The 229,858-nt window shown below is 62.2% G+C and carries 209 protein-coding genes and 1 tRNA gene (1 of these 210 cut by a window edge); 97 read left to right on the forward strand and 113 right to left on the reverse strand.

Annotation, left to right across the window (positions count from 1 at the left end):
- Positions 1–112: 112 nt before the first annotated feature.
- Complete coding sequence (locus EET67_RS25665; RefSeq protein ID WP_165899916.1) at positions 113–277, reverse strand: hypothetical protein; 165 nt, start codon at positions 275–277, stop codon at positions 113–115.
- Between the two features lie 159 nt (positions 278–436).
- On the opposite strand from EET67_RS25665, the gene EET67_RS14830 reads away from it, so the two are divergent.
- From EET67_RS14830 to copM, 3 genes are read left to right on the forward strand one after another with little or no spacing between them, the layout of a single operon-like run.
- Positions 437–2,923, forward strand: a complete 2,487-nt coding sequence (locus EET67_RS14830; RefSeq protein ID WP_281011094.1) for a heavy metal translocating P-type ATPase — start codon at positions 437–439, stop codon at positions 2,921–2,923.
- 16 nt (positions 2,924–2,939) lie between these two features.
- Positions 2,940–3,359 (forward strand): Cu(I)-responsive transcriptional regulator, encoded by a 420-nt coding sequence (gene cueR / locus EET67_RS14835; protein WP_128626975.1) that lies wholly within the window; start codon positions 2,940–2,942, stop codon positions 3,357–3,359.
- 10 nt (positions 3,360–3,369) lie between these two features.
- Positions 3,370–3,756 carry a CopM family metallochaperone gene (copM, locus tag EET67_RS14840; RefSeq protein ID WP_128626976.1) on the forward strand — a complete coding sequence of 129 codons (387 nt, stop codon included), beginning with the start codon at positions 3,370–3,372 and terminating at the stop codon, positions 3,754–3,756.
- A gap of 21 nt (positions 3,757–3,777) precedes the next feature.
- Here the strand turns inward: copM and EET67_RS14845 are convergent, their stop codons facing one another.
- Positions 3,778–4,944 carry a diphosphate--fructose-6-phosphate 1-phosphotransferase gene (locus EET67_RS14845; protein ID WP_128626977.1) on the reverse strand — a complete coding sequence of 389 codons (1,167 nt, stop codon included), beginning with the start codon at positions 4,942–4,944 and terminating at the stop codon, positions 3,778–3,780.
- An 85-nt stretch (positions 4,945–5,029) separates the two neighbouring features.
- A complete protein-coding gene (locus EET67_RS14850) occupies positions 5,030–5,779 on the reverse strand; it encodes a L,D-transpeptidase (RefSeq protein ID WP_128626978.1) in 750 nt (249 codons plus the stop codon).
- Between the two features lie 391 nt (positions 5,780–6,170).
- On the opposite strand from EET67_RS14850, the gene EET67_RS14855 reads away from it, so the two are divergent.
- Entirely contained in the window at positions 6,171–6,794 is a 624-nt protein-coding gene (locus EET67_RS14855; protein ID WP_128626979.1) for a LysE family translocator, read from the forward strand.
- 3 nt (positions 6,795–6,797) lie between these two features.
- Here the strand turns inward: EET67_RS14855 and EET67_RS14860 are convergent, their stop codons facing one another.
- Positions 6,798–7,148, reverse strand: a complete 351-nt coding sequence (locus tag EET67_RS14860; RefSeq protein WP_128626980.1) for a hypothetical protein — start codon at positions 7,146–7,148, stop codon at positions 6,798–6,800.
- A 230-nt stretch (positions 7,149–7,378) separates the two neighbouring features.
- Between EET67_RS14860 and xylB the strand changes: the two genes are divergently transcribed.
- Both xylB and EET67_RS14870 read left to right on the forward strand, forming a co-directional pair.
- Positions 7,379–8,827, forward strand: a complete 1,449-nt coding sequence (xylB, locus tag EET67_RS14865; protein WP_128626981.1) for a xylulokinase — start codon at positions 7,379–7,381, stop codon at positions 8,825–8,827.
- Between the two features lie 170 nt (positions 8,828–8,997).
- Positions 8,998–9,231, forward strand: a complete 234-nt coding sequence (locus EET67_RS14870; protein ID WP_128626982.1) for a hypothetical protein — start codon at positions 8,998–9,000, stop codon at positions 9,229–9,231.
- Between the two features lie 7 nt (positions 9,232–9,238).
- Here EET67_RS14870 and EET67_RS14875 read toward each other — a convergent pair whose 3' ends face one another.
- Positions 9,239–10,219 carry a GlxA family transcriptional regulator gene (locus EET67_RS14875; protein WP_128626983.1) on the reverse strand — a complete coding sequence of 327 codons (981 nt, stop codon included), beginning with the start codon at positions 10,217–10,219 and terminating at the stop codon, positions 9,239–9,241.
- A 76-nt stretch (positions 10,220–10,295) separates the two neighbouring features.
- Between EET67_RS14875 and bcoG the strand changes: the two genes are divergently transcribed.
- The 6 genes from bcoG to EET67_RS14905 all read left to right on the forward strand — a co-directional run bounded on the left by bcoG (position 10,296) and on the right by EET67_RS14905 (position 17,822).
- Entirely contained in the window at positions 10,296–11,213 is a 918-nt protein-coding gene (gene bcoG, locus EET67_RS14880; protein WP_128626984.1) for a 3-dehydrocarnitine:acetyl-CoA trimethylamine transferase BcoG, read from the forward strand.
- Between the two features lie 189 nt (positions 11,214–11,402).
- Positions 11,403–12,488, forward strand: coding sequence for a carnitine 3-dehydrogenase (locus EET67_RS14885; RefSeq protein ID WP_128626985.1), 1,086 nt, complete (start codon positions 11,403–11,405; stop codon positions 12,486–12,488).
- A gap of 166 nt (positions 12,489–12,654) precedes the next feature.
- Positions 12,655–13,818, forward strand: coding sequence for an acyl-CoA dehydrogenase family protein (locus EET67_RS14890; RefSeq protein ID WP_128626986.1), 1,164 nt, complete (start codon positions 12,655–12,657; stop codon positions 13,816–13,818).
- Positions 13,819–13,989: 171 nt separating this feature from the next.
- Complete coding sequence (locus EET67_RS14895) at positions 13,990–16,080, forward strand: acetate--CoA ligase family protein (protein ID WP_128626987.1); 2,091 nt, start codon at positions 13,990–13,992, stop codon at positions 16,078–16,080.
- Entirely contained in the window at positions 16,068–16,850 is a 783-nt protein-coding gene (locus EET67_RS14900) for a carnitinyl-CoA dehydratase (protein WP_128626988.1), read from the forward strand. Before EET67_RS14895 ends, EET67_RS14900 begins: the two co-directional genes overlap by 13 nt.
- A gap of 30 nt (positions 16,851–16,880) precedes the next feature.
- The gene (locus tag EET67_RS14905) at positions 16,881–17,822 is read left to right on the forward strand and encodes an alpha/beta hydrolase (RefSeq protein WP_128626989.1); all 942 of its coding nucleotides are present in this window, start codon (positions 16,881–16,883) and stop codon (positions 17,820–17,822) included.
- A 387-nt stretch (positions 17,823–18,209) separates the two neighbouring features.
- Here the strand turns inward: EET67_RS14905 and EET67_RS14910 are convergent, their stop codons facing one another.
- The 9 genes from EET67_RS14910 to puuE form a co-directional block, all read right to left on the reverse strand.
- The gene (locus EET67_RS14910) at positions 18,210–19,877 is read right to left on the reverse strand and encodes an ABC transporter ATP-binding protein (protein WP_128626990.1); all 1,668 of its coding nucleotides are present in this window, start codon (positions 19,875–19,877) and stop codon (positions 18,210–18,212) included.
- Positions 19,870–20,700 (reverse strand): ABC transporter permease, encoded by an 831-nt coding sequence (locus EET67_RS14915; protein WP_128626991.1) that lies wholly within the window; start codon positions 20,698–20,700, stop codon positions 19,870–19,872. The genes EET67_RS14910 and EET67_RS14915 overlap by 8 nt, the downstream gene beginning before the upstream one ends.
- A gap of 9 nt (positions 20,701–20,709) precedes the next feature.
- Complete coding sequence (locus EET67_RS14920) at positions 20,710–21,669, reverse strand: ABC transporter permease (RefSeq protein WP_128626992.1); 960 nt, start codon at positions 21,667–21,669, stop codon at positions 20,710–20,712.
- A gap of 15 nt (positions 21,670–21,684) precedes the next feature.
- Positions 21,685–23,274, reverse strand: coding sequence for an ABC transporter substrate-binding protein (locus EET67_RS14925; RefSeq protein WP_128626993.1), 1,590 nt, complete (start codon positions 23,272–23,274; stop codon positions 21,685–21,687).
- Positions 23,275–23,650: 376 nt separating this feature from the next.
- A complete protein-coding gene (locus tag EET67_RS14930; protein WP_128626994.1) occupies positions 23,651–25,657 on the reverse strand; it encodes a CocE/NonD family hydrolase in 2,007 nt (668 codons plus the stop codon).
- 152 nt (positions 25,658–25,809) lie between these two features.
- Positions 25,810–26,403, reverse strand: coding sequence for a nucleoside deaminase (locus EET67_RS14935; RefSeq protein WP_128626995.1), 594 nt, complete (start codon positions 26,401–26,403; stop codon positions 25,810–25,812).
- Positions 26,400–26,912: an ureidoglycolate lyase gene (locus tag EET67_RS14940; RefSeq protein ID WP_128626996.1), complete on the reverse strand. Its 513-nt coding sequence runs from the start codon at positions 26,910–26,912 to the stop codon at positions 26,400–26,402. Before EET67_RS14940 ends, EET67_RS14935 begins: the two co-directional genes overlap by 4 nt.
- Before the next feature lie 4 nt (positions 26,913–26,916).
- Complete coding sequence (locus tag EET67_RS14945) at positions 26,917–27,741, reverse strand: bifunctional allantoicase/(S)-ureidoglycine aminohydrolase (RefSeq protein WP_128626997.1); 825 nt, start codon at positions 27,739–27,741, stop codon at positions 26,917–26,919.
- Between the two features lie 14 nt (positions 27,742–27,755).
- Positions 27,756–29,189, reverse strand: a complete 1,434-nt coding sequence (puuE, locus tag EET67_RS14950) for an allantoinase PuuE (RefSeq protein ID WP_128626998.1) — start codon at positions 29,187–29,189, stop codon at positions 27,756–27,758.
- Positions 29,190–29,399: 210 nt separating this feature from the next.
- Between puuE and uraH the strand changes: the two genes are divergently transcribed.
- From uraH to xdhC, 4 genes are all read left to right on the forward strand, one after another.
- On the forward strand, positions 29,400–29,765 hold the full coding sequence (gene uraH, locus EET67_RS14955) for a hydroxyisourate hydrolase (protein ID WP_128626999.1): 366 nt from the start codon (positions 29,400–29,402) through the stop codon (positions 29,763–29,765).
- Position 29,766: 1 nt separating this feature from the next.
- Entirely contained in the window at positions 29,767–31,248 is a 1,482-nt protein-coding gene (gene xdhA / locus EET67_RS14960; protein ID WP_128627000.1) for a xanthine dehydrogenase small subunit, read from the forward strand.
- Between the two features lie 10 nt (positions 31,249–31,258).
- On the forward strand, positions 31,259–33,616 hold the full coding sequence (xdhB, locus tag EET67_RS14965; RefSeq protein ID WP_128627001.1) for a xanthine dehydrogenase molybdopterin binding subunit: 2,358 nt from the start codon (positions 31,259–31,261) through the stop codon (positions 33,614–33,616).
- Positions 33,617–33,860: 244 nt separating this feature from the next.
- Complete coding sequence (xdhC, locus tag EET67_RS14975) at positions 33,861–34,685, forward strand: xanthine dehydrogenase accessory protein XdhC (protein ID WP_128627002.1); 825 nt, start codon at positions 33,861–33,863, stop codon at positions 34,683–34,685.
- A gap of 100 nt (positions 34,686–34,785) precedes the next feature.
- On the opposite strand, the gene dps is transcribed toward xdhC, so the two are convergent.
- Both dps and EET67_RS14985 read right to left on the reverse strand, forming a co-directional pair.
- Positions 34,786–35,274, reverse strand: coding sequence for a DNA starvation/stationary phase protection protein Dps (gene dps, locus EET67_RS14980; protein ID WP_128627003.1), 489 nt, complete (start codon positions 35,272–35,274; stop codon positions 34,786–34,788).
- A gap of 149 nt (positions 35,275–35,423) precedes the next feature.
- Entirely contained in the window at positions 35,424–36,344 is a 921-nt protein-coding gene (locus EET67_RS14985) for a LysR family transcriptional regulator (RefSeq protein WP_128627004.1), read from the reverse strand.
- Positions 36,345–36,479: 135 nt separating this feature from the next.
- Here EET67_RS14985 and EET67_RS14990 point away from each other — a divergent pair, with 135 nt between their 5' ends.
- Genes EET67_RS14990 through EET67_RS15000 form a run of 3 tightly spaced genes read left to right on the forward strand, consistent with a single transcriptional unit; the run spans position 36,480 to position 40,349 of the window.
- Entirely contained in the window at positions 36,480–37,700 is a 1,221-nt protein-coding gene (locus EET67_RS14990) for a urate hydroxylase PuuD (protein WP_128627005.1), read from the forward strand.
- Positions 37,697–39,025, forward strand: a complete 1,329-nt coding sequence (guaD, locus tag EET67_RS14995; RefSeq protein WP_128627006.1) for a guanine deaminase — start codon at positions 37,697–37,699, stop codon at positions 39,023–39,025. The genes EET67_RS14990 and guaD overlap by 4 nt, the downstream gene beginning before the upstream one ends.
- A 58-nt stretch (positions 39,026–39,083) precedes the next feature.
- On the forward strand, positions 39,084–40,349 hold the full coding sequence (locus EET67_RS15000) for a glycerate kinase type-2 family protein (protein WP_128627007.1): 1,266 nt from the start codon (positions 39,084–39,086) through the stop codon (positions 40,347–40,349).
- A 4-nt stretch (positions 40,350–40,353) separates the two neighbouring features.
- Here the strand turns inward: EET67_RS15000 and EET67_RS15005 are convergent, their stop codons facing one another.
- The 4 genes from EET67_RS15005 to EET67_RS15020 form a co-directional block, all read right to left on the reverse strand.
- Positions 40,354–41,739, reverse strand: a complete 1,386-nt coding sequence (locus tag EET67_RS15005; RefSeq protein ID WP_128627008.1) for a glutamine synthetase family protein — start codon at positions 41,737–41,739, stop codon at positions 40,354–40,356.
- A gap of 106 nt (positions 41,740–41,845) precedes the next feature.
- The gene (locus EET67_RS15010) at positions 41,846–43,228 is read right to left on the reverse strand and encodes an aspartate aminotransferase family protein (RefSeq protein ID WP_128627009.1); all 1,383 of its coding nucleotides are present in this window, start codon (positions 43,226–43,228) and stop codon (positions 41,846–41,848) included.
- 78 nt (positions 43,229–43,306) lie between these two features.
- Positions 43,307–44,281: a WD40 repeat domain-containing protein gene (locus EET67_RS15015; RefSeq protein WP_128627010.1), complete on the reverse strand. Its 975-nt coding sequence runs from the start codon at positions 44,279–44,281 to the stop codon at positions 43,307–43,309.
- Positions 44,282–44,348: 67 nt separating this feature from the next.
- On the reverse strand, positions 44,349–45,413 hold the full coding sequence (locus tag EET67_RS15020; protein ID WP_128627011.1) for a CobW family GTP-binding protein: 1,065 nt from the start codon (positions 45,411–45,413) through the stop codon (positions 44,349–44,351).
- A gap of 246 nt (positions 45,414–45,659) precedes the next feature.
- Between EET67_RS15020 and EET67_RS15025 the strand changes: the two genes are divergently transcribed.
- The 5 genes from EET67_RS15025 to EET67_RS15045 all read left to right on the forward strand — a co-directional run bounded on the left by EET67_RS15025 (position 45,660) and on the right by EET67_RS15045 (position 49,878).
- A complete protein-coding gene (locus tag EET67_RS15025) occupies positions 45,660–46,151 on the forward strand; it encodes a MarR family winged helix-turn-helix transcriptional regulator (protein WP_128627012.1) in 492 nt (163 codons plus the stop codon).
- Positions 46,152–46,258: 107 nt separating this feature from the next.
- Positions 46,259–47,200, forward strand: a complete 942-nt coding sequence (locus tag EET67_RS15030) for a DMT family transporter (protein WP_128627013.1) — start codon at positions 46,259–46,261, stop codon at positions 47,198–47,200.
- 65 nt (positions 47,201–47,265) lie between these two features.
- The gene (locus EET67_RS15035) at positions 47,266–48,288 is read left to right on the forward strand and encodes a LacI family DNA-binding transcriptional regulator (protein WP_128627014.1); all 1,023 of its coding nucleotides are present in this window, start codon (positions 47,266–47,268) and stop codon (positions 48,286–48,288) included.
- Positions 48,285–49,274, forward strand: a complete 990-nt coding sequence (locus EET67_RS15040; protein WP_128627015.1) for a 2-hydroxyacid dehydrogenase — start codon at positions 48,285–48,287, stop codon at positions 49,272–49,274. Before EET67_RS15035 ends, EET67_RS15040 begins: the two co-directional genes overlap by 4 nt.
- Before the next feature lie 193 nt (positions 49,275–49,467).
- Positions 49,468–49,878: a hypothetical protein gene (locus tag EET67_RS15045; RefSeq protein WP_128627016.1), complete on the forward strand. Its 411-nt coding sequence runs from the start codon at positions 49,468–49,470 to the stop codon at positions 49,876–49,878.
- Between the two features lies 1 nt (position 49,879).
- Here the strand turns inward: EET67_RS15045 and EET67_RS15050 are convergent, their stop codons facing one another.
- The gene (locus EET67_RS15050) at positions 49,880–50,653 is read right to left on the reverse strand and encodes a gamma-glutamyl-gamma-aminobutyrate hydrolase family protein (protein WP_128627172.1); all 774 of its coding nucleotides are present in this window, start codon (positions 50,651–50,653) and stop codon (positions 49,880–49,882) included.
- Positions 50,654–50,935: 282 nt separating this feature from the next.
- On the opposite strand from EET67_RS15050, the gene EET67_RS15055 reads away from it, so the two are divergent.
- Complete coding sequence (locus EET67_RS15055) at positions 50,936–52,042, forward strand: TRAP transporter substrate-binding protein (RefSeq protein ID WP_128627017.1); 1,107 nt, start codon at positions 50,936–50,938, stop codon at positions 52,040–52,042.
- 102 nt (positions 52,043–52,144) lie between these two features.
- Here the strand turns inward: EET67_RS15055 and EET67_RS15060 are convergent, their stop codons facing one another.
- Positions 52,145–53,869, reverse strand: coding sequence for a TRAP transporter large permease (locus EET67_RS15060; RefSeq protein ID WP_128627018.1), 1,725 nt, complete (start codon positions 53,867–53,869; stop codon positions 52,145–52,147).
- A complete protein-coding gene (locus tag EET67_RS15065; protein WP_128627019.1) occupies positions 53,866–54,450 on the reverse strand; it encodes a TRAP transporter small permease subunit in 585 nt (194 codons plus the stop codon). The genes EET67_RS15060 and EET67_RS15065 overlap by 4 nt, the downstream gene beginning before the upstream one ends.
- Positions 54,451–54,827: 377 nt before the next feature.
- Between EET67_RS15065 and EET67_RS15070 the strand changes: the two genes are divergently transcribed.
- From EET67_RS15070 to EET67_RS15120, 11 genes are all read left to right on the forward strand, one after another.
- The gene (locus tag EET67_RS15070) at positions 54,828–58,304 is read left to right on the forward strand and encodes an indolepyruvate ferredoxin oxidoreductase family protein (RefSeq protein WP_128627020.1); all 3,477 of its coding nucleotides are present in this window, start codon (positions 54,828–54,830) and stop codon (positions 58,302–58,304) included.
- 71 nt (positions 58,305–58,375) lie between these two features.
- The gene (locus EET67_RS15075) at positions 58,376–60,694 is read left to right on the forward strand and encodes a putative bifunctional diguanylate cyclase/phosphodiesterase (RefSeq protein ID WP_128627021.1); all 2,319 of its coding nucleotides are present in this window, start codon (positions 58,376–58,378) and stop codon (positions 60,692–60,694) included.
- 211 nt (positions 60,695–60,905) lie between these two features.
- Positions 60,906–61,673, forward strand: coding sequence for an N-acyl amino acid synthase FeeM domain-containing protein (locus EET67_RS15080; RefSeq protein ID WP_128627022.1), 768 nt, complete (start codon positions 60,906–60,908; stop codon positions 61,671–61,673).
- 105 nt (positions 61,674–61,778) lie between these two features.
- Positions 61,779–62,468, forward strand: a complete 690-nt coding sequence (locus tag EET67_RS15085) for a Crp/Fnr family transcriptional regulator (RefSeq protein ID WP_128627023.1) — start codon at positions 61,779–61,781, stop codon at positions 62,466–62,468.
- Positions 62,469–62,795: 327 nt separating this feature from the next.
- Complete coding sequence (locus EET67_RS15090) at positions 62,796–64,787, forward strand: AMP-binding protein (protein WP_128627024.1); 1,992 nt, start codon at positions 62,796–62,798, stop codon at positions 64,785–64,787.
- Positions 64,784–65,608: an ABC transporter ATP-binding protein gene (locus tag EET67_RS15095; protein ID WP_128627025.1), complete on the forward strand. Its 825-nt coding sequence runs from the start codon at positions 64,784–64,786 to the stop codon at positions 65,606–65,608. The genes EET67_RS15090 and EET67_RS15095 overlap by 4 nt, the downstream gene beginning before the upstream one ends.
- A gap of 12 nt (positions 65,609–65,620) precedes the next feature.
- Complete coding sequence (locus tag EET67_RS15100; protein ID WP_128627026.1) at positions 65,621–65,770, forward strand: DUF3096 domain-containing protein; 150 nt, start codon at positions 65,621–65,623, stop codon at positions 65,768–65,770.
- Between the two features lie 51 nt (positions 65,771–65,821).
- The gene (locus EET67_RS15105; protein ID WP_128627027.1) at positions 65,822–66,781 is read left to right on the forward strand and encodes a branched-chain amino acid ABC transporter permease; all 960 of its coding nucleotides are present in this window, start codon (positions 65,822–65,824) and stop codon (positions 66,779–66,781) included.
- Positions 66,782–66,787: 6 nt separating this feature from the next.
- Entirely contained in the window at positions 66,788–67,864 is a 1,077-nt protein-coding gene (locus tag EET67_RS15110) for a branched-chain amino acid ABC transporter permease (protein WP_128627028.1), read from the forward strand.
- Between the two features lie 82 nt (positions 67,865–67,946).
- Complete coding sequence (locus tag EET67_RS15115; protein WP_128627029.1) at positions 67,947–69,263, forward strand: ABC transporter substrate-binding protein; 1,317 nt, start codon at positions 67,947–67,949, stop codon at positions 69,261–69,263.
- Positions 69,264–69,439: 176 nt separating this feature from the next.
- Complete coding sequence (locus EET67_RS15120; protein ID WP_128627030.1) at positions 69,440–70,273, forward strand: ABC transporter ATP-binding protein; 834 nt, start codon at positions 69,440–69,442, stop codon at positions 70,271–70,273.
- A 241-nt stretch (positions 70,274–70,514) separates the two neighbouring features.
- On the opposite strand, the gene EET67_RS15125 is transcribed toward EET67_RS15120, so the two are convergent.
- From EET67_RS15125 to EET67_RS15185, 13 genes are all read right to left on the reverse strand, one after another.
- On the reverse strand, positions 70,515–71,438 hold the full coding sequence (locus EET67_RS15125; RefSeq protein WP_165899917.1) for an alpha/beta hydrolase: 924 nt from the start codon (positions 71,436–71,438) through the stop codon (positions 70,515–70,517).
- Positions 71,439–71,468: 30 nt separating this feature from the next.
- On the reverse strand, positions 71,469–72,590 hold the full coding sequence (locus EET67_RS15130) for an acyltransferase family protein (protein ID WP_165899918.1): 1,122 nt from the start codon (positions 72,588–72,590) through the stop codon (positions 71,469–71,471).
- Between the two features lie 297 nt (positions 72,591–72,887).
- Positions 72,888–73,955 (reverse strand): ABC transporter ATP-binding protein, encoded by a 1,068-nt coding sequence (locus tag EET67_RS15135; protein ID WP_128627033.1) that lies wholly within the window; start codon positions 73,953–73,955, stop codon positions 72,888–72,890.
- A 14-nt stretch (positions 73,956–73,969) separates the two neighbouring features.
- Positions 73,970–74,761: an ABC transporter permease gene (locus EET67_RS15140; protein ID WP_128627034.1), complete on the reverse strand. Its 792-nt coding sequence runs from the start codon at positions 74,759–74,761 to the stop codon at positions 73,970–73,972.
- Positions 74,758–75,648 (reverse strand): ABC transporter permease, encoded by an 891-nt coding sequence (locus EET67_RS15145; protein WP_128627035.1) that lies wholly within the window; start codon positions 75,646–75,648, stop codon positions 74,758–74,760. Before EET67_RS15145 ends, EET67_RS15140 begins: the two co-directional genes overlap by 4 nt.
- A 50-nt stretch (positions 75,649–75,698) precedes the next feature.
- Positions 75,699–76,802, reverse strand: coding sequence for an ABC transporter substrate-binding protein (locus EET67_RS15150; RefSeq protein ID WP_128627036.1), 1,104 nt, complete (start codon positions 76,800–76,802; stop codon positions 75,699–75,701).
- A 177-nt stretch (positions 76,803–76,979) separates the two neighbouring features.
- Positions 76,980–78,152: an iron-containing alcohol dehydrogenase gene (locus tag EET67_RS15155; RefSeq protein WP_128627037.1), complete on the reverse strand. Its 1,173-nt coding sequence runs from the start codon at positions 78,150–78,152 to the stop codon at positions 76,980–76,982.
- Positions 78,153–78,341: 189 nt separating this feature from the next.
- A complete protein-coding gene (locus tag EET67_RS15160) occupies positions 78,342–79,730 on the reverse strand; it encodes an aldehyde dehydrogenase family protein (protein ID WP_128627038.1) in 1,389 nt (462 codons plus the stop codon).
- A 56-nt stretch (positions 79,731–79,786) separates the two neighbouring features.
- Positions 79,787–81,157 carry a glutamine synthetase family protein gene (locus tag EET67_RS15165; protein ID WP_128627039.1) on the reverse strand — a complete coding sequence of 457 codons (1,371 nt, stop codon included), beginning with the start codon at positions 81,155–81,157 and terminating at the stop codon, positions 79,787–79,789.
- A 142-nt stretch (positions 81,158–81,299) separates the two neighbouring features.
- A complete protein-coding gene (locus EET67_RS15170) occupies positions 81,300–82,364 on the reverse strand; it encodes a TRAP transporter substrate-binding protein (protein WP_128627040.1) in 1,065 nt (354 codons plus the stop codon).
- A 130-nt stretch (positions 82,365–82,494) separates the two neighbouring features.
- Positions 82,495–83,820: a TRAP transporter large permease gene (locus EET67_RS15175; RefSeq protein WP_128627041.1), complete on the reverse strand. Its 1,326-nt coding sequence runs from the start codon at positions 83,818–83,820 to the stop codon at positions 82,495–82,497.
- A complete protein-coding gene (locus EET67_RS15180) occupies positions 83,817–84,320 on the reverse strand; it encodes a TRAP transporter small permease subunit (RefSeq protein WP_245450936.1) in 504 nt (167 codons plus the stop codon). Before EET67_RS15180 ends, EET67_RS15175 begins: the two co-directional genes overlap by 4 nt.
- Positions 84,321–84,339: 19 nt before the next feature.
- Positions 84,340–85,152: an N-formylglutamate amidohydrolase gene (locus EET67_RS15185; protein WP_128627042.1), complete on the reverse strand. Its 813-nt coding sequence runs from the start codon at positions 85,150–85,152 to the stop codon at positions 84,340–84,342.
- Between the two features lie 139 nt (positions 85,153–85,291).
- Here EET67_RS15185 and EET67_RS15190 point away from each other — a divergent pair, with 139 nt between their 5' ends.
- The 4 genes from EET67_RS15190 (at position 85,292) to EET67_RS15205 (ending at position 91,231) form a co-directional block, all read left to right on the forward strand.
- Positions 85,292–86,119, forward strand: coding sequence for a MurR/RpiR family transcriptional regulator (locus EET67_RS15190; RefSeq protein ID WP_128627043.1), 828 nt, complete (start codon positions 85,292–85,294; stop codon positions 86,117–86,119).
- A gap of 204 nt (positions 86,120–86,323) precedes the next feature.
- Positions 86,324–87,493, forward strand: a complete 1,170-nt coding sequence (locus EET67_RS15195) for an efflux RND transporter periplasmic adaptor subunit (protein ID WP_128627044.1) — start codon at positions 86,324–86,326, stop codon at positions 87,491–87,493.
- Between the two features lie 11 nt (positions 87,494–87,504).
- Positions 87,505–90,645 carry an efflux RND transporter permease subunit gene (locus EET67_RS15200; protein ID WP_170313235.1) on the forward strand — a complete coding sequence of 1,047 codons (3,141 nt, stop codon included), beginning with the start codon at positions 87,505–87,507 and terminating at the stop codon, positions 90,643–90,645.
- Positions 90,646–90,754: 109 nt separating this feature from the next.
- A complete protein-coding gene (locus EET67_RS15205) occupies positions 90,755–91,231 on the forward strand; it encodes a MaoC family dehydratase (RefSeq protein WP_128627045.1) in 477 nt (158 codons plus the stop codon).
- Positions 91,232–91,237: 6 nt separating this feature from the next.
- Here the strand turns inward: EET67_RS15205 and EET67_RS15210 are convergent, their stop codons facing one another.
- Genes EET67_RS15210 through EET67_RS15225 form a run of 4 tightly spaced genes read right to left on the reverse strand, consistent with a single transcriptional unit; the run spans position 91,238 to position 96,366 of the window.
- Positions 91,238–91,816 carry a sarcosine oxidase subunit gamma gene (locus EET67_RS15210; protein ID WP_128627046.1) on the reverse strand — a complete coding sequence of 193 codons (579 nt, stop codon included), beginning with the start codon at positions 91,814–91,816 and terminating at the stop codon, positions 91,238–91,240.
- Positions 91,809–94,802 (reverse strand): sarcosine oxidase subunit alpha, encoded by a 2,994-nt coding sequence (locus tag EET67_RS15215; RefSeq protein ID WP_128627047.1) that lies wholly within the window; start codon positions 94,800–94,802, stop codon positions 91,809–91,811. Before EET67_RS15215 ends, EET67_RS15210 begins: the two co-directional genes overlap by 8 nt.
- The gene (locus EET67_RS15220; protein ID WP_128627048.1) at positions 94,799–95,095 is read right to left on the reverse strand and encodes a sarcosine oxidase subunit delta; all 297 of its coding nucleotides are present in this window, start codon (positions 95,093–95,095) and stop codon (positions 94,799–94,801) included. The genes EET67_RS15215 and EET67_RS15220 overlap by 4 nt, the downstream gene beginning before the upstream one ends.
- Positions 95,096–95,112: 17 nt before the next feature.
- Entirely contained in the window at positions 95,113–96,366 is a 1,254-nt protein-coding gene (locus EET67_RS15225; RefSeq protein WP_128627049.1) for a sarcosine oxidase subunit beta, read from the reverse strand.
- 404 nt (positions 96,367–96,770) lie between these two features.
- Here EET67_RS15225 and EET67_RS15230 point away from each other — a divergent pair, with 404 nt between their 5' ends.
- The 13 genes from EET67_RS15230 (at position 96,771) to EET67_RS15290 (ending at position 109,918) form a co-directional block, all read left to right on the forward strand.
- Positions 96,771–97,205, forward strand: coding sequence for a MarR family winged helix-turn-helix transcriptional regulator (locus EET67_RS15230; protein ID WP_210211130.1), 435 nt, complete (start codon positions 96,771–96,773; stop codon positions 97,203–97,205).
- Between the two features lie 194 nt (positions 97,206–97,399).
- On the forward strand, positions 97,400–97,657 hold the full coding sequence (gene rpsU, locus EET67_RS15235) for a 30S ribosomal protein S21 (RefSeq protein ID WP_128627050.1): 258 nt from the start codon (positions 97,400–97,402) through the stop codon (positions 97,655–97,657).
- Between the two features lie 197 nt (positions 97,658–97,854).
- A complete protein-coding gene (locus EET67_RS15240; RefSeq protein ID WP_170313237.1) occupies positions 97,855–98,649 on the forward strand; it encodes a tetratricopeptide repeat protein in 795 nt (264 codons plus the stop codon).
- Between the two features lie 108 nt (positions 98,650–98,757).
- Positions 98,758–99,246, forward strand: coding sequence for a DUF992 domain-containing protein (locus EET67_RS15245; protein ID WP_128627052.1), 489 nt, complete (start codon positions 98,758–98,760; stop codon positions 99,244–99,246).
- Between the two features lie 284 nt (positions 99,247–99,530).
- Positions 99,531–101,480, forward strand: coding sequence for a PrkA family serine protein kinase (locus tag EET67_RS15250; protein WP_128627053.1), 1,950 nt, complete (start codon positions 99,531–99,533; stop codon positions 101,478–101,480).
- A 167-nt stretch (positions 101,481–101,647) separates the two neighbouring features.
- On the forward strand, positions 101,648–102,970 hold the full coding sequence (locus tag EET67_RS15255) for a YeaH/YhbH family protein (RefSeq protein WP_128627054.1): 1,323 nt from the start codon (positions 101,648–101,650) through the stop codon (positions 102,968–102,970).
- A gap of 11 nt (positions 102,971–102,981) precedes the next feature.
- On the forward strand, positions 102,982–104,514 hold the full coding sequence (locus tag EET67_RS15260; protein ID WP_128627055.1) for a SpoVR family protein: 1,533 nt from the start codon (positions 102,982–102,984) through the stop codon (positions 104,512–104,514).
- Between the two features lie 136 nt (positions 104,515–104,650).
- Positions 104,651–105,478 (forward strand): cytochrome c oxidase subunit II, encoded by an 828-nt coding sequence (coxB, locus tag EET67_RS15265; RefSeq protein WP_128627056.1) that lies wholly within the window; start codon positions 104,651–104,653, stop codon positions 105,476–105,478.
- A 92-nt stretch (positions 105,479–105,570) separates the two neighbouring features.
- Positions 105,571–107,349: a cytochrome c oxidase subunit I gene (gene ctaD / locus EET67_RS15270; protein ID WP_128627057.1), complete on the forward strand. Its 1,779-nt coding sequence runs from the start codon at positions 105,571–105,573 to the stop codon at positions 107,347–107,349.
- A complete protein-coding gene (locus EET67_RS15275; protein WP_128627058.1) occupies positions 107,346–108,050 on the forward strand; it encodes a cytochrome c oxidase subunit 3 in 705 nt (234 codons plus the stop codon). Before ctaD ends, EET67_RS15275 begins: the two co-directional genes overlap by 4 nt.
- Before the next feature lie 12 nt (positions 108,051–108,062).
- Positions 108,063–108,785, forward strand: coding sequence for a heme-copper oxidase subunit III family protein (locus tag EET67_RS15280; RefSeq protein WP_128627059.1), 723 nt, complete (start codon positions 108,063–108,065; stop codon positions 108,783–108,785).
- 8 nt (positions 108,786–108,793) lie between these two features.
- Positions 108,794–109,183, forward strand: coding sequence for a cytochrome C oxidase subunit IV family protein (locus tag EET67_RS15285; RefSeq protein WP_165899919.1), 390 nt, complete (start codon positions 108,794–108,796; stop codon positions 109,181–109,183).
- 261 nt (positions 109,184–109,444) lie between these two features.
- Positions 109,445–109,918, forward strand: coding sequence for an aminoacyl-tRNA deacylase (locus EET67_RS15290; protein WP_128627060.1), 474 nt, complete (start codon positions 109,445–109,447; stop codon positions 109,916–109,918).
- A gap of 77 nt (positions 109,919–109,995) precedes the next feature.
- Here the strand turns inward: EET67_RS15290 and EET67_RS15295 are convergent, their stop codons facing one another.
- The 5 genes from EET67_RS15295 to EET67_RS15315 form a co-directional block, all read right to left on the reverse strand.
- Positions 109,996–110,808, reverse strand: coding sequence for a DUF2189 domain-containing protein (locus EET67_RS15295; RefSeq protein WP_128627061.1), 813 nt, complete (start codon positions 110,806–110,808; stop codon positions 109,996–109,998).
- Positions 110,809–111,041: 233 nt separating this feature from the next.
- On the reverse strand, positions 111,042–112,442 hold the full coding sequence (locus EET67_RS15300) for an NAD(P)(+) transhydrogenase (Re/Si-specific) subunit beta (protein WP_128627062.1): 1,401 nt from the start codon (positions 112,440–112,442) through the stop codon (positions 111,042–111,044).
- A 1-nt stretch (position 112,443) separates the two neighbouring features.
- Positions 112,444–112,875 (reverse strand): NAD(P) transhydrogenase subunit alpha part 2, encoded by a 432-nt coding sequence (locus tag EET67_RS15305; RefSeq protein WP_128627063.1) that lies wholly within the window; start codon positions 112,873–112,875, stop codon positions 112,444–112,446.
- Positions 112,875–114,146 (reverse strand): Re/Si-specific NAD(P)(+) transhydrogenase subunit alpha, encoded by a 1,272-nt coding sequence (locus EET67_RS15310; protein WP_128627064.1) that lies wholly within the window; start codon positions 114,144–114,146, stop codon positions 112,875–112,877. The genes EET67_RS15305 and EET67_RS15310 overlap by 1 nt, the downstream gene beginning before the upstream one ends.
- A gap of 89 nt (positions 114,147–114,235) precedes the next feature.
- Positions 114,236–114,484 (reverse strand): aa3-type cytochrome c oxidase subunit IV, encoded by a 249-nt coding sequence (locus tag EET67_RS15315; RefSeq protein WP_128627065.1) that lies wholly within the window; start codon positions 114,482–114,484, stop codon positions 114,236–114,238.
- Between the two features lie 290 nt (positions 114,485–114,774).
- On the opposite strand from EET67_RS15315, the gene EET67_RS15320 reads away from it, so the two are divergent.
- Positions 114,775–117,336, forward strand: coding sequence for an AMP-binding protein (locus tag EET67_RS15320; RefSeq protein ID WP_128627066.1), 2,562 nt, complete (start codon positions 114,775–114,777; stop codon positions 117,334–117,336).
- Here the strand turns inward: EET67_RS15320 and EET67_RS15325 are convergent.
- Positions 117,333–117,788, reverse strand: a complete 456-nt coding sequence (locus EET67_RS15325; protein WP_128627067.1) for a host attachment family protein — start codon at positions 117,786–117,788, stop codon at positions 117,333–117,335. The genes EET67_RS15320 and EET67_RS15325 overlap by 4 nt on opposite strands.
- 322 nt (positions 117,789–118,110) lie before the next feature.
- On the opposite strand from EET67_RS15325, the gene EET67_RS15330 reads away from it, so the two are divergent.
- The 3 genes from EET67_RS15330 (at position 118,111) to EET67_RS15340 (ending at position 120,386) form a co-directional block, all read left to right on the forward strand.
- Positions 118,111–118,566 carry a GNAT family N-acetyltransferase gene (locus EET67_RS15330; protein WP_128627068.1) on the forward strand — a complete coding sequence of 152 codons (456 nt, stop codon included), beginning with the start codon at positions 118,111–118,113 and terminating at the stop codon, positions 118,564–118,566.
- A gap of 277 nt (positions 118,567–118,843) precedes the next feature.
- Positions 118,844–120,013, forward strand: coding sequence for a hypothetical protein (locus EET67_RS15335; RefSeq protein WP_128627069.1), 1,170 nt, complete (start codon positions 118,844–118,846; stop codon positions 120,011–120,013).
- A 10-nt stretch (positions 120,014–120,023) separates the two neighbouring features.
- On the forward strand, positions 120,024–120,386 hold the full coding sequence (locus EET67_RS15340) for a hypothetical protein (protein WP_128627070.1): 363 nt from the start codon (positions 120,024–120,026) through the stop codon (positions 120,384–120,386).
- A gap of 98 nt (positions 120,387–120,484) precedes the next feature.
- On the opposite strand, the gene EET67_RS15345 is transcribed toward EET67_RS15340, so the two are convergent.
- Together EET67_RS15345 and cpdR are read right to left on the reverse strand one after the other, a co-directional pair.
- Positions 120,485–120,559: transfer RNA gene (locus EET67_RS15345), tRNA-Val, on the reverse strand.
- A gap of 176 nt (positions 120,560–120,735) precedes the next feature.
- Positions 120,736–121,098, reverse strand: coding sequence for a cell cycle two-component system response regulator CpdR (gene cpdR, locus EET67_RS15350; RefSeq protein ID WP_128627071.1), 363 nt, complete (start codon positions 121,096–121,098; stop codon positions 120,736–120,738).
- Positions 121,099–121,307: 209 nt separating this feature from the next.
- Here cpdR and EET67_RS15355 point away from each other — a divergent pair, with 209 nt between their 5' ends.
- Both EET67_RS15355 and hisN read left to right on the forward strand, forming a co-directional pair.
- A complete protein-coding gene (locus tag EET67_RS15355; RefSeq protein WP_128627072.1) occupies positions 121,308–122,195 on the forward strand; it encodes an N-formylglutamate amidohydrolase in 888 nt (295 codons plus the stop codon).
- Between the two features lie 235 nt (positions 122,196–122,430).
- Positions 122,431–123,183 (forward strand): histidinol-phosphatase, encoded by a 753-nt coding sequence (gene hisN / locus EET67_RS15360; RefSeq protein ID WP_425359529.1) that lies wholly within the window; start codon positions 122,431–122,433, stop codon positions 123,181–123,183.
- A gap of 3 nt (positions 123,184–123,186) precedes the next feature.
- On the opposite strand, the gene EET67_RS15365 is transcribed toward hisN, so the two are convergent.
- Positions 123,187–124,140 carry an alpha/beta fold hydrolase gene (locus EET67_RS15365; RefSeq protein WP_128627177.1) on the reverse strand — a complete coding sequence of 318 codons (954 nt, stop codon included), beginning with the start codon at positions 124,138–124,140 and terminating at the stop codon, positions 123,187–123,189.
- 443 nt (positions 124,141–124,583) lie between these two features.
- On the opposite strand from EET67_RS15365, the gene EET67_RS15370 reads away from it, so the two are divergent.
- Positions 124,584–125,057: an Hsp20 family protein gene (locus EET67_RS15370; protein ID WP_128627074.1), complete on the forward strand. Its 474-nt coding sequence runs from the start codon at positions 124,584–124,586 to the stop codon at positions 125,055–125,057.
- 56 nt (positions 125,058–125,113) lie between these two features.
- Here EET67_RS15370 and EET67_RS15375 read toward each other — a convergent pair whose 3' ends face one another.
- Positions 125,114–126,163 (reverse strand): threonine aldolase family protein, encoded by a 1,050-nt coding sequence (locus tag EET67_RS15375; RefSeq protein ID WP_128627075.1) that lies wholly within the window; start codon positions 126,161–126,163, stop codon positions 125,114–125,116.
- A 542-nt stretch (positions 126,164–126,705) separates the two neighbouring features.
- Here EET67_RS15375 and gltB point away from each other — a divergent pair.
- Positions 126,706–131,391 (forward strand): glutamate synthase large subunit, encoded by a 4,686-nt coding sequence (gene gltB, locus EET67_RS15380; RefSeq protein ID WP_425359530.1) that lies wholly within the window; start codon positions 126,706–126,708, stop codon positions 131,389–131,391.
- A gap of 250 nt (positions 131,392–131,641) precedes the next feature.
- On the forward strand, positions 131,642–133,096 hold the full coding sequence (locus tag EET67_RS15385) for a glutamate synthase subunit beta (protein ID WP_128627077.1): 1,455 nt from the start codon (positions 131,642–131,644) through the stop codon (positions 133,094–133,096).
- A gap of 24 nt (positions 133,097–133,120) precedes the next feature.
- Here EET67_RS15385 and EET67_RS15390 read toward each other — a convergent pair whose 3' ends face one another.
- Positions 133,121–134,341 (reverse strand): SGNH/GDSL hydrolase family protein, encoded by a 1,221-nt coding sequence (locus tag EET67_RS15390; RefSeq protein WP_245450940.1) that lies wholly within the window; start codon positions 134,339–134,341, stop codon positions 133,121–133,123.
- 13 nt (positions 134,342–134,354) lie between these two features.
- Complete coding sequence (locus EET67_RS15395) at positions 134,355–135,581, reverse strand: lytic murein transglycosylase (RefSeq protein WP_128627078.1); 1,227 nt, start codon at positions 135,579–135,581, stop codon at positions 134,355–134,357.
- Between the two features lie 207 nt (positions 135,582–135,788).
- On the opposite strand from EET67_RS15395, the gene galU reads away from it, so the two are divergent.
- Positions 135,789–136,694, forward strand: a complete 906-nt coding sequence (galU, locus tag EET67_RS15400; protein WP_128627079.1) for a UTP--glucose-1-phosphate uridylyltransferase GalU — start codon at positions 135,789–135,791, stop codon at positions 136,692–136,694.
- Between the two features lie 56 nt (positions 136,695–136,750).
- On the opposite strand, the gene EET67_RS15405 is transcribed toward galU, so the two are convergent.
- A complete protein-coding gene (locus EET67_RS15405; RefSeq protein WP_342634669.1) occupies positions 136,751–138,376 on the reverse strand; it encodes an outer membrane beta-barrel protein in 1,626 nt (541 codons plus the stop codon).
- 208 nt (positions 138,377–138,584) lie between these two features.
- On the opposite strand from EET67_RS15405, the gene EET67_RS15410 reads away from it, so the two are divergent.
- On the forward strand, positions 138,585–139,583 hold the full coding sequence (locus EET67_RS15410; RefSeq protein WP_128627081.1) for a KpsF/GutQ family sugar-phosphate isomerase: 999 nt from the start codon (positions 138,585–138,587) through the stop codon (positions 139,581–139,583).
- A 60-nt stretch (positions 139,584–139,643) separates the two neighbouring features.
- On the opposite strand, the gene EET67_RS15415 is transcribed toward EET67_RS15410, so the two are convergent.
- The 11 genes from EET67_RS15415 to EET67_RS15465 all read right to left on the reverse strand — a co-directional run bounded on the left by EET67_RS15415 (position 139,644) and on the right by EET67_RS15465 (position 152,456).
- Positions 139,644–140,102 (reverse strand): NfeD family protein, encoded by a 459-nt coding sequence (locus EET67_RS15415; protein WP_128627082.1) that lies wholly within the window; start codon positions 140,100–140,102, stop codon positions 139,644–139,646.
- A 9-nt stretch (positions 140,103–140,111) separates the two neighbouring features.
- Positions 140,112–141,065, reverse strand: coding sequence for an SPFH domain-containing protein (locus tag EET67_RS15420; protein ID WP_128627083.1), 954 nt, complete (start codon positions 141,063–141,065; stop codon positions 140,112–140,114).
- A gap of 127 nt (positions 141,066–141,192) precedes the next feature.
- Positions 141,193–142,254, reverse strand: coding sequence for a ferrochelatase (hemH, locus tag EET67_RS15425; protein WP_128627084.1), 1,062 nt, complete (start codon positions 142,252–142,254; stop codon positions 141,193–141,195).
- A 120-nt stretch (positions 142,255–142,374) separates the two neighbouring features.
- Positions 142,375–144,219 (reverse strand): bifunctional metallophosphatase/5'-nucleotidase, encoded by a 1,845-nt coding sequence (locus EET67_RS15430; RefSeq protein ID WP_128627085.1) that lies wholly within the window; start codon positions 144,217–144,219, stop codon positions 142,375–142,377.
- Positions 144,220–144,393: 174 nt separating this feature from the next.
- A complete protein-coding gene (locus tag EET67_RS15435; protein ID WP_128627086.1) occupies positions 144,394–145,647 on the reverse strand; it encodes a phenylacetate--CoA ligase family protein in 1,254 nt (417 codons plus the stop codon).
- A gap of 101 nt (positions 145,648–145,748) precedes the next feature.
- Complete coding sequence (omp10, locus tag EET67_RS15440) at positions 145,749–146,141, reverse strand: outer membrane lipoprotein Omp10 (protein ID WP_128627087.1); 393 nt, start codon at positions 146,139–146,141, stop codon at positions 145,749–145,751.
- A 95-nt stretch (positions 146,142–146,236) separates the two neighbouring features.
- On the reverse strand, positions 146,237–147,682 hold the full coding sequence (locus tag EET67_RS15445; RefSeq protein WP_128627088.1) for a homospermidine synthase: 1,446 nt from the start codon (positions 147,680–147,682) through the stop codon (positions 146,237–146,239).
- Between the two features lie 154 nt (positions 147,683–147,836).
- A complete protein-coding gene (locus EET67_RS15450; RefSeq protein ID WP_128627179.1) occupies positions 147,837–148,763 on the reverse strand; it encodes a heme-dependent oxidative N-demethylase family protein in 927 nt (308 codons plus the stop codon).
- A 76-nt stretch (positions 148,764–148,839) separates the two neighbouring features.
- A complete protein-coding gene (locus EET67_RS15455; RefSeq protein ID WP_128627089.1) occupies positions 148,840–149,499 on the reverse strand; it encodes an aminotransferase class IV family protein in 660 nt (219 codons plus the stop codon).
- Entirely contained in the window at positions 149,448–150,596 is a 1,149-nt protein-coding gene (locus EET67_RS15460; RefSeq protein ID WP_128627090.1) for an aminodeoxychorismate synthase component I, read from the reverse strand. Before EET67_RS15460 ends, EET67_RS15455 begins: the two co-directional genes overlap by 52 nt.
- A 24-nt stretch (positions 150,597–150,620) precedes the next feature.
- Complete coding sequence (locus EET67_RS15465; protein ID WP_128627091.1) at positions 150,621–152,456, reverse strand: M3 family oligoendopeptidase; 1,836 nt, start codon at positions 152,454–152,456, stop codon at positions 150,621–150,623.
- 146 nt (positions 152,457–152,602) lie between these two features.
- On the opposite strand from EET67_RS15465, the gene EET67_RS15470 reads away from it, so the two are divergent.
- Positions 152,603–154,120: a sigma-54-dependent transcriptional regulator gene (locus EET67_RS15470; RefSeq protein ID WP_128627092.1), complete on the forward strand. Its 1,518-nt coding sequence runs from the start codon at positions 152,603–152,605 to the stop codon at positions 154,118–154,120.
- A 288-nt stretch (positions 154,121–154,408) separates the two neighbouring features.
- The gene (locus EET67_RS15475; protein WP_128627093.1) at positions 154,409–156,163 is read left to right on the forward strand and encodes a peptidoglycan L,D-endopeptidase MepK; all 1,755 of its coding nucleotides are present in this window, start codon (positions 154,409–154,411) and stop codon (positions 156,161–156,163) included.
- Between the two features lie 339 nt (positions 156,164–156,502).
- Here the strand turns inward: EET67_RS15475 and EET67_RS15480 are convergent, their stop codons facing one another.
- Together EET67_RS15480 and EET67_RS15485 are read right to left on the reverse strand one after the other, a co-directional pair.
- Entirely contained in the window at positions 156,503–157,144 is a 642-nt protein-coding gene (locus EET67_RS15480) for a 2-dehydro-3-deoxy-phosphogluconate aldolase (RefSeq protein ID WP_128627094.1), read from the reverse strand.
- Between the two features lie 108 nt (positions 157,145–157,252).
- Positions 157,253–158,017: an N-acetylmuramidase family protein gene (locus tag EET67_RS15485; RefSeq protein WP_128627095.1), complete on the reverse strand. Its 765-nt coding sequence runs from the start codon at positions 158,015–158,017 to the stop codon at positions 157,253–157,255.
- 173 nt (positions 158,018–158,190) lie between these two features.
- Here EET67_RS15485 and trhO point away from each other — a divergent pair, with 173 nt between their 5' ends.
- The 10 genes from trhO to EET67_RS15540 all read left to right on the forward strand — a co-directional run bounded on the left by trhO (position 158,191) and on the right by EET67_RS15540 (position 167,207).
- Positions 158,191–159,114: an oxygen-dependent tRNA uridine(34) hydroxylase TrhO gene (trhO, locus tag EET67_RS15490; RefSeq protein WP_128627096.1), complete on the forward strand. Its 924-nt coding sequence runs from the start codon at positions 158,191–158,193 to the stop codon at positions 159,112–159,114.
- 108 nt (positions 159,115–159,222) lie between these two features.
- Positions 159,223–159,957, forward strand: a complete 735-nt coding sequence (locus tag EET67_RS15495) for a tellurite resistance TerB family protein (protein ID WP_128627097.1) — start codon at positions 159,223–159,225, stop codon at positions 159,955–159,957.
- A 204-nt stretch (positions 159,958–160,161) separates the two neighbouring features.
- The gene (locus tag EET67_RS15500; RefSeq protein ID WP_128627098.1) at positions 160,162–160,917 is read left to right on the forward strand and encodes an SDR family oxidoreductase; all 756 of its coding nucleotides are present in this window, start codon (positions 160,162–160,164) and stop codon (positions 160,915–160,917) included.
- Between the two features lie 273 nt (positions 160,918–161,190).
- The gene (kynA, locus tag EET67_RS15505) at positions 161,191–162,024 is read left to right on the forward strand and encodes a tryptophan 2,3-dioxygenase (protein WP_128627099.1); all 834 of its coding nucleotides are present in this window, start codon (positions 161,191–161,193) and stop codon (positions 162,022–162,024) included.
- A 43-nt stretch (positions 162,025–162,067) separates the two neighbouring features.
- Positions 162,068–163,204: an ABC transporter substrate-binding protein gene (locus EET67_RS15510; RefSeq protein ID WP_128627100.1), complete on the forward strand. Its 1,137-nt coding sequence runs from the start codon at positions 162,068–162,070 to the stop codon at positions 163,202–163,204.
- Positions 163,205–163,418: 214 nt separating this feature from the next.
- The gene (locus EET67_RS15520; RefSeq protein ID WP_128627101.1) at positions 163,419–164,339 is read left to right on the forward strand and encodes a branched-chain amino acid ABC transporter permease; all 921 of its coding nucleotides are present in this window, start codon (positions 163,419–163,421) and stop codon (positions 164,337–164,339) included.
- Positions 164,340–164,350: 11 nt separating this feature from the next.
- Positions 164,351–165,322 carry a branched-chain amino acid ABC transporter permease gene (locus EET67_RS15525; RefSeq protein WP_128627102.1) on the forward strand — a complete coding sequence of 324 codons (972 nt, stop codon included), beginning with the start codon at positions 164,351–164,353 and terminating at the stop codon, positions 165,320–165,322.
- Positions 165,315–166,064, forward strand: coding sequence for an ABC transporter ATP-binding protein (locus tag EET67_RS15530; RefSeq protein ID WP_128627103.1), 750 nt, complete (start codon positions 165,315–165,317; stop codon positions 166,062–166,064). Before EET67_RS15525 ends, EET67_RS15530 begins: the two co-directional genes overlap by 8 nt.
- Complete coding sequence (locus EET67_RS15535; protein ID WP_128627104.1) at positions 166,061–166,747, forward strand: ABC transporter ATP-binding protein; 687 nt, start codon at positions 166,061–166,063, stop codon at positions 166,745–166,747. The genes EET67_RS15530 and EET67_RS15535 overlap by 4 nt, the downstream gene beginning before the upstream one ends.
- 49 nt (positions 166,748–166,796) lie before the next feature.
- Positions 166,797–167,207, forward strand: a complete 411-nt coding sequence (locus EET67_RS15540) for a RidA family protein (protein WP_128627105.1) — start codon at positions 166,797–166,799, stop codon at positions 167,205–167,207.
- A gap of 46 nt (positions 167,208–167,253) precedes the next feature.
- Here the strand turns inward: EET67_RS15540 and EET67_RS15545 are convergent, their stop codons facing one another.
- Positions 167,254–168,450, reverse strand: coding sequence for a pyridoxal phosphate-dependent aminotransferase (locus tag EET67_RS15545; RefSeq protein ID WP_128627106.1), 1,197 nt, complete (start codon positions 168,448–168,450; stop codon positions 167,254–167,256).
- Positions 168,451–168,533: 83 nt separating this feature from the next.
- On the opposite strand from EET67_RS15545, the gene EET67_RS15550 reads away from it, so the two are divergent.
- Positions 168,534–169,220: a GNAT family N-acetyltransferase gene (locus EET67_RS15550; protein WP_128627107.1), complete on the forward strand. Its 687-nt coding sequence runs from the start codon at positions 168,534–168,536 to the stop codon at positions 169,218–169,220.
- A 73-nt stretch (positions 169,221–169,293) separates the two neighbouring features.
- Positions 169,294–169,497 (forward strand): hypothetical protein, encoded by a 204-nt coding sequence (locus EET67_RS15555; RefSeq protein ID WP_128627108.1) that lies wholly within the window; start codon positions 169,294–169,296, stop codon positions 169,495–169,497.
- Here the strand turns inward: EET67_RS15555 and EET67_RS15560 are convergent.
- The 3 genes from EET67_RS15560 to EET67_RS15570 form a co-directional block, all read right to left on the reverse strand.
- Complete coding sequence (locus tag EET67_RS15560; protein ID WP_245450944.1) at positions 169,494–170,564, reverse strand: nickel/cobalt transporter; 1,071 nt, start codon at positions 170,562–170,564, stop codon at positions 169,494–169,496. The two genes, EET67_RS15555 and EET67_RS15560, sit on opposite strands and share 4 nt — an antisense overlap.
- A 9-nt stretch (positions 170,565–170,573) precedes the next feature.
- The gene (locus EET67_RS15565; protein WP_128627109.1) at positions 170,574–171,251 is read right to left on the reverse strand and encodes a DUF1007 family protein; all 678 of its coding nucleotides are present in this window, start codon (positions 171,249–171,251) and stop codon (positions 170,574–170,576) included.
- Between the two features lie 177 nt (positions 171,252–171,428).
- Positions 171,429–172,328: a LysR family transcriptional regulator gene (locus tag EET67_RS15570; protein ID WP_128627110.1), complete on the reverse strand. Its 900-nt coding sequence runs from the start codon at positions 172,326–172,328 to the stop codon at positions 171,429–171,431.
- Positions 172,329–172,851: 523 nt separating this feature from the next.
- Between EET67_RS15570 and odc2 the strand changes: the two genes are divergently transcribed.
- Positions 172,852–173,985: an ornithine/lysine decarboxylase gene (odc2, locus tag EET67_RS15575; RefSeq protein ID WP_128627111.1), complete on the forward strand. Its 1,134-nt coding sequence runs from the start codon at positions 172,852–172,854 to the stop codon at positions 173,983–173,985.
- Positions 173,986–174,129: 144 nt separating this feature from the next.
- Positions 174,130–174,726, forward strand: a complete 597-nt coding sequence (locus tag EET67_RS15580; RefSeq protein WP_128627181.1) for a GNAT family N-acetyltransferase — start codon at positions 174,130–174,132, stop codon at positions 174,724–174,726.
- A 44-nt stretch (positions 174,727–174,770) separates the two neighbouring features.
- Here the strand turns inward: EET67_RS15580 and EET67_RS15585 are convergent, their stop codons facing one another.
- From EET67_RS15585 to EET67_RS15765, 37 genes are all read right to left on the reverse strand, one after another.
- Positions 174,771–175,052 (reverse strand): SCP2 sterol-binding domain-containing protein, encoded by a 282-nt coding sequence (locus EET67_RS15585; RefSeq protein ID WP_128627112.1) that lies wholly within the window; start codon positions 175,050–175,052, stop codon positions 174,771–174,773.
- 110 nt (positions 175,053–175,162) lie between these two features.
- The gene (locus EET67_RS15590; protein ID WP_128627113.1) at positions 175,163–175,678 is read right to left on the reverse strand and encodes a hypothetical protein; all 516 of its coding nucleotides are present in this window, start codon (positions 175,676–175,678) and stop codon (positions 175,163–175,165) included.
- Complete coding sequence (locus EET67_RS15595) at positions 175,675–176,085, reverse strand: hypothetical protein (protein WP_128627114.1); 411 nt, start codon at positions 176,083–176,085, stop codon at positions 175,675–175,677. Before EET67_RS15595 ends, EET67_RS15590 begins: the two co-directional genes overlap by 4 nt.
- A gap of 12 nt (positions 176,086–176,097) precedes the next feature.
- The gene (locus EET67_RS15600) at positions 176,098–176,658 is read right to left on the reverse strand and encodes a rod-binding protein (protein WP_128627115.1); all 561 of its coding nucleotides are present in this window, start codon (positions 176,656–176,658) and stop codon (positions 176,098–176,100) included.
- Positions 176,659–176,722: 64 nt separating this feature from the next.
- Entirely contained in the window at positions 176,723–177,115 is a 393-nt protein-coding gene (locus EET67_RS15605; protein WP_128627116.1) for a hypothetical protein, read from the reverse strand.
- Between the two features lie 4 nt (positions 177,116–177,119).
- Positions 177,120–177,872, reverse strand: coding sequence for a flagellar biosynthetic protein FliR (gene fliR / locus EET67_RS15610; RefSeq protein ID WP_128627117.1), 753 nt, complete (start codon positions 177,870–177,872; stop codon positions 177,120–177,122).
- Positions 177,869–179,956 carry a flagellar biosynthesis protein FlhA gene (gene flhA, locus EET67_RS15615; protein ID WP_128627118.1) on the reverse strand — a complete coding sequence of 696 codons (2,088 nt, stop codon included), beginning with the start codon at positions 179,954–179,956 and terminating at the stop codon, positions 177,869–177,871. Before flhA ends, fliR begins: the two co-directional genes overlap by 4 nt.
- 266 nt (positions 179,957–180,222) lie before the next feature.
- Positions 180,223–181,869: an MFS transporter gene (locus tag EET67_RS15620; RefSeq protein WP_128627182.1), complete on the reverse strand. Its 1,647-nt coding sequence runs from the start codon at positions 181,867–181,869 to the stop codon at positions 180,223–180,225.
- A 410-nt stretch (positions 181,870–182,279) separates the two neighbouring features.
- Positions 182,280–182,546, reverse strand: a complete 267-nt coding sequence (fliQ, locus tag EET67_RS15625; RefSeq protein ID WP_128627119.1) for a flagellar biosynthesis protein FliQ — start codon at positions 182,544–182,546, stop codon at positions 182,280–182,282.
- Positions 182,543–182,953 carry a flagellar hook assembly protein FlgD gene (gene flgD, locus EET67_RS15630; protein WP_128627120.1) on the reverse strand — a complete coding sequence of 137 codons (411 nt, stop codon included), beginning with the start codon at positions 182,951–182,953 and terminating at the stop codon, positions 182,543–182,545. The genes fliQ and flgD overlap by 4 nt, the downstream gene beginning before the upstream one ends.
- The gene (gene flbT, locus EET67_RS15635; protein ID WP_128627121.1) at positions 182,953–183,396 is read right to left on the reverse strand and encodes a flagellar biosynthesis repressor FlbT; all 444 of its coding nucleotides are present in this window, start codon (positions 183,394–183,396) and stop codon (positions 182,953–182,955) included. Before flbT ends, flgD begins: the two co-directional genes overlap by 1 nt.
- Positions 183,393–183,740, reverse strand: coding sequence for a flagellar biosynthesis regulator FlaF (flaF, locus tag EET67_RS15640; RefSeq protein ID WP_128627122.1), 348 nt, complete (start codon positions 183,738–183,740; stop codon positions 183,393–183,395). The genes flbT and flaF overlap by 4 nt, the downstream gene beginning before the upstream one ends.
- Before the next feature lie 16 nt (positions 183,741–183,756).
- Positions 183,757–184,800 carry a flagellar hook-associated family protein gene (locus EET67_RS15645; RefSeq protein ID WP_128627123.1) on the reverse strand — a complete coding sequence of 348 codons (1,044 nt, stop codon included), beginning with the start codon at positions 184,798–184,800 and terminating at the stop codon, positions 183,757–183,759.
- 4 nt (positions 184,801–184,804) lie between these two features.
- A complete protein-coding gene (gene flgK, locus EET67_RS15650) occupies positions 184,805–186,241 on the reverse strand; it encodes a flagellar hook-associated protein FlgK (protein WP_128627124.1) in 1,437 nt (478 codons plus the stop codon).
- Between the two features lie 27 nt (positions 186,242–186,268).
- Entirely contained in the window at positions 186,269–187,591 is a 1,323-nt protein-coding gene (locus EET67_RS15655; RefSeq protein ID WP_128627125.1) for a flagellar hook protein FlgE, read from the reverse strand.
- A 136-nt stretch (positions 187,592–187,727) separates the two neighbouring features.
- A complete protein-coding gene (locus tag EET67_RS15660; RefSeq protein ID WP_128627126.1) occupies positions 187,728–188,399 on the reverse strand; it encodes a response regulator transcription factor in 672 nt (223 codons plus the stop codon).
- A gap of 133 nt (positions 188,400–188,532) precedes the next feature.
- Positions 188,533–189,096 carry a transglycosylase SLT domain-containing protein gene (locus tag EET67_RS15665; RefSeq protein WP_165899920.1) on the reverse strand — a complete coding sequence of 188 codons (564 nt, stop codon included), beginning with the start codon at positions 189,094–189,096 and terminating at the stop codon, positions 188,533–188,535.
- Complete coding sequence (locus tag EET67_RS15670; protein ID WP_128627127.1) at positions 189,047–190,369, reverse strand: flagellar hook-length control protein FliK; 1,323 nt, start codon at positions 190,367–190,369, stop codon at positions 189,047–189,049. The genes EET67_RS15665 and EET67_RS15670 overlap by 50 nt, the downstream gene beginning before the upstream one ends.
- On the reverse strand, positions 190,366–191,577 hold the full coding sequence (locus tag EET67_RS15675; RefSeq protein WP_128627128.1) for a chemotaxis protein MotC: 1,212 nt from the start codon (positions 191,575–191,577) through the stop codon (positions 190,366–190,368). Before EET67_RS15675 ends, EET67_RS15670 begins: the two co-directional genes overlap by 4 nt.
- Positions 191,574–192,812, reverse strand: coding sequence for a MotB family protein (locus tag EET67_RS15680; protein ID WP_425359528.1), 1,239 nt, complete (start codon positions 192,810–192,812; stop codon positions 191,574–191,576). Before EET67_RS15680 ends, EET67_RS15675 begins: the two co-directional genes overlap by 4 nt.
- Entirely contained in the window at positions 192,809–193,444 is a 636-nt protein-coding gene (locus tag EET67_RS15685) for a hypothetical protein (RefSeq protein WP_128627130.1), read from the reverse strand. Before EET67_RS15685 ends, EET67_RS15680 begins: the two co-directional genes overlap by 4 nt.
- 2 nt (positions 193,445–193,446) lie before the next feature.
- Complete coding sequence (fliF, locus tag EET67_RS15690) at positions 193,447–195,072, reverse strand: flagellar basal-body MS-ring/collar protein FliF (RefSeq protein ID WP_128627131.1); 1,626 nt, start codon at positions 195,070–195,072, stop codon at positions 193,447–193,449.
- Positions 195,073–195,186: 114 nt separating this feature from the next.
- On the reverse strand, positions 195,187–196,443 hold the full coding sequence (locus tag EET67_RS26420; protein ID WP_128627132.1) for a flagellin N-terminal helical domain-containing protein: 1,257 nt from the start codon (positions 196,441–196,443) through the stop codon (positions 195,187–195,189).
- A gap of 249 nt (positions 196,444–196,692) precedes the next feature.
- Positions 196,693–197,424 carry a flagellar type III secretion system pore protein FliP gene (fliP, locus tag EET67_RS15700; RefSeq protein ID WP_128627133.1) on the reverse strand — a complete coding sequence of 244 codons (732 nt, stop codon included), beginning with the start codon at positions 197,422–197,424 and terminating at the stop codon, positions 196,693–196,695.
- On the reverse strand, positions 197,421–197,918 hold the full coding sequence (locus EET67_RS15705; RefSeq protein WP_128627134.1) for a flagellar basal body-associated FliL family protein: 498 nt from the start codon (positions 197,916–197,918) through the stop codon (positions 197,421–197,423). The genes fliP and EET67_RS15705 overlap by 4 nt, the downstream gene beginning before the upstream one ends.
- A gap of 9 nt (positions 197,919–197,927) precedes the next feature.
- Positions 197,928–198,626 carry a flagellar basal body L-ring protein FlgH gene (flgH, locus tag EET67_RS15710; protein ID WP_128627135.1) on the reverse strand — a complete coding sequence of 233 codons (699 nt, stop codon included), beginning with the start codon at positions 198,624–198,626 and terminating at the stop codon, positions 197,928–197,930.
- On the reverse strand, positions 198,623–199,147 hold the full coding sequence (locus tag EET67_RS15715) for a MotE family protein (RefSeq protein WP_128627136.1): 525 nt from the start codon (positions 199,145–199,147) through the stop codon (positions 198,623–198,625). Before EET67_RS15715 ends, flgH begins: the two co-directional genes overlap by 4 nt.
- Positions 199,148–199,156: 9 nt before the next feature.
- On the reverse strand, positions 199,157–200,341 hold the full coding sequence (locus tag EET67_RS15720) for a flagellar basal body P-ring protein FlgI (RefSeq protein ID WP_128627137.1): 1,185 nt from the start codon (positions 200,339–200,341) through the stop codon (positions 199,157–199,159).
- Complete coding sequence (flgA, locus tag EET67_RS15725) at positions 200,338–200,805, reverse strand: flagellar basal body P-ring formation chaperone FlgA (RefSeq protein ID WP_128627138.1); 468 nt, start codon at positions 200,803–200,805, stop codon at positions 200,338–200,340. The genes EET67_RS15720 and flgA overlap by 4 nt, the downstream gene beginning before the upstream one ends.
- Before the next feature lie 5 nt (positions 200,806–200,810).
- Complete coding sequence (gene flgG / locus EET67_RS15730) at positions 200,811–201,599, reverse strand: flagellar basal-body rod protein FlgG (protein ID WP_128627139.1); 789 nt, start codon at positions 201,597–201,599, stop codon at positions 200,811–200,813.
- A 12-nt stretch (positions 201,600–201,611) separates the two neighbouring features.
- Positions 201,612–201,941, reverse strand: coding sequence for a flagellar hook-basal body complex protein FliE (gene fliE / locus EET67_RS15735; protein ID WP_128627140.1), 330 nt, complete (start codon positions 201,939–201,941; stop codon positions 201,612–201,614).
- Positions 201,941–202,357 carry a flagellar basal body rod protein FlgC gene (flgC, locus tag EET67_RS15740; RefSeq protein WP_128627141.1) on the reverse strand — a complete coding sequence of 139 codons (417 nt, stop codon included), beginning with the start codon at positions 202,355–202,357 and terminating at the stop codon, positions 201,941–201,943. The genes fliE and flgC overlap by 1 nt, the downstream gene beginning before the upstream one ends.
- A 4-nt stretch (positions 202,358–202,361) precedes the next feature.
- On the reverse strand, positions 202,362–202,742 hold the full coding sequence (gene flgB, locus EET67_RS15745) for a flagellar basal body rod protein FlgB (protein ID WP_128627142.1): 381 nt from the start codon (positions 202,740–202,742) through the stop codon (positions 202,362–202,364).
- A gap of 68 nt (positions 202,743–202,810) precedes the next feature.
- Positions 202,811–203,440: a hypothetical protein gene (locus EET67_RS15750; protein WP_128627143.1), complete on the reverse strand. Its 630-nt coding sequence runs from the start codon at positions 203,438–203,440 to the stop codon at positions 202,811–202,813.
- The gene (fliI, locus tag EET67_RS15755; RefSeq protein ID WP_128627144.1) at positions 203,421–204,830 is read right to left on the reverse strand and encodes a flagellar protein export ATPase FliI; all 1,410 of its coding nucleotides are present in this window, start codon (positions 204,828–204,830) and stop codon (positions 203,421–203,423) included. The genes EET67_RS15750 and fliI overlap by 20 nt, the downstream gene beginning before the upstream one ends.
- A 10-nt stretch (positions 204,831–204,840) precedes the next feature.
- Positions 204,841–205,563 (reverse strand): flagellar basal-body rod protein FlgF, encoded by a 723-nt coding sequence (gene flgF, locus EET67_RS15760; RefSeq protein WP_128627145.1) that lies wholly within the window; start codon positions 205,561–205,563, stop codon positions 204,841–204,843.
- 8 nt (positions 205,564–205,571) lie between these two features.
- Positions 205,572–206,693 carry a DUF1217 domain-containing protein gene (locus tag EET67_RS15765; RefSeq protein ID WP_128627146.1) on the reverse strand — a complete coding sequence of 374 codons (1,122 nt, stop codon included), beginning with the start codon at positions 206,691–206,693 and terminating at the stop codon, positions 205,572–205,574.
- 160 nt (positions 206,694–206,853) lie between these two features.
- Between EET67_RS15765 and motA the strand changes: the two genes are divergently transcribed.
- The 6 genes from motA to EET67_RS15795 are packed head-to-tail and all read left to right on the forward strand — an operon-like array spanning position 206,854 to position 211,738.
- A complete protein-coding gene (motA, locus tag EET67_RS15770) occupies positions 206,854–207,732 on the forward strand; it encodes a flagellar motor stator protein MotA (RefSeq protein ID WP_128627147.1) in 879 nt (292 codons plus the stop codon).
- A gap of 34 nt (positions 207,733–207,766) precedes the next feature.
- Positions 207,767–208,702, forward strand: coding sequence for a FliM/FliN family flagellar motor switch protein (locus EET67_RS15775; protein WP_128627148.1), 936 nt, complete (start codon positions 207,767–207,769; stop codon positions 208,700–208,702).
- A 42-nt stretch (positions 208,703–208,744) separates the two neighbouring features.
- Positions 208,745–209,134: a flagellar motor switch protein FliN gene (gene fliN, locus EET67_RS15780; protein WP_128627149.1), complete on the forward strand. Its 390-nt coding sequence runs from the start codon at positions 208,745–208,747 to the stop codon at positions 209,132–209,134.
- Positions 209,135–209,177: 43 nt separating this feature from the next.
- Positions 209,178–210,188: a flagellar motor switch protein FliG gene (locus EET67_RS15785; protein WP_128627150.1), complete on the forward strand. Its 1,011-nt coding sequence runs from the start codon at positions 209,178–209,180 to the stop codon at positions 210,186–210,188.
- Between the two features lie 33 nt (positions 210,189–210,221).
- On the forward strand, positions 210,222–211,304 hold the full coding sequence (gene flhB, locus EET67_RS15790; RefSeq protein WP_128627151.1) for a flagellar biosynthesis protein FlhB: 1,083 nt from the start codon (positions 210,222–210,224) through the stop codon (positions 211,302–211,304).
- The gene (locus EET67_RS15795) at positions 211,301–211,738 is read left to right on the forward strand and encodes a hypothetical protein (RefSeq protein ID WP_128627152.1); all 438 of its coding nucleotides are present in this window, start codon (positions 211,301–211,303) and stop codon (positions 211,736–211,738) included. Before flhB ends, EET67_RS15795 begins: the two co-directional genes overlap by 4 nt.
- A gap of 7 nt (positions 211,739–211,745) precedes the next feature.
- On the opposite strand, the gene EET67_RS15800 is transcribed toward EET67_RS15795, so the two are convergent.
- Positions 211,746–212,516 carry a helix-turn-helix transcriptional regulator gene (locus EET67_RS15800; protein WP_128627153.1) on the reverse strand — a complete coding sequence of 257 codons (771 nt, stop codon included), beginning with the start codon at positions 212,514–212,516 and terminating at the stop codon, positions 211,746–211,748.
- The gene (locus tag EET67_RS15805) at positions 212,513–213,223 is read right to left on the reverse strand and encodes a helix-turn-helix transcriptional regulator (protein WP_128627154.1); all 711 of its coding nucleotides are present in this window, start codon (positions 213,221–213,223) and stop codon (positions 212,513–212,515) included. The genes EET67_RS15800 and EET67_RS15805 overlap by 4 nt, the downstream gene beginning before the upstream one ends.
- Before the next feature lie 493 nt (positions 213,224–213,716).
- Here EET67_RS15805 and EET67_RS15810 point away from each other — a divergent pair, with 493 nt between their 5' ends.
- Entirely contained in the window at positions 213,717–214,436 is a 720-nt protein-coding gene (locus tag EET67_RS15810; RefSeq protein ID WP_128627155.1) for a helix-turn-helix domain-containing protein, read from the forward strand.
- Between the two features lie 190 nt (positions 214,437–214,626).
- Entirely contained in the window at positions 214,627–215,517 is an 891-nt protein-coding gene (locus EET67_RS15815) for a dihydrodipicolinate synthase family protein (protein WP_128627156.1), read from the forward strand.
- Positions 215,518–215,612: 95 nt separating this feature from the next.
- Here EET67_RS15815 and EET67_RS15820 read toward each other — a convergent pair whose 3' ends face one another.
- From EET67_RS15820 to EET67_RS15835, 4 genes are all read right to left on the reverse strand, one after another.
- Positions 215,613–216,653, reverse strand: coding sequence for a heme-dependent oxidative N-demethylase family protein (locus tag EET67_RS15820; protein ID WP_128627157.1), 1,041 nt, complete (start codon positions 216,651–216,653; stop codon positions 215,613–215,615).
- Between the two features lie 191 nt (positions 216,654–216,844).
- On the reverse strand, positions 216,845–217,810 hold the full coding sequence (locus EET67_RS15825) for a PDR/VanB family oxidoreductase (RefSeq protein WP_128627158.1): 966 nt from the start codon (positions 217,808–217,810) through the stop codon (positions 216,845–216,847).
- On the reverse strand, positions 217,807–218,406 hold the full coding sequence (locus tag EET67_RS15830; protein WP_128627159.1) for a dimethylamine monooxygenase subunit DmmA family protein: 600 nt from the start codon (positions 218,404–218,406) through the stop codon (positions 217,807–217,809). The genes EET67_RS15825 and EET67_RS15830 overlap by 4 nt, the downstream gene beginning before the upstream one ends.
- Before the next feature lie 7 nt (positions 218,407–218,413).
- The gene (locus EET67_RS15835; protein WP_128627160.1) at positions 218,414–219,547 is read right to left on the reverse strand and encodes an aminomethyl transferase family protein; all 1,134 of its coding nucleotides are present in this window, start codon (positions 219,545–219,547) and stop codon (positions 218,414–218,416) included.
- Between the two features lie 544 nt (positions 219,548–220,091).
- Between EET67_RS15835 and EET67_RS15840 the strand changes: the two genes are divergently transcribed.
- The 9 genes from EET67_RS15840 to EET67_RS15880 form a co-directional block, all read left to right on the forward strand.
- A complete protein-coding gene (locus EET67_RS15840; RefSeq protein ID WP_128627161.1) occupies positions 220,092–221,612 on the forward strand; it encodes an APC family permease in 1,521 nt (506 codons plus the stop codon).
- A 10-nt stretch (positions 221,613–221,622) separates the two neighbouring features.
- The gene (locus tag EET67_RS15845; protein WP_128627162.1) at positions 221,623–222,114 is read left to right on the forward strand and encodes a universal stress protein; all 492 of its coding nucleotides are present in this window, start codon (positions 221,623–221,625) and stop codon (positions 222,112–222,114) included.
- Positions 222,115–222,294: 180 nt separating this feature from the next.
- On the forward strand, positions 222,295–223,191 hold the full coding sequence (locus tag EET67_RS15850) for a class II glutamine amidotransferase (protein ID WP_128627163.1): 897 nt from the start codon (positions 222,295–222,297) through the stop codon (positions 223,189–223,191).
- A 27-nt stretch (positions 223,192–223,218) separates the two neighbouring features.
- Entirely contained in the window at positions 223,219–223,923 is a 705-nt protein-coding gene (locus EET67_RS15855; RefSeq protein WP_128627184.1) for a GltB/FmdC/FwdC-like GXGXG domain-containing protein, read from the forward strand.
- 11 nt (positions 223,924–223,934) lie between these two features.
- Positions 223,935–225,263 carry an FMN-binding glutamate synthase family protein gene (locus EET67_RS15860; RefSeq protein WP_128627164.1) on the forward strand — a complete coding sequence of 443 codons (1,329 nt, stop codon included), beginning with the start codon at positions 223,935–223,937 and terminating at the stop codon, positions 225,261–225,263.
- Between the two features lie 66 nt (positions 225,264–225,329).
- Positions 225,330–226,673, forward strand: coding sequence for a type III glutamate--ammonia ligase (glnT, locus tag EET67_RS15865; RefSeq protein ID WP_128627165.1), 1,344 nt, complete (start codon positions 225,330–225,332; stop codon positions 226,671–226,673).
- Between the two features lie 104 nt (positions 226,674–226,777).
- Positions 226,778–228,031, forward strand: coding sequence for a sarcosine oxidase subunit beta family protein (locus EET67_RS15870; RefSeq protein WP_128627166.1), 1,254 nt, complete (start codon positions 226,778–226,780; stop codon positions 228,029–228,031).
- 17 nt (positions 228,032–228,048) lie between these two features.
- On the forward strand, positions 228,049–228,363 hold the full coding sequence (locus tag EET67_RS15875; RefSeq protein WP_128627167.1) for a sarcosine oxidase subunit delta: 315 nt from the start codon (positions 228,049–228,051) through the stop codon (positions 228,361–228,363).
- Positions 228,360–229,858: the 5' portion of a sarcosine oxidase subunit alpha family protein gene (locus tag EET67_RS15880; RefSeq protein ID WP_128627168.1), read on the forward strand. Its footprint extends 1,492 nt past the window's final position; the window shows 1,499 of its 2,991 coding nt (coding positions 1–1,499); it begins with the start codon at positions 228,360–228,362; its stop codon lies beyond the right edge, outside the window. Before EET67_RS15875 ends, EET67_RS15880 begins: the two co-directional genes overlap by 4 nt.

A 229,858-nucleotide genomic window follows, 5' to 3' on the forward strand; every position in this document is an offset into this window, starting at 1 on the left:
TCCAAAACGCAAATGCCTCCGATGAAACCGGAGGCATTTTGATGACCCCACGTTAAGGGGTCCCGTTTGGACGAAAATCACCCCTCAAACAGGGTCCTCATTCCACGAAAAATCACAATTTGCCGGCATGCAAGGCGATAGCCTGCTCGAATTTCTCGATATGCACTTCAAGTGAATTATTGTCCATGAAGGCGGTTATGCTTCTTATATCCCGACCTCTATAGAGATCATGACTTTGGACAGACTTCAAACGCTCCAAAAGTTTGACACGTTTCATTCTGACTCCTTTCAATGAATGAGTTGGGGTCAGATTCTCTGAAGGGGTAATTGGCGCCCTTTGTCAACCTTTAAAAGAATGGCGGTACGGCTCTTGACCTTCCAGTGACTGGAAGCCCTATGTTCCGATCCCATATAAGGCCGGAACAGGAAGAATATTGTGACTGATCATAGCGAACATTCATGTTGCCAACACCATAGCGGCGTTGCAGCCGCGGGGGTTGTCCGCGATCCCGTCTGCGGCATGACGGTGGATGCCACTGCCGGCAAGCCAACAGTTGCGCATGGCGGAAGGGTCTTTCATTTTTGCAGCGAGTCCTGCCGGGGCAAGTTCAGCCATTCGCCTGAGACCTATCTCGAAGCGACTGACCCAGTTTGCGGCATGAAGGTCGATCGCGCCAGCGCCAGGCATTTTACCCGGCATGAAGGCCAGGGCTTCTATTTTTGTTCATCCGGCTGCAAGGCGAAGTTCGAAGCTGCCCCGGAAACATATCTTGGCGACCGCCCGAAGCCGGCGCTGATGCCCAAGGGCACGCAATATACCTGTCCGATGCATCCGGAAATCATCCGCGACAAGCCTGGTTCCTGCCCGAAATGCGGTATGGCGCTGGAGCCGATGGGCGTGCCCACGGGCGACGAGGGCCCCAATCCGGAACTGGTCGACTTTACCCGGCGCTTCTGGGTCAGCGCGGCGCTGTCCATACCGCTGCTAATCCTGACCATGGGGCCGATGGTCGGCCTGCCCGTACGCAATTGGTTTGGGGAACAGCCCGCCATTTGGATCGAGCTTGCGCTTGCCACGCCTGTCGTGCTGTGGGCGGCGCTGCCGTTCTTCCATCGCGGCTGGGAATCGATCCTCAACCGCAGTCCCAATATGTGGACGCTGATTTCGCTCGGCGTTGGCGCTGCCTATCTCTACAGCGTGGTGGCGGCCCTGTTCCCGGATGTTTTTCCCCACTCCTTCCGCGGCCATGGCGGCACCGTGCCGGTCTATTTCGAGGCCGCCGCCGTCATCGTTGCGCTGGTGTTTTTAGGCCAGGTGCTGGAGCTGAAGGCACGCGAACGCACCGGCTCGGCGATAAGGGCGCTGCTCGACCTAGCGCCCAAGACAGCGCGGCTGATCCGTGCGGATGGAACCGAGAATGATGTGCCGCTGGAAGAGGTCAAGGCCGGCGATCTGTTGCGCATCCGCCCCGGCGACAGCGTTCCTGTCGATGGATCGGTGACTGAAGGCAGATCCTCCATAGACGAATCCATGATTACCGGCGAGCCGATCCCGGTGGAAAAGAGCGTTGGCGACCTTCTCACCGGCGGCACGCTCAACCGCAACGGCTCGCTGGTGATGCGTGCCGAAAAGGTCGGCGCCGATACGGTGCTGTCGCAGATCGTCGAGCTTGTCGCCAAGGCGCAGCGCAGCCGCGCGCCGATCCAGGGGCTTGCGGATCGTGTCGCCTATTATTTCGTGCCGACCGTCGTTCTGGTGGCGATAGCGGCCTTTGTCGTCTGGGCGATTTTCGGGCCCGAGCCGAGCATGATCTTCGCCATCGTTTCGGCGGTCTCGGTGCTGATCATCGCCTGTCCCTGTGCGCTCGGCTTGGCGACCCCAATGTCGATCATGACCGCGACCGGTCGTGGCGCCCATGCCGGCGTACTCATCAAGGATGCCGAGGCGCTGGAGCGCTTTGCCGGCGTCGATACGCTGATCATCGACAAGACCGGCACGCTGACCCAAGGCAAGCCGGTGCTGACCGAGGTGGTCGCTGCCGACGGTATGGACGAGGGGGAACTTCTGACGCTGGCGGCGACGCTTGAGAAGGGCTCTGAGCACCCCCTGGCAGATGCCATCGTCGAGGGAGCGAAGGCGCGGGGCGCGGCCTCGCTCGATGTCGGTGATTTCGAGGCGATCACGGGCAAGGGCGTCAAGGGCACCGTTGCCGGCAAGGCTGTGGCGCTCGGCAATGCGGCGATGATGGTCGCGAGCGGCGTTGCCATCAAACCGCTCGAAGCGCGCGCCGATGCACTGCGGGCGGATGGTTCCACCGCTATGTTCGTCGCCGTCGAGGGCCGTCTGGCCGGTATCGTCGCGGTGTCCGATCCGATCAAACCGACGACGGCCGAAGCGATCAAGGCGCTGCATGAAAGCGGGCTGAAGATCATCATGGCGACAGGCGACAATGAGAAGACGGCAAAAGCCGTGGCGGCAAAGCTAGGCATCGATGAAGTCCGAGCCGATATATTGCCGGAAGGCAAGAAGGCGCTGGTCGATGAGTTGCACGCTGGCGGCGCGCGCATCGCCATGGCCGGCGACGGCGTTAATGATGCACCCGCCCTTGCCGCCGCCGATGTCGGCATCGCCATGGGAACCGGGGCCGATGTCGCCATGGAAAGCGCCGGCATCACGCTGGTGAAGGGTGATCTCAATGGTATCGTGCGCGCGCGCCATCTGGCGCGGGCGACGATCCGCAACATCAAGCAGAACCTGTTCTTCGCCTTTGTCTACAACGCACTTGGCGTGCCGGTGGCGGCGGGCGTGCTCTATCCGGTGTTCGGGATGCTGTTGTCGCCGATGCTGGCTGCGGCCGCGATGAGCCTGTCGTCCGTGTCGGTCATTGCCAATGCGCTGCGGCTGCGCACCGTCAAACTCTGATTTTTGGAGACAGATCATGAATATTGGCGATGCTGCCAACCATTCCGGCCTTCCGACCAAGACCATACGCTATTACGAGGAGATCGGGCTATTGACGCCGGCCCGCGCCGAAAACGGCTATCGCGATTATTCGGTGAGCGATGTCCACCGGCTGCGGTTCCTGCAGCGCTCGCGCAGCCTTGGTTTCTCGGTCGAGGAGTGCCGGCAGCTACTCTCGCTCTATGGCGATACGCATCGCGAAAGTGCTGATGTCAAGGCGCTGGCCGAAGCCAAGCTCGGCGAGATCGACCGCAAGATTTCAGAGCTTGCAGCGCTTCGTGAAGCGCTGCGTCACCTCGTTGAGCATTGTCATGGCGATGCACGACCGGAGTGCCCGATCCTCGATGATCTGGCAGGTGCGGCGGGGGCAAAATCCGTACAGATTTCCAAACATTGAAGGAGTATCTATGACCTTGACGCGCAGACTTGTTACCCTTTCCGCAGTCGTGATGCTTGGCGCCAGTGCCGCAGGGCTGGCTTTGGCGCAGTCAGATCACAGTGGCCACGACATGGGTTCCATGAGCACTTCGGATGGCGCGTCCTCGCCGGCGGCGAAGGGCTATATCGAGGCGATGGACAAGATGCATGAGGCGATGGGCAAGATGGACTATTCGGGCGACCCGGATATCGATTTCGCCCGCGGCATGATCCCGCATCACCAGGCGGCGATCGACATGGCCAAAGTCCAGCTCGAACATGGCAAGGACCCTGAAATCCGCAAGCTCTCCGAAGCGGCGCAGGAACGCGAGATCAAGCAGCTCGAGGACTGGCTCGCCGCGCATCCGGCGAAATAGCCAAGCCTTCGGTCGGCAGGTTCAGACGAATGGCCTGCCGATCTCAAATTTCGCGGGCACCAGCCGTTTCAGATAGGCAGTGCCCTTGCCGGACAGAAGATTGGCGTCCGGCAGCAGGAAGTCGTCCGGCATGTGGCGGGTCTTGCCGGCGACGGCGGAGAGCGGAACCAGCTGCATCACCGTTTTTTTGCCGTCATATTGCAGGGCCACCGAGCCGCCGCCACGCGCTGCGGCGTCGACGGCAAAGGCGCCGGCGTCGAATGCTTCCTTGGAATCGGTATCGTTGATAGCGCCGATATAGCCGCGCGGCAGGTAGCCCAGAGTGTCGACGCGCGCGCGCACGCCCGGCAGGCCGTCGCGCAATGCCTGTTCGAAGGCGATGCCGAGATCGCCCCCCGACAGTTTCAGATTTCCATGCGCGTCGCGTTCCAGCCGGTCAGGCGCGACGAGGCTTTCGATCAGCGGCTTGCCGTCCTCGGTGCTGACTCCCTCGGAGACGGCGACAACACAGCGCTTGTGGCGCGAGAGCGTGGCGCGCACATCATCGATGAAGCGGGGCACGGAGAAGGCACGTTCGGGCACGTAGAGCAGATGCGGCCCGCTTTCGTCGTCCTGGCGCCAGGCGGCCGTGGCTGCTGTCAGGAAGCCGGCATGACGACCCATTACGATGCCGACATAGACGCCGGGCAGGGCGCGAAAGTCGAGATCGACGCTGAGGAAGGCGCCGGCAACGAATTCGGCGGCCGAGATGAAGCCCGGCGTGTGGTCATTTTCGACCAGATCGTTGTCGATCGTCTTCGGGGCATGGACGAAGGCGATCGAGCCGCCTGCGGCTTTGGCAAGAATTTGCTGCGTTGCGGCTGTATCGTTGCCGCCGATATAGATGAAACTGTCGGCGCCGGCTTTTTTCAGGCCGGCAAGAATCTGGTCGCAATAGGCGAGATCGGGCTTGTCGCGCGTCGAGCCGAGGGCTGCGCTGGGTGTCGCGCCGATGCGACGAAGCTGGTCTTCGGGCATCGCTGAAAGATCGACATAATCGCCATCGCGGATGCCGCGCACGCCATGGCGCGCGCCGAGCACGCGAGCGCCGGGATGGCACCGTTGGATCTCGATGGTGGCCCCGACCATGGTCTGGTTGATGACAGCCGTCGGCCCGCCGCCCTGGGCTATCACGAAAGTTGCGGCCATGTTGAAATCCTCGTGCGCTCGCTTGCCGGCACTTTCGCAGGACTGCCGGGCGCACGCAATGTTTGTGGCTAAATGTGAGAGACTATCAGGCGACCACGATCGGCGTCTTGGCCGGGACGCGATTGTAGAGATCGACCACGTCCTGATTGATCATGCGTACGCAGCCGGAAGAAACCGCCGTGCCGATCGACCACCATTCGGGCGAGCCATGGACGCGAAACAGCGTGTCACGCCCATCCTTGAAGATATAAAGTGCGCGCGCCCCGAGCGGATTGGTGAGGCCGCCGGGCTGGCCACCGCGATATTGTTCGAGCTCCGGCCGCCTTGCGATCATCTCGGAAGGCGGCGTCCAGGTCGGCCACTCCTTCTTGTACTGGATATTAGCTCGGCCGGACCAGACGAAGCCCTCCTTGCCGATGCCCACGCCGTAGCGGATGGCATCGCCGCCCGGCTGCACCAGATAGAGGAAGCGTTCCTGCAGATGCACCACGATGGTTCCCGGCTGTTCGCCGGTGGGATCGACCACGATCTGGCGGCGGAATTTCGGGTTGACCTTCTCGAACGGGACTTCCGGCAGCGTGTAGCCGCTATCGGTCAGCGAGGCATACATCAGTTCCGGCCGTGTCACCTGCCTGTCGACGCTGATGCGCGGCCGGATCGTGCCGGTGGTGAATTCGTCCACCTCGAAGGCGGCCATATCCACGCTGCGCGAGCAGCCGGCGGCGCCGAGCAATGCTGCCGAGCCCAGGCCGAGCAGCGCGGTGCGCCGCGATAGAAGGGCAGTGTTGTCGGTCGCAGCGGGCAGGACCTTCGGCAAAGCAGGATTTTTCGACACGGCACCATTTCCACAGTTGGACGCTGGCTCTGGTGCTCGCGGACCCCGCGCCCAAAGTCATTCGCATTTTCATCAATCGTGGTTGACAAAGGATGAATGGCCGCAGGCCTTGCCGCGCCTGGGGTTGGCGTATCTTCCCGCATGCGCCCATGCCAAGGGAAGCGATTGTGACCGGCACGACGCGACATCACCTTGCTTGCGTCACAATCGCGAATGCGCCGTGGCGTAGGTTGATGCCCGGGCCGGCGATTCATCACTTCCGGCAGATTTCGTTGGATGTGCTTGAAGTGAACAATCCTCCAGACCGCATAAAGCCCCAGAACGATTTTTCGCCCTTTACATTGGGCCGCTGGCAGGGATTTATCCTTTCCTTTGAGCAAAGGAGATATCCATGCCGCTTGAAGTCTGGGCAGCTTTCGCAGCCGCGTCGGCAGTTCTCCTGATCATCCCCGGCCCGACCATCCTCTTGGTCGTGTCCTATGCGCTCGGCCAGGGCTGGCGTACGGCCCTGCCGATGGCCCTGGGTGTGGCGCTAGGCGATTTCACCGCCATGACATTGTCGATGCTCGGCATCGGGGCACTGCTGGCAGCTTCCGCGACGGTGTTCACCATCCTCAAATGGGTCGGCGCGGCCTATCTCATCTATCTCGGCATCAAGCTTTTTCGCGCCGGCGGGACGTTGAACGCCGAGCCACGCAGCGATGCTGTTTCGGCTGCGAAAATGTTGGGGCATGCCTGGTTGGTCACGGCACTAAACCCCAAGAGCATCACCTTTTTCGTTGCCTTCCTGCCGCAGTTTCTCGACCGCAACGCCGGTTTCCTCACCCAGATGGTGATCTTCGAAGCCACCTTCCTGGCCCTGGCCTTTGCCAATGCGTTCGGCTACGCGCTGGTTGCGGCGCGGGCACGAAATCTGGTGCGCAACCCGAAGGCCATCGGCATCTTCAACAAGGCGGGCGGCAGCTTGCTGATCGGAGCCGGCATCGCCACCATGGCGGCGCGGTCAGGGCACTGAGCTTTATCCGACCAAGGCGGCAATCTTCGAGACTTCGAAGAAATCGAACAGGATGGCCAGCGCCACGCCGCCGCTCGTCAGGATAAGTCCGGTCATGAAGAAGCGGTTGGCACGCTGGAATGAGCGCTTTTTCAGGCATTCATGCTTGAGTAGGTCCGAAAGCGCCCGGATCTGCAGACCGATGCCGAGCAGGATCGGGAACAGCGCAAATCCATCCTCGGGCTGCCATGGAATCGGATTGGCGGCCCAGTGGGTGACGAAGCCGAGCGAAAATGCCAGCACGATCCCGACCACGGTCAAGGTGCCGTTCCGGAAGATCGTCTCGACAAGATCGTCAGGGTCGTCTTGCTGCATGCGGCACTGAACATCCAAGCCGCGGCGAAGTCAAACCCCGCTTCGTGCCCGCAATCGGTTGCCCACAAATGCCAGTGCCTTGACGGGAACCTTGTATTTTTCGAGCTTCGAAAAAATGTCTGGCGGCCGCTTCGTGACCCGCTATTCTTGTCGGAACGCAATCAATGCTGCGTTCGGGAAGATGTCAGGTTTGCCGGTCAGGCGGCGTCACAAAGTTTGGAGTTTGTCTCATGTATCTCGGCCTTGACCTCGGTACATCCGGCCTCAAGACCCTGCTGATGGACGGGAACCAGAATGTCGTCGGCTCCGCCCATGCCGCGCTCGACGTGGCGCGGCCACATCCGAGCTGGTCGGAACAGGACCCGTCCGCCTGGGTCGCTGCCGCCCGAGCAGCGATTGGCGAACTCAGGGCCGCCCATTCTGGCGAATTCGGCGCGATCAAGGGCATCGGCCTGTCCGGGCAGATGCATGGCGCGACACTTCTCGACGCCAAGGATCAGGTGTTGCGGCCCTGCATCCTGTGGAACGATACCCGCAGCCATAAAGAGGCGGCGAGGCTGGATTCCGATCCGCGTTTCCGCGAGATCACCGGCAATATCGTCTTTCCCGGCTTCACCGCGCCGAAACTCGCCTGGGTGAAGAACAACGAGCCTGGGATTTTTGCCAAGGTAGCCAAGGTTTTATTGCCCAAGGACTATCTGCGCCTCTGGCTCACCGGGGAGCATATCTCCGACATGTCGGATTCCTCGGGAACCTCGTGGCTGGACGTTGCCAATCGCCGCTGGTCGGCCGAACTGCTCGCGGCGACAGATCTGGGCGAGGAGCATATGCCGGCGCTGGTCGAGGGGACGCAGCCTGCCGGAAGCTTGCGCCGGCAATTGGCTGCCGAATGGGGCCTGGAGGGCGAGGTCGTGGTGGCAGGAGGGGCTGGCGACAATGCGGCCTCGGCCTGCGGCATGGGCATCGTGCGGGCGGGTCATGCCTTTGTTTCGCTCGGCACGTCGGGCGTGCTGTTTGCTGCCAACGGGTCGTATCTGCCCAACCCGGACAGTGCGGTCCACACATTCTGCCATGCCTTGCCCGATAGCTGGCACCAGATGGGTGTCATCTTGTCGGCGACCGATTCGCTCAACTGGCTTGCCGATATCACCGGCAAGGACGCCGCCGAACTGACCGACGAGCTTGGCAAGGATTTGAAGGCGCCGACCGGCGTTTCCTTCCTGCCTTATCTTTCCGGGGAGCGCACGCCGCATAATGACGCCCTCATCCGCGGCTCTTTTACCGGTCTTGGCCATGAAACCGACCGGGTAGCCTTAACCCAAGCGGTGGTGGAGGGGGTGGCTTTTGCCTTCCGCGACAGCCTGGAAGCGCTGAGGAAGGCCGGCACCGAGCTTTCGCGCGTCACTGCGATCGGCGGCGGTTCGCGCTCGCGCTATTGGCTGAAAGCGATCGCCACCGCGCTCGGACTGCCTGTCGACATTCCGGCCGACGGCGATTTTGGTGCGGCTTTCGGGGCGGCGCGATTGGGGTTGATCGCCGCCGAAAATGCCGATCCGCTTGTGGTCTGTTCGACGCCGAACACGGCGGAAACCATCGAGCCGGATGGGGCGCTCGCTGGTGCATATTTCGACGCCTATCAGCGTTACCGCGCGCTCTACCCGGCCATCAAGGCGGTATAGGTGGATCGGCCTTTGCCAAGCTCTCCAAATGACGCAGCTTGTTCGTCCCTTAGGACGATGCGCAATCATGGCGCCACCATTGACCGGTCAAAAGGATTTTTCCTTTTCGCCGGAAAGTTGCCGCGTTGATACCTTCATTTTGCCCCCGGCTACGGTTTAGTTTTCGACCCATGACTGAGCAACGCGAAATCATCGATGAAGCCGACGATTCGATCCGGCAAGCGGAGGCGCTGCGCGCCCTGGCGGCCACGGATTCGGTTGTCGACCTGCTCGCCCTGGTGGGAAAAACCCAAGAGGCCGGCGATCCCGATCTGTGGAATCGCGCGGTCAGCAGCAGGCTGGAAGCTCTCCTGGCCGAGAAGATGCGCAAGCTGATTGCCGGGGACCAGCAGGACGCCGCCTGACAGCGTGCTATTTCTGGCGCAACCGCGCCGGCGCATCGCCGAAGGTTTTGGCAAATGTCCGCGAAAAGGTGCTGGCGCTGGAAAAGCCGGTGCGTGCGGCAATATCGGCCATGGCAAGGCGGGTATCGAGAACCAGCCTTCGGGCTGCGTTGAGCCGCAGCCTCAGATAGTAGGCACCCGGCGTGTCGCCGATCGAATTGCGAAAGATGTTTTCAAGCGTGCGGCTCGTCACCTCGGCGCGCCGGGCAATTTTGGCGATCGTCAGCGGCTCGTCGATATGGGCTTCCATCAGCCGGATGGATTGCGCCAGCCGTGGGTCATATCCATCGAGGCGGCCAAGCGAGACCAGCGGCTGGGCGTCGGTGGCGGCGCGCGCCTGATCGTAGATGAACACGCTGGCGACATCGAGCGCCACCGCCATGCCGAGGCGCGAGCGCACCAGATGCAGCATCAGGTCGAAGGTCGGTGAGGCCCCGCCCGAAGTGAAAATCGGTCCGTCGATGACATAGCGATCCGGCCGCACATCGGTGCCGGGGAAGGCGGCGGAAAAATCTTCCATGTCCTCCCAATGGGTGGTGGCGGCGTGCCCTTCCAGCAAACCCGCCCGCCCGAGCAGCCATGTCCCGGCCTCGACGCCGCCCACAGCACGGACCGACCGAGCCACGCGCCGGACTGCGGCAAGCAGTGCCGGACCGCCCTGGGTCTTGGTGCCGAAACCGCCGATGACCACCAATACGTCGGTTTTCTCGGCCGGATCGAAGCGGCCGCTGACCGCTACCGGCAGACCTGATGTGGTGATTGCCGGCTCGCCATCCGTCGAGACGATCTTCCAATCGAACAGCGTTTCGCCGGCAATCCGGTTTGCGGCCCGCAATGGATCGACCGTTGACGCCACGCACATGATGGATGAGCCTGAAAAGACAAGAAATGTCAGCGAAAGCGGAGTTTGCTCAGCAAGAAAGATCGATGGCTTTTCGCTTTTTGTCATCTAGCTTTCGTAAGGTGCAAAACACTGCGTTGCAAGCAGGGCAATGATCGGTGAGGAGATTGGATAGGAGGAACCGATGCCGCTTGAGATAAATCGCGAGGTTTTCATTACCTGTGCCGTGACGGGATCAGGCAGCACGCAGGACCGCAGCCCGCATGTGCCGCGCTCGCCCAAGCAGATCGCCGATTCGGCCATCGCGGCAGCCAAGGCGGGTGCAGCCGTCGTGCACTGCCATGTGCGCGACCCCGAGACGGGCAAGCCGCGCCGGGATGTGCATCTCTATCGCGAGGTGACGGAGCGCATCCGCGAGGCTGATGTCGATGTTGTGCTCAATCTCACCGCCGGCATGGGCGGCGACATGGTGTTCGGCTCCACCGAGGCGCCGCTGCCGGTCAAGGAGCAGGGCACCGACATGGCCGGCGCCACCGAGCGCATGGAGCATGTGCGCCAATGCCTGCCCGAAATCTGCACGCTTGACTGCGGCACCATGAATTTCGCCGAGGCCGATTACGTCATGACCAATACGCCCGGCATGCTGCGCGCCATGGGCGGCATGATGACGGAGCTTGGCGTCAAGCCGGAGATCGAGGCGTTCGATACCGGCCATCTGTGGTTTGCCAAGCAACTCGTCACCGAAGGCGTGCTTGCGCCCGATGCGCTGGTGCAGCTCTGCATGGGCGTGCCGTGGGGCGCCCCCGACGACCTCAACACCTTCATGGCCATGGTCAACAATGTTCCGAAGGAATGGACCTGGTCGGCCTTTTCCCTCGGCCGCAGCCAGATGGCCTATGTCGCGGCGGCAGTGCTGGCGGGCGGCAATGTCCGTGTCGGGCTGGAAGATAATCTGTGGCTGGACAAGGGCGTGCTGGCCACCAATGCGCAGCTTGTCGAGCGCGCGGTCGGCATCATCGAGGGCATGGGCGCGCGGGTCATCGGACCTGATGAGGTACGCAAGAAGCTGAACCTCACTAAGCGCGCGCCGGTGGCGGCGTAGCAAGATCGCGAGAATGTTTCGAGAAACCACCCCCACTCCGGCTCGCTACGCTCGCCACCTCTCCCCCTGCCCGGGAGAGAGGAAGGGTGCCAAGGTTGCGGCCGGCATTTCCTCTCCCCCGTCGATCGGGGGAGAGGTGTCGCGCAAGGCGCGACGGAGTGGGGGGCGATCATGGGGAACCCAAGGCAAATGACCATCCAGAAGGCGGCCGCAATCGGCGGCGGGGTTATCGGCGCGGGCTGGGTCGCGCGTCTGCTGCTCAATGGCATCGATGTTTCGATCTATGATCCGGACCCGGAAGCGTCCCGGAAGGTCGATGAGGTGATGAAGGGCGCGCGGCGCGCCTATAAGCAGATGCTGCCGGATGGCCTGCCGAAGGAAGGCAAGCTCACCTTCGCCAGGAGCATAGCCGAGGCGGTGGCCGATGCCGACCTGGTCCAGGAAAGCGTGCCGGAACGGCTTGACCTCAAGCACAAGGTGCTGGCCGAGATCGATGCGCATGCCCCAGCCAATGCCATCATTGGCTCATCCACCTCCGGCATCAAGCCGACCGACATGCAGGTGGCGATGAAGAAACACCCTGAGCGGCTGGTGGTCGGCCATCCGTTCAACCCGGTCTATCTGCTGCCGCTGGTGGAAGTGGTGGGAGGAGAACAGACTTTCCCCGAGGCCATCGAAGTTGCCAAGGAAATCTACGCGTCCATCGGCATGAAGCCGGTGGTCATCCGCAAGGAGATCGAGGCTTTCGTCGGCGACCGGCTGCTTGAGGCGGCTTGGCGCGAGGCGCTGTGGCTGATCAAGGACGGCATCTGCACCGTCGAGGAACTCGACGACATCATGCGCTATGGTTTCGGCCTGCGCTGGGCGCAGATGGGCATGTTCCAGGTCTATCGTGTGGCCGGCGGCGAGGCCGGCATGCGCCACTTCATGGCGCAGTTCGGTCCGTGCCTGTCCTGGCCGTGGACCAAGCTGATGGACGTTCCGGAATTCAACGACGAACTGGTCGAGCTGATCGCCGGTCAGTCTGACGAGCAGTCCGGGCAATGGTCGATCCGCGAACTGGAGAGGATCCGCGACGACAATCTCGTCGCGATCATGGAAGCGCTGTCGAAACAGAACAAGGGCAAGGGCTGGGGCGCCGGTGAGATCCACAGGGACTACACCAAGCGGCTGGCAAAGCTTGCGGCAAAGAAACCCATTTCGAAGGCTGCCGCCAAGGCAAAGGCCGGAAAACCGGTGAAGAAGGCTGCGGCGAAGTCGAAGAAGAAGGGTTGACGGTCGTGGCTGCCTCGCGTCATCCCGGAAGCCGTTTCAAGCGTAGCCAGAAAACGGCTGTCCGGGATCCATTCCGGAACGTCACAGGTCACGGAATGGATCCCGGCTCTCGCCTCGCAGCCTCCGGCCGCTCGGCATCGGCCGGGATGACGAAGGAGTGACGGGCATGGATTTCGGTCTTTCGGAAGAACAGCAGCTCATCGTCGATACCACCCGCGCCTTTGTCGAAAACGAGCTTTACCCGCATGAGCTTGCGGTGGAGCGCAGCGGCCATCTGCCAATGGAACTCATCAAGGAATTGCAGGCCAAGGCGATTGCGGCCGGGCTCTATGCCGCCAATATGCCGGCCGAGGTCGGCGGCGCCGGCCTCGATACGGTGACCTGGCTGCTCTATGAGAAAGAGCTTGGACGCGCCAATTACGCGCTGCATTGGACCTGCGTGGCACGCCCTTCCAACATCCTGCTTGCCGGCACCGATGAGCAGAGGGAAAAATATCTCTATCCCTGTATCCGTGGCGAGAAATGGGATTGCCTGGCCATGACCGAGCCCGGTGCCGGCTCCGATCTGCGCGGCATGAAAGCAACCGCCGTGCAGGATGGCGACGACTGGGTGCTCAACGGCACCAAGCATTTTATTTCCCACGCTGATATTGCCGATTTTGCGATTTGTTTCATGGCTTCCGGCGAGGAAGATAGTCCACGCGGCAAGCGCAAGAAGATCACGGCCTTCTTTGTCGACAAGGGCACGCCGGGATTCACAGTGCGGGACGGCTACCGCAACGTCTCGCATCGCGGCTACACCAATTCGGTGCTGGAATTCGACGATTGCCGGCTGCCCAAGGAACAGGTGCTGGGCGAGGTCCACAAGGGCTTCGAGGTTGCCAATAGCTGGCTTGGTGCGACGCGGCTGCAGGTCGGTGCGACATGCCTCGGCCGTGCCGAGCGCGCGCTTCAGCATTCGATCGTATATGCCGCCCAGCGCCAGCAATTCGGCCAGCAGATCGGCAAGTTCCAGGGCGTTTCCTTCAAGCTTGCCGACATGGCCACGGAGTTGAAGGCAGCCAATCTCATGGTGTTCGAGGCCGGCTGGAAATACGACCAGGGTACTGTCACCGACCAGGATATGGCGATGGCCAAGCTCAAGGCCACCGAGGTTCTGGCCTTCGTCGCCGACGAGGCGATCCAGATCCATGGCGGCATGGGCCTGATGGATGACTTGCCGCTGGAGCGCATCTGGCGCGACGCCCGCGTCGAGCGCATCTGGGAAGGCACGTCCGAGATCCAGCGCCACATCATCAGCCGGGCGCTACTGCGGGAAGTGGGTGGGTGATTTCGTGCCATTTTTGTCGTTTTTCACCCCCACCCCTGACCCCTCCCCACAAGGGGGAGGGGGACTCGCGGTTGCACCGGAGCGCATAAAATTCGTGAGTTTTGATGCTGGCAGGGACGAAATCGTCCCCCTCCCCCTTGTGGGGAGGGGTCAGGGGTGGGGGTGCGGAAAATGACTCGCCTCGACCGTCTCTTACGGCCAAAATCCATCGCGATCATTGGCGGTGGTGCATTCGGCACCAATGTGGTCGAGCAGTGCTTGAAGATGGACTATACCGGCGCGATCTGGCCGGTGCATCCGAGCCGCACCGACGTTCACGGCGTTGTAGCCTTCAAGTCGGTTGCAGACCTGCCGGCCGCGCCCGACGCCGCCTTCGTTGCCGTCAATCGCAATCTTACCATTGAGATCATCCGCCAACTTTCCGCGCTTGGTGCGGGCGGCGCGATCTGTTTTGCCGCCGGTTTTCGCGAGACAGGCAATGACGATGCCGATGGCGAGCGGCTGCAGCAGGAACTTGTGGCGGCGGCGGGCGATATGCCGATCATCGGCCCGAACTGTTACGGGCTGATCAATTACGCCGATGGCGCGCTTTTATGGCCGGACCAGCATGGCGGAATTCGTCTGCAGCCCGGCGAACGCGGCGTTGCCATTATCACGCAGTCGTCCAACATCGCCTGCAATCTCACCATGCAACAGCGCGGCCTGCCTATCGCCTTCCTGATGACGGCGGGCAACCAGGCGCAAACCGGCCTGTCGGAAATGGCGCTCGGCCTGATCGAGGACGAGCGGGTCTCCTGCTTGGGGCTGCATATAGAGGGCTTTGATTCCGTCGCCGGTTTCGAGCGCCTGGCAAAGCGGGCGAGAGAACTCGGCAAGCCGATCGTGGCCATGAAGGTCGGCCGCTCGGAACAGGCGCGTGCCGCCACCATCTCCCACACCGCTTCGCTGGCCGGGTCCGATGCCGGCTCGGCGGCCTTCCTGAAACGGCTGGGCATTGCGCGGGTCGATTCCATCCCGTCCTTTTTGGAGACGTTGAAACTTCTGCATGTGCTCGGGCCGCTGCAGGGGCGTCGCTTGTCCTCGATGAGCTGTTCGGGCGGCGAGGCTTCCGTGATGGCCGACACCGCTGACGGCCGGAGAGTGGGCTTTCCGGCCTTGAGCGCGGAACACCGGGCACAGGTGAAAGAGGCGCTCGGCCCGCTCGTCGCGGTGGCCAATCCGCTCGACTACAATACCTTCATCTGGAACGATGAGGCGGCGATGGCAAAAGCCTTTGGCGCCATGGTTTCGGGCGGCTTCGACCTCAACATGCTGGTGCTCGATTTCCCGCGCAACGACCGTTGTTCCGATGCCGACTGGCTCACTGCGGTCAACGCGTTCGATACCGCCTTGAGGGCCAACGGTGCCAAGGGTGCGATCGTCGCTTCCATGCTTGAGAACCTGCCGGAACATCACGCCCTCGCACTGATGAAGCGCGGCATTGTTCCGCTGCAGGGGATTGTCGAGGCCTTCGATGCGGCCGAGGCCGCAGCTTTCATTGGTGAGGCTTGGAAGCAGCCTTTTACCTCCCCCTTGTGGAGAGGTCGTGCCGACCCTCCCCACAAGGGGGAGGGTAAAGGTGTCTTCGACGAAGCCACCACCAAGGCACTGCTGCGGGAGGCTGGCCTGGCCGTGCCTGAAGGCATGTGTGCCGCCAGCGTGGCCGAGACTGTTTCCGCAGTGCAGACGCTTGGTTTCCCGGTGGCGCTCAAGGCGCTCGGCGTTGCGCATAAGAGCGAGCTTGGCGCGGTTCGACTTGACCTCAAATCCGCCGATGATGTTCGGACGGCGGCGGAAGCCTTGCTGCCGCTCGGCACAGGCCTTTATGTCGAGCCCATGGTCGAGGGCGGCATCGGCGAACTGATCGTCGGCGTTACCCGCGATCCGCTGTTCGGACCCGTCATGACGCTGGGCACCGGCGGCGTGCTGGTGGAGCTTTTGAAGGACAGCGCCACCCTGCTTTTGCCGGCATCGCGCACCGAGATCGAGGCGGCATTGCAGGGCTTGCGGCTCTATCCGCTGCTTGACGGCTATCGTGGCCGGCCAAAGGCGGATATCGCCGCCGCAATAGACGCAATCCTCGCCATTTCGCGCTTCGCCGCCGATCATGCCGACACCATCGAGGAACTCGATATCAATCCGCTGATCGTTTGCGGCGGGGGCAAGGGCGCGTGGATCGCCGATGCGTTGCTTGTCTTGAAGGAGGTCTCATGTCCGATGTGATAAAAACCAGCCGGGAGGGCGCCATTCTCGAAGTCACGCTTGACCGGCCCAAGGCCAACGCCATCGACCTGAAGACCTCGCGGCTGATGGGCGAGACCTTCAGGGCGTTCCGCGACGATCCCGAACTGCGCGTGGCGATCGTGAAGACGGCGGGGGAGAAATTCTTCTCGGCTGGCTGGGATTTGAAGGCCGCCGCCGATGGCGATGCGGTCGACGGCGACTATGGCGTCGGCGGCTTCGGCGGCCTGCAGGAACTGCGCGATCTAAACAAGCCGGTGATTGCCTGCGTCAGCGGCATGGCGGTGGGCGGCGGCTTCGAACTGGCGCTCTCCTGCGACCTCATTTATGCCGCCGACCATTCCTCCTTTGCGCTGCCGGAAATCCGCGCCGGCACGCTGGCCGATGCGGCAACGATCAAGCTGCCCAAGCGCATCCCCTATCATGTGGCGATGGACCTTCTGCTCACCGGCCGCTGGATGGACGCCTTGGAAGCGCATCGCTGGGGGCTGGTCAACGAGGTTCATCCGGTGAGCCAGCTTGAGGAACGCGTCTGGGATGTTGCCCGGATGCTTGCCGGCGGTCCGCCGCTGGTGTTCGCCGCGATCAAGGAGGTCGCGCGCCGCGCCGAAGCCATGGAGTTCCAGGATGCGATGAACTGGATCACCAAACGCAAATTCCGCACGGTGGACGAACTCTATGCCTCGGAGGATAATCTGGAAGGGTTTCGCGCCTTTGCCGAAAAGCGCGACCCGGTGTGGAAGGGGCGGTGAGATCGGCCGCGCTGGTGAGCAAAGGCCCCGATGACCGACTATAGGAAACTGATCGATGCCGAGACCTGGGCCTTCATCGAAAGGACCGACAGCTATTATCCGCCCGATACGATCGACGACACGATTGCCCAGCAGCGCGAGATCTATGACCGGATGTGCCGCGAATTCTTCGCAGGCTATCCGCAAGGCGTGACTGCCAAGACGACGGCGATAGAACCCGGCGACCACGCCATTGCGATCCGCACCTATCGGGCGGAAGAGAAGCCGGCGGAGGCAGTAGTGCTCTATTTTCATGGCGGCGGGTTCATTCTCGGCGGCCTCGACAGCCATGACGATGTCTGCGCCGAACTGTGTACCCGCACCGGATATGAGGTGGTTTCGGTCGACTACCGCCTTGCGCCGGAACATCTGCATCCGGCGGCATTCGACGATGCGTTGGCGGCGTTCGAATGGGCTGCGGGCCGCTACGAGCAGCCCATCCTGCTGTGCGGGGACAGCGCGGGCGGCAATCTGGCGGCTGCCGTGTCCCATGCCACGCGCGGGCACAAGCGCCATCCCGCGGGGCAGGTGCTGATCTATCCCGGCCTCGGCGGCGACCAGTCGAAAGGCTCTTATGTGACCCATGCAGAAGCGCCGATGCTGACCCTGCGCGACCTTGAATTCTCCAAGGATATCCGCACCGGCGGCGCCGATGTCTCCGGCGACATCACCTATATGCCGCTGAAGGATGCGGATTTCGCCAATCTGCCGCCGACCGTGATTATCACCGCGCAATGCGACCCGCTGTCGAGCGACGGCGAAGCCTATGGCGCGAGGGTGCTTGCCGCCGGCGGCAAGGCCTGGTGGTTCGAGGAGCCGGGCCTTGTCCATGGCTATCTGCGCGCCCGCCATAGCGTTGGCCGTGCCCGCGCCAGCTTCTCGCGGATTGTCGATGCCGTGGCCGCGCTGGGACGCGGCGAGTGGCCTTGGTGAGGTAGGTCGGGCGCTGTTATCTGCCCCTTTGATGCAGGGCAATCGCATATGACAGGACCGACCCCCTCTCCGTCTCGGCTTTGCCTCGACACCTCTCCCCAGAGGGGCGAGGAACCCAGGTCCTGAAAGGTCTTAGCCACAGTTTTCCGTTGCCACGCCCGCAAATGCGTCTGGTGGTCTTTGCCCCGCCCCTCTCCACCTCGCTCCGCCCCTCTCCGCCTCGCTGCGCTCGGCACCTCTCCCCAGAGGAGCGAGGAACCCAGGTTCTGCGAGGGTGGCGGTGGCTGTCGCCAAAGTCGCGGAATGGATTCTCGGGTCAAGCCCGAAGATGACGAAGGGTGTGTCCGTCGCGCGCCCAAGTCGCTCTGCCGCGCGAAATTATCGGTCTCAGTTTCCTGCGCTTTCCATGCGCCGACCCTTGATGGCCTTCTCCAGCCAGCCAATCTCCATTTCCGGGACGGAGGACAGGAGCAGGTCGGTATAGGCGTCGAAGGGCGGCGTCAGCACTTCGCTCTTCGGCCCGTAACGCACCACCTCGCCGCGATACATCACCGCGATGGAATCGGCGATGGCCTTCACGGTGGCAAGGTCGTGGGTGATGAAGAGATAGGCGACCTGTTCTTCCTTCTGCAGTTCCAACAGGAGTTGCAGGATGCCGTGGGCGACCAGCGGATCGAGCGCACTGGTGACTTCGTCGCAGATGATCAGCTTGGGCTTGGCCGCAAGCGAGCGGGCGATGCAGACGCGCTGTTTCTGGCCGCCGGAAAGCTCTGCCGGGTAGCGGTCGGCAAAGCCCTTGCCCATCTCGATCTTGTCGAGCAGTTCGGCCACCCGCGCGTCGCGCTCGCGCCCGCGCAGGCCGAAATAAAACTCCAGCGGTCGCCCGATGATGGAGCCGACGGTCTGGCGCGGGTTCATGGCGACGTCCGCCATCTGGTAGATCATCTGCAACTGGCGCAAATCTTCCTTCGGCCGGTCGGCAAGCCGGTTGGCCAATGGTCGCCCATCGAAGGTGACGCTGCCTTCCTGCGGCGGCAAAAGCCCGGTGACGGCGCGTGCCAGCGTCGATTTGCCTGAGCCGGATTCGCCGACTACGGCCAGCGTCTGGCCAGGGAAGATGTCGACCGAAATATTCTTCAGCACCTTGATGTGCCCGCCGCCATAGGCCGCGGTAACGTTCTGGACTGACAGGAACGGCGTGCGGCCGGGCTTCTTTTCTTCATGGTTGATTTCATGCACGGAGACCAGCGCGTTGGTGTATTCCTGCCGCGGCTCCTTGATGATCTGGCGCGTGCCGCCCCATTCGACCAGCCTTCCGTGGCGCAGCACCATGATCTCGTCGGACACCTGGGCGACGACGGCAAGATCGTGGGTGATATAAAGGGCGGCGACGCCGGTTTCGCGGATGGCGACCTTGATTGCCGCCAGTACATCGATCTGCGTGGTCACATCGAGCGCCGTGGTCGGCTCGTCGAAGACGATCAGGTCGGGCTCCGAGCACAGCGCCATCGCCGTCATCACGCGCTGCAATTGACCACCGGAAACCTGGTGTGGAAAGCGCTCGCCGATATGTTCCGGGTCCGGCAGGCTCAGCGCCTTGAACAGCTTTATCGCGCGTTTCTCAGCCTCTGCGCGCGTGGCCCTGCCATGCAACAGTGTTGCCTCGACCACCTGATCCATCAGGCGGTGCGCGGGGTTGAAGGCGGCCGCCGCCGACTGCGCGACATAGCAGACTTCGTGGCCGCGCAGCTTGCGCAAACCCTGTTTGCCGCCCTTCAATATGTCGCGGCCATTCAAGATGACCTCGCCGCCGGTAATGCGCACGCCACCGCGCCCATAGCCCATCGAGGACAGGCCGATGGTCGACTTGCCGGCGCCGGATTCGCCGATCAGGCCAAGCACCTTGCCTTTTTCCAGCGTCAGCGAGACGTCGTGGACGATGACGATATTCTGCGGTGGCTCGCCCGGCGGATATGCGGTCGCTTCGATGCGCAGATTGCGGATGTCGAGCAGGGGGCCGGCTTTCCGGTTTCCAGCAGCCTTTTTATCAGCCATTGCCACGTCCTCCCTTGAGGTCGGAAGTGCGGTTGAGCACCCAGTCTGCAACCAGATTGACTGAAATGGCCAGCATCGCGATTGCAGCCGCCGGGATGAGGGCTGCCCCTATCCCAAAGACGATGCCGTCCTTGTTTTCCTTGACCATGCCGCCCCAGTCGGCGTCCGGCGGCTGTACGCCAAGCCCGAGGAAGGACAGCGCCGACAGGAACAGGATGGCGTAGATGAAGCGCAGGCCGAGTTCGGAGATCAGCGGTGACAGCGCGTTGGGCAGGATTTCGCGGAAGATGATCCAGCGCATGCCTTCGCCGCGCAGCTTGGCCGCTTCGACGAAATCCATGACCTCGATATCGACCGCAATCGCCCGCGAAAGCCGGTAGACGCGCGTCGAGTCCAGTATACCCATGACCAGGATCAGCGTCACCAGCGTCGACGGCAGCACCGACAGCACCACCAGGGCGAAGATCAGCGTCGGGATGGCCATCAACAGATCGACGGCGCGCGACATCAGCGTGTCGAACCAGCCGCCGAGCACGGCGGCGCAAAAGCCCAGCGTGGCGCCCAGCGTGAATGACAGAGCGGTGGCCAGCACGGCGATGAAAATGGTGATGCGCGCGCCATAGATCATGCGCGAGAGCAGGTCGCGGCCGAGATTGTCGGTGCCGAGCCAGTATTGCGCCGACATCGGCTCCCAGACATCGCCGACGATCTGGCCATTGCCATAGGGCGCTATCCAGGGGGCAAAGATCGCGGCTATCAGGAACAGCACCGTCAGGATGATGCCGATCAAAGCAGGGATGGGGATGCGTTTCACATTAGCCATGACGCCCCCCTATTTCGGATGCCGGAGGCGCGGATTGGCGATGATCGACGCAACGTCCGCAACGATGTTGAGCGTGATGTAGACGGCGGCGAAAATCAGCCCCACCGCCTGCACGACCGGAACGTCCCGCTTGGCGACATGATCGACCAGATACTGCCCCATGCCGGGATAGACGAAGATGACCTCGACCACGACGACGCCGACGACAAGGTAGGCGAGATTAAGCATCACGACGTTGATGATCGGCGCGACCGCATTGGGAAGCGCGTGCTTGCGGATGATGGAAAACGCCGACAGGCCCTTGAGTTCGGCCGTTTCGACATAGGCCGACTGCATGACGTTGAGGATTGCGGCGCGCGTCATGCGCATCATCTGGGCCAGCACCACCAGGGTAAGTGCGGTGGCCGGCAGGGCGATGGCCTGCAGCCTTTCCAGGAAAGGCATGCCTTCATAGACGGTGGAGATGCCGGGGAAAATCTGCCACTTCACGGCGAAGAAATAGACGAGCAGATAGCCAATGAAGAATTCAGGAAACGAGGTGGAGGCAAGCGCCAGGCCCGAGATCAGCTTGTCGACCCAGCCATTGCGATAGCGCACGGCAAGCAGGCCGAGAAGGATCGCCAGCGGCACGGATACCAGTGCGGCGCAGAAGGCAAGGAACAGTGTGTTCCAGAGGCGACTGCCAATCGAGGTGGCGATATCCTGTCCGCTCGATAGTGCCGTGCCGAGATCGCCGGTCACCACGCCGCCCAGCCAGCGGAAATAGCGGATATAGGCCGGATCGTTCAGCCCAAGTTCGGCGCGCAGATTGGCAAGCGCTGCCGGGGTTGCTGCCTGACCGAGGATGGATTGCGCGACGTCGCCGGGCAGGACCTGAGTGCCAGCGAAAATCAGGGCCGAAACGGCCAGCAGGAGCAGGATGCCCAGCGCAATGCGCTGGGCCACCAGTTTCAGGATGGGTGAAGACATAGGCTCACGGTCGGCCTAAGCTTCCAGCCAGCAGATCGACAATGCGTAGCCGCCGCACATTTCCTGAGCGGGATTGTTGACCCAGCCCTGCACGCCCTTGCCCGAAGCGTCGATATACTGGTTGAAGAACGGAACGATCAGCCCGCCTTCGTCGCGCATCACCATGGCGATGTCGCGATACATTGCCTTGCGCTTGTCCTGATCGAGTTCGCCGCGCGCGGCAAGCACCATCTTGTCGAAATCCGGGCGCAGGAAGCGCGTGTCGTTCCAGTCGGCACCGGAAACATAGGCCGTGGAATACATCTGGTCCTGCGTCGCCCGCCCACCCCAGTAGGAGAGCGAGAAGGGCTGCTTGTTCCAGACTTCCGACCAGTAGCCGTCACCGGGTTCGCGCTTGATCTCGATGGTGATGCCGGCCTTGGCACAGCTCTGCTGATAGAGTTGGGCCGCATCGACGGCGCCGGGGAAGGCGACATCCGAGGTCCTCAGCAGGATCGAGCCGGAGTGGCCAGACTTCTTGTAGAGTTCGGCCGCCTTTTCGGGGTCGAACTTGCGCTGTTCGATATCGTCGGAAAACAGCGGATAGGCTTCGTTGATGGGGAAGTCATTTCCGACCGAGCCATAGCCGCGCAGGATCTTGTCCAGCAGTTCCTCGCGGTCCATGGCCAGTTTCAACGCCATGCGCAGATCGTTGTTGTCGAAGGGCGCGGTGTCGCAGAACATATTGAAAGGGTAAAATCCCTTGCCGGCCACGTTCTGGATCGTCACACCGGGCACCCGCTTAACGAGATCGACGATCTTCGGCTCGACGCGGTTGATCATGTTGACCTGGCCCCCCTGAAGGGCCGCCGTGCGCGCGGTTGCATCGTTGATGACGACGATCTCTATCTGGTCCGCATGGCCGAGTTTGTCGCCCTGCCAATAGTTGGCGAATTTTTCGCCGCCATAGCGCACACCCGGTTCATCGATGGTCACCTTGTATGGCCCGGCGCTGATGCCGGCATTCGGATTGTCCTTGCCGCCATTGGGCTGGATGACGAGATGGTAGTCCGCCATCAGGTAAGGGAAGTCGGCATTCGGGTCTTTCAGCGTGATGACGACCTCGTCGCCGCTGGCCTTCATCGAATCGATGCCCTGCAGGATGCCGAGGGCGGCCGATTTCGACTTTTCATCGCTGTGGCGCTCAAGCGTTGCGACGACATCTTCCGGCGATACGGTCTTGCCGTCGTGGAATTCGATGCCCTTGCGGATTTTCATGGTCCAGACTTTGGCGTCGTCAGACGAACCGACCTCCTCCGCGATACGGTTTTCGAGGCTGCCATCGGGGTTCAATTCGACCAGCAACTCGCCCCATGCCTTGCCAAAGGAGAAGTTCACCTGACTGAGGTTCAGAGCCGGATCGAGGACGTTGGAGGATTCGCCCCCTTGCAGTCCGGCTTTGAGAACACCGCCCTTTTGCGGGCCAGCGGCGCGGGCCGCGCTGCCGATGAGGGAATTGGCGATGGTGGCGCTGACGCCGAGCGCGGCGGCGCGACCGAGGAAATCACGCCGGCTAAGCTTGCCGACGACTACGTGATGACTCAGGAATTCCAGTTCATTGGACATTTCGAGGTTCCTCACTCTGTTAGGTGACCGTGGTCGGTCTTTTTGTCGTTACCGGGATATTGATCTCAACGCCATGTCCGGCGCAAGGCCGATTGCGACATGCCGTGGCGTAAATGATGCGCCCCACTGGACTAAGGCGGACAGTGCCTGTCGCGCCGATGCGATCTGCCGGTCAGGGCTTCGCAACGGGCTGCAGGGACGGAGCCCGGCAAGGAAAACGATCCGTTCTTGACACTCCCCCGCTCATTGCTTGTGCGGCACGATGCCGCCACTCCCAATGCAGAAGTTTGGCTGGCATCTTCGTTTCCGCACAGATGAGTAGGCGACATGTAGTGTCGCAAACAGGACAGTCCCTTAGAGGAGGGAATCCGAGCTGTCAAATATGATTTCGGGGAATTCTATCCTCAAAATTGCGGGTGAACACAAGATTTTCTCCTTCATAGGCCTCAATCCGGCCCTTCAGATAGAAATTTTTCGCATCCGAATGCATCTCGGAAAAGGTTTCGGTACGCAGCGACCAGTCACCCCGTGACAGGGTTGCGGTCCAGTGCGTGCGGCCTGAGGCCGACAGCGGATCATCGGGATGGATGGTCCACCATTCGCGCGCGATGCCGCCTTCCACGAGGCCGTGATCCTTGTCGCGGAACTGGCCGAAATCATCGACGATGACGAGCGAGACCTCGCCAGTCTTGGCATGACGCTCGACCTTGCGGCTGTTGGAAACTTCCCGCAGCGTCTCGGTCTGCCAGGGTGCTGCAGCTTCGGGGCCGCCAAAGGATACTTCATCGCCGCTGCCGGATGGGCGGACAGGCAGGTCGATGGCGCCTTCATGCAGGGCGAGCATCACGGGCTCGGGGGAGGGCCAGATCAGCGGCCAATAGGTGGAGGAGATTGCCACACGCAGGCGATTGCCGGCAGCAATGCTATAGGCGATGTCGTCCAGCTTGAGGGTGATGTCCATGACCTCGCCAGGAACCAAGCCTTGCGGGAATTCGTGGCTGTCGCGATGGGCAAGGTTGAGCACGCCATAGGTAATGCGTGTGGAAGCGCCGTCGGGCTGCACGTCGCAAAGCCGCACGGTGACCATTGCGTTCCTGCGGTCGGCGGCGAGTTTCAGGCGGATCACCGGCGAACCGACAATGTCGAGCGGGCTTTCCAGCGCGGCGGTGTCGAAGCAGACGGATTTGGCGTCGTCCTCGCGCTGGTCGCCCGGCAGTTCGGGTCCCAGCCAGATGGCGCAATATTCGCCCCCGCTCATGCCGCAATCCTGCGGGGAGGCGACTGCGATGGAAGGGAGCGCACCGGCCGTGTCGGCAAGCATGCCGCCCGCGGCGAGGTGCAGCCGGTGTATCGAGATATTGGCACCGGGCCAGTCAGGTTCGGCGATCCAGCGGCCGGGCCGCTCCTCATACCAGTCGCGCGGCGGCACCGAATCCATCAGATAGAGCCGCATGGCCGGATCGTTCTCGACGCCGGTGTCGATGCCTTTCAGCCAGCAGTCCCACCAGCGCAACGCTTCCTGAAGGAAGCCAATGGCGGGCCGGGGCACGGCGGAATGCGGGTATTTGTGAATCCATGGGCCGACGATGCCCTTGACCGGTGCCTCGATGCCTTTCACGAGACGCGACACGGCGTTCTTGTAGGCATCCCCCCAGCCGCCGATTGCAAGCGTGGCCGCCTTGATGCGCGAAAAATCCTCGCAGATGGAACCGCGCTTCCAATAGGCGTCGCGGGTCTGGTGCCTAAGCCAGACTGCCGGCAGGAAGGGCTCGTTTTCCAGGCGCTCGATCCACATGGCGCGCCATTTCTCGCCGACCAGCGCCGGGTCGGGCGCGCGTGAGGAATAGGACAGCATGGTGGAGCCCCAGCCGAGATTCTCGTTGAGCAGCAGCCCACCCTTGTAGTGGATGTCGTCGGCATAGCGGTCATCGGTGGAGCAGAGCGTGATGATCGCCTTCAATGCCGGTGGCTGCATGGCGGCAACCTGCAGCGAATTGAAACCGCCCCAGGAAATGCCCATCATGCCGACATTGCCGTTGCACCAGGGCTGGCTGGCGGCCCAGGCGATGACATCGCAGGCATCCTGCAATTCCTGCTCGGTATATTCGTCCTCCATCAGGCCTTCGGAGTCGCCATTGCCGCGCATGTCGGTGCGGATGCAGGCATAGCCTTGCCCGGCGAAATAGGGGTGGGTCAGACAATCGCGCGCGGTCGTGCCATCGCGCTTGCGATAGGGCAGATGCTCCAGGATGACCGGCACCGGCTTGTCCGCCGCATCCTGCGGCATCCAGACACGCGCCGACAGCCGGCAGCCATCGGGCATGACGATGCCCATGTCGGGAATCTCGACGACCTCGCGAGGAAATTCGGTGACGGTCTTCATGCGCAATCCTCCTCGGTCGTGATTGAGACATGGGGAGGGGAACAGTGCAAGGCGAGGCAACGCCGCCGAAATTGGTGATTGCCATCGCCCGACGCGATCGGCTGGAAATTTATCGCCTGGCGAGCCGCCGCTGAGGTCGCCTACCCCCTAGCTCAGTTCAACGGAATGTCGTCGTCGGCCTTGCCGTCCTGGTAGTGGCTGGAGAGGTCGTCATAGGTCGCCGAGATTGCCGTAAGGCGGGTTTCCAGGCGCTGGCGCTCGGCCTGCGGCAGGTCACGCAGCAATCCGCGCAGCGAATAGCTTTTCCAATAGGCGTTCTGCGCATTGTAGCCGCCGGGCTCGAGCGTGAAGACTTCTTTCAGGATCTTCAGATCGTGCGGGATGGCGAAGCTGTCGCGCGAATCCTCATGGCTGAACAGATAGTAGAAATTGTCGAAGCCGCTCCAGGTGATAGCCGACAGGCACAGCGAGCAGGGCTCGTGGGTGGCAAGGAAGATGCAGTCGCGCGTGTCGGGCCGGTCGGCTTTCGGCATTTCGTAGAAACACTTCAGGCAATGAACTTCGCCATGCCAGAGTGGGTTTTCGATCTCGTTGTTGGTTTCGGCCAGCACCAGCGACAGGTCGGACTTGCGCAGGATCGCTGCGCCGAACAGCTTGTTGCCCTTGGCCACGCCTTCCTGCGTCTTCGGCACGATATCGCGCTCGATCACATCGAAGAGCCTGTCGATGAGCGCGGCGCTGCTCATGCGCCCGCGCTTTCCGGCAGCCGGATTTCATAGGGATGGGAGAAGTGGAATTCTTCCAGGTTGGAGCCGTCGCCGCCGCGATCCACCACGAGGAAATCCTGGGGGGTGCCGATCGGCGTCAGCACGCCGTGCCAGCGATTTGGCGGATAGTTCACGCCCTGCCCCGGCAGGGTAAGAAAAGCCTGCGGTTCGCCGGGACCGTCATCGGTGTCCGGGCAGACCACCACCAGAAAGGGCGCGGGCGAGAGCGGCATGAAGGCCTGGCTGCCGAGCGGATGGCGCTCGACCATCGACAGTTTCAGCGGGAATGCATAGGGCGTGCCCTTGAACAGGCTGACCAGCACCCGCGCATTGGGGCCGTTTGCCTCGACCCGCGCGAGGTCGTGGTAGCGCTCGCACCGGCCGTCATTGATCGGATAGTGGTGCGCGCCTTCGGTCTCGATCACATCGCCGAAGGGAGCGAAAGCCTCGCGGGTGAGAGGGTGCGCGGTGATGATGCGGTCGGTCATGCGATCAGCGCCTTGGAAGCTTCATGTGGCGGTTGACGTCCTTGTAGAGCAGGTAGCGGAAATTGCCGGGGCCGCCAGCATAGCAGGCCTGCGGGCAGAAGGCGCGCAGCCACATATAGTCGCCGGCCTCGACCTCGACCCAATCCTGGTTGAGCCGGTAGACGGCCTTGCCTTCGAGCACATAGAGGCCGTGTTCCATCACATGGGTTTCGGCAAAAGGGATCACCGCACCCGGCTGCAAGGTGACGATGGTCACATGCATGTCGTGGCGGATGTCGGTGGGATCGACGAAGCGCGTCGTCGCCCATTTGCCCTCCGTGTCGGGCATCGGTGCCGGCTCGATCTCGGCCTCATTGGCAAAGAAAGCTTGCGGAACCTCGATACCGTCGACGAATTCATAGGCCTTGCGAATCCAGTGGAAGCGCGCGGCCCCTGAGCCTTCGTTGCGCACCGTCCAGTTGGACGCGGGCGGGATGAAGGCGAAACCGCCGGGGCGCATCTCGTGCTTCTTGCCGTCGAGCGTGACGGTCAACGCGCCGCCGACCACGAAGAGCGCGCCCTCCGCGCCCGCGTCAAGCTCCGGCCTGTCGCTGCCGCCGCCCGGCTGCACTTCCATGATGTATTGCGAGAAGGTCTCGGCAAAGCCGGACAAGGGCCGCGACAGCACCCATGCGCGCGTCTTGTCCCAGAAGGGCAGCAAGCTGGTGACGATATCCTGCATCGTGCCTCTGGGAATGACAGCATAGGCTTCCGTGAACACGGCGCGGCCGGTCAGCAGCTCTGTTTGCAGCGAATGACCGCCGGTCGGGGCGTAATAATTGCGGGCCATATGCTCTGGTCCTTTTACTCAGGCAAGAGGTCTTTGAGGCGTAGCAGGGCGATACGCTCGACCTGCTTGCAGGCGGTTGCAAATTCGGTGTCACGATCATTGCCGATGCGGGTTTCGAAGGCGGCAAGGATCTCGTCCTTGGTCCTGCCCTTCACCGCCATGATGAAGGGAAAGCCGAAGCGTTCGACATAGGCGGCGTTGAGCTTGGTGAATTTTTCGCGTTCGGCGTCGGTCAGCGCATCGAGGCCGGCCGAGGCCTGCTCGCTGGTCGATTCCGGCGTCAGGCGTTTTGCCGCCGCAAGCCTGCCGGCAAGGTCCGGGTGGGCGGTGAGGACGCCGAGCCGCGCTTCGGCCGAGGCCGAGCGGAAGGCACGGCAGAGCGCGTTGTGCAGGCCGCCGGCGCTGTCATGGGCGGGGCCAAGCTCAAGCTTGAAGGCGCGCTCGGCGATCCAGGGCGAATGTTCGAAGATGCCGCCGAAGGCCTTGACGAATTCGTCCGAAGCCATGCGCGAGGGCCGCAGCGCCGGGGCCTGATAGGGGTGATGCTCCTGCCAGTGGCGGGCAATGTCGATGCGGCGCGGCAGCCAGACCTTGTCGTGGCTCTTTACATAATCGATGAAGCGCTGGAGGGCGGCGGCCCGGCCAGGCCTGCCGATGAGCCGGCAATGCAGGCCGATGGTCATCATCCTGGGCCTGCCTGCCTTGCCTTCGGCATAGAGGGAATCGAACGCGTCCTTCAGATAGGTGTAGAACTGCTCGCCGTTCGAGAAGCCGGCCTGAATTCCAAAGCGCATGTCGTTGGCGTCGAGCGTATAAGGGATGATGAGTTGCGGCGGGATCGCGTTGCCATGGCCGTCATGATCGAGCCAATAGGGCAGATCGTCGTCGTAAGTATCGGAAATGTAGTCAAAGCCGCCGAGTTCGGCCACAAGGCGAACCGTATTGTCCGAAGTGCGGCCAGTGTACCAGCCGCTTGGCCGCGTGCCGGTGACTTCCGCGTGCAGGCGGATTGCGTCCTCGATGTCGCGGCGTTCATCCTCCGGCGAATGGTCGCGATAATCGATCCATTTCAACCCGTGCGAGGCGACTTCCCAGCCGGCTTCCTGCATGGCAGCGACCTGGTCGGGCGAGCGGGCAAGGGCAGTGGCGACGCCATAGACGGTGACGGGGACATTGGCGGCGGTGAACATGCGGTGGAGCCGCCAGAAGCCGGCGCGCGCGCCATATTCGTAGATCGATTCCATGTTCCAGTGCCGGATGCCCTGCCAAGGCACGGCGCCGGTGATTTCGGACAGGAAGGCCTCCGAGGCTTTGTCGCCGTGTAGAATGCAGTTTTCGCCGCCTTCCTCGTAATTGACGACGAATTGCACGGCGACATGAGCGCCGCCTGGCCATTTCGGATCGGGCGGATTTGCGCCATAGCCGCGCATGTCTCTCTTGTATCGCATGGTTACCCCCGGGCGCGGATGCCGATTTTCACGGCGAGAATAGTCGATGTGGCGCGCGATGCATTCCCCTCTTTATTTTTGAAAGTCTTTTTGGGGGCACGGACGCCGCCAGGGGCTTATACAGGATGACTATTTGGCGCAGTATCGGCAGATATGCGACCCCAAGGCATCAAGTGATCGTCGTTGGCCTGGGATGGCGAGGGAGGCGGAATGGTAAACAGCGATGGCGGGCGCCTGACGACCCATGTGCTGGATACGGCTTCGGGCAAGCCCGCGGCCGGCCTGTCGATCTCGCTGTTCAGGCTGGAAGGCGAGGCGCGCACGCATCTGAAGACGGTGACGACCAATGCGGATGGGCGCTGCGACGAGCCGCTGCTGCAGGGCGAGGCGTTCCGGACCGGCGAATATGAACTCGTTTTCGCTGCCGGCGCCTATCTGCGCGCCAGCGGCGCGGCGCTGCCGCAGCCGGCCTTCCTCGACATTGTGCCGATCCGCTTCGGCATGGCCGAAAGGGCGCATTATCACGTGCCGCTGCTGATTTCGCCCTATGGCTATTCGACCTACAGGGGGAGTTGACATGAGTATGGCCGCGATACGCAACGAAATCCGCTTCATCCTCAATGGCGAGGATGTCGCGCTGGCCGATGTCGCTCCCGACGAGACGCTGCTGGATTATCTGCGCTTGCGCCGCAGCCTGCGCGGCAGCAAGGAAGGTTGCGCCGAAGGCGATTGCGGTGCCTGCACGGTGCTGGTCGGACGGCTTTCGGGCGGAAAGCTCGTCTATGAAGGCGTCAATGCCTGTATCCGTTTCACCGGCTCGCTCGACGGCTGCCATGTGGTGACGGTGGAGCATCTGGGCGACGGCAGCGGCAAGCTGCACCCGGTGCAGCAGGCGATGGTGGATTTCCATGGCTCGCAATGCGGCTTCTGCACGCCGGGCTTCGTGATGTCGCTTTATGCGCTGTGGATGCGCGAGCCGAAGCCCTCCGATGCGGCGATCGAAAAGGCGCTGCAGGGCAATCTGTGCCGCTGCACCGGCTATGAGCCGATCATCCGCGCCGCCCGCGGGATCTCGGACTATGGTAAGGTGGCGCAAGACCCGTTGAAGCGCGAGCGTGAAAGCATCGTCGCGCGGCTGGCGGCGATGAATGACGGCGCCCGCGTCGAGATCAATATAGACGGGAAGCGCCTGCTGGTGCCGGCAAGCGTGGACGATCTTGCCGCAATCCTGGAGGCTGAGCCGAAGGCGACGATCGTTGCCGGCTCCACCGATGTCGGGCTGTGGGTGACGAAGTTCATGCGCGAGATTTCGCCGGTGGTGTTCATCGGCCATCTCGATGAGTTGAAGAGCGTTTCGGAAGAAGACGGCGTCATCACGATCGGCGCGGGCGTGACCTACAGCGAGGCATTTGCGACGCTTTCGAAGCGCATTCCGGCGCTTGGGCCACTGATCGACCGGATTGGTGGCGAGCAGGTGCGCAATATGGGCACGATCGGCGGCAACATCGCTAATGGCTCGCCGATCGGCGACACGCCGCCGCCCTTCATTGCGCTCGGTGCGACGCTGACGCTGCGCAAGGGCACCGCGCGGCGCACGATCCCGCTGGAAGAATTCTTCATCGCCTATGGCAAGCAGGACCGGCAGCCGGGTGAATTCGTGGAAGCGGTGCATGTGCCGGTGCCGGCCAGGGGCAGCCATTTTTCCGTCTACAAGATCACCAAGCGGCGCGACGAGGACATCACGGCAACGCTCGGAGCCTTCAACCTGACGCTCGGTGCGGATGGCACGGTTGCCTCCATCCGCATCGCCTATGGCGGCATGGCGGCGACGCCGAAGCGGGCAAAGGCGGTGGAGAAGGCGCTGCTGGGGCGTAAATGGACGCAAGCAACCGTGGAAGCCGCGCTCGACGCCTATGGCGAGGATTTCACGCCGCTCTCCGACATGCGCGCGACAGCGGAGTATCGCATGCTCGCCTCGCGTAACCTGCTGCTGCGCTTCCTTGCCGAGACGCAGGGCGGCACCGCGCCGCTGCAGATATCCCGGCATGAGGCGGCATGAAGGAATGGCCATGACCAAGCACACGCCCAATCTCAAGGCAGAGAAGATCCTCGGCGGGGTTGCCACCTCGCAGCGGCACGATTCGGCGCATAAGCACGTCACCGGCACGGCGGTATATATCGACGACATGGCCGAACCTGCCGGCACGCTGCATGCTTGCCTCGGTCTCTCCACGGTTCCCCACGGCAAAATACGCGCGATGGACCTTGCTGCGGTGCGGGCGGCTCCCGGCGTGGTCGATGTGCTGACCGCTGCCGATGTGCCCGGCGAGAACGATATTTCGCCCACCGGCCTGCATGACGAGCCGGTTCTGGCTGAGGGCAAGGTGCAGTTCCACGGCCAGCCGATCTTTGCCGTGATCGCCGAAACGCGCGAACAGGCACGGCGCGCCTGCAAGCTGGCGAAGATCGACTATGAGGAACTGCCCTTCGTGACCGATATCGGTGGGCTTGACCCGCTGAAGGACAAGCTCGTCACCAAGCCGCTGCGGCTTCAGCGCGGCGATGCCAAGGAGGCGATCGGCAAGGCGCCGCGCCGCATCACCGGCAAGATGCGGGTCGGCGGCCAGGACCATTTCTATCTGGAAGGCCATATCGCGCTTGCCATTCCGGGCGAGGACCACGATGTCACCGTCTATTCCTCTACCCAACATCCGAGCGAAGTGCAGCACATGGTTTCGCATGCGCTCGGCGTCTCGTCCCATGCCGTCACGGTCGAAGTGCGGCGCATGGGCGGCGGCTTCGGCGGCAAGGAAACCCAGTCCAACCAGTTCGCCGCCATTGCGGCGATCGCGGCCAAGAAGCTGAAACGCGCGGTCAAGCTGCGGCCCGATCGCGACGACGACATGACCGCGACCGGCAAGCGCCACGACTTCGTCATCGACTACGACGTCGGCTTTGACGATGAGGGCAATATACTCGGTGTCGACTTTATCTTTGGGGCGCGCTGCGGCTTCTCGGCCGACCTGTCGGGCGCGGTGACCGACCGGGCGCTTTTCCACTGCGATAACACCTATTACTGGCCGGCGGTGAATGCCGTATCGGCGCCGCTTTACACCAACACCGTGTCCAATACGGCGTTCCGCGGCTTCGGCGGGCCGCAGGGCATGGTCGGGGCCGAACGTGTCATTGATGAGGTGGCGTTCGCTACGGCCAAGGACCCGCTCGAAATCCGCAAGAAGAATTTCTACGGCCCAAGTGGTGACAAGAAGGGCGACCGCAATGTGACGCCCTATCACCAGACGGTGGAAGACAACATCATCCAGCGCATCGTCGCCGATCTGGAAAAGAGCGCGGACTATGCCGGCCGGCGGCGCGAGATCGCGGCCTTCAATGCCAATAGCCGCATCATCAAGCGCGGTATCGCCATGACGCCGGTGAAGTTCGGCATCTCGTTCACCGCCACGCAGTTCAACCAGGCCGGCGCACTGGTGCATGTCTATACGGACGGCTCGGTGCATCTCAACCATGGCGGCACCGAGATGGGGCAGGGGCTCTATGTCAAGGTGGCGCAGGTGGTGGCCGAGGAATTCCAGATCGACATCGACCGGGTGAAGATCACCGCCACCACCACCGGCAAGGTGCCCAATACGTCTGCCACGGCGGCCTCGTCGGGGTCCGACCTCAACGGCATGGCGGCGCAGAATGCGGCCCGCCAGATCAAGGACCGGCTGATCGATTTCGCCGCCGAGGCGCATCAGGTGGCGAAGGACCAGGTGATCTTCCTGCCCAACCGGGTGCGCATCGGCAATGAGGAAATCTCCTTTGCCGCACTGGTGCGCCAGGCCTACAACGCCCGCATTCAGCTTTCGGCAGCCGGCTTCTACAAAACGCCGAAAATCCATTGGGACCGCGACAAGGGCCGCGGTCATCCGTTCTATTATTTCGCCTATGGCGCGGCCTGTTCAGAGGTTTCGGTCGATACGCTGACCGGCGAATATGTGATCGAGCGCACCGACATATTGCACGAGACCGGCCGGTCGCTGAACCGGGCGATCGATATCGGCCAGATCGAGGGCGGTTTCGTGCAGGGCGCCGGCTGGCTGACGACGGAAGAACTGGTCTGGGACGACAAGGGCAGGCTGCGCACCCATGCGCCCTCGACTTACAAGATCCCGCTCGCCTCCGACCGGCCGAAGATATTCAACGTCACGCTGGCCGACTGGTCGGAAAATGCCGAGCCGGCCGTGCACCGCTCCAAGGCGGTGGGCGAGCCGCCATTCCCGCTCGGCATGTCGGTGCTGCATGCGCTGTCGGATGCGGTGGCAAGTGTCGCCGACCACAAGATCTGCCCGCGTCTCGACGCACCGGCAACGCCCGAGCGGGTGCTGATGACGATCGAGCGGGTGAAGGCCGAGGCGGCGAAATAGCGGGACGGGCAACAAACAACTATATTCGTGAAATGGCATCGCTCCTTCTCGCGCCCCTCTGGTCTGCCGGCCATCACCCCCTCAAGGGGGGAGATCAGCAGCTTCAATCTCTCCGTTTCTCCTGCAACCTTGCAGATTGGGGAAGGCATAGCCGACAGATGATCTCCCCCCTTGAGGGGGTGATGGCCGGCAGGCCAGAGGGGGGTGTGAAGGAGCGCATGATTTCCCGGCAGGCGAGGCTATCATGACCTCGCCCACTGAGGAGCTGAAAGACTTCATCGAAGCGCAGGCGCCGGTGGCGCTGGTGGAGGTGGCGGAGGCGAAGGGCTCGACCCCGCGCGAAAGTGGTGCGAGCATGCTGGTTTCCCACGAGCGGATCCACGGCACGATCGGCGGCGGGCAACTTGAATTCATGGCAATCCATCGCGCACGTGAATTGCTGCGCGACGGCGCATTGCGCGCGGGGCTCGACATTCCGCTCGGGCCGGAAATCGGCCAGTGCTGCGGCGGCCGCGTCGCGCTTGCCATCCGCCTTGTCGACGATGCGTTGAAGGCCGATCTAATCGCGCAGGCCCGGCGGGAAGACCGGGCGCGTCCGCATGTCTATGTCTTCGGCGGCGGGCATGTCGGCACGGCCCTTGCGGCTGCCTTCTCGCTGCTGCCGGTGCATGTGCAGGTGGTGGAAACGCGCGCCGATGCGCTGGAGGGCATGCCGGCGGCGGTAGACAAAAAGCTGACGCCAGTGCCCGAGGAAGTGGTGCGTGAGGCGCCGCCGGCTTCGGCCTTCGTCGTGCTGACCCATGACCACGCGCTGGATTTCCTGATCGTCGGCGAGGCGCTGAAGCGCGGGGATGCCGCCTATGTCGGCATGATCGGCTCGAAGACCAAGAAGGCCACCTGCCGCAGCTGGTATCTCAAGACCGCCGGCGGCACCGAGGCCGAGTTCGCTCGTCTGATCACGCCGATCGGTGGCGAGGCGGTGAGGGACAAGCGGCCGGCGGTGATTGCCGCGCTGGCCGCTGCCGAAATCATGACGGCGCTTGCGGCGAGAACCCTGGCACCGCGCTAGAGCCGTCTGATGTAGATGGAACCGAAAACGGCTGTAAGCTATTATTTTTACGCATTTCCGGACGCAAAACCGCGTCACACTTTTGCTGGAAATGCTCCAATCACTCCTTTTCCTGGATATGGGCTTCCAGGAACCACAGCGACTTGTCGAGCGCACGCGAATAGGCGGTGAAGATGTCGGCGGTGTCGGCGTCTCCTGCCTCGTCTGCCTCATCGATGGCCGCGCGCGCAAGCCTGGCGGCATCGGCATAGCGGTCGATGAGGGCGGCCAGATGATCCTTGGTCTTGAAGATGTCGGTCGGGTAGGGCTTGAGCTGCGTCGCCTCGGCCACTGTCTGGGTAGTGCCCACCGCCGTCCCGCCCAACTGCACGGCGCGCTCGGCGATGGTGTCCACATGGGTGTCGAGCTCGGTGCGGAAAGTGTCGAGCATCTCATGGATGGCGATGAATTGCGGACCCTTGACGTTCCAATGCGCCTGCTTGGTGATGAGCGCCAGGTCGATGGCATCGGCCAGCCGGGCATTGAGGACTTCGATCGAAACCTTCTTGGCGTTTGATTTGAGATCGTTGCGGGTTGAGTGAGTGGTCATGCAAAACTCCTTGAAAAAAGCTCTCCTCGCCGGAGCATGATCTTTCTCGAAAACCGGTCCCCACATGCTCAGGCCGTCAGTGGACGCAAGGGTGCGCCCGCCCATGCCAACAACATGGGTCGCCGGATTTGGTTCCTCAACCCATGCGGCTATTTGCCTGCCAGGATTTCGCGGATAAGTCGTTGGCAGCGCTCGGCCATAAAATCGAGCAGCAGGCGCACTTTCGGGTCCTGCAGCTTCTTGTGCGGATAGATTGCGGCAAGCTGGATCGGGGTAGGCGGGGTGTCGGGAAGGAGGATGCGGAACCGGCCCTCCCGCAGATAGGGCTCGATCTCGAAGCGCGGCTTGTTGACGATGCCGCGGCCCGACAGCGCCCAGCCGGTCAGCACGTCGCCATCGTCGGAATCGAACGGGCCGTGGACCTCGAATTTCATCGGGCCGGTGGGCGTCGTCAGCATCCAGAAATGCTCGCGCATGCCGGGAAAGCGCAGCATCAGGCAATCGTGGCGCTTGTCGATCAGTTCCTGCGGCGTCTGCGGTGTGCCGCGCCGTTCCAGATAGTCGGGCGAGGCCACCAGCACGCGCTCGCACTCCATCAGGCCGCGCATGCGCAGGCTGGAATCCTCCAGGAGGCCCAGCCGGAAGGCGACGTCGATGCCCTCCTTCATGATGTCGACATTGTGGTCGGAAAGCCTGAGCCGCACCTCGATATCGGGATATTTGTCGTGGAATTCCGGGATGCCGGAGGCGATCAGCCGGCGGCCCAGGCCGAGTGGGGCGGTGACCCTGATGGTGCCGCGCGGCTGGCCGGAAAGAGCGCTGACGGCTGCCTCCGCCTCGATGACGGCGTCGAGAATCTGCTTGGCGCCGGTGTAGAAGACCGTGCCGTGCTCGGTCGGCATCAACTGCCGTGTGGTACGGTTGAACAGCCGCACGCCGAGATGCTTTTCAAGTTCCTTGATGCGGTTTGACGCCACCGCCGGCGAGATGCGCATATCGCGGCCGGCTGCCGACAGATTGCCCAGTTCGACGACGCGGACGAAAACGGCGATATTATCGAGATAAGCCATGCGTATCCGTCGCTGCGTAGGCTGAGTGGGAGCGACGCTAGCATTTTACATTTTTTTTTGAAAGTCATCGCCTGCATCCCCTCTTTTCGTTTGAACGGAAGGACTTAAAGTCGGCTGCTGGCAGAGAGGGTAGCAATGACTGATTTCGCGATTTTCTGGGACTGGCTGAGCTTTGGCGTGCGCTGGGCGCATGTCATCACAGGCATCGCTTGGATCGGCTCGTCCTTTTATTTCATCGCGCTCGATCTCGGCCTGCGGCAGCGCCCCGGCCTGCCGAAAGGCGCCTATGGCGAGGAATGGCAGGTCCATGGCGGCGGGTTCTATAATATCCAGAAATATCTGGTGGCGCCCGAACAGATGCCGGAACACCTGACCTGGTTCAAATGGGAGGCCTATACGACCTGGCTGACCGGTTTTGCGCTGCTGGCGATCATCTATTATGCCGGCGCCGACCTGTTTTTGATCGACCGCAACGTGCTCGACGTCTCGGCGCCGGTCGCCATCCTGATCTCGCTGGCGTCGCTGGGGCTCGGCTGGCTGATCTACGATCTCCTGTGCAAGTCGCCGCTGGGCAAGAACGACACCACGCTGATGCTGGTGCTCTATGCCGTACTGGTGGCGATCGCCTGGGGCTATACGCAGCTTTTCACCGGCCGCGCCGCCTTCCTGCATCTGGGCGCCTTCACCGCCACCATCATGTCGGCCAATGTGTTCCTGGTCATCATCCCCAACCAGAAGATCGTGGTCGCCGACCTGATTGCCGGGCGCACGCCCGACGCCAAATATGGCCGCATCGCCAAGACGCGCTCGCTGCACAACAACTATCTGACGCTGCCGGTGCTGTTCCTGATGCTGTCGAACCACTATCCGCTGGCGTTCGGCACTCAATTCAATTGGGTCATCGCCTCGCTGGTTTTCATCATCGGCGTGCTGATCCGCCACTATTTCAACACCACGCATGCCCGCAAGGGTAACCCGACCTGGACCTGGCTCGCCGCGCTGGTGCTGTTCATCGTGGTGATCTGGCTGTCGACCGTGCCCAAGGTGCTGGTGGGCGAGGAGCAGGCGGCTTCCGCCGGCAGCGAGATGTTCGTGGCCTCGGCGCATTTCCTGGCCGTGCGCGACACGGTTCTCGGCCGTTGCTCGATGTGCCATGCGGCCGAGCCTGCCTATGAGGGCATCTATCACGCGCCAAAAGGTGTCATGCTGGAAAACGACGCGGAAATCGCTGCCCATGCCCGCGAGATCTACCTGCAGGCGGGCCGCAGCCACGCCATGCCGCCGGGCAATGTCACGCAGATCACCCCGCAGGAACGCGCGCTGCTGGTGACCTGGTATGAGGGGGTGGGAAAATGACGAACGCTTCGACCGCTACCCTCCTGCGCGGGCGCACGCTCACTTTCCGGCGCTGGCCCGACAGTGTCGACGACCATGGCGCCTATGTCTATGAGGAGGATGGCGGGCTGCTGATGCGCGACGGGCGCATCATTGCCGCCGGCAGCTATGCCGAGATCGCGGCGCAAGCCGGCGTGGGCGTGGAGACGATCGACCACCGGCCGCACCTGCTGCTGCCCGGCTTCATCGACGCGCATGTGCATGTCCCGCAGATGCAGGTAATCGCCTCCTATGGCGCCGAACTGCTGGACTGGCTGAATAACTACACTTTCCCCGAAGAATCGAAATTCAACGATGCGCAGCATGGCAGGCGCATTGCGCGGTTGTTCGTGGATGAAATGCTGCGCCACGGCACGACGACAGTCGCAGCCTATTGCTCGGTGCACAAGCAGTCGGCCGAAGCCTTCTTTGCCGAGACGCATGAGCGAAACCTGCTGACCATTGCCGGCAAGGTGATGATGGACCGCAACGCGCCGGACACCGTGCTGGACACGCCGCAATCGAGCTATGACGATACCAAGGCGCTGATTGCGGAATGGCATGGCAAGGGCAGGCAGCTTTATGCGATCACGCCGCGCTTTGCCATCACCTCCTCGCCCGAGCAGATGGAGGCCGCAGGCGCTTTGGCAAGTGAGTTTCCCGCTCTGCATGTGCAGACGCATCTGTCGGAAAACCATGCCGAGATCGCGCTCACGCGGGAGCTTTATCCCTGGTCGAAGGACTATACCGACATTTACGCCCATTACGGCCTGTTGGGGGCCAAGACGCTGCTCGGCCATTGCATCCATCTTTGCGAGCGTGAGGCAGACGTGCTGTCGGAGACCGGCGCGGTCGCGGTGTTCTGCCCCACTTCCAACCTGTTTCTCGGCTCTGGCCTGTTCGACTACCAGCGCTACCGCCGGCGGGAAAAGCCACTACGTATCGCGGCGGCGAGCGATGTGGGGGGCGGCACCAATTATTCCATGCTGCGCACCATGGATGAGGGCTACAAGGTGATTGCGCTCAATGGCGAGAAGCTCAACCCCTTCGCCTCCTTCTGGCAGATGACGCGCGGCAATGCCGAGGCGCTATCGGTGACGGATCGGGTGGGAACGCTGGATGCCGGGACAGAGGCCGATATCGTAGTGCTGGATTCGCGCGCGACGCCTGCCATGCGGCTGAGGATGGAGACGGTGGAAACGCTTGCCGAGGAACTGTTCCTCATCCAGACGCTTGGCGACGACCGCGCTATTCGCGAGGTTTATGTGGCTGGAAGGGCAGCGAAAAGCACGATTGCCACTTCCTGAGCGGTGTTGCACGTCATAGAACGGTGTCGATCCGCAACCTCGTATCCAACCGGTTGACATGACGCAGATTGACCCCAGGCCATTCCTTACCTCGATCTTCGACGCGGCTGTCGCTGCCGCCGATCCGGAACTGACGATAGCGAAACATCTTCCCGAACGGCCGAAGGGCCGCACGGTCGTGATCGGCGCGGGAAAGGGGGCGGCGCAGATGGCGGCGGCCTTCGAGAAGGCTTGGGATGGGCCGTTGGAAGGGGTGATCGTCACGCGCTACGGCTATGGTGCGAAGTGCGAGCGCCTGCGCGTGCTGGAGGCGGCCCACCCGGTTCCGGACGAGGCGGGGCTGGCGGCATCGAAAGCCTTGCTGGAAGCCGTCTCCAGGCTCACCGAAAATGACCTGGTGGTAGCGCTGGTGTCGGGCGGCGGCTCGGCGCTGCTGCCCTCACCTCCAGCCGGGCTGACGCTGATCGACGAGATCGCCGTCAATGAGGCGCTGCTGGCTTCCGGCGCACCGATCTCGGCGATGAATACGGTGCGCAAGCATGTCTCGACCATCAAGGGCGGCAGGCTGGCGGCCGCCGCCTGGCCGGCGCGCGTGGTGTCGCTGATCGTTTCCGATATTCCCGGCGACAATCCGGCGCTGGTCGCCTCCGGGCCGACCGTGCCCGATGGCAGTTCACGCGAGGATGCGCTGCGCATTGTCTCCATCTACGGCATGAAGCTGCCGGAACGGGTGATGGCGCATCTGGGTTCGCCGCAGGCGGATGCCCCGCGTCCGGACGACGAGCGCTTCGCCCGCAACGAGGTGCGACTGATTGCGTCCGCGGCCGTGTCGCTGGAGGCTGCCGTGGCCGAGGCGCGCCGGCAGGGTATCGAGGCCGTCATCCTGTCGGATTCGATCGAAGGCGAGGCGCGCAATGTCGGCTCGGTTCATGCCGCGATCGCGCGCGAAGTGGCAGGCCGAGACCGGCCATTTGCCAAGCCGGTGCTGATCCTTTCGGGCGGCGAGACCACGGTGACGCTGCGCGCAAAGGGCAAGGGCGGCCGCAACAGCGAGTTTCTGCTGGCCTTCGCGCTCGGCATCGATGGTGTTGCCGGTATCGATGCATTGGCCGCCGATACCGACGGCATCGATGGTTCGGAAGACAATGCCGGCGCCTTTGCCGATGGCATGACGGTGGCGCGCATGCGTGCCACCGGCATCGATGCCAAGGCCATGCTTGCCGGCAACAATGCCTGGACCGCGTTCAATGCGGTGGGGGGGTTGTTCGTGCCTGGCCCGACCGGCACCAATGTCAATGATCTCAGGGCGATATTGGTGCGGTAGGTGGCTACACCTCGTGCAGATAAAGGTGATAGTCGAGTTCGCTCACCGTGCGCGCCACGCGCAGCAATTCGGCATATTTGATCGCGGTGAATGTGCGGTGCAGATCTTCGCCGAGTGCATGTTTGAGAAATTCGGATGCCTTTGCCGCTTCGATCGCCTGGCGCCAATCGGCCGGCATGGAATGGTCGGTGTTGCCCTGCTCATAGCCGTTGCCGGTCGTTTCCGGGCCGGGGTCGAACTGTTCGGCAAGGCCCTTGGAGATGGCGGCAAGCACGGTGGTGGCGACCAGATAAGGGTTGGCGTCCACGCCGGAGGGGCGATGCTCGATGCGCCGGTTATTCGTATCGCCGGCCGGCACGCGCAGCGCGACCGAACGGTTGTTGACACCCCAGGTCGCTGCAATCGGCGCATAGGATTGCGACACGAAGCGCCGCCAGGAATTGGCGTGCGGGGCAAAGACCAGCATGGATTCGGCCATGGTGCCGGCAAGCCCGCCAAGCGCATGCAGCAGCGTTGGCGACCATGTGCCTTGCTGCGCTTCGGCAAAGACATTGTTGCCGGCATCGTCCTGCAGCGAAACGTGCAGATGCATGCCGGAGCCGGCATATTTTTCGATCGGCTTGGCCATGAAGCAGGCGGTGACGCCGTGGCGGCGGGCCTGCGCCCGCACGATCCGCTTGAGCATGATGAGGTCGTCGGCGGCCTGCAAAATGTCCTTGCGATAGTGCAGCGTAAGTTCGTATTGGCCGGGAGCATATTCCGAAATCACCGTCTCGGCCGGAATGTCCTGCGCCCTTGCAGCGGCGTAGATGTCGGAAAACAGCGGCTCCATGCCATGCAGGTGGTCGACCGAATAGACCTCGGTCTTGCCGCTGCTGCGCCCGTCGAGCACGGCATTGGCCGGCTGGACGCGGCCTTCGGCGTCGCGTTCACCGGCGAGCAGGAAAAATTCGAGCTCGAAGGCGCCGGCCGGATGAAGGCCCTTGGCCGCAAGCACCTCGACCTGGCGGACCAGCGCCAGGCGCGGGTCCGAAGTCATCGGTGCGCCGTCGAGATGGAACATCGACATCAGCACCTGTCCGCGCGGCGGATTGGTGCCATGGAGGGGCTTCAACGTGAAGGGGATCGGCCAGGCGCGCAGATCGCCGTCGCCCTGGTCCCAGATCAGGCCGGTTTCGTGCACATCCTCGCCGGTGATGTCGAGGCCGAGAATGGAGATCGGCAGGTGCCGGCCGCCCTTGTATAGGCCTATCAGTTCGTGGCGGCGGATGATCTTGCCGCGGCCGATGCCGTTGACGTCGATCAGCACGATGTCGAAGGCTTCGATTTCCGGATGCGCCTCCAGAAAGGCCTTTGCCTCGTCAATGGTCGAGCCGGAAGGTGAGATCATGGTTGAATGCTCTTATCACGAAATGTGGTCACACCCCCCTCTGCCCTACCGGGCATCTCCCCCTCAAGGGGGGAGATTAGCAGTTTCGAGGGGGTGCCAAGATCCATCACGCTGCAAGTCTCCCGGCAATGTCGCTGAAGGCAGCCACAAGGCGGTCGACATGGTGTTTCTTCGTGGCCGGCGAAATCAGCATCATATTGTGGAAGGGCGCAATCAGCACGCAGCGATTGACCAGCGCGACATGGATGGCTGCTTCAAGCTCTGGCGCGTGGGCGGCCATGGCCTCGCTGCCGTTCTTCAGCGGTCCGGACGCGCAGATGAACTCGACCCGCGCGCCGACGCGGGCGACATGCCAGGGCAGGCTGTGGCGGGCGATCGCCGCTTCCAGCCCATCGGCGAGGCGGGCGGCGAGCTTTTCCATATGGGCGTAATTTTCCTCGGTCATGACCTCCTCCAGCGTGGCGCGCATGGCGGCAAACTGGAGCGGATTGGCCGAGAGCGTGGTGCCGATGCCGGAATAGCCGGGCTCCTTGGCGCGGTTGTAAGCGGCAAAACGGGTGGCGACCTCCTCGCTCATGCCCCAGACGCTGGCGGGAACGCCGCCGGCAACCGGTTTGCCGAGCACGAAAAGATCGGGCTCCAGGCCATGCTTGCGCGTATAGCCGCCTGGGCCGGTGGAGATGGTGTGCGTCTCGTCGATGAGAAGCAGCGTACCTGCGGCGCGGGTGAGGCTGCGCACGCCCTCGAGGAAACCGGGCTGTGGCAGAACCATGCAGCAATTGGTCAGCACCGGCTCGGTGATGACGCAGGCAACATCGCCATGTGCCAACTCGGCTTCGAGGGCGGCGAGATCGTTGAACTCGACGATGCGCGTATTCTGTGTGAGGTCGCGGAACTCGCCGGCAAGCCCCGCCTTATTGGCCGGTTTGCCGTCGAGAAGGCGAACGAACGTCTCGTCCACTGCGCCGTGATAGCAGCCGTTGAAGACGAGGATCTTTTCACGCCCGGTGATCGCGCGGGCAACGCGCAGGGCGAAGCGGTTGGCGTCGGAGGCGGTGGTGGCGATCTGCCAATGAGGCAGGTCGAAGCGCTGCGCCAGCAATTCGCCGAGCCCAAGTGCGTCTGGCGACGGTAGCATATAGGTCAAGCCCCGGCGGCTCTGGCGGCGGATGGCACGCGCGACCGGATCGGGCGAATGGCCGAACATCGAGCCGGTATCGCCGAGGCAGAAATCGGCAAGCCTGTTGCCGTCGACATCGGTAATGGTGGCGCCCTTGGCTTTCTCGACCAATATAGGGAAGGGCGTCGGCCAATCCTGCATCCAGTGCATCGGCACGCCGCCGAAGAAACCGGCAAGGCCATTGCCGAGGGCGGCTTGTGACTTCGGCCGCGCCGCGCGGAAGGCCTCTGCTTCCTGCGCCCGGATTTCGTCTATTCGCGCCAGACCGACGCCGCCCTGTGTCGCGGCCCTGCCGTTTGATGTCGCCAAGATTGCCTGCCTGACTGCCGATTGCGCGCGATTCGTAGCCTGCCGCCCAGGGGCAGGCAATGGTGCCTCCGGAAGGTGTCAGCCGGTGAGGTCGATCACGCCGCAATCGCCAGCCTCGCAGCCGAAGGCGATGCGGCGTTCCTCCTCGTCCCAGGCCATGGCGGTGATGGCGCCCTTGCCGGGGCGGCGCAGCAATACTTCCTTCTGGTCGGAGAAACGGACGGCAAGCACCATGCCGTCATTATAGCCGATGGCGACGATCTCCTCGCTCGGGTGGCAGGAAACGCAGGTGACGGCGGCATTGCCGCGCGTGCCGAGTTCCAGCGGCGCCTTGCCCATCGGCCCGTCCTTGGCCTGGAACGGCCAGACGATGGCTGCCGGGGAGCCGGAACTTGCCAGCCATCTGCCCTTGGCGCTCCAGGACAGGCTCTTGACCTTCATCGGATAGCCGCTCATGCGCATGTGCTTGCCGTCTGCCAGCTTCCAGCCATGCAGGGCGTTTTCCTGCATGGTGGTGACGACGAAATTGCCGTCGGGCGAAAATGTAATGCCGGTATGCGCGCCCGCCCATTCCAGTTCCAGCGGCTTGCCCTCGGTCGCCGGGAAATGCAGCGTCGCGCCATTGTAGCGGGCGACGCCGAAGCGCATGCCCTTCGGCGCGAAGGCCAGGCCCTCGACCGAGCGCGGATGGGCGAATTCCTTGATCTTGCCATCGCCGAAGCGGACATGGGCGATCTTGCCGGTGGCAAAGGCGATTGCGCCTTGCGGCCCGATTGCCACGGCAGTGACCCACTTCCGGCCAATCTCGGCCAGTGCCTCGGTCTCGGCGTTCGCGCCAAGCGCGCAGACCTTGCCGTCCTCACCGCCGGTGATCAGCCGGCGCTGTGCAGTATCGAAGGTGGCGCAAAGCAGTCCGTCATGCAGCTCGGTCCATTTATGGCCATGGTCGAGGCGATGGACGACGCCATCGGCAAGCGCGAAATAAGGCACGCCTCCGATGAACGCCGTGGCGATGCAGTGGCCTTCGAGATCAAGAGGGGCGACTGTGGGCATAGGGTCGAAACTTCCGATAAAAAGGGGTGCTTATCCGACCCTATCCACACAAGCAAGAATGGCGGTCCTACGCCGCCTGGCAGGCGTCGAAGCTGTTCTTCAGCCGTTCGGCATCGAGTTCGCGGCCGATGAAGACAAGACGGCTTTCGTGCTTCTCGCCCTCCTTCCAGGCACGCTGGTGGTCGCCCTCGACGATCATGTGGACGCCCTGGACGACATAACGTTCCGGATCGTCCTTGAAGGCGATGATGCCTTTGAGGCGCAGGATGTTGGGTCCCTCAAGCTGGGTGATCTTCTCGATCCAGGGGAAGAATTTCTTCGGGTCCATTTCCGCGCCGCGCAGCGAAACCGACTGCACCGTCACGTCATGGATCGCGGAGGCTTCGCCATGGTCGTGATCATGGTGGCGATGATCATGGTGATGGTGGTGGTCGTGATCGCAGTCGGGACCGCATTCATGGTCATGGTCGTGATCATGCGCTTCGAGGAAATGCGGGTCGTTCTCCAGTGCGCGCGACAGGTCGAAGGCGCCGCGATCGAGCACTTCCCTGAGGTCGACGCCCGAACGCTGGGTGCGATGGATCCTGGCTGCCGGATTGATGGCGCGCACGGTCGCTTCCACCTCGCGCAGTTCCTCTTCCGTCACCAGATCCGTCTTGTTGAGCACCACGACATCGGCGAAGGCGATCTGGTCTTCCGCCTCGCGGCTGTCCTTCAGGCGCAGCGGTAGATGCTTGGCATCGACAAGGGCAACCACGGCGTCGAGCTTGGTTTTGGAGCGCACATCGTCGTCCATGAAGAAGGTCTGCGCCACTGGCACGGGGTCGGCAAGGCCGGTCGTTTCCACCACGATGGCGTCGAAGCGGCCGGGGCGGCGCATCAGGCCCTCGACCACGCGGATCAGGTCGCCGCGCACGGTGCAGCACACGCAGCCATTGTTCATCTCGTAGATTTCCTCGTCGGATTCCACGATCAGATCGTTGTCGATGCCGATCTCGCCGAACTCGTTGACAATGACGGCATAGCGCTTGCCGTGGTTTTCGGAGAGGATGCGGTTCAGCAGCGTCGTCTTGCCGGAGCCGAGATAGCCGGTCAGCACGGTGACGGGGATTTGCGTTTGTGCGTCGCTCATGATGCGCCTCGTATGGGGATTGGTTGCCTCCATATAGGACGGCGAATCCTGTTTTGCACGCGGCAATGGCGGCGTTTTGCGGTAGCGACACCGGGGCCATGGCTCACAATTTTAGTTTGTCATCTAAATGAAATATGTATCTGGCATGACTGCCCTGGCGCGGGCCGAGGGCGATTTCATTTGCCAAGGGTTCCACCGCGCCTATTCTGCGTCGAGAGATCGGTGCGGCCAGGAGTTGAATGAGCGATGGCCAAGGCAGACAGAAGTGCAACTATGAGCCGGCTGCAATCGGCGGCCCGGGCATCGCGCACCGCATTGGCGGCGCGGCTGCTGACGCATGGCTTTTATGCCGGCCAGGACCAGATCATGCTGGCGCTCAGCGCAGAGGACGGCCAGACGCCGGGGCAACTGGCCACCAGGCTCGGCGTGCGCCCGCCGACGATCACCAAGACCATAAACCGCCTGCAGGCGCAGGGCTTCCTCGACAAGCGCACCTCGGAAGCGGATGCACGACAGGCGCATATCTTTCTCAGCGATAGCGGGCGCGAAACGATCCGCGCCATCGAGAAATCGGTGCGCAAGACCGAAAAGCTCGCCTTTCGCGGCCTCGACAAGAAAGATCAGAAGATGCTGGCGAAGCTGCTTTCGCGGATCGAGGCCAATCTCTGCGGCCCCGCCACGACGGTGGAAGCCGAGGACGAAATTGAGGCCGAACCGCACGAACAGATGCAGCAGTGAACGGTTCGGGCAGGACAATTGTCCCTGGACCAGTGTTTTCCGGCTTGCGCGTGCCGGATCGGTGGCCGACAACCGGTTGACCAAATCACCCCACTGGTTGGCCAATCGTGAACGCATCTTCCCCCCACTCCGAGTCCGCGACGCCGGCTTCGGCGATCCTGATGGTATTCGCCTCGGGCATGCTGTTTTCCTGCCTGGACACCAGCGCGAAATATCTCGTGCTGTCGGGCATGGACACGCGGTTCATTTCCTGGGCGCGCTTTGCCAGCCATACGGTCCTTGTCCTTATCCTGTTCAAGAGCTGGAGCAATCCGGCGATGTTCAAGGTCGCCAGCCTGCCGCGCCAATTGCTGCGCGGCGTCTTCCTGTTCGGCTCGACCTATTTCAATTTCGAGGCGCTGCGGACGCTGCAACTGGCGGAAACGACGTCCATCTATTTCTTTGCCCCGATGGTCATCACCGCGCTTGCCGGTCCGCTTCTGGGAGAATGGGCCGGATGGCGGCGGTGGCTGGCGATCGTCGTCGGATTCGTCGGCGTGCTCGTCATCACAAGGCCGGGGGCCTCCGCCCTGCAGATCGGCCATATCCACGCTTTGACGGCGATGGTGAGCTATTGCCTCTATGTCATCATGACAAGGCATATGAGTTCGACCGAGACGGCCGAAAGCCTGATCTTCTATTCCGCGCTTGCCCCGGCCTTGCTGATGCTGCCGGTGGCGCCCTATACGGCCTCCGTGCCGCCGTCCGCGCTGCATTGGGCTCTTCTTCTCGCCCTTGGCTTCTTCGGCGGCTTTGGCCACTGGCTGCTGATCAAGGCCTATCGGCAGGCAACCGCAACGGCGCTCGCGCCCTATCCCTATCTGCAGATGGTGTGGATGATCGGCTTCGGCTATGTGGTCTTCAGCCAGTTTCCCGACGGCTGGACCCTGCTAGGCGCCGGCATCATCGTGGCCAGCGGGCTCTATATCGTCCATCGCGAGCACAGGCTGAGGCTGAAAAACCGGAGCCTGCCCAATGCCGAGGAAGAGCAACTGGCAAAAAGGCTTTGATTCCCCTGCGTTCGATGGCATAAGCCGATTTAAACAGTTTAAATCGACGGGCCCCGGAGGACGCTCTGGCACAGAAGATAAAGCTTTCCACCATTGCCGACGCGCTTGGCGTCTCGACCGCCACAGTGTCGCTGGCGCTACGTGACAGTCCGCTGGTTGCAGGCACCACGCGCGACCGCATCAAGGAACATGCCCGCGCCATCGGCTATATCTACAATCGCCGTGCGGCCAGCCTGAGGACGTCGCGTTCCGGTATTGTCGGCGTCGTCGTCCACGACATCATGAACCCGTTCTTTGCCGAGATTCTTCGCTCGATCGAAAGCGAACTCGACCGCAGCCGGCAAACCTTTATCCTTTCCAACCATTACGACCAGTTGGAAAAGCAGCGCACCTTCATCGACACGCTGCTGCAACTGGGTGCGGATGGGGTGATCATGTCGCCGGCGATCGGCACGCCGGCCGAAGACATTATAATGGCCGAGGGCAACGGCCTTCCGGCAGTGCTGATCGCACGTACCGTGGAAGGGGCGAATGTGCCGGTCTTTCGCGGCGACGATGCCTATGGAACCGGGCTTGCCACCAATCACCTGATTTCGCTCGGGCACAAGCGCATCGCCATGATCGGCGGCACCAACCAGACCTCGACAGGGCGCGACCGCTATCAGGGCTATGTGACGGCGATGGAAAAGGCCGGGCTGGAGGTGAGGCCGTCATGGCGCATTCCCGGGCCGCGCACCAAGCAGGCCGGCTTCGAGGCGGCGGGGCAGTTTCTCGCGCTCAAGGACAAGCCGACCGCTGCCGTCTGCTGGAACGATCTGGTCGCCATCGGCCTGATGAACGGCATCGCCCGCGCCGGATTGGTGCCGGGGGTCGACATTTCGGTCACCGGCTATGACGATCTGGAGGAGGCGGCCATCGCCACGCCGGCGCTGACCACGGTGTGGAACGGCCAGCGCGAAGTGGGCCGGCGTGCCGCCAGCGCCCTACTCGACAAGCTGAACGGCCAGGCTGTGCGGCCCTCGCAGGAGTTGATCCGGCCGGAACTCCATGTGCGCCAATCAACGGGCCGGCCGGTGGAAAGAGCATGAACGACAAGACTTCTCCCGTCACGATCCTGGTTCCGGGCAGGTTGCACCCGCGCGCGGTGGAGCGCGTCGACAAGGCCTTCCGTATGATCCGGATCGAGCGGGTGGACCCGGCACTGCTGACCGACGAGATCAGGCGCGATGTGCGCGGCATCGCCACCGCCGGCTTCCTGGAGCCGATGGGGCCAGCCTTCATCGATGCGCTGCCGAAGCTGGAGATCGTCTCGGCCTTCGGTGTCGGCTATGATTCGATCGATGCGCGCCATGCCGGCACAAGGGGCGTGATGGTCACCAACACGCCTGACGTGCTGACCGAGGAAGTGGCCGACACGACTGTCGGGCTGCTGATCAATACGGTGCGCGAGCTTCCGCGAGCCGAGGCTTGGCTGCGCGCCGGGCGCTGGCAACGTGACGGCAACTATCCGCTGACGCCGGCGACGCTGCGCGGCCGAAGGATCGGCATTTTCGGCCTCGGCCGGATCGGGCTTGCGATTGCGCGCCGGCTTGAGGCTTTCGGCCTTTCGATCGCCTATCACAATCGGCGCCCGGTGCAAGGTGTTGCCTATCCCTATCATGGGACGCTGCTGGAACTTGCCGCCAATGTCGACACGCTGATCTGCGTGGTGCCGGGCGGCGCGGCGACGCAAAAGATAATCGACGCCTCCGTGCTTTCGGCGCTGGGGGCCGACGGCGTGCTGATCAATGTCGGCCGTGGCAGCACGGTCGACCATGATGCGCTGGTGCAGGCGCTGAGCGACGGTACGATCAGGGCGGCCGGGCTCGACGTGTTCCCCGACGAGCCGAATGTCCCTGCCGGCCTCACCGACCTGCCCAATGCGGTTCTGCTGCCGCATGTCGCCTCGGCCTCGGTGCATACCAGAAATGCCATGGCCGATCTGGTGGCCGACAATCTTGTTGCATGGTTCTCGGAAGGCAAAGCGCTGACGCCCGTTGCCGAAACCGCCAAGGTCGTGGCTGGTCAGCGATAGCTGCCTTTAGAGCAGCGGGCGTTCTGACGAACGCGACCCCGTTGCTCCGCCTCGGTTTCTTTAGCCGCATTTGTGCAACGCCAGACGATTCCGTCTGGCTGCAAAATGCTTTAGTCGAAAGTCATGCTTAACGCGCCCTTAACAATGAGGGTTAATGATCTCCTTCGTCGGCAAACCGCAAAGGAGAACAGTCATGCGGCTTTCGCGAACCGTCATGCTTGCGGCGGCGCTTGTCGCCGGCGCGTGGTTGCTGAGTGAGGGAAATGGTGATCAGACTGCCGATGCCCTGGTCGTCGCCACGGCAGGGCAGGGCGCCTGGGACGAGACGTTCCGGCTGACCGCCAATGGCGATGAGGCATCCTGCGCCGTCACCCGGCACGGCTCGGTTTCAGATGGCCGGTCGGAATTGGTTCTCGAACCGCATTGCATGGACATATTGCCGGCAATGGCGCAGGCGAAGTTCTGGCAGGAAGAAGCCGATGGCTCAGTGATCTTCACCGAAAACGGCGTCGATCCGATCGTCACCTTTGCCGTGGGCGATGGCGTTGCCTTCGAATCGATCCAGCCGCAGGCGCCGCTTATCTCGCTTGCTGCCGTCGAATAAATTATTCGGCGGCGTTGCGCGCGGCTGATTTCGCGGCGGCGTGGAGCCGCACGGCATCGCCGAAGGCTGAAAAGATGCGAGCCGACACGCTATCGGTCTTCACCCAATATTCGGGATGCCACTGGACCCCCACGGCGAAGGCACGCGCACCCCTGGCCGATACGGCCTCTACCGTGCCGTCCTCGGCGACGGCCTCGACCTGGAGTTTCGAGCCGAGCCGGTCGATGCCCTGGCGGTGGACCGAATTGACCATGACATCGCCGGCGCCGAATATGCCGGCAAGGCAACTGCCGGGCTTGATCGAGATGGACTGGCGGATGGCGAAGCGCTCGTCCTGATCGCTGCTGACCGGGGCGCGGTGGTCGAGCGCGCCTTCACGCTCCTGGATCTCGGTCGCCAGCGTGCCGCCCAGCGCCACATTCATTTCCTGGATGCCGCGGCAGATGGCAAGCAGCGGCACGCCGTGCTCGATCGCCCTGCGGATGAGCGGCAGGGTCGTGGCGTCGCGATCCGGATCGTAAGGCCCGTTGGCCTCGCTGGCATCGCCGCCGTAAAGCGAGGGGTGGACATTGGATTTCGAGCCGGTGACCATGACGCCATCGACCGATGCCAAAAGCTGGTCGAGATCGAGCCGGTCGCCGAAATTGGGGACGAGCACCGGAAACACGCCGGACCCGGCGATCGCCGCTTCAAGATACTGATTTGGCGCGGCGTGCCAGGTGTAGTTTTCAAACTGTTTGACATCCGTCGAGACGGCGACGAGTGGCTGGTGCATTTGCGATGCTTTCAGGTTTGGCTGGAACTGTTCTTCTCTAAAATAGGCGATGTTCGGATCGCTTTCCAACAGAGTTTCCGGCACGTCGGCAAATACGCTTAGACTATAGTTTTAAGCATGCCGGAAGCGGCGATTTTTAGGCCATGGAAGGTGCCTTGTTTGGCTCCTCAGTGCTGGACTTGAATTTGCGGGTGTGTATTGTTTCGCCGGTGTTAACGCTGGAAAGCCAGATTTTTCAATGCTGTCTGGCTCCGTCCTGATCCAAAGGGAGGAAATTTTTTCATGGATCGTCGTTCATTTATCAGCAAGGCCGGACTGGCCGGAGCCGGGGCCGTTGCGGCCACGACGCTGGCCGCGCCGGCGATCGCCCAATCCAACCCGAAAATCACCTGGCGGCTCGCCTCTTCCTTCCCGAAATCGCTCGATACGATCTATGGCGGCGCCGATACGCTGTCGAAATATGTATCGGAAGCGACCGACGGCAATTTCACCATCCAGCCCTTTGCCGGCGGCGAGATCGTGCCGGGCCTGCAGGCAGCCGACGCGGCGGCGGCAGGCACCGTCGAAATGGCCCACACGGTCGGTTATTATTACTGGGGCAAGGACCCGGCATGGGCACTCGGCTCGGCCGTGCCGTTCTCGCTCAACGCGCGCGGCATGAATGCCTGGCTCTATCAGGGCGGCGGCAACGACCTTTACAATGAATTCCTGGACAAGCAGGGCCTTTACGGCCTGCCTGGCGGCAATACCGGCGTGCAGATGGGCGGCTGGTTCCGCAAGGAAATCAATACGGTCGAGGACCTCAAGGGCCTCAAGTTCCGCGTCGGCGGCTTTGCCGGCAAGGTGCTGGAGAAACTGGGCGTGGTACCGCAGCAGCTTGCCGGCGGCGATATCTATCCCGCATTGGAAAAAGGCACGCTGGACGCCGCCGAGTGGGTCGGCCCCTATGACGACGAGAAGCTCGGCTTCCAGAAGGTCGCGCCCTATTACTACTATCCGGGCTGGTGGGAAGGTGGCCCGACCGTCCATTTCATGTTCAACAAGGCGAAGTGGGAAGAGCTGCCGACCGGCTACAAGGCGCTGCTGAAGGTTGCGGCGCAGGCGACCGACGCCAACATGCTGCAGAAATACGACTATCTGAATCCGACCGCGATCAAGTCGCTGGTTGCCAATGGCGCCCAGCTGCGGCCGTTCAGCCAGGAGATCCTGTCGGCCTGTTTCGATGCGACCAATGAGGTCTATGCCGAAATGGAAGCGAGCAATGCTGCTTTCAAGAAAATCTGGGATTCCATCAAGGCGTTCCGCAAGGATCACTTCCTGTGGGCACAGATCGGCGAATACAATTACGACACCTTCATGATGATCCAGCAGCGCAACAACAAGCTCTGATCTGAAGAGCGCGCGAATAAGAAAAACCCGGAGGCTTGGCCTCCGGGTTTTTTTGTTGGATTGAGAAAGGCCGAAGCCGATCAACGGCCCGTTGCCGCCGCCTCAGTTGAAACTCGGCGGGGCGGAAAGATTGTTGTTGTTTCCCGGCTGCGGTGCTGCAGGTGCGGTTCCATTGCTGGGCGCAGGTGCGGGCGCGCCGAAGGGCGAGCCGAGGCCCGGCATTTGCGGAATCTCGATCTTGATGGTCGATGGATCGACCACCTTGCCCTTATAGTGCATCACCATCTGCGGGAAGAAGATCAGGATGCCAACCATGATGACCTGGATCAGCACGAAGGGCACGGCTCCCCAATAGATCTGGCCCGTCGTGACCGGCTCGATCTTCTTGCCGATGACCTTGTCGATATAGGGCACCCTGGCCGCCACCGAGCGCAGGTAGAACAGGGCAAAGCCGAATGGCGGATGCATGAAGCTCGTCTGCATGTTGACGCCGAGGAGCACGCCGAACCAGATCAGGTCGATGCCGAGGATTTCGGCAGCCGGCGCCAACAGCGGCACGATGATGAAGGCCAACTCGAAGAAGTCGAGGAAGAAGGCGAGGAAGAAGACGAGGATGTTGACGACGATGAGGAAGCCGGTTGCCCCGCCCGGCAGCGACGTCAGCAGATGCTCGACCCAGACATGGCCGTTGACGCCGTAGAAGGTCAGCGAAAAGACGCGCGCGCCAATCAGGATGAACATCACGAAGGAGGACAGCTTGGTGGTGGCGATCAGCGCCGAGCGCGTGACGTCGAGGGTCAGGCGTCCCTTGGCGGCTGCCATCACCAGTGCACCGACCGCGCCCATCGCACCACCTTCGGTGGGGGTGGCGATACCGAGGAAGATCGTGCCCAGCACCAGGAAGATCAGCGCCAGCGGCGGTATCAGCACGATGATGACCTGCTGGGCCAGCCGCGACATGATGCCGAATTTCAGGCCGCGATCGATGACGGTGAAGGCATAGATGACGATGATGCCCACCGTTGCGCCCCAGATGTCGGCATTGACGCCGACAGCAGGCTTCAGCAGCACATGCGCCGTGTAGGCAATGGCGCCGGCGACGGCCAGCGCGATGATCAGCGAAGTGACGCCGTGCCCCAGCGTGCGGGCCTCCGGCGGCAGCGCCGGCATCGATGCCGGCTTGAAAATCGACATTGCTAGGATGTAGCCGGCGTAAAGCGCGGTCAGGAAAAGACCGGGAATGAGCGCGCCGGCATACATGTCGCCGACGGAGCGGCCGAGCTGGTCGGCCAGCACGATCAGCACCAGCGAGGGCGGGATGATCTGAGCCAGCGTACCGGAGGCGGCGATCACACCCGATGCCAGACGCCGGTCATAGCCGTAGCGCATCATGATCGGCAGTGAAATCAGCCCCATGGCGATGACGGAAGCCGCCACGACGCCCGTGGTGGCGGCAAGCAGCGCGCCGACGAAGATGACGGCATAGGCAAGGCCGCCGCGGATCGGGCCGAACAACTGGCCGATCGTATCCAGAAGGTCCTCGGCCATGCCGGAACGCTCCAGCACAATGCCCATGAAGGTGAAGAAGGGGATGGCCAGCAGCGTCTCGTTGGACATGACGCCCCACAGACGCTCGGGCATGGCGTAGAGCAGCGGCCAGGACAGATTGATGGCATTGCCCGAAAAGGGCGCCAGCTCGACGCCGATGACGAAGAACATCAGGCCGTTGGCGGCAAGCGAAAAGGCAACCGGATAGCCGAGCAGCAGGAACACGACCAGCGAGCAGAACATGATCGGCGCCATGTTCTCGGCGATGAGATGGATCACTGGCGGATCTCCTTGGCAAGCGCCTCGGCTTCCACTTCGGCCATTTCATGCGAGGAGATGAAGGGGTTGGGATCGTCCATGTCGCCGCGCAGTATCGCGATCTTCTTGATTATTTCGGAGACGCCCTGGACGACGAGCAGAGTGAAACTGATCAGCAGCAGCGACTTGGCCGGCCACAATATGAGGCCCCCGGCATTGGTCGACATCTCGCCCGACCGGTAGGACAGGCTGACATAAGGGAACAGATAGAACATCATGAGGAGGGTGAAGGGCATCAGGAAGAAGAGGTGGCCGAACAGGTCGATCAGATGCTGGGTGCGGCGCGAGAACATGCCGTAGACGATGTCGACCCGGATATGCTCGTTGTCGCGCAAGGTGTAGGCGGCGGCGAGCAGGAAGGCCGCGCCGAACAGATACCATTGCAGCTCCAGCCAGGCATTGGACGACATGCTGAAGGCCTTGCGGATGATGGCGTTCCCGGCGCTGACCAGAACTGCCGCCAGGATCAGCCAGGAGACCCATCTGCCCACAAATGAGTTGAAACGGTCGATGGCGCTGGATAGAGCGATGAGCCCTGCCATGCGGATTCCTCCCTGTTTTGAATGCCGGTTGTTCCCGTGTGCCGGCCATTTTTTAGAATGGGTATGCCCAGAGGTGGGGCTGCGTCAACACAGGATGGCACAGATCGAAGGCACGGCTATGCCAACAGGGGTCGAAAATCAACGGCTCGGAATCGCGCTACAACCAAAGTTGTAAAAGCATCGATCGATGGGGCTGGAGGCCGAAATTCCGCGCTTTAGGGACTGTTCCGGGTGCCGCCCGCGGGGCAAGAACCGGGCTGGACCGTCCCGGTTCCCCTTTCGGTAGAAAGCTTCCGTATATTTGTGAAAGGCTCTAGTCTGCAGATCCCGACGTTGGCGGCCGAATCGCCCGGCTGCTTCCGCAGAGGAAATGCCTGATGACCCTTCATGACGTCGCGCTTGGCGACAAGTTCGATCTTTCCAAAGAGCGAGTCTTCCTTTCGGGCGCACAGGCAGTCGTGCGCATGCTCCTGATGCAGCGCGAGCGCGATCGCCGCGCCGGGCTGAACACCGCCGGCTTCGTTTCGGGCTATCGCGGCTCGCCGCTGGGCGGCCTCGACCAGCAATTGTGGAAGGCAAAGCAGCAACTTGCGGCCGCCGATATCGTCTTTCAACCGGGCCTCAACGAAGAGTTGGCCGCCACCGCCTGCTGGGGCTCGCAACAGGCCGAACTGCTTGGCGAGGGCAGATATGACGGCGTGTTTTCGGTCTGGTACGGCAAGGGACCGGGCGTCGACCGCTCGGGCGACGTGTTCCGCCATGCCAATCTCGCCGGCTCGTCGAAACATGGCGGCGTGCTTGCCCTGATGGGCGACGACCACACGGCCGAATCCTCCACCAATGCGCATGCAACCGAATTCCTGTTCGTCGATACGATGATGCCGATCCTCAATCCGGCCGGCGTGCAGGAACTGATCGATTACGGGCTTTACGGCTATGCCATGTCGCGCTTTTCCGGCACCTGGGCGGCGGTCAAATGCGTGAAGGACAATATCGAATCGACCGCGTCGGTCGATGCTTCGCTCGACCGGCTCAACATCGTGCTGCCGGAATTCGACATGCCGCCCGGCGGCCTCAATATCCGCAACGAGCTTGACCAGCTTGGCCAGGAAGCGCGGCTGCATGAATACAAGCGAGCTGCCGCCGCCGCTTTCATCCGGGCCAATGGGCTCAACCGGATGATCTATTCGGGCGGCGCCAATGCCCGGGTTGGCATCATCACCGTCGGCAAGAGTTATCTGGATGTGCGCCAGGCACTCGACGATATCGGTGTTGACGAAAAGCGCGCCAATGAGATCGGCGTGCGGCTGTTCAAGGTGGGTTGCCCGTGGCCGCTCGATTTCGAACATGTCGCCGATTTCGTGCGCGGGCTGGAAACGGTCGTGGTGGTGGAAGAGAAGCGCTCGCTGATCGAAGTGCAGCTGCGCGAGGCGCTCTATGGTACTGCCAACCAGCCGGTGATCGTGGGCAAGAAGGATGAGCGCGGCGGCTGGCTGTTCCCGGCCAAGGGCGCGCTGGACCCCAATGACATCGCCATCGCGCTGGGCGAGCGCATCCTGAAGACCATCGGACATGCCGAAGACATAGCGGCCAATGTCAGCCGGTTGCGCCAGTTCCAGGCGATGCTGGCCGACACGGTAGACGTCGGTTCGCGCACGCCGTTCTTCTGCTCGGGCTGTCCGCACAACTCCTCGACCAAGGTGCCGGAAGGCTCGCTTGCCGCCGCCGGCATCGGTTGCCATTTCATGGCGCTGTGGATGGACCGCTCGACGGTCGGCTTCACCGCCATGGGCGGGGAGGGCGCGCAATGGGTCGGCCAGGCGCCGTTCTCGAAGCGCGGGCACATCTTCCAGAATCTCGGCGACGGCACCTACAACCATTCCGGTGTGCTGGCGTTGCGCTTCGCCTTGGCCTCCGGCGCCAACATCACCTACAAGATCCTCTATAATGACGCCGTGGCGATGACCGGCGGCCAGCCGCATGAGGGCAATCTCACCGTCGACATGATCGCAAGACAGGTGCGGGCGGAGGGCGTGGGACGCATTGCCGTGGTGACCGACGAGCCGGGCAAATATGCCGGCCGGGTGGAGTTTCCCGCAGGCGCCACCATCCATCATCGTGACGAGCTTGACCTGGTGCAGCGACAATTGCGCGAGGTTAAAGGCGTTTCGGTGCTGCTCTATGACCAGACCTGTGCCGCCGAAAAGCGGCGGCGGCGCAAGCGCGGCACCTTTCCCGATCCAGACAAGCGCATCATCATCAACGAGCTGGTGTGCGAGGGCTGCGGCGATTGCGGCGTGCAGTCGAATTGTGTGTCGGTGCAGCCGGTGGAAACCGAATTCGGCCGCAAGCGCCGGATCGACCAGTCGAGTTGCAACAAGGATTTTTCCTGTGTCAACGGCTTCTGCCCGTCCTTCGTGACGGTGCATGGCGCCAAGATCCGCAAGGCGGAAGGTATTGCCGGCAAGTCCGATCCGCTGGCAGGCGTGCCGGAACCGAGGCAGTTTCCCCTCGACCAGGGCTGGTCGTCGATCATCGATGGCGTCGGCGGCACCGGCGTCGTCACCATCGGCGCGATCCTCGGCATGGCCGCCCATCTGGAGGGCAAGGGCTGCGGCATGATCGACATGGCGGGCCTGGCGCAGAAGGGCGGCTCGGTCTTCACCCATGTGCGCATCGCCACGACGCCGGAGGAAATCCACGCGATAAGGGTTTCGGCTGGCAAGGCCGACCTTGTCCTCGGCTGCGACCTGGTCGTCTCGGGCGCCAAGAAGGTGCTGGCATCGGTGCGCGAGGGCCATACGATCTTCGTGGCCAACACGGCAGAGATCATGCCGGGTGAATTCACCCGCTCGGCGGATTTCTCGCTGCCGGTCGAACGCCTGAAGAAGGCCATCCGCCAGGCAGCGGGCGACGGCAAGGCGCATTTCTTCGATGCGACCCGCACCGCAGCCGCGCTGTTCGGCAATTCGCTCGGCGCCAACATGTTCATGCTCGGCTTCGGCTACCAGCATGGCGGGCTGCCGCTCTCGGCCGAAGCGATCGAGAAGGCCATCGAACTCAACGGCCAGGCGGTGGCCATGAATATCGCAGCCTTCCGCTGGGGACGGCGGGCGGCGCATGAGCCGGCTTCCGTCAGTGATCTCGTCGGCCGGTCGAGCCGGTCGTCAGGCGATGCGCAGATGGCGCAGACGCTGGATGACATCGTCGCGCGGCGGGTGGAGTTCCTGACCGCCTATCAAAATGCAGCCTATGCGCGCCGCTACAGCGACCGCATCGCGGCAATGAGAGCGGCAGAAGACAGGGCCCTGCCCGGCTCCACCGCCGTCACGGAGGCTGCGGCGCGCAACCTGTTCAAGCTGATGGCGATCAAGGACGAATATGAGGTCGCGCGCCTTTACACGGACGGCTCGTTCCTCAAGCAGTTGCGGGAGCAGTTCCAGGATTATGACCGGCTTGAATTCCATCTGGCGCCGCCGATCCTCGGCCGTCGCGGGCCGGACGGCAAGCCGCGCAAGTCGAGCTTCGGGCCGTGGATGTTGAAGGGATTTCGCCTGCTTGCCGGCTTGAAGGGCCTGCGCGGGTCGGCGCTCGACATCTTCAGCTACAGCGCGGAGCGGCGGATGGAGCGAGAGCTTCTGGCGCAATATGAGGTCGATCTGGAACTGATTGCGAATTCGCTTGGGCAGGACACCATCGAGGCAGCCGCGGCACTCGCCTCGGTGCCGGCACTGGTGCGCGGCTACGGCCATGTCAAGCAGGCGCATGTGGCCAGGGCGGCGGACGAACGCAAAAGGCTGCTCGAGCGTCTCCGGGGCGACAGCCGACCGCCGATGTTGCATGCGGCAGAATAGTGCTTCCGGTGCACCCTAATTCTTTTTTAATTGCAATATGCGAGTACTGTTCGACGCGGTACCGCAAGGCGATGAAGAAAAACAGACCTGACGAGATACCAGAGGATGTCTATGTAGGCTTCGTTCGGTCGTTGTTCTACAACGCCGGCATCCTGCTGATCGGCGCGATTTGCCATGGCCTGATAGGGTTCCTGGTCTTCCACAAGACGGAAGAGCCGGTCTATTTCGTTCTTGCCGTACTGATGCTTGTCGCCGGTATCTATCGCTACCATTCCATTCGCAAGGTCGACCCCGCTGCCATCACCGATTACGCATCGGCGATCCGCTGGGAGCGCTACTATCTGATACCGGGCGCGATCCAAGGCTTGCTGGTCGGGCTGTTTGCGTTTGTCAGCATCTATTGGGTGCCGGACATGTTCGGCGAGATTGCCGCCATCGCCGTTGTGCTGGGCGGCACGATCACGATTGCCGGGCGCAATTACGGCTCCAAGAAAATGGTGGCCATCCTGACGCTGACGGTGGTGGCGCCGATTGCGGCCGGCCTGATGCTGAAAGGGGATTTCTACAACTTCCTCCTCGGCCTCTACATCATACCCTTCATGATGCTCATCACCAGGATGAGCGAACTGGTTCGCACGGTGCTGTTTACGGCGATAAGCGAGGAGCACAAAGCCACCCGGCTGGCGCAGCGCTTCAACCGTGCGCTCAACACCATGTCGCACGGCCTGGTCATGCTCGGCCCAGACGGGCGCGTGCTGGTCGCGAACGCCGAGGCGGCCCGGCTGATGGCGTTCAAATCGGCTGACGCGCTATTGGGGCGCACGATCCATTCGCTGCTGCAACGCGGTGCGGCCGGCGGCCTAGTCGCGCCGAAAGACTGCCGCTATATCGAAGGCCAACTGACCCGCGCGCTGCGCGAAGGCCGCGACCGCAAGGTGCTGGTTTCCCTGTCCAACGGCCAGCATTACGAGTTTTCGGCGCGCGAAGGCAGTCAGGACCTCGGCGTCATCACGTTCGAGGACGTCTCCAAGCGCGTGGAGGCGGAAGAGCGGATCCGCTTCATGGCGCGCTACGACAATCTGACCGGCCTGCCCAACCGCGCCTATTTCCACGAGATGGTCTGCGAATATATGGAGGCAGGCAATCGCGAGCGGCTATGCGGTCTGGCCGTCTTCGACCTCGACGATTTCAAGAGCGTCAACGACACGCTCGGACACCCCGTCGGCGACGGGCTGATCTATGCGGTCGCCGAGAGGCTGGAGATATTCGCCAGCGAAACGGTGAAGGTCAGCCGCTTCGGCGGCGACGAATTCATGATCTATTTCGACAATGTCGAGGATGAAAGCCATCTGACGGCGATGCTGGACAATATCTTCGCCGGGCTACAGGGCGATGCCGACGTCGCCGGCCATATATTGCGCATCCAGGCGAGCGGTGGCGCGGTGCTGTCCCGGGTGAAGGACACCGATGTCGATGCGATGATCGTCAAGGCGGATCTTGCGCTCTACAAGGCCAAGGAGCTGGGGAAGAACGCCTGGCGCTTGTTTGAATCGGCCATGGACGCCGCCTTCCGGACCAAGCAACTGATGAAAGCCGATCTGCGCAGCGCCGTGGAATCGGAAAGCCTGCGGGTGGTCTTCCAGCCCATCGTGTCGATGGAGACGATGCGTATCGTCAGCTGCGAAGCGCTGTGCCGCTGGGACCATCCCGATGTCGGCCCGATTTCACCCGGGGTCTTCATTCCGCTTGCCGAAGAGATGGGCATCATCTCCGAGATCAGCACCTTCGTGCTGCGGGCCGCCTGTCTGGAATGCGCCAAATGGCCGGATCAGATCACGGTGTCGGTCAATCTCTCGGCAAAGGATTTCCTGCACCGAGATGTGGTCGACAAGGTGCGCGATGCGTTGGCGCTGTCCGGGCTTGCCGCGCACCGGCTGGAAATCGAGGTGACCGAAACGGCGCTGCTCGACGACAAGTCGCTGACGCGGCAATACATCGAGGAGATGAAGCAGCTCGGCGTCCGGATCGCGCTCGACGATTTCGGAACCGGCTATTCCAGCCTCAGCTACCTCCACAAGCTGCCGCTCGACAAGATCAAGATCGATCGCAGCTTCCTGATCGATGTGACGCAGAACGGACGATCGCTTGAACTCCTCAAGGGGATCGTCAACCTGTCACGGCCGCTCGGCCTGGTGATCACTGTCGAGGGTGTGGAGACTTTCGAGCAATTGAAGATACTCGCCTTGCAGGTCAAGCCGGACCTGGTGCAGGGCTTCCTGTTCGGATCGGCTCTCACTGCATCGGGCATCGAAACGATGTCGAGTACGGTATGGCCCTTCGCAAAGGATCTGGCAGTCGTCAAGAAGCCGGTTTCGGCCTCGATCAGCTGACTTGCGCCAGATGCCGCGCCTGCATTGGTGCTGGGCCGGGTGTGGCACCGTAACGCTTTGAACGAATAGCCAATTAGTCTATAGCCATCCTGTCTTGGATTAACCTCTTGTTAAGGTTAACGAAAAGTAAATTAAACCGGATCGGTTTTCATCTTTTGCTTGTGGTCGGCTTTCGCTAGGGTTTCACGAGGCGGGGTTACGGGGGACTATGATGGCGGCGGAAATTCTTGCGGCGGGGAACGGCGCGGGCGGTGCTGTTGCGGGTGGCGGGTCGTTTTCCCGCAATGTTTCGGCACTGCTCGAGCATGTGGAATATCGGCGCTGCCATAGCGGCGAGGACCTGGAGGCGATCTTCCGCCTTCGCTACAAGGCCTACCGGCTGCATGGGTTCCTTCCCGAATCTGCTGACCAGATGATGACGGACGAACTCGACGACACACCCAACTGCTACCGATACGGTGTTTTCATCGACAATGTGCTGGTCAGCACGGTGCGTCTCCATCACGTGACACGCGAGGAGCCTTATGGCCCGATCATGTCTGTGTTCGGCGACCTCCTGGAACCGAGGCTGGCGCGCGGTGAATCCTTCATCAATCCGACATTGCTGGCAGCCGATCCCGACTGCCTGTCCACGCACAAGGCGCTGCCTTATCTGACGCTGCGCCTGGCGGTGATCGCAAACAGCTATTTCAACACCACCAATTGCGTCTGCGTCATTCGCGAGGAGCATGCAGCATTCTATCACCGCATTTTCGGCTCGGATCAGGTGGGGGAGCCGCGCCCCTATCCGCCGTTCACCGTTCCGGTGCTGCTTTACGATTCCGACTGCTCGGACAATCTGGAGCGCACGTTGCAGCGCTTTCCTTTCTTCCGATCCACCGCGATCGAACAGCGTATGCTGTTCCAGCGGCCGAAGCGCGGAGAGCTTGCGCCGCTGACCATTCTGCCGACGGCCAAATATTTTCGCGACGCGGCCTGAGCCGCTGACCAGGCCGCTTTCTGGCGGCAGCCTTGTCATCGATGCTATCGCCGTCCATAAGAAGCCGAGGCTGCGCGCTGCGAGCGCGCGGGCGGCAGAGGATCGATGAACAGCAGGAACGAGTTAGTCCGCAACACCGTCTGGGCGCGCGAACTTGCCGATGAGGAGGTCGAGCGGGCGTTGCGCGGAGTGTCGGAAAAGCATTACGCCAAGGGCAGTTATCTGTGCCATCGCGGCGACAGATACGACTACTGGACAGGCATCGTCACCGGCCTGATCAAGATGAGTTCGATTGCCCGCAGCGGCAAGGCCATCACCTTTGCCGGCATCGGCGCGGGCGGCTGGTTCGGCGAGGGCTCGGTGCTCAAGGACGAGCCGCGCAAATATGACCTCGTGGCCCTGCGCGACACCCATCTCCTGATGATGAGCCGCTCGACATTCTTCTGGCTCTACGAGAATTCCGTCGGCTTCAACCGTTTCCTGGTGCGCCAGTTGAACGAGCGGCTGGCGCAGTTCATCGCCTCCACCGAATATGAGCGCATCCTGGACCCGAAGGCACGAGTGGCCCGCAACCTGGCCTGGCTGTGCAACCCGGTGCTCAATCCCGATGTCAAGGAACTGATCGAGATCACGCAGGAGGAGCTTGCGCTGCTCGCCGGCGTGTCGCGTCCGGTGGCCAATCGCAGCCTGCAGGCGCTGGAGGAAGAAGGCCTGCTCAGGGTCGAGCACGGCCGGATCATCGTGGCCGATGTCGAAAGGCTGGGAGACTACGGCGCCCGGTCGGGCTTCGAATAAGCCGGACGCACCGCCCATTCAAAAGACAATCTGCCGATCTGTCTGTCAAGGGGCGCGTTGAATATTGCCGCGATTCGGGAATAGCCTGACCGATACCAGCCGCGTGCGCCTGTAGGCGGCGCTGCGAGACAAGAAGAGCCGGCGATGCAACGCCGCCTTGTGCTGGTGGGAGGAGACGCGATTGGCAAAGGCACGGCATGACAGGCAGGCCCCTGCTGGCTCGATGCGCAGAGGGCGCCGTCCTGCTGCTAATTGGGGATTTGCCGACGCGCCCGTTGATGCGATGATGCGCACAACATCCGTAGGAAATACGGAGTTGGGAGGACTATGAGCACGGCCGCGACGGCGCCCGCCGCCGAGATTACCCTCGATACTTTTCCGAAATACCTGCTGCACAATGCGGCGCGTTTCGGCAATCGGGCCGCCATGCGCCACAAGGACTACGGCATCTGGCAAAGCTGGAACTGGAACCAGCAACTCGCCGAAATCCGCAGTCTGGCGCTCGGCCTGCAGGCGCTTGGCCTGAAGCGGGGCGACCGCATCGCGGTGATCGGCGCCAACCGCCCGCGGCTCTATTGGACCTTCACCGCGGCGCAGTCCCTGGGCGCTACGCCGGTGCCGGTCTATGCCGACGCGGTGGCCGAGGAAATGGCCTATGTGCTTGACCATGCGGGCGTGCGTTTTGCCGTGGTGCAGGACCAGGAGCAGGTCGACAAGATCCGTTCCTTCGCCGAAAAAATTCCGCTGCTGACCGACATCATCTATGACGAGCCCCGCGGCCTGGCCGACTATGATCCGAGAGGCCTGCATGCCATTGCCGACCTGCAGCGCAAGGGCGAGGCGCTGCTGAAGGCCGATACCGGGCTTGCCGCACGCTGGGAGGAGGAGATCCGCCGCGCTGGGGGCGACGACATTTCGGTGATGCTCTACACGTCGGGCACGACCGGCCGCTCCAAGGGCGTGATGATCCGCGCCGATGCCGCCGTCAAGGCAGCCCTCGATACTGCCGTTTTCGACAAGCTTAGCGAAGACGACAGCGTGCTGGCCTATCTGCCGCTGGCCTGGGTGGGCGACCACTATCTCAACTATGCGCAGGGCTATGTCGCCGCCTTCTGCATGTGCTGTCCGGAAAGCAACGAGACGGTCGCGCAGGACCTTCGCGAGATCGGCCCGACCTTCTATTTCGCGCCGCCGCGCATCTTCGAGGGCTTGCTCACCAGCGTGACGATCCGCATGGAGGATGCCGGCTGGGTCAAGCGCAAGCTGTTCGACCACTATATCAAGGTTGCTCGCAAATATGGGGAAGCCATCCTGGAAGGCCGGCCGGTGCCGCTCTCGGGGCGGCTGTCCTACGCGCTGGGCAAGGTCCTTCTCTATGGACCGCTGCGCAATGTGCTCGGCATGTCCAATATCCGCGTCGCCTATACGGCCGGCGAGGCGATCGGCCAGGACCTGTTTTCCTTCTTCCGCTCGCTGGGCATCAATCTGAAGCAGCTCTACGGCCAGACCGAGGCGTTCCTTTACGTGACGGCGCAGAAGGACGGCGAGGTGCGCGCCGATACGGTCGGGCCGGCAGCGCCCAATGTGGATATAAGGATTTCGGACACTGGCGAGGTCCAGTTCCGCTCGCCCGGCATGTTCACCGGCTATTTCAAGCAGGAGGGCGCGACCGAGGAGACGCTGACCGAGGATGGTTACGTCAAGACCGGCGATGCCGGCTTCTTCGACACGGACGGCCAGCTCAAGATCATCGACCGCGCCAAGGACGTCGGCAAGCTTCGCAGCGGCGCCCTGTTTGCCCCGAAATATATCGAGAACACGCTGAAATTCTTCCCCAATATCAAGGAGGCGGTGGCCTATGGCGACGGCCGGGATTTCGCGGCCGCCTTCATCAATATCGACCTGCAGGCGGTGGGCAACTGGGCCGAGCGCAACAACATCGCCTATGCCTCCTATCAGGAGCTTGCCGGCCACCGCCAGGTCTATGACATGATCGCCCGCAATGTCGACGAGACCAATCTGAGGCTGTCGAAGGAACCGATCATGGCTGGCGCGCAGATCAAGCGGTTCCTGATCCTGCACAAGGAACTCGATGCCGACGACGGCGAGTTGACGCGCACGCTGAAGGTGCGCCGCGCCTTTGTCGCCGATCGCTACGCGCCGCTGATCGAGGCGCTCTATGACGGCTCCACCGAGAAATATGTCGAAACCGAAATGACCTATGAGGACGGGCGCAAGGGCACCGTGCGTGCCACCGTGCGGATCATGGACGCCAAGGTCCATCCGGCGGCGCAGCTGGTCAGGGAGGCCGCGGAATGAATTCGCGCCCCGAAAACCTCGTGGTTGCCGCACCCGATGACGGCATTCCCGCCGGCGAACTCCTGATGGATGTCAGGAATGTCTCGCTCTCCTTCGGCGGCGTGAAGGCGATCACCGACATCTCCTTCAATGTCCGCAAGGGCGAGATCCGCGCCATCATCGGCCCCAACGGTGCCGGCAAGACCTCGATGCTCAATGTCATCAACGGCTTCTATACGCCGCAGCAGGGCACGATCGTCTTTCGCGGTCAGGAGCGCCGCTCGATGAAGCCGCATCACGCCGTGCGGCAGGGCATTGCCCGCACCTTCCAGAACGTCGCGCTGTTCAAGGGCATGTCGACGTTGGACAACATCATGGCGGGCCGCTCCGTGCTGATGAAGCGCAACCTGTTCTGGCAGATGTTCTGGCACGGGCCGGCCTTGAGGGAGGAGATCGAGCACCGCGAGAAGGTCGAGGAGATCATCGACTTCCTCGAGATCGAGCACATCAGGCGCACGCCGGTCGGCAAGCTGCCCTATGGCTTGCAGAAGCGGGTCGAGCTTGGGCGAGCACTTGCCATGGAACCCTCGCTGCTTTTGCTCGACGAACCGATGGCCGGCATGAACCTTGAGGAAAAGGAGGACATGAGCCGGTTCATCATCGACGTGAACCGTCAGCGCGGTACGACGATCGCGCTGATCGAACACGATATGGGCGTCGTCATGGACCTTTCCGATCGCGTCGTCGTTCTCGACTACGGCAAGAAGATTGCCGACGACATCCCCGATGTCGTGAAGTCGGACAAACACGTGATCGATGCGTATCTCGGGGTTGCGCATTGAAAGGAAAAAGACATGACCATTTCGACACTGGCCATAACGCCATTGGTTTCGCTGATCGCCGGCGTGCTCATCCTCGTGATGCCGCGGCTCTTGAACTACATCGTCGCTATCTACCTCATCATCATCGGCTTGCTCGGCCTGTTCCCGCAACTGGCGGGCTGAACCACCTGATCGACGCGCGCCGGCCATCCATGCAAGGAAAATGCTGACTCCATGGAATTCCTGAACTCCATTTTCGTCAAGCCATTTGCCGATATGGTCGGCGCGCCCGATTTCCTGCTGCAGGTCCTATGGGAAGGGCTGGTGGCCGGTGTGCTCTATGCGCTGATCGCGCTTGGCTTCGTGCTGATCTACAAGTCCTCGCGCATCTTCAATTTTGCGCAGGGAATCATGGTGGTGTTCGCGGCGCTGACGCTGGTGGGCTTCCATGAAAAGGGCGTGCCGGCGCTGCTTGCGGTGCCGCTGACGCTTTTGGTGATGTTCATCCTCGCCGTTGCCATCGAGCGGGCCGTGCTGCGCCCGCTGGTCAACCAGCCCGATCTTATCCTGTTCATGGCAACGATCGGCATCACGCTGTTCCTGATCGGTTTCGGCGAGATTATTTTCGGCGGCGAAAACAAGGTGATGATCACCGAGCAGCTCTATATTCCGACCGGCAGTTTCGAATTCGAGCCTTTCGGGGGCTTCGTCTCGATCGAGCAGAAGGACCTGACGGCGGTCATCGGCGCGGTGCTTCTGGTGGTCGGGCTTCTGGTGTTCCTCAACCGGTCCAAAATGGGCCGCGCGATCCGCGCGCTCGGCGACGACCATCAGGCTGCCCTTTCGGTCGGTATCTCGCTGTCGACGATCTGGGTGCTGGTCTGGTTCATCGCCGGCGTCATCGCGCTCGCCACGGGCATCGTCTGGGGCGCCCGCGCCGGTGTTTCCTTCGCGTTGGAGGTTATCGCCTTCAAGGCGCTGCCGGTGCTGATGCTGGGCGGGCTGGAATCGGTGCTGGGAGCCATTGTCGGCGGGCTGGCGATCGGCGTGCTGGAGAAGCTTTTCGAGATCTATTGGGGCCAGCCCCTGCTCGGCGGCAATACCGAAACCTGGTTCGCCTTCGTGCTGGCGCTGGTCGTGCTGCTGTTCCGGCCGCAGGGCCTGTTCGGCGAAAAAATCATCGAGCGGGTGTAAGACCATATGCTTTATCGGACAGTCGGCCAGTTCAAGACCTCCTATCACGCCGATCACGCGCTGTTTCCGGTCAAGCAGGATGCGTGGCTGCTCGGCCTGATCCTGCTGCTCGCCTTTGTCGTTCTGCCGGCGACGGCAAACGAATTCGTGTTCAAGGCGCTGTTGATCCCGGTACTCATCTATGCGCTGGCCTCGCTCGGCCTCAACATCCTCACCGGCTATGCCGGCCAGCTTTCGCTCGGCACCGGCGCATTCATGGGCGTCGGCGCCTATGCCTGCTACAAGCTGATCACGATTTTTCCGGAAATGAACATCGTGGTGGCGATTGCGCTGTCCGGGTTCTTCTCGGCGGCCGTGGGCATGGCCTTCGGCCTGCCTTCGCTGCGCATCAAGGGCTTCTATCTCGCCATCGCAACGCTGGCCGCCCAGTTCTTCCTGGTCTGGCTGTTCGAGAAATGGGCCTGGCTCTACAACTACAATTCCTCGGGCGCGATCCAGGTGCCGACGCTGACCATGTTCGGCATTCCGGTCGTCGGTCCGAATGCGACTGCGATCGTGCAGTATTATTTCGTGCTCGTGGTGGTCTGCCTGATCACCTGGTTTTCGATCAACATCACGCGCGGGCGCATCGGCCGCATCTGGAAAGCGGTGCGCGACATGGATATCGCCGCCGAACTGGTCGGCATCAATCTGATGAAGGCCAAGCTCTCCGCCTTTGCCGTCTCGTCCTATATCGTCGGCATTGCGGGTGCGCTGTTCGTGTTCCTGTGGCGCGGAGCGGCCGAGCCGGTGCTGTTCGATATCCAGCTGTCGTTCCGGGTACTGTTCATCGTCATCATCGGCGGCATGGGCTCGATCCTCGGCAACTATCTCGGCGCCATCCTAATCGTTGCCCTGCCGGTCATCATCAGCGCGGTGCCGCGTGCGTTCGGCCTACCGATCGGCTCTGCGATGGCAGAGCATCTCAACACCATGATCGTGGGAGCGACCATCATCGGTTTCCTGATCCTGGAGCCGCATGGCTTGGCGCGGTTATGGGCGATTGCGCGGGAGAAGCTGATCATCTGGCCGTTCCCGCACTAACAAACAGAATCGGCTGCGGCCGTTAAACGGGGTTGGATCGCCCGATCCGTGACGGAAAAACGACCAAGTGGAGGAAATGGGAATGAAGAAAAATCTGATCAGATATGCGCTTCTGCCGGCCGCACTGGCCCTTGCGACGGCGTTTGGTGGGGCAGCGGCCTTCGCCGAAGATTCGATCAACGTGACCAACCTGTCCTACCGGACCGGGCCATTTGCGGCGACCGGAACGCCGATCATGAACGGCCAGCGCGACTATATGATCATGCTCAATGAGCGCGACGGCGGCATCAATGGCGTCAAGATCAGCTATGACGAATGCGAGACCGGCTACAACACCGAAAAGGGCGCCGAGTGCTACGAAAAGACCAAGGCATCCAGCATCGTCACCCAGCCCTGGTCGACCGGTATCACGCTGCAGGTGCTGCCCAAGTCCAATGTCGACAAGATCCCGATCCTGGCGCCCGGCTACGGCTTCTCGCCGATGGCGGACGGCAAGGTGTTCCAGTGGGCGTTCAACCCGCCGGCCTCCTATTGGGACGGGGCCTCAATGATCCTGAAGAACATCTCGGAGGGCAATCTTGAAAGCCTGAAGGGCAAGAAGGTCGTGCTGCTGCATCTGGATGCGCCCTACGGCAAGGAGCCGATCCCGCTATTGCAGGCCTATGCCGAGAAATACGGCTTCACCTTCCTGCCGATCCCGGTCGGCGTGAAGGAGATGCAGAACCAGTCGGCGCAGTGGCTGCAGATCCGCCGCGAGCGCCCGGATTTCGTGCTGATGTGGGGCTGGGGCGCGATGAATGTCGGTGCCGTCACCGAAGCGGCCAAGACCAAGTTCCCGATGGACAAGTTCATCGGCATCTGGTGGTCGAGCCATGACGGCGACATGAAGTCGGTCGGCGAGGCCGGAAAGGGCTATCGCGCCATCTCCTGGAGCCTGCCGCATTCGGAGTCTCCGGTCATGCAGGACATCAAGAAATATGTGCTGGATGCCAAGAAGGCCGAGATCGGCGAGGGCGAGTTCGACTGGGTTTTCTACCAGCGCGGCGTGCTGATTTCCATGTTCACGGTGGAAGGCATTCGTGCCGCCCAGGAGCATTTCGACACCAAGGTGGTCAATGCCGAGCAGCTGCGCTGGGGACTGGAAAACCTCAAGCTTGACGAAGCAAGGCTGAAGGAAATCGGCATGGACGGCATGATCGGGCCGTTCTCGACCTCGTGCTCGAACCATGCCGGCCATGCCGGCGCGTGGATGCTGCAGTGGGATGGCGCCAAATTCGTCAAGGTTTCTGACCTGCTGCAGGCCGATCAGGACATGATCGCGCCGCTGGTGGAGACCGAGGCAAAGAAATATGCTGACGCCAACGCGCCCTGGCCGATCAATGAAGAGTGCAAGATGTAGCGCTTCTTCCTTCTCCCCGCTTGCGGGGAGAAGGTGGCTCGAAGAGCCGGATGAGGGGCAACGCCAAAGTCTGCAGGTTTAGCGCTGCCCCTCATCTGCCTGCCGGCATCTTCTCCCCGTGAACGGGGAGAAGGATCGCTGCCGCGCTGGCGGCGCAAACCACCAAAGGCACGATAATGACCACCATCGCACCCCTGTCTGAAACCGCTGCCCCGATCCTGTCGGTCAACAATATCGAGGTGATCTATGATCACGTGATATTGGTGCTGAAAGGCGTTTCGCTGACCGTGCCCAAGGGTGGCATCACCGCACTTCTGGGAGCCAATGGCGCCGGCAAGACGACGACGCTGAAGGCAATCTCCAACCTGCTGCATGCCGAGCGCGGAGAGGTGACCAAGGGCACGATTGTTTTCGAGGATCAGGAAGTGCAGGCGCTGTCGCCCAATCAGCTGGTGCGGCGCGGCTGCATCCAGGTCATGGAAGGGCGCCATTGTTTCGGGCATCTGTCGATCGAGGACAATCTGTTGAGCGGTGCCTTCACGCGCCGTGACGGCGCTGCCGCGATCCGTGCCGATCTCGACCTGGTCTATCAGTATTTTCCGCGCCTGAAGGTGCGCCGCGCCAGCCAGGCCGGCTATACGTCAGGCGGCGAGCAGCAGATGACGGCAATCGGCCGGGCGCTGATGTCGCGGCCCAAGATGATCCTGCTCGACGAGCCTTCGATGGGGCTGGCGCCGCAACTGGTCGAGGAAATCTTCGAGATCGTCAAGAAGCTGAATGAGGAGCAGGGCGTGTCCTTCCTTTTGGCCGAGCAGAACACCAATGTCGCGCTACGCTATGCCAAATACGGCTATATCCTCGAATCGGGGCGCATCGTGCTGGACGGCGAGGCCCAGGCGTTGCGCGAGAACGAGGACGTCAAGGAATTTTATCTCGGCGTCGGCGGCGAGGGGCGCAAATCCTTCAAGGACGTGAAGCATTACAAGCGCCGAAAGCGCTGGCTGGCCTGAGGCGTGTCGAATTCCGTGGATGGCGGCCTGCAAACGGTACTCGGACTATTTTTGATTAAGCCGCCATTAACCACATGGCCCCATGCTGATCGTGATGGAGCGTACCGAGTACCATCCCGCCTCGACCGGGCGGCTTAGGCAACAAATCGGCCCGTCGTCTCATCAGAGGCGGCGGGCTTTTCTCTTGGACAGAGTAATGGTGTTTTAAAGCCGGAATTGCGACCGATGGCTGACGGGCGGCTCAGTCCTTGAGGTTCTGCACGAGAAATTCCAAAAGCTGCAATTTCTTGCGAGGATCGGACTTGCCATCCTGGACGAAAGTCACTTCCGCGCCTTTCTCCTGCGCGAGCTTGGCGAAGCCGATGCCGAAATTCGGGCTGTGGACATAAAACATGTCGCCCGGATTGGTCTCCGAAGCGCTGTAGCCATAAAGCAGGAAAATCGGCGGAGAATCGTGGGCGACCAGCGATGCCGGCGACAATTGTGCGAAATAGGGCTCGAATTCGGCACGTTTGGCCAGGAATTCCTCGAAATTCTGCTCGTTCAGCCCAAATGCATGACCACCATAGGCAAGGCCCGGCCCCACCCATCGGCGCATCTGTTCGGGATCGATCGAGGTTTGCGCATCGACCGCGGCGATGGCTCTCACGCGAGCGGTCGTAAGGTCCGCGCCCGGCAGGGCCTGGGACAAGCCTAGCCAGAGCGCATTGAAGCCACCGGAAGAGGAGCCGTAGACGGCAACCCGGTCGGGGTCGAGCTGCAATTCGTCCCTGTTTCTGCCGATATATTCCAGCGCGCGCCTGACATCCTGCAAGGGTGCCAGCAGCGGCGGGAAGATGCCGTCGCGCTTGGCCTCGGACAAGTTGCGATAATTGATAGTGACGAAGCCGATGCCGCGGTCGGCGAGGTAGCGGACCTGCGCGGCATCTATGTATTGCTTGTCGCCATTCCACCAGCCGCCGCCATGGATGTAGAGAACCATCGGGACGGGCCCGCTCACATCGGGACGATAGACATCGAGCATTTGAGCGGGATCGTTGCCATAGGCGATATCAGACTTCCAGGGCGTCACGTCGCTGGCTTCCAGATCGGTCACAAGCGCGGCCGAGGCAATGGCAAGGCCGATGGCGAAGGCAATTCCTGCAAACCAGCGCGTTGCGACCATTCCTTTTTCCAGAGCCATGACCAAACCTATTCAGCTTACCCTGCCGGCCAATTCGACCGGACCGCGTTTCACCCGGAAGAGGACCGTCCGCAGATAGCGCTGCATCATCGCCTCGGGCCAGTACATCACCGTCCAGCTCGTCGCGAACACGATGAAGAGCGATAGTGCGAGGACGTTTATGCGTGCCAATCCCAGGCCTGCCAGCAGGGGTACCAGCACCATACCGAGCGAATAGTGGCTCAGATATAGGGGGTAGCTGAGCCGGCCGAGATTGCGCACCGAGTTGTGGCTGGTGTGGAAGAACTCCTGTATCGCCCTTGCATGGCGCACGCTGGCGATGATGACGACCAGCGCGAACAGCCAGATGAGCAGCATGGGCACGACTTTTTCGGCCGCGCCGTAGGATATGGCGATTTCGATCAGGCCGAAGACGCAGAAAGCCGCGATATAGGCTGCCTTTTCACGGGTGAAACCTTTCTGGAAGATCGAATAGATCAATATGCCGATGGCAAAGAACACGCCGTGCCTGAGCAGCACGACTTTGAACGGGAACCGGCGCAAGAGATCGTAGATGTCCGACTCGCCATAGGTCAGGCTCATTGCATAGAAATAGAGAAAGACTGTGATGAAGAGGGAACTGGAAAGACCGAGTATGAGGGCAACCCATTCCAGGGTGATGAGCTTGTGGAAGACCATTGCAAGGAAGATGACGCCATAGAACACGGCCTCCACGACCAGTGTCCAGATCACGCCGTCAATATAGGGGCCGATCGGCGACAGCACGGCGCTGCGGGCATAGTCCATGGCAAGCGTTGTCATCTCCTCGCCGCCGGCTGCCCGCGCGGCCAAGGCGACGAAGCCGCATATCCATAGCGCTGGAAACACCCTGATGATGCGGTGCCGGAGGAATTGCGATGGCGTCGCATTTATGGTGCTGAGGGCGATGACGAAGCCGGATATGACGAAGAATATCTCCACCCCGATGGCGCCAACGACGGCAAAGGGTTCAAGATAGGCGAAGGCTACCGCATCGCCCTGGGCGGCGCCATTGGGAGTCGCCCATCCGAACAGTGCGAAATGGTTCAGAAGAACCAGAATTGCCGCTACAATCCTCAGAAGATCAAGCCCATAGAGATGCTCTTTTGAACTCATCCGGCCACGCGTCCCTCGCCAAACCCGGACTGTGGCGAGGGAGGTCCGAACTGGCAATTTGAGAAAGAGGAGTACCTTTGTCATCTCTGCTGCCTCGAATGAGGTAGCGCCGATGCGCCATCAGACCGTTGGTCGAAGGTTTGCGCGTTCCATGGGTGTGCCTAAGAGGTAGCGCGCATTCTTAGAGCATTGTGCGTCTAGTGAGGCGCACAAAGGACGCTCTAACACTTTGATTGAGCACCGGAATATTCCGAAAACCGGATTCCGCTTTTCGGCCCGACGCTGTAGCGGCCGGCTTCAGTGCAGGACGAGGAGATCGCTTGCGGAAAAGCTGATTTCGGTCTGATCGCCGACAATGGGCGGTTGGGCGGATGAATTGTTGAAAGTGTCGAGCGAAACGGCATTCTGGCCGACCCCGACCTTCACCCTTATGACGGAGCCAAGAAAGCTGACATCGGCGATCTGGCCGGAAAGGCTTGCATCGCGGCCCGGCTGCCTGCCAAGTACGATGGCTTCGGGCCGAAGCGCCAGCGATACTGCGTCGCCCGCACTGGCCGCGCCGAGCGCACCGTTGCGAAGTGTAATTTCGCGCTCGCCGATCCGCACCGTGGCGGCGATAGGGTCGATCACCACCCCGTCCAGGACGTTCAGCGTGCCGACGAAATTGGCGACGAAACGGGTTGCGGGGCGATTATAGATCTCGAAGGGCGTGCCGACCTGCTCGGCATGGCCGTCATGCATGACCACGATACGGTCCGACATGGACAATGCCTCTTCCTGGTCATGGGTGACGAAGATGGTGGTGATGCCGAGCTTCTTCTGAATCTGCCTGATCTCATCGCGCAGCGACAGCCGGACCTTGGCGTCGAGTGCCGACAGCGGCTCGTCGAGCAGCAAAAGCTTCGGCCGTGCGGCGAGCGCGCGGGCCAGCGCCACGCGCTGCTGCTGGCCGCCGGAGAGCTGGTAGGGGTAGCGGTCGGCGAATTCCGGCAATTTGATGATGCCGAGCATTTCGGCCACCCGCGCATCACTTTCGGCCTTGGGCGTGCCGGCGACCTTGAGGCCGAAGGCGATGTTCTGCGCCACGGTGAGATTGGGAAACAGCGCATAGGCCTGGAACACCATGCCGATATTGCGCTGGTTGGGCTTGAGATTGGTGACGTCCTTGCCGCCGATCACGATGCGGCCGGCGCTCGGTTCCTCGAAGCCGGCGACAATGCGCAGCATGGTGGTCTTGCCGCAGCCGCTCGGCCCCAGAAAGGAGATGAATTCGCCGGGCGCGACGTCGAGATTGAAATCCTGCACCACCACGGTCGAGCCGAACGCCTTGCGGACATGCTGGATACTGAGAAACGCTTCGGTCATCGGTGGCTTTCTGTTCAGTTCGAGCGGCTCGAGGTCTTGGGCGCGAACCTCGAGACGATCTGGATCATGGCCATGCAGGCCCAGGTGATGACGAAGGCGATCACCGCCAGTGCCGCCGGCTCATAGGCGCGGTTGGCGCCGATGAATTGCAGATAGGGGCCGAAGGCCGGCCGGTTGAGCAACGCGGCCATGGTAAATTCGCCGATCACGATGGCAAAGGTCAGGAAGGCGCCGGAAAGAACGGCAAGCAACACATTGGGCAGGATGATGCGGGCGATGATCGTGCCCCAGCCGGCACCGAGAATCTGTGCCGCCTCGGTCAGCGTACGCACGTCGATGGTCCTTAAGCCCGTATCGACGGCGCGATACATATAGGGCAAAGCGAGCATCACATAGCCGAATACCAGCAATATGTTGGTGCCGGTCGCCGAGCCGGTCAGCGGCAGGAATGAGGAGGTGTTGTAGAGGCGGATATAGCCGAAGACGACCACGATGGCGGGAATGACCAGCGGCAGCAGCGTGACGAATTCGACATAGGGACGCAGGCCCGGCAGGCGCAGCCGCACCCAATAGGCGGTCGGCACCACGATGAAAATGCCGACGACGATGGTGAGCAGCCCCACGACGACAGAATAGGCGAAGGTTGACTGGAACTTCGGATCGGCCAGCACCACCCAATAGGCGTCGAGGCTGTAGACGCCGCGCCGCATGCGCAGCGAGAACTCGACCATGCCGATCAGCGGCAGCACGAAATAGAGGCAGCCAAGCGCCAGCAGGACCCAGGAGACGGCGCGGTTTGTCCTCATCGCAGCCACCTTTCGGCTCGTGCCCTGAGCCAGATATAGATGCCGTTGGAGACGCCGGTGATCACGATCATGCCGAAGGCGAGCGCATAGCCGAGATTGGGGTCCTGAAGCACGTCGCCGCGGATCTGCGTGAACAGCACGATCGGCACGATGTTGAGCGACGAGCCGGTCAGCGCATAGGCGGTGGCGACCGCGCCGAAGGCATTGGCGAAAAGCAGCACGATGGTGCCGAGCAGCGCCGGCCACAGGATCGGCAGCGCAACCATGCGCCAATATTGCAGCCTTGACGCGCCGAGGCTGGCGGCGGCCTCGGCCCATTCCTTCTTCAGCCCGTCAAGGGCGGGGGTGATGATGAGGATCATCAGCGGGATCTGGAAAAACAGATAGGTGATGGTCAGGCCCCAGAAGCTCAGCAGGTTGAAGCCCGTGGAGTAGAGGTTGAAGCCGAAGACATTCATCAGGAAGGCGGTGAGAAGGCCGGTGCGCCCGAGGGTCGCGAGGAAGGCGAAGGCGAGCGGAATGCCGGCGAAATTGGAGGCGACGCCGGCAAATGTCATCAGCGGTGAGCGAACCCAGCCGGGCAGGCCGCCTATGGTGACGGTCGCTGCCATGACGAAGCCCATGAAGCCGCCGATCAATGCCGAGGCGAGGCTGACCTTTATCGAAATCCAATAGGCCGCCATGATCGACGGCGTGAACAGGTTGACGATGTTCTGCAGCGTGAAGGCGCCATCCCGGTCCTGAAAGGCGCCCGCGATGAGATTGAGCGTCGGCAGGATCAGGAACAGGAGGGCGAATGCGGCAAAGGGCACGATGCCGAGCCAATCCAATGGCAACCGGCGGCGTGCTCTTATTGGGTGCGCGGCAAGGACGTCCTGATGGGCCATGATGGATTCGCGGCCTCCCAGTCTCCAAGGGCGGGGAGGCCGCCTGTCCGTTACTGGACGTTGGCGCCGACGACGCCGCTCCAATCCTTGGAAATCACTTCCTTGGCGGCAGCCTGCTCTTCCAGCGTCGGGAACACGGCCTTTTCATAGGCGGCGGCCGGCGGCATCTTGTCGAGCAGGTCCTGCGGGATCTTGCCGTTCTTGGCCAGATCGTTGAAGCGGATCGGGTGGCAATAGCCCTTCAGCCACAGAAGCTGGCCCTCGTCGGAATAGAGATGCTCCATCCACAGCTTGGCGGCGTTGGGATGCGGTGCATAAGCGCTGATCGCCTGCACATAGACGCCGGCGATGACGCCCGAGGCCGGAACCACCACTTCGACCGGCGGGTTGTCTTTCAATTCGTCCTTGCCGGAAAGCGCGTTGTAATCCCAATAAACGACGATCGGGGTGGCGCCCTGAGCCAGCGTGCCGGTGCGTGCCGTGACCGGCACGAAATTACCGGCCTTGTTGAGTTCGGCGAAATATTTCAGGCCGGCCTCGGCAGCCGGTGCGCCCGATGCAGCACCTGCGGCAAGACCCGCCGCCTGCACGGCAAGGATTGCCTGATTATCGCCAAGCGGATTGCCCGACAGCGCGACGCTGTTGGCATATTCGGGCTTGAGCAGGTCCGACCAGTCCTTCGGCACGTTCTTGACGATGTCGGTGTTCACCATGAAGGCGAGCACGCCATAATAGTCGCCATACCAATGGCCTTCAGGGTCCTTCACCTCGTTGGGGATCGTGTCCCAGGTGGAGACTTTGTAGGGCTGGGTCAGGCCTTCTGCCTTTGCCGAGGGGCCGAAGGCATAGCCGACATCGATCACGTCGGGAGCCTGCGGACCGGTATTGCCCTTGTTGGCCTTGATCGCCTCGATCTCGTCGGCCGAGCCGGCATCCGGATTGAGCTCGTTGACCTCGATGCCGTATTTCTCCTTGAAGGAGGAGATCACCTCGCCGTAATTGCACCAGCTATGCGGCAGGGCGACAGTGGTCAGCGTGCCTTCCGCCTTGGCGGCGGCGATCAGTTCATCGAGATTCTGCGCGGATGAAACGGCGGTGGAGACCATCAGGGCCGCAGCCGTGAGGGAAAGGATTTTTCCCGTAAACTTGAACATTTGCTTGCTCCGTTGAACCGGCGCCGGCGGGCGCCTGCGATGCGGTTAGCCGCTTCCTGTGACAGTCGGATGAATGCCGGAAAGGACGAGGAGTGCAGCCGGAAAAGTAAACTCCTTTTAATCGGTTGCGGCAATCGAGGGAGGTCGTTTTCCGGCTAAACAAACGCTTACGCTGGGTCAGTTCTCGCCGGAAATGGCCTTGTTCAGCAGGTCCAGCGCCATCTGCTTGGTCAGGGGGATCGGATTGCCACCCGCAGTCGGATCGACGATCGCCATTTCGGCGATGAGATCCTTGCGTGCGTCGTCCATGGCGAGGTCCTTGATGAGGCCGCCAAGTGTGTTGGGGACCTTCAAATCCGCGCGCAGCTTGCGGATGGTGGCGGCAAAGCCGTCGAAGCCGCCTTCAATGCCGCAATAGGCCGCGAGCCGGACAATGCGTTCCTCGATGGCGTCGCGGTTGTTGGCCAGCACATAGGGCATGAAGACCGCATTGGTCATGCCGTGATGGGTGTCGTAGAGGGCGCCGATCGGATGCGACAGCGAGTGGATCGCGCCGAGGCCCTTCTGGAAGGCGGTGGCGCCCATGGCCGCAGCCGACATCATATGCGCGCGGGCGGTGAGATCGCTGCCATTGGCGAAGACCTTTGGCAGGTTTTCAAGCACCAACCTGACGCCCTCGACCGCGATGCCGTCGGCCATCGGGTGATAGCCGGGCGCGCAATAGGCTTCCAGGCAATGAGCCAGTGCGTCCATGCCGGTGCCGGCGGTGATGAAGGGCGGCATGCCCACAGTGAGTTCCGGATCGGCAATGACGATCTGCGGTAGCATCTTCGGATGGAAGATCACCTTCTTGGTGTGCGTTGCCTCATGGGTGACAACGCCGGCGCGGCCGACTTCCGAGCCGGTGCCGGCGGTGGTGGGCACGGCGACGATCGGCACGATGGCGTCGGCATCGGCGCGCGTCCACCAGTCGCCGATATCCTCGAAGTCCCAGACCGGCCGGGTCTGGCCGGCCTGGAAGGCGATCAGCTTGCCGAGATCGAGCGCCGAGCCGCCACCGAACGCGATGACGCCGTCATGCTTGCCCTGCTTGAAGGCGGCGATGCCCGCGGTGAGGTTGGACTCGACCGGGTTCGGCTTGACGTCCGAAAAGACGCCATAGGGCACCTTGGCATCGGCGAGGATCTTCAGCGTGCTGGCCACCACAGGCAGGCTGGCGAGCCCCGGATCTGTGACGAAAAGCGGGTTGGAAATGCCGGTCGCGGAAAGCGCATCCGGCAGTTCGGAAATGCGGCCGGCGCCGAAACGGACGGTGGTGGGATAGTTCCATTTGGAGACGAGGGTGGTCATGGCAATTTCTCTAGCGATGGAGTGAAACATCCCCCTCTCCGTCTCGCCTTCGCCTCGACACCTCTCCCCACTTCGTGGGGGAGAGGATAAGCGCCAAGGTCGCGGCCGCCGCATCCTCTCCCCCGTCGATCAGGGGAGAGGTGCCGAGCATAGCGAGGCGGAGAGGGGGTCGAATTGCATTGGCGAGAGTTAGATCTCCTCCCTGAGGTGATAGCTCTTCGGCCTCGTCAGATTGTCGTAGCCGATGGCAGAAAGCGCGGCGCCCTTGCCGGTGTCCTTCACGCCCGTCCACACCAGCGCCGGATCGAGATAGTCGCAGCGGTTCATGAACACGGTGCCGGTTTCGACGCGGTCGCCGATGGTGACGGCATGTTCGGTGTCGGCGGTCCAGATGGAGGCGGTGAGGCCATAGGGGCTGTCATTCATCAGCGCGATCGCCTCCTCGTCGTTGCGCACCTTCATGATGCCGACGATCGGTCCAAAGCTTTCCTCGCGCATCACCGACATCTGATGGTCGACATTGGTGAGCACTTCGGGCGCGAGATAGGGCGAGCCGGCCTTGTCCTGATCGACCTTCATGTCGATGTGGGACGTGGCGCCCTTGCGCAGCGCCTCGGCCTTCTGCTCGCGGATCAGATCGGCAAAGCGCGCCTGTGCCATCGGTCCCATGGTGGTGGCCTGTTCCAGCGGATTGCCGACGACATAGTTCTTCGTCTCGGCAACGAAGCCCTCGACGAATTCGTCATAGACCTTCTCATGCACATAGACGCGCTCAATGCCGCAGCAGCACTGCCCGGAATTGAAGAAGGCGCCGTCGACCAGATTGGCGACGGCGTGGTCGAGCTTGGCATCCGGCAACACATAGGCCGGGTCCTTGCCGCCAAGTTCGAGGCCGAGCGTCATGAATGTGCCGGCAGCCGCCTTCTCGATGGCACGGCCGCCCGCGACCGAGCCGGTGAAATTGACATGGTCGATCTTGCCCGAGGCCAGCAGCTTCTCGGTCTGGGCATGGTTGAGCACGAGGTTCTGGAACACGCCCTTGGGCAGGCCGGCCTTTTCGAAGGCCTGGGCGAAGCGCTCGCCCACCAACAGGGTCTGCGCGGCGTGTTTCAGGATCACCGTCGAACCCGCCATCAGCGCCGGCACAATGGTGTTGACGGCGGTAAGATAAGGATAGTTCCACGGCGCGATCACCATGACGACGCCGAGCGGGTCCTTCTTCACATAGCGGCGGAAGCCGTCTTTGGGGTTGGAGGCTATCACCGGCTTCAGCGCCTGTTCGGCGATCTCGACCATATATTGGGTGCGCTCGCGCACGCCGCCGAATTCGCCGCCATAGCGGATCGGGCGGCCCATCTGCCAGGCGATTTCCGGCACGATCTCGTCGGTCATGGCGACGAGGTTTTCCAGCATGGCCAGCATGTATTTGCCACGCTCGGCGATCGAGATCTGCGCCCACGCGACCTGTGCGGCGCGGGCGCGTTCGACGGCGGCATTGAGTGCCTGGTCGGTGGCGACCGGCCGCTCGGCATAGATCGAACCGTCGATGGGGGATTTGAGTTTGACCGTATCGGTCATGGCAGGATTCCTTATTCTATGAAACGCCACTTGGGGTCGTGGACGTCGTCTTAAACTCAATACCGCTCGAAACCGCGATGCAGTTCCCAATCGGTTATGCAGCGGTCATATTCCATCTGCTCCCAGCGCGCGGTGTGCACATAATGCTCCACCACGTCTTCGCCAAAAGCCGCCTTCAGCATTTCGGAGCCGGCCATGGTGCCGATGCCGTCGCGCAGCGTCTTGGGAATTTCCTGCAGGCCGGCGGCCTCATAGGCGTCGCCGACGAAGGGCGTTTCCAGCTCCAGCTTCTCGTCAATGCCCGCAAGGCCTGCCGCGATCAGCGCTGCGAAGGCAAGATAGGGGTTGAGATCGGCACCGCCGATGCGGCACTCCATGCGTACCGCCTTTGAGCCCTGGCCGCAGAGCCGGAAGCCTGCGGTGCGGTTGTCGTCGCTCCACATGATCTTGGTGGGGGCGAAGGTGCCGGCCTGGAAGCGCTTGTAGGAATTGACGTATGGCGCGAGGAACCAAGTGTAGTCCTTGGCATATTTGAGCTGCCCGGCTGACCATTGCCGGCCGAGTTCGGAGAGCCCGTAGGGGCCTTGCCTGTCGAGGAAGAGCGGTGTCTTGCCGTCGGCGCTCCACAGCGAGTTGTGGATATGGCTGGAATTGCCGGCAAGCTCGTAATGGTATTTCGCCATGAAGCAGACGGATTTGCCCATCTGGTGGGCGATTTCCTTGGCACCGTTCTTCAGGATGACATGGCGGTCGGCCGTTTCCAGCGCCTCGCCATAGCGGAAATTGATCTCCTCCTGGCCGGGTCCCCATTCGCCCTTGGAATTCTCGATCGGAATATCGGCCGCATCCATCTCGTTGCGCAGCCGGCGCATATAGGCTTCTTCCTTGCTGGTGATGGCGATCAGATAGTCGCCGATATAGGGGGAAGCGGTATCGAGCCCGCGCCAATGCTTTGCCCGCGCGGTGTCATAGGTCTCGTCGAACAGATAGAATTCGAGTTCCGAGGCGAAATAGGCGAGGAAGCCGCGCTGTTCGAGCCGGCGCAACTGCTTGCGCAGCACGGCGCGGGGCGAATGCGGCAGGTCGTCATGGTCGTGATGGCCGAGCACGTCGCAGATGACCAGCGCCGTCTTTTCCAGCCAGGGCACGAGGCGCAGCGTCGACAGGTCGGGCTTCATGACGAAATCGCCATAGCCCTTCGACCAGCTTGCCGCCTTGTAGCCCGGCACCGGCTCCATATCGATGTCGTCGGCCATCAGGTAGTTGCAGGCGTGGGTTTCCTCATAGCCGGACTGCACGAAGAAGCTGGCCAGGAACCGCTTGCCGATGAGCCTGCCCTGCATGTCGACGGCACAAACCAGCACCGTGTCGATGGCACCGTCGGCAACCGCTTTTTTCAACTGATCGAATGTAAGATTTCCGGCCATTTTCCACTCCGCCGCAATCGGCGCATCGAAGGTTCAACAGGTCGACCCGGCCGCGCAATCGCGGCCGGGTCGGGTCTGGGGCGCGGCGACTTTGCCTTGTTCTTCTCGCGCCCTAACTCCTCAGGATCGGTCAGCCCCGCCCTCAGCTGTAGCGATAGGGTGCCCCAGCCTTCACCATCGACTCATTGTACTTCTTGATGATGTCGACGACCTTCGCGGCGCGCGGGCTCTGACTGGCCACCTCGTCCCAGAACTTGAAGGCTTCGTCTTCCACCTGCTTCCACTCGGCCGCCGGGACCGTCGTCAGTTCCAGCTTGCCCTCGTTGCGGTACTTGGCTTCGCCTGCCCAGTACCAGTGCTGGCGATAGTAGTGTGAGCTGTCGATCGCCAGGCGGTAGAGCTGCTGCAGATGCTCGGGAACGGCATTCCACTTGTCAGTGTTGACGAAGTAGGAGCCGGCCCACGCGCCCGACACCGGGTTGGTCAGGTAGTATTTCAGGACGTTGGCCCAGCCAACCGTGTGCATTTCGGTGATGCCGCACCAGCACACGCCGTCGAGCTCGCCGGTCTGGATCGCGGGCTCGACATCCTCGTAAGGCAGCGACACCGGCACGACGCCGAACTTCGACAGGAACTGACCGCCGGTCGGGAAGGTGTAGACGCGCAGGCCCTTGAGGTCGGCCAACGAATTGATCGGCTTGGTGGTGCCGAAGTTGCAGGGATCCCATGCGCCGGAGCTTAGCCAGGTGACGCCCGGTATCTCGGCGTAAGCCTCTTCCCAGATTTCCTTGAGGCCATGCCAGTGCCATAGCGCCGGAACGTCGAGCGAGTAGCGCGAGGCGAGCGGAAAGTAGGCACCGAACACCTTCACGTCGACAGGAGCCGCAGCCGAGTCGTCATCGCTCTGCGCCGCATCGATGGTTCCCGATTGAACGGCGCGGAACAATTCGCCCTGTGGCACGAGCTGGTCGGCGGTGTAGAGTTCGATCACCATCTCGCCATTGGCGGCCTTGTTGAACCAGTCGATCGAATTCTTGATGACATGTTCGGCAAGAGCCGGACCCGCATAGGTCTGCAAGCGCCACTTGATCTGGCTTTGCGCCTTGACGTAGGGCGTGGCCAGTGCGGTGGCACCCACGGCACCAGCACCTGTCAGGATCGATTTGCGCAGGAAATCGCGTTTGTTGATCATAGCTTTGTCTGTCATCTCAGATTTCTCCCATCATGCGTAAGAGTTGGATTTTGCTGGTGGTGGAACACCCGCCCCCCGGTGGCTCGGCCTGTTATGCATCGTCCCCCTTTTTCTGTTTTTCTTGAATGCTCATTGCCGGTTGCCCTCACCTGCCCGAATAGACTTGAGGCAGCCACAGCGCGATCTGCGGAAAGATCATGATGATCGCGAGCGACAGCACCATCAAGAAGAAGAAGGGGATGATGGAGCGATAGATATCCATCAGCGTGACCTCGGGCGGCGCCATGGCCCGCATGAGGAAAAGGTTGTAGCCAAAGGGCGGCGTTATGTACGCGATCTGGCAAGTGATGGTGTAGAGGATGCCGAACCAGATCGGGCTGAAGCCAAGGCTTATGACCAGCGGGATGTAAAGCGGCGCGACAATGACCAGCATCGCCGTATCGTCGAGGAACATGCCCATGACGATGAACGAGAACAGCATCAGGATGAGGATCGTCCAGGGCGAGAATTCCCAGGTGTCGAGCATCAGCGTCTTGACTGCCTTGACCGCGCCGAGACCGTCATAGACCGAGCTGAAGCAGAGCGCGCCCAGGATGATCCACATGAACATGCATGAGATGCCGAGCGTGTTGCGGGTCGAATCCTCGAACACCTTCCAGTTTAGGTTTCCCGCCCACCAGGCGGCCAGCATCGAGAGCAGGGCGCCCACGACCGAGCTTTCCACGAGGCTCGTGGTGCCGGACATGAACAGGCCCATCATGACGAAGAAGATGGCGAGCGGCAGGATGCCTTGCCGCAACAGGGCGAATTTTTCGGCGCGGGTGATCTGCGCCCTCTCTTCGGCCGGCAGGGCCGGGCCGATTTCGGGCTGCAAGAGGCAGCGTATATAGACATAGCCGCCGAAAATGACCGCCATCAACAGGCCGGGGCCGACGCCGGCAAGCCACAGGTCCAGCACCGGCTGGCGGGCGATCATGGCGTAAAGCACCAGGACCACGCTGGGCGGAATGAGGATGCCGAGCGACGACCCGGCCTGGATGACACCGGTCACCATCACCTTGTCGTAGCCATGCTTGAGCAGTTGCGGCAGCGCGATCGTCGCGCCAATGGCCATGCCGGCAACGGACAGGCCGTTCAAGGCGGCGATCAGCACCATGAGGCCGATGGTGCCAAGGGCAAGACCGCCTCGCACGGGACCGAACCAGACATGGAACATGCGGTAAAGCCCGGAGGCGATGCCGGATTCCGACAGCATGTAACCCATGAAGACGAAGAACGGCACGGTGATAAGCGGATACCAGTTCAACACCTGGAACGAGGCATTGAAGGGCATCTCGAACGAGCCCTGGCCCCACAGCCACAGCGCAGCCGCCGAGCCGACAAAGCCGATGACGCCGAAGACGCGCTGGCCGGTCATCAACAGCACCATCATGGTGCCGAACATGAACAGGGTGATGAATTCGGAACTCATGCGATGGGCTTTCCGCGCGCGATGGCGACATCCTTGATGAAGGTGGAGATGAGCTGCAGCAGCATGAGGAAGATGCCGGTCGTCATCACAACCTTGATCGGCCACAAGGGCGGGGCCCAGGCGGTGTAATTCTTCTGGCCATAGACAATGGCGTAGTTCGTGCTCGACAGGCCGCCGCCAAACAGCACCGCCAGGTAGAAGATCACAAAGAGGATGGTGATTGCGTCTGTGACGGCGCGGCGGCGCGCCGAGAGCCGGCTGTAGAACAGGTCCATGCGCACATGCTGGTCGATCTGGAGCGCATAGGCGCCGCCCAGCAGATAATAGGCCGACAGCAGGAACTGCGACATTTCCAGCGCCCAGTTAATGGGAATGCCGATGACAAGCCGTGAGATCGTCGACGCGAGCAGGATCGCGCCCATTATGAAGAAAAGATACATCGCGACCCGGCCAACGCGGTAGTTGAGGGCGTCGACATATCTGACAAAGAGTTGAGCCATCCGGGTCTTTCTTGTCGAGTTATCGGGTTGGTTGAAGGGGCTGCTTTACGTTGTCACGAGCATCACCGGCGGAAACGGTGATGGCTGAGAGCATGGTTCCAAGCAGTTCGGCCCAACGCAACTGCCCTGACTCCGTGGCGATTTCATTGTTGCGGATTTCGATCATGGCGCAGGCGAGTCCGCGTGAACGGGCGTGGCGTTCCAGCGTGAAATATACCAGATCGGCAGGCGAATAGGGTTCATTGGCACCGACACTGATGCCGGGCACTCCGCTGAGCGCCCTCAGCAGCGGGGCTGCAATGCGCTCGTCCTCATCATGGATGATGCCGATGTGCCAGGGGCGCTGGACGGCCTTGTAGACGGGCGTGAAGGAATGGATGGTCACCAATCGCGTTTCGATGCCCTTGTCCAGCCGCTCGCGAACGACCTCGTCTATTGCGTCGTGAAAGGGCTGCCAGGAACAGTCGATACGCTCCTGCCTTGCAGCGGGCGACAGATCGGCGTTGCCTGGTACGGTGGTGGTTTCGCTGACGGTTGAGATCAGGTCGGGTGCATCGAGCGGACGATTGCAATCGATGACCAGGCGCGAAATGCCGGATTCGATCAGCGTCGCATCCAGCATCCCCGCCATCTGCCTGGCAACTGGTGCCGCGCCGGGGTCCCAGGCGATATGGCGCTCCAGATCGGCCTTCGACAGGCCCAGACCGGTGAATTTGGCGGGAATGAAATTCGAGGCATGGTCGCAGATGACCACATAGGGGCTGGTGCCACTCCGGTTCGTCACATGAACCGGATGCGCGCCGTCGACAGATGCAGAACTGCCCATTCCCATAAAACTGCTTCCCTCAGACGCTGTAATTTATGATACGTATTTTTATTCTTTGCGTCTCCGTGGATGATTTCATACACATTCCGAAGTTTTGTCAAACGGGTTTTCGGCCGGGCCGGCAAGAGAGCATGGAGAAGTGTCGATGGCATCGAGCGTAGCCGAACTGATCTCGGGTCGAATGGGCGAAATGCCGGCGGGCGAACGGCGGGCGGCCCAGACGCTGATCGCCAACTACCCGCTGATCGGGCTCAAGACGGTTGCCGATTTTTCGCAACAGGCTGGTGTCAGTTCGCCGACTATCCTGCGCTTCGTGTCGCGGCTCGGCTTTCACAACTATCCGGAATTCCAGGCTGCTTTGCAAGATGAGCTGGCAGCCCAGCTTCAATCGCCCCTGTCGCGGACCTCGGTACGGCCCACGCCGGATCAGGGCAAGACCTCGCCGGTGATCGAGGCAACGCTGCAGAATATCCGCGAGACCTTCCGCCATGTCTCCGATAAGCAGATCAGGGACATAGTGGCGCTGATTGCGCGGCCACGCTCGACGATCTTCCTGATCGGCGGCCGCTTCACCGACCCTGTTGCGCGCTATACTGCCGCCCATCTCACCATCATCAGGCCGAATGTGTTTCACCTGACGGGACAGGAGAGCACCTGGCGCGACCGCCTGATCGACATGGGCAAGCGCGACGTGCTGCTGATCTTCGACATTCGCCGCTATCAGGACAGCCTGCTGCGCCTTGCCGAAAAGGCGCATGCGCGCGGGGTCGAGATCGTGCTTGTCACCGATCAGTGGCTGTCGCCCATCGCGCGCTTTGCCCGTCATGTCATTGCCGGGCGCACGGCGGTTCCTTCGGCCTGGGATTCGTCTGCCGCCCTGTTCGTGGTCGCCGAAGCGCTCATCGGTGAGGCAACGCGCGAACTGGAGACGGAGAGCGCAAGACGTATCCGCGAAATGGAGGAACTGCGCTGATCAGCGCTGGCGCGAAAGCACGGAATCGTGATGGATCGCGTTTAATTACCGATATTTAAGGTGCCAATGCGCAGTTGAATGGTCATAAAGGCGCGATACTGACTTTTCAGCGCTTTGCGCCTAGACTGTTGCTCCCATTCGCTTTCCTTTCGGGACGATGGAAGGCCGGGCCGACGCGAGAATGTGGATAGACCCGGAGTGCCTATGGCCGCCTGGAAACAGATTCTTTTCCTGCTCGTCATCCTTGTGGTGGCCGCCGCGGCCTGGGTGCGGTTCTTCCCCGGTGCGCCGGAGGTCCTGGCCCGCTGGGGCATAGAATGGGCCAATGCCGCAACGCCGAAGGCTGGCGCCCCCGAGGAGAGCGCAGATCGGCGCGGAGCAGGCGGCCCGCAGATAGCCGTGGTCACGGCTCCAGTGCGCTCGGCAACGATCAATGACCGCCTTTCGGCCATCGGCACCGGACGCGCCAATGCCTCGGTCGCGGTCAACCCCTATGAGGCCGGCCGGCTGACTGAAATGACGGTCCAGTCGGGCGCCAAGGTTACGACCGGAGCCGTGATCGCTCGCCTCGATTCGGAAGCCGAAGAGATCGCGCTGGATCGCGCCAAGGTGGCGCTTGCCGATGCGCAGGCCAAGGTGGACCGGGCCGCGGCGCTGCGCAAATCCAACACCGTGACGAGCGTGCAGGTCGCGGATGCCGAGGTGGTGCTGGAAAATGCCCGGCTGGCGGTGCGCGACGCAGAGTTGAAGCTCCAGCGCCGCTCCATCCTGGCGCCCATTGCCGGCATTGTCGGTATCCTGCCGATCGAAGCCGGCAACTATGTCACCACGCAGACCACGATTGCCACGATCGATGACCGTTCGAGCATCATCATCGATTTCTGGGTGCCGGAACGCTTTGCCGGCGCCATCACCGTTGGCCAGAGCCTGACCGCCACGCCGATCGCCCACCCCGGACAGGTGTTCGACGGAGCCGTCAGTGCCATCGACAACCGCATTGACGAACAAAGCCGCACGCTGCTGGTCCAGGCGCGTATCGAGAATGTGAGCGACAGGCTGCGGGCGGGCATGTCGTTCCAGGTTGCAATGGGATTCCCCGGCGATGTCTATGCCTCCGTTGATCCGCTGGCGATCCAGTGGGGCACCGATGGGGCCTTCGTCTGGGCCATCCATGACGGCAAGGCCAGGCGCACGCCGGTGCGCATCGTCCAGCGCAATTCCGAAACCGTGCTGGTCGATGCCGCCATCAATGTTGGCGATCTGGTGGTGACCGAAGGGGTCCACGCCGTGCGCGACGGCGCCGAATTGCTGATTGCAGGTGCCGAACCGCGCACACCGGTGGGTGCAACCGCGCCTTCGGGCAGCGGCAGTTAAGGTTTCAGACCATGGTGGCCGAAACCCGAAATGGCGGCGACGAACATGGCATGACGGCGCTTTTCGTGCGCCGGCCGATCCTTGCCTTCGTCATCAACACGCTGATCGTCGTGGCCGGCCTTGCTGCCTTTTTCGGTGTCGAAATCCGTGAACTGCCCGACGTCGACCGCCCCGTCATCACCGTTACCGCCGATTATACGGGCGCTGCCGCCGAGACCATCGACCGCGAGCTGACCGCCGTTCTGGAAGGTGCTGTTTCGCGCGTTTCGGGCGTGAAATCGATCTCCTCGAGTTCTTCCTATGGGCGCAGCCGCGTGACAGTGGAGTTCGGCGACGGGGTAAATCTCGACGTCGCCGCCTCAGACATGCGCGATGCGGTCGGGCGGGTCGCCAACCAGCTGCCCGAGGACGCCGATCCGCCGCGCATCGTCAAGGCCGATGCCAATTCGGATGCCGTTCTTCGTCTGGCCGTCACCTCCGACACGATGTCGGTCGAGGACATGACCATCCTGATAGATGACCAGATCATTGATGCGCTCTCGGCCGTTCCGGGCGTAGCCGATGTCCAGATCTATGGCGACCGCGAAAAGATCTTCCGTATCGACATCAACCAGGCGAAGCTTTCCAGCCACGGCCTGACCATTGCCGATGTCGGCAATGCGCTCGCCTCGATCTCCATGGATACGCCGGCCGGTGCGCTGACCACCAATGACCAGAACATCATCGTGCGCGCCACCGCTTCCGTCACCACGCCGGAGGCCTTCGAAAGCCTGATGATCGGAGAACGCACCCGGCTGGGCGACGTGGCGAGCGTGACGCTCGGACCCGATATCGGCCAGTCGCGGCTGCGCTCGGACGGCAAGACCGGTATCGGTCTCGGCATCGTGCGGCAGGCGCAGTCCAACACGCTCGACATCTCGGAGGGCGTGCGCGCCGCCGCCGCAAACATCCAGAAGACCTTGCCCGAAGGCATGAGCATCAAGGTGACCAGCGACGACGCCATTTTCGTCAACGGCGCCGTGCATGAGGTCGAGATCGCGCTGATGCTGTCGGTCTCGATCGTGCTCCTGATCATCTACCTGTTCCTGCTTGACTGGCGCGCGACCCTCATTCCGGGGCTGGCCATGCCGGTCGCGCTGATCGGCACCATCGCCGCGATCTATCTGACCGGCTTTTCGATCAATATCCTCACCCTGCTGGCGCTGGTGCTGGCGACCGGCCTTGTCGTCGACGATGCGATTGTGGTGCTGGAAAACATCGTGCGCCGGCGCAACGAGGGCATGGGCCCGCGCGCGGCGGCCGTGCTTGGCACCAAGGAAGTGTTCTTCGCCGTCATCGCCACCACGGCGACGCTGGTGGCCGTCTTCGTGCCGCTGTCCTTTTTGCCCGGTCAGACCGGCGGCCTGTTCCGCGAATTCGGCTTCGTGCTTGCGATGGCAGTGTTGCTTTCGGCCGTTGTGGCGCTGTCGCTCTGCCCGATGCTGGCCTCCCGGATGCTTGTCGCGGCCGCCGAAAAACATGACGAGAAACGGGCGGGGTTGGCCGCCCGGCTGGGACGCCTGCTTGCCGGCACCTATCGGGGTGCCCTGCGTGCCTGCCTGAACGCGCCGCTCATCGTGGTCGTCGTCTCCATCCTGTTTGCCGGCGCCGCCTATGGCGCATTTGGCCTGATCCGGCAGGAACTGACGCCGTTAGAAGATCGCTCGCTGGTGCTGATGCGTATTTCGGCGCCGCAGGGCGTCAGCCTCGACTATACCGCCCAGCAGATGCGCCGCATCGAACAACTGATCCAGCCGATGCGCGATTCAGGCGAGATCCAAAGCACTTTCGCCAGCACCGGCTCGGGCGGCGCAGTCAATAGCGGCTTCATGGTCATGTCGCTTGCTCCCTGGGATCAGCGTGAGCGCTCACAGCAGCAGATCATGGCCGACATCGAAGCGCTGACGCGCCAGGTGCCCGGCGTGCGCGCCTTTCCGATTTCGCCCAACAGCCTTGGCATTCGCGGCGCCGGCAACGGGCTGCAATTCGCCATCATCGGCTCCAACAGCTATGCGGAACTGGGGGACGCCGCGACAAGGATCGTGGCGGAAATGGAGAAGGACCCGCGCTTCCGCCAGCCGCGGCTATCCACTGATGCCACGCAGCCGCAGCTTTCCGTGTCGATCGACCGCGAGCGTGCCTCGGACCTCGGCATCAATATCACCGGTCTGAGCCAGGCGGTCCAGGCGATGCTTGACGGGCGCAAGGTGGGCGAGGTCTTCATCAATGACCGCAGCTTCGAGGTCAAGCTGGTGTCGACCACCAATCCGATCAACGATCCGACAGACCTTGAAAACATCTTCCTGAAGACGGCGGATGGGCGTTTCGTGCCCTTGGCAACCATCGCCAAGCTGGTCGAGCGCGCAGTGCCGCCGTCGCTGGCGCGCGAGCAGCAATTGCGCTCGGTGGCGATCACCGCCAATCTCGCCCCGGAATTCGCGCTTGGCAATGCGCTTCAGCGCGCCGAGGAGATCGCCACCCCGCTTTTGCCTGCAGGCGCCCGCATCATTCCGCTGGCGGAGGCCGCTACCCTCGGCGAAAGCAGCAGCAGCATGTTCATGGTCTTCGGTTTCGCGCTGGTCATCGTGCTTCTGGTATTGGCGGCGCAGTTCGAGAGTTTCATCAGCGCCATCATCATCATGGCGACGGTGCCGTTGGGGTTGGCCTGTGCGGTGTTCGCGCTGCTGATGACGGGAACGAGCCTCAATGCCTATAGCCAGATCGGGCTGGTCATGCTGGTCGGCATCATGGCCAAGAACGGCATATTGATCGTCGAATTTGCCAACCAGCTGCGCGACCGCGGCATGAATGTGCGCCAGGCAATCGAGGAAGCGGCCAATATCCGCCTGCGCCCGGTGGTCATGACCATGATCTGCACCGTGCTCGGCGGCATGCCGCTGGTGCTGGCCTCTGGCGCGGGCGCCGAAGCGCGCATTGCGCTTGGTTGGGTCATCGTCGGCGGGCTCGGCCTTGCCACCGCCTCCACATTGTTCCTGACGCCGGTCGCCTATCTGCTGCTTGGCCGCTTCATCACGCCGAAGGTGGAGGAACAGGCGCGGCTGAAGCGCGAACTGGAGGAGGCCGCCTACACCAATGTGGAGCCGGCGGAATAGGGCGGCTCTGCCTCTGCCATTGCCCCGATGACTTTGCCGCCGTGAGGCGGTATCAGTTCCGCGCGAGGGCCGATTCTTGCGGCCACACAATTCGGCGAGGCATCTTTCAGTGACACCGATAACGATCGAGCAACTGGTTTCCGGCATCGGGACCGAGGTGGCGGTGTCGCCCTGGCGAACGGTCACGCAGACGATGATTGACCAGTTCGCCGATGCGACCGACGACCATCAATTCATCCATTGCGACCCCGAGCGCGCGGCGCGCGAAACCGCCTTCGGCGGCACGATCGCCCATGGGTTCCTGACGCTGTCGCTGCTTTCGGCCATGACCTTCGAGGCGATCCCGCCGCTGCAAAGCGCCAGCATGGGCATCAATTCGGGCTTCGAGAATTTGAAATTCGTAGCACCCGTGAAAACAGGCTCGCGCATCCGCACCCGGTTCTTCTTGTTCGACGTGAAGGTGCGGCCCTCGGGCTGGATCGAGGTGCGCCATGATGTCACCATCGAGATCGAGAACTCCAAGAAGCCGGCGCTGACGGCGCGCTGGCTGACGCTCTCCTTTGTCGAGCCTGACCGGACGGCGTAAGCCCGATCAGGCGGCGTCCGTTGCCGCCTTGGTCAGGAATGCCAGCACATAGTCGGAGAAGGATCGCCAGCACTCGACGCGGAAGGTGTCTTCCTGCGTACGCAGAAGCACGATCTCGACCTTGCCGAGCACGGTGCGCGATGCGGCCCCGACCGGAAATGCGGCCAGCGACAGGTCCTGCGGGCAGCCGGCGTTGATGGTATCTGCAGCTTGCCTCCCACTAACGGAAATCGCGACATTGCGATGGGAAATGCCGACCGCCGAGTGAAGGCCCTTCACACCGGCGCAATCGGCGAGCGGGTCGCCGCCAGCCTCGTCGATGACCAGCCATTCGTCCGGGCCGAGCCAGAGTGCGGTGCGTCCCGCTTTGGCGGCGGAGGTCTTCGGCGCTTTCGGCAGGCTCACACCAAGTGCGCGGGTCAGTGCCGTGATCGAAGCTTCCGGCGCGCGCAGCGAAATGCGCTCGGCTGGCGGCAGCACGGCAAGCCTGACGCCGGCTGTCGTGACTTCGCCCCCGGCCAGCGCGGGATGCCGCTCGATGGAGGCCGCAGCGGAAGCGGATCTTTTTGCAGCAGCCTTAGCCATTGAGGCGTTCTCCCTTCTCGTCGAAGAACACGGGGCCGGTCACTTCCACCTCGATGGTGCGGTCCGGCATCGGTACATGGAGCGTCTCGCCCATGCGCGCGCGCCCGTCCGTCAACAGCCCCAGCGCGATGGAACGCCCGCAATTTTCCGACCAGTAGCTCGACGTGACATGGCCGATCATCTTCATCGGGATCGCCTGCTTCGGGTCGGCGACGATCTGCGCGCCCTCATCCAGCACGATCTTCGGGTCATTCGTCCTGAGGCCGACTAGCTGCTTGCGGCCGGCTGCAACCAGATCGGGGCGCGTCAGACCACGAATGCCGACGAAGTCGGTCTTCTTCTTGCCGATCGCCCAGTCGAGCCCGGCATCAGCCGGTGTCACCGTCCCGTCCGTGTCCTGGCCTACGATGATGTAGCCCTTTTCGGCGCGCAGCACATGCATGGCCTCCGTGCCATAGGCGCAGGCACCATGCTTCTGGCCTTCGGTCCACAGCGCTTCCCAGACCGCCTGGCCGTAATCGGCCGGCACATTGACCTCGAAGCCGCGATCGCCGGTGAACGACATGCGGAACAGCCTGGTCGGCACACCGCAGATCCTGCCTTCGCGCACTGACATATGCGGCATCGCTTCGTCCGACAGGTCGATGCCCTTGACCAGCGGCGCGATGATGTCCCGTGATTTGGGGCCTTGGACGGCAATGACGGCCCATTGCTCGGAGATCGAGGTCAGCCAGACATTGAGATGCGGAAACTCGGTCTGGAGATAGTCCTCCATGTGGTTCATGACGCGCGCGGCACCGCCGGTCGTGGTGGTAACATGGAAGCGGTCGGGCGCAAGCCTGCCCACCACGCCGTCATCATAGATGAAGCCGTCCTCACGCAGCATGACGCCGTAGCGGCAGCGGCCGGCATCGAGCTTCTGCCAGGGGTTGGTGTAGAGCAGTTCCATGAAGGTCGCCGCATCGGGGCCGACCACTTCGATCTTGCCCAGTGTCGAGGCGTCGAACAGGCCGGCAGACTGGCGCACCGTGCGGCACTCGCGGTTGACGGCAGCATGCATGTCTTCGCCCGGCTTGGGAAAATACCAGGTGCGCTTCCACTGGCCGACATCTTCGAACACCGCCCCATGCGCCTCGGCCCAGCCATGCATCGCCGTCTTGCGGGTCGGGTCGAACAGGGCCCCACGCGCATGGCCGACAATGGCGCCGAAGGTCACCGGCGTGTAGGGCGCGCGGAAGGTGGTGAGGCCGACTTCGGGGATATTCTTGTCCAGCGTGTCGGCGGCAATCGCCAGCCCGTGCATGTTCGAGGTCTTGCCCTGGTCGGTCGCCATGCCATTGGTGGTGAAGCGCTTGACGTGCTCGATCGAGCGCATGCCCTCATGCACCGCCAGCCTTATGTCCTTGGCGGTGACGTCGTTCTGGAAATCGACGAAGGCCTTGACGATCTTGTCCGGCCCGGCACCGGGGGCGGCGCCCAGCATGCCGCGCGACCAGTTTTCGCTAGCTTCGACCTTGGGTTTGGCTGCCTTCGCGGCTTTTCCGCCGGCGTCCTTCGCTGCCTTTGCACCGGCCGCATAGGCCTCCTCGACGCTGGCCGCCAGCCCGTCGGTGCCGTTGCAGGCGCCGACGGAAATGCAATCCTGAGCATAGATTCCGGGCAGGAAGCGCTTGGTCTCCTCGTCGAAGGCGACCTTGCCGCGCGATTGGGAAAACAGATGCACGGACGGCGTCCAGCCCGCGGACATCAAGAGCGCATCGACCGCGATCTTGCGCTCGCCACCGCCATTCTTGGGCTGGACGCTCATGGAGGAAATGCGCAGCCGCCCGCCGGTGCGGATGACGGCGCGGCCGTGATTGATCTCGATGCCGAGCGCGCGTGCTTCCTCGACCAGCGGGCCGGAAGGATTGTCGCGCAGATCGACGATGGCAGCGATGTCGACGCCGGCCTTTTTCAGGTCGATCGCCGCCGCATAGGCGCTGTCATTGGCGGTGTAGACGCCGACATTTCGGCCAATGGCCACGCCGTAATGATTGAGATAGGCGCGTGCGGCCGAGGCGAGCATGACGCCCGGCCGGTCGTTGTCGGCGAATACCATATGCCGCTCGATGGCGCCGGCGGCGAGGATGACGCGCTTGGCTCGAATTTGCCACAGCCGTTCGCGAGGCGCGTTGGCGTCGGGGCTGGCGAGATGGTCGGTGAGGCGCTCGGCAAGGCCGACGAAATTCTGCGCATAGTAACCGAAAGCAGTGGTGCGCGGCAAAAGCCGGACATTGTCCATGGCGGAGAGCTTGGCAATTGCCGTCTGCGCCCAGGCCCAGCCATCTGCGCCGTCGATCTTCGCACCGGCTTCGAAACGCAGCGCGCCGCCGAATTCGGCCTGCTCGTCGCAGAGGATCACGCGCACGCCCGTCTCGGCTGCCGCGAGCGCTGCGGCGATGCCGGCGGCACCGCCGCCCAACACCAGCACCTCGCAATGAGCGAAGCGGGCGGAATAGTGGTCGGGGTCGGGCTGGTCCGGCGCAACGCCCAGGCCGGCGGCAGCGCGAATCTTCGGCTCGTAGAAGCTCTTCCATGCCGCCTTCGGCCACATGAAGGTCTTGTAGTAGAAGCCGGCCGAAAACAGCGGCGAAGCGAGGTCGTTGACGGCGCCGGCATCGAAGGAAAGCGACGGCCAGCGGTTTTGCGACGTAGCTGCCAGCCCGTCATAAAGCTCCTGCACCGTGGCGCGGACATTCGGCGTCTTGCGGGCCGCGTCGCGTTCGATGTCGACCAGTGCGTTGGGCTCTTCGGCCCCAACTGAAAGAATGCCGCGCGGCCGGTGATATTTGAACGAACGCCCCACCAGATGCACGCCGTTGGCCAGCAGCGCGGAAGCCAGCGTGTCGCCGGCGACACCGGTGAAGCTTTGTCCGTCGAAGGTAAAGCGCATGGTCTTAGCCGGTGTCAGGCGGCCTGCGCCGGGAATGCGGAAAGATTGCATCATTTGCCCGCTCCCGGCAGTTTCTTTGGCTGCGGTTCGCCAGCCTTGTAGGTCATCACGAACTTGTCGGTCACGGTGTCACGCACTGCATTGAAGAAACGGGCGCAGCCATGCACGTGCCGCCAGCGCTCATAGATGACACCTTTGGGGTTGGAGCGGATGAAAAAGAACTTTTCGAAATCCTCGTCGCTCATCGCGGCCATGTCGGTCGGGCGGGCGATATGCGCCTCGCCGGCGTGGCGGAATTCGAGTTCCGGGCGCTCTTCTTCGCAATATGGGCAATGAATGAGAAGCATTTTTTCTCCCAGTTCGCTCAGTGCGCGACCGCGGCCGCTGCCGCTTCGTCGATCAGACGCCCGGTGCGGAATCGCTCCAGGGTGAACGGCGCGTTGATGGGATGTGGCTCGTCGCGGGCGATGGTGTGGGCAAAGACATTGCCGGAGCCAGGTGTGGCCTTGAAGCCTCCGGTGCCCCAGCCGCAATTGACATAGAGCCCCTTGACCGGGGTCTTGGCCAGGATCGGCGAACGGTCCGGCGTGACGTCGACGATGCCGCCCCAGGAGCGCAGCATCTTCATGCGCGTGAAGACCGGGAACATCTCGCAAATGGCGTCGAGCGTGTGGTTGAGGATGTGCAGGCCGCCGGTCTGGGAATAGGAGGTGTATTGGTCGGTGCCGGCGCCGATCACCAATTCGCCCTTGTCGGATTGCGAAATATAGGCGTGCACGGTGTTCGACATGACCACGCAGGGCACCACCGGCTTGACCGGTTCCGACACCAGCGCCTGCAGCGGATAAGATTCCAGCGGCATGCGCACGCCGGCCATGTCCATCAGCACCGATGTATGGCCGGCGGCGACGACGCCGACCTTCTTTGCGCCGATGAAGCCGCGCGAGGTCTCCACGCCGGTGACTTCGCCGCTCAGCGCACGGCGGATGCCGGTGACCTCGCAATTCTGGATGATGTGGACGCCGCGCGCGGAAGCGGCGCGCGCATAGCCCCAGGCGACAGCGTCATGGCGGGCGGTGCCGCCGCGCCGCTGCAGGGCAGCGCCGACCACCGGATAGCGGGCATTGCTGGAGATGTTGAGCGGCGGGCAGAATTCCTTGGCCTGCTCGGGCGTCAGCCATTCATTGTCGACGCCGTTCAGCCGGTTGGCATGGATATGCCGCTTGAGGCTTTGAACGTCGTGCACATTATGCGCCAGCATCATGACGCCGCGTGCCGAATACATGACGTTGTAGTTGAGGTCCTGGGAAAGCCCGTCCCACAGCTTTACCGCATGGTCGTAGATGCCGGCCGATTCGTCATAGAGATAGTTGGAGCGGATGATGGTGGTGTTGCGGCCGGTATTGCCGCCGCCGAGCCAGCCCTTTTCGAGCACCGCGACATTGGTGATGCCATGCTCCTTGGCCAGGTAATAGGCCGTTCCCAGCCCATGCCCGCCGGCGCCGATGATCACGACGTCATATTCCGATTTCGGCTCGGGCGAAGACCATTGCTCCTCCCAGCCCTTGTTGCCGCGCATGGCCTCGCGCGCGATCGCGAACACCGAATATTTCCGCATGGGTCAAAGCCTCGTGAATGCCGGAAAAGCCACCCTGAAGCAGGAAGCGACATGTATCACTAGCGAAAAGCGGGCCCCGGCTTTGCACTGTTTGCGACGGCAAGTGCCGCTTTGTGCCAGTGATGTGAACCGGATCTGAAACCGCTTCGCCCTTGTCGCATCTATCGCGCAGACCGCATTTTTGCAACGTCGCTGTTGGCTGGGTCCTCTTGCCGCGCAGACCAGGCCGACATAGGCCGGGGCATCTGGAAGCATCCGTCTGGCGCAATCAAATACACGAAGCGATGGCTGCCCGGCAGCATCAGCAGAGATGCGGTGGAATACCATAAGTCCATTTGCCTTCCTGTCGATATTGAGGGAAAAAGGCGTGCGGCAGTATCAAGATTGGATATCATGGGGCTCCCGTGGATACACAGGCTTCCGCCGGACAGAATGCCGCGATCACCGACGACGAATACCGGACATTGGCGGCATTCCGGCATGCCTTGCGGCGATTCCTGACCTTCAGCGAGGCGGCAGCGCATCAGGGCGGGCTGACGATACGCCAGCACCAGGCCATATTGGCCGTCCGCAGCCGGGCGCCGGCGCCAGCCAGCATCAGTGACATAGCCGACCACCTCATGATCCGGCACCATAGCGCGGTCGAACTGATCGACCGGCTCGTCAAGGCCGGGCTGGTCACGCGCTCGACGTCGAGGGACGACCGGCGGCGCGTCCTCGTTTCGCTGACGCCGCAGGCCGAAGCGGTCCTCAAGAACTTGTCGGCGACACATAGGGCAGAGATCATCCGGATCAGGCCGCTGCTGGTCGACCTTGTGCAACGGCTGGAGAGCCGCTGAGCCGGTGGCGGAGCGGGCGCCGTCATCGATTCTGCTGGCGCCGTCTCCGAAAAAATCCTATCAGGGCGAGGTGTTGCTGTGGACAGGCAGCGGCAATTCTGCTAACAGCCAGCGCAATTCGCGGTGGTGACCGCTGCGAAAGCCAGTGGCTATTCGCCCCGCATTTGATTCGAACCATATAGACAGGATTGCCCGTGCAGGTACTCGTTCGCGACAACAATGTTGACCAGGCGCTTCGCGCGCTCAAGAAAAAGATGCAGCGCGAAGGTATCTTCCGCGAAATGAAGATGCGTGGCCATTACGAGAAGCCGTCGGAAAAGCGCGCCCGCGAAAAGGCCGAGGCCGTCCGCCGCGCCCGCAAGCTGGCCCGCAAGCGCGCCCAGCGCGAAGGCCTGCTGCCGATGACGCCCCGTCCGGCTCCGTCTGCTGGTGCTGCGCGCCCGGCGCGTTGATCCCGCCAATTTTTCGTCCTTTTCGAGGACTACCGAAGGCAGGGCGACGGTCAGTCGCCCTGCCTTTTGTTTTCGCGGTTTGCGCGTATCGGCCCAAGTCGCTATCAGACTACAGTTGAGGAATTGCGGCGATGAATGAACTCCCTGACAAGCATCATGTCCGGGGCGGCTACGATGGGTGGCGGAGCGGCACGGCCATGGCGGCGCTGCTGTTTTGCGGCATCGCATTGTCGGCCTGCCAGACCGGGCCTACAGGTGAGTTGACCACGATCGACGTTGCGCAAGGGTCGAGCGAGAATATCTCGTCGCTGTCAGCAGTCGTCCAGCGCAACCCGAGTGACCCCGAAGCTTATAATGTACGCGGTTCGGCCTATGGCCGTGGCGGCAAGTACCGCGATGCGCTGAAGGATTTCGACACCGCGATCCGGCTGCGGCCGGACTTCTACCAGGCCTATTCCAATCGGGCGTTGATCCATCGTTTCCTTGGCGATCAGGCAAGCGCGCTTGCGGACTACAACCGCTCCATCCAGATCAATCCCAGCTATGACGCCGCCTATATCGGCCGTGGCAATCTCTACCGTAAGGCGGGCCGCACGCAGGACGCCTTCAACGATTTCCAGAAGGCCATCCAACTCGACACGACCGACCCGCGCGCCTATCACAATCGCGGCCTGATCTATCAGTCACAGGGGCAGCACAATTACGCGATCGAGGATTTTTCGACCGCAATCTCGCTCTCTCCGGATTCCGAAGAGCCCTATAACGGGCGCGGGCTTTCCTACCTCGCCACCAATGACGAGGACAACGCCTTCGCCGATTTCAACATGGCGATCAAGCTGAACGAGCGCGTTGCCGAAAGCTGGGCCAACCAGGCACTGATCTATGAGCGGCGCGGCGACAAGGCACGCGCGGCCAAGTCCTATGCGCGCGCAGCCCAGCTCGACCCGAACTACAAGGTTGCCACGGACGGGCTTGCACGCACGCGCACCTGATTGCTGCGGCATGACGCGACCGTAAGCCGACGCATATCTTTTGTCGCATGGGAACCATGCTGCCCTCCGTCTGTTGTGGAGACGGGTCGGCAACGCATGGAGCGCACCATGAAAACCATAGCGACAACAGCAGTGGCAGCCTTGATTCTTTCCGTTGCGGCTCCGGCGCAGGCGCAGCGTGGTGTAGAGTTGGGCATGCTCGAATGTTCCATCTCCGGCGGCATCGGCCTGATCGTCAGCTCGAAAAAGGAACTTGCCTGCACCTTTCGCCCGGCCGACAAGAAATTTGCGCCTGAAGCCTATATCGGCACGGTGACCAAATACGGCCTCGATATCGGCGCCACCGGGCAGACCTTCATGCAATGGCTGGTTCTGGCCCCGAGCGCCGACATCTACGCACCCGGTACCCTGGCGGGCGATTATGTCGGGGCCAGCGCCGAAGCGAGCGCAGCCGTCGGCGGCGGTGCCAATCTTCTCGTCGGCGGATCGAATCAGACCTTCACCCTGCAGCCGGTCAGCGTACAGGCGCAGACAGGCCTCAATCTGGCCATAGGTGTTACCCAATTCGTGCTGCACGGCGTCGTGGTGTCCAAGTAAAGTCGATGATCATGATAAAAACGGGGGATAGGCCGTTTTCTTTTGCACATGCACGTAACAATTTGCCCCGCCCTTCCTATATGATTCATAAGAAGGAATTTCAGGATGGAGGCGTGGTGTGACCGCGAAAACATCTCGACATCCTAATCCGAAGAGCCGGGCATCGGGGCGATCCTGGGTTTCAACCACTATCGCCGCATGCAAGCTCAGCCCTTGGCGGCTATTTGCGGCACGCGAGCCGTCATGCCGAATCTCACTCAATTTCCCCATCGAGAGAGGTCAAGATGCAATCGCACGGGTCTGACGTCTTCAGTCTGTTTTCCGAGATTTACAGCGGCGAAAAGCAGGAGGAGATGAGTCTCCAGCAATATCTGCTTGCGTGCCGCGAAAATCCGTCGATGTATGCCACTGCGGCCGAAAGAATGGTCGAAGCGATCGGCGAGCCGACATTGGTCGACACCAGCGCGGATGAGCGCCTGGGCCGTATCTTCACCAACCGGACGATCAAGATCTATCCGGCTTTTCCCGAATTCTACGGCATGGAAGATACGATCGAGCGTATCGTCGGCTATTTCCGCTATGCGGCCCAAGGGCTGGAGGAGCGCAAGCAGATTCTCTATCTGCTCGGTCCGGTCGGCGGCGGCAAGTCCTCGCTGGCCGAGCGGCTGAAGAAGCTCATGGAAAAGCAGCCGATCTACACGCTGAAGGTGGGCGGTCAGGTCAGCCCGATCTTCGAATCGCCCCTGGGACTTTTCAACCCGGATCGGATGGGCGATCTGCTCGAAGAAAAATACGGCATCGCCCAGCGGCGGCTCAACGGCCTGATCTCGCCATGGGCGGCAAAGCGCCTTGACGAACTGGGCGGTGATATTTCCAAGTTCAGCGTCGTCAAGCTGATGCCGTCTCGCCTGCGCCAGATCGGCATCACCAAGACCGAGCCCGGCGACGAGAACAACCAGGATGTTTCGGCACTGGTCGGCAAGGTCGACATCCGGCAACTGGAGAATTTCAGCCAGGCCGATCCCGATGCCTATTCCTACAGCGGCGGCCTCAACCGCACCACGCAGGGCCTGCTGGAATTCGTGGAGATGTTCAAGGCACCGATCAAGGTGCTGCATCCGCTGCTGACGGCGACGCAGGAAGGCAACTATAACGGTACCGAGAATTTCGGCGCCTTCCCCTATCAGGGCATCATCCTGGCCCATTCCAACGAATCGGAATGGCAGCAATTCAAGAACAACAAGAACAATGAGGCCTTCCTCGACCGCATATTGGTGGTCAAGGTTCCCTATTGCCTGCGCGTGACGGAAGAGCGCCAGATCTATGAGAAGCTGCTGCGCGAGAGCGAGTTGGCCAGCAGCCCCTGCGCGCCCGAAGTGCTGGAGATACTCAGCCGCTTCACCGTCTCCACCCGCCTGGCGATCCACGAGAATTCGCCGCTTTACACCAAGATGCGGGTCTATGACGGCGAGAACCTGAAGGACATCGACCCCAAGGCCAAGTCGGTGCAGGAATATCGCGATGCGGCCGGCGTCGACGAGGGCATGACCGGGGTCAGCACGCGCTTTGCCTTCAAGGTGCTGTCGGAAACCTTCAACTACGACACCAAGGAGGTCGCCGCCGATCCTGTGCACCTCATCTATGTGATGGAGCAGGCGATCAAGCGAGAGCAGTTCCCGCAAGAGATAGAATCGCGGTTCCTCGACTTCATCAAGTCGGAGCTTGCGTCGCGCTATGCCGAGTTCATCGGCCATGAGATCCAGAAGGCCTATCTGGAATCCTACAGCGAATATGGCCAGAACCTGTTCGACCGCTATATCTCCTATGCCGATGCCTGGATCGAGGATCAGGACTACAAGGATCCCGATACCGGCCAGATCCTCAACCGGGAGGTTCTCGATCGTGAGTTGTCGCAGATCGAGAAGCCGGCCGGCATCGCCAATCCCAAGGATTTCCGCAACGAGGTCGTGAAATTCTCGCTGCGAGCGCGGGCCAAGAACCACGGCCGCAACCCGTCCTGGACGAGCTATGAGAAACTGCGCGAGGTCATCGAGAAGCGCATGTTCGGTCAGGTCGAGGATCTGCTGCCGGTGATCAGCTTCGGCTCCAAGAAGGACAGCGCCACCGAAAAGCAGCACAGCGAATTCGTCCAGCGCATGGTCGAACGCGGCTATACGGAACGGCAGGTCCGGCGCCTGGTGGATTGGTATATGCGGGTGAACAAGGCCGGTTAGTGCGGCAAATACGAATCTTGTTCCGCTCAGGCGAGGGGCAAAATCCCGCCACGCTTGCAACCTTGGCAGGTCTGGCGTGGCAGATTCGAAGTTCCGGTACATGCTGAAAGCGAATGACAGGAACTTCTAATCCGCTATGCTAGGGTGCGCGCAAGAGAGGGCGATATATGCCGAACTTCATCGATCGGCGCCTGAATCCCAAAGACAAGAGCCTGGGTAACCGCCAACGGTTTCTGTCGCGCGCTCGCGAGGAATTGAAGCGGGTCATCAACGACAGGATCAGGACCGGCAAGATCGCCGACATGGATGGCGAGCAGTCCGTTCCCGTGCCGGTGAAGGGAACCAGCGAACCGAGCTTCCGCCATGCCGAAGACAGCGGCAGGCGCGAGCACGTCCTGCCCGGCAACAAGGCCTTCATCCCAGGCGATCGGCTGGCCAAGCGCGGGGGCGGGGAGGGCGGAAGCCCCGGAACCGGCTCTCCGGGCATGGGGGACGCCGAGGATGATTTCCGCTTCGTGCTGTCGCGCGAGGAAGTGCTCGATCTCTTCTTCGAGGATCTTGAACTGCCCGATATGGTCAAGCTCGACCTGAAGGAGGTGGTGGCGTTCAAGCCGCGACGTGCCGGCTTTGCCACCAGCGGGTCGCCGACCAACATCAATGTCGGGCGCACCATGCGCAACAGCTATGGGCGTCGCCTCGCATTGAGGCGGCCCAAGCAGGAAGAACTGGATGAGATCGAAGCCGAGATCGCCAAGCTCGCTACGAAGGCCAAGCCGACACCTGAAACGCTCCAGCACATTGCCACTTTGCGCACCGAGCTTGAAAGGCTGCAACGGCGCCGGCGGCTGGTTGCCTATGTCGATCCGGTCGATATCCGTTTCAACCGTTTCGACCGCCAGCCGGTGCCCAATGCCAATGCGGTAATGTTCTGCCTGATGGACGTTTCCAGTTCCATGGGCGAGCGCGAAAAGGACCTGGCCAAGCGCTTCTTCGTGCTGCTGCACCTGTTCCTGAAGCGGCGTTACGAGCGTATCGACACCGTCTTCATCCGCCACACCCATGAGGCCCAGGAGGTCGACGAGGAGACCTTCTTCTATTCCACGCAGAGCGGTGGAACGGTGGTTTCGACCGCGCTCGAGCAGATGCGGCGCATCATTGACGAGCGTTACCCGAGCGGGCGCTGGAATATCTATGCCGCACAGGCTTCGGACGGCGACAATGCCGCGGCCGATTCGGAATATTGCGTCGACTTCCTCAATGACGAATTGATGCGGCTTTGCCAATATTTCGCCTATGTCGAAATCATAGATGAGCGTGAGAGCGATATTTTCAGGTCGCCCGATCATGGCACAGCGCTCTGGCATGCCTACCGGGAGGTGAGCCAGAACTGGCCGAATTTCCAGATGGCCCGCATCGCCAAGCCGGGCGACATCTACCCGGTTTTCAAGCGGCTGTTTGCAAAGCAGCCAGTTTCGCCCACTAAAAGTTGACGGGCAACGGCATGAGCAGGCGACCCCGACACTCGAATTTGCTGTTTGACGGCTCTGACTGGAACTTCGCGACACTGTCGCGCACCTATGACGCCATCCGCCAGATTGCGCTGGAGGATCTGCGGCTGGACACCTACCCCAACCAGATGGAGATCATCTCGTCGGAGCAGATGCTTGACGCCTATTCCTCGATCGGCATGCCGCTGATGTATCGGCACTGGTCTTTCGGCAAGCATTTCGTGCAGGAACAGCATCTCTATCGCAAGGGCCGCCGGGGGCTCGCCTATGAGCTGGTGATCAACTCCAATCCCTGCATCACCTATCTGATGGAGGAGAACACCATGGCCATGCAGGCGCTGGTCACGGCCCACGCCTCCTTCGGCCACAATCATTTTTTCAAGAACAATTACCTGTTCCAGCAATGGACCGACGCGAGTGCGATCCTGAACTATATGGAGTTCGCCAAATCCTATATCGCGCGCTGCGAGGAAAAACACGGCGTGGCGGAAGTCGAGTCGATCCTGGATGCAGCCCATGCGTTGATGGAGCAGGCCGTCTTCCGCTATCGCCGGCCGCCTCGGCTTTCCTCGGCACAGGAGCGTGAGCGCCTGCGTGACCGGCTCGACTATGAGGAGCGCATTTTCAGCGACCTCTGGCGCACCCTGCCGCAACGCAAGGACGGCGAACGAAACGATGAAGACGAGCGCGAGGCGCAGGAGCGCAAGAAGGCGCTCAATTTGCCCGAGGAGAACCTGCTCTATTTCCTGGAGAAGAACAGCCTGATCCTGGAACCGTGGCAGCGCGAAATCCTGCGCATCGTTCGTGTCGTCGCGCAGTATTTCTATCCGCAGCGCCAGACCAAGGTGATGAACGAGGGCTGCGCCACCTTCGTCCACTACACCATCATGAACGCGCTTTTCGATGCGGGCAGGATCAGCGAAGGGGCGATGCTGGAAATCCTGCAGAGCCATTCCAACGTCGTCTTCCAGCCGGGGTTCGATGATCCGCGCTTTTCCTCCTTCAACCCCTATGCGCTGGGCTTTTCAATGATGCAGGACATCCAGCGCATCTGCACCGAGCCGACGGCGGAAGACCACGACTGGTTTCCCGACATCGCCGGCAATGGCGACTGGCGCGAGACGCTGCTTGCCGCCTGGGCCAATCACCGCGACGAATCCTTTATCCTGCAATATCTGAGCCCGGCCCTGATCCGTAAGCTGCGCCTGTTCGTCCTGAGTGACGATGCCACGCAGCCGCATTACCAGGTTGCCTCGATCCATGACGAGCGCGGCTACGCCAAAATCCGGGCCACGCTCGCCCATAATTACGATATCGGCACCCAGCAGCCCAACATTCAGGTGGTTGATGTCGACCTTCTCGGCAACCGGCATTTGCGCCTTCAACATATGGTGCATGACGGCGTCGTGCTGACCGAAGACAGCCGCGACGCAACCCTGCGCCATATCAGGCGCCTGTGGGGCTATGACGTCAGCCTGGTCGGAATAGACGAGGGCGGCAGCCAGCTTTACGAAGCCGCGGCGTGAACCACCAATGTCCCGGCTGGAGCGGCCAGCCACACGCCTTGCATAGCGACGCCTAGAATTTCGATCGAAAATCAGGCTATACTGATCTCACGTTTCTAGGGGCGGTTGCTTCTCGGGACGCCAGGAGGAACAGAGCATGGCCATAGTGCTTGTACTCGTTCTCGTGGTTGTGGGCTCAGTCTTGTTTCACCTTCTGAGCCCATGGTGGTGGACGCCCATCGCGTCCAACTGGTCTTACATAGACGATACCATCATCATCACCTTCTGGATCACCGGAGCAGTTTTCTCCGCCGTCGTGTTGTTCATGGCCTATTGCGTCCTGCGCTTCCGCCATCGTGACGGGAACCGCGCGGCCTATGAACCGGAAAACCGCAAGCTTGAATCCTGGCTCACCATTGTCACCGCCGTAGGCGTGGCCGCCATGCTGGTGCCGGGCCTGTTCGTGTGGAGCCGTTTCGTCACCGTCCCGGCCGATGCAACCGAGGTCGAGGTGGTCGGCCAGCAATGGCAATGGAATTTTCGCCTGCCCGGCAAGGACGGCAAGCTCGGCCGGGCCGATACGCGCATCGTGAGCGTGGAAAACCCGCTCGGCCTCGTTCCGGACGACCCGGCAGGGCAGGACGATATCGTGGTCGAGGCGGCAGACCTGCATCTGCCGGTCGACAAACCGGTCAGGATATTGCTGCGCTCCATCGACGTGCTGCACGATTTCTACGTGCCGGAATTCCGCGCCAAGATGGACATGATTCCTGGCTCCGTCACCTATTTCTGGTTCACCCCGACGCGGACCGGAACATTCGAGATTCTCTGCGCGGAACTCTGCGGCCAGGGCCATGCCTTCATGCGCGGCGTGGTCATGGTCGACACGCAGGAAGATTATCTCGCCTGGCTCGGCGAACAGCAGACATTCGCGCAACTGTCCGCGCCGGCTCAGACGAGCTCCGTGGAGGGAAAGAAAGACTGACCAGCAAGCAATGAAGCCGGGCCGCGGAAGCCTGATCGAAACAGTGTCGGCAAGCCTGAGGCTTCATCGGAACGAAACAAGGAGGTGTTTCGATGGTCGATGTCACACCAGATGCGGCAAGCCCGGTTCCGCCGGCTGAAGTCGCGGAGGTAGAGCTCTACCACCCGCATAGCTGGTGGACGAAATATGTCTTCTCGCAGGACGCCAAGGTCATCGCCATCCAGTATTCGGCGACCGCGCTCGGCATCGGCTTCGTGGCACTGGTGCTGTCCTGGCTGATACGGCTTCAGCTCGGCTTTCCCGGCACCTTCGATTTCATCACGCCGGAAGCCTATTACCAATTCATCACCATGCACGGCATGATCATGGTGATCTATCTGCTGACTGCGCTGTTTCTCGGCGGTTTCGGCAACTACCTGATCCCGCTGATGGTCGGCGCGCGCGACATGGTCTTCCCCTATGTCAACATGCTGAGCTACTGGATTTATCTGCTTGCGGTGCTGGTGCTGGTTTCGAGCTTCTTTGCCCCCGGCGGCCCGACAGGCGCCGGCTGGACACTCTATCCGCCGCAGGCGATCATGACCGGCACGCCCGGCGGGCAGGACTGGGGCATCGTGCTGATGCTGTCTTCGCTGATCCTGTTCGTCATCGGCTTCACCATGGGCGGGCTCAACTATGTCGTGACCGTGCTGCAGGGGCGCACCCGCGGCATGACGCTGATGCGGCTGCCGCTGACTGTGTGGGGCATCTTCACCGCCACCGTCATGGCGCTGCTGGCCTTTCCGGCGCTGTTCGTGGCCTGCGTGATGATGCTGCTCGACCGTGTGCTCGGCACCAGCTTCTTCATGCCGGCCATCATCGAGATGGGCGAGCAGTTGCAGCACGGCGGCGGCAGCCCGATCCTGTTCCAGCATCTGTTCTGGTTCTTCGGGCATCCGGAAGTCTATATCGTCGCGCTGCCGGCCTTCGGCATCGTCTCGGACCTCATCAGCACCCATGCCCGCAAGAACATCTTCGGCTATCGCATGATGGTATGGGCGATCGTGGTCATCGGCGCGCTGAGCTTCGTGGTGTGGGCGCATCACATGTATGTCAGCGGCATGCACCCCTATTTCGGCTTCTTCTTCGCCACCACGACGCTCATCATCGCCATCCCGACCGCCATCAAGGTCTATAATTGGGTCCTGACGCTGTGGCGCGGCGACATCCACCTCACCGTGCCGATGCTGTTTGCGCTCGCCTTTATCGTCACCTTCGTCAATGGCGGGCTGACCGGCCTGTTCCTCGGCAATGTGGTGGTGGACGTGCCCTTGTCGGACACCATGTTCGTGGTGGCGCATTTCCACATGGTCATGGGGGTTGCACCGATCATCGTGATCTTCGGGGCGATCTACCACTGGTATCCGAAGATCACCGGCCGGATGCTGAACGAGGCGATGGGCCAGTTCCATTTCTGGGTCACCTTCCTCGGCGCCTATCTCATCTTTTTCCCGATGCATTATCTCGGCCTGATGGGCGTTCCGCGCCGCTACAACGAGCTGGGCGACATGGCGCTCCTGTCGGAATCGGCTCACCAACTCAATGCCTTTATCAGCATCATGGCCTTCATCGTCGGCTTTGCCCAACTTGTCTTCCTGTTCAACCTGATCTGGAGCATACGCCACGGCCGGGAAGCCGGCGGCAATCCGTGGCGGGCAACCACGCTGGAATGGCAGACGCCGCAGACCCCGCCCGCCCATGGCAATTTCGGCAAGGAACTGCCGGTCGTCTATCGCTGGGCCTATGACTACAGCGTGCCAGGCGCGAAGGAGGATTTCATTCCGCAGAATGAACCGCCGAGCGCATACGCGGCCTCCAGGGGGGCGGTATGAGTATCGTACTCGTCTTCCTTGCCGTGGTGGCTGCGATTGCAGCCTGGTGGCTGTCTCAGCAGCGGCTGATGGCCAAGCCCTGGCTCGAACAGGGATCGACGGCCGCCTTTCCGCGTACCGAATCGGGTTCGATGCCGGCGGCCAAGATCGGGCTTGGCGTCTTCCTCGCCGTGGTAGGCTGCCTGTTTGCACTCTTTGCCAGCGCCTATTTCATGCGGATGGGGTTTCCCGATTGGCGCGCGCTGCCGGTGCCGCCAACGCTGTGGCTCAACACCGGTATTCTGGTGCTGAGCAGCGTCGCGCTGCAATGCGCGGTCTTCGCCGCACGCAACGGACAGTTCGACATGGTCAGGCTCGGGCTGGTCACCGGCGGGCTTACCGCACTGGCCTTCCTTGCCGGCCAGCTCGTCGTGTGGCGGCAACTGGTTGCCGAGGGTTATTTCCTGTCGAGCAACCCGGCCAACAGCTTTTTCTATCTGATCACCGCCATGCATGGCCTGCATATCCTTGGCGGGTTGGTAGCGCTTGGCCGTACCACCGCGATCGCCTGGCGTCCTGAACAGCGAGACCGGCTGACCCTCAGCGTCGAGCTTTGCGCCATCTACTGGCATTTCCTGCTCCTGGTCTGGCTGGCGATCTTCGCCGTCCTGGCGGGCTGGGCCGCCGGCTTTATCGAAATCTGCCGCCAGCTGTTGACCTAGGAGGCGTCGCGAATGGTTGATACGACCTTTACCCAGCCTGCCCAAACCGGAGCCCGGCCCGACGGCCTACGGGGCGTCGCGACCGACTGGGCTTCAGACCAGCGGGCCTTCAAGAATGTGTCCTGGGGGAAGGCCATGATGTGGATCTTCCTTCTCTCCGACACATTCATCTTCGGCTGCTTCCTGCTCTCCTACATGACGGCGCGCATGTCGACGGCGGTGCCCTGGCCCAATCCCAGCGAGGTCTTCGGCCTGCACATCGGCGGTGTCAGCGTACCGCTGCTGCTGATCGCCATCATGACCTTCGTGCTTATTTCAAGTAGCGGCACCATGGCGATGGCGGTGAATTTCGGCTACCGCCGCGAGCGCCGGAAGACCGCATTGCTGATGCTGGCGACCGCCCTGCTTGGCGCGACCTTTGTCAGCATGCAGGCCTTCGAGTGGACCAAGCTGATCAGCGAGGGTGTGCGGCCATGGGGAAATCCATGGGGAGCCGAACAGTTCGGCGCCACTTTCTTCATGATCACCGGCTTCCACGGCACCCATGTCACGATCGGCGTGATCTTCCTGATCATCATCGCCCGGAAGGTGCTGCGTGGTGATTATGACGTGGAGCGGCGGGGCTTTTTCACCAGCCGCAAGGGCAATTACGAGAGCGTCGAGATCATGGGCCTCTACTGGCACTTCGTCGATCTCGTCTGGGTGTTCATCTTCGCATTTTTCTATCTGTGGTGAGGACAGACATGGCTGAAGCGACCGCTCACAACCACATCCATCAACCGATGCCGCATGGACAGGCGAAGGCGGCCAGTGCTCATGCCGAAGGCCAGCAACACCCAATCAAGCTGTATCTTGTGGTCTGGGGCTGGCTGTTCATTCTCAGCGCCTGCTCCTACCTCGTCGATTATGTCGGCCTTCAAGGCTATCTGCGCTGGTCGCTGATCCTGCTATTCATGATCCTGAAGGCGGGGCTGATCGTTGCCGTCTTCATGCATATGGCATGGGAACGGTTGGCGTTTGCCTATGCGATAATATTGCCGCCGGTGCTGGTGCTGGTGTTCGTGGCAATGATGGTTTTCGAGTCCGACTATACGCTGCTCAGCCGAACGCTTTTCTTCGGAGCTGCGCCCTGAAACGGGCCGACTGAAAATATCGATACCACCGCTTCACGCACGGCGTGAAGGCAAGCCCTTGCAAGGGGCAGGAAGTGGACCATTTCTGTCCTTGTCATGTCGGAGAGGGCGAAGCTTCTCGCCTCCCGCAGACGTCACTATACGCGGCACCGCCTGTTCAGGCAGAACAGGAAACGGTGCTGGAGCGCTTTTGAACCGACGCATGTTCCAGTCCGGCTGGGTGCCGCTCTGGAGCTTTCGTCAAAGCAAGGGGTGCCGGAGATGACGATTGCAAACAGACTGAAAGACTATATCGACGAGCGCGGCGTTGCCTATGACACGGTTGCGCATCACCGCACGGCCACAAGCCGGCAATCGGCCACTGCGGCTCATGTGCCGGGCAGCAGGATGGCCAAATCCGTTCTTGTCCACCACGAAACCGGCTATGCGCTGGCCGTGGTGCCGAGCACGCACCGGATCGAGCTTGGAATGCTGCAAGACCTGCTCGACCGCCGGCTCGGCCTCGCTTCCGAAACCGAAGTCGGGACACTGTTCGACGATTGCGACATCGGGGCGGTGCCGCCGATCGGGGCTGCCTATGACGTGCCGGTGATCCTGGACGAGAGCCTGGGCGACGCCGACGATATCTATTTCGAGGGCGGCGACCACAGGACGCTGGTGCATGTCAGTGGCACGGATTTTCGCAACCTGACCAGCGATGCCCGCCGGGCCCGCTTCAGCCATCCGTCGATCTGACAAATCGTGGCTGACACCAAAAGCAGGCGGCACGCCCCTTTCACAGGGCGTGCCGCGCGGTAATCAACTGGCTTGAATTATCGTGAGACGGTAAGCGGCGGCTCCACCGCCTTGCGGTAGACATGCCACGTGGCATGGCCGAGGATCGGCAGCACCACAGCCAGTCCGGCAAATAGCGGCAGCGAGCCGATGATCAGCAGAACCGCCACCATCAGGCCCCAGACGGCCATGGTGATCGGGTTTTTCCAGACTACCCGCATCGAGGTATGGATCGCCTCATAGGCACCGACATCGCGGTCGAGCAGCAACGGAAAGGCAACGACCGTAGTGCACAACGCTATGACTGCGAAAACGAAGCCGATGGCGTGCCCCATGATAATGAGCGTCCAGCCGCGCCCGGTGGCGAAGATTTCATTGATGAAGCTGGAAACCGATGCCGGCGGTTCGGGCCCGAACAGCTGCTGGTAGAAGGTCTGCGCCGTCAGAAGCCAGGCGATGAAGAGGCCGAACAGCAATATGCCGACCGCCGCGATCGACGGCAGTGCGGGGGAATTGCGGACCTCGAAGGCGTGACGCCAGGAGGCATCCATCCCTGCCTCGCGCCGCCGGCTGATTTCATAAAGCCCGACTGCGGCAAACGGGCCGATCAGTGCAAAGCCGGAAACCAGCGGAAACAGCAGCGGCAGGGCGTTGTTGCCGGACGTCCAGGCCGCCAGGAAAACGCCTACCAGAGGATAAATGAGGCAAAGAAAGACGATATGCGACGGCTTGACCATGAAATCGTCGACACCGCGCATGAAGGCATCGAAAATATCCGAAATGCCAATCTTGCGAACACCAATATGTTCAAGCGTATCGCTGGCACCTGCTATGACGTGAAAGCCTGCCATGACCATTCCTCCTCGATCAGGTCGGGTTCGGTCGCGGTCTGCCGTGCTGTCGTCTAGCGTGAGGGGTCACGCCTGATCGCGACCTGCATTGCCATCACGGCAATACTACACGTCCTGTTGGGAATTTTCCACATGGCGTTTCAGCAACCGCAGGCCGCGGCCGGGCGGCATGTCGCGCGGATTTTGCGGTTCAGCGTGAATGCCGGCAGCCGGCATTCACGGACTAATGGTATCTAGTGATCCATCGCCTTGACGATGTCGTCGGTCATCTTCTTGGCATCGCCCAAGAGCATCATGGTGCCGTCCTTGTAGAACAGCGTGTTGTCGATGCCCGCATAGCCGGACCCCAGCGAGCGCTTGACGAACAGGCAGGTGCGCGCCTTGTCGACTTCGAGGATCGGCATGCCGTAGATGGGCGAGTTCTTGTCGTCGCGCGCCGACGGGTTGGTCACGTCATTGGCGCCGATGACATAGGCGACGTCGGCCTGAGCGAATTCGGAGTTGATGTCCTCCAGTTCGAACACCTCGTCGTAAGGCACGTTGGCTTCGGCCAGAAGCACGTTCATATGGCCGGGCATACGGCCGGCGACGGGATGGATGGCGTATTTGACTTCGACGCCATTGGCCTTCAGCTTGTCGGCCATTTCGCGCACGGCGTGCTGGGCCTGGGCCACCGCCATGCCGTAGCCCGGCACGATGATGACCTTTTGCGCATTCATCATCAGATATGCGGCATCGTCGGCCGAACCCTGCTTGACGGTACGCTCGATGCCGTCGTCGCCAGCGGCCGCCGAAGCCTCGCCGCCGAAACCGCCGAGAATGACGGAGATGAAGGAGCGGTTCATGCCCTTGCACATGATGTAGGACAGGATCGCACCCGACGAGCCGACCAGCGCACCGGTGATGATCAAGGCAAGATTGCCGAGCGTGAAGCCGAGTGCGGCGGCTGCCCAACCCGAATAGGAGTTCAGCATCGACACCACCACCGGCATGTCGGCGCCGCCGATCGGTACGATCAGCAGCACGCCGAGCGCCAGCGACAGCACCACGATCAGCCAGAAGATGGTCGTGCTTTGCGTGGTCACCAGAAGGACGATCAGCACCGCCAGCGCAATGCCGAGCCCGGCATTGATGACATGGCGTCCCGGCAGCATGATCGGCTTGCCGGACATACGTCCGTCGAGCTTGAGGAAGGCGATGACCGAGCCGGTGAAGGTGATGGCGCCGATGGCCACGCCAAGCGACATTTCCACCAGGGCCTGGCCATGGATGGCGCCGACCGTGCCGATGCCAAAGCTTTCCGGTGCATAGACGGCGGCAGCGGCCACCATCACGGCAGCAAGGCCGACGAGGCTGTGGAAGGCGGCGACCAGTTGCGGCATCGCCGTCATGGCGATGCGGCGGGCAATGACGGCGCCGGCACCGCCGCCGATGGCGATGCCGACCACGATCAGCCCGAAGGCGCCGAGCGAGGGCGTGGCAAGCGCCAGCGTGGTGGCAATGGCGATGCCCATGCCGACCATGCCGTAGATATTGCCCTTGCGGCTGGTCGTCGGATGCGAAAGGCCGCGCAGCGCCAGGATGAACAGGATGCCGGAGACGAGATAGAGGAAGGAGGCGAAGTTGGCGTTCACGTCACTTCTCCTTCTTCTTGTACATTGCCAGCATGCGCTGGGTGACAAGGAAGCCGCCGAAAATATTGACCGAGGCAAGCACCAGCGCCACGAAGCCGAAGCCGGTCGCAAGGCCAGCCGCCGAGATGCCGACGGCCAGCAACGCGCCGACCACGATCACCGAGGAGATGGCGTTGGTGACGGCCATGAGCGGCGTGTGCAACGCCGGCGTCACCGACCAGACGACATAGTAACCGACGAAGATCGCCAGCACGAAAATGGCGAAGCGGAACACAAATGGATCAATCGCGCCGCCCGACAGCGCATGCGCCGTATCACCCACTGGTGCGGCGATCGCCTCTGCCTTTTCGAGATCGGTAAAGGCAAGACGCACACCGGCAACGGCCTGCTCAAGCTGGTCGAGCGCTTGTTCGAGAGCGGTTTTTTCTTCCATCACGCGTCCCCCTTAGATGCCTTGCCCGCCGTCGATCTGGCAGCAGGCTTTTTCGCGGCGGCCGGTTTTTTGGCGGCGGCTTTCTTCGGCGCTGCCGCCATCTCCGGCTTGACGGCCTTAGCCGCAGGCGTTGCCGCCGAATTGGCGAAATTGGGGTGCACGACCTTGCCGGCGTCGGTCAGCATCGTCGCCTTGACCAGTTCGTCGTCGCGATTGATTGCAATCGCCTTGGCGTCCTTGTCGATCATGGTCTCGAGGAAGGCGACAAGGTTCTTGGCATAAAGCAGCGAGGCGGATGCCGCCACGCGGCCGGCCATGTTGAGATGGCCGACGATCTTGACGTCATTTGCCGTAGTCACGACCTTGCCGGCAACCGCACCCTCGACATTGCCGCCGCGCTCGACCGCCAGATCGACGATCACCGAGCCGGGCTTCATCGAAGCGAGCATCGCAGCCGACACCAGCTTCGGCGCCGGCCGGCCGGGGATCAGCGCCGTGGTGATGACGATGTCCTGCTTAGCGATATGCTCGGCCGTAAGTGCTGCCTGCTTGGCCTGGTATTCCTTGGACATCTCCTTGGCATAGCCGCCGGCGGTTTCGGCCTGCTTGAACTCCTCGTCCTCGACCGCGATGAACTTGGCGCCGAGCGAGGCGACCTGTTCCTTGGCAGCAGGGCGAACGTCTGTGGCGGTCACCACGGCACCGAGGCGACGCGCGGTGGCAATGGCCTGCAGGCCGGCGACGCCAACGCCCATTATGAAGATCTTTGCCGCCGGAACGGTGCCGGCCGCCGTCATCATCATCGGTAATGCCCGGTCATATTCAGCAGCCCCGTCGATCACCGCCTGGTAGCCGGCGAGGTTGGCCTGGCTGGACAGCACGTCCATGACCTGCGCGCGGGTGATGCGCGGCATGAATTCCATGGCGAACGCCGTCACGCCGGCTTTGGCAAGGGCGGCCACCGCCGGCTCGTTGCCGTAAGGGTCCATGATGGCGATGACTGCGGCGCCGTTTTTATAGGCTTTCAGTTCGGCCTCGGTCGGGCGGCGAACCTTGAGAACCACATCCGCCTTGCCTGCATCGGCCGCCTTGCCGATCGAGGCGCCGGCCTTGGCGAAGTCCGCATCGGGAATGCGCGACAGGGTTCCGGCCCCTGCTTCCACGATCACGTCGAGGCCAAGGCTGACAAGCCGTTTGACCGTATCCGGCGAGGCCGCGACCCGCGGCTCGTTGGCGTCGATTTCACGCGGAATGAAAACCGTCTGTCCCACCGCATGCCCCCCTTTTTGGCTGGAACTCTGACTTGACGCGGACAGTCACCCGACGAGCGAAAGAGGCCTGTCAGGCAAAAGGCGACATATCAGGAGATATGCGTGGGAATGTCGCGAAGCAGGTAGGCGCCAACCGCACAGATGATGATGAAAAGCACAGTAGCGGAAAAGAACCCGGCGCTGGTGAAGAAGCCGAATGCCATCGCGATCAAAGTGGATGCACAAATGAGCGCGCTGTATTTGGCAAGCGCAATGAACAGCTTGTAGGTACGCTCATGCTCGGGATAGTCCATATTGGCACCCGTTTCGAGCGGCCCGGCAGGTGTGTGGTCAGCCATCAAAAAATCCTCCGAAAAGATTTGACTGCGCACATAGCGAAAAGCGGCGTGGAGGGCAATGCCTCCGGATGTCGCGCCAGCGGCCTTTCCCGCCCTAAGTGCATCATTCGGCTGCGACTTCCTGCATTTTTGTCGGTGATGAGCGCGAACCGATCGGTGCAGGGTGACACCGCGTGCTGCAATTGCATTCCAGGTGATAAAATATGATGCATTCATTCAAGAATTAATGTAGCCGGATTCTGCGATTTGGGGCGGCGTGTCCTGCCCATCCGTTGTCGGGGTCAGGCGAAATGCAGTGGGTCGAACGATTCGAGGGGTTCAACGACCAGCCGGCACTTATCTTTCCGGGCCGTACCCCCATTTCCTACAGTGAACTGGCACGCCGGGTCGGCGCATTGGCGCAGGAATTCGGGCCGCACAAGAAACTCATAGCGGTGGTGGCGGAGCCTACGGAACATGCGGTCATCGCCTATCTTGCGGCCCTGCGTGGCAGGCACGCCGTCGTGCTGCTGCCGTCTTGCAATCCGATCGCATTGGACGACTTCATAGACGATTTTTCGCCGGACATTGTCTGTCGGCGAATTGACGGCCGCTGGCGCTGCCATGCGCAAACGGTCAAAGCGAGTGTCGATTTGCATCCCGACCTTTCGGTGTTGTTGGGCACTTCGGGCAGCACCGGCAAGAGCCGCTATGTTCGCTTGTCGCACGCCGCGATAGAAGCGAATGCCGCCGCCATCGGCAGCTATCTGGGACTGGATGCCAGTGACCGTGCCGCACTCATCCTGCCGTTTCACTATTCCTATGGATTGTCGGTGCTGAACTCCCATCTTGCGGTGGGTGCCAGCATCTATTTTCCCGCAAGCGGAGCTGCCGATGCGGAATTCGCCACTGAGATACGCGCTTCCGGCTGCAGCAATATCAGCGGCGTTCCCTACTCATTCGAACTGATGGATCGAACCGGCTTTCGCCGGCATGAATTGCCGTCGCTGCGCTTCATGACCGTTGCCGGCGGACGCATGGAACCGACGCTCGCCGAAACCTTCCGGCGATACCTGGCCGACAGGGGACGACGGTTCTACATGATGTACGGCCAGACCGAGGCGACGGCGCGCATCGCCTATGTTCCTCCCGAAGAGCTTGCCGGCAATGTCGGCAGCATTGGCGTGGCCATCCCCGGCGGTTCGCTGCGGCTTGTCGATGAAGATGGCAATCCGGTCGAAAAGCCGGGCCAAACAGGCGAACTGGTCTATCGCGGCCCCAATGTGATGATGGGATATGCGCTTGCCCGTGAAGATCTGGCGAAGGGCCCGGAAATTGCGGAACTTCATACCGGGGACATGGCCGAACGGGACAGCCACGGCTTTTATCGTATCGTCGGCCGGCGGCGGCGCATGTCGAAAATCGCCGGTGTGCGGATCAGCCATGGGGCGGTGGAGGCAGGGCTTGAACAGGCTGGAATCTCTGCTGCTGTGACCGGCGATGACGAGCGGATATTTGCGCTGGTCACTTCGCCGCATTCGGACGATCAAGTGCTCAAGGTGATGATGGCCGCAAGCAGCTTACCCAGATCGCATGTCGAATTGGGCAGGGCCTGCGCACTCCCCCGGCTCGCCTCCGGCAAGGTGGACTATGCGGCTGTGTCTGCGCGCTTCAAGGAAATCCGGGAGCCGCCGAACGAAGGTATCCTGAGCGCGTATAAGCGCGCATTCTATCCTCGCCAGGTCGGCCCCGGCGATACGTTCGAAGGTTTGGGAGGCGATTCGCTGCTCTATGTGCAGCTATCCGTGGCGCTGGAGCGGGAGCTTGGGCATGTGCCGGACGGGTGGGAAACCATGCCCGTGGCGGCCCTTCGCAAGTCGAAGCATGAGAACCGCGCCTACAGCTCGATAGACAGCCAGCTTGTTCTGCGCGCTGCCGCCATCCTGTTCATCGTCGTGCATCACGCCACCCTCTGGCCTATTCCCGGCGGGGCGGCCGTTCTGGTCATGCTGGTGGGATATGGCCTGGCACGTTTTCAGCGCCAGCGTCTGCTTGCGGGCGACTCGGCCGGCGTGTTGCGATCGCTGGCGGCTAATCTTGCGGTTTACCTGCCTATCGTCGCCGGCTTCTCGCTGGCGCGCGGGGAGATTTTGTGGCCGTCATTCCTGCTTGTCGGCAATCTTGGCCTGGTCGGGTCAGCTCACATGATGCCGTATCTCTATTGGTTCGTGGAAGCCTACGCCCAGATCGTGGTTTTGTGGGTTGCTCTTTTTTCGATTTCCCGGGTCCGTGATTTCGCGCGGTCGCAGCCCTTCGGCTTCGGCCTGGTGCTGCTGACATTGGCGGTGGCGGCCAAGCTGCTGACCCCTCTGGTGTGGAATATTGGCGGGGCGCAGATTTTCACACTGCCCGATGTGTTTCATCTTGCGGCGCTGGGCTGGTGCGTCTGCTTTGCAAGCTCGCGATTTGAACGCCGGATATTGGCATCGATCGCCATCGGCCTGTGCGCGTTCCTGGCCTGGTGGGGCGGCAACTGGGTTGGCTCATGGATGAAGTTCATGCTGGTGCTCGGTGCCGTGCTTGTTCTGCTCCACGTGCCCCGCATCGCCCTACCGCGCTGGCTGGCGCGCTGCGTGCTGCCGGTCTCGGCCGCCAGCTACCACATCTACCTGTTTCATCGGCTGATTCCCGAGTGGTTGCTGCCGCATCCGCAAGCCGCCAGTGCGACGGTCACCGTTTTGGCCATCGCGGTGGGTGTTGCGTCCGGCCTGGCGGCGTTTCTTGCGCAGAAATGGCTGCTGGGGTGGCTGTCGAGGCGGACGGAATCTGGCACAGAAACCGTTCGCAGCCAGCGGGGCCTGCGACCGACCTAAGCGCCCTTCAACAATTCCTCGATCTCGAAGACCGTGTGGTTTGTCAGGGTTTTAGGTATCTCGGCGGTGACTCTGGACACCACCTCGTCATGCAAGTGCTTGCGCATCTCCCCAAGGATCGGCGGTGGCGCGATGATCACGAGTTCTTCGAACCGGCTACGATGCGCGAGCTTGTACAACAGATCGGCGACATCATTGGCGAAACGCTCCTTGTTGAGCCGGTGCCAATCCGTTTCCTCATAGGCGCTGTTATGCGCGGACGGTCCGTCGCTGTGGCGACCGGGGCGCTCGGTTCCCTGTTCTCTGGTGGCGGGGTTGGCCTGCTCCATCTCGCGGATGACTTCGAAATCGGGAAATTTCGTATCGCCCTTGTTCCTCAGCAGTAGCGCTTTCTCGCCATCGGCCACCACGATCCACAGACCGTGTTTCAGCTTGATGTCGATGCTGCTCATGTCATGTTCTCCAGTTTCAGGCTTGTCACGGCCAACGCCTGATGAACTTGGAGGGTTCCAGTGGAGGATCGATCGATCGTGTAATTGACGGGTCTGGCGAAGTCCGACGTCGTTTTTCTTTGCGCCGGATCAAAGTGGGCTGATCCTTGGATTGATAAGGTGCAGTGTGCTGCATCCTCCCGTGTTGCAGCGCGCTTTGGAGTTCCCTCCATCCTGCCCCGCTTCGGCGGGGCTTTTTTTCATCTCCGCCTGATTGGCGGATGATGTGCAACCCATCCGTTTCGATCGTTGAACGAGAATTTTCCGATGATATCGTTGCGCGATGGAACACGAAATACGACTTGCCAATCCTGCCGATCGTCGTGCCGTCGAGGGCATCGTGCACGATGCCTATTCGCATTATGTGTCCAGCATCGGCACCGTGCCCGGCCCGATGCTGGATGATTACGGCATCCTGATTGAGGAGAGCCGGGTGCATGTCGTTGAGAAGTCCGGTGCCATCCGGGGAATTGTCGTGCTGATCCCGCAGGAGGATGCCATGCTCCTCGACAATATCGCGGTCATTCCGGCTGCCCAGGGCACGGGACTTGGCCGCAGGATGCTCGAATTTGCGGAGCGGGCGGCCATCGACGCAGGCTTCACGAAAATCAGGCTCTACACTCAGGAGGCGATGACCGCGAACATCGATCTCTATCACCGCATCGGCTATCGGGACACGCACAGAGCGGAAGAGAAGGGGCTGCGAAGGGTCTATATGATCAAGGAACTGGTCATTTAACCGCGCGGGCCTCCTACGCTCGATGTTGTCCACCTGTCTGGCGTATTCGCGTCGGAATTCAACTCCCGCTTCTACTTCCAAACGCAGAAGATGCGCCGCCACCTGCCGGCCACCACCTGCAGTAGCGACATCGCAGCAATTTTCATAGAAGTTACACCTCGATAAACTGCTGCTCTTGTGCAGAATATCTGGCTGTGCCTTTATTGTTGCTCACTGTTTTCGGGTGGGGAACATGAAACTTTCGTCGATGTTTCTAATGTGCTTGGCGACATTTTGTATGAGCGTAGCAATCGCTGAAGAAAGGACCATGCATTTCGATAATATTGTCTTTGAATATGATTTTCCGTCGCGCTTCGCTTTTGTCGGTCGCTCCGACGGAAGTGTTTATTTTAGCGACGACACAACAGTATTTGAATTCAACTGGAGATATCTCGGCGCGGATGAGAATGACGACCGCGCCAGCATGATATTGTCCGAGATCGAGGAATTTCCGACCTTGTATCGCGAGGACGGATATTTCAGAGACGATCTTGAATTCGAGATTGTCAAAAAGGAAGCTCTGAGCCTCGGTGCCTATATCCAGTGGCGGGACGTCGGAAACGGTTTCAGCCGGTTAAGCTATGGCGTGGCGACATGCTGCAATAAATACATGCTCGTCACGATCGAACGTCCAACCGCTGTAGGCCACGAAGATTGGATGGAGGTTTTCTACTCCTCCTTCCGGCAAGGCAAAATCGCGCAGTACGATTCATCCGACAACGGCCTGGAAGGGACTGACTGGAAGCTGCCAAGAGCCACGACACCTGCCCAAACGACCAGGCAGCTCCTCTACGATGCCTGCAGCAGCAGCTGGAACAAGAGGCTTTTCGCTGGACGCGCGGACAACAAGATGATGGGCGCATTTACGGTGGCGGGCAAGGCTTGGTGCAGCTGGGATCACGCCAGGCGGACCCTTGGCGAGGCGTGGGAATCGATCAAGACAGCTTGTCAGGAAAATGGCGCGGGAGACGAGTGCTATGTGTTCGCCACAGGCGAGAATCTCGCCGACTGGGCCAGCGAGGAAAGATTTTCGGTCGAGTTGGGCACTCGCGAGGAGCGGTATCGCGAATCGCAGGTTGCCGCGCGCCCGGTTCAGCCAGAACAATCGCCCGACTCCGGCGGCGGAGGTTCGATCCTCAACGATCTGATGGGCGCGGCCGGGGCGGCTCTTGAGGGCTTCAATACCGGCGCAGCCATCGGCAGGGCACTGAATGGCGGTGGTTATACGCCAAGTGTGGGAGGTGGTGGAGGATCGCGAGACGCTTGCCCGCAAATGCGCGCCAACGCGCAAAGCTGCTACCAGAATTGGCAGAACATCGGCGGCGGTACGGCACCTGGGACCCAAGCCGGGTCGTTCTATGAATGCTACAAACAATATGACGGCGCAGCGCGCGGTCTCGGTTGCTGAGGAGCTTTCAATGAGTTGGTTGCCGAAGGAAGGGTTTATGCGCCGGCTGGTGATCGCGTTGCCGTTCCTGTGTCTTGGCGTTGCTCCGGGTCATGGCAAAAGCTGTGAGGAAGCGATCGATGAAATCGCAGTTCAATGCATGCTGAAGAAGGGTGTCGAGCACGGCGCCGCCTGCCGCAAGGAAGCCCAGGGCCGGCTTCAGAACTGCAGGAATTTCCAGGGCGAGATGGCGGATTTTCGCGGCACCGCCAAACAGGGATGGAACGACCCTGAAGGCAATGTCTACAAGAGCTGCGAAGACAAGCGCCGCGAGAACTATGTCCTGGACAAGGACGAAATAGATTATTGCGGGGGGCTCCCGCGCAGGAAATAGCTGGCTCTGCTCACCATTGGGGTCAGGAGGCCGGGCAGGTTCTGCCGCAGACGCTGCCTTGCGACATGGTGTGTATCAGCAATGGCGATTTAAAAGGATGGTGGGCGTGACAAGGATTGAACTTGTGACCCCTGCAATGTCAATGCAGTGCTCTCCCGCTGAGCTACACGCCCATCCGACGCCGCGCATACACCACATATGCCCTTAAGCGTCAATAGAGCAATTCCACGAAAAAGGGGAACCGCCTTCCCGCTTTGGAATCGCTTCGACGGATTGCTCGCAGCCGGTGGCACGAACTGCATCAGGCAATCAAAGCTGGCAGGCGATTGTGGTTCGAAGGACGCCCTGTTCAGGCAGCCTGCAGCATCTTTTCGACTTCGTGAACCAGTTCGCGCAGATGGAAGGGCTTCGACAATACCTTGGCGTCCCGCGGCGCCTTCGAATCGGGGTTCAGGGCAACGGCGGCGAAGCCGGTGATGAACATCACCTTCAGGTCCGGGTCGATTTCGGTGGCGCGGCGGGCAAGTTCGATCCCATCCATCTCCGGCATGACGATATCGGTCAGAAGCAGCGAAAAGGGCTCTTCGCGCAGACGCTCATAGGCGCTTGCGCCATTGTCGAAATCGCTCACGTCATAGCCGGCGCGCTCCAGCGCCTTGACCAGGAACCGGCGCATGTCGTCATCGTCTTCCGCCAGAAGAATGCGTGCCATCGTTTTTGCTCGAATCACCTTTGAAAAACTGCGCTGGTGCAGCCTTGTTAACCATCCTGTATATGAAGATCGGACGGTAAACATCAAGTGAATGACGCTGCAGGCCCCATGCGAAACGACCTAACGGCAAAGGTCCCGAATCGCTGGACATGCCGATTGCCAGATGGCACTTTCGTGGCCATGGCAGAGTGTTGTGCGGATCGAGGACGATGACGGCAGCCGATGATTTTTCGACGGTGGCGCCGTTCGAGATCCGACAGGGCGGACAGCAGCGCGTGCCCTTCGTGTTCAATTCCCCGCATAGCGGCCGCTACTATCCGGCACGGTTCCTCTCCATGGTGCGCCTGGATGGCGATGCCATCCGCCGCTCTGAAGATTGCTATGTCGACGAATTGTTTTCCGGCGCCGTGGCGCTGGGAGCGCCGCTGATGGCGGCCAATTTCCCCCGTTCCTATCTCGACGTGAATCGGGAGCCGTGGGAACTTGATCCACGCATGTTCATGGAGCCGGTTCCCTCCTTCGCCAATATCCGCTCGGCGCGCGTGGCCGGCGGGCTCGGCACCATCCCCAAACTGGTGGGCGAGGGGCTCGACATCTATGCCGGCCGCCTGCCGCTCTCAGAGGCGCTTGGCCGCATCGAGACCGTCTACAAGCCCTATCATGCGGCGCTGAAGCAGCTTGTCATGCGCACCCATATGCAGTTCGGCTCGGCGGTGCTCATCGATGGCCACTCCATGCCGGCAAGCGTGCGCATCGGCGAGACCGGCGTGCGGCCGGATTTCATCATCGGCGACCGCTTCGGCACTTCGGCCTCGCGCGCGCTGACCGAGACGGCGATCTCGATCCTGATTTCGATGGGCTACACGGTTGCCCACAACAAGCCTTATGCCGGCGGCTTCATCACCGAGCATTACGGCCGGCCGGCGCGCAACCTGCATGCGCTGCAGATCGAGATCAATCGCGGGCTTTATATGAACGAGCAGACATTCCGCAAATCGGCGGGTTTCGATGCGCTCACCGATGACCTCACCTGCTTCTGCGCCGAACTAATGGCCAGCCTGACTCCGGTGGACGACCTGCCGCTCGCCGCAGAGTAGCACTGCGGAACGGAAAAAGGTGTCTGCGCTGCACTTAGACCATGATACCGAAAAGTGTGAAGCGGTTTTCGGACGACATCATGGTCTATCAAATTGATTGTGCCGCATGTATGCGTCGCCAAGTGAGTCCACTTGGCCGCAACATGCTCTAGCCAGTTGCATTCGTCCAGTTGGACTGTTCCGCATCGGCGGAACCGCATCCCAGGAGATTTCATTGTCGATCACGGTTGAGTTCATGCGACGCATCGCCGAGGCGGCCGCCACCGAGACGCTGCCGCGTTTTCGGCGGCAAAGCGAGGTGTCCAACAAGCTTTCGGGCGGCTTCGATCCGGTGACGGAGGCGGATCGCGGCGCTGAACGCGCCATCCGTGCGCTCATCAATGCCGAATTCCCCGATCATGGCATCCTCGGTGAGGAATATGGCGCTGAAAATGTCGCCAACAGCCATGTCTGGGTGGTGGACCCGATCGACGGCACCCGCGCCTATATTTCCGGCCTTCCCGTCTGGGGCACGCTGGTCGGGCTAACGGTGGATGGCGATGCCGTTGCCGGCATGATGTCGCAACCCTTCACCGGCGAGCTTTACTATGCCGATGGCGCGGGCGCGCATTATGAGGGGCCGGGCGGTGCGCGCCGGCTTTCCACGCGTGCAACGACAGCACTTGCCGACGCGACGCTGTTCACCACCACGCCGGCGCTTTACGAGGGCGACAAGCGCCTGCGCTTCGACCGGCTGGAACAGCAGGTCAGGCTGTCGCGCTACGGCGTGGATTGCTATGCCTTTGCCATGCTTGCCTCCGGCAATATCGATCTTGTCATCGAACCCGGTCTGCAGCCCTATGATATCGTGGCGCTTATCCCGATTATCGAACAGGCCGGCGGCATCATCACGAATTTCGATGGCGGCCCGGCGGAGAATGGCGGCGACATCATTGCCGCGGCGACCAGGGAGCTTCATGCCGCCGCCATGCAGGTGCTCGGCGGCTAGCCGTCACGCGACAGGCGCATTCGTGCCTGGAATGAAGGCGTCGAAGGCGGCAAAGAACTGCTCGCGATAGAAATCGGCTTCCTGGAGGATTTCGTGACGCGCGCCGTCGATCGTCAGCAGCGAGCTGACGCGCAACTGGCGGGTGAAATGCTCGATTGCGCCATTGGAGACGACACGGTCGGCGCCGGCTGCGACGATCAGGGTCGGGATCTGCATCCTGGCCAGGAACTGCGGGGTCTGGAGACTGGAAGCTGCCTGGCAGGCGGCCCTGATCCAGGCAACCGTCGGTCCGCCCACCGCAAGATGCGGATAGGCTTGGTAGAGGGCGGCGTTGCGCTGATAGCGCACGGGGTCCGAGGTCAGCACATTGTCGGCAAAGGGCGAAGCGCGCGGCCGTCCGCCGGCAATGTAGCGGCGGCCGAAACCGGTGAAAGTAAGTGCCGTTGCCAGCCGGCCGATGGAAGGCATCGACAAGGGCGACTTGTAAAGGGCCAGAAGCGGCGCGATCAGCACCATGCGCCGCACCCGGTTGACCATGGCGGCCGCGTCGAGCAACGCCACTGTGGCTCCGGTCGAATGGGCAAGCAGGTAGAACGGCCCGCGGCAGTCAGGCAGTACGATTTCGGCGAAGAAGCGGTCGAGGTCCCTGGCATAATCGAGGAAGCTGCGGACATGGCCGCGCGCGGCATCGCCCAGCAGGCGGTCCGAAGCGCCCTGGCCGCGCCAGTCGAAAGTGGCGCTGCCGAAGCCGCGTTTGGCCAGATCCCGCGCTGTTTCGAAATATTTCTCGATGCACTCGTTGCGGCCGGGCAGTATCACGACGGTGCCCTTCAGCGGCCGCGCCGTGGCCGGAAACAGCCCATAGCGCAGCCTCTTGCCGTCATGGGCGGCAAAATAGCCCGATGTGCTCCTCTCGGGCGCCGGATTTTCCGGGATGTGGTAGAAATAATCCGCCATTGCCACGCTTAGACAGATGTTTTGTGCGCCGTTCAAGAGGCAATTCGAGGTACCGCGAGCAAGGGTTCTACCCGAACCGGGTAATGCGGGTGTAGTGCCAAAAAAACGAGACCGGAAGCAGCAGTGCTGGCTTCCGGTCTCTGTCGGACCGGGGGAAGGGACGTTGCACCCGGCTCGGCATTGGTGGCGAAGCCTTTTCGGCCCCGCCCGTTCAGGAGGTCGAGGCCAATCTAGCGTAGCTTTCGTGAACGCGGCCCGAAGGCGCGGTTCATCTGCCGTTCATGCTGGGTGTGTGGTTTTTCCCGCCCTTGAAATGCCGGTTGGGGTTTCCCAAATGCTTGATGTGGCCGCCGTGAACGGGGCCGCTGACCGCACCGGAATGCCATGATGGGTTTCGAAGCTGGTCACACGCAAACCATGTTGCTCAACAGGAGAACACAACCATGCGTCACGTTGATTTTTCCCCGCTCTATCGCTCGACCGTCGGTTTCGACCGGCTTTTCACCATGCTCGACTCGCTGGCCCAGCCTGAGGGCGGCCAGACCTATCCGCCCTACAATATCGAGCGGACGGGCGAGGATGCCTATCGCATCAGCATGGCGGTTGCCGGCTTCTCGGAAGATGAAATCGCCATTGAAGCGCACCGCAACGTGCTCAGCATCAAGGGCGAGCGCAAGGACGAGGCCAATGGCGACGGCTCCGAAGTGCTTTATCGCGGTATTGCCGCGCGTGCCTTCGAGCGACGTTTCCAACTTGCCGACCATGTCGATGTGACCGGGGCCAAGCTCAAGAACGGCCTGCTGCATATCGATCTGAAGCGCTCCATTCCCGAAGAGCTGAAACCCCGCAAGATCGCGATTTCAGCCGCTTCGGACAAGTCGGCCAAGCAGATCGAAGCCAAGGCCGACACCAAGTAACAATCGCTCCTCCCGAGCGAAAGCGGCGCCTCCGGGCGCCGCTTTTTATTGGGGTCTCAGGCGATCAAATCGCCGAAACGGTCCACCTCTTCCTGCGTGGTCGCAAAGCTGGTGACCAGCCGGCACATGGTTTCGTCCGGACCGATCGGGCCGGCAAAACCATGCGGCGGGTTCCATGGGTAAAAGACAGCGCCTTCCCTGGTCAGCCGTTCCACCATTTCATTTTTGATGATCGGAAAAAGTTCGTTGGCCTGAGGCCGCCAGCCGAGGCGGGCATTGCCGGAGGCGTCGATCGCCTTGGCCAGCCGTATCGCCATGGCGTTGGAATGGCGGGCCGTCTCCAGCCAGTGGCCATCGGCCAGATAGGCGTCGAATTGTGCGGCGATGAAGCGCGATTTCGAAAACAGTTGCGCCGCGCGCTTGCGCAGGAAGCCGAATTCGCGCGCCTTCGAAGTGTCGAACAGGATCACGGCTTCTGCGCACCAGCAGCCATTCTTGGTGCCGCCGAAGGAGACGATGTCGATGCCGCGCTTCCAAGTCATTTCGGCGGGTGTTGCGTCCAGCGTCACCAGTGCATTGGCAAAACGTGCGCCGTCCATATGGACGGGCAGGCCGCGCTTCCTGGCGATGGCGGCGAGTGCGTCGATTTCGTCTAGGCTGTAGACGGTGCCCACCTCCGTAGCCTGTGTCAGCGACACCGCCATGGGCTGGCCCGAATGCACGAACTCAGGCTCATAGCGGGAAAGCGCTGCCTCCAGATTTTCGGCCGTCATTTTGCCTTGCGGCCCGTCAACCGGGTAGAGCCTTGCGCCGCCGGTAAGATATTCCGGCGCGCCGCATTCATCCTCGATCATGTGGGCTTCGCGGTGGCAAAAGGCGATCCCGCCGGTCCGGTTGACCGAGGCCAATGACAGCGCATTGGCGGCGGTGCCGGTGGCGACGAAGAAGACGGAGACTTCACGCTCGAACACGTCGTTGAAACGCTGGGCAACGACCTGGTCGATCCCGCCATTGCCATAGGCGGCATCGAAACCTGTCGCATTGGCCGAGAGAGCGGCGGCGACTTTCGGATGCGCGCCGGCCCAGTTGTCGGAAGCGAAAAACATGTGAGCGTCCCATTGGTCTATGTCGAACCCACTGACATAGACCGGCTTTGCCCGGCCACATCAAGGCCCACAGGTGGGATTTCCGCATGACAGGTGGATTTTGCTGCGCCAAATCAGCGGGATAGAAAGTTGCTCAGCTGATCGTGACTGAGAAAGTTTGTTACGAGTTTCACGTCGTTTTTTTGCGAAACGGTCTTGTGCAGCCAAAAAAATTCTGCGATAAGAAAATTAGGACAGCAGTGCTGTCTTATTTTATCTGCGCAATGCATGGCGGATTTGGCGTATGATCGCCTTTGGTCCTGCCGTAGCCGTTGCCCGCGTCGCGAAAGGCTGCGAGGCATTTTGCCCGCTCGACGCCGGGAGGCGGCATATAGCCGGGGCTGCATGCCTTGTGCGGAAACAGAGCTTAGACGTGCCGACGACTGGACGGGTTTGCTGCAAGGCTGACAACGAACGACCACCCGCCTGCACCGGTTGGAAAACGGAAGGAAGGGACGATGACGGATAGGACGCCCTCTGAAATGACGCAACTTTCTGCGCGCATGCAGAAAGGCGCCGGGGCCGTCAAATCCGTCCGTGGCCGTTCCACCACCGGTCCGGAGGCGCAAGGTCTCTACGACCCGCGCAACGAGCATGACGCTTGCGGCGTTGGCTTCATCGCCGACATGAAGGGACGCAAGTCGCACCAGGTCGTGGCCGATGGTCTGTTCATGCTGAACAACCTCACCCATCGTGGCGCGGTGGGCGCCGACCCGCTGATGGGCGACGGCGCTGGCGTGCTGGTGCAGATCCCCGACCGCTTCTTTCGCGAGGAGATGGCGGGGCAGGGCATCGAACTGCCGCAACCCGGCCAATATGCGGTCGGCCATTGGTTCATGCCGCAGGATGCCGGGCAGAGGGCACATATCGAGGAGGTGATCGCCGAATCGGCCCAATCGGAAGGCATTCCGCTTCTCGGCTTCCGCGACGTCCCGGTCGACAATTCCTCGCTGTCCAAGGCTCCCGACATCGCTGCGGCCGAGCCCTTCCATCGCCAGGTGTTCTTCGGCCGGCCGGCCGAGATCGCCGATGACGAGGACTATGAGCGGCGGCTTTACATCCTGCGGAAGGTCATTTCCGGCCGGATCTATCAGGAGAACGGCAATCGCGACACCGGCGCCTATTGTGTGTCGATGTCGGCGCGCACCATCGTCTATAAGGGCATGTTCCTGGCCTACCAGGTCGGCGAATATTACAAGGACCTGTCCGATCCGCGCTTCGAAACTGCGCTGATCCTGGTCCATCAGCGTTTTTCGACCAACACCTTCCCGTCCTGGAAGCTGGCGCACCCCTATCGCATGGTCGCCCACAACGGCGAGATCAACACGCTGCGCGGCAATGTCAACTGGATGGCGGCGCGGCAGGCGTCGGTCGATTCTGAGCTGTTCGGCAATGACATCTCCAAGCTGTGGCCGATCTCCTATGAGGGGCAATCGGATACGGCCTGCTTCGATAATGCGCTCGAATTCCTCTGGCAGGGCGGCTATTCGCTGCCGCATGCCATGATGATGCTGATCCCCGAGGCCTGGGCCGGCAACAAGCTGATGGATGACGCCCGCAAGGCGTTCTACGAATATCACGCGGCCCTGATGGAGCCGTGGGACGGCCCGGCGGCGGTGGTCTTCACCGATGGACGCCAGATCGGCGCGACGCTCGACCGCAACGGGCTCAGGCCCGCGCGCTATCTGGTGACCGATGATGACCGTGTCATCATGGCGTCCGAAGCCGGCGTCCTGCCGGTGGCGGAAGAAAAGATCGTGCGGAAGTGGCGGTTGCAGCCCGGCCGCATGCTGTTGATCGACCTCGAAAAGGGCCGGATCGTCTCGGACGAGGAGATCAAGTCGGAGATCGCCTCGAGGCATCCCTACAAGACCTGGCTTGCCAACACCCAGCTCATTCTGGAGGACCTGAACCCGGTGGAGCCGCGCGCATTGCGCAAGGATGTCTCGCTTCTCGATCGGCAGCAGGCCTTCGGCTACACACAGGAAGATTTGAAGCTGCTGATGGCGCCGATGGCGACCACCGGCCAGGAGGCGGTCGGCTCCATGGGCACCGATACGCCTATTGCGGCGATGTCGGACAAGCCCAAGCTGCTCTACCATTATTTCAAGCAGAACTTCGCGCAGGTCACCAATCCGCCGATCGACCCGATCCGCGAGGAACTGGTGATGAGCCTTGTCTCCTTCATCGGGCCGCGACCGAACATCTTCGACCTTGTCGGCTCCTCACGGCGCAAGCGGCTGGAGGTGCGCCAGCCGATCCTGACCAATGCGGATCTCGAAAAGATCCGCTCGATCGGCCACACCGAAGAGCGCTTCGACACCAAGACGATCGACATCACCTATGCCGCCAATGAGGGTGCTGCCGGCATGCCGGCAGCAATCGAGCGGCTGTGTGAGCGTGCCGAGGCAGCGGTCGCCGGTGGCTACAACATCATCATCCTCTCCGACCGGCAGATCGGGCCGGACCGCATCGATATCCCGACGCTGCTGGCGACGGCGGCGGTCCACCATCACCTGATCCGCAAGGGATTGCGGACCTCGGTCGGCTTGGTGGTGGAATCGGGCGAGCCGCGCGAAATCCACCATTTCTGCTGCCTGGCCGGATATGGCGCGGAGGCGATCAATCCCTATCTCGCCTTCGACACACTGACCGACATGCACCGGCGCGGCGAGTTTCCGCCCGAAGTGGACGCGCAGGAACTGGTGTCGCGATACATCAAGTCGATCGGCAAGGGCATCCTCAAGGTCATGTCCAAGATGGGCATCTCGACCTATCAGTCCTATTGCGGCGCGCAGATATTCGACGCGATCGGGCTGAAGTCGGACTTCGTGGAGAAGTATTTCACCGGCACGGCCACCCTCATAGAGGGCGTGGGGCTGGAGCAGCTGGCCGCCGAGACGGTGAACCGGCATGCCTCCGCCTTCGGTAACGACCCGGTGCTGCGCAACATGCTGGAGGTTGGCGGCGAATATCTGTTCCGCATGCGTGGCGAGGCCCATGCCTGGACGCCGGATTCGGTAGCCACGCTGCAGCACGCCGTGCGCCAGGGCTCGTGGGAGACCTTCAAGGCCTTCTCCGCGCAGATCGACAGCGAGACGGCGCAGGCCCAGAGCATACGCGGCCTGTTCCGGATCAGGACTGCGAAGGAAACCGGCCGCAAGCCCGTGCCGCTTGACCAGGTGATGCCGGCGGCCGAACTGGTCAAGCGGTTCTCGACCGGCGCGATGTCCTTCGGCTCGATTTCGAGGGAGGCGCACACCACGCTGGCGCGAGCCATGAACGCGATCGGCGGCAAGTCCAACACCGGCGAGGGTGGCGAGGAGCCGGATCGCTATCTGCCGCTCCCCGATGGGGCCAGGAACCCGGAACGCTCGGCGATCAAACAGGTGGCCTCGGGCCGCTTTGGCGTCACGGCCGAATATCTGGTCAATTCCGACGTCATGCAGATCAAGGTGGCGCAGGGCGCAAAGCCCGGCGAGGGCGGGCAGCTGCCCGGCCACAAGGTCGATGCCACCATTGCCAAGACGCGCCACTCCACGCAGGGCGTCGGCCTGATCTCGCCGCCGCCGCATCACGACATCTATTCCATCGAGGATCTGGCGCAGCTCATCTACGACCTGAAGAACGTCAATCCTGCCGCCGATGTTTCGGTCAAGCTGGTGTCGGAGGTCGGCGTGGGCACGGTGGCGGCGGGTGTGGCCAAGGCGCGCGCCGATCACATCACCATTTCCGGCTATGACGGCGGCACCGGCGCTTCGCCGCTGACCTCGCTCAAGCATGCCGGCAGCCCGTGGGAGATGGGGCTTGCCGAAACGCACCAGACGCTGGTGCTGAACGGGTTGCGCTCCCGTGTCGCGCTGCAGGTCGATGGCGGCTTGCGCACCGGCCGCGACGTGGTCATCGGCGCGCTGCTCGGCGCGGATGAATTCGGCTTCTCCACCGCGCCGCTGATTGCGGCCGGCTGCGTGATGATGCGCAAGTGTCATCTCAACACCTGCCCCGTCGGGGTGGCGACGCAAGACCCGGTGCTGCGCAAGCGCTTCAAGGGCACGCCGGAGCATGTCATCAACTATTTCTTCTACGTGGCCGAAGAGGTGCGCGAGCTGCTGGCCGAAATGGGCTTCACCCATATCGACCAGATCATCGGCGACACCGACCTTCTGGAAAAGCGCGAGCTGATCGACCACTGGAAGGCGAGGGGACTGGATTTCAGCCGCATGTTCTACAAGCCGGATGCGCCGCGCGAGGCGATCCACTGGACCGAGCGCCAGAAGCATCCGATCGACGACGTGCTCGACCGCAAGCTGATGGAGCTTGCAGCACCGGCGCTGGATAACCGGCAGCCGGTTAATATCGAGGTCGATATCCGCAATGTCGATCGTTCGGTCGGCGCCATGCTGTCGGGCGAGGTCGCCAAGCGCTTCCGGCACAAGGGGCTGCGCGAGGACACTATCTCAGTCACGCTCAAGGGCACGGCTGGCCAGTCCTTCGGCGCCTTCCTGGCGCGCGGCGTGTCGTTCGACCTGATCGGCGACGGTAACGACTATGTCGGCAAGGGCTTGTCGGGCGGTCGCATCGTCATCCGCCCGCCCGAAGGCTCGAAGGTCGTGGCCGAAGACTCCATTATTGTCGGCAACACCGTGCTCTATGGCGCGATCGAGGGCGAGTGCTATTTCCGCGGCGTCGCCGGCGAGCGCTTTGCCGTGCGCAATTCTGGCGCGATCGCGGTCGTCGAAGGCGTCGGCGATCACGGCTGCGAATATATGACAGGCGGTGTCGTCGTCGTCATCGGCAGGACCGGCCGCAACTTCGCTGCCGGCATGTCGGGCGGTGTGGCCTATGTGCTTGACGAGGTGGGCGATTTCTCGAACCGCTGCAACATGGCCATGGTCGAGCTCGAGCCGGTGCCGGAAGAGGACGATTTGATGGAGAAGCTGCTGCATCATGGCGGCGATATCGATCATAAGGGCCGTGTCGATGTATCGGGCGACATGACCAGCCATGACGAGGAGCGGCTTTACCAGCTGATCTCCAATCATGTGCACTATACAAGCTCCAAGCGCGGCAGGCAGATCCTGGATGAGTGGGCGACTTATCGGCCGAAATTCCGTAAGGTAATGCCGGTCGAATACCGGCGGGCGCTGCAGGAGATGGAGCGCATGCGCATGGGCATGGCGGCGGAGTGATGACGCGCGAGCGGTCATTCCTGCGGGGCGTGCCACCGGGGCTGAAACCGGGGGCGCGGCCGCGCTGACTTTGAGAAGCCGAGCATGGCTTCCAGAGCATCGGACGAAAAGTGGGTGCCGGTTTTCGGACCACTCCGATGCTCGAACAAAGTGCCGGAGGCCAAGCGCCTCGGCGTCCGATCCGACCCGCAGGAACGACCCCGGCGCCGATTGTGCGTAAAGGGGCGAGCGCAAGACCGAGAGACCATTGATGGGCAAGGTTACAGGCTTTCTTGAAATCGACAGGCAGGTGCACAAGTACCAGCCGGCATCCGACCGCATCCGGCATTTCCGTGAATTCACGCTGCCGATGTCGGACAATGAAGTGGAAAAGCAGGCGGCGCGCTGTATGGATTGCGGCGTGCCTTATTGTCATGGCCCAACGGGTTGCCCGGTCCACAACCAGATCCCCGACTGGAACGACCTCGTCTATAATGGCGACTGGGAAAACGCGATCCGCAACCTGCATTCGACCAATAATTTCCCGGAATGGACGGGCCGCGTCTGCCCCGCGCCTTGTGAGGAAGCCTGCACGCTGAACCTTGAGGACATTCCAGTCGCCATCAAGACCATTGAGCAGGCGCTGGCCGACAAGGCTTATGAGCTTGGTTTCGTCCGCCCCTATCCGGCTGAACAGAAGACCGGCAAGCGTGTCGCCATCATCGGCTCGGGCCCGGCCGGCATGGCGGCCGCCCAGCAGCTTGGCCGCGTCGGCCATGACGTCCATGTCTATGAACGCGAAAGCCGGCCCGGTGGGCTGATGCGCTTCGGCATTCCCGACTTCAAGATGGACAAGCAATATATCGACCGCCGCGTCGAGCAGATGCAGGGCGAGGGGGTGACGTTCCACTGCAATGTCAATGTCGGCGTCGACAAGAAAGTGGCCGAACTGCTCGCCGCGCATGATGCCGTGCTCTATTGCGGTGGCTCCGAAGCGCCCCGCCCGGCCAATATTCCGGGTGACGATCTGCAGGGTGTCCACGACGCCATGCCCTATCTGGTGCAGCAGAACAAGCGCTTGGCGGGCGAGGATATTGCCTCCGTGGCGTGGCCGTCCGAACCGATCATTGCCAATGGCCAGCATGTGGTGGTGGTCGGCGGCGGCGACACGGCTTCCGACTGCGTCGGCACCGCCTTCCGGCAGGGCGCGGTCAGGGTGACGCAGCTCGACATCCGCCCGCAGCCGCCCGAAAAGGAAGACAAGCTTTCGGTGTGGCCCTATTGGGCGACCAAGATGCGCACCTCTTCCAGCCAGGCCGAAGGGGCGGAGCGCGAGTTCCAGGTGGCGACGCTGGAATTCATCGGCGAGGAGGGGCAACTGACCGGCGTCAAATGCTGCGAGGTCGATGAAAAGCGCAAGCCGATCGCCGGCACCGAATTCGTCATCCGCGCCGACCTGGCCTTCATCGCCATCGGCTTTGCCGGCCCGATTGCCGGCGGTGTCGTCAAGGAACTGGAAGGGCAGTTGACGGTTGCGCTGGATAACCGGCGCTCGACCAATGTGCAGGCGAATGAGCGCGACTACCGGACCAGCATCGATCGGCTCTATGCTGCCGGTGATGTGCGCCGCGGCCAGTCGCTCGTGGTCTGGGCGATCCGCGAAGGCCGCCAGGCGGCACGCGCCATTGACGAGGCGCTGATGGGCGCAACCGTATTGCCGCGATAAGACTCGCGGGCGCTACGACGGCAATCAGCGCCTGATTACGGTGGTGGTTTCGGTGGGTGCGGCCGCGACCGGAGGTATCCGGCGCGGCCAGGTAAAATCATCGGCGCGTCCCGGCAGGGCCTCGGGCGTAGTCTTGCTCACAGCATGCTTCTTGTCCGGCAAGCCGGCCGGTGCGGCTCCCGGAGCGCCGAGCAATTCGGTGCCGCCGTCCAGTTCCGGGTCGCTCAGCGAAATCGGCACGGTGCGATCGACCGGGGTTGCTGGCGCATCCGGCGCAAGGACCGGCAGGGCAGGCGCGGACGCGGCTGCACCCGCCGTCGCGGCCTCGCCAAGTATCTTGTTCAGCGGTTTTTCGGCATAGAAGGCGAGTTTGCGCTTGCCGGCCTTGGTGAGGTTGATGCCGTCATTCGAGCGCAGGCGAACGGGCTGGCCGTTTATGTCCGGGCCGCTGATGACGAAGGCGCCGTTCTCGTCGACGAAACCATCCCAGATGTCCACGAATTCAGCACCGACCTTTTCGCTGGCGTTGCGATAGATGTCGTTGAAAGCGAGCATGTCCGACGTCATCTTCGATGATTTGAATGCCGGAACCCCGACCCAGATGAAAGGCACCTTATGCGTCGAAACGACCTTGGCGAAAGCCTCGGTGCGGCGCTCATATTCCTTGATCCAGTTCTCCGAGCGCGGGGCTTCACGGGTTTTGCCCACGCGCATCTGCTGGCGGTCGTTCGACCCCAGCATGACCACGATGGCCGCCGGCTTCTCGGCCTCGATCAACGGGCCGATCTCCTTGGGCCAGTCGAAGAAGTCGTCGCGGACGAAACCGGACGAACCATTTGAACGGTCGGCGATCCGGACACGCGGATTTTCCGCATAGACATTCTCCAGCCCCTCGGCCAAGCCGCCGCTGAGAAAATCGCCGACGACAAGCACGGTCCGCGCATCGGCAAGCTTCTCGACCTCCGGTGTCTCCACCACGACCGGCTGACGCGGCTCGCTGGGGCGCGTTGTCGCCCTGCGGGTCTTGGTGCGCGCTTTCGGCCGTGCAGGCACGTCCACTTGCGGCTCGATCCGTCGTTCCCGGCGCGGCGCAAACAGGTCACGCAATGACCAGGCTCGGCCAATCAGTTCCTGGGCGGAGGCAGGCGACGGCGCCGCGATGGAAAAACCGGTAACCAGGAGCGCCGTTACCAGGAGCAGCGCCGGTATCCGAACCAGCAGGTTCCGTCGCTGTTTTCCTGACAATGTGCACTCCGGACTATCTGTTCCTGAGGGTGGAAAGCACTTCCATGCTTGGATGGCCGTCCTGCGTCAAGCCGGCTTTGGCCTGGAACGCCCGGATCGCGGCTCTCGATCCTTCGCCGATCTTGCCATCGAGCTTGCCGTCATAATAGCCATAGGCCGAAAGCCGCTGCTGCAACTCCTGCTTTTCTTCGAAGCTCAGCTTGGTGAAAGGCCGGTTCCAGTCCTGCACCAGCCCGCCGTAGCCGGCGATCTCATCGGCGAGCAGGCCGACTGCCAGCGCGTATTTATCGGCATTGTTGTAGCGCTTGATGACGAAGAAGTTGCGGGTCATCAGGAATGCAGGCCCGCTGCGCCCGTCGAGCGCCTTCAACTCGGCCTTGTCGGAAGGATGGCTGAACGGTTTGCCGCGTGCGCGGGTAACGCCGATCTGCTCCCATTTGCCCAGCGACATCGAGCCGCCCGGGAATTTGCGCCCTTGCGGCAGCGTCACTTCGTAGCCCCAGGTCTTGCCGGTCTGCCAGCCATTCTTGTGAAGGAGATTGGCGGCGGTGGCGAGCGCATCGGGGATTGAGTTCCAGATGTCGCGCCGTCCATTCCCGTCAATGTCCACGGCATAGGCCTGATAGCTGGTGGGAATGAACTGCGTGTGGCCCATGGCGCCGGCCCAGGAGCCGGTCAGGTGGCTTTCGTCGATGTCGCCGCGCTGCAGGATCTTCAGCGCCGCAATCAGCTGGGTGCGGGCGAATTTGGCGCGCCGCTGGTCGGCATAGGCGAGCGTCGCCAGCGAGCGCACGACATTGCGCATGACCTTGTCGTTCTTCAGGATCTCGCCGTAATTGGATTCCATTGACCAGATTGCCAGCAGAATATGACGATCCACGCCGTATCTGGCCTCGATGCGGTCGAGCCAGGGCTTCCATTTGCGCGCCATGGCGCGGCCGGTGGCGACTGATTGCTCATGCACGCGGTTGTCGAAATAGTCCCATACCGGGGCGGTGAATTCAGGCTGGTAGCGCGCCTTTTCCAGAACCTCGGGGTCAATGTCGCGAACATTGCGGAAAGCGCGATCGAAGGTCGTGCCGGAAATGCCGCTTTGCGCCGCTGTTGACCGGAATTGTGCCACCCAGTTCTTGAAGCCCGCATCGGCCATCGCTGGAGCGGCTGTCAGCATGACAGACAGCGACAGGCCAGCCGCGGCCAGGGTGCCGGCAAAAAACGTTGCGGACTTGCGAGCGGGCATGCTTTCCTCCTGATAGATTTGCGGAAGACACGATTCATCGCCTAACCGGGTTATCAATCAGTTTACCATAGGAAGAATCCGGCGCAAAAAGCTGCCTGCACGTCGATTGCTCATCGGGAAATCCGGTTGCGATTCAATATTCTTCAATCTTGGCGTGAAAATGGTCCGGTTCGCTTGAAGAAGTAACGACATCAGGGTGGCGGCAAAATGAAAAAAGTTCGCAAGGCGGTGTTTCCAGTGGCCGGTCTGGGCACGCGGTTTCTCCCTGCGACGAAGTCGATCCCCAAGGAAATGCTGACCGTGGTCGACAAGCCGGTCATCCAATATGTGGTCGACGAGGCTCGCGAAGCCGGCATCGAGCATTTCATCTTCGTCACCGGCCGTAACAAGGGCGTCATCGAAGATCATTTCGACATCCAGTTCGAGCTTTACGATACGTTGGCGCAACGCGGCAAGGATGACCAGCTAGCCCGGTTGCAGCGCCTCCAGCCTTCACCGGGCCAGACCAGCTTCACCCGACAGCAGGTGCCGCTGGGGCTCGGCCATGCGGTGTGGTGCGCGCGCGATCTCGTCGGCGACGAGCCTTTCGCGCTCTTGTTGCCCGACATGATCATGCAGACCGACAAAAGCTGCCTGAAAGCCATGGTCGAACTTCATGAAAAGACGGGCGGCAATGTCGTTGCGGTGCAGGAATGCGACCCGGCAGAGGCCCATAAATACGGGATTATCGGCCGCGGCAAGGATGCCCATTCCGGTTTCGAGATCACTGCCATGGTGGAAAAGCCGAAGCCCGGCACCGCGCCCTCCAATCTCTACATCAATGGCCGCTACATATTGCAGCCGGAGATTTTCGACATTCTCGAAGGGCAGGAACGGGGGGCCGGCAATGAAATCCAGCTTACCGACGCCATGCTGAAGCTTGGAAAGATCCAAGCTTTCCATGGCTACCACTATCAGGGCCGGACCTTCGATTGCGGCACGCCGGAAGGCTTCATCGAGGCCAATGTGGCCTTTGCGCTGTGGCGGCCGGAACTGCATGAGAATGTCGCCGGTATGCTGGAAAAGATGCTGGAGGAGTTGAAGCCGATCGAGCGGCGCAAGACGCCGCGCTGATTTGACGGGAGCATCGGGTTCATTCGAAAACCGGATGCCGATTTCGGCCCGATGCTCTATCGCTGGAGCCTGAGCCCCAGGAAAACGCTGTTGGCGTCGTAGTCGCGGTCCGAAAGGTTGCTTTTCTGGCTTTCGTGCCGCAGCCGCCCGCTCAGGCCGGCATAGCGGTTAATCCACCAGGTGGCGCCCGCCTCGGCATTGAAGATCACGTCATAGCCATCCGATCCCGAATAATCGCGATAGCCGAGGCCGAGCGCGGCGTTCGCGGTCAGATCGGCGCGGATTTGCCGGTCGAGCGAAAGACGGCCGGAATGCAGGATCGAACCACTTTCGCCTGCCGTGGTCGTGCCCTCGATGATGGTGTTTGCCGCCAGGTTGACCAGTGTTCCACGCTCGGGTGACCAGGCCAAGGCGGCATCGATACTCGGGCCGGAGATAGGCTTGAGGCGTTCGTCGTCGAAAGTCTCGCGCAGCCAGCCGGCGGCGAATTCGCCCGACAGTTTTTCGCCGAGATCGAGTTCGATACCGGCGCGGGCGCCGAGCCGGTCGGAGGAGCGGGCAAAGCCGCTGCTGTCGATCTCCTCGTCGTAATAGCGGCGGCCGATTTCGGTTTCCACGAATGGCGTCAGCGCCGGCGAAATCTCATAGCCGCCGCGCAGGGTCAGGGTCGCCAGGATGGAATCGCGCTCCTTTTGCGACAGCACCCCGCCGCTCGACAGTTCCGCATCGCCGAACACATCGCGTTCGACCCGGCCGGTTACGCCGAAGCGAAGCTTGCCGACGTCCCGCTCAAGGCCAAGGCCGCCGCCAAAGGTTTGGCGGATCGGCTGCGAGGCGGTTCCTTCGATGACGACCGGCGAGGAGGCCGATTCGGGGCGCCGTAAATAGCCGAATTCGCCATGGCCGCGCATTTCCTCGGCAAGGTCGAGATCGAGCCGGGCATTGATGCCGGCTTCGGTTTCATCGATCTCTTCGCCCGAAAGCGAACGGCGCAGGATGCCATAGGCGTCGATGGTTGCGGCATGGCGGCTCCAGTCCGAAACCGCATTCAGCCGCAGCGTTGTTTCGGAAAGCACGGCCGAGGAGCCGCTGGTGCTCAAACTGGCGTTGCTGGTGGCGGTTATGCCTTGCTCCAGGGATGGCCGTAGCACGAAGGAGCCGAGCCGCATGCCTGTGGCAGCAAACGGGTTGTCGTCAGTTGCGCGTCGCAATCCCTCGATCGCGCCGATGCGCTCGGCGCGCTCATTGGCCGGTAGTTCGAGTGTGGAGTCGATGGTCGGCACACGCACCGTTCCGGTGGTCGCCTCGTCGACGGCTTCCTCCGGCAGTGCCCGTTCCGCGCTGACAGGGGCCTGCTGCGCGCGCTGCCGGCTTGCGCGGGTCGAGCGTTGCGCGGGCAGCGGCGTCTCCGCGAACGGATCGCCGCCTGACGCCACCGTGCCGAAAAGATTCGCCGATCCGGCCTCGCCTTGCGTGTCGGGAACCGCGCCGCTGCTCATCGGCTCATATTGCAGCTGCGCCTGCTCCGCTCCGGGCTGATTGGTCGTATTTGTCAAAGCCTGCTGGCCGCGCGGCGTGTTGCGCAGCGTAGTACCGTTGCCGAACGTGCCGCGAAGCGCGCTTTCCTGTGCATGCGCCTGGAACGCGCATAGCGCGGTTGCCAGTCCTGCCGAACAGAGCAAGGCCCGCAGCGCCCGCGGCGGGCGTCGTTTCTGTTGGCGGCGGACCCGAGACATCGTCACCTGACTGCATTGAAGACGCGGGCGGCGTCAAACTTACGGAACCGTAAATCCGGATGGTTAACAGAGGGTTGAGGCAAGGCAGCCGCCAACGCTATTGGGTCGCGATAATATTGGACAGCCGGGCTGCAACGCGCTAATCGCATCGACCATGCATTCGCGACCAATCAAGAAAAAAGCCGATCCGCAGGCAGCGATTGCCTCGGCGATGCGAACGGTGGCCACCGGGCAGATGGGCATCCAGGCGTTGCAAGATGCGCTGGACAACGGGCTGTCCGAGCCATTTGCGCAAGCGGTCTCGCTGTTATCGACCATCTCCGGCCGCGTCATCGTCACCGGGGTGGGCAAGAGCGGCCATATAGGCTCAAAGATCGCGGCAACGCTGGCTTCCACCGGCACGCCGGCCTTTTTCGTCCACCCGTCGGAAGCCAATCATGGCGATCTGGGCATGATCGCCCGTGACGACGCCATCATCGCTATGTCCTGGTCGGGCGAGACGACCGAGCTGAAGGGCATTGTTGCCTATGCCAGCCGCTTCTCCATCCCGCTGATTGCGATCACGGCGGGCGAGACATCGGCGCTGGCGCGCGAGGCGACGATCGTGCTTTGCCTGCCGAGGTCGCCGGAAGCCTGCCCGCACGGCCTTGCCCCCACCACCTCGACGCTGCTGCAACTGGTGATGGGCGATGCGCTGGCGATCGCGCTTCTGGAGGCGCGGGGCTTCACCGCCGACCATTTCCGCACCTTCCATCCCGGCGGCCAGCTCGGCGCCAATCTCACTCATATCGGCGATATCATGCATTCGGGCGAGGCGATGCCGGTCGTGTCGTTGGGCACCGGCATGCGCGATGCGGTGACCGTGCTGTCGCGCAAGCGCTTCGGCTGCGTATGTGTGGTCGACGGCGAGGGAAAGCTGGCAGGTATCGTCACCGATGGCGACCTGGCGCGTAATCTCGACCGCAGTCTCGGCGAGATGGTGGTCGAAGATATCATGACGCGGGCGCCCAAGACGGTAAAGCCGCAGATGATGGCAAGTGCGGCCATCGCCATCCTCAACCAGCACAATATCAGCGCGCTGGTCGTGGTGGAGGATGAGCGCCCGGTTGGCGTCGTGCACTTCCACGACCTGCTGCGAATCGGGGTGGCGTAATTCAGAGCATCGGACAGAAAAGTGGAAACCGGTTTTCGGTCCGACGCTCTAACAAGAACCTCATACCGGCTCCACCACCAGTTCCGAGCCTTGCACAGAGGCGACGCGCACCCGCGTGCCGGTCGGCAGGTCAGGTCCGGAGACAAGCCAAAGCGTGTCGCCAAGCTGGATCCGGCCGCGCCCTTCGCGGATCGGCTCGGTCAGAGTTGCCGTGCGGCCGATCAGCTGCTCGCTGCGGCGGTTGAGCAGCGGCTGGTCGCTCTGGCCGTTCCTGCCGCCCATCAGCCGGTTGCCGAGATAGGCCGACACCAACGACAGGAGCAGGAATACCAGAACCTGCACCTGCCACACCCACGCGCTGGCGTCCCAGAGCATGAGCGATATGGCGCTGGTGATGAGGGCGGCGATGCCGATCCATAGCAGGAAGACGCCGGGAACCAATATTTCCAGCGCCAGCAGCGCAAAGCCCAGCACCATCCAGTTCCATGGGCCGAGTTCGAGGAAGATGCGCTCCAGCATCGCCTTGCCCTAGTTCTGGTCTGGCGTGCGGATGCTCGGCGGGCGCGAACCCTGCCTTGGCGAGCCGGCCTGACCATCGCCTTTGAATACCTCCTGGGCGATGGCGCCGATGCCACCGAGCGAGCCGATCAGCGAGGAGGCCTCCAGCGGCATCAGCACTACCTTGTTGTTGCTGGACGAGCCGATCTTGGCAAGCGCGTCGGTATATTTCTGGGCTACGAAATAGTTGATCGCCTGCACGTCGCCCTTGGCGATTGCCTCAGACACCACCTGCGTTGCCCGCGCCTCGGCTTCGGCGGCGCGCTCGCGCGCCTCGGCATCGCGGAAGGCAGCCTCGCGCCGGCCCTCTGCTTCCAGCACCTGCGCCTGCTTGAGGCCTTCGGCCTCAAGGATCTGGGCGCGCTTGTTGCGCTCGGCCATCATCTGGCGCGCCATCGATTCCACCAGATTGGCCGGCGGGTTGATGTCCTTGATCTCCACCCGCGTCATCTTGATGCCCCATGGATGGGCGGCTTCGTCGACGATGCGCAGCAGGCGTTCATTGATTGCGTCACGGTTCGAAAGCAGTTCGTCCAGGTCCATCGAGCCCATGACGGAGCGGATATTGGTCATGGTCAGGTTGAGGATGGCGTTCTGCAGGTCTGAGACCTGATAGGCGGCCTGCGGCGCGTTAAGCACCTGGAAGAAGGCGACGCCATCGACGGCGACGATGGCGTTGTCGCGGGTGATGACCTCCTGCGTGGGCACCGGGAGCACCTGTTCCATCATGTTCATCTTGGCGCCGATGCGGTCGATGAAGGGGATGATCAGATTGAGGCCGGGCGTCAGCGTCTTGGTGTAGCGGCCGAAGCGCTCGACCGTGTAATTGTAGCCCTGCGCCACCGTCTTGATGCCGGTAAACAGCACCAGAAGCACGAGGATGGCGAGTATCGGGATGATGAAATCGAGACCGGTAAACGGCATGCAGGGCTCCTCAAATCGCTAGTGGAACCGTTCTCATATGGTCCCATCATCCTGATTCTTAGGAGGGTTTCGGCGCGGTTACAATCACGCCGCGAGAAATGGCCGTGCGTTCCCGCTGTCGAGGGCGTCAGATCCAGCCGGACAATTCGCGCCGCACCAGCGTCTCGATCACCGTCATGCCTTCCTTGCTGTCGTTCAGACAGGGGATATGAGAAAAATTCTTGCCGCCGGCTTCCTTGTAGATGCCCGCGACTTCCTGCGCGATCTCCTCCAGCGTCTCGATGCAATCGGCGGCAAAGCCCGGATTGACGATGGCGATCGACTTCACGCCCTCCTGCGCCAATCGTTCCACGGTCTTGTCGGTATAGGGCTTGACCCATTCCGCGCGCCCGAACAGCGACTGGAAAGTGGTGATCAGCCGGCCCTCGTCCCAGCCCAGCCTCTGGCGCAGCAGCCGCGTCGTCTCGTGGCAATGGTTGGCATAGGGGTCGCCCTTTTCGGCATAGGATTTGGGAATGCCGTGATAGGAGGCGAGCACGACTTCCGGCTTGAAGTCGAGCGTCGCAAGGTGGCTTTCGATCGAGTGGGCGAGCGCATCGATATAGACCGGGTCGTTGTAATAGGCAGGCACGCTGCGCAGCGCCGGCATGTAGCGCATCTTCATCAGCGCCTCGAACAGCTTGTCGTTCACCGTTGCCGTCGTCGTCGCCGAATATTGCGGATAGAGTGGCAAAACCACCAGCCGCGTGCAGCCCTGCGCAGTCAGCTTGCGCGCCACGCTTTCCATCGAGGGGTTGCCGTAGCGCATGGCGAAATCCACCACGACATTCGGCAGGTCGGAAAGCGCCTGGGCAAGCTTGTCGCCCTGCGCGCGCGTCAGCGTCAAAAGCGGCGATTCATCGAGTTCGTAATTCCAGATCTTCCGGTAGTTGGCGCCGGATTTCGAAGGCCTGGTGTTCAGCACGATACCGTAGAGGATCGGATACCACTTAAGGCGCGGTTCTTCGATGACGCGGCGGTCCGACAGGAATTCGCGCAGATAGCGCCACATGGAGGCGAAATCGAAGCCGTCCGGTGTGCCGAGATTGACCAGCATGACACCGATCTTCTCCGCCTGCGGACTTGTACTGCCAACGGGCAACGAGCCGGCGGCCCTAGCCCCGGCCTTGATGTTCTCAACTGTGTTCATTCAGCGTTACTCCCGCACACGCTCGGAACGTAGCGGTGCGCGGAAGAAATTCAATGCAGCGTCTGGCCGCAGGCAGGCCATGTCGGGTTGGCCTGCCTGCCTGCGGTAGTTCATACGCCCTCAGTTCGCGGCCGGAATGGTCAGCGTCGCCCCCACCGGCAGGCGCTTGGGCGCATAGGCGGAATTGGCGTCGGCAATCTTCTTCCACTGCCCGCCGTCACCATAGACCGCCTTGGCGATGTCCCAATAGGTGTCGCCGGCGGCAATGACATGGCTGTTGGCCGCCGCCGGCTGGGCAGTCGTATCTGCTGGGGCAGCGGCCGGTTGGGCCGCCGCTTCGGCCGGCGTGGCTGCCGCGGCGAGTTCGGTGATGCGACCGTCGAGCTTGGGCGTATAGGGGCGGTTCTTGGCCAGATAGTCGGCCACGACCTGTTCCAGGCTCGGGCCGAAATCATAGGTTTTCTCGGCCTTGGTGGCGAAAATCTCGTAGCCGTCACCGCCACCGCGCACGAAATTGTTGGTCACCACGCCATAGGTCTTGGCGGGATCGAGCGGCTTCCACTGGCCATCTTCCATCACCTCGATCGATTTCAGGCGGCCCTCGTTGGGTGCAACCGATTTGTCGAAGGAATATTTCAGCCCGGCCACCTGCGGGAACTTGCCCTTGCCTTCCTCGATCTCGCTCAGGCCGGCCTCGATCGAATCGGCGATGTCCTTGCCGGAAAGCTGGAATGTCGCCACCGTGTTCTGGAACGGCAGCACCGTCAGCACCTCGCCCATGGTCACGGTGCCGGCGTCGATGGAAGCGCGGATGCCGCCGCCATTCTGGAGCGCGATCTGGATGCCCTGGTCCTTGGTGCGCTCGAGGATGGCGTCGGAGATGAGATTGCCCATCTCGCATTCCCGTGCGCGGCAGCTTTCGCGGCTGCCGTCGATCGCTGCGGTCGTCTCCGAAACCTCCTTGTTCTTCAACTCCTCGATCGGCGCGCCCAGCTCCTTGATGCGGTCGAGCACCGCCTGGTCGGGCGCGATCGACTTGTCTAGATAAAGCGGATCGCCGCTTGCCTCCTTGACCACGCCATTGTCGTCGAACACGACCTTGAACTCGCCGAGATATTTCGAATAAGACGCTGCCTGGGTAACGGGCACCTTGTAGCCATCCGGGTTGTCCACCATCGTCGGGTAGGGGCCCTCGGCCTTGGCGTCGGTATTCGACAGCAACGAATGCGAATGGCCGCCCACCACGACATCGACACCGGGAATCTTGGCGATCATCTCCTTGTCGCGCGGATAGCCGACATGGGTAAGCGCGATGATCTTGTTGACGCCCTCGGCCTTCAGTTTCTCGACCTCGGCGGTGATGGTCTTGATGTCGTCTTCAATGGTGATGTTGGGGCCGGGCGAGGCCACCTCGGGCGTATCGGTGGTCACCGCGCCGATAATGCCGATCTTTTGCCCGCCGACCTCAAGCACTATCGACGGTTTGATGCGGTCGCCGACCTTGGATTGCGCATTGGCCTGCACATTGGCGCTGAGCACCGGGAACTTGATGACATCCAGGAAAGGCGCCAGTGCGTCCTCGCCGTCGTCGAATTCATGGTTACCGACGGTCATGGCGTCGAATTTCATCAGGTTCAGGAACTCGGCCTCGGCAGCGCCCTTATAGGTCGCGTAGAACAGCGAGCCCTGGAAATTGTCGCCGCCGTTGAGCAGAAGCACGTTCTGCCCGTCCAGTGCCATGCGGCGCTCCGCAATGGCGGTGACCAGCCGTGCGGCGCCGCCGATGCACTCGCCCTTGGTCTCCTCCTCGGCCGAACAGGTGGATTCATATTTGTTGTTGGATTCGATACGGCTATGCCAGTCGTTGATATGCAGGATGTTGAGCGTGTAGTCGGCAAATGAAGCGCCTGCGGACAGGCTGAGCGCGGACGCCGACAAAGCGGCGATGGCGGCAAGTTTCTTCATGCGATCTCTCCCCGAAATGATCCGTTGGCAGCTATAGCGTCCGTTCTTGACCGTTTTCCTACATGGCGGGGGGCATGTTCACACCGGGGTTTGCCCGATGCAAGCAGAATTGCGCTGCGCCCGAGCGTAACACTTGGCCGGCTATTGGAACCGCTTCCGGCGTCCTTAAAGATGCTATCTGTTGTAGTCGCGCTCGTCGGCGATGATCTTGCCGTCATTGGGCAGCGAACCCGGTGTGGCGATGGTTACGGCGCCGCCGAGCTTGGTGACGTCGCGCAGCGAGGCTTCCAGCGCCTTGCCGTCCGGCGTCTGTCCGGAGGCGGGCTCGACATGAAGGGCCATGCTGTCGCGTTCGCCCTCACGGGTCACCACCAGCCTTGCCCTGGCGACCTCAGGGTGGCGCTTGAGCACTTCGGCGATCTGTTGCGGATCAACGAACATGCCCTTGACCTTGGTGCGCTGGTCGGCGCGGCCCATCCAGCCCTTGATCCGCTTGCCGGTGCGGCCGCAAGGCGACATGCCGGGAAGCACCGCCGAAAGGTCGCCGGTGCCAAGCCGCACGAAAGGGTAGGCCTGGTTGAAGGTGGTCACCACCACTTCGCCCACCTCGCCATCCGGCACCGGATCGTTGGTTCCAGGCCGCACGATCTCGACGATGATATGCTCGTTGAGGATCATGCCGGGATTGGGCGTGCCGTCGGGTCCGGCACTCTCATAGGCGATGACACCGCATTCGGCCGTTGCATAGCATTGCATCACATTGACGCCGCGCTCGCGATATTCAGCCCGCAGCGACGGAAACAGCGCGCCGGCCGAGACGAGGCCGAGTCTCAGCGAGGACAGGTCCTTGCCCTGCTCGGCGGCGTGGTCGAGCAGCACTTTGAGGAAATCCGGTGTGCCGCAATAGGCCCTTGGGCGCAATTGCGCGGCTGCCTCGATCTGCATGTCGGTGTTACCGGTGCCGGCAGGAAACACGGTACAGCCGAGCGCCCGCGCCCCGGCGTCGAGCATGAAGCCGCCGGGTGTCATATGGTAGGCGAAGGCGTTATGGACGATATCGCCCGGCCGGATGCCGGCGGCAAAGAAAGCGCGCGCGGCGGCACCGGGATCGATCCCCGCACCTTCCGGCTCCCATAGCGGGCCGGGCGAGAGGAACACATGCTTGCCGGCCAGCGCCCTCGGATCGGCAAAGCCGCCGAAGGGAGGGTTTTCGGTCTGGAGCCGCATCAGTTCGGCCTTGCGCAGCACAGGAAGCTTCGCCAGCGCCGCCCGGTCGATAACGCTGTGCTGATCGATGCCGTCAAGCCAGCTTGCCAGGCCCGGAATTGCCTCAGTCGCGGATTTTAGAAAGCCGGGAAGCGCCGAAAAAAGCGCTTGCTCACGTGCCGCGGGGTCGCGGGTTTCCAACTCGTCGAAATGCGCGACCATAAATCCTCCCTGATCATGCCGGCATGATCAGGCCGGTTTATCGCAGCAGTCAGTGTCGGCGCAAGCGGCACCGTTGCGATGCGGTGTGGCTTCGGCGCGGATCAGCCGACAGGCGGGCGTCGCGTCAGCACGAATTGCTGGCCGTTGGCGCTGGTGCAGTTGAGCTGCGTGCTGGTCGCCAGCAGGCAATTGACGTTGGTGGTGGTCTGGCGGATGAGCGAATGCATGGTGATTTCCACCGTGCGGGCATCGGCCATCCGATAGCTGCCATCGGCAAGCTTGTTGCCGGTATCGAGCGCATTGGTCTGGAAGACGCCGCCCGAGAAGCTCGAAACCGCCACGCCGTCGGTGCTCAGCCAGTCGCCTTCCACGCCCCTTGGCGCTGCCGCGATCGGGCCGCCCATGCCGCCCGGCCCGCTGCTGACGCAGCCCGCCAGCAAAGTCGCCAAGGAAGCGAGCGCTCCTGCAAAAGCCAGTGTCCGCGCAATGGTCATGTCAAAATCCTCTCCTCAGTCCGCCCCGCCAGCAATCGCGCTATTTTCACACGATTGCAAGGCATTGGCCGTGGGTTGCGATGTGCCGCTGCGGCTTACCGAACCAGAATGTTACGAAACTGCCACGGGTCGCTTGCGTCGATGTCTTCGGCAAAAAGACCCGGCCGTCCCTCAAGCGGCGTCCAGTCGGTATAGTAGCCCTTGACCGGCCCGAGATAGGGCAGTTGCACCTCCAGGCAGCGCCTGAAATCCATCTCGTCGGCTTCGACGATGCCGCTTTGTGGATTTTCCAGCGCCCACACCATGCCTGCCAGCACCGCCGACGACACCTGCAGGCCGGTGGCATTCTGGTAGGGCGCCAGTTCGCGCGCCTCCTGCAGCGAAAGCTGGGAACCGAACCAATAGGCGTTCTTGTCGTGGCCATAGAGCAGGACGCCCAGCTCGTCGGCGCCGTCCAGCAGCTCGTTTTCGTCCAATATGTGCTGCACCGGTTGCGCCCGGCCGGCGGCGCCGAACATCTCATACATTGAGAGCACGGCGTCGTTGCAGGGATGATAGGCATAGTGGCAGGTCGGGCGATAGGCGACCTCGCCCTTATCGTCACGCAGGGTGAAGAAATCGGCGATAGAGATCGCCTCATTGTGGGTGACCAGCAGGCCATATTGCGCACCCGGCGTCGGACACCAACTGCGCACGCGGGTATTGGCGCCGGGCTGCTCGAGATAGATTGCCGCCTTGCAGCCGGATTTCTGGTCCTTGGCGTTTTCCGGCCGCCATTTCTCATGCGAGCCCCAGCCAAGTTCGGCCGGCTGCAGCCCTTCGGCGATGAAGCCCTCCACCGACCATGTGTTCCAGAACGCATTCAGCGGCTTCGGCTCCTTGGTGCGTTGCGTGTCGCGCTCCGCGATATGGATGCCCTTGACGCCGAGGTCCTGCATCAGCCGTGCCCAGCCCTCGCGGTCGCTGGTGGCCGGCACGGAAATGTCGCGGCCGAGGTCTCCGGCAAGGTTCACCAGCGCCTGCTTGACGAACCATGACACCATGCCCGGATTGGCGCCGCAGGTGGAAACGGCGGTGGTGCCTCCGGGGCTTCTGGCAATTTCGGCCCGCAGCGTTTCGCGCAGCGCATAGTTGGTGCGCGCGGCATTGTCGGCGCTTTCATCGAAATAGAAGCCGAGCCAGGGCTCGATCACCGTATCGATATAAAGCACGCCGAGTTCGCGGCAGAGTTTCATCAGGTCGAGCGAGGACGTGTCGACCGAGAGGTTGATGCAAAAGCCGCGTCCTTCGCCCTTGGTGAGCAGCGGAGTGAGAAATTCCCGGTAGTTCTGCCTTGTCACCGCCTCTTTAAGAAAGTCGATGCCGCGCTCATCGGCCAGCCTGCGATCGGCATCGCGCGGGTCGATGATCGTCATGCGGGATTTGTCGAACTTGAAATGGCGTTCGAGGAGAGGAAGTGTTCCCCGTCCGATCGAGCCGAAGCCGATCATCACCACCGGGCCGGTTATCTCACCATAGAGGGGCCATTCTTGTGTCGCCATCTTGGGGCACGCTCCATTGTTTCGCGCGGTATCGGAATTCGTAAAAAAGGCGAAACGCCAACCACAATTCGATGTCACAATAAAGCGGAATTCGACAAACGGTTGCAGTTATCGGCGCAGGACCGCGAAAAGCGGGACCGATTTCCCCGAAAAATCATGCCTCATCCTGCATCTTGCGCAGGATCGCCGCCAGCCGGTCGCGATCGGCCGCGAGCCCCTTGTAGTCGAGCTGGGCCTGGTCGAGCGCATCCAGTTGGTCGGCAAATGAAGATGCCAGGCGCGTGGCTTCGGAGTGCCGGGCCAGTGTCGAGAGCGGGTCGAGATAGATGCGGATGGTGAAAACGATGTCGCCCGATCGCGGCAGTTTGCGCAGCGTCTGGCGCTCGACGCGGATGAAAGCCTGTGCGGCGATATCGTCCTCTGCCGAGAATTTCGACGGGCGCATGGTGGCGCGGTCGATGCGCTGCTGTTGCGAGAACGGCATGTAAAGTTCGCGGCCGGCCTGCAGCGACCAGTTGAAGCGCTGGACTGGCTGTTCGACCAGAAGGTTGTCGAAGACACGGTCGATGATCGAAGCTGTGCGCGTGCCGGGGCCGAAGGCCGGCACCGGGATGTGGATGTCCTGCATCGTGCGGCCGAATTTCTCCTCCAGCGACCAGGAAGAGGGAAAGCACAGCGCGCCGGCATCGAGCCGCCAGCCATCCTCGTGGCGGCGCATCAGGATCAGGTCCTCGGGCACCAGCAGCGAGGCAACTCGCAGCGGTGCCGCTGTGTCGTCGACTTCGACGGAGCGGGAGCCGCCGGCGATATGGATGCGCGTGCCTTCCTGCCGGTAAGTATCCGGGTGGTGTTCCAGAAGATGGGCGACCAGCAGGTCGAGCAGTTCGCGCTGCGCATCGACCGTTGCCTCCTGCGCCACGAAAACCTTGCCGGGCACCGTCGCATAGAGACGGTCCTTTTCGGAAAGATATGTCGTGAGGTCGTCGTCGAGTTCGATCCACTCGCGCGGATCAAGCGGCTTCAGCGCGATCGTAAAAGGCTTGGTGGAACCGTCATAGGGCGTGTGCTTGAGCGGCTGGATCAATTCTGGCTCTCAAACGGACATCTCGGATGTTCTGAAATACCGGGTGCCTGCCAGCCGCGCAATGCAGTGTCTCTTAGGCCAGCCGCGCCGCAATCAGTCCCCGCAGCGAATTGCCAACGAAAAGGGTTCCCGGCTCGCGCAAATCCTCGAGAGTCAGCATAGCCTCGATTGCCTTGCCGGTTTCCAGCATTTCGGCGCGCAGGACGCCGGCCAGCAATCCGCAATCCAGCGCTGGAGTGCGCAGCGGCCCGATGCCGTTGTCGATGAAAATCGTGGTGATGGTGCCTTCGCAGACCATGCCGCATTGGTTGAGCAGGATCACCTCGTCGGCCTGCGTGGTGGAGAACTCGGCGCGGGCTGCCTCATAGGCCTGCCGCAGCGTGGTCTTGTGGCGCAGCAGCTTGTTGGTGGCGTCGAGCCGAGTGCGGGCGATGCCGAGCCGCCACACCGTGTCGTGCGGTAGTGGCGTGAAGGGATGGGCAGTCACGTCGGCCTTGCCGTTTGGCTCCAGTGTCAGGCGAATGCGCAGCGGGGCGTCGCTTGCCTCGACCGTTGCGAGCTGGCGGTCGATTTCGGCTGGGGAATGTTCAAAGCCGAGGTCGCGGGCCGAAGCGGCAAGGCGGGCGAGATGCCTGTCCAGCCGCACGAAGCCTGTTTGCGGCTCCCAGCGCAGGGTTTCAATCAGTTCGAAGCCGGCAGCGTTCCCGTCGCGAAGCGGGCCTTGAGCAAACATTCGGCATATTCCTCTTCAGCCGTTGAATCGAAGACCACGCCGCCGCCGACATTATATATCGCCTCGCCGCCGGGATGCAGCGAGATGGTGCGAATGGCGACCGAAAAACGCATCGGGCCGCCGGGCGAAATCCAGCCAATGGCGCCGCAATAGACGTCGCGCGGCGTGCCTTCCAGTTCATGCAGGATTTCCATCGCCCGGATCTTCGGCGCGCCGGTGATCGAGCCGCAGGGGAAAAGCGCTGCGAAGATTCGGGCGATCGGCAGATCCGGCAGCAATTTCGCGCGGACCCGGCTCACCATCTGATGCACAGTCGGATAGCTCTCGATGCGGAACAGTTCGGGCACGTCGAGCGTGCCGACTTCGCTGATCAGCGAGATGTCGTTGCGCAAGAGATCGACGATCATCCGGTTTTCGGCCTGGTTCTTCGGGTCATTGCGCAGGAAATCATGCTGCGCCCGGTCTTCCTCTTTCGTCTTGCCGCGTGGCGCGGTGCCCTTCATCGGGTGGGTTTCGATCCAGCCCTCTTCATCCACCTGGAAGAACAATTCGGGCGAGCGCGACAGCACGACCGGGCCGGCGAGCGATACCAGCGCGCCATATTTCACCGGCTGGCGTTCGGTCAGCGCATTGAAGGCGGCGAGCGGGTCGCCCGACCATTGCGCATTGACCGGAAAGGTCAAATTGCCCTGATAGCAGTCACCTTCGCGCAAATGCCGATGCAGGCGTGAAAATCGTTTCTGGTAGTCTTCGAAGGTCCAGCTTGCCCGTGCATCGAAGATCGGACCGTTGGTCGCGCTCGGACGTGAACCGGGCAGGTCGCTTTCTGACGGACCGTCGAACACGCCAAGGCATATGAGGGGCGCGCGCCGCCCCTCGGGCAGGATCGGCCTAAGTTTTGGCTCGAGGAGATAACCGGCTTCATAGGAAAAATAGCCGGCCAGCCATTTGCCTGATTCATGGGCGGCCTGCGTCGCTTCCAGTGCGGGAAAGAAGTCTTCGGCGTTGTCGGCCGTAATGATTTCGCGCGGCCGGTCGAACAGAAGTTCATGGCCGGCGAGGTCGTCGCGGAACAGGGCGAAGTGTGGGTTCGGCATTCTGGATGCGGTGTCCGGTCCGTATCAGTCCAGTGCTTCCAGCTCGTCAATCAGCTCGCCGATCACGGCAAGCCCGATCTGCCAGAAGGCGGGATCGGAAGCGTCGAGCCCGAAGGGTCTCAGAATCTCGGAGTGATGCTTGGTGCCGCCGGCGCGCAGCATGTCGAAATATTTGGCCTGAAAACCGCGCTCGGCGTTCTGGTAGACCGCATAGAGCGAATTCACCAGGCAGTCGCCGAAGGCATAGGCATAGACATAGAAGGGCGAATGGATGAAGTGCGGAATATAGGTCCAGAAGGTCTCATAGCCCTCGCGCAGCTTGATGGCCGGCCCCAGGCTTTCGGCCTGCACCTCAAGCCAGAACTGGCCGATCCGGTCGGAGGTCAGTTCGCCGTTACGCCGCTCAGTGTGGATCTTGCGCTCGAATTCGTAGAAGGCGATCTGGCGAACCACCGTGTTGATCATGTCCTCGACCTTCTGGGCCAGCATCGCCTTGCGCTCGCGCCGGTCGGTGGTGTTGTCGAGCAGCAGGCGGAAGGTCAGCATCTCGCCAAAAACCGAGGCGGTTTCGGCAAGCGTCAGCGGGGTCGATGCCATCAGCGCCCCTTGCTCGCCGGCCAGAACCTGATGCACGCCGTGGCCAAGCTCATGGGCAAGCGTCATCACGTCGCGCGGCTTGCCGAGATAATTGAGCAGCACGTAAGGGTGGGCGGACGGCACCGTAGGATGCGCAAAGGCGCCTGGCGCCTTGCCGGCGCGCACCGGCGCGTCGATCCAGCGGCGATCGAAGAAGGTACGCGCTATGTCGGCCATTTCCGGCGAGAAGCGCTGATAAGCCGAAAGCACCGTGTTCCTGGCCTCGTCCCAGCCGATGGTCGCCTGCGGCGTCTCGGGCAGGGGGGCGTTACGATCCCAGTGGTTCATCTCCTCCATGCCGAGCCATTTCGCCTTCATCGCGTAATAGCGATGCGACAGGCGTGGATAGGCCTCGCGCACCGCGGCGGCGAGCGCATCGACGACCTCGCGCTCGACCCGGTTGGCGAGGTGGCGTGAATCGGCGATGTCCTGGAAACCGCGCCAGCGGTCGGAGATTTCCTTGTCCTTGGCAAGCGTATTGGTGATCAGTGTGAAAGTGCGCAGGTTCTGCTTGAAAGTGGTGGCCAGCGCTTCGGAAGCCTTGCGCCGCACCATGCCGTCGGCATCCTGAAGCCGGTTGAGCGTTGGCTCCAGCGCCAGTTCCTCGCCGTCGATCTCGAAGCGAAGATCGGTCATCGTCTCGTCGAAGAGCCTGTTCCATGCGCCGCGGCCGGTGATCGACTTCTCATGGAAAAGCTGCTCGATGCGGTCTTCGAGCTGGTAGGGCCGGTCCTTGCGCAGATCGAGCACCCAGGGCCTGTAATGGCCGAAGGCCGGGTCGGCATCGAGGGCGGCCAGAATGTCGGCATCCTCGATCAGATTGAGTTCCAGAGAAAAGAACAGCAGATGCGAACTCGCATCCGTCATCTTCTCCTGGATATCGCCATAAAGCTTGGCGCGCTGCGGATCGGCGGTGTTGCCCGCATAGATCAGCCCGGCATAAGACGCGATGCGGCCGATCAGTTCCTCGATCGCCTCATAGGCGCGCAAGGCTTCACCAAGGCAACCGCCGGTTCCCTTCTTCGCTTCGGCAGCCAGCGTGCCCTTCCAGCGCTGCTCGAAGGCAATAGCGTCGCTGGCGGCCTTTTTAAGATCGCGCGTCAGTTCGGGCGCATCCATGGCGGGATAAAGATCGGTGAGGTCCCATTCCGGCAGATCGCCGAGGCCTGAAGCGGCCTGACCGGAAGACAGAGGGGCAGCATTCTGTCCCGAAACTAAGCGCATTACATTACCTTCCGATCACAGTAGAGAAAAACCGGAGCAATCTTAAAGACTTCGTTCACCGGCTTTTTTGAAGGCTTATTTAGAACCCTGTGCCATGATGATCCAGACGGCAACAACGCTCTAAAGGCGATTTTCAGAATTTATTCATGTCAGCGCCCATCCTGATAGTCGATGACGATCCCGTGCAGCGGCGGCTGCTTGAGGCGGCGGTCAACAAATTCGGCCATGACGCGATCCTCGCCCATGACGGCGAGGCGGCGCTGAAGACGCTCGAACATTCGGGCGCCGGCAATGTCTCCGTGGTCATCCTCGACCTGGTCATGCCCGGCATGGACGGCATCGGTGTGCTGGAGGCGATGCGCGAGCGCCAGATCGCCACACCGGTGATCGTGCAGACGGCGAAGGGTGGCATCGAGACCGTTGTGTCGGCGATGCGCAACGGTGCCTTCGATTTCGTGGTCAAGCCGGCGTCGCCCGACAGGCTGAAAGCCGCGATCTCCAATGCGCTCAAGGTCGAGGCGCTTGGCGGGTCGGCCAAACGCGGACCACGCCAGGGCGGCCATCTCACCTTCAAGGACCTTGTGACCAACAGTCCGGCCATGGAGCGGGTGATCCGGCTCGGGCAGAAGGCGGCAGCATCCAGCATCCCGATCCTCATCGAAGGTGAGTCAGGCGTCGGCAAGGAACTGGTGGCCCGCGCCATCCAGGGCTCGGGCGCGCGGCGCTCGCGGCCGTTCATCACCGTCAATTGCGGCGCCATCCCCGACAATCTGGTCGAAAGCATCCTGTTCGGCCATGAGAAGGGCTCGTTCACCGGCGCAACCGAAAAGCACACCGGAAAATTCGTCGAGGCCCATACCGGCACTCTGTTCCTGGACGAGATCGGCGACCTGCCGCTCGATGTCCAGGTCAAGCTGCTGCGCGCGGTGCAGGAGGGCGAGGTCGATCCTGTCGGCGGACGCTCCACCGTCAAGGTCGATATCAGGCTGATTTCGGCCACCCATCGCAATCTGCTGCAGCAGGTGAAGGACGGGAAGTTCCGCGAGGATCTGTTCTACCGGCTCAATGTCTATCCGATTTTCGTGCCGCCCTTGCGCGAGCGCAGCGACGACATCCCCTATCTGGTGCGCCATTTCATGAAGCGCGTGCCGCCGTCCGAAACGCGCGGCCGGATCGTAGATATTTCCTCCAGCACGCTTAAAATGCTGCAGGCCTATGACTGGCCGGGCAATATCAGGCAGCTTGAAAACGCGGTCTTCCGCGCCTGCGTGCTGTGCGAGGACGATGTCCTGACCGAGGAGGAATTCCCGCAGATCCGCACCCAGGTCGAGGGCGTGGTCCGCCTCGACGACGTTGCCGTCGAAGCTGCGCCAGCCATTGCCGACGAACCCGTCCGGGTGCAGCCCGCACGGGACTATCGCGAAACCGTTCCGGCGGTTCCTGCCCGGCAGCAGCATTTCGGCCTGGTGGCGGCACTCGATGAGCGTGGCAATGTGCGCACGCTGGCCGATGTGGAACTGGAGATGATCCGGCTTGCCATCGACCATTATGGCGGCCAGATGAGCGAGGTCGCACGCCGCCTCGGCATCGGGCGCTCCACGCTTTACCGCAAGCTGAAGGAATATGGCATCGACCCCGATGCCGGCCGCGAGCGGCTGCAATAGGCGTTTATCCAAACGAATCTTAACTAGCGTGGCGCAAGCCCGCTGATGTAAACGCCCGGTTTACCACGCTGGGCGGTGCTGTTTTTTTGCCGGGACAATGCCACGGTGTCACCGCATTTCGACTTCAATAAGCAGTGATTAACCATTAGGATCGATAGTCGGACGTGAATCTTTCGACGTCCGGGAGTCAAATCCGGGGACAAATGGCACTCTGTAAGGCCTTTTGATTTGATTAGCATCGCACGCTTAAAAAACCGGCGAAACCTTGCAACGTCCGGCTGGCAGAGAATGCTGGTCGCAGTGCTGATCGCCATGGGTTTTCTCGCCGCCGCATCGTCCGTGGCAAGCGCCGAGACAAGGACGCTGAAGCTCTACTTCATCCATACCAAGGAGAAGGCGGCGATCACGTTCAAGCGCAACGGCCGCTACGACCAGGCCGGGCTGAAGCAGATCAACCGGTTCCTGCGCGACTGGCGCCGCAACGAGCCGACCAATATGGACCCGCGTCTGCTCGACCTGATCTGGGAAGCCTACCAGGCCTCCGGCTCGCGCGACTATATCCATGTCGTGTCCGCCTATCGTTCGCCGGCGACCAACTCGATGTTGCGCAGCCGCTCCAAGGGCGTGGCCAACAAGAGCCAGCATATGCTGGGCAAGGCGATGGATTTCTACCTGCCCGACGTCAAGCTCAAGAAGCTGCGCGAGATCGGCCTGAAGGCGCAGGCCGGCGGCGTCGGCTACTATCCGCGCTCCGGCTCGCCCTTCGTCCATTTCGATGTCGGCAATGTGCGCCACTGGCCGCGCATGAGCCGCAAGGAGCTGGTGGCGGTGTTCCCGGGCGGCAAGACCCTGCATGTGCCGAGCGACGGCAAGCCATTGCCGGGCTTCGAACAGGCGGTCGCCGCCTATCAGGCCCGCAAGGACAGCGGCCATCTGGCCGTCGCCCTTGCCGGTTCCGGCGGCAGCAGCAAGAAATCCGGCGGATTGCTTGCCGCCCTCTTTGGCGGTGGCGGTGGAGCCGACGAGGAGGAAGACAGCAGCCCGGTCCTGGCGTCAGCGCCTGCGCCGAAGACGGCCGTCAAGCAGGCGGCACCGGCAGCCAAACCCGATCCCGGTATCCAGATATTGTCGCCGGAGGAGGCCCAGCGCGCCGACATACCGCAGATCGCCGATGCGCCTGAACAGACGCCGGAAACGATCATAGCGGCACTTCCGGCACGCAGCGTGCCGCTGCCGGCGCTCGCGCCGCGTCCTGAGGCCGATGTCGCGCCCACGGTGGTTGCCACGGCTGCGGAACCGGAGAACGTGCCTTTCGGCATGGCCCAGGCGCCATTGCCTGAAGGCGCGCCGGCCGAAGAAGCAAGCGAGGTCGCGCTCAATATTCCGCTGCCGACGCGCCGGCCGGACTACACGCCGCCGCGTGAGCTGGCTGCACCTGCCGAACAAGATGCGATCCTGCTTGCGCTGGCAGAGCCGCAAGCCGAAAAGCCGACCATGGCCGATGTCGCATCGCTGCCGCTGCCGGAGAACCGGCCCGAGACGCTCGACCGCGACATGGTCGTTGCCGCATTGCCCGACACGCCGTCGGCCCTGCCGGAAACCGCCAAGTCGGAACATCTGACCAAGGCGGCGGTAGAGGCGGAAATGAAGGCCAGCAGCGAACGCGTCGCGGCCCTCGCCAGCAGCACGGCAACGCCGCGCGATGCGGTGGTCCAGCGTGCGCCCGGTTCCGATCCGGTCGCGGCCATGGGCTCGGGCGTCAAGACCACGCGCAAGGCCGCTCGCGCCAGTGCCGACGACTCCAAGCCTGACCGCAAGCCAGTGGTCGTCGCCGCCCAGCCGCAGGCCGCCCGCTGGGTGCTGCACACCGATTACGTGAAGAACGCATCGGCCGGAACCAAGGCGCCTTCATTCGCTTATAATCTGGTGCGCACCGCACCGCGCGAGGTCTACACCGCAGGCTTCCAGGCCGGGAATCAGATGGCGGATGCCAACCGCTTCTCCGGCAAGGCGGTGGAATTCCTGTCGGTGGCCCGCTTCTGATAGCCGGCCCGATCGGGTGGAAATCAGCATCGCATGAAAAAGCGCCGGTTTGCCGGCGCTTTTTTATTGGGGGCACAATGCTGACTGACGGTTTTGATAGCTGGCTGAGGAGGTCGTGCTCACCCGTCATCCCGGCGGATCGAGCCCCCGGGTCTTGCCTTTGGCAAGCCCGCAGACAGGCTCCGCGAGAGAGGGGCCGGGGAGCCATTCCGTAACCTTGCCGATATGAGGAATGGGTCCCGGATACGCTGCTTGCTGCGCTATGCAGCGTTCCGGGATGACGCCCGGTTGGCGTTGGCTGCCATCAGGGCAGTGGTCGAGTCGGCTGTTGCGTCTGCCTCACGCCTTGAGTAGATCGGCTGCCTCGCGTGCCAGCTGCTCGATGGCGGCCCAGTCGCCAGGCCTTACCAGTTCGTCGGGCGCAACCCACGACCCGCCAACACAGACGACATTGGGCAGGGCGAGATAGTCGCGGGCGTTCCTGGTCGTGACGCCGCCGGTCGGGCAGAACCTGATACCGGCAAAGGGCGAGGCCAAGGCCTTCAGGAAAGATGCGCCGCCGGCCTGTTCGGCGGGGAAGAATTTCAGGAAGTCCAGACCGGCCTCGCGCGCCATCATGATTTCGCCCGGCGTGATCGCCCCCGGCAGCAGCGGGGTCTTGCTGTTTGCGGCCGCAGCGATCAATTCGCGCGTCACACCGGGGCTGACGATGAATTTCGAGCCTGCCGCTTCGGCCTCGCTGAACTGCCTGGCATTGAGAATGGTGCCGGCACCGACGATTGCTTCCTCCACCTCGGCGGCGACACGGCGGATCGCCTCCAGCGCGTCGGCCGTACGCAGGGTGATCTCGATGGCGGGCAGGCCGCCGCGCGCCAAGGCGCGGGCAAGCGGCACGGCATCGGCCACGCGGTCGATCTTCAGCACCGGAATGACCGGCTGGCCATCGAGGAGAGACAGGAACTGTTCGGTCTTGCTGGGCATGTGTCTATTTCGGTTCCAGAAAATTCAAACGATTTAATGAGGTGCAAAACACGAGTTAACAGGGGATGAGGGACGAGTCTACGGGCGCCATCATCAATTCTAGCTCTGTCACCGCATGCCGAACAGGGCTTGAACGTAAGAAAGGGCGCGTTGCCATATTGTCTGGTCGCTATTCGAGCCCGGCTGCGGCAGGGGACGAGCCTGGCCTGCCACTGGCTTTGCCAAAGCGGGTCTGTCCGAAGATGTTTCCGGCCTTGTCGGGTTGGCTGTCTGGCTGCCGCCATATCGGGCACGGTATTTCTCATAGGCCGCGGCAATTTTCGTATCATAGCCGCCGCGCTTGTAATCGGGTCCGTTATAGCCGCGCGCGAAGCCTTCCCAATCGCGCCTGTTTATGGCGGCGGTGAGGCCGCTTTTTTCGATATAGCGCATCATCAACCGGATCTGACCGGCAACGCCGCTGCGAGCTTCGGCCACCAGCGCATCGACATCCTGATAGCCGAGCCATCGCCAATGTGCGCCCATGACTTGTGCAATGCCCCAGGAAGCCGATTCATGCGCGGCCTGGTGGTCGATAGCGGCCGCCCGCCCCAGCAGTCGCCAGCGTGCGGCTTGCGTGGCCGGATTGGCAACCGCGCCGGCTGTAGGCGAGGCCAGTCCCTGCACCCGCGCCTGTTGCCGTTTTTGCGCCGAGAGCCGCCGGTCGAAATAGTGGCCCTCGAAGCGGATCAGCGGCTCGCGCCGCCCCGATACCAGTGCGAAAGCCTTTCCGCCGCTTTCGACCTCCGCGATTGCCAGCAGAGCGGCCGGCTCGACCCCCAGCGCCTTGGCCGCCGAGGCGATTTCATCGATGGTTTCGGTCGAAAATGTCATGATTGGCAGGCTCCTTGTTTCGCCGCCATTCTGGTGTTGGTTGCCGGGAGGTGGATAAAGACGCTGCCATTAGGCGGGGGCCGAGCCCGGCATCCTGCGTGTAACCGCCTGAGCTGATTGAGAAATTTCACCACTCTTGAAACCGATCCGCGCAGGCGCTAGGTGCCGCAGCCATGAATCCATCCACCACACAGTCAATCCGTGTTGCCGCGCTCTACCGTTTCTGCCGGTTGGAAGCGCCGGAGGCCTTGCGTGGGCCGCTCGCTGCCTTTTGTGCCGAGCGCGGCATCAAGGGCACGCTGCTTTTGGCGCGCGAAGGCATCAACGGCACGATCGCCGGGACTGATCAGGCGATTGCCGAGCTCGTCGCCTGGCTTGAGGCGCAGCCGGAATTCACTGGGCTCGACGTCAAATATAGCACGGCTGCCGAAATGCCCTTCCACCGTATGAAGGTGCGGCTGAAGCGCGAGATCGTCACCATGGGCGTGGAGGGCATCGATCCGCTGGAAGGGGCGGGGGCCTATGTCCAGCCGGGCGAATGGAATGCGCTCATCAGCGACCCCGGCACGATCGTGATCGACACCCGCAACGACTACGAAGTCTCGATCGGCACTTTTGCCGGTGCCGTCGATCCGCACACAAGCAGTTTCCGCGAGTTTCCCGATTGGGTCGAGCGGCATCGTGACGAGCTTGAGGGGCGCAAGGTCGCCATGTTCTGCACCGGCGGTATCCGCTGCGAGAAGGCGACCGCCTATGTCCGCTCGCTCGGCATCGAGGATGTCTTCCACCTCAAGGGCGGTATCCTGAAATATCTGGAAGAGGTGCCGGCGCAAGAAAGCCTGTGGCAGGGCGAGTGCTTCGTCTTTGACGAGCGCGTGGCCGTCTCGCATGGGCTCGAACAGGGCGAGACCGGCCTGTGCCGGGCCTGCCGCCATCCGCTGACGCCGGAAGAAAGACTGTCGCCGCTTTTCCACGAAGGCGTTTCCTGCCCGCACTGCCATGAGACCCGCAGCGACGAGGATCGCGCCCGCTATGCCGAGCGCCAGCGTCAGGTGGAACTGGCGACACGGCGCGGCACCCGTCACATCGGCAGCTGAGCAGGGTCACAAATCGCTGGCGCGTCATTGTAATGTCGCGATTGGCTGCCTACCTCCACCCAACCTGCAAACCAGCCCGTTCCGGGCTTGCCATCGCCGGAGGTGTTGATGTTCGATCCCAAGAAGCTGCTCGATGATCTTCTCGGTTCCAACGTGCCGGGCACGCAAGGAACGGTTCGCGACAAGGCCGGACAGGCCGTGCAGCTTGCAAAGGACAATCCGCTGGCAACTGGCGCCATTGCCGCGGTGCTGCTTGGCACCAAGACCGGCCGGGGCCTGACCGGATCGGCACTCAAGCTTGGCGGGCTCGCTGCCGTCGCCGGGCTCGCCTACAAGGCCTATCAGAACTACCAGTCTGGCAAGCAGCCGGCTGAGGCTGCGCCGGTAAATCAGCCGGAGCTGCTTCCCGCACCCGCCGATACCAGCTTCCATCCGTCTCAGGCGCCGCAAGGCGAGGGCGAATTCGCGCTCACCCTGGTGCGGGCGATGATCGCAGCGGCCAAGGCCGATGGCCATATCGACGAGGAGGAACGCCGCAAGATCGGCGACAAGCTCAGCCTTGCCGGCATCGGCAGCGAGGCGGAAGATTTCCTGCGTTCCGAACTCGAGCGGCCGCTCGACCTCGACGAGCTTGTCGCCGCTGCCCGATCGGATGCGCAGAAGATCGAGATCTACACTGCCTCGCGCCTGACTATCGACCCCGACACGCGCACCGAGCGCGGCTACCTCGACATGCTTGCCGGCCGGCTGCAGCTTCCCGACGCGCTGATCGACCATATCGAATCCACCGTTTCGGCGGCCAAGGTCGAGATCAAGGAAGCGAACCCCTCCAGCCCCTGGTGATTGCCCGGCGGACGACATTAAGGTTGCATTAACCCTTCGGGCGCATGCTTTTCAGTGCTCGGATCGGCTTTCCTCCTCCCAAGCACGATTCGGATCAGGGGGCGGTCGCCAATGGCCGCCCTTTGGTTGATGACACTTTGTTGCGACTTGCCACGCAATCCCTCATTTGCGATGCCTTAGCCTTTCCTGGGAAGGGCCGGCATCATGGATAACGGAAAAACCGCAATCGTCACCGGAGCTGGAACTGGTATCGGCAAGGCGGTCGCCACGGCCTTGCTGCGGGCCGGCTGGAATACCGTGTTCTGCGGCAGGCGCAAGCCGTTGCTGGATGAAGCCATTGCTGAGGTAGGACAAACGCAAGCGCAGGCACTTGCCGTCGCCTGTGACATTACCCGGCCGGGCGAGGTCGATCGCCTGTTCGCTGAGACGACGGCCACCTTCGGGCGGGTCGACCTCCTCTTCAATAATGCTGGCATGGGCTACAAGTCGACCACGATCGACGAGATCCCGGTCGAGGTGTGGAACGATGTCGTCGCGGTCAATCTCACCGGCTCCTTCCTGTGCGCTCGCGCGGCATTCGCCGCCATGCGCCGGCAGCAGCCGCAGGGCGGACGCATCATCAATAATGGTTCTGTGTCGGCCCATGCGCCCCGGCCCGGCTCGGTGCCCTATACGGCGACCAAGCATGCCATCACCGGCCTCACCAGGACGCTGGCGCTGGATGGGCGGCCCTTCGACATTGCCTGCGGCCAGATAGATATCGGCAATGCGCTGACAGAAATGGCGATGCCGATGACGGTGGGCGTGCTGCAGCCCAATGGCACGATCGCGCCCGAGGCTGTCATGGAGGTCGAGCGCGTAGCCGAGGCCGTGCTTTACATGGCCGGGTTGCCGCTCGATGCCAATGTGCTGTTCATGACGGTGATGGCGACCAAGATGCCTTTCGTCGGCCGCGGCTAGGGTGTGCTGATATTCAGGTGAAGGCGGCCTGCAAATGGCGCTTTTCTGCGCTTCCAGTGCCCACGTACTTCAAGTACGCTCCGCTCTGGTTCTCGAAAATCACCATTTTCGGCTCACCCTGACCTGAATCTCCACGCGCCCCGAGCTAAGACTGGCAGATGGCCGGGAGCAGATACTTCAATCCTAAAATTTCATGCTTGAAATGAAATGGCTCCGGTGCAATTCTAGCTGCGGGCAGGGGCGTATCGTATCCTGGCCCTCTTTGGGGGAGGCATGACGAAGTCCGACAATCCCGCGCTGGGCGCGCAGTTGGAATTCCGGGGCCGCATGGCTTATGCGGATTATCTGCATCTGGAGAAGGTGCTCGATGCGCAATCGCCACTGTCGAGCGCGCATGACGAGCTTTTGTTCATCATCCAGCACCAGACCTCCGAATTGTGGATGAAGCTTGCCATCCATGAGGTCCGCTCGGCCATCCAGGCGATCCGCAAGGACGATCTGCAGCCGGCTTTCAAGATGCTGACACGCGTTGCGCGCATCTTCGAACAGCTGAACAATGCCTGGGACGTGCTGCGCACCATGACGCCGAGCGAATATACCGAGTTTCGCGGCGCGCTCGGGCAGTCGTCCGGCTTCCAGTCCTACCAGTATCGCGCCATCGAATTTCTTGCAGGAAACCGCAATCTGGTGATGCTGAAGCCGCATGAGCACCGGCCTGAAGTGATGGCGGCGCTGGAATCCATTCTTTCGCAGCCAAGTCTCTACGACGAAGCGCTGCTCTTGCTGTCGCGGCAGGGTTTCGACATCGGCGCCGATGCGCAGCGCACCGACTGGCGCGAGACGCGGCCGGAAAGTACCGAAGTGTTGGCGGCGTGGCGGCAGATCTATCGCGAGCCGGGCAAATACTGGACACTCTATGAGCTGGCCGAAAAGCTGGTCGATTTCGAAGATTATTTCCGTCGCTGGCGTTTCAACCACGTCACCACGGTGGAGCGCATCATCGGCCTCAAGCGCGGAACCGGTGGAACGGCCGGTGTTTCTTATCTGCGCAAGATGCTGGAGGTTGAACTGTTTCCTGAACTCTGGAAAGTTCGCACCGAGCTTTAGTTTCAACCGGATCAATCAAAGTAAAATCAAAAGGGAGAACACGATGAGGAAAATTCTGGCTGCAAGCCTGCTCGGCCTGTCGCTGTCGGCCGCCGGCCTTGCCAATGCCGAGCCGGTCAAGGTCGGCATGATCACCACTCTGTCGGGCGGCGGCGCGGGACTGGGCATCGACGCGCGCGACGGCTTCATGCTGGCGCTCAAGAATGCGGGCGCAACCGACATAGAGGTGGTGACGGAAGACGATGCCCAGAAGCCGGAACTTGCCGTGCAGATCGCCGACAAGATGATCCAGAGCGACAAGGTCGATATCCTCACCGGCATCATCTGGTCCAACCTTGCCATGGCCGTCGTGCCCAATGCGGTCGCGCAGGGCAAGTTCTACCTCTCGGTCAATGCCGGCCCTTCGGCGCTCGCCGGCGAGAAGTGCAACCAGAACTATTTCAACGTCGCCTATCAGAACGACAATTTCCATGAGGCGATGGGGCAATACGCCAACAAGGACTATAAGAAGACCTTCATCATGGCGCCCAACTATCCGGCCGGCACCGATGCGCTGACCGGCTTCAAGCGCTACTACAAGGGTGAGCTTGCCGGCGAGGTCTACACCAAGGTCGGCCAGACCGACTATGCCGCCGAGATCGCGCAGATCCGCGCTTCCGGCGCCGATTCCGTGTTCATCTTCCTGCCGGGCGGCATGGGCATCGCCTTTACCAAGCAATATGCGCAGTCTGGCGTCGGCATTCCGCTGCTCGGGCCGGGCTTCTCGTTCAGCCAGGATGTGCTGGCGGCGATCGGCGATGCAGCACTCGGCGTGAAGAACTCGGCCTCATGGGCCAAGGACCTCGACAACGAAGCCAACAAGAAGTTCGTCGAAACCTTCCAGGCCGAATATGGCAGGCTGCCTTCGGTCTATGCCGCGCAGGCCTATGACACCGGCAATCTGATCGTCTCGGCCGCCGCCAAGGCCAGCGTCAAGGATGCCGATGCCTTCCGCGCCGCGCTCAAGGAAGCGAAATTCGACTCAGTGCGCGGCAAGTTCAAGTTCAACACCAACAACCACCCGATCCAGGATCTCTATGTGCGTGAAGTGGTCAAGGAAGGTGATGTGCTGACCAACAAGATCATCGGCACCAGCTTCACCGACCATGAGGACGCCTACGCCAAAGACTGCAAGATGTAGTCTTCGTCCCGAGGAATGAGAGTGGTGCCCGGCCGATTAGCTTGGCACCGGCCCCTCACCCTTACCCTCTCCCCGTAAACCGGGAGAGGGGGACGGGAGCGTCGTAGCAAGCCTCCTTCTCCCTGCCTGCGGGGAGAAGGTCCCGACAGGGGGATGAGGGGCAGCGCGGCGCAACAAGCAAAGAAACCGACCAGCCAAACCGGAAACCTGATTTTTGTCCACCGCTCTCATCATCGAGCAATTGCTGAACGGCCTGCAATTCGGCGTCATGCTGTTTCTGATGGCGGCGGGGTTGACGCTGATTTTCGGTGTCATGGGTCTGATCAATCTGGCGCATGGCTCGCTCTACATGATCGGCGCCTTCGCCTGCGCGGTGGTGGCAGCGGCCACCGGGTCCTTCTGGCTCGGCCTGGCCGCAAGTCTGGTTGCGGCAGCAGCGGCCGGCGCGCTGGTCGAGCTTGCGGTCATCCGCCGGCTCTATGACCGCGACCATCTCGACCAGGTGCTGGCGACTTTCGCGCTGATCCTGATCTTTTCGGAAGGCGCGCGCTGGGTCTTCGGCTCGTTTCCACTTTATCTCGACATTCCGCCGGTGTTGCAGGGCGCGGTTTCCCTGCTCGGTGGCGCGCATTACCAGCTTTATCGCCTTGCCATCATCGGCGTCGGCATCGTCGTGGCGGCCGGCCTCTATCTGCTGATCTCGCGCACCCGGCTTGGCATGCGCATTCGCGCCGGCCAGTCCGACCGCGAGATGATCGCCGCACTCGGCGTGGATATCGGCACGCTCTATACGGTGGTCTTTGCGCTGGGCGCGGCACTTGCCGGCCTTGCCGGCGCGCTGGTGGGTGCTTTGCAATCGGTTCAGGTCGGCATGGGCGAGCCTGTGCTGATCCTTGCCTTCGTGGTCATCGTCATCGGTGGCATCGGCTCGGTGAAGGGTGCGCTGGTTGGCGCGATCCTCGTCGGCGTGGTCGATACGCTCGGGCGCTTCCTGCTGCCCAAGCTCTTCGCCATCTTCCTCGGTCCGGCCGAAGGTGCCACCACCGGGGCCGCCGTCGCTTCGATGCTGATCTATATCGTCATGGCGCTCATTCTGGCGTTCCGGCCCAAGGGCCTGTTCGCGGCAAACACATGACGGCTGGCGCGATGAACCGCGAAACCCTGTTCAACACCGTGCTTGCCGTGTTGCTGCTGGTGCTACCGCTCGCGGCCGTCGCCATCGGCGAGCCTTTTTATGTCACGCTGGCAACCCGCATGGCGATCCTGGCGCTTGCTGCTGTCGGGCTCAACCTGGCACTCGGATTGGGCGGGCTGGTGTCCTTCGGCCATGCTGCCTTTTTCGGCATTGGCGGCTATGTCGCCGGCATTTTCGCCAGCCATGCCTTCAACCAAGAGCCGATGCTCTTCGGTTTCGAGGGCAGCGACCAGATGCCCGTCATCTGGCTGTCTGCCATGCTGGTCAGCGCGCTGGTGGCGGTGCCAATCGGCGCCATCAGCCTGCGCACCTCGGGCGTCTATTTCATCATGATCACGCTCGCCTTCGCGCAGATGATCTATTATTTCGCCATTTCCTGGCCGGCCTATGGCGGCGAGGACGGGCTGTCGATCCTCACCCGCAACGCATTTCCGGGCCTCAACACCGCGCAGCCGATCAGTTTCTTCCTGATCTGCTACGGGCTTTTGATGGCCGGGCTGCTCTTGTTCTGGTTCGTGCGCAATTCGCGCTTTGGTGCCGCCCTCCAGGCCGCAAGGCAGAACGAGGCGCGGGTGGCTGCGGTCGGCATTGCGCCGTTCCGCATCAGGCTTGCGGCTTTCGCCATGTCGGCGGCCATCACCGGTGTTGCCGGGGCGCTGTTTGCCGATCTCAACCGCTTCGCCAGCCCTTCCATGCTGTCATGGCAGATGTCGGGCGAACTCATCGTGCTCATCGTGCTTGGCGGCACCGCGCGCCTGTTCGGGCCTGTCGCCGGCGCGATATTGTTCGTGCTGTTTGAATTCGCGCTAGGCGGGCTCACGGAGCGCTGGCAACTGTTCCTTGGGCTCATCCTGCTTGGCGTCGTCCTGTTTGCGCGCGGCGGGCTGATCGGCCTGTTTGCCGGAAAGGCGCGCCATGGCTGAGACGGTGCTTTCCATCCGCGACCTGCGCAAGACATTCGGCGCGCTGAAAGCGACTGATGGCGTCAGCCTTGATCTGCGCGTCGGTGAAATCCACGCGCTGATCGGCCCCAACGGCGCCGGCAAGACGACGCTGATCCATCAGATTTCCGGCTCGATCAAACCCGATCACGGCACCATCCATTTCCGTGGCGAGGATATCAGCCGGCTCGGCGTTGCCGAGCGCGCCCGCCGCGGGCTTGGCCGCAGCTTTCAGATATCGTCGCTGGCACCGGAATTTTCGGCCCTGCGCAATGTCATGCTCGCCGTACAGGCGCGGCAGGGCTCCAGCTTCCGCTTCTTTCGCCCGGTGATGACCGACCGCTCGCTGATCGAGCCGGCCATGGCGGTTCTGGAGCAGACAGGGCTTGGCTCACGCGCGCATCTGCCGGCTGCGGAGCTTTCGCATGGCGAGCGCCGGCAGCTCGAAATCGCCATTGCGCTAGCGCTCGGCTCCAAGGCCTTCCTGTTCGACGAGCCGATGGCCGGCATGGGCCCGGAAGGCTCGCGCCAGCTCACCGCTTTCCTCGACCGTCTGCGGGCGCAAGCGCCGATCCTGCTGGTCGAGCACGACATGGAGGCGGTGTTCGCGCTCGCAGACCGCATCTCCGTTCTGGTCTATGGCCGCGTGATTGCCAGCGGCACGGTGGATGAAATCCGCAACGATGCGGAGGTTCGCCGCGCCTATCTGGGGGAGGCGTCATGAGCCTGCTTCAGGTATCCGGGCTGGAGACCTTCTATGGTGCCTCGCAGGCGCTGTTCGGCGTCGAGCTTTCGCTGGAAGAGGGCGAGGTCGTGGCGCTGATGGGGCGCAACGGCATGGGCAAGACGACGACGATAGGTTCCATCATCGGCATCCTGCGCCCGCGTGCCGGCTCTGTGCGCCTGTCGGGTCGCGAAGTCGCCGGCATGAGCGCGCATCGCATCGCCCGGCTTGGCATCGGCCTTGTGCCGGAAGGACGCCGCTGTTTCCCCAATCTCACCGTGCGCGAAAATCTAGTCGCGGCCGCAAGACCGGGCGTATGGACCATCGAGCGGGTCAACGAACTCTTTCCGCGGCTGCAGGAACGGCATGCCCAATATGCCAATACGCTGTCGGGTGGCGAGCAGCAGATGCTGGCCATCGGCCGGGCGCTGATGACCAATCCGCGGCTGCTCATCCTCGATGAGGCGACGGAAGGGCTGGCGCCGGTGATCCGGCAGGACATATGGGCGGCCATCCGCCGCCTGAAGCAGGAAGGACAGTCGATCCTGGTGGTCGACAAGACGCTCGCCGAACTGCTGCCGGTGGCCGATAGCTGCTTCGTGCTCGAAAAGGGCAAAACCGTCTTCTCTGGGCGCGCGGCGGAACTGACCGCCGACCTGCAGGACCGCTATCTCGGCGTCTGAGACGCCGCCTTCTTCAGTTCAGAATTTTTGCTAATCGGAGATCATGGCTATGACCGTACCGACCCCTCATCAGATACTTCATCCTGCCGGCTGGAAGGCAGCCAAGGGCTATGCCAACGGCATCGTCGCGCAGGGCCGCACCGTCTATGTCGGCGGCCAGATCGGCTGGACCGGCGATCAGATATTCGAGGCCAAGGACTTGCCCAGCCAGGTGCGCCAGACCCTGCAAAATGTCGTCGATGTCGTGCGCGAGGCCGGCGGTGTGCCTGAGCATCTGGTCAAGATGACTTGGTTCATCACCAGCAAGAGCGACTATCTCGCCAATGTGAAGGCGGTGGGCGACGCCTATCGCAGCGTCATGGGCAAGCATTTCCCGGCCATGGCCATGGTGGAGGTCTCGGCTCTGATCGAGGATGAGGCTCAGGTCGAGATCGAGGCGGTCGCCGTTGTTCCGGCTTGAGCTGCATGATCGCCAGATCGTGCTTCAACAATGACATGCCGGGCGCCTATTCGTTGCGCCCGGTCTCCAGGAATTTCTTCATCCGCTCCAGCGCGCGCAGGATATTTTCTTCGGAATTGGCATAGGACAGGCGCAGATAGCCTTCGCCCAGAATGCCGAAATCCGGCCCGCCGATCAGCGCCACGCCTGATTCCTCAAGCAAGGCCGAGGCCAGTTTCTTGGCCTTCCAGCCGGTCTCCCCGACATTGGGGAAGGCATAGAACGCGCCCTTGGGCGTGATGCAGGAAACGCCCGGCAAATCGTTCAGGCCCTCCACCACCACCTTTCGCCGGTTGTCGAAGGCGCGCATCATTTTTTCAACCTCGTCCTGCGGCCCGTCGATCGCCGCAATGCCGGCATATTGGCTCGGCGTGTTGACGCAGGACCAGCAATTGATCGCAAGCTTGCGCACCTTGTCGAGCAGGTGGCCGCTTGCCGGCGTGTTCGGCCAGATCGACCAGCCCATGCGCCAGCCCGTCATCGCCCAGGTCTTCGACCAGCCATTGAGTACGACCAGCCGCTCGCGGACTTGCGGAAACTGCAGCAGCGAGCAGTGCGTCTCGCCGTCATAAGTCATCGCGTCGTAGATCTCGTCGGAGAGGATCGCGACGTGGGGATGCGCCTCCAGCCCCTTCACAAGTTTTTCAATCTCCGCCCGTGGTGTCACGCCGCCGGTCGGGTTGGCGGGGGAGTTGAGGATCAGGAGCCGTGTCTTCGGCGTGATCAGCGAAAGCGTCTCCTCGGCCGAGAAGGCAAAACCATTGGCCTCGCGCATGGGCACCGGCACCGGCGTGGCGCCGGTGAATTCGATCATCGAGCGATAGATCGGGAAGCCGGGGTCGGGATAGAGGATCTCCGTTCCCGCCTCGCCGAACATCAGGATCGTGGCGAACATGGTCGGCTTGCCGCCGGGCATGATCATCACCGCTTCGGGCGACACTTCCACGCCGGTCATCATCAGCGTGCGGCGCACCACCGCCTCGCGCGTGGCAAGCAGGCCGTTTGCTGGCGTATAACCATGATGGCCGTCACGCAGCGCCTTGATTGCCGCCTCCACTATATGGGCGGGCGTGCTGAAATCCGGCTGGCCGATGCCCAGATTGACGATGTCGCGGCCTCGCTGAGCAAGGGCGGTTGCCCGCGCCAGCACCGCAAATGCATTCTCCTCGCCAAGCCGGTCGAAGGCGGGAACTGTTTGGAGCATTTTTCCTGTCCGTCTGGTTCTTTTGCGCACTTCCTGTTTTTGTGAGGGTCAGGCGATAAATGTCAATTGCGAGGAGCGTGCCGATGCCTCAGGAGCTGAAAAACTGGACGCCGCGTTCGCGGCCGGCCCGCGAAGTGCTGGAAGGGCACTATGTCCGGCTGGAGCCGCTCGATGCGCAAAAGCACGGCGACGGCCTGTTCGAAGCCTCCAGCGTTGCTGATGCCGACAGCCGTTTCCGCTGGCTGTTCGATGTGCCGCCGGAAAACCGGCAGGCGTTCCAGCCCTGGCTGGAAAATGCCGCCGCCAGCGAGGATCCGCTCTTTTTCACCGTTATCGACAAGGCAAGCGGCAGGATCGGCGGTCGCCAGACGCTGATGCGCATCGATCCCAAACATGGCGTGGCGGAGATCGGCAATGTCTATTGGGGGCCGCTGATTTCACGCACGCCCGCGGCCACGGAAGCGCAATTCCTGTTCACGCAATATGTGTTCGATCAGCTTGGCTATCGTCGCTACGAATGGAAATGCCACAATGAGAACCTGCCGTCGAAGCGCGCCGCCGAGCGCTTCGGCTTCAAGTTCGAGGGCATCTTCCGCAATCATATGGTCGCCAAGGGTGCAAACCGCGACACGGCCTGGTATTCGATCATCGATGCCGAATGGCCTGCGCTGAAACGCGCCTATGAGAGCTGGCTCGATCCGGCTAATTTCGACGCAGAAGGAAACCAGAGGCGACGGCTGGAGGATTTCCGTGCCGAGGCCGGCGCCTGATCCGCACGCCAGGGCATGGATGGAAACCGGAATTCCGGTTGTGCTGATCCGACGCCCAACACAGGATGGATCGATGGACCGGAAAAACCGTAATGCGCTGATCGCCGCCGCATGCATCATGCTTGGCTTCGGTCTGTTCGCCTTCTACCTGCCCAATATCATGTTGGCGGTGGGAGAGGTCTCGACGGTCGCTGCGGCTGCGGTGGGCGTATTTTTCGTTGCCGCCTTTTTCCTGATCTTCTGGCTGCGCAGTCGCAGCCAGAATAAAACGCGCTAAGCTGAAAGGCTGGCCGTCAGCAACAGCATTCCCAGCAGGAACACCAGGCCCGCACCGGCGATCTCGATCGTGGTGTGGACGCGGTTTCCCGCCCTGCCGTCACCGGCAATGGCCACGGCCCAGTTCTTGGCGGTCACGGCCAGCGTCGCCAGCGCCGAAACGGTGATGGCGGTGCCGAGCGCCATGGCGAAGACCGATAGCACGCCGCCAGCCCATAGACCGTTGAGGAAGGCGAAGGTCAGCACGATCAGCGCGCCGGAGCAGGGGCGCAGGCCGACCGCGCCGACAGCCGCCCAGGCACTTTTCCAGCTGAAGCGGTCGCCCGAGATCAAGGCCGGGTCGGGCGCATGGGCATGGCCGCAACTGGCGCAGACTTCACCCGGTGCATGATTGTGGCCGTGGCCATGGTGGTCGTGATGGTCATGGCCGTGGTGATGATCGTGGTCATCATGGTGGTGATCGTGATGGGCATGCGCATGTGCGGCTGAGAGGCTGCGGGCCGGCTGGCGGCGCAGCAGCGGGGCGGCCTTGCGCCAGAGCAGCCAGGCGCCGAAGGCGGTGATCAGCGCATAGCTGGTGATTTCCATGAACCATGTCGCATTGGTCATGGAGATCGAGCTTCCGCGTAACAACAGGAACAGTGCGGTCATCATGGCGATAGCCGTCAATGCCTGGAGGAACGCCGAAACGAAGGAAAGCATGATGCCGCGCCGCAGCGCCACTTCGTTGGCGAGCATATAGGAGGAAATGACAGCCTTGCCGTGGCCGGGGCCGGCGGCATGGAAGATGCCATAGGCGAATGACAGGCCGACCAGCAACCACATCTGGCTGCCGTCGTCGCGCATCGCCTTCAGGGCACCGGTTAGCGAGCGGTAAAAACCCTGCTGCTGGAGATTGATCCAGTTCATCCAGGAGCCGAACAGGCCGGTAGAGGGCACCACCGCCTCATTGGTGCCGATGCCGAGCGAGCTTTGCGCATGGGCGAGGCCTGCCAGATGCGTCAGCACATAGGTCGCGGCGAGCATCGCAAGGGCCGCACGAATGGTGGTCTTCTTCACCTTGTCAATTCCTTGGGTCTATTCCCGGAGCCTATCCTTGGCGGTGCAGTTCAGTTCGAGCCGGGTCGCGAAGATCTTGCTCATGTCGGTGCCGGCCGGGTCGTTGAAGAAAGCCTCGGTCAGCGTCGACTGGTTCTGCGCGATGGCCTCGTCCGGGTCGGGGCGGATGACGCTGCGCGTGCAACCTGCAGGCATGTCAGCCACGGCCATGTTCTCGTCCTCGACGAAATCGATCGCGGTGTAGAAGGTCGGGTCGTAGACGCCGAAATCCACCTTGCCGTCCAGCTTCAGCGGCGCCTTCGGCTCGGATTCGAACAGGATGATGAGCTGGTCGTCCTGGTAATTGGCCATCAGTTGGGCCGGCGGTTTCATTTCCACGTCCTTGCCATTGGTGGTGACGATCTGGAAATAGCCGAACTCGGCCAGCGAGGCATAAACCGTATCCGACACTTCCTTCAGCTCGGCATCGTCGAGCTTCAAATCGGCATTCTTGTCGAATTCCATCAGCACGGTGCTGGAGAACAGGTCGTCGAAACGCCACAGATGCCGCAGCGACTTCACGGTCCCGTCGCCATTCACCATCACATCCAGCCGGGCTTCGGCAAAGACATGCGGATGGACGCTCGCCGGCACGGTCGAAACCAGCAACGAGGCGGCGGCGCAAGCCAGTAGCGCGATTGGCATTTTCACAGGCATTGCCGAATTTGTCCCAGGCGAGTCAGCACGCCAGAGCAATACCAGAAAGCTGGCCAAATTGGGACGCTTAGCCTCCCCGTCCGTCATCGCGTCACACTGCGAGGCGCAGCAAGCAGCGTATCCGGGACCCATTCCCGCAACTTTGCCGCTGAGGTATCGGTCTTGGCTCGACCCGGCTCAGCCCTTGTCGCGCGGCTTGAACCATTGGGCGAGGAAATCGACCAGCACACGCACCTTTGCCGGCAGATAGCGGCGATGCGGATAGACGGCGAAAATACCGGCCCCGTGCAGAATATGCTCGTCCAGCACCGCCACCAGTCTGCCGCTTTCCAGGTCAGGCTCAGCGATGAAGTCGGGCAAGGTGGCATAGCCCAGCCCCGCCAGTGCTGCTGCGCGCGCCGCAAGCGGGCTGTTCACCTCCATTGGGCCGGCAACCGAAACGCTGATCGCCTCGCCATCGGCGCCGGCAAAGGGCCAGTTCGACAGATAGCGGCCATTGGTGTCGATGATGCAGGGCAGCTGCGCCAGGTCTTGCGGGCGGGTCGGCGCGCCGAAGCGCTCGATCAGATCTGGCGAGGCGCATAGCCGGGTCGAAAACGGCGCTAGCCGGCGCGCGATCAGCGACGAATTCTCCAGCCGCGAAATGCGGATCGCCAGGTCGAAGCCTTCCTCCACCAGATCGACGAAGCGGTCATCGAGCTGGATATCCAGCACGATATCGGGATGGGCCTTGGCGAAATCGATCAGCGATTGGCCGACCGGCGCGTCGGCGAAGGTACGCGGCGCTGACAGCTTGATTCGCCCGCGCACATCGCCGGATGATTCGCGCACCGCATCGGCGAGGTTGTCCACCTCGCGCACGATCTCGGAGGCGCGCTGGTAATAGGTGTGGCCGGCTTCCGTCAGCGAGAACTGCCGCGTCGTGCGGTTGAGCAGCAGCGCGCCGAGCTCGTCCTCCAGTTCGCGAACATATTTGGAAAGCAATGCCTTGGAGCGCCCGATCTTGCGGGCTGCGGCCGAAAATCCCTCTGCCTCCACGACATCGATGAAGGCGCGCATGCGGGTCAAGGTGTCCATGGCAGAGCTTTGTTCGAGCCGGAGTATTTTTACAAGCCGCAATACGATTTTTGTTGATTGTGACGGCGCCGCTGCCTATATCGCGCTTGCCCAAAGTCGCACGTGCCTGTGGGTGTCCGCCGATCCTCGAATGGTGAGGGCAATCGGTAAGGTAGCTGGAGAAACCTCCAGTCGGTCTGACGGCCAACCGTCAAATCGAGGACACCTTGAAGCAACGACGGTGCGGGCCTTTCTGGTGTTCTGCCGGTTGTCCAAAAACCGGAGTTACTGAAGAGGCACACCCTCATTGCCGGCAGTGCGGAACGGGGTCTCCCATTTCCAAGCCAAGGCAGACAAAGCGAACCGAGGCCGGGCAAGGCCAGGTTCACCGCCGCGAGACGGCGTTTCGTGGTTCCGGTATCTCCACCGGCCGGCTCCACGGGATTCCGACCCGCCTTTGTCCACTTGCGCGTCATGCAGGGCCGAGCGCCCGCGACGCGCAGCTTTGAGCATGCGCGCTTTCGGCGCGCACTGGAGCAGACCCATGGCCACCCAGCGTATCCTCGATTTCCTCGCCACCCGACGTCCCGAAGGCCCCTGCCTCGTCGTCGATCTCGACGTCGTGCGCGACAATTTCCATGCCTTTGAAAAGGCCCTGCCGGACTCGAAGATCTACTATGCGGTGAAAGCCAATCCCGCGCCCGAGATCCTGCGCCTGCTCGCTTCGCTTGGCTCGTCTTTCGACACCGCCTCGGTCGCCGAGATCGAGATGGCGATGGATGCCGGCGCACCGGCGCAGCGCATCTCCTTTGGCAACACCATCAAGAAGGAACGCGACATCGCGCGGGCCTATGATCTGGGCATCCGCCTGTTTGCCGTCGATTGCGTGGAGGAAGTCGAGAAGATCGCCCGCGCCGCTCCCGGCAGCCGAGTATTCTGCCGTGTGCTCACTGATGGCGAGGGCGCGGAATGGCCGCTGTCGCGCAAGTTCGGCTGCGTTCCTGCCATGGCGGTCGACGTGCTGCGTCATGCCCGTGCGCTCGGCCTCGACGCCTATGGCGTGTCTTTCCATGTCGGCTCGCAGCAGACCGACCTGTCGGCCTGGGACCGGGCGCTGGGCGACGCCAAGTCGGTGTTCGCACGGCTTGCGGAGGAAGGCATCGTGCTCAAGATGGTGAATATGGGCGGCGGCTTCCCGACCCGCTATCTGAAGGACGTGCCCGCTGCCCAGGCCTATGGCCAGGCGATCTTCGAGGCGCTGAGCAAGTATTTCGGCAATAAGCTGCCGGAAACCATCATCGAGCCCGGCCGCGGCATGGTCGGCAATGCCGGCGTCATCAAGTCGGAAGTCGTGCTGATCTCGCGCAAGGCCGACAATGACAATGTGCGCTGGGTCTATCTCGACATCGGCAAATTCGGCGGCCTTGCCGAGACCATGGACGAGGCGATCCGCTATCCGATCGTGACTGCGCGCGACGGCGGCGAGGCCGCACCCTGCGTGCTCGCCGGCCCGACCTGCGATTCGGCCGACGTGCTCTACGAGAAGACGCCTTATCCGCTGCCCCTGTCGCTCACCATCGGCGACGAGGTGCTGATCGAAGGCACCGGCGCCTATACGACGACCTATTCGGCCGTCGCCTTCAACGGCTTCGAACCGCTCCGATCCTACGTGATCTGACGGCTCGGCGTCGGACCTGGTCCGATGCTCTTAGCCGCCAGATCGCCCCGCTGCCGGTGCCTGCCGCCGGCAACGGGCTCGCTTGTGGAAAAAACCGCTCGTGAAGGATCATGGAAAATGGAACTGCTTGCTACCAATGCCAATATGACTACGGCGCTGGAACTGCTGATCTGCCTCTCAAGAGGGGAGATCAATCGTGCTGCGTCTGCCTTCATCATCACCGCCGAATCGCCCGCGGACGTGCCCGCCCGCGAAGCGCTACTGGACCGCGCCATGGGACCGAACCGCCGTCGCAAGTCGTCGGAGAAGCTGCGGCGCGGCAGGTTGCCCTCCGTGGGCCTGGCTTTCGTTGCGCGTGATGACGATGGCGCCGTCATCGGTACGGTGCGGCTGTGGGACGTCAGGGCAGGCGAGGGCGACGTGTCGGCCCTGCTGCTCGGCCCGCTGGCGGTCGATCCGGCCTGGAAGGATCATGGCATCGGCTCGGCACTGATGCACTATGCGATAGAGCGCGCACGTGTCCTCGGCCATGGCGCAATCCTGCTCGTCGGCGACGCGCCCTATTATACCCGGTTCGGCTTCTCGGCCGACAAGACCGGCGGGCTTGCCATGCCGGGCCCCTATGAGCGACACCGCTTCCTGGCGCTGGAACTACTCGACGGCGCGCTCGACGGCGCCCAAGGCGTGCTCAAGCCCAGCGGCCGCAGGCAAAGAGCTCATCCGCTTGCGCGGACAGCCTAAGCGAGGCTTGATTGGGAGGCGGATATGCCGCCTCCCGGCAGAACTCAGATGATCTGGCTGAGCGCCATCGCCACCGACATGTCGCCTTCGACCTTGATCTTGCCGGTCATGAAGGCGGTAGTCGGGCTGAGATCGCCGCTGATCAGCGATTCCAGATCGTCCAGCGACAGCTTGATGGTGCAGTCGACCGGGGCATCGGTGGTGGAAATACTTGCTCCGTCGATGACGATGACGCCATCGCCACCGGTGTCGAATTTGACCGACTGGTCGAAGCCGGAGCTTTCGACGCGGGAGCGGATTTTCTCGACAATGGCTTCAACGCCCATACGCATTCTCCTTGCCTCGGTAAGCGCGACTTGGCAGCTTTCGTATCATTAAAGCATGGTGCGTCCAATTGGATGCATAGGAAGCGTATAGCGTTTCGTTGACGTAAACGTCAATGTACCTTGGCTTGGGCAGCAGGTTCGGCAGCAGGAGCGGGGTCGCGCCGGCGAACTGTATCGTCGCGAAGCTCGGCCTTGGACAAGAAGTCGATCTGCTCGACAATGACTTCGCGGATCAGGTCCTCGCCGACGCGCTTGTTGACGCTGTCGCGGATTCCGTTCCTGAATGCGTCGAGATCGAAGTTTTGCCGTTCGGCAAAGTCGATCTGCTTGTTGGCGTAGAGATAGGTGTAGACCTGATCGGCGATCAGGGATTCGGCCGGGATCGACAGCGTCTTCATCCGCTCGGATTCAACCGTATAGACGAGCCGGGCAAGGAAATAGCCGTCGACCGCATCCTTGCTCAGTACCGGAACTGAGATCACGTCGGTCTTGACATAGTCGAGGCCGCCAAGCGCTCCGGCCGCCTCGGCGGTTTCCATCTTGGCCTCGGAAGTCTGGAAGGCGTAGAAGACCGCGCCCAGCGTGGCGATGCAGATCCAGACCGCCGCAGCGATGAACTTGATCACGGTGCTCTCCCGAATTCCAGCGCGGAATAGGTTCCGTCCGCCTCGGCGCGCTGGATCACGTCCTGCATCAGGTCCGCCACTTCGCTGACGGCGCTCATATGCGCGCGGATGACCGTCTCGTTGCTCGCCAGCAATTGGCGCAACTGCTCGATATCGGCGCGATATTGCGCCAGCGCTTCGGCATCGCCGACGCCCTTGGTGGCGCGGGTGAGTTCGTAGAGATAGCGGCTCTTGCGGGCATTGGATGACTTCATGTCATAGTCCGCGCCGGCGCGGATGGCGGCGGTTTCTTCCTCGACGGCCCGCGAAATCCGGCTGATGATGGCAGGCAAATTGCCAAGCCGGGCGGCCGCCGTCGGGACTGCGGCAGGGTGAGCGGGCAGGTTGTTGCTGGTCTGTTTGGTCATGTCCTGTCCGTGCTAGATTTTCTTGTCGGCGCTGGCTGCGGCTTCCTCGCCGGTCAGCGTGCGCGCCATTTTGAGCTGCAATTCCTGTACGAGCGCTGTCGACAGCATGGTTTGCCGGTCGGTCTCGGCCTTTTCCGGCCCGCCCGATACGGCGCCTACAGAAACCTTGTTCTCGCCCTCGAAATAATGGTCGCCCAGAACCCGCTCGGCAATGCCGATGCCGCCGCGCTCGGCCATCACGCCGGCAAGCTGTTCGGCCAGCATGGATTTCCACATGTCGCCGGCCACGCCCTTGCCATAGACCGTCTCGGCGTCCTTCGGCAGCATGTTCTGGATGAAGGTCTGCAGCACCATGGCCTCGAAGCGTACGAAACTGGCCGGCGTTTCCGCCTTGCCTTGGCTGGCTGCCGCATTGGTCGCCGAATTGATTTCTCCCAGCGAAAAGCTTGCCGCCCCGCTCGCGCCGGCCGTGCCGCTGCGCCTGGCGAGTTCGACCCGCGCGGCCTGCACGCTCGCCGGCTCGGCTGCGCGCGAGACATCGAGGACGATGTCGCTGGGGGGAGAAATTGCCAAGGAAAAACCGCTCCTTATCCAGTTTTCATGGTGCTGATCATGAACCAGCAAGCTTGTGGCAACCTTACCGGCCTTCGCCGGCTATCGTCTTGCGTTCGATCATCTCCAGCCGCTCGCGGTCGGCGGTGTCGCGGTCATGCTTTCTCACCGCGTCGCGATAGGCCCGCTCGACCATATTGGTTCGTGCCGTGGCGGCGGCCAGCTTTTCGGCCTCGTCTCTTGCCATGCGCTCGCTTGCCTGCTGCTGCGCAAGCGCGCGGCCGATGCGGTCATGGTAGATTTCCGGAAACAGCGCCGACATCGAGCCTTCCTTGTCGAAACGGCCGGCCAGTTCTGCCGCTTCATTGCCTGCGGCAATAGACTCGGCGAGGAAGCCGGCATGCCGGGTCTCGTGCACGGCCTTGAGCTGGTCCTGCAATTTCACCAGCTTGCGCAGTCGCTCCTTGCGGGTGGTCATCGCCTCAGCCTCCTATGGTCGTGGCCAGAAAGCCGTCGGCAAACAGGCCGAGCAGCATGCCGACGCCGAAATAGAAGATCACTAGCCCGCCGGCGATGACGAAAGGCAGCGAGACGAAGTAGATCGGGATCTGCGGCGTCAGCTTGTTGACGAAGCCGATGGTCAGATTGACCAATATGCCATAGGCGATGAAAGGGCTGCCGAGCCGCAGCACCAGCAGGAAGGATTCAGCCAGCGCGTCGGTCACGTCGATGAGGGCCGCCTGCGGGTTGAACATCACGTCGAGCGGCGCGACCTGATAGGAGGCCACGAGCGCCCTGACGATCTGGTGATGGAAATCGAACACGAACAGCAACAGCAGCGCCGAAAGCGAGATCAGCGAGGATAGCGCCGCCTGCGGCTCGTTTTCCTCGATGCTCATGCCGCTCATGGCGGTGTGGCCGATCAGCATGGCGATCGCGGCGCCGATGAAGTGCAGCGCCAGCATGTAGAAGCGGGCGATAATGCCGATCAGCGCGCCGATCATTAGTTCCGAGACGATCATCGGGGCCAGGATCTGCGGTCGGGAATCGATGAAAGGCAGGATGCGATCCCACAAATGGATCAACAGCGCGCCGGTGGCGGCCAGTGCCAGGAAGAGCCGCACCTGCATGGGAATTCGTACGCTGCCGAAGCCTGGCATCAACATGAAACAGGCGCCGATGCGGCAAAAGGCGATGAATGCCGCCAGTATGATGGTCTCGACCGGTATGGTCACGAGATGGTTCCGAGCACCCTGATTTCGACGCCCTTGGCGATTTCGACATGGCTCAGCACCGGCAGGGTGGTGAACAGCCGCTCGATGATCATGCGCACATAGGGCCGGGAATCCGGTGCGGTGACGATGACGAAGCGCTCGCCCGCTTCCAGATGGGTGCGGATGACCTTCGAGGCTTCCTGCCCGAATTCCTCGAGCTGGCGGGGGTCGATGTCGAATTCGCGCACCTCGCCCTTGGCGTCGCGCTTGAGGCTTTGGTGGAAGGCGAGATCCCAGCGATTGCCGAGCCGCAGCACCTTGAGTACGCCGGCTTCCGAAAGGTCGCCGCAGATCTGCTGCGCCATGCGCACGCGCACATGTTCCACGATCTGCTCGGTGCGGCGCACATGCGGCGCGATCTCGGCAATCGCCTCGATGATGAGATGCAGGTTGCGGATCGATACCCGCTCGGCCAGAAGCAGTTTCAGCACTGCCTGCAGGCCCGGATAGGAGATGTGCGAGGTGCAGATCTCGTCGGCGAGCTTGCGATATTCCGGGTCCTGGCGCTCCAGCAGCGCCTTCATGTCCTTGTAGGACAGAAGCTGCGGCAGGTTGTTGCGGATCACTTCGCTCAGATGGGTGAGCAATACCGACATGTTGTCGGCCGAGGTGAACTGCTCGCGCTTCAAATCCTCAGCAAACATTTCCGGCACGGAATAAGCGCGCATGCCGAAGGCGGGTTCGCGTACTTCCTCGCCCGGAATGTCGGGAATCTCGCGATTGCCGAGCAGCACCATGATCTCGCCGACGCGCATCTGGTATTCGGCAACCACTGTGCCGTGCACCTTGATCTGGTAGCTCTTGCTGGGGATGCTCAGATCGTCGGTCAGGCGCACCTCGGGCACCACGAAGCCGTATTGCTGCGCGAACTTCTTGCGCATCTTGCCCATGCGGAAAGCCAGTTCCTGATGCGAGATCATCAGCTTGGTGGAGAGCTGCTTGCCGATCAGTAGCTCGATCTCGGCGGTCTTAAGCGAGGCCTTGACCGAATCCTTCTCTTCCGCCTCCTTGGCCGCCTGCTTCTGCTTGGCGGCTTCCCGCGCTTCGGCGGCTTCTCGTTCCTGGCGCATCGGGATGACATAGCCAACGGCTGCCATCGACGCCGCAAGCGCCAGGAATGGAAACAGCGGCAGGCCTGGCATCAGGCCGAGCACGACCAGCAGCACGGCAGCGACATAGAGCGCGCGCGGATGGGCGCCGAGCTGGCCGAACACCGCCTGGTTGGCCGAGCCGCGCGTGCCGCCCTTGGAGACCAGCAGGCCGGCGGCCAGCGAGACGATCAGCGCCGGAATCTGGGTAACCAGGCCATCGCCGACCGACAGCTTGATGAAAACGTCGGAAGCCTCGCCCATGCTCATGTCGTGGCGGAAATAGCCGATGGCGATGCCGCCGACGATGTTGATGGCGGTGATGATCAGCCCGGCGATGGCGTCGCCGCGCACGAATTTCGAGGCACCGTCCATCGAGCCGAAGAAGGAGCTCTCCTCTTCCAGTTCGCGCCGGCGCAGTTGCGCGGTCTTGTCGTCGATGACGCCGGCCGACAGATCGGCGTCGATCGACATCTGCTTGCCGGGGATGGCGTCGAGCGTGAAGCGCGCGCCGACCTCGGCGATGCGGGTGGCGCCCTTGGTGATGACGATGAAATTGACGATGATCAAGATCAGGAAGACGATCAGGCCGATGACGAAGTCGCCGCTCATCACCAGCTGGGAAAAGCCGCTGATGACGTAGCCGGCGGCATGCGTGCCGATATTGCCTTCCGACAGGATCATGCGCGTGGTGGCGATGTTGAGCGACAGCCGCAGCATGGTGGCGATCAGCAGGATGGTGGGGAAGGAAGAGAAATCAAGCGGTCGCTGGATCCACAGCGCCACCATCAGGATCAGCACCGACAGCGCGATCGAAAAAGCCAGGCCGATATCGATGAGGAAGGCCGGGATCGGCAGGAACAGCACCGCCAATATGACCACGATGCCGAGCGCGAAGAAGACGTCGCGGCCGCTTCTGGAGTCGCTCGTCGCCGGCATTGTATCGGTAATCGCCATATCCGCTCCACTGCTGCATTCAGCCCCCATGCGTGGTCGCGCAATGCGGGCGCCTGGAGACTAGCCGCCCAAGCTTGCGCGAACATGGGAGGGGGAGGGCTGGCGACATACTCAGCTTGGGTTCCTCGCCCCTATGGGGAGAGGTGGCTTGCGAAGCAAACCGGAGAGGGGGCTTTTGCGCGGGCATGATGACAGCCGAGCTTTATGGTGTTGAAGCGTGAGACGATTGCGCTTTGTCACAAAGCACAGCCTACCCGAAATGTCCTTCAATGCAGGTCGATCGGTCCCTTCGGCGTGACGATGGCGACGGCGCGGGCGGGCGGCCGCTCGATCGTGCGGCGCACGCGCGGCGGCTCGCTGCCGCTATGCAGCGCACGCAGCTGTTCGCCTATTGTGGCATCGGCCTGGGTGGCACGCTTGTTGTGACGGATATATTCCAGCCAGGTCGGCGTCTGATAGCTCTCGATCCAGAGCTGCGGATTGCCGAGGTCGCGCATCAGCGTCCAGTTGCGGGCGCCGTCGCGGCGGCGGATGCGCTGGCGTTCGGCCATGATCGTCATGAAGGCCGGCACGTCCTCTTCGTTGATGACATATTCGATGGAGATGGAAATCGGACCGCTGCGCGGCTTGAGGTCGAGCGACAGATGCGGTTCGGTCCAGCGATTGAGCGGGTCGAGATTGAGTTCAGGGTGGGGTGGTAGTGTCACCAGCAGACCGAGCGCGGCACCTGCCAGCATTGCCACTGCCGCGCCGATAAGGGCGATGTCGGTTCCGTATAGCTCCGCGGTCAGGCCCCAGATCCAGCTTCCGAGCGCCATGCCACCGAAGGCCGAGGTCTGATAGATCGATAGCGCCCGGCCAACCACCCAGCGCGGTGTCGACATCTGGACGGTGACGTTGAAGTGGGACAGCGCGATCACCCAGCAGGCACCGCCGGCAAGCAGGCCGATGCAGCTTAGCCAGGTGCTTGAGCTGACCGAACAGACTGCCGCGCAAAACGCAAAGCCGATGAAGGCCACGCGCACCATCGCCTCGCCTGAAAGCACACGCCGTAACCTGCTGCTGGCCAGCGCGCCGCAGACGGCGCCGACACCGAAGGCACCGAGCATGATGCCGTAGGTGAGCGGGCCGCCACGCACCAGATCGCGCGCGACCAGCGGCAAAAGGGCCAGGATCGCACTGGCGGTGAGGCCGAACACGAAGCTGCGCAAAAGCACCCGGCCGATATCGGGCGACATGACGACATAGCGCAGGCCGGCAGCCATCGCCGCGCCGAGGGATTCTCGCGGCAAGGGGTTTTCCGGCCGCTTCGGCTGCCAGCGGAACAGAACGATAAGCAGGGGAATGTAGCTGACCGCATTGACCGCGAAGGTGGCGGCGGCCCCTGCTGCGGCCACGATGGCGCCGCCGATGGCGGGGCCGACGCTGCGGGTGGCGTTGAAGCTCATCGAATTGAGCGCTACTGCCGCCGGCATTGCGGCGCGTGGCACCATGTCGCCGACCGAGGCCTGCCATGACGGGTTGTTGAGTGCGGTGCCGCAGCCGATCAGGAAGGTGAAAGACAAAAGCAGCCAGGGCGTGATGAGGCCGAGATAGGCGCACAGCGTCAGACCGGCCGAGACAAGAAGCAGGAAGCTTTGGGCGGCAATCATGATGCGGCGGCGGTCGAAACTGTCGGCGATGGCGCCCGATGCCAGCGAAAACAGCATGATCGGCAGCGAGGTCGAGGCCTGCACCAGCGCCACCATGTCGGAGGAGGTGGCGATCGACGTCATCATCCAGGCGGCGCCGACGCTCTGGATCAGGCCGCCGAAATTCGATGCCAGGCTCGCCGTCCAGACCGAGCGGAAAACGCTGTGCCTGAAGGGGGCCAGCGGCGAGGCCGCGTCCCGGTCCGGGTCGTCTTTCATCATCGCCTGCGCCGACATGCTGCGGTCTTCCGGTGAGAATCGTCCCTGCCCATCGCCAGAGCCTAGACCATTAGAGCATGATCCCGAAAAGTGGGAACCGGTTTTCGGAAAAGATCATGCTTTGAGAGATGGATAGAGACGGCGATTTATGGGGCGGTCATCAATTTCTGAGCGAATTTGGCGCCCGTCGAGGTTGATGATGACGGTGTGCCGCCGTGCCCGCATCATCCATGGTGCTGCCATTTCCACGTCATCCCGGAACGTTACGAAGCGCAGCGAGCAACGTATCCGGGACCCATTCCTCATAGCTGCAACGTCACGGAATGGGTACCGGCTCTTTTCTCGCTCGGCTGGGATGACGAGCATTGCCCAGCCGGCAAAAATTGCGGGAAGACCGTGAATATGACGCCGGTTCAGAAGCCGGTCTCGATGCGCTCGAAGATCACATTGGTGAAGGCCGAGATCTGCGCGCCGATGAAGGGGCCGGTAAAGGCTACCACCAGCATGATGGCAACGATCTTGGGCACGAAGGTGAGCGTGATTTCCTGGATCTGGGTCAGCGCCTGGATCAGCGCGATGACCACGCCGACCAGCATGGCAGCCGCCACCACCGGGCCGGAGGCAGTCAGCACCGTCCAGATGGCGAACTGGACGAGATCTAGCGCATCGGCCTCGTTCATGCGTCGCCGGGCTTTATCACCACGCCCGGCCCCATGACGATTTCCTTGCCGCCATCGACAACGGCGATGATGCCGTCCGACATCACCCGCACCTCGGCGACCGTACCGGTGAGCGTGCCGTCAGCCGAAGTGACCGTGCGGCCGATCAGCGAGCCAGCCTGGGAGAGCGTGGAGGCCTGCAGCAGCTGGTCGAGCTTGGTGTTGATCTGCACCGATTGCTCGACCTGCGAGAACGAGGCGAGCTGGGCCACATATTGCGTGGAATCCATCGGATTGGTCGGGTCCTGGTTCTTCATTTCCGCCACCAGCAGTCGCAGGAACGACTGATAGTCCACGGCAGTCTTGGACGTTGCCTCCGCCGCCGACAGGCTGGAAGGGGGAAGGGCGGAGCCGATGGTCATGCTCATCAGTATCGTTCTCCTACGGCGATGGGGCGCGGCATTTCCACCGGCGGCGCGTGGATTTCCATGGCGCGCTCTTCAAGGCGGTACAGTGTGCGGATCGCCTTCAGAGCCTCGTGCAGCCGGCCTTCGCCGACCATGCGGTCGACCTGCTTGAGGGTGGTCAGGATTTCCTCGTCCTCGAAGCTCGCCAGAAGCAGCGGCAGCGAGCGGCGGAACATTGTACGTGCCTCGGCCGAGCCGGCCGGGTCCATCAGCATGACCTGGATCATGAAATAGAGTTGGCGCAGCGGCGTGGTTGCCTCGTCGGGCTGCAGCACATGGCTGCCAAGCAGGAACTGCACGTCATTGAGCAGTTCGAGCGTGACCTTGCGGTCGACCTTGATGACGGCGCCGTTAAGATAGATTTTTTCGTTGGGCTTCAGCGATATCTTCAGCGTGGTCTTCATTGAATTCCGTCGCGGATTATCTGCGACACCTCGATCAGTCCCTCGAAATTCTCCGAGCGGCCCTGGCGCACCTCTTCAGCTTCGCGCAGCACCCACAGGCCGATTGAAATGAGATTGGCGCGCAGCTCACGCGGCAAGGCGTTTTCGGGGCTGCCGAGATCCTCGATCAATGTGGTCCACAAGCGGTCCGTGAAATGGAGCGCCTCGATTGCTTCCTTCGAACGCGCGCCAATGGTGCTGGCGGTTGTCAGCATGTCGATGGAACGGCTGAGAAGCTGGCGCTCGCGATCCTTGGCGTCGGCCACCGAGTCAGTCTGGATGTCGGCATAGGAAAATTGGTACATTTCGTGTCTTTGCCGGTTAGCTGATGAATTTCAAAAGGCTGAGCTGCTGGATGCGGGCCGTCAGTGCGTAGGAGGCCTCGATATCCCCCAGCAGGTCGTTTGCGCGGGTCGCCGCTTCGTAAGGGTCGACGCCCTCCATCTTGAGCAGGTGCCTTTCGAAGATGTCCGCCTGCGCCCCCAGCCGCTCGCTGGCTTCGGTCACGCGCTTTTGCGTCATGCCGGTTTCGGCGCGAAGCTGGGTCAGATCCGCAAGGGCCTCACCGATCATCGACATCGTACTCTCGATCAGGCGACCGCGCGCGGCCTCATCCATGTCGCCCGACAGGGTTTCGATGACGATGGTTGAGGCCATGACCAGCTTGCGGATTCCCTCGTTATTAGCGGTCACCGAGGTGTCGGTCTTCTCGTTGAGCGCGATGCGGCTGGAGATGCGCTGGTCGGATGCGCTCGACCAGTCGCTCCATCCGCCGCCCATGAACAGCGGGTCCATGTAATTGGTGACGAAACTATCGATGTCGGCCGGCGTCGGGAACGGATCGGCTGCCGAAGCCCCGGTGTCGGCAAGATACTGCGCGAAGGCAGCGTCATAAGCTGCCTTGGACGCCGATGCCGCTTCGTAGTCGGCCAGCGGCTTCTGGTCGGTGTTGATGCCGGCAAACAGATATTCGCCGTTGAGATTGGTGTTAAGGACCGATGTCAGCGTCGAGAGGGTGCGGTTCGCCTCGTCCACGCTCACCCGCGAGGTCGTCTTGCCGGCGAGATTGGTGGTCAGTGTCGACAGGAAGGACTGCGCCAGATCGGAGACGCGGTCGAGCCCTTCCTGCGTTGCCGAGAGGCGCGAAGAGATGACCGCATTGGTGCTGACGATGGCCTTCATGCGCTCCAGTTCGCGTGCAAAGGAGACGGTCTGCGAGGTGCGGGCGCCGAGCGCCAGGCCGCTGTCTGCGACGAAGCCGGTGGTTGCTTCCTTCTGTGCCTTGACCAGCGCGGACTGGCTGCGCATCACCGAATAGCGCAGGGCTTCCGATACGGCCGATGAAGAAACGAAGAAAGCTTTCATTGCATTACCTCACTGCGGCCAGCAGGGCTGCCAGCATCTCGTCGACCGCCGAGATCAGACGTGCGGATGCCTGGTAGGAATGTTCCAGATCGAGCAGCATCGACATCTCCATATCGACATTGACGCCGGTTTCGTTGGAAAGCGCTTCGGCAGTTCGCACGGCAAGGGCTTCCTTCGCCTCGGTCGCGCGCCATGCCTCCTGGCGCATGCCCTGGAACCAGCCGATCGAACCGGTCGCATAGGTATTGAGGCCGGAACTGTCGCCATTGCCGGCGAGCGGGTCGAAAGTCATCGGCCGGTCGAGGCGTTCGCCATATTCGATCAGCAGATCGGCATAGGATGAGCCGCCTTCAGTGTTGTGCAGATAGGTCGCGCCATCACGCAGTACTTCCGGATTGCCGACAAATGCCGGGTTGAGCGTGATCTGCTGTGCCAGGCCGTCGATCATGGTGCCCGCCGGCGGCAGGTTTGGCGCACCGGACCAGGTGAAGAGCCCCGCCACATCCTGGCCGACATTGGCCGGGTCCTTTTCGGCGAAAGCGGTGATAAGCCCGCGCGCGATCTCGTCGAGCTGGCGCTGCATGGTTACTGCTACGTCATCGCGCAACTGGACCAGCCCGGCGATCTTGCCGCCGGCATCGGTATTGCCGCCCGTGCCCATCAGGAGCGGCACGCCGTCAACATAGACTGCATTGCCCGGTTGGCCTGCCGGGTGCGCTACCGAAGGCTCGAAAGTGATGCTGCGCGGCACGGTTTCGAACAGCGTGGTGCCGTCGCCGGCAATCACCACCATGTCGTTGTCGCTGCGGGTGATGGTGGAGACGGGCACATATTCGGAGATTTTCTTCAGCAGCGCATCACGCTGGTCCAGCGCATCGGATGCGTCGCGGCCGGTGCGGGTGGCGTCCGTCACCGCCTTGTTGGCGTCCTTGAACTGGCTGAGCAGGCGGTTGAGGTCATTGACCGCCATGGAGATTTCCTGGTCGGTCTCGACGCGAAAGGTCTGGATTGCGGTGGTAGCGTCATTGAGGCCACGCACCACGTCACGCGCCGCATTGATCGCATTGCCTGCCAGCGAGCGATTCGATGGCGTCGTCGCATAGACCTGCAGGGCTTGCTGCAGATCACTGATCCGGGTCGCTGCCGAGAATGCGTTGTCGACGCCGTTGACCGCCACGCCCAGGCGGTCCATGCCGGAATAGAGCGTGCTCTGGCTGCTCAGCGACGAAATCGAGGACAGGTTCTGACGGAAGAGCTGCTCGTTGGTGGCCCGGCGGATTTCGATGACGCGCGCGCCGGGAGCCGTGCTGGAAAGCACGGCGCTGCGCCGGGCATAGTCGGGATTTCTCGCATCCATCACGTTGCGCGAAACGACGCTGGTCTGACGACCTGTGTTCAGCAGCGACGATTGCGCGATGTTCAATGCGGAGGATAACGACATACTCTTTTCCCGTCAGGCGTGGCGCGCCTACCTCTTCAGGTTGACCAGGATGTCCATCAGATCGGAGCCGGTCTGGAACACCTTGGAATTGGCTGTGTAGCTGCGCTGCGACTCGATCATGTCGGTCAGCTCCTGGGCGATATCGACATTCGAGTTTTCCAGCGCACCGGAGACGATCTTGCCCCTGCTGCCCTCATTGGCAAATCCCATCTGGACCGCACCGGAATCACCGGTCGGCGCAAAGACGTTGCCCGACAGGACTTGCAGCATGTCGGGGCTCTCGACATCGGCGATCGGGATACGGAACAGCGCCTTGAAGGTGCCGTTCTCATATTTGGCATAGACCGTGCCGTCGTCGTCGATCTGCACGCCTTCGATGCCGCTGGGCGCGCTGCCATTGGCGTCGGCGTCAAGCACGGTGTAGGCGGTGCCGAGCTGCTTCATGCTGGAAAGATCGAGCGTGATCTGCTGCGCCGGCAGGGCAGGGATCGCCGGCGGCCCGACAACCGCGGGCGCGCCGGGGATGGTGATATTGAGGTTCGTCGGGCTTGTGGTCAGCGCGCCCGTTGCCGGATCGAAGGCCAGAGTGGCGGTGCCGACCATTCCTGGTGGGTCGGCATAGGGGAACGATGTGCCGGGGGTGGCGTCGGCCTGGCGGTAGACGGCGACCTCCCAGGTGTTGTCCGCGGTCTTGGTGTAATAGATGTCGAGCAACTGCTCGCGGCCGAGATGGTCATAGGTCAGCAGCGAGGATTTGGCCGTGTAGGTGGCGGCGGCAGCGTTGGTCGACGCAGCCTGGGTCGGCGGTACCGCCGTCGGTCCGACGATTGCGGCGTCCGCCGGCAGATTGGCGGTAAAGACGCCACTGCTGGTGGGAATGGCAACAAGTTCCTGTTGCGAGATGATTACCGGCTCGAGCCCGCCGAAACCGTTGGCGGCCGCGCTCGGTATGCCGTTGGCGAAGCTGTAGCCCATTAACTGATAGCCTGCCGAGTTGATGAGGCGACCCTGGGCGTCCGGCACGAAGGAGCCGGCACGGGTCAGTACGGGAGAGCCGCCGCCCGGACCCTGCACCACGAAAAAGCCGCCGCCGTTAAGTGCAAGGTCGCTGCCCGAACTGGTGTAGCGCAGGTCGCCTTGCTGGCTGATCGAGGTGCGCACCGTGGTGGTGACGCCGCCGGACGTGTAATTGCCGGTGGTCGAGGGGATGATGAGGGACGCGAATTCCGTGCTCGAGCGCTTGTAGCCCGTGGTGCTGGAATTGGCGATGTTGTCGGCGACCGCCGACAGGCGATTGGCCTGGGCGTTCATCCCGGACACGCCGGTTCGCATCATTCCGTACAAGCTCATCGAGACCTCTCCTGGTTTTCCGGACCGTGGGCCGGGAGGTTAGCCTGGCTGACTTGCGCGAAACTGGCGCGATGCGAACCTTTGACGCGGCACGGCTGCGGCGCAGGGCGGACCGGGCATGTTTTCGGGCGCACGCTCATCCGACGATGAGCCGGTAGCCGAGGAAGCGCTTGGAATCGATCGGATCATAGCCAAGCTTTTCACGCAGCTTCTTGCGCAGCTTGCTGATGTGGCTTTCAACGACGTTCTCCTCGACCTCTTCGTCGAAGATGCCATAGATGGCGTTGAACACCTGGGTTTTGGTCACGCGCCGGCCGCTATTGCTCGCCAGATATTCGAGGATGCGGCGCTCGCGACGCGGCAGCGGCAGCAACTGGCCGTTGATTTCAGGATCGCGCCCGTCGAGATAGATGCGCAGGGCGCCGATTTCAGTGAAATTCGCATCCTCATGCGCGCGCCGGCGGATGGCGGCGATGCGGGCGAGGATTTCGCGGATGTGGACCGGCTTGCGCACCACATCGTCGACGCCTGCTTCAAACAGCTTCAGCGTGTTTTCGAGGGAATTCTGGTCGCTGAGCGCAATGACAGGCGCACCGCTGCGGTCACGGATGCGGCGCGGCGAAACCATGTCGCTGCTGCAGTCGCCGATGAGGAAGGCGCGGACCGATTTGAGATCGTCATCGGCGGCAGTTTCGACCCACTCACCGAATTCGCTTGGCCCGAACCCGGCGCTTGCCACGCCTTCACGGTCGAAAAGTGAATGATATCCATCCTTGACGAGCTGTCGCTCGTCGACGATCACGATCATCGGCCGCCCCTCCGAATCAGATATGTTGCCCTCTGGACAATTGGTAAACGCTGGGCGGAATCCTGAAAAACCGTCAATTCTTGGGGCTGGTTTCTTGGGAGTCCCGACTCTCGAAAGTTGTGCTGTAACTCTCCTAATGCGTGCAGAAGGTACGGGCGTTTTGCGTCCATTTGCCGAAGCCGGTTGCCACCATATTGGCAATGACGCGGCAGACGTAGCGTTTTTGCGCCGGGTCATTGTCCGGCCCGGCATGGTAGCGGGCGACCGCCATCGACCAGGTTTCGTGGCGGGCGTGAAGCTGGACGAGGAAACGGGCCGCATAATCCACATTGCGGCGCGGATCGAGCATGTCCTCGACACTGCGGAAATGGCTGGAATGATAGTGATGGTTGATCTGCATGCAGCCGAGATCGATCAGCAGCGCGCCGCCGCTGCGTGCCGCCTTGAAGGCCGCTACGGCTTCTCTCGGCGTTTTGGGAAAGACTGCCTTTCCTTCGATGTTCAACGCGTTGGGCTGGAGGCTGCCCTTGCGGCCGGTTTCGGTCAGGCCGACCGCATAAAGGATACCGACGGGAATGCCGTAGCGGTCCGCCGCACGCAGGATTTCCGGTTCGCAAGGGTTGCCTGCGGCATTGGCAGCCGAGGGGCTAGATATAGATATCGCTGCCAGCGCGATCAGAAGCATTCGACGCGGCATTGCCGGACCCCTGTGTGGCATCGCTACCACTCCTTCCCGATTGATGGCCACCGCCGCCGGCGCTGCCGCCCGATCCTGCCTGGCCGGACATGTCCTGACCGCGAGCGGTGAACGACGAAGAGGAAGAGGCCGGGCCGTCGGCTCGTGTCTGCGTTTGTGCTCCTGGCTGCGGTTGCTGGACGGTGACCTTGTCGATGTCCAGACCCAATGCGCGCATGGATTTGACGATGATTTCGCTGTCGGCGTTTAGCCGCTGGTAGGCATCCTGATTTTCGACACGAAGTTCCACCGTCATATGCTCGCCGGTAAGGCGCAGGCTTGCCGTGACCATGCCAAGCTCGGCCGGGTGCAACTGGATCTTGAGCGAGTGGGCGGATGACAGGTTCGGCCGCGCGGCTAAAGGCTGGAAGGCGGGTGCCGCAGCTTCCCGCCAGCCTGGGTCGCCCGCCAGCATCGATACCAGCGCCGAGGCGGTGGTGGCTGTCGGCTGTGCGACCGGCGCCGGAATGTTCTGCTGCGCAACCACGGTGAAGCGTTCGCCTTTCCAGTCACCGAGCCTGCCGGGGGTGCTGGTCCTGGGCTGATCTACGCCGCTGGCCGCTGTCGTGGTGCGTAGCTCATCGCCAAGGCTTTGCAATGTGCGCTCGATATCGGAAATTGTGGTTTCACCCTGCTGCGCCGGATGAGTCACATGGATGATTTCCGGGCGTGCCGCCGGGAATTTTGCACCCGGCATTTCAGGCATCGAGTTCGAAGATGCAGCCGCAGCGGTGCCGGACATGACGCGCGCTTTATCGGCAACCGTAGTGCCGGTTGGCGCCGCGGCAGCGGGCAAGCCACGCGCCGGGTTGCCGCCTGGCTCTTTGTTCATCCGAGGCTGATCGCTTGCTGCGATCTGCGGCTGCGCAGCGTTGGTGTCAGCGGATACCGGATCGCTGTGAGCTGCCGGCAGCTTGATGCTATTGTCTTTAGCGGTTTCCGGGTCCGGTCGGTCCGCATTCGCATCGATCTCGGCGGGTGTTTCATCGAGGATGCTGTCATTGCCCGGTGTCTTGCCGAAGGCGTCTTCGAGCTTTCCGACAGGCTGGAACAGTTGCAACCGCGTCGGCTCCGCCGCTACCCCGGGCTTTTGTGGGAGGGCTTTGGTCCGGGTGGGCACGCGAATAAGGGCGCCGAAGGCGTCGTTTCCGCTCCAGTCTTTCGATCCGTGCTTGTCGGTGCCGGTCTTGGCCAAGGCGGCTCCGGCGGGCGCATTGCTGATGGGCATGGTCATTGCAACTCCCCCTCGAGCAACTTGTCGATCTCGTCCAGCTTCCTGCGCGTTTCGGCAATGAGGGCCTCGGCGGGAGCTTCCGGTCCCGGCTTGGCGGTGGGAGTCTGCACAGCCGCTGCCGGCAGCGATGCCGCGATCGGCGGCAGGGCTGGGGCAGGCTGCGGCAAGGCGGGCACCGCGGCCGTCAGCTTGGCGGCGACGGCAGCCACCGCATCGAAGAGCTGGCGGTCGCCCTGCGAAAGCTGGCCGCGATCGATGCGGGCGAGCTTGCCGCGGATTTCGTCTGCCGTGCCGGTGGTGACCGAGGAGAGGCTGGCATAAAGCAGCGCGCGCGGGTCGTCGCTGTTGCCGGGTTGGTGCTGTACCTTGCCGGCGGCGAAGGCCGACAATTCGCTGAAGCCCTCGATGGCCGCGCGGCGGGCAATCCTGAGATAGACGGCCTGTTCCTGATCGGCGTCCATCATGGCGGTGATGTCGTCGATCGTCTCCAGATCGATCGACGCATGCAGCGCGATGACGCCCGACACGAAGGAATCGGCGAATTGGCTGGCATAGGGCGAGCGCAGATAGCGCGTCACATATTGGGTGGAAGCCAGCATGAAGCGGGCGGCATCGCCGGTGGTCGCGGAAAGATCGACCGAACGACGCAATGCAGCCTCCTCGACCAGCGTTCCGGGGCCGAGCAGGCGGGCACGGTCGAACAGCTTCAGTGCCTCCGCCGGTTCTTCCGCCGCGCTCACCGAGCCCTTCACCAGCGCCAGGAACGCGCCGGCCTCATGTGGTAACGACAGCGCGTCGATTGCGGCCAGCGTGCTGCGGGCGGAGACGATATCGCCGTTGAGATAGGCCAATATGCCGTCACCGATGCTGCGGTCGCGCTCATCGAGCGTAAGGCGAGACAGCACCGCCGCAACCGTGACGGGATTGCCGCCGCTCATGGCATAGACCATCAGGGCGCGAAAATTGCGCGGATCGGCATAGCCTTCCGGGCCGGTTTCGCGCAGGCGCTTGTCGATCATTTCCAGGAGCTTGCGCTGCATGGGCAAAGCGGCGTGATCGCCCGAGGCCAGGCGGTCCTGCACGACCTGCAGCGAGCGCACCATCTGGAACGCCTGCAGTGGTTCCGCACCTGCGGCTTTCGCCGGCGCCGGCAGGGTCGAGGCAAGCAGCGCCAGGCCGGCAGCGATATGCATCGCCCGCGACCTCATTGGCTCGTCTCCAGCGTGATCTCGATCCGGCGATTGGTTGCGGCCAGCGGATCGGACCCGTCCTTCAGCTTGCGGTCGGCAAAGCCAGACACTTCGGTGATGCGCCGCTCGTCGAGTCCTGCGCGGACCAGCATGTAATAGGCCGAATGAGCGCGGGCGGAAGACAGGCGCCAATTATCATAGGCCTCGCTCTTGAACGGTCTTGCGTCGGTATGGCCGCTGATGGTGATCTTGCCCTTTTGCGCGTTCAGCGCCTTGCCGATCTTTTCCATGGCCAGCACGAGTTCGCGGCGGGGCACGGCCGAACCGATCTCGAACATGCCGAAATCGAGCTGGTCGGTGATGGAGATGGTGACGCCCTTGTCGGTCGCAGTCACTGATACGCCGTCATGCAGCCGGTCGCCGGCCGGGAAGGCCTTGGCGAGATCCTCGGCAAGTTGTTCGGCGGTCCTGGCTGTGGCAGCGCTCGGCTGGTCTTTTCCTGCAAGCGGTTCTACCGGCTCCACCGGTTTCGGCCTTGTCAGCTCCGCCGCCTCCGACTTGGCTGCCGACGCAGCCTGTTCCTTCATCTTCGCCGTTGTATCTTCTGGCTCAACGGTGGTGTCCTGCGGTTTGGGCCGCTCGGCGCTGGCCTCGGCGGCGAGCGGCACGGCGACCTGCTGTGACCAGAAGTCCGGCGCGAAGGGGTCGCGGTAAGATTCGCCGCCCGAAGCCCCGGTCGCCGGCCCTGCCTGTTGCACACCGCCGTCGCCCTTGTCGCTGACATTCTGGCGCACGCCGGAATTGGCGGCGATCTCGGCAAGAACCGCATAGGGATCGGCAAACAGATGATCGTCGGAGCGCTTTTCGGCATCGGCGGAAGCGGCCGAATGCTGCTCAGTGGACGGGCCGGCATTGCCACGCCCGTCAACCCCGCCCGCTCCGTTGGTGTCCTGCGGCGTCTCGGCGGTCAGACCGACCGCATTCGGCCCATCGCCGATGCTCTCAAGTCCCTTGCGGCTGGAATTGCGATCCATCAGCTTGACCGGGTTGAAATAATTGGCGACAGCCGCCTTGGTCTTCTCGTCGGCGGCGCTGATCAGCCACATCACCAGGAAGAAGCACATCATCGCGGTCATGAAATCGGCAAAGGCGATTTTCCACACGCCACCGTGATGGCCGTCATCATGGTCGTCATGAGGGCGCCTGACGATGACGACCTGATGCTCGACATCGGCGATCTTGACAGTGCTCACGACAATATCTCCGAAAGGGCAGCGGACCATTCCGAAAGGCGGGTTTCGAAAATATCTCCATCAATGGTGACGGTGAGATCGAAGCCGGGGGCTTCGGTGTAGTCGAAACTGGCGGCCCGGTCGGGCAGGGCGGCGGCAAGTGCGGAAAACAGCGATTGCGGCCCGCTGATGCGGATGCGCACGGCCTCGCGATCGGCAATGGCAGTACGGATCGAGCCGGCAAGGCTGTCGAGAGTCCTTTTGTGCAGGTCCTCCGTCAGGACGCCGCTGATCAGACGCGCCGCTCCGGTGGTGGCCAGCGCGGCGACGCGCTCCTCCATCGCGACGATGCCGGTGTCGATCAGCGCTGCCGTCTCGCCGCCGAAGCGCTGAAGCAGCGCTTCGATCTCGGCGGCATGGCGCTGGCGCTCGGCGGCAAGCGCTGCCTCGTGCTCCTCGGTCAAGCGCTGTTCGAGCGCTGTTTCGGCGCGAGCGACCTCGACTGCGATGATCGCCGCAACATCCGGTTCCGGTGCAGGGCGCGCCGTCGCCATAGCGGCGGCGTGTGGCTGGGTTCTGGCAGCGGTTTCGCCCGTACTTGGCGGGCGTTTGCCGAAGTCCTGGAGAATGTCGGAAAGAGCGAGTGCAGCCATCGTCAGGCCGCTTCCGCGCGCGCCCATTTGCGCAGGATCTGGGCGGTGCGTTCCTCATTGAGATCGACCATGCGGGCCAGTCGGTCCTGTGGTGCGGGGCGTATCTTGCGCCGCAGATCGTCGAGCGGATTGGTCGGTCGTGGGGCCTCCTGCAAGGCGGTGGCCTCCGCTTCGGCCGATTGCGGATTAGGCAGGGAGCGCTGGACCTCCTCGAAGCTCGGGGCCGGCAGTTCCGCCGGCTTGTTGAGCGAGGCGACCATCGGCCGAAGCCCGAAGAAGGCGACCAGGAACACGACCGCAACGAAGGCGGCGGCATTGATCATGGTGCCGGCATGTTGCCCCAGGCTGTCGAAGATGCCGGGCTCGGCGATCTCGACGCCATCGAGCCCGTCGATGAATTCGACAGAAGACACATTGATGACGTCGCCGCGCGCCTGGTCGAAGCCGGTGGCGGAGGTCACCACTTTCTGGATTTCGGCAACGCGCTCTGCAAACATTTCGGGTGTGGCATCCTTGCCGAGGATTTCGGCCAGGCGCTGCTGGTTGACCACCACGGCGATCGACATGCGCTCCATCGTGTAACCGTTGGAAACGGTGGCGATGCGCTTGGAGTTCAGCTCGTAATTGGTGGTTTCTTCCTTGCGCTCGCTCTGCTCGGAAGATTGCGGACCCTCGGCGGGGGCGAGATCGGCCTCCGGCAGGTTTTGCTCGACCGTGGCGGGGGCTGCGGCGGAACGCCGATTGGCGTTCTCATTGGCGCGCACCACCTGCACCGAACGCTCGACGCGCGATTCCGGATCGAAGATCGTCTCTTCGGTCTGACGCGAATCCGTGTTGACGTCGGCCTTGACGCTGGCGCGGAAGTTGTCGGGTCCCAGATAGGGGGCGAGAGCGCGGCGGATATTCTCCTCGATCTGCGCTTCCACGCTGCGTTCCACGCCCATGGAACGGCTGGCGCCGCTGTTGACGGGATCGTCGCCGGCGGCAAGCAGCGTGCCGCTCGAATCCAGCACGGTCACTTTTTCGGTGCTGAGATCCGGAACGGCGGCGGCAACGAGGTGGCGGATCGACTGCGCGCTCTTGACGATATCCGGCCCGGTGGCGCGGATGACCACGGAAGCCGAAGGCTGCTGCTCCTCGCGGCGGAAATTGGCGCGCTCGGCCATGACGATATGGACGCGGGCGGCGCGGATGCCGGTGATCGACTGGATTGTGCGGGCGATCTCGCCTTCCAGCGCGCGCACGCGGGTCACCTGCTGCATGAAGGAGGTGAGGCCGAGCGAGCCGACATTGTCGAAGAGCTCATAGCCGGCATTGGTGCTGGTGGGCAGGCCCTTTTCGGCAAGCAGCATGCGCGCGGTTGCGGTCTTGCCGGTCGGCACCATGATCGTGGTGCCGTCGGAAGCGACGTCGAAGCCGATGCCTGCCTCGCCGAGCACCATGCCGATCTGGTTCACGTCGGAGCGCTCCAGCCCGACATAGAGCGTCTCATAAGCGGGACGGTTGAGATAGACGGCGCCGATGCCGATGACCGCCAGAACCAGCGCGGCAACGCCTGCCATGATGGCAAGGCGGCGCGGGCCGAAGCTCTGCAGGTTGGAGATGAGGGTCTGGAGTTGCTGCGGCACGGACGGACTGCTCCTTGCATAGATTGCGCGGAGCTTAGAAGCCGAAGCTTGTGCGAAAATGAAATCGGGCCGCGCTGATCAGCGCGGCCCGATTTGTCTTAAGTCGAGGCGCGGTTAGCCGCGGAACAGCGACAGGATCGACTGCGCCGAACCGTTGGCGATCGACAGCGCCTGGATGCCGAGCTGCTGCTGGACCTGCAGCGCCTGGAGGCGGGTCGATTCTTCGTTCATGTTGGCGTCCACCAGCGCGCCGACGCCACGATCGACCGCGTTCATCAGGTCGGTCACGAATTCCTGCTGCGAAGCGATGCGCGACTTGATGGCGCCGAGATCGGAAGCAGCCGTGGTTACGGCAGTGAGTGCCTTGTCGACGCCGCGAAGTGCGTACGATACGTCGGTACCCGCTGCCGTGATGTCGACCTTAGTTATATCGATCTTACCCGGCTCGGCGACAAGGTTCGAGGCGACTACTGTTTCGCCGGTACGTGCCGCGCCGGCCGTGGCCGAAGCGATTGTGCCCGTAGCACCCGTCCAGGTTAGCGCACCAGTACCGAAGGCCTTATCGAGTGCAGCCGTCATCGCGGCGTCAAATTGGGCAGCGGTGTGTGCTACAGGCCCGTTAACAGCACCTGCCGGGCCGAAGACCTGAATTCGCTTTGTATCACCGTTGAAAGTAAGGTCGAATGAGATGGCGTCGTCAGCCCACATTGCCTGCGGCGTGAATGCGCCCAGCGCGTGGCTTGCTGCCGTACCACCAGCGTCATCACCGACAGCCTGAGCACCTGCGGTGTCGAGGCCGCCAAGATTGGTATTACCATTCGAGCGCGCCTCGAGGAGGCCGCCAGTGCCCGTGGAGGTGAACAGGGCGGTCTTGGCAGTATCGATATCGATCGTTCCCAGGCTGATGCCACCGGAACTGTCGCGGATGAAGGATGCAACCACCTTCTGTGTGGACGGTGTGCCAACCGAGAGCCAGTTGCCGCCTGAGAAGCTTGCCGATTCAGCGAAGGTCTTCAGATCGTTCTGAAGCTGCTTGATTTCTTCGTGGATCTTGCCCTTGTCGACGTCCGGCTGCGAGGCGGCAACCAGCTTGGTCTTGATCTTGTCGAGCGTGTTCTTGACCGAGTCCATTGCGGTATAGGCGACGTCGACCTGGGCGGCGCCGAGGCCGAGCGCGTCCTTGACGGTCGACATGGCTTTGTTGTCGGAGCGCATGGTCGTGGCGATCGACCAATAGGCGGCGTTGTCGGAAGCCTGCGCGACGCGAAGGCCGGTCGAGATACGGCCCTGGGTGGTTTCCAGGCCCTTGTTGGTCTGCTGAAGGGTCTTCAGCGCGGTCATTGCGGATGCGTTGGTGAGAATGCTGGACATAGGTCCTGCCCCTTTGTGATCTGATTTTTAAGAGGGACATGCCGGATCGACCGGCGAAAGCGGAAGCGGCATCATGCCTATGACCGCGCTTTGGGGGCCATTCCACTCATGCAGCACTTATGACGGCCAATTCCTACCAAAAGACTAATTTCGGGTGGGAGGGTCTTAACATTGGATGTGGAGGGGTGTGGTCTTCGTCGATCTTGGGCCTCGTTGGCACACGGAGGAGAAGCCGGATGCCAAAAACCGCTACGTGAACGACCGCACCAGGCTGCCGACGAGCAGGTTCCAGCCGTCGATGAGCACGAAGAACAGGATCTTGAACGGCAGCGACACCACCGTGGGCGGCAGCATCATCATGCCCATGGCCATGGTGATGGTGGCGACGATGAGATCGATCACCAGGAACGGCAGCACCACCAGAAAGCCGATCTCGAAGCCGCGGCGGATTTCCGAGATCATGAAGGCCGGCACCAGCACGCGCAAATCGGCCGTTTCGCGCGAGACCTGCTGGCCGCGCTCGCGAGCGAGATCGGCGAACAGGTCGAAATCCTTGTCGCGCACATGCTTGGCCATGAAGTCGCGGAACGGGTCGGAAATGCGTTCCAGCGCCGCTTCCTGGCTGATCTCATTGTTCATCAGCGGGCGAACGCCGTTGCTCCAGGCCTGGTCGAAGGTGGGGGCCATGACATAGAAGGTCATGAACAGCGACAGGCTGATCAGGATGAGGTTGGCAGGCGTCGTCTGCAGGCCGATGCCTGAGCGCAGGATCGAGAATGCGATGATGAAGCGGGTGAAGCTCGTCACCATGATCAGCAGGCCCGGCGCGATCGACAGCACCGTGAGCAGGCCGAACATCTGGATGATGTAGCCGATCGTGGTGCCGTCGGCGTGCCCGATGGCGCTGAGGTCGATCTGCTGGGCGTGCGCGGCCGGAATGGCTACCAGAAGCCAGGCAAGGGCGAGAGAAAATTTGCTCATTCGAAGATAAGCGTCCGGATGAGCACCTGCTTGACATGGCCGTCACTGCGGATGCGGGCGCGCTCTTCCATATCGGCCTTCAGATGCTGGAAGCCGCTGGCGCCCTCGACCTGATGCAGCCGCACCGTGCGCAGGAAGGCAAGCAGGTCCTGGTGGATATCGTCGGCGAGCGTCGTCTCCGGCTGCGGCTCGTCGAGCACGATGGCGGCCTCGAGCCGCACCCAGGTCGTGGTCGGTGCCGCCAGATTGGTGGTGATGGGCGGCAGCAGAACTTCGGTGTCGCGCGCAGCAGGCGCATGCTCGCCCTCCGCTGTAGCACCATCGGGGGTCTGCGAGGCCAGTGCCGCCTTTTGCGCCTCCGCCTGTCCGTTCAGATACTGGCCGGAAAGCCAGCCAAGGCCGATCGCGGCCGCCGTTATGGCCAGCAGAACCGCAATCTGGACCACCAGTGAGGGGCCGTCGGGCTTGGCGGGGGATTCATCGGTGATTGCCATGGCTTGGGCCTAGAAGGGAAGCACGTTGTCGAGGATCTGCTGGCCGTAAGGCGGCTGCTGCACCTCGGTCAGGCGGCCGCGCCCGCCATAGGAAATGCGAGCTTCAGCGATGCGCTCATAGGAAATGGTGTTGTTCGGCCCGATGTCGATCGGCCGCACGATACCGGCGATCGTCAGCACGCGAAGCTCGAAATTGACACGCACTTCCTGCGAGCCGTTGATGACCAGATTGCCGTTGGGCAGCACGTCGCTGACCACCGCCGCCACTTGCAACTCGATGGTTTCTGAACGCTCGGTCTTGCCCGCCCCCTTGGTGGAGGTATCGGAATCGATGTCGGCGTCGAACGAGCCGCCATGTGTGACGCTGTCCCAGCCGAAATCCATGCCGAGGCCGAGCGAGCGGCCGACCTTGCGGTCGCGTTCGGACTCGTTCTTGAAGCGGGCGCGGTCATTGATCTCGATCTGGACGGTGAGGATGTCGCCGGGAGCGAGCGCGCGCGGATCGGTGAACAGCCGCTTCTGGCGGTCATCCCAGAGCGAGAAGCGCTTGACCGGTTGGGCCGGCTGCTGCGGGTATTGATACACCGATTGCTGCGCAATGCCCGACCCGACCGGCGACAGCGACGGTTCGCGGCCGATCTCGTCGGTACGGGTGGCGCATCCGGAAACGGTTATGACGGCCAGGGCAAGGACGGCAAAGCGGATCATGTCGGGTCTTCCTTGCGGATTGCACTGACCATGATGACTGTCAGTGCGGCAGCCGCCTTGCGTTCCATTTCGTTGAGGATGACGCCGGCCTTGCGTGCGTCGAGCTTCATCAGGATGCCGGCTGCAAGTGTCGCGTCCAGCGCGGCAAGCCGCTCGGCGGCAGCGTCCGGCTTCATGGTCGAATAGATGTCGACGACATTGTCTTCGGCCTTGGAGAGGAAGTCTTCGCGCCGCTTCAGCCAATCCTCATATTCGGCGCGCTTTTCCTCTAGGAGTTTGATGCGCTTGTCGACATCCTTCTGCAGCGTTTCCAGCTCCTGCGCCTGTAGGGCGTAACGGCGGTCGCGCGCGGCATCGGCGATGTTGGAGCAGAAGCGCTCAATCTCGGATTGCTCGGTGGGCGCGGCCGGGATGCTCGCCTCCATGGCGGCCGCATTGCCTGCGCACAGCAGCAGCGCAAGCGCGGCGGCTGCCGGGAGGAAGCTGGTGCGATTGGTCCGAGTGAAGGGATCGGCTGACATTGCGGCCCCCTATTGCAGCACGAGATCGGCCTGCAGGGCACCGGCGGATTTGATGCCTTGCAGAATGGCGATGATGCCGGATGGCTTCACGCCGAGCCGGTTGAGACCGGCGACCAGCGTGTCCAGATTGGGTCCATCAAGAACGGCGACGCGCGCATCCGGCTGGTCGACGGAAATCGAGGTGGACGGCTCGACAGCGGCGACGCCGCGCGAAAAGGGCTCGGGCTGCACCACGGTCGGCATTTCGGTGATGCGCACCGTCAGCGTGCCGTGGCTGATGGCTACGCGCGAGATGCGCACGTCCTGGCCGATGACGATGGTGCCGGTGCGCTCGTCCACGACGACGCGGGCCGGCGCGTCGGATTCGACGGTGAGGTTTTCGAGTTCGGCATAGAAGCGGGCTGCCGAGATGCCGTCCGGCTTGCGGATCGCCACGGTGCGGGCATCGACCTCATTGGCCACGCGCTTGCCGAAGCGTGCGCGCGCATATTCGTTGATGACGTCGGTGATGCGCACGGCGGTTGAGAAATCGGCATTGCGCAACTGCAGCGTCAGCACGCTCTGGTCGCCGAAGGCCGCCTCGACCTGCCGCTCGATGATGGCGCCGTTGGGAATCCGTCCGGCAGTCGGGACGCCTTGCGTGACCTTTTCTGCCTCGCCCTGCGCATCGAAGCCCGACACGAACACCGGGCCTTGAGCGACGGCATAGATCTCGCCGTCGGCGGCCTTCAGCGGTGTCATGATCAGCGTGCCGCCGGCAAGCGAAACTGCATCGCCCATGGAGGAGACGCTGACATCGATGCGGGCGCCAGACTGGACGAAGGGCGGCAGATTGGCGGTGACGATGACGGCCGCCACATTCTTGGCGCGGGCGCGGCCGCCCTCGCTGGCGATGCCGAGATTTTCCAGCATGGCGCGGATCGACTGCTCGGTGAAGGGCGAATTACGCAGGCTGTCGCCGGAGCCCTGCAGGCCGATGACGAGGCCGTAGCCGACAAGCTGGTTGTCGCGTGCGCTTTGCAGTTGCGCGATGTCCTTGATGCGCGAGATCGGCCCACCGGCACCCGGAATGCGGCTGTCCTGGCCACCATTGGCTGCGGCAAGCGCTGCCAGCGTGGCTTCGTCGGGGCCATCGGCATGGGCCGGATAAAGCCCGACGACGAGCATCAAGAGTAGAGCGAAGGCACGCATCACAGGGCGCCGACCCTGACTGAGCCGTCAGCCATGACGGTGCCCGACAAGACCTTGCCGCTGTCGATGTTGCGAACCTTGACCAGATCGCCGGCCGAGCCGGGCTGGAGCGTCACCGCGGTGGCCGAGATGGTCAACGCGCCGGCCGTGAAAACGAGCTGAACCGGGGCTCCCTGCTCGACCACATAGGCATCCCTTATGGAACTGAGCGGGATGTAGCGTCCCGGCAGGAGGGTGCGGCGCGCGACCTTGCCTTCGATGTCGGAGGAAGCAATGGCAACCGCCTCGGGAGCCTGCTTGCCCTGCCTCAGCGTTACCTCTTTCAGGGCCGCCGGCTCGATGGTTTCTCCCGGATAGATGACGCGGTTGGGGATCGTCACGGTCTCGCCGGCAAGTGCCGCGCATGCGCTGCCAAGCAATGCCAGGCCGGCGGCAACAGCGATGAGGAGGCGGGGACGACGCGTCATGCTCGCTACCTGATATTCTTGGAGACGACCGCCGCCATTTCGTCGGCGGCCTGGATGACCTTCGAATTCATCTCATAGGCGCGCTGGGCCGAAATCAGTTCGGTGATCTCCTTGACCGGATCGACATTGGAGCTTTCCAGATAGCCCTGCTCGACGGTGGCATAGCCGAGATCGCCCGGCACGCCGACATTGGCGGCACCGGAGGCGGGAGTTTCGCGGAACAGATTGTCGCCAAGCGGCGCCAGGCCGGCCTCGTTGGCGAAGGTTGCCAGCGTCAACTGGCCGAGTTCCTGCAGATCCACCTGCCCGTCGAGACGGGCGAAGATCTGGCCCGACTTGTTGACGACGATCTCCAGCGCATCCGCCGGAACGGTGATGGCAGGCTGCACGGCAAAGCCGTCAACCGTGACCAGCTGCCCGGTGGCATTGGTGTTGAAGGCACCTGCACGGGTGTAGAGCGTCTCACCATCCGCGCCTTCGATCTGGAACCAGCCATTGCCGGTCAGCGCGAGGTCGAGCTTGTTGCCGGTGTTGGTCAGTCCGCCCTGGACATGGAGGTTGCGGACGGCCGAGGTCTTGACGCCGAGGCCCACCGAAACACCTTCCGGCACGATGCTGGCATTGGCGCGGTTGGGCACGCCCTGCAAGCGATCGACCTGATAGAGCAGGTCGGAGAATTCGGCACGTGCCCGCTTGTAGCCGGTGGTGTTGATATTGGCGATGTTGTTGGCAATGACTTCCAGATTAGTCTGCTGGGCATTCATGCCGGTGGCCGCGATGGCGAGCGCTTTCATCTTTCAGTTCCCTCAGATCGTCATGCGGCTGATTTCGAGATAGGCGGTGACGACCTTGTCACGGATTGCGACGGCCGCCTGCAGCGCCTGCTCGGCGCTCATCACCGCATCGGCGACCTGGCGCATATCGGCGTCGCCCTGCAGCGCCTGCACGGAAACCTGCTCGGCCTCCCGCAGCGTTCCCACGGTGCGCGAGGCGGCCTCGCTGACCATGGCGGCAAAGGAGTTGCCCGCGTCGACATCGACCGGCGGCGTCAACACGCCGGGCGAAACCCCGACGGCATTTTCCGTGCCGGTGCCGACCGGCTGCTGCAAGTTGAGTGCGCCGATGCCGCTGATCATTACGAGCCTCTCATAAGGTCGATAGTCATGGAGATGAGGTCGCGCGCCTGCTTGACGACCTGGAGATTGGCCTCATAGGAGCGGTTGGCCTCGGTCATGTCGGCCATCTCGACCAGCACATTGACGTTCGGCATCTTGACGTAGCCGGTTTCGTCAGCCGCCTCGTGGCCGGGAAGGAACTCCAGCGGAAAGGCTGCAGGATCGCGATTGATGGCAGCGACATCGACGGTCGAAGCCCCGAGCGCACGGTCGAGTTCGGCCGAAAAGACGATGGTCTTGCGCTGATATGGGTCGGCCCCCGGCGTGTTGCCGGTCGATTGTGCATTGGCGAGGTTTTCCGAAACGATGCGCAACCGTTCGGACTGGGCAGTCAGGCCGGAAGCCGCAACCTTGAGCGTTGCCGAGAGTGCATCCATGCCGTCAGCCCTTCACGCTCAGCATCGTCATGCGGTGGAATGCTTTGACGATTGCGGTGTTGAGTTCGAAGGTCCGGCGCACCTCGTTGGCCTTGATCAGCTCATTTTCGAGAACGACGGTGTTTTCCGATGGCAGCACCGAATTGGCACCGTCCTCGTTGCGCACAGAAAAGCCGGCATTGGTGACGCCGCCGCTGAAATGGCCCTGCTGGGTGGCGTTCATGGCGACGCGGCGCGAATCAAGCACCTTTTCGAACGGTTCGATCTCAGCCGTGCCGTAGCCCGGCGTATTCACATTGGCGATATTGCCGGCAATCGCCGATTGGCGCACGGCAAGCCACTGCGATTGCTGCGAAGCGAGTTTGAACAGATTGACGGGCTGCATGGAAATCTCCGGCCAGATATCCAGAGTCTAGGCGGCCAGTCTTGCGCGGGCCTTGCGTTCGGGTGGTGTTACTGCGTCAGTTCGAGCACCCTGTCGGTGCTGGTGACGAGCACCCATTTGCCCCCGCGCTGCTCGATCGAAGCGACGCGGCTGTTATCGGGCAAGGATGAGCCGCGCTGGACAACCCACAGGCCGGAATCGTCAGCGATCATGGCACGGCCATTGGCAATGTGGACCAGGCGGAATTCGATCGGGTCTGCCGGGAAGGGCTGGTCGGCAAGCGGCGTGAATGCCCTCCTGTCGGGCAGCGTTCCGGTCGGGAAGGGATCGAGCGCGCCAATGGTGAGGTCCTCGCCCGCTGCCTCGCTGGCGGAGCGGTCGGCGCGATGTTCCAGGGAAAGGCCGGCGGTGCGCCCGGCTCGTCCGCCGCCGCTGAATTCAAGTGCGCGGATGCCGAATTTTTCCTGGTTGAGGAAGATGAACCAGGGAAACAGCGCACAACCGAGGCCGAGCGCCACGCCGAGGCCGGCAATGACGAGATCGCCGCGGCGATCCTTTGTCTGCGAAGAGGCGCGTGCGGCAGCTTCAGCCGACCTACGGCGAAACGGCAGCCCCAATTTTGGCCACCTGCCGGACTCCTTCACCTTCATGGCCTGAAGCTGATCGCTAAGCGTCTGCTCAATTTGGCTGAGCTGCATGCGGATTTTCCTTGGCTCTCAAATGGCGGGCGAGGTCGGCGAGCGGGTCGGGCGAGGGTGGGTCGGCCGGGGTCTGCATCAGAACTTCATAGACCAGCGGCACCTGGCGTACCGCCGTATCCAGCTCGGCATCGGCGCCGGGCTGATAGGCACCGAGAAGCCTGATGTCGCGGGTGTCCTCGAAGCGCGAGATCATGGATTTCAGCCGCGTCACCAGCATGCGCTCGTCCTCGCTCCAGGCCTTGCCGGCGAGGCGCGAGATCGATGACAAAGGGTTGACCGCCGGATAACGGCCTTGTTCGACGATTGCGCGGTCAAGCACGATATGGCCGTCCAGAATGCCGCGTACCGAATCGGCGACCGGGTCATTGTGGTCGTCGCCGTCCACCAGCACCGAGATGATGGCGGTGACCGAGCCGGAAGCACCCTCCACGCCGGGGCCAGCGCGTTCGAGCAGCTTGGGCAGGTCGGTGAAGACGGAGGCCGGATAGCCACGCGCGATCGGCGGCTCGCCGGTGCCGATCGCAACCTCGCGCAGTGCGTGGGCAAAACGGGTGATCGAATCGAGCACCAGCAGCACGCGGTCGCCGCGGTCGCGGAAATATTCCGCCACCCGCATTGCCGTATCGGGCGCCCGGCGGCGCATCATGGCGCTTTCGTCGCTGGTCGCGACCACGGCAACGGTCTTGGCCATGCTTTCGGCGCCGATCGTGTCTTCGAGAAATTCGCGCACTTCGCGGCCGCGCTCACCTACCAGCGCCACCACCACAGTGTCGAAAGCCTCGGCGCTGGCAAGCATTGCAAGCAGCGTCGACTTGCCGACGCCGGAGCCGGCGAAGACGCCGAGCCGTTGGCCAAAGCAGATCGGGGTGAAAATATCGATGACGCGCACGCCGGTCTTGAAGGCGGTGCCGACGCGCTGTCGGGCCAGCGCTGCCGGCGGGGTCGCGTCGGCCGTTTCGCAAGGGTCGCCCTGGATCAGCGCCGATCCGCCATCGATGGGGCGGGCGAGCGAATCGATGGCCCGGCCGCGCCACGTCGCATGTGGCGCGATGATAAAGGGTCCGCAATTGAAGACTGCATCGCCCACGCCCGCATCGTTGCTGCCCTCGAAAGGCGCGATCAGCACCTCGTGCGCGCCGATGCGGACGATCTCGCCGCGCCTGGTTCCTGCCTTGCTGCGATGCTCCACAATGTCGCCCAGCCGGGCGGTGTCCGAGAGGCCGCGTACAGTGTAATGGGTCGCCGACACTTCTGTGATGCGGCCGCCGCGTCGCACGATGGTGCGCTCGTCGGCGAAGCGGCGATAGGCAGGCTCCAGGATAGCAAGGCGGTTTTCGACTTGGAGCGGCGGCATTCCCATCTCGACCGCGGCCGGCGTGGCGTTCATCACCTATCGCCTATTTCGAGCCGAGCGTGCGCACGGCCTCGGTGAAGGTCTGCTCGGAGCTGCGCATCAGGGCGGCGGTGTTTTCAAAGGCGCGCTGCACGGCAATGAGGCGGGTCATTTCGAGCATCGGGTTGACGTTGGATTCTTCCACGAAACCCTGCGCCACGCCGACATCGATACGGTCGACAATGGGTTCGGGTGCACCGGGAGGCAGGATGCCGGAATTGCCGTAGCGGGTGAAATTTGCCCCCGGCGTGAAGTCGAACAGGCCGAGCGCCCCGACCAGGTTTCCGTCCTGACGCAACGTGCCATCGGCGCCGGCCTCGGGCGCGCCGTTGCGCGGATCGAGCTGGATCGGCGCTCCTCCCGCATCCAGTACAGGATAGCCCTCTATGCTCACCAGCTGGCCGGTCTCCAGCATGGTGAAACGGCCGTCGCGGGTCATGACGGTGCCGGCGGGCGTCTCGATGCCGAACCAGGCTTCGCCCTTGATGGCGAAGTCGAATGGGTTGCCCGTCTCGCGCAGCGAACCTGCCGCCGTCGCCAGATAGGTGTCGCCGGTGGACGCAAAGGAAACGGATTTTTCGCCGAGGCCCGACACCACATCTTCAAATTTCACGCCGGTGGCGCGAAAGCCGACGGTCGAGGCATTGGCGACATTGTCGGCGATGGTGGTAAGCCGGCGCTCCAGCGCGATCTGGGCCGAAAGGGCGACGTAAAGGCCATCCTGCATAGGTAATCTCAGCTTTTCATTTTGTGGATGGCGAGGAGGAGATTGGTCGAAACGCCATATTCCACCGGTTGGCTGAACAGCACGCTGAGCGAGGTCGTTGCCGTTGCCGTCGGATTGTCGATCTCCCAAAGGCTGGTGAAGCGCGTCAGGAACTTGCCGAGCGCTTCGGGTTCGGAGAAATCCTCGATTTTCAACCGGCTTTCGAAAAGCTGGACCTGCTTGTCGAGATCGGCTGAGGCGAAGGAGGCCGGCAGGCCAAGGGCGGTGCGCACCACCTGCGCCAGCGCCGGGTCGGCCAGCACCTGATAGAAAGAGGTGATGCCGGAGGCCTTGCGCTGGAAATAGAGCGCCAGGCGCACGCCTTCATTTTGCGCGCCGGCATCTTCTTCCAGCGTCTGGCGCATATATTTGTCGATCGTCGACTGCTGCGCGGCGTTCCAGGTGGTCGCCGCCTCGCCCTGCGCCTCGAAGTTGAAGGTCGAGACAAAGGCCGCATAGCGCGGTTCACTCGCCTTGTTGGCGGGGCTGTCGGGATCGCGCACGCCCCCTTCCAGCATCTCGCGGATCGACGCCTTGGTGTCGACTTCCGGGTTCATGCCGAAGGCGCCCATCGCATAGGAGAACAGGCGGTCGTCGGCCAGTAGGTCGTCGATGGAGCGCACATTGCCGATATTGGCGAGGTAGTAGGCGGTGTCGCTCTTGACCGCTTCGGATTCCGGATTGACGCCCGCAATCAGCGCCTGGGTGTGATAGTTCTTGACCGTTCCGTGCTGGGCGCGGATGTAGGTGGTCGCTTGCTCGCCCAACGCGGCGAAGTTGTAGCTGGCGACGAATTCGGCATAGCGCTTGTCGGTCAGCTTGTTGGCGAAACTGTCGGGGCTGGAGATGCCTTCCTTCATCGCCTTGACCATGAAGGCCTTGGCATAGGCCATGTCCTGCAGGCCATGCGCCTTCATGGCATATTTGAACAGCCGGTCGTCGGCGACGAATTCCTCGATCGATTTCACCTTGGTGATGTTGTCGAGATAATATCTGGTCTCGCGGTCCACCAAAGGCTGCTTGCCGACCCGATCGAGCGAGGTCGCCAGGTTCTTTGCAATCATCTGGTAGCTGGTGAATGTGTTGAGCACGCAAGCAATCCCGGCCAATTCTGTCCGGCCACGCTAGTCGGGCTGGCTTGCGCGAAACTGAATGCCCCGGCATCGCGAAAAAAGCGGAAATGATTCAAGCCTCACGCAAGGCACGGCCGCTATTGCAGACTCCGCAGGAAAATTGGCGGAAGGGCTGACGGTGGGCATACTGATCGGTTTTGTGGTGACCCTGGGTTGCGTGCTCGGAGGGTTCATGGCCATGGGCGGTCATGTCGAAGTCCTGATGCAGCCTTGGGAATTCGTCATTATCGGCGGCGCGGCACTCGGCACATTCCTGGTGGCCAACCCGATCTCCGTCGTCAAGGATACAGGGCGGGGATGCATCGAAGCCTTCAAACAGGCCGTGCCCCATGAGCGGGATTATCTGGAGACACTCGGCGTACTGCACAGCCTGATGCGTGAATTGCGGACGAAATCGCGCAGCGAGGTCGAGGCCCATATCGACAATCCCGAAGAATCCGTCATCTTCCAGGCCTTCCCCACCGTCTTGAAAAAGCGCGACCTAACCAATTTCATCTGCGACTACTGCCGCCTGATCATCATCGGCAACGCAAGGCCGCATGAGATCGAAGCGCTGATGGATGAGGAAATCCATACGATCCGTGCCGACAAGCTGAAGCCCTACCATGCCATGACGGCGATGGCCGACGGGCTGCCGGCGCTTGGCATCGTCGCGGCCGTGCTCGGCGTGGTCAAGGCGATGGGTGCGCTCGACCAGTCGCCGGAAATCCTTGGCGCGCTGATTGGTGCGGCGCTGGTCGGCACCTTTCTTGGCATCTTCCTGTCCTATGCCGTGGTCGGTCCAATCGCCACCAAGATCAAGACGGTGCGCGAAAAGAACAACCGGCTCTATGTCATCGTCAAGCAGACGCTGCTTGCCTATATGAACGGCTCGCTGCCCCAGGTAGCCATCGAATTCGGCCGCAAGACCATCTCGTCCTATGATCGGCCCTCCATCGATGCCGTCGAGCAGAGCACCATGAACGCCGCTGCCGACGCGACGAAGAAGGCGGCGTGAGGATGGCGGCGACTGAACGGGGAAACGGCTGATCATGAGCAGCCTGGCCAATCCCGCGGGAATGCGTGCGAGCATCCTGGAGCGCCTGATCGGCGAGACCGGCGAGCCGAACCATGTCGTCGGCGCCGCCCGCGCCGTGGCTGAGCGGGCGCTTCCCGCCATCACCCTGGCGCTGGGCGGGAAGCTTGCCGTTCCCGTCGAGCTCGACATCGAGGCGGTGGAACTTGCACGGCTGATCCAGGCGCGGCCACAGAGTGGCCAGCATGCGATGAGCGTGGCGTCGTCTGCCTCCTCGCCCGACGCGCTCATCCTGCTGATGGATTCAGCGGCAGTGGCGGTTGTCGTCAGCGCCTTGTTCGGCGGCGACCCCGACCTGCCGGTCACGCCGATCGAGCGCGAATTGTCGCCGACCGAAACCGAAGTGGCGAGCATGGTGTTCCAGGAAATCGCCCAGGCGGTGAACGGGTCTGGCGAACGCGCCTTCGCGTTTCGCATGCCGCTGCCGGCTGCCATCACCGGGACCGAGCTGAAGAAGCATATCATCCGCGATGCACCGGCGGTGCGGGTGGATTTTCGGGTCTCGACCGCGACCAGTTCGGGGCGCATCTCCTTGATGATGCCGCAGCGCGTTCTGCTCAAGCATCGTGGCGAGGCGAGTGTCGCCCCTGGCAGCGACCGTGACACGGCCTCGAACTGGAGCGCGCGCTTCGGCGAGGAGATCATGCGCTCGACCGTCGATCTGGAAGCCAGCATGCCGCTTGCGCGCATGACGCTCGGCGAGGTGGCCAGGCTGCAGGAGGGGATGGTCATCGAGCTTGGCGAGGGCGCACAGACCGAGGCGCGGCTTTCGGCGCGCAGCAAGACACTCTTTGTGTGCGAATTCGGCAAACTCGGGCAGAATTACACAGTGCGAATCAGGCATCCTTTCGATGCCGGCCAGGATCTTATCGATACGCTGCTGCCCGGTTGAGGCGTGGCGTCGTTTCGAGACGATCCTGAAGTGGAGAAGGCAATGAACCAGACCAATCCGGAACCGGATCACGACATTCCGGAAGAACAGCTCAACCGCGCGATCGAGGAATTGCGCGGTGCGCTCCACGAGCAGGAATCGCAGCCTGGCGGGGCAAAGCATGCGGAGGCGGCGTCGCCCAATTCCAGCCTGATCATGAATATCCCTGTGGATGTGCAGATCGTGCTTGGCAGCACCGAGATGCCGGTTTCCGACCTGATGGCACTGCAGAAAGGGTCTACCGTCGCATTGAACCGCCGCATCGGCGAACCGGTCGATGTCGTGGTCAATGGCCGCCGCATCGCGCGCGGCGAGATCACCGTGCTGGAAAACGATCCCTCGCGCTTCGGCATAAGGCTGACCGAGATCATCACTGCGGCGAAACTGTCCTGATGATAGCTGGCGCGCCATTCCCTCGTCGATGGAAGGTTCTGGCATGAGCACGCCGTTGGCCACGCTGACGCGCGCTCAAAAGGCCGCGGCCATCCTGGTTGCGATGGGCAAGCCATCGGCCAGCAAGCTGCTGAAATTCTTCAAGCAGGAGGAATTGAAGGCGCTGATCGAGGGTGCCCGCCTGCTGCGCACCATCCCGCAAGGCGATCTGGAAAAAATCGTCGCCGAATTCGAGGCGGAATTCACCGAGGGCGCGGGCCTGCTCGATTCCGCCGACAAGATGGACACGATCCTCAATGAGTCGCTGTCGCCGGAAGAGGTGGATGCGATCATGAGCGGCGCCAAGCCGGTCGTCGCGCCGGAGCCGCCGCAGATCTGGAACGACCTCGAGCGGCTCGATCCCGCGCGCATCGGCGCTTTCCTGGCGGTGGAGCATCCGCAGACGGCAGCGCTCATCCTGTCGCGGCTGGCGCCGCCCTTTGCCGCCAATGTGCTGCTGACGCTGGGCAAGCCGATGCGCGGCGACGTCATCCGGCGCATGTTGTCGATGACGACGATCCAGGAGGCGGCAAGCCGCATCGTCGAAAACCAGTTGCGCAGCCGTGTCCTGGCTGAAAACACCGGCAAGGATATCTCGGCCGGCCAGAGCCGCGTCGCCAGCCTGCTCAACGAGATGGACAAGGAGCATCTCGAAGAGGTGATGCAGGATCTGGAGGCGACCGGTGCGACCGACCTGGATGGCATCCGCGCCCGGCTGTTCTCCTTCGAGGATATCGTGCTGTTGACGCAGAAGGCGCGCGTGGCGCTGTTCGATGGCCTGTCCACCGAATTGGTGACGCTGTGCCTGCGCGGAGCCGATGCCGCACTGACAGAGGCGGTGCTGTCTTCCATTGGCGCACGCTCGCGCCGGATGATCGAATCGGAGCTTGGGCAGGCAAGCGATGGTATCGCCGCCGCCGATATCGCCGATGCACGGCGCACCGTCGCCTCCACGGCCATCCGCATGTCGGTCGAAGGCGCTTTCGAGCTGCCGTCGGCGCAAAACGCCGCCTGAGGGCGGCCACACTCCTGACCGGCTCGCTGCGCCATGTCCGATACCGCCGATAAGGAAAGCAAAACCGAAGAACCGACAGAAAAGAAGGTTCGCGACAGCGTTGAGAAAGGCAAGCTGCCGGTCGCGAAGGAAACGACGATCTTCGCTTCCTTCGTCGCCATTCTCATCTTTGCGGTGTTCTTCGCCCAGGACAGCGTGGCCCGGCTCGGTGTCTTCCTGTCGATTTTCCTGGAAAAGCCGGAAGGCTGGCCGCTTGCCACCGAACGTGACGTCATCGAGCTTTACCAAATCGTCTTCATCGAGATCGCCAAGCCGCTGGGCATCATGATGCTGCTTCTTGTGGTTGCTGGCGTCGGTGCTTCGGTACTGCAGAACATGCCGCAATTCGTCGGTGAACGCATCCGCCCGCAGGCCTCGCGCATTTCGCTGACCAAGGGGTGGAACAGGCTGTTCGGCCTCCAGGGCTTTGTCGAGTTCCTGAAATCGCTCGGCAAGGTCGGTTTTGCCGTCCTCGTTCTGGTCTTCGTGCTGAGTGACGATCTTCGCCAGTTGCTCGCCGGCATGATCACGCAGCCGACCGCCTTCGCGCAGGTCATCCGCTCCATGACCATCGATATCCTCGTTTCGATCGTCTTCGTCATGGGGCTGATCACGGCGGTTGATCTGGTGTGGTCGCGCTTCCACTGGCGCCAGGAACTGCGGATGACACGCCAGGAGGTCAAGGACGAGCTGAAACAGTCGGAAGGCGATCCGATCGTCAAATCGCGGCTGCGTTCGCTTGGGCGCGACCGGGCGCGCCGGCGCATGATGACGGCGGTGCCGCGTGCAACGCTCGTCATCGCCAACCCGACCCACTTCTCGATAGCGCTGAAATATGTGCGTGACGAGGACAGCGCCCCGCTGGTGGTGGCCAAGGGGCAGGATCTGGTGGCGCTGCGCATCCGCGAGATCGCCGAACAGCACAATATTCCGATCTTCGAGGACGTCGCGCTCGCCCGCTCCATGTACAAGCAAGTTTCAGTCGATAGCGTGATACCGCCCAAGTTCTATCAGGCAGTCGCCGAGCTGGTCCGGGTCGTCTATGCCGGCAAGGCGCAACGCAAAGAGATTTCATGATCAGGCAACCCCACGCATCGACACGCGAAATCATCGTCGCCAATGCAATCCAGGAGGTGGTCAGCGAGCTTCGCCTGGTCGATGTCGCCGATTACATCGCCTTCATCCGGCTGGAGCATTTTGCCTGCATTTCCGACATCGTCGATTCCGCCACCGAGCTTTATTTCCAGCCGCGGACGCTTCGGCTGGGGCATGGCGGCGAGGCCCATGTCGGCTGGACGGAGCCGCCGCAGATCGCACTCGATCTGGAATTGCGGCCTGTCGGTGCGACTGTCTATTTCACGCTGACGCTCAGCGCCCTTCACGCCTCGGTCGAGGTCAACTACGTCGCCTTCGAACAGCCGGACGAGGACCCCGAAAGGAACACTGCATTTCTGGCGGCTGCGCTGGAGAAGGCGAGAATCCGCCGCACGGAACCGCTGGCACAAGGATAGCCTCTGATTACTCGATCAGACCCAGCCGCAGCGCCTTGGCCACCGCCTGCATGCGGTTGACGGCATTGAGCTTGTGGGCCGTGTTGGTGAGGTACTGGTTGGCGGTGTGCACCGACAGTTTCAGCAATTTGGCGATTTCCTCGCTGGTATAGCCGTTGGCGGTCAGCTTGAGGCATTCCAGCTCGCGTTTGGAGACCGAAGGCACCTTGCCGCTGCTGCCGGGCCGGATCGCTGCCACGGCGGCAAACAGCGCAAAGCAGCGGGCATGTATTTCATGAAGCTGTTCGGGTGCCAGCATGATGTCATGCCCGAAAAACACCACCGCTCCGCAATGGCTGCGATCGGCATAGACCGGAAAGGCGATGCCGGAACTGTCGGGAACCAGCGGCTGGATTCTGGCGGCCCAATCGAGGGTTTCGAACAGAGCCGATGACTTTGTGCCGGGATTGGCGCTCCACCAGCGCGGCTGGGTGGAGGCCCGCGCATGCCGCACGAGCTCTTCGCCATTGTTGCCGGAAACGAATTTCGTCGCCAGCGATACACGCGGAAAATCCGAATCGAAACAGGGAACCAGACGGGCGCGCTCCATGGAAGGCGCGACGAAATAGAGTCCGAAGGAAGCGGCGTTGATATCGACGGCGATCCACCGGCAGCGCCGCACTGCATCGGCAATGGTGACCGCTTCATGGGTCGGCGCATCATGGGCTGCCGACCCGAAGGGGTTCTTGTGCTCGCCGAAACCGGAGCACGCAAAATCCTGTGCCTGTGCCTGGGTCAAATGATGCCGCTCCTGATCGCTGTCGCCACCGCCATGGCGCGGTTGCTCGCCGAAAATTTCCGGATTGCCTGGGTGATGTAGCTGTTGACGGTATTGGACGAGACGCCGAGGATGACAGCCACCTCGTCGGTGGTCTTGCCTTCCGAGACCCAGAACAGGCATTCGCGTTCGCGGTCGGAAAGCGGGTCGCGCATCGAGGCTGCCGCAAGCAGAGCCGGCACCTGCGACAGCGCATAGCAGCATTGAAGCTGCGCCCGCATCAGGCCGTCGACGTTAATCTGTCCGGCTTGTGCAGCCGAAAACAGGATGAACAGGCGCTGGCGGCCGACATTCAGTTGCAGCGAATAGATTTCGCAATGGCCCAGAACGGCAAGCAGCCTTGCCTCTTCCCCGTTCAACGGACCGGCAGCCGGTGCCCGCGAGGTGATCAGGCTGCGCGGGCGCGATCCCGGTGCGGCGGCAAGCGGCCCCTGCGCGAGCGCGGCAATCAACGGGTGGCCGGCAAGCTGGATCGCGTCGTAGATCCAGTTGGAGGCGACGATGCGCGCCTCGTTGCGGTCCTGTTCGTGCAGGATGGTGACCAGCATGTAGTTGTCCGCGCCGATCTCTTCCGTCAGTTCCATGAGAAAGCCGGTCAGGTCGCCGCGCGATGCCAGTCTGGCGGCGAAAGTCCTGGAGGCTTGTTGTTGGACGGCGAGGCTGGTCATTGTCCCAAAAAATTGACGGAATCCATATGGTGTCCGGGCGCTGGCGTGACCAGAAACCGAACTTGGAACGCATTACCTGTTACGAAAAACACGCACCGGACGCGGCGATGTGCCATCGGCCGAATCCGTGTGGGTCACGCGAAACCGATCCCGCGTCTGCCACCGGAAATGCCCGGCGCATCAGACCTTTGTTGATTTTGTGCAGCCCCCACGGCCGACTGATTCGGTCCTAATCTATCGCAGCCGAATCGCGACGCAAACCCTAAAATTAACAAAGGTTAAAATCCGTGATGCCGGACCCTTCCGCCATGGATGGCGGACGGTTTTCAAGCCGGTGATAGGATCAATTTTTCTCAGTCAGGGCAGGCAGTAGAAAATGATCCGCTGCGATCGGGCGAAAGCAGCTGGAAAATTGTTGCATGATCTGCATACTCAGATTAAAAATATTTACTGTAAGTGAAATCCGGAGAGTCTCAAACAGGCGGCGATAATCATGCCACAGGCAACAGAACGCAAGAAGCCAAAGCAAAACGGGGTGGCTGCGCCACTGCCCAAGGCGGTGGGCAAGGACGCCCATGCCGAGACGGCGCTGAAGCAGAATCCCCACGCCGTGCGCGATACGCGCGAGAATGTGCTTGAGGTCGCGATCGGCCGGGAGGTCCGCGGGTTCCGCAAGAAACTCGGCATCACCGTTGCTGACCTGGCGGCGGCGACCAATATTTCGCTCGGCATGCTGTCCAAGATCGAGAACGGCAATACTTCGCCCTCGCTGACGACGCTACAATCGCTGTCGAGGGCGCTCGGCGTCCCCGTGACGGCCTTCCTGCGGCGCTTTGAGGAAGAGCGCAACGCCGTCTTTGTCAAGGCGGGCGAGGGTGTGGATGTGGAGCGGCGCGGCACGCGGGCCGGTCATCAATATACGCTGCTCGGCCATGTCGGCTCCAACACCAGCGGCGTCGTCGTGGAGCCTTATCTGATAACGCTGAGCGAGGATTCGGACGTGTTTCCGACCTTCCAGCACGACGGCATGGAATTCCTTTACATGCTGGAGGGTGAAGTCGTTTATCGGCACGGCAATAATCTCTATCGGATGATGCCTGGCGACAGCCTGTTCTTCGACGCCGACGCGCCGCATGGCCCGGAAGAATTGACACACTTGCCGATACGGTATCTGTCGATCATCTCCTATCCACAAGGCAGCAACACCGAATAGGTGCGCGTCGGGCGAGCGTCTTCATCGGTTCATACCACCGGCTCGCGCCGGCTGGCCCATTGCGTTCCAAAAACGAGATCGACAAGATCGGATTTGGTCTTGCGCCCCGTCCCACCCTCCGGCTTATCGGTCAGGCGCAGGTTCTCGTCGCCAAAGCCTGCGAGCTTTGGTTCTGTTCGAGGGGCTTCCGATGCTGTTTCGAGGTTTGTCCGCCTTTCCGATCACGCCTGCTGACCAGAATGGCCGCGTGAATGTCGATGAGCTCGCGGTCCTGCTGCGTCGTGCAGATGACGCTGGCGTCGCCTCGGTGGGGCTGCTTGGAAGCACCGGGTCCTACATGTATTTCAGCCGTAGCGAGCGGCGGCGGGCCATCGAGGCTGCAGTGGACTGCCTGGGGCGGAAAACGCCGGTCATTGCCAGTGTCGGAGCATTGCGCACGGATGAGGCGGAGGCCCTGGCGCGCGATGCGCAGGCGGCAGGCGCGGATGGGCTCCTGCTTGCCCCGGTGTCCTACACGCCGCTCAATAATGAGGAAGTGTTCCAGCATTTTGAAGCGGTTGCTGCGGCGACCGACTTGCCGCTATGCATCTACAATAATCCTGGCACGACGCATTTTTCGTTCGGCGTGGAGCTTCTGAAGCGCCTTGCCGCCCTTCCCAATATCGTCGCCGTCAAGAACCCGGCGCTGCCGGCGCAGGAGATGCAGGCAAGCCACGCGGCGCTCCGTTCTGCTCTGCCCGCCGATTTTGCCATCGGCTATGCAGCCGACTGGAATGTGCCGGGCGCCATTCTGGCCGGCGGCGTTGCCTGGTACAGTGTCGTTGCCGGCCTGCTGCCGGAGCCGACGCTGAAGCTGATGCGTGCCGCGCAGAGCGGCGATGCCGCCAAAACGCAGCGCATCAACTCCCATTTCGAGCCGCTCTGGGCCCTGTTCAGGGAGTTGAGCAGCTATCGCGTGATCTATGCTGCCACAAATATCCTTGGGCTTTCCAAGGCAAACCCACCGCGGCCGATGCTGCCGCTTTCGTCCGCCGACCATCAGCGGGTGACGGCGGCGCTGGATGTTCTGGCGCAGCTCTAAATCGACCTGCGTCCTAAACGCATGCGCGCTCTAACGCTTTGTTCGAGCATCGGATCCACATTCCGGTCCGATGCTCTTTCGCAGGCAGGTCCGGATCAGTCCGGACCGAAGCCGGGCGAGGTCGGGGCGCCGTCGTCATATTTCGACAGCCATTCGACCACGGTCGGGCGATAGCGCACGAGGCCCTTGTATTCGGCCAATTCCGGGGGCAGGTCACGCAGCACGCGGTGGAAGCGGCGCGCCCATTTGGGCGAAGTCACCAGCTCGTCCATCTTGATCAGATAGCAGCGGATCGGGAACAGCAGCGCGTTGGAGCGCGGCAGGCGGAAGAACATCTGGATTTCCACGCGCAGATGCACCTTGTCGCCGACATTCTCCGGCGTCACCGTGGTGCGGTCCGTGCCCCATTTGTGGTAGTTCTCGGGGCTGGTGTCGAGCCGCGGATTGATGGTCATGGTCCAGTTGTGGCGGCGGGCCGGCTGGCCTTGCTGCAGCGCCATGAGGAACTTCAACGCCCGCTTGAAGACGCCCATCTCATGGGCGAGCGGCACCGGGGCATGCCATTCGAAGAAGTTCATGCCGATGTCGAAATCCAGCGACCAGTCGGCCTGGGTGGTGACGATGCCGGCATCCATCCACAGATTGCCGTCGCGCTGGTCGAGCACGGCAAAGTCGCCCTGGCTCTGGCGGGTGATATATTCCAGCGGGTCGTAGGGCAGGGTGGAGGTGTCGCCGAAGGTGAAGCGGTCATCGATACCGAGCGGTCGATTGACCCAGTGCCATTTGTCGCCGTCGCGGGTCAGCGAGAAATGCTCGGGATAGCTCTTGGCCTTTTCGGTCATGAGCAGTTCGAGCGTGTCCCAGCCGGCAAGCGTCATATGCGGCAGCGACTGGCAGCGAAGCGGGTCCTCGGCCAGCACCAGCGCACGGTCGTGCATTTCGGAAACATAGTGTTCGTCGACATCGAAAAGATGCTCGAACACCGTGTTCTTTGCGCCGGGTACATGCGGTTCGATATTGACCGAATACATGTAGCCGTCTTCATGGAAGGGGAATGGAAACCTCCGGACCTGCTCAGGGCTGTTCCTGAACGAAAAATCGTCGCGAAATGTTTCCTGCTTGAAATTGATTCCCATCGGCTCCTCCTCGCCTGGAACGGGTCGCGCCTTGGCGCCGCTCCCCATCTACCTGTTCAAGCACCCGGTCCGATAATGGCCGGTTGGTCCTTGGCGCGCGATGACTTTCGTTGAATCGTCCTCACGCTTCAGTTCCCTGTTTGAGCATGATCTTTTCCGAAAACCGGTGCCCCACTTTTCGGGATCATGCTCTAGCGCTCGAGAGTCAAAGACTTGCCCTCGAAGCGCGAAACGCATGGCATGATCTTGCAGCCGGAGCGGTGGTCTTCCTCGCTCAGCCAATGGTCGTTGTGCAGGAACTTGCCATCATAGGAAATTACATTGGTCTCGCACTGGCCGCAGACGCCGCCACGGCACAGATATGGCGGGTTGAGACCGGCCGCCTCGATCGCTTCGAGGAGGCTTTCATGTTCGCCGACACGAATATCGACCTCGCTGACGGCGAGCCTCACGTCGAAGGGCTTGCCAGGCTGCGGAGCAGCGAAATGCTCGAAATGCACGGTCTCGTCCGGCCACCCGGCCTCGGCGGCGGTGGCGCGAACCCATTTGATCATCCCTGCCGGGCCGCAGACGTAAAGATAAGTGCCTAGCGGCTGCGTCGACAGCAGCTTTTCGAGATCAAGCTTTTCGCCGTGGTCGTCGCGGTAGAGATGGATGCGCCGGTCGTAGCGGGCCGTCAAGACATCGGCATAGGTGGCGAGCGCATCGTTGCGGCACGCATAGTGCAACTCGAAATTTCCGCCACGGCCGGCAAGCTGGGCTGTCTGGGCCATGAAGGGCGTGATGCCGATGCCGCCGGCAATCATCAGGTGCTTCTTGGCACGCAGATCGAGCGAGAACAGGTTGACCGGGTTGCTGATGACCATGCGCTGGCCGGGCTTGACCTCACGGTGCATGAACAGCGAGCCGCCACGGCCGGCATCGTCGCGCCGCACGCTGATCGTATAGTCACGCGTGTCGAGTGGCGAACTCATCAGCGAATAGGGGTTCAGACGGGTCTTGCCCTCGTCGCGCATCTCCACCACGACATGCGCGCCGCCCGAAAATGTCGGCAGGATGCCGCCATGCGTGCGCTCGAAGTGGAAACGTTTAACCAACTCGTTGACGACGACGACATCGGTAACGGTGACGTCGATCCTGTTTGATCCGGCCCTCAACGGAAAATCTCCTCTGTTGGAGGAATGTCTGTAGGGTCCTCCGCATTGATGCAAACACCCTGGAAGGCGGCGTAGCGGCGTGAGTAATGGTCGCGTACCAGCAAAAGCAGGCCACAATGCGAGCATTTCACCGGTTGCGTGGTCACATTCTCGGTGATGCCCTTGCAATGGACGCACTGCACGCGGCGCGCCAGCGAGCCGCGCTGCTCGGTCTGGATGGAAGCGTGGTCGACACCGGCCTCAGCGGCCACCTGCATGACCTGCCCGATCAAGCCTTCCGAGCCAGCTATATAGAGGCGCGTTCCCATATGGGCTGCGTCGAATGTCTGGCGCAATCGGGGAAGCGCTGCGGCGAAGGACGGCCCTTCATAGAACCGCTCGGGATTCAGCGCCTTGAGCGCATCGATATATTCGGGACCGGATGCGCCCGGAATATATATGATGTGCGCTTTGGCGAAGAAATCCGCAGGGGCGTTCTTCGCGAGGTCCAGGATCGCCGCCGCGCCTTCGGCGTCGGCGACGAGGAGATGGTGCTTTCCGGCCTGCGGCGAAAGCGTGCCATAGACCGGTCGGCTTAACATCGAAGCTGCCGACATCGTTCTGTCAGCCCTTTGCCGTGCGCTTCAGCTTCTTCGGGTCGTCGAAGGGAAGCGTATGGGCGGTCGCCTTGACCGTTCCGCTCTCATTGTGGATTTCGAGCGGCGTGCCCTGGACGGCGCAATCGACGTCGAGGCGGGCGATGCCCATCGATTTCTTGACCAGCGGCGAATACATGGCGCAGGTGACGACGCCAACCTTCTTGCCGTTGCGGTAAATGGGGGCGCCCTCGTCGGCGGGCTTGTCGCCCTCCAGCAGAACGCCGAAAATCTTGAAGCGCTCCTTGCCCTTCAGGCGGTAGTGCTCCTCGGCACCGCGGAAACCGGTCTTGCCGGGACTGACGGTGAAGTCGAGGCCGAGTTCCCACAGCGTGTCGCCAGGGCCTTCGTTCTCGAACGGGTATTTCTGCGAATTGTCGTAGGGGTAGAACAGCAAGTAGCTTTCGACCCGCAGCATGTCGAGCGTGGTGAAGCGGGTGGGGATGATCCCCATCTCCTTGCCTTCGGCCACGATCGTATCCCAAATCTGCGGGGCGTCCTGGCCGCGGCAGAAGATTTCATAGCCGCGTTCACCGGTATAGCCGGTGCGCGAGATCATCACCGGCAGGCCGAACAGGCGTGTCTGCATGTGATGGAAATAGTTGAGGTCGCGGATGCCGGGAACATGCTTGGCCAGATAGTCCACGGCCACCGGCCCCTGCAGCGACAGGTCGTGCAGATTGTCGTCGAAGCGGATCGAGACGTCGCGGCCGATGGAAGCGCGGGTCAGTTCCTCATGGCCCGACCCCGAACCGTGCACGACCATCCATGAATTGGGGCCCATGCGGTAGATCACGCAGTCGTCGGTGAACTTGCCGGCATCGTTGAGCATGCAGGCATAGGAGGATTTTCCCGGATAGATCTTCTCGACGTCGCGCGTCGTGGCCAGGTCGATCACATGCGAGGCATGAGGGCCATTGATGTGCACCTTCTTCAGGCCCGACACATCCATGATGCCGGCCTTGGTGCGGATGGCGATGTATTCCTCGTCCCAATCCTTGTCGTAGGTCCAGGCGGTTCCCATACCGCTCCAGTCCTCCAGCTTGGAACCAAGAGCACGATGGCGGTCCGCCAAAGTCGAAAATCTCCAGGATGCCGTCATCTGATCCTTACTCCCATTCGAAATCATGTTTTACCGGCCCGATGACGGACAATGCCGCCATATGGATTGCCATCCATACTGACTCAAATTTTCTATCGTGCAATACTCATATGCAAAAAATTTCATTATCAGGCAAAACCGTGTGGACAGGAGCGCCGCAAATTGGCAGGCTCCGAGCAGATTTGGCACGCCCTTTGGCAGGGTCCACTGTGCCATCATTAGCCACCAGAACTTTTTCTTACGTTGGGGCAAGGCCGCTTGACAAGCGGTAAGTCTGGTGTTTCATATTATGCAATAATCTTGCCTGGGGAGCAATCAAGAATCGGGGAAATTCAGCGTCCTGCCAGGCAACCGGGACGCTCCTGAGGATGAACATTTTTTATCAGCCTTGATCAGACGGATTAAGGCGAGGTTCACGCATGCATATGCGGTGCCTCGCCTTGCATTGCCTTCAACCGAGTGGAGGACCCCTCAATGACTTCAGCTTCACGACGACGGATTTTTTTCACTGAGAGAATCACAAAAAACGGTGAGGAGACGTGTGATGACGCACGCTAAATTCGGGGCAATTGACGTTTTAGAATATGAGCAAGGCAATCTTCAAAGCGGGACAAACTGGTGGGGAGCGTTTGTCATCGGTCTTGCCGGAACCATCCTTGTAACAGGCGCCGCACCTGCATTCCTTACGGTCTTCGGTGCATCCTATATTCCCTTCATTACATTTTTCACCCTCACAGGCGTCATACTATGCCTGCTCCTGGCTGAACTGTCGGCGATGATGCCGGGACGGACGGGAGGATCTCCGTCCTATGCTTATCCCGCCTACAAGAATCGCTGGCCGCGGCTGGCGCCTCACGTCAACGGTGTGACGGCATGGATGTACTGGGTCGGCTGGATGCCGGTGGCTCCGCTCAACATGATCCTGGCATCCTTCTACATCACCCATTTGTTCGGTCTGGATACCACGAGCGGCATCACGCCGGTCAGTACGTTCATTCCATATTGGACGCTGGCGATCACAGCCGTCGGCCTGCTGGTGTTGTCGATCCCCGCCTATCTGGGCATCCGCTTCGGCACCTCGATGGCGACCATCCTCGCAGTGCTTTCGATGATCCCGCTGACATTCCTGTCGATCGGCTTCGTCTTCAATCTCGACGCCGCCAACTGGAGCGAACTGGCTGGTTTCCCCCAGCTTGATGGAACCAGTTTCTTCAGCGAGATCAACGGCTATCCAGCCTGGATGATGTATGTCGCCTATGCATTCCCGCTGCTATGGACGGTGATCGCCTATGAGGCTGCCGCCTGCTATATCGGCGAATGCAAGAATCCGGGGCGTGATGCCAAGATCGCCATGACGCTGGAAGGCGGCTATGGCGTCTTCGTCTACACGATGCTGCCGATCTCGTTTGTGGTCGTGCTGGGCGCGCAGGCCATATCCGACCCGGCCCTCGTCGATCCCAAGACGATGTTCGTCACCTTTGCCAGCAACATCTTCCCCGGCGTGGCCGGTGTGGTGATGGAATGGCTGATGGCGATCATGCTGATCATCGCGCTGGTACTGTCGGCGTTGAATTCGCTGATGGGTTGCTCGCGCTCCCTCTACCAGATGTCGCTGGACGGTCAGTTCCCGCGCTTCTACCAGCACCTCAACAAGAATCACGTTCCGGACCGGGCCATGATGACCAATGTGGCCGCCAGCCTTGGAATCGCGTTCATGGGCGGTGCGATCGAGATCTATTCCTTCTCCAATGTGGGCTATCTCGGTTCGTTCGTTCCGGTGCTGATCGCATATTACCTTCTGCGCAACGATCGGCCCAATGTCCGCCGCCCCTTCAAGCTGCCGGAATATTTCAAGTACATCGCCCTCATGCTGGCTGCGCTGTACTTTTTCGTGTGGCTCATCGGCGGGGTGATCTACTCCTACATCGGCGGGCAGGCGATCTACTATTTCCTCGGCATCGCTGCCACTTTCCTTTACCTGCCGCTCTACTGGTATCGTAAATGGGAAGACCGGCGGGCCGGCTTCTCGGAAGCGGCAACGGCCGCCTCGACCTCCGGCAGCTAGGAATCCGGTAATGCTGGTGCGCAATCTGTTCGCGCGCCCGGGGTCTGCAAAGGATATGCAGGCCCCGGGGAGGGTGCTGGTCGCTTCCGAAGGCCGACGGTTTACAGCCGAGGTGATCGACCAGGCGGTGCGATTGGCGCGTGCAGGCAGTGGGCACGTGCGGGTTCTCACGGTGGCCCGGCTTTGGGGGACAAGCTTCGGCTTGCCCAATCCCGGGCTGCGCCCCAGCCGGCGCGAGTTGGCCGTACAGGAAGACAATGTTTCCTGGGCCATCGACCAGCTTGAAAAAGCCGGCGTCAGTGCCGATGGTCACATCGTCACGACACGCCATCCAAGCAAGAGCATCCTCAACGAGGCCAAGCGTCAGAACTGCACTGCCATCGTCATGGGCGCCGACCCGCAACGCAACTGGTTCGTCCGCAGCATGATGTGGAGCCAGGAACCTTACCGGGTACGTGGGCGCACGCCCATTCCGGTCCATCTCGTCGGTCCGACGGACTAATTCCAAAGGAGGCTGCCGCCAGGCGGCAGCCTCCTGATCTGGACGATCGATCGGGCGACTGGCTCCGAACGTTCGATGACGAAAATACTTTTCTTACATGAAAAAAAAATTCATAGTAGTTGAATTCTGGATCCGGAACTGGTAGGCATAAGCTAGAGATTTCGCAGAGAGGTGGGAGCCATGTGTGGCATTGTTGGACTGTTTTTGAAGGACAAGTCGCTGGAACCTCAACTGGGAGCGATGCTGTCCGAAATGCTGGTATCGCTGACCGATCGCGGGCCTGACAGCGCGGGGATCGCGATTTATGGCGCCTCCGGCGACGGCAAGGGCAAGGTGACGGTCCAGTCGCCGTTCCCGGACCGTGATTTTCCCGGCCTCGACGCAGAGCTTTCCAAGCAGGTTGGCGAGCCGGTCAAGATGACCGTGCGTTCGACCCATGCGGTGCTGGAAACCGGGCTTGCCAAGCTTGATGCGGTACGCGAAGCGGTGTCGGAACTGCGTCCGGATGCCCGCATCATGGGCATGGGTGATGCCATTGAAATCTACAAGGAAGTCGGGTTGCCGGAAGCGGTGGCGGAGCGTTTCGGCCTTGCCAAGATGGGTGGGACGCATGCCATCGGCCACACCCGCATGGCTACCGAATCGGCGGTCACCACGATGGGCGCGCATCCCTTCTCGACCGGTCCGGATCAGTGCCTCGTGCACAATGGCTCGCTGTCCAACCACAGCAATATTCGTCGCGAACTCATCCAGAAGGGCATGAAGTTCGAGACCGAGAACGACACGGAAGTGGCTGCGGCCTATGTGTCATCGAAGATGGCCGATGGCCTAAATCTCGGCGAGGCGCTTGAGAGCACCCTCGACGATCTCGACGGTTTCTTCAATTTCGTCGTCGGAACCAAGAACGGCTTTGGCGTCGTTCGCGATCCGATTTCCTGCAAGCCGGCGGTAATGGCCGAGACCGATCAGTATGTCGCGTTCGGTTCCGAATATCGCGCATTGGCCAATCTGCCTGGCATCGAAGGCGCCAAGGTCTGGGAGCCGGAGCCCTCCACCGTATATTTCTGGGAGCACTGAGCCGTGAAACACGATGTCGTCGACGTAATGGACAAGGTCGCCAGCAAGCGGGTCTTCGATCTTTCGAAAACCACCTTGCGAGAGCTCAATCAAGCGCTGCACGAAGTCCGGGAAGGTTCGAATGAGGTTGCCTGGGAGGTTCAGAATCCCAAAGGCAGTCATGCTGTGGCGGCGGGTATCGATGCGCCGATCAGCGTCGATGTGCGCGGCAATGTCGGTTACTATTGTGCCGGCATGAACAGCCAGGGCACCGTCACCGTGCATGGCTCGGCCGGTCCCGGTGTTGCCGAGAACATGATGTCGGGCAGCGTCATCATCAAGGGCGATGCCAGCCAGTATGCGGGCGCCACCGGAAGGGGCGGCCTGTTGGTGATCGAGGGCGATGCGTCCTCGCGTTGCGGCATTTCGATGAAGGGCATCGACATCGTCGTCGGCGGCAATGTCGGCCATATGTCGGCCTTCATGGCGCAGTCCGGCCATCTCGTGGTGCTGGGCAATGCGGGCGACGCGTTGGGCGATTCCATCTACGAGGCGAAGCTGTTCGTTCGCGGCACGGTCAAGAGCCTTGGTGCTGACTGCGTTGCCAAGGAGATGCGTCCCGAGCACATTGCCAAGTTGCAGGAGCTTCTTGATCGCGCCGGCATCAAGGACGTCAAGCCTGAAGAGTTCACGCGCTACGGATCGGCTCGCAAGCTCTACAATTTCAACATCGACAACGCTGCCGCATACTGAGGCCAAGTATCATGACCTATCAGAACCCGCCGACGACTCCGCGCAAATCCGCGACGTTCGACGATTATGCCATGTCCGAAATCCGCCGGGCAGCGGCGACCGGCATCTATGACATTCGCGGCAGTGGCGCGAAGCGCAAGGTGCCGCATTTCGACGACCTTCTGTTCCTGGGCGCGTCCATTTCGCGTTATGCGCTCGAAGGCTATCGTGAGCGCTGCGACACCAACGTCGTTCTTGGCACCCGTTTTGCCAAGAAGCCGATCGAGTTGAAGATTCCGATCACCATTGCCGGCATGAGCTTCGGCTCGCTGTCGGGTCCGGCCAAGGAGGCGCTGGGCCGTGGTGCGACATTGTCGGGAACGACCACCACCACCGGTGATGGCGGCATGACCGAAGAAGAGCGTGGTCACTCCGAGAAGCTGGTCTACCAGATTCTCCCGTCCCGCTATGGCATGAATCCGCGCGACCTACGCCGTGCCGACGCCATCGAGGTGGTTGTCGGCCAGGGTGCGAAGCCCGGTGGTGGCGGTATGTTGCTTGGTCAGAAGATTTCAGACCGCGTTGCCGAGATGCGTACGCTGCCCAAGGGCATCGACCAGCGTTCGGCCTGCCGTCACCCGGACTGGACCGGTCCGGACGATCTTGAGATCAAGATCCTTGAAATCCGGGAGATCACCGATTGGGAAAAGCCGATCTATGTGAAGATCGGCGGCACCCGTCCTTACTATGACACCGCTCTTGCCGTTAAGGCGGGCGCTGACGTGGTCGTGCTCGACGGCATGCAGGGTGGCACTGCGGCGACGCAGGAAGTCTTCATCGAGCATGTCGGTCTGCCGATCCTCGCCTGCATTCGCCCGGCGGTGAAGGCTCTGCAGGACCTGGGCATGCATCGCAAGGTGCAGCTGATCGTGTCCGGCGGTATTCGCAACGGCGCTGACGTCGCCAAGGCCCTGGCGCTTGGTGCTGACGCGGTGGCGATCGGTACGGCCGCCCTCATTGCGCTCGGTGACAATGATCCCCATTGGGAAAGTGAGTATCAAAAGCTCGGCACTACCGCCGGCGCCTATGATGACTGGCATGAAGGCAAGGACCCTGCAGGTATCACCACGCAGGACCCGGAGCTGATGAAGCGGGTTGATCCGGTCGCGGCCGGCCGTCGACTGGCTAATTACCTAAAAGTCATGACGCTGGAGGCACAGACGGTCGCGCGTGCCTGCGGCAAGAACCATCTGCATAATCTGGAGCCTGAAGACCTTTGCGCTTTGACCGTTGAGGCGTCGGCCATGGCGGGCGTGCCGCTGGCCGGAACGAACTGGATACCCGGCAAGACCGGTTTCTGACGCGGGTCGGCGGGGGGAGGATCAAACACAGATAGCCGCCAATGGCCGGCTGGGAGGATTAAATCGATGGGTACAAATTTCGACAGCAAGGTAGGTAGCTCGGCCACCCTTGATTTGGCGGAGTTCGCCAAGGTTCGAAATGTAAAATACTTTATGGTCACCTATACCGACCTTCTCGGATACCAGCGCGCCAAGCTGGTTCCGGCCCGCGCGATAGCGGACATGCAGAAGGACGGGGCGGGCTTTGCAGGCTTTGCCGGCGGCATGGACATGACCCCGGCGGATTCGGACATGCTGGCCGTGCCGGATCCGTCTTCGGTCATCCAGTTGCCGTGGAAGCCTGAGGTTGCGTGGGTGGCATCCAACTGCGTGATGGACGGCAAGAGCGTCGATCAGGCCCCGCGCAACACGCTCAAGCGTCTTGTGGAAGAGGCTGCTGCGCAGGGTATTCGGGTGAAGACCGGCGTCGAGCCGGAATTCTCCTTCGTCAGCTTCGACGGCAAGTCGCTGTCGGACGAACACGACAATTCCAAGAAGCCCTGCTACGACCAGCAGGCTCTGATGCGCCGCTTCGACCTTATTCGCGAGGCCAGCGACGCCATGCTCGATCTGGGCTGGGAGCCGTATCAGAACGATCATGAGGACGCCAATGGCCAGTTCGAGATGAACTGGAAATATGACGACGTGCTTGTGACGGCCGACAAGTACTCCTTCTTCAAATTCATGATCAAGTCGCTGGCCGAGAAGTACGGCTTCCGCGCCACCTTCATGCCGAAGCCGTTCCCCAACCTGACCGGCAATGGCTGCCATGCGCATATCTCGGCATGGGATCTTGCGGGCAAGACCAACGTCTTCGCCGACGACAGCTCGCCCGACGGCCTGTCGCAGAAGGGCATGTACTTCCTTGGCGGCATCATGAAATATGCTGCCACGATGACGGCGATCATCTGCCCCACGGTGAACTCCTACAAGCGCATCAACGCGCCGCGCACGGTCTCCGGTTCTTCCTGGGCACCCAACGCCGTGACCTGGACCGGCAACAACCGCACGCATATGGTGCGCGTGCCTGGCCCCGGCCGCTTCGAGTTGCGGCTCCCCGATGGCGCGGCCAACCCCTATCTGATGCAGGCCGTCATTCTGGCCGCGGGGTTGAAGGGCTTGAAGGAAAAGCTCGATCCGGGTCCGCGCAGCGACATCAACATGTATACCGAAGGGCATACCATCAAGGACGCCCCGCGGTTGCCGTTGAACCTGCTCGACGCATTGCGGCTTCTCGACCAGGACAAGGAATTCAAGGCTACCCTGGGCGATGAGCTGGTGAATGGCTTCATCAAGATGAAGACGGTGGAATGGAATTCCTACGTCTCGCATCTCACGCAATGGGAACTCGACCACACTCTGGATTGCTGACAGCGGGCAAAAAGGCGTGGCAGGGCAGGCGAAAAACCTGCCACGCTGGTTTGCGCGCGCTTTAAACCCGAAAATTGCAAGCCGCGCAGCGGAACATGAATGCGATGAAATACTCTATCTTCTCACTCGCCCGGGCTGCCCTTTCGGGACACCGCAACTGGTCGCGCACCTGGCGCGATCCGCAACCGAAAAGCCACTATGACGTGGTTATCATTGGCGGTGGCGGCCACGGCCTGGCCACCGCCTATTTTCTGGCCCACACCTATGGCATCCGCAATGTAGCGGTGCTGGAAAAGGGCTGGATCGGTTCCGGCAATGCCGGCCGCAACACCACCATCATCCGCTCCAACTACATGCTGCCGGGCAATACCGGCTTCTACGAGCTCTCCATGAAGCTGTGGGAGCGCATGGAGCAGGACCTCAACTACAATACGATGGTCAGCCAGCGCGGCATCGTCAATCTCTACCATTCAGACGCCCAGCGCGACGCTTTCGCCCGGCGCGGCAATGTCATGCGCATCAACGGTATCGATGCCGAGTTGCTCGACCAGGCGCAGATCCGCAGGATGATGCCGTTCCTCAATTTCGAGAATGCGCGTTTCCCGATCCAGGGTGGGCTGTGGCAGCCGCGTGGCGGCACCGCACGCCATGACGCCGTGGTGTGGGGCTATGCCCATGCGGCCGACAAATACGGCGTTGACATCATCCAGAATTGCGAAGTGACCGGCTTCACCCATGACCAGAATGGCAAGATCACCGGCGTCGAAACCTCGCGCGGCAAGATCGGAGCCGGCAAGGTTGGCATGGCTGTGGCCGGAAGTTCCTCGCGCGTCGCCGCGATGGCGGGGCTGCGCCTGCCGATCGAAAGCCACGTACTGCAGGCCTTCGTGTCGGAAGCGATAAAGCCGCTTCTTCCGGGCGTCGTGACGTTCGGTGCCGGCCACTTCTATGTCAGCCAGTCCGACAAGGGCGGGCTGGTGTTTGGCGGCGATCTCGACGGCTACAATTCCTACGCCCAGCGTGGCAACATGCCGGTGATGGAGGATGTCTGCGAAGGCGGCATGGCGCTGATGCCGATGATCGGCCGCGTTCGCCTGCTGCGCCAATGGGGCGGCATCATGGACATGTCGATGGACGGCACGCCGATCATCGACAGGACCCCGGTGGACGGCCTCTACCTCAATGCCGGCTGGTGCTATGGCGGTTTCAAGGCGACGCCGGGTTCCGGGCTTGTGTTTGCCCAGCTTCTGGCCACCGACACGCCGCACGAAGAAGCGAAGCGCTTCCGCCTCGACCGGTTCCAGCGCGGCGCCATGATCGACGAAAAGGGCCAGGGCGCCCAACCCAACCTGCACTGAAAGCGAGACTGACGGAAATGCGCATTGCATGTCCATTTTGCGGCGAGCGCGAGAACGGCGAATTCACCTATCTCGGCGACGCCAAACCGCAGCGCCCGGCTATGGTCGCGCTCGATGCCGGGGTCGGCGCGAGCGGCGAGCAGGAGGCCTTCTACGATTATGTCTATCTGCGCGACAATGTTGCCGGCGAGATGAGCGAATATTGGTATCACGGCGGCGGCTGCCGCTCCTGGCTGGTCGTCCAGCGCAATACGATGACGCATGAAATCAGCTCGGTGAAGGCGGCGGCCGGCACCGGTGCTGCGGCAGTGAAGGCGAGCGCAAGGTCATGACGGTCTATCAGCCCAATCGTCTGGACAAAGGCGGCCTCATCGACCGCTCGACGCCACTCGACTTCACCTTCGATGGCAAGCATCTGACCGGCTTTGCCGGTGACACGCTGGCTTCCGCACTTGTTGCCAACGGCGTCACGCTGGTCGGCCGCTCGTTCAAATATCACCGCCCGCGCGGCATATTGACGGCCGGGTCCGAAGAGCCCAACGCGCTGGTAGAGCTTCGCAGCGGCAATCGCCGCGAGGCCAACACCAAGGCCACCACTACCGAGCTTTATTACGGGCTGGAGGCCCAGAGCCAGAATCGGTGGCCGTCGCTCGCCTTCGACGTGATGTCGGTCAACCAGCTCTTCTCGCCGATCTTCGTCGCCGGTTTCTACTACAAGACCTTCATGTGGCCGGCGAAATTCTGGGAAAAGCTCTATGAGCCGGCGATCCGCCGCGCTGCCGGCCTCGGCCGGCCGAGCGGCCTGGCCGATCCCGACCACTATGAAAAGGCCTGGGCGCATTGCGACGTGCTGGTTGTGGGCAGCGGCGCGTCGGGTCTGGCGGCCGCGCTCGCAGCGGGTCGGACCGGTGCGCGCACCATCCTTGCCGAGGAAGACAGTAGGGCCGGCGGCAGGCTGCTTTCGGATCAGGGCGAGATCGACGGCGTCAGCGCGCGTGACTGGGTTGAAGGGGCACTTGCCGAACTCGCCTCGCTGCCCAATGTGCGCCTCATGACGCGCACCGCCGTGTTCGGCGTATATGACGGCGGCACCTATGGCGCGCTTGAGCGCGTCAACGATCACGTGCCGGTGCCGCCCAGGCATCAGGTCCGCCAAAGGCTGTGGCGCATCGTTGCCAAGCGCTGCGTGGTGGCGGCCGGTGCCGTCGAGCGGCCCATCGTGTTTTCCGGCAATGACCGTCCCGGCGTGATGATGGCTTCGGCGGTGCGGACCTATATCGATCGCTTCGCCGCGAGGCCTGGCCGGAATCTGGCGGTGTTTGCCAATAATGACGACGCCTGGAAGACGGTCGAGGCGGCACATCGCGCCGGCATCGGCATTGCTGCCGTGGTCGATGTGCGTAAGGAACTGACCCAGGCGCAACGGACGCTGGCGCAGGCGGCGGGTTTCCCCGTCCTCAATGGCGTGATCCACGATGTCCATGGTGGCGCCAAGGGCGTCAGCGGCATCGAGGTGCAGCTGGCGAGCGGCAAGCGTGAAACGATTGCGGCCGACTGCCTGGCGATGTCGGGCGGCTGGAATCCGGCCGTCGGCTTGTCCTCGCATCATCGCGGCCGGCCCAAATGGCGCGAGGATATCGCAGCCTTTGTGCCGGGCGACGACATTCCGGCCGGAATGGTCGTGGCCGGTGCCGCCAATGGCGCGTTTTCGCTCGATGCCTGCCTGCGTGAGGGCCATGAAGCGGGCGCTGCGGCGGCTGCCGGATCCGGCGGCAGGAAGGCTGCCGGCAATGCAGCGGTCGCGGCCAATCCCGACGATGCCTTGTC

It is taken from the genome of Borborobacter arsenicus (genome assembly GCF_003934165.1).
Lineage (GTDB): Bacteria > Pseudomonadota > Alphaproteobacteria > Rhizobiales > Rhizobiaceae > Pseudaminobacter > Pseudaminobacter arsenicus.

Excerpts from the sequence above, each read along its gene's own strand:
- EET67_RS25665 (WP_165899916.1), bottom strand. The coding sequence starts at position 277 with ATGAAACGTGTCAAACTTTTGGAGCGTTTGAAGTCTGTCCAAAGTCAT.
- cueR (WP_128626975.1), top strand. The coding sequence starts at position 2,940 with ATGAATATTGGCGATGCTGCCAACCATTCCGGCCTTCCGACCAAGACC.
- copM (WP_128626976.1), top strand. The coding sequence starts at position 3,370 with ATGACCTTGACGCGCAGACTTGTTACCCTTTCCGCAGTCGTGATGCTT.
- EET67_RS14845 (WP_128626977.1), bottom strand. The coding sequence starts at position 4,944 with ATGGCCGCAACTTTCGTGATAGCCCAGGGCGGCGGGCCGACGGCTGTC.
- EET67_RS14855 (WP_128626979.1), top strand. The coding sequence starts at position 6,171 with ATGCCGCTTGAAGTCTGGGCAGCTTTCGCAGCCGCGTCGGCAGTTCTC.
- EET67_RS14860 (WP_128626980.1), bottom strand. The coding sequence starts at position 7,148 with ATGCAGCAAGACGACCCTGACGATCTTGTCGAGACGATCTTCCGGAAC.
- xylB (WP_128626981.1), top strand. The coding sequence starts at position 7,379 with ATGTATCTCGGCCTTGACCTCGGTACATCCGGCCTCAAGACCCTGCTG.
- EET67_RS14870 (WP_128626982.1), top strand. The coding sequence starts at position 8,998 with ATGACTGAGCAACGCGAAATCATCGATGAAGCCGACGATTCGATCCGG.
- EET67_RS14875 (WP_128626983.1), bottom strand. The coding sequence starts at position 10,219 with ATGACAAAAAGCGAAAAGCCATCGATCTTTCTTGCTGAGCAAACTCCG.
- bcoG (WP_128626984.1), top strand. The coding sequence starts at position 10,296 with ATGCCGCTTGAGATAAATCGCGAGGTTTTCATTACCTGTGCCGTGACG.
- EET67_RS14885 (WP_128626985.1), top strand. The coding sequence starts at position 11,403 with ATGACCATCCAGAAGGCGGCCGCAATCGGCGGCGGGGTTATCGGCGCG.
- EET67_RS14890 (WP_128626986.1), top strand. The coding sequence starts at position 12,655 with ATGGATTTCGGTCTTTCGGAAGAACAGCAGCTCATCGTCGATACCACC.
- EET67_RS14895 (WP_128626987.1), top strand. The coding sequence starts at position 13,990 with ATGACTCGCCTCGACCGTCTCTTACGGCCAAAATCCATCGCGATCATT.
- EET67_RS14900 (WP_128626988.1), top strand. The coding sequence starts at position 16,068 with ATGTCCGATGTGATAAAAACCAGCCGGGAGGGCGCCATTCTCGAAGTC.
- EET67_RS14905 (WP_128626989.1), top strand. The coding sequence starts at position 16,881 with ATGACCGACTATAGGAAACTGATCGATGCCGAGACCTGGGCCTTCATC.
- EET67_RS14910 (WP_128626990.1), bottom strand. The coding sequence starts at position 19,877 with ATGGCTGATAAAAAGGCTGCTGGAAACCGGAAAGCCGGCCCCCTGCTC.
- EET67_RS14915 (WP_128626991.1), bottom strand. The coding sequence starts at position 20,700 with ATGGCTAATGTGAAACGCATCCCCATCCCTGCTTTGATCGGCATCATC.
- EET67_RS14920 (WP_128626992.1), bottom strand. The coding sequence starts at position 21,669 with ATGTCTTCACCCATCCTGAAACTGGTGGCCCAGCGCATTGCGCTGGGC.
- EET67_RS14925 (WP_128626993.1), bottom strand. The coding sequence starts at position 23,274 with ATGTCCAATGAACTGGAATTCCTGAGTCATCACGTAGTCGTCGGCAAG.
- EET67_RS14930 (WP_128626994.1), bottom strand. The coding sequence starts at position 25,657 with ATGAAGACCGTCACCGAATTTCCTCGCGAGGTCGTCGAGATTCCCGAC.
- EET67_RS14935 (WP_128626995.1), bottom strand. The coding sequence starts at position 26,403 with ATGAGCAGCGCCGCGCTCATCGACAGGCTCTTCGATGTGATCGAGCGC.
- EET67_RS14940 (WP_128626996.1), bottom strand. The coding sequence starts at position 26,912 with ATGACCGACCGCATCATCACCGCGCACCCTCTCACCCGCGAGGCTTTC.
- EET67_RS14945 (WP_128626997.1), bottom strand. The coding sequence starts at position 27,741 with ATGGCCCGCAATTATTACGCCCCGACCGGCGGTCATTCGCTGCAAACA.
- puuE (WP_128626998.1), bottom strand. The coding sequence starts at position 29,189 with ATGCGATACAAGAGAGACATGCGCGGCTATGGCGCAAATCCGCCCGAT.
- uraH (WP_128626999.1), top strand. The coding sequence starts at position 29,400 with ATGGTAAACAGCGATGGCGGGCGCCTGACGACCCATGTGCTGGATACG.
- xdhA (WP_128627000.1), top strand. The coding sequence starts at position 29,767 with ATGAGTATGGCCGCGATACGCAACGAAATCCGCTTCATCCTCAATGGC.
- xdhB (WP_128627001.1), top strand. The coding sequence starts at position 31,259 with ATGACCAAGCACACGCCCAATCTCAAGGCAGAGAAGATCCTCGGCGGG.
- xdhC (WP_128627002.1), top strand. The coding sequence starts at position 33,861 with ATGACCTCGCCCACTGAGGAGCTGAAAGACTTCATCGAAGCGCAGGCG.
- dps (WP_128627003.1), bottom strand. The coding sequence starts at position 35,274 with ATGACCACTCACTCAACCCGCAACGATCTCAAATCAAACGCCAAGAAG.
- EET67_RS14985 (WP_128627004.1), bottom strand. The coding sequence starts at position 36,344 with ATGGCTTATCTCGATAATATCGCCGTTTTCGTCCGCGTCGTCGAACTG.
- EET67_RS14990 (WP_128627005.1), top strand. The coding sequence starts at position 36,480 with ATGACTGATTTCGCGATTTTCTGGGACTGGCTGAGCTTTGGCGTGCGC.
- guaD (WP_128627006.1), top strand. The coding sequence starts at position 37,697 with ATGACGAACGCTTCGACCGCTACCCTCCTGCGCGGGCGCACGCTCACT.
- EET67_RS15000 (WP_128627007.1), top strand. The coding sequence starts at position 39,084 with ATGACGCAGATTGACCCCAGGCCATTCCTTACCTCGATCTTCGACGCG.
- EET67_RS15005 (WP_128627008.1), bottom strand. The coding sequence starts at position 41,739 with ATGATCTCACCTTCCGGCTCGACCATTGACGAGGCAAAGGCCTTTCTG.
- EET67_RS15015 (WP_128627010.1), bottom strand. The coding sequence starts at position 44,281 with ATGCCCACAGTCGCCCCTCTTGATCTCGAAGGCCACTGCATCGCCACG.
- EET67_RS15020 (WP_128627011.1), bottom strand. The coding sequence starts at position 45,413 with ATGAGCGACGCACAAACGCAAATCCCCGTCACCGTGCTGACCGGCTAT.
- EET67_RS15025 (WP_128627012.1), top strand. The coding sequence starts at position 45,660 with ATGGCCAAGGCAGACAGAAGTGCAACTATGAGCCGGCTGCAATCGGCG.
- EET67_RS15040 (WP_128627015.1), top strand. The coding sequence starts at position 48,285 with ATGAACGACAAGACTTCTCCCGTCACGATCCTGGTTCCGGGCAGGTTG.
- EET67_RS15045 (WP_128627016.1), top strand. The coding sequence starts at position 49,468 with ATGCGGCTTTCGCGAACCGTCATGCTTGCGGCGGCGCTTGTCGCCGGC.
- EET67_RS15050 (WP_128627172.1), bottom strand. The coding sequence starts at position 50,653 with ATGCACCAGCCACTCGTCGCCGTCTCGACGGATGTCAAACAGTTTGAA.
- EET67_RS15055 (WP_128627017.1), top strand. The coding sequence starts at position 50,936 with ATGGATCGTCGTTCATTTATCAGCAAGGCCGGACTGGCCGGAGCCGGG.
- EET67_RS15065 (WP_128627019.1), bottom strand. The coding sequence starts at position 54,450 with ATGGCAGGGCTCATCGCTCTATCCAGCGCCATCGACCGTTTCAACTCA.
- EET67_RS15070 (WP_128627020.1), top strand. The coding sequence starts at position 54,828 with ATGACCCTTCATGACGTCGCGCTTGGCGACAAGTTCGATCTTTCCAAA.
- EET67_RS15075 (WP_128627021.1), top strand. The coding sequence starts at position 58,376 with ATGAAGAAAAACAGACCTGACGAGATACCAGAGGATGTCTATGTAGGC.
- EET67_RS15080 (WP_128627022.1), top strand. The coding sequence starts at position 60,906 with ATGGCGGCGGAAATTCTTGCGGCGGGGAACGGCGCGGGCGGTGCTGTT.
- EET67_RS15085 (WP_128627023.1), top strand. The coding sequence starts at position 61,779 with ATGAACAGCAGGAACGAGTTAGTCCGCAACACCGTCTGGGCGCGCGAA.
- EET67_RS15090 (WP_128627024.1), top strand. The coding sequence starts at position 62,796 with ATGAGCACGGCCGCGACGGCGCCCGCCGCCGAGATTACCCTCGATACT.
- EET67_RS15095 (WP_128627025.1), top strand. The coding sequence starts at position 64,784 with ATGAATTCGCGCCCCGAAAACCTCGTGGTTGCCGCACCCGATGACGGC.
- EET67_RS15100 (WP_128627026.1), top strand. The coding sequence starts at position 65,621 with ATGACCATTTCGACACTGGCCATAACGCCATTGGTTTCGCTGATCGCC.
- EET67_RS15105 (WP_128627027.1), top strand. The coding sequence starts at position 65,822 with ATGGAATTCCTGAACTCCATTTTCGTCAAGCCATTTGCCGATATGGTC.
- EET67_RS15110 (WP_128627028.1), top strand. The coding sequence starts at position 66,788 with ATGCTTTATCGGACAGTCGGCCAGTTCAAGACCTCCTATCACGCCGAT.
- EET67_RS15115 (WP_128627029.1), top strand. The coding sequence starts at position 67,947 with ATGAAGAAAAATCTGATCAGATATGCGCTTCTGCCGGCCGCACTGGCC.
- EET67_RS15120 (WP_128627030.1), top strand. The coding sequence starts at position 69,440 with ATGACCACCATCGCACCCCTGTCTGAAACCGCTGCCCCGATCCTGTCG.
- EET67_RS15125 (WP_165899917.1), bottom strand. The coding sequence starts at position 71,438 with ATGGTCGCAACGCGCTGGTTTGCAGGAATTGCCTTCGCCATCGGCCTT.
- EET67_RS15130 (WP_165899918.1), bottom strand. The coding sequence starts at position 72,590 with ATGAGTTCAAAAGAGCATCTCTATGGGCTTGATCTTCTGAGGATTGTA.
- EET67_RS15135 (WP_128627033.1), bottom strand. The coding sequence starts at position 73,955 with ATGACCGAAGCGTTTCTCAGTATCCAGCATGTCCGCAAGGCGTTCGGC.
- EET67_RS15140 (WP_128627034.1), bottom strand. The coding sequence starts at position 74,761 with ATGAGGACAAACCGCGCCGTCTCCTGGGTCCTGCTGGCGCTTGGCTGC.
- EET67_RS15145 (WP_128627035.1), bottom strand. The coding sequence starts at position 75,648 with ATGGCCCATCAGGACGTCCTTGCCGCGCACCCAATAAGAGCACGCCGC.
- EET67_RS15150 (WP_128627036.1), bottom strand. The coding sequence starts at position 76,802 with ATGTTCAAGTTTACGGGAAAAATCCTTTCCCTCACGGCTGCGGCCCTG.
- EET67_RS15155 (WP_128627037.1), bottom strand. The coding sequence starts at position 78,152 with ATGACCACCCTCGTCTCCAAATGGAACTATCCCACCACCGTCCGTTTC.
- EET67_RS15160 (WP_128627038.1), bottom strand. The coding sequence starts at position 79,730 with ATGACCGATACGGTCAAACTCAAATCCCCCATCGACGGTTCGATCTAT.
- EET67_RS15165 (WP_128627039.1), bottom strand. The coding sequence starts at position 81,157 with ATGGCCGGAAATCTTACATTCGATCAGTTGAAAAAAGCGGTTGCCGAC.
- EET67_RS15170 (WP_128627040.1), bottom strand. The coding sequence starts at position 82,364 with ATGACAGACAAAGCTATGATCAACAAACGCGATTTCCTGCGCAAATCG.
- EET67_RS15175 (WP_128627041.1), bottom strand. The coding sequence starts at position 83,820 with ATGAGTTCCGAATTCATCACCCTGTTCATGTTCGGCACCATGATGGTG.
- EET67_RS15180 (WP_245450936.1), bottom strand. The coding sequence starts at position 84,320 with ATGGCTCAACTCTTTGTCAGATATGTCGACGCCCTCAACTACCGCGTT.
- EET67_RS15185 (WP_128627042.1), bottom strand. The coding sequence starts at position 85,152 with ATGGGAATGGGCAGTTCTGCATCTGTCGACGGCGCGCATCCGGTTCAT.
- EET67_RS15190 (WP_128627043.1), top strand. The coding sequence starts at position 85,292 with ATGGCATCGAGCGTAGCCGAACTGATCTCGGGTCGAATGGGCGAAATG.
- EET67_RS15195 (WP_128627044.1), top strand. The coding sequence starts at position 86,324 with ATGGCCGCCTGGAAACAGATTCTTTTCCTGCTCGTCATCCTTGTGGTG.
- EET67_RS15200 (WP_170313235.1), top strand. The coding sequence starts at position 87,505 with ATGGTGGCCGAAACCCGAAATGGCGGCGACGAACATGGCATGACGGCG.
- EET67_RS15210 (WP_128627046.1), bottom strand. The coding sequence starts at position 91,816 with ATGGCTAAGGCTGCTGCAAAAAGATCCGCTTCCGCTGCGGCCTCCATC.
- EET67_RS15215 (WP_128627047.1), bottom strand. The coding sequence starts at position 94,802 with ATGATGCAATCTTTCCGCATTCCCGGCGCAGGCCGCCTGACACCGGCT.
- EET67_RS15220 (WP_128627048.1), bottom strand. The coding sequence starts at position 95,095 with ATGCTTCTCATTCATTGCCCATATTGCGAAGAAGAGCGCCCGGAACTC.
- EET67_RS15225 (WP_128627049.1), bottom strand. The coding sequence starts at position 96,366 with ATGCGGAAATATTCGGTGTTCGCGATCGCGCGCGAGGCCATGCGCGGC.
- EET67_RS15240 (WP_170313237.1), top strand. The coding sequence starts at position 97,855 with ATGGCGGCGCTGCTGTTTTGCGGCATCGCATTGTCGGCCTGCCAGACC.
- EET67_RS15245 (WP_128627052.1), top strand. The coding sequence starts at position 98,758 with ATGAAAACCATAGCGACAACAGCAGTGGCAGCCTTGATTCTTTCCGTT.
- EET67_RS15250 (WP_128627053.1), top strand. The coding sequence starts at position 99,531 with ATGCAATCGCACGGGTCTGACGTCTTCAGTCTGTTTTCCGAGATTTAC.
- EET67_RS15255 (WP_128627054.1), top strand. The coding sequence starts at position 101,648 with ATGCCGAACTTCATCGATCGGCGCCTGAATCCCAAAGACAAGAGCCTG.
- EET67_RS15260 (WP_128627055.1), top strand. The coding sequence starts at position 102,982 with ATGAGCAGGCGACCCCGACACTCGAATTTGCTGTTTGACGGCTCTGAC.
- coxB (WP_128627056.1), top strand. The coding sequence starts at position 104,651 with ATGGCCATAGTGCTTGTACTCGTTCTCGTGGTTGTGGGCTCAGTCTTG.
- ctaD (WP_128627057.1), top strand. The coding sequence starts at position 105,571 with ATGGTCGATGTCACACCAGATGCGGCAAGCCCGGTTCCGCCGGCTGAA.
- EET67_RS15275 (WP_128627058.1), top strand. The coding sequence starts at position 107,346 with ATGAGTATCGTACTCGTCTTCCTTGCCGTGGTGGCTGCGATTGCAGCC.
- EET67_RS15280 (WP_128627059.1), top strand. The coding sequence starts at position 108,063 with ATGGTTGATACGACCTTTACCCAGCCTGCCCAAACCGGAGCCCGGCCC.
- EET67_RS15285 (WP_165899919.1), top strand. The coding sequence starts at position 108,794 with ATGGCTGAAGCGACCGCTCACAACCACATCCATCAACCGATGCCGCAT.
- EET67_RS15290 (WP_128627060.1), top strand. The coding sequence starts at position 109,445 with ATGACGATTGCAAACAGACTGAAAGACTATATCGACGAGCGCGGCGTT.
- EET67_RS15295 (WP_128627061.1), bottom strand. The coding sequence starts at position 110,808 with ATGGCAGGCTTTCACGTCATAGCAGGTGCCAGCGATACGCTTGAACAT.
- EET67_RS15305 (WP_128627063.1), bottom strand. The coding sequence starts at position 112,875 with ATGGAAGAAAAAACCGCTCTCGAACAAGCGCTCGACCAGCTTGAGCAG.
- EET67_RS15315 (WP_128627065.1), bottom strand. The coding sequence starts at position 114,484 with ATGGCTGACCACACACCTGCCGGGCCGCTCGAAACGGGTGCCAATATG.
- EET67_RS15320 (WP_128627066.1), top strand. The coding sequence starts at position 114,775 with ATGCAGTGGGTCGAACGATTCGAGGGGTTCAACGACCAGCCGGCACTT.
- EET67_RS15325 (WP_128627067.1), bottom strand. The coding sequence starts at position 117,788 with ATGAGCAGCATCGACATCAAGCTGAAACACGGTCTGTGGATCGTGGTG.
- EET67_RS15330 (WP_128627068.1), top strand. The coding sequence starts at position 118,111 with ATGGAACACGAAATACGACTTGCCAATCCTGCCGATCGTCGTGCCGTC.
- EET67_RS15335 (WP_128627069.1), top strand. The coding sequence starts at position 118,844 with ATGAGCGTAGCAATCGCTGAAGAAAGGACCATGCATTTCGATAATATT.
- EET67_RS15340 (WP_128627070.1), top strand. The coding sequence starts at position 120,024 with ATGAGTTGGTTGCCGAAGGAAGGGTTTATGCGCCGGCTGGTGATCGCG.
- cpdR (WP_128627071.1), bottom strand. The coding sequence starts at position 121,098 with ATGGCACGCATTCTTCTGGCGGAAGACGATGACGACATGCGCCGGTTC.
- EET67_RS15355 (WP_128627072.1), top strand. The coding sequence starts at position 121,308 with ATGACGGCAGCCGATGATTTTTCGACGGTGGCGCCGTTCGAGATCCGA.
- hisN (WP_425359529.1), top strand. The coding sequence starts at position 122,431 with ATGCGACGCATCGCCGAGGCGGCCGCCACCGAGACGCTGCCGCGTTTT.
- EET67_RS15365 (WP_128627177.1), bottom strand. The coding sequence starts at position 124,140 with ATGGCGGATTATTTCTACCACATCCCGGAAAATCCGGCGCCCGAGAGG.
- EET67_RS15370 (WP_128627074.1), top strand. The coding sequence starts at position 124,584 with ATGCGTCACGTTGATTTTTCCCCGCTCTATCGCTCGACCGTCGGTTTC.
- EET67_RS15375 (WP_128627075.1), bottom strand. The coding sequence starts at position 126,163 with ATGTTTTTCGCTTCCGACAACTGGGCCGGCGCGCATCCGAAAGTCGCC.
- gltB (WP_425359530.1), top strand. The coding sequence starts at position 126,706 with ATGCAGAAAGGCGCCGGGGCCGTCAAATCCGTCCGTGGCCGTTCCACC.
- EET67_RS15385 (WP_128627077.1), top strand. The coding sequence starts at position 131,642 with ATGGGCAAGGTTACAGGCTTTCTTGAAATCGACAGGCAGGTGCACAAG.
- EET67_RS15395 (WP_128627078.1), bottom strand. The coding sequence starts at position 135,581 with ATGCCCGCTCGCAAGTCCGCAACGTTTTTTGCCGGCACCCTGGCCGCG.
- galU (WP_128627079.1), top strand. The coding sequence starts at position 135,789 with ATGAAAAAAGTTCGCAAGGCGGTGTTTCCAGTGGCCGGTCTGGGCACG.
- EET67_RS15410 (WP_128627081.1), top strand. The coding sequence starts at position 138,585 with ATGCATTCGCGACCAATCAAGAAAAAAGCCGATCCGCAGGCAGCGATT.
- EET67_RS15415 (WP_128627082.1), bottom strand. The coding sequence starts at position 140,102 with ATGCTGGAGCGCATCTTCCTCGAACTCGGCCCATGGAACTGGATGGTG.
- EET67_RS15420 (WP_128627083.1), bottom strand. The coding sequence starts at position 141,065 with ATGCCGTTTACCGGTCTCGATTTCATCATCCCGATACTCGCCATCCTC.
- hemH (WP_128627084.1), bottom strand. The coding sequence starts at position 142,254 with ATGAACACAGTTGAGAACATCAAGGCCGGGGCTAGGGCCGCCGGCTCG.
- EET67_RS15430 (WP_128627085.1), bottom strand. The coding sequence starts at position 144,219 with ATGAAGAAACTTGCCGCCATCGCCGCTTTGTCGGCGTCCGCGCTCAGC.
- EET67_RS15435 (WP_128627086.1), bottom strand. The coding sequence starts at position 145,647 with ATGGTCGCGCATTTCGACGAGTTGGAAACCCGCGACCCCGCGGCACGT.
- omp10 (WP_128627087.1), bottom strand. The coding sequence starts at position 146,141 with ATGACCATTGCGCGGACACTGGCTTTTGCAGGAGCGCTCGCTTCCTTG.
- EET67_RS15445 (WP_128627088.1), bottom strand. The coding sequence starts at position 147,682 with ATGGCGACACAAGAATGGCCCCTCTATGGTGAGATAACCGGCCCGGTG.
- EET67_RS15455 (WP_128627089.1), bottom strand. The coding sequence starts at position 149,499 with ATGTTTGCTCAAGGCCCGCTTCGCGACGGGAACGCTGCCGGCTTCGAA.
- EET67_RS15460 (WP_128627090.1), bottom strand. The coding sequence starts at position 150,596 with ATGCCGAACCCACACTTCGCCCTGTTCCGCGACGACCTCGCCGGCCAT.
- EET67_RS15465 (WP_128627091.1), bottom strand. The coding sequence starts at position 152,456 with ATGCGCTTAGTTTCGGGACAGAATGCTGCCCCTCTGTCTTCCGGTCAG.
- EET67_RS15470 (WP_128627092.1), top strand. The coding sequence starts at position 152,603 with ATGTCAGCGCCCATCCTGATAGTCGATGACGATCCCGTGCAGCGGCGG.
- EET67_RS15475 (WP_128627093.1), top strand. The coding sequence starts at position 154,409 with ATGCTGGTCGCAGTGCTGATCGCCATGGGTTTTCTCGCCGCCGCATCG.
- EET67_RS15480 (WP_128627094.1), bottom strand. The coding sequence starts at position 157,144 with ATGCCCAGCAAGACCGAACAGTTCCTGTCTCTCCTCGATGGCCAGCCG.
- EET67_RS15485 (WP_128627095.1), bottom strand. The coding sequence starts at position 158,017 with ATGACATTTTCGACCGAAACCATCGATGAAATCGCCTCGGCGGCCAAG.
- trhO (WP_128627096.1), top strand. The coding sequence starts at position 158,191 with ATGAATCCATCCACCACACAGTCAATCCGTGTTGCCGCGCTCTACCGT.
- EET67_RS15495 (WP_128627097.1), top strand. The coding sequence starts at position 159,223 with ATGTTCGATCCCAAGAAGCTGCTCGATGATCTTCTCGGTTCCAACGTG.
- EET67_RS15500 (WP_128627098.1), top strand. The coding sequence starts at position 160,162 with ATGGATAACGGAAAAACCGCAATCGTCACCGGAGCTGGAACTGGTATC.
- kynA (WP_128627099.1), top strand. The coding sequence starts at position 161,191 with ATGACGAAGTCCGACAATCCCGCGCTGGGCGCGCAGTTGGAATTCCGG.
- EET67_RS15510 (WP_128627100.1), top strand. The coding sequence starts at position 162,068 with ATGAGGAAAATTCTGGCTGCAAGCCTGCTCGGCCTGTCGCTGTCGGCC.
- EET67_RS15525 (WP_128627102.1), top strand. The coding sequence starts at position 164,351 with ATGAACCGCGAAACCCTGTTCAACACCGTGCTTGCCGTGTTGCTGCTG.
- EET67_RS15530 (WP_128627103.1), top strand. The coding sequence starts at position 165,315 with ATGGCTGAGACGGTGCTTTCCATCCGCGACCTGCGCAAGACATTCGGC.
- EET67_RS15535 (WP_128627104.1), top strand. The coding sequence starts at position 166,061 with ATGAGCCTGCTTCAGGTATCCGGGCTGGAGACCTTCTATGGTGCCTCG.
- EET67_RS15540 (WP_128627105.1), top strand. The coding sequence starts at position 166,797 with ATGACCGTACCGACCCCTCATCAGATACTTCATCCTGCCGGCTGGAAG.
- EET67_RS15545 (WP_128627106.1), bottom strand. The coding sequence starts at position 168,450 with ATGCTCCAAACAGTTCCCGCCTTCGACCGGCTTGGCGAGGAGAATGCA.
- EET67_RS15550 (WP_128627107.1), top strand. The coding sequence starts at position 168,534 with ATGCCTCAGGAGCTGAAAAACTGGACGCCGCGTTCGCGGCCGGCCCGC.
- EET67_RS15555 (WP_128627108.1), top strand. The coding sequence starts at position 169,294 with ATGGACCGGAAAAACCGTAATGCGCTGATCGCCGCCGCATGCATCATG.
- EET67_RS15565 (WP_128627109.1), bottom strand. The coding sequence starts at position 171,251 with ATGCCTGTGAAAATGCCAATCGCGCTACTGGCTTGCGCCGCCGCCTCG.
- EET67_RS15570 (WP_128627110.1), bottom strand. The coding sequence starts at position 172,328 with ATGGACACCTTGACCCGCATGCGCGCCTTCATCGATGTCGTGGAGGCA.
- odc2 (WP_128627111.1), top strand. The coding sequence starts at position 172,852 with ATGGCCACCCAGCGTATCCTCGATTTCCTCGCCACCCGACGTCCCGAA.
- EET67_RS15580 (WP_128627181.1), top strand. The coding sequence starts at position 174,130 with ATGACTACGGCGCTGGAACTGCTGATCTGCCTCTCAAGAGGGGAGATC.
- EET67_RS15585 (WP_128627112.1), bottom strand. The coding sequence starts at position 175,052 with ATGGGCGTTGAAGCCATTGTCGAGAAAATCCGCTCCCGCGTCGAAAGC.
- EET67_RS15595 (WP_128627114.1), bottom strand. The coding sequence starts at position 176,085 with ATGACCAAACAGACCAGCAACAACCTGCCCGCTCACCCTGCCGCAGTC.
- EET67_RS15605 (WP_128627116.1), bottom strand. The coding sequence starts at position 177,115 with ATGACCACCCGCAAGGAGCGACTGCGCAAGCTGGTGAAATTGCAGGAC.
- flhA (WP_128627118.1), bottom strand. The coding sequence starts at position 179,956 with ATGGCGATTACCGATACAATGCCGGCGACGAGCGACTCCAGAAGCGGC.
- EET67_RS15620 (WP_128627182.1), bottom strand. The coding sequence starts at position 181,869 with ATGATGAAAGACGACCCGGACCGGGACGCGGCCTCGCCGCTGGCCCCC.
- fliQ (WP_128627119.1), bottom strand. The coding sequence starts at position 182,546 with ATGAACGAGGCCGATGCGCTAGATCTCGTCCAGTTCGCCATCTGGACG.
- flgD (WP_128627120.1), bottom strand. The coding sequence starts at position 182,953 with ATGAGCATGACCATCGGCTCCGCCCTTCCCCCTTCCAGCCTGTCGGCG.
- flbT (WP_128627121.1), bottom strand. The coding sequence starts at position 183,396 with ATGAAGACCACGCTGAAGATATCGCTGAAGCCCAACGAAAAAATCTAT.
- flaF (WP_128627122.1), bottom strand. The coding sequence starts at position 183,740 with ATGTACCAATTTTCCTATGCCGACATCCAGACTGACTCGGTGGCCGAC.
- EET67_RS15645 (WP_128627123.1), bottom strand. The coding sequence starts at position 184,800 with ATGAAAGCTTTCTTCGTTTCTTCATCGGCCGTATCGGAAGCCCTGCGC.
- flgK (WP_128627124.1), bottom strand. The coding sequence starts at position 186,241 with ATGTCGTTATCCTCCGCATTGAACATCGCGCAATCGTCGCTGCTGAAC.
- EET67_RS15655 (WP_128627125.1), bottom strand. The coding sequence starts at position 187,591 with ATGAGCTTGTACGGAATGATGCGAACCGGCGTGTCCGGGATGAACGCC.
- EET67_RS15660 (WP_128627126.1), bottom strand. The coding sequence starts at position 188,399 with ATGATCGTGATCGTCGACGAGCGACAGCTCGTCAAGGATGGATATCAT.
- EET67_RS15665 (WP_165899920.1), bottom strand. The coding sequence starts at position 189,096 with ATGCCGCGTCGAATGCTTCTGATCGCGCTGGCAGCGATATCTATATCT.
- EET67_RS15670 (WP_128627127.1), bottom strand. The coding sequence starts at position 190,369 with ATGACCATGCCCATCAGCAATGCGCCCGCCGGAGCCGCCTTGGCCAAG.
- EET67_RS15675 (WP_128627128.1), bottom strand. The coding sequence starts at position 191,577 with ATGAGGTCGCGGGCGATGCATATCGCTGCCGGCCTGGCGCTGCTTGCC.
- EET67_RS15685 (WP_128627130.1), bottom strand. The coding sequence starts at position 193,444 with ATGGCTGCACTCGCTCTTTCCGACATTCTCCAGGACTTCGGCAAACGC.
- EET67_RS26420 (WP_128627132.1), bottom strand. The coding sequence starts at position 196,443 with ATGTCCAGCATTCTCACCAACGCATCCGCAATGACCGCGCTGAAGACC.
- fliP (WP_128627133.1), bottom strand. The coding sequence starts at position 197,424 with ATGAGCAAATTTTCTCTCGCCCTTGCCTGGCTTCTGGTAGCCATTCCG.
- EET67_RS15705 (WP_128627134.1), bottom strand. The coding sequence starts at position 197,918 with ATGGCAATCACCGATGAATCCCCCGCCAAGCCCGACGGCCCCTCACTG.
- flgH (WP_128627135.1), bottom strand. The coding sequence starts at position 198,626 with ATGATCCGCTTTGCCGTCCTTGCCCTGGCCGTCATAACCGTTTCCGGA.
- EET67_RS15715 (WP_128627136.1), bottom strand. The coding sequence starts at position 199,147 with ATGTCAGCCGATCCCTTCACTCGGACCAATCGCACCAGCTTCCTCCCG.
- flgA (WP_128627138.1), bottom strand. The coding sequence starts at position 200,805 with ATGACGCGTCGTCCCCGCCTCCTCATCGCTGTTGCCGCCGGCCTGGCA.
- flgG (WP_128627139.1), bottom strand. The coding sequence starts at position 201,599 with ATGAAAGCGCTCGCCATCGCGGCCACCGGCATGAATGCCCAGCAGACT.
- fliE (WP_128627140.1), bottom strand. The coding sequence starts at position 201,941 with ATGATCAGCGGCATCGGCGCACTCAACTTGCAGCAGCCGGTCGGCACC.
- flgC (WP_128627141.1), bottom strand. The coding sequence starts at position 202,357 with ATGGATGCACTCTCGGCAACGCTCAAGGTTGCGGCTTCCGGCCTGACT.
- flgB (WP_128627142.1), bottom strand. The coding sequence starts at position 202,742 with ATGCAGCCCGTCAATCTGTTCAAACTCGCTTCGCAGCAATCGCAGTGG.
- EET67_RS15750 (WP_128627143.1), bottom strand. The coding sequence starts at position 203,440 with ATGCAGCTCAGCCAAATTGAGCAGACGCTTAGCGATCAGCTTCAGGCC.
- fliI (WP_128627144.1), bottom strand. The coding sequence starts at position 204,830 with ATGAACGCCACGCCGGCCGCGGTCGAGATGGGAATGCCGCCGCTCCAA.
- flgF (WP_128627145.1), bottom strand. The coding sequence starts at position 205,563 with ATGCAGGATGGCCTTTACGTCGCCCTTTCGGCCCAGATCGCGCTGGAG.
- EET67_RS15775 (WP_128627148.1), top strand. The coding sequence starts at position 207,767 with ATGAGCAGCCTGGCCAATCCCGCGGGAATGCGTGCGAGCATCCTGGAG.
- fliN (WP_128627149.1), top strand. The coding sequence starts at position 208,745 with ATGAACCAGACCAATCCGGAACCGGATCACGACATTCCGGAAGAACAG.
- EET67_RS15785 (WP_128627150.1), top strand. The coding sequence starts at position 209,178 with ATGAGCACGCCGTTGGCCACGCTGACGCGCGCTCAAAAGGCCGCGGCC.
- flhB (WP_128627151.1), top strand. The coding sequence starts at position 210,222 with ATGTCCGATACCGCCGATAAGGAAAGCAAAACCGAAGAACCGACAGAA.
- EET67_RS15795 (WP_128627152.1), top strand. The coding sequence starts at position 211,301 with ATGATCAGGCAACCCCACGCATCGACACGCGAAATCATCGTCGCCAAT.
- EET67_RS15805 (WP_128627154.1), bottom strand. The coding sequence starts at position 213,223 with ATGACCAGCCTCGCCGTCCAACAACAAGCCTCCAGGACTTTCGCCGCC.
- EET67_RS15810 (WP_128627155.1), top strand. The coding sequence starts at position 213,717 with ATGCCACAGGCAACAGAACGCAAGAAGCCAAAGCAAAACGGGGTGGCT.
- EET67_RS15815 (WP_128627156.1), top strand. The coding sequence starts at position 214,627 with ATGCTGTTTCGAGGTTTGTCCGCCTTTCCGATCACGCCTGCTGACCAG.
- EET67_RS15820 (WP_128627157.1), bottom strand. The coding sequence starts at position 216,653 with ATGGGAATCAATTTCAAGCAGGAAACATTTCGCGACGATTTTTCGTTC.
- EET67_RS15830 (WP_128627159.1), bottom strand. The coding sequence starts at position 218,406 with ATGTCGGCAGCTTCGATGTTAAGCCGACCGGTCTATGGCACGCTTTCG.
- EET67_RS15835 (WP_128627160.1), bottom strand. The coding sequence starts at position 219,547 with ATGACGGCATCCTGGAGATTTTCGACTTTGGCGGACCGCCATCGTGCT.
- EET67_RS15840 (WP_128627161.1), top strand. The coding sequence starts at position 220,092 with ATGACGCACGCTAAATTCGGGGCAATTGACGTTTTAGAATATGAGCAA.
- EET67_RS15845 (WP_128627162.1), top strand. The coding sequence starts at position 221,623 with ATGCTGGTGCGCAATCTGTTCGCGCGCCCGGGGTCTGCAAAGGATATG.
- EET67_RS15850 (WP_128627163.1), top strand. The coding sequence starts at position 222,295 with ATGTGTGGCATTGTTGGACTGTTTTTGAAGGACAAGTCGCTGGAACCT.
- EET67_RS15855 (WP_128627184.1), top strand. The coding sequence starts at position 223,219 with ATGGACAAGGTCGCCAGCAAGCGGGTCTTCGATCTTTCGAAAACCACC.
- EET67_RS15860 (WP_128627164.1), top strand. The coding sequence starts at position 223,935 with ATGACCTATCAGAACCCGCCGACGACTCCGCGCAAATCCGCGACGTTC.
- glnT (WP_128627165.1), top strand. The coding sequence starts at position 225,330 with ATGGGTACAAATTTCGACAGCAAGGTAGGTAGCTCGGCCACCCTTGAT.
- EET67_RS15870 (WP_128627166.1), top strand. The coding sequence starts at position 226,778 with ATGAAATACTCTATCTTCTCACTCGCCCGGGCTGCCCTTTCGGGACAC.
- EET67_RS15875 (WP_128627167.1), top strand. The coding sequence starts at position 228,049 with ATGCGCATTGCATGTCCATTTTGCGGCGAGCGCGAGAACGGCGAATTC.